This is a genomic window from Microbulbifer mixtoriginis (SeqCode) (assembly GCF_052467705.1).
This window is the reverse complement of sequence record NZ_CP174322.1, coordinates 4,050,858-4,281,543: the sequence shown is the minus strand read 5'-3', so window position 1 is coordinate 4,281,543 and position 230,686 is coordinate 4,050,858. Positions and strand designations below refer to the sequence as shown.

Sequence of the window (230,686 nt, the reverse complement as noted above, 5' to 3'; positions counted from 1 at the left end):
ATTGATCACGTCCACCGCATCGTCCGTTTGCGGATTTCCGTCCGGGTCCAGAGAGGCTTCAATGGCGGCGATGATGTCGCTTTCGCTGCCAAAGCCATCGCTATTCAGCACTTTGTAGGCGTAGAGCTTGGCAGCGGGCGCTACCGCCGCGGTCACGCCGGCCACCATGGTGCCGTGGAAGTGGTCGTCCATGGGATCACTATCATCGTTCACGAAATCGTAGCCACCGACCACGCGGCATCCGCTGCCCAAGCAGCCGCCCAGGTCTTCGTGGGTGTAATCGATACCGGAATCGATAATAGCGATGCTGGTCCCTTGTCCCTCGACGGTTCTGTCCTGCGCATCGCGCATTGCCCACACCTCGGGTGCGCGTACCTGCTGTGGACTGCCGGCCTGAAAAGCGCGCACCTGCCGGTCCCGGGTTACCGCGCGCACCTCCGGCATGGCGGCGATAGCGGGCAGCTGATCCACTCTGGCGGTTGCACTGATGGCGTTGACTGCACGAGTAAAGCGGTGGCTATGGCTCGCGATTAGTTTGCGCTGTTGAAGTTTGGTGACCATTTGCCGTTGGCGCAGGCCCAACTCCTGCTGCCGGGCGACGAAAGCGCGCATATCCCACTGTGGGCCAATAGTGTCCGATGCATGCAAGCCTGCCTGCTCCGCAGCAGAAGCCCCGTGCAGTTCGATAATAATGCTCACCTCTTCATCTGGACGATATCTGATCGCCTCCGGCCAGGCCTGCCTGTAGCGCTCGGGCTGAGACGCGTCTTCGCGGGACACGCTCAACTGCAGAGAACGAGACTCTGAAGCTTTTTCCCCCGGATTGGCTGCCGCGGGTTGCAGTAATGCAACCAAGACGGTCGCTGCCAGATACTGCGGAATCGGTTTTACACGCATAGTAAACCTCCTATTTAAGTAGTCGACCCTGACAAAAAACAAATACCCACCTCTACTACCGGGCAGCGTGGGCTTATGAGATAATTCTTGCCACTTCAGCTTTTCAGGCGTATACAGCCATGAAAAGCTTGATCGCACCAGCTGCGGGGCCTTTAAGGAAGTTTTTTGACAGTAGAAAATCAAATTTTAGGTGTTCGATTAACGGCTTAATTGCCGCTCGACGCCAACTCTTTTTCCGTTTCTTTTCTCACTGGTAGGGATTATCTTTTTTTTCATAGGCTTGGGTAAAACTATTTTCGCACCTTCGGCCACCTTCTTTCCCTGATTGCCTCGATCACATGTGGCCTGTTCAATCTTGGGCTCTCTAACTTCGTTGTCCATGCTAATCACTTCATCTAAAGTCTTGCTATCGCGATTTTTTTCTGGTGATTCACAGCAATTAGAATAATGCCGTTTTTCGCTATGGAGGCAATAGAAGCTTAGTTGCCATACTGATCCTTACTCCTGGCAACACAATACACTTGTGATTCGTTCAGGCTGTAGATTTTGTTTCTATCATTTTTCTGTTGTTTCAATACACACTCATACAGTGCAAAATAATCTTGACAAGTATCTAAAAGACCCTTAGGTGATTTTTTCTCACTTTCTGCAAAAGAATGTCAGCTATTGTACGAAGAAGTTTTACCGATTTTTCCCTTAAATCACTCTTGATATAGCGATAGAAGCGCAGATTAATTCGTATTTCTTTTCTCTCTTGGTATAGGTTTGGCGCTGCTGGATGCTGTTATGTATAGCGATTTTATTAAGCCGGTTAAAAATTTTTATCGCGAGCTTACCATCCGTTGGGTAGGTAATAAATAAATTTCTCTTGTACTGTAGTTTCGATATTTACAGCTTTAGCTTCAAGTAGGGTGGCATGAAATTGTATCGACATATCAAAAATTTTTTCAACATCGAGCTCACCAATGTGGGTGTGAAAATGTACCAGTTCTATGAGGTGGCAGTAGGCTTTATTCTGGAAAAATCTTAAACCACAGAAGGTTTGATGGTAAGGGCCGATTCTATTGGAGTACAACATTTTTTAACTCAAACTTTCCAATTTTTTGAGAAATGGTAGGCCGACGAGAAGATTAATGGGGATACTGTGGCGACCGCTCCTATCAGAATAGCAGCGCCCAAAAGTGCGTTTAAAATCTGTCCAGGGAATTTCTTTTGAGAGCAATAACAGTGAATCTGATAAATCAAATTGATAAAGGAGATCGGTGCCAAGAAAACTGGTTTGTTGGTACAGATCGGTGTCTGTGAGCATAATCATCCTTGAACATTTCTACCAGAAATTTGACTCAGAGTCGCGAAAAATTGTCGAAATGACTAAGCCGTACATCTACGTAGCTTTAGTGTCTATAAGCTTAACGGCTTTTTCAGGTCGGACTAGTTAACTTTGCTGTAATAGTTAGTCAGGAAAAAATACACATTGCATTGTGGGCGTTTTTTGAGTCTATAAAAAGGGTGGGAATCGGGGGGCGGCCGATGATATCCCTCAGGTATTTAGTGGTCTACTAAACCCGGACACCAATTTAGGTGGTAAAGTTGCCATCGAAAATAGAGGTGATCAATGAGTAGACAACGCCGGTCCTTTTCTTCTGATTTTAAATTAGAAGCTGCCCGCTTGGTGGTAGATCAGGGCTATTCAATTGCTGAAGCAGCCCGGTCGCTGGATATTGGTACAACGGCTATCCGCCGATGGGTGAAGCAACTAGAGGCAGAGCTGAGTGGAGGGACGCCTGCAAGTAAAGCGCTTACCACTGAGCAGCAGAAAATTCAGGCGCTTGAAGCCCGTGTCAATCGCCTGCAGAGCGTTTGGAATACCTCGACCATGCTACTACGAATACAGGATAAAGAAGAGCTCTGTTGATGTACCCAGAATGCAGCTCCATTCCAAAGTCATTGAAGTCTTTGAGCGCAGCCGTAGCTCTACAGGAAGTCGTACAGTCGTAGGTTTGCTTTATGAGCAAGGGACATCAATCGGATGCTTTAAAGTCTGAAGACTAATGTGTGAGGTCGGCTTAGCGTGTAAACAACCTGGTCCTCATAAGTATAAGAGAGCAATACTCGAGCGCTTAGATATACCGAATGAACTTGATTGCCAGTTTAATGTTGAGAAATCCAATCAAGTTTGGTGTGGCGACATTACCTATATCTGGGCTGGTTAAAGCTGGTGTTATTTGGAAACCGTTATAGATTTACACGCTCGCCGTATCGTTGGATGGGCCCTCTGAGGGAAACCAGATGCCGCACTAACGATAAAGGCACACGGAATCATATATAAAAGCCATGAAGGAGATTTAAGTCATTATTTTAGAAGCCTGTACTCAACACTGAAGTTTATTGATGAAAAAGGTGGAGATGATACGAAGCTTTATGTCAGGGTGGTTCGTTCGCAATTATCTTCGCATCAGTTGGCAGTCCTTTTTTATAATTGTCTCTATGGAAAGGGATGTGAGAAAATCAGGCTGCTAATTGAGCGCCATAAATTTTTCAAAAAAATCCTAATTTATTGCTAGATAAAGATATTCACGATGATATCTATTTCCTTCATGCGTTTGGTTTTTTGAGTTCAAATGAAAAATCACCACCAATAGAAAAAGACTATACAGAATCTTGAAGTATACTTTAAATTTTCAGGGGGGATTGTTTATCCAATAACATTGAGAGGATACCTCAGCATTTCTCAGTAATTTCGCGCGGCCAGGAAGGCACCTCAACTTTTCTGCATCCCTGTTTAGGCTGCCCACTCCCGATACCACCCTAATATTTCTTAATAATTTGGGCGTAGCAGTCCTCATGTTTACTGCTTGCTCTCCCGGCGCTCCAGGTCTTCCCGCTCACGGTCGATTAGGTTTGCCCACTCATCGGCAAGGTGAGCGCCGATAACTGCCAGCTCTTGGCTGGTGGTGTTGCTCTTGGATATCAGGCTAATACTATGGAAAAGAGTCCGTAGCTTGTTTATTGACTCTAGGCTGAGATTTGCGATATCGATTGAACGATCAAGGAGGTTATCTGCTTGAGGGGTAGATACGGCTGGGGCTTGGTTTGCCATGGCTTGGGCTCCTTGTATAAGTGAGCCGCTGCTTTTGAGGTTCCAATCTCAATTGGGCGGCGGGCTGTATGGGTTGGAACTACCGCTACAAGGGAACGGCGAGCACAAGGCCCCCCAAGCCGCCCACCATAATATGCGGGTGGTTGCTAATTTAGTGCCCCAAGTACCAAGTTTAGCGGTGACTCTTATTCACAATCATCTTTAAGATCTCACGAAAGGTGCTGAATTCCTGTAAAGCAGCTACGCATTGTGAGCTACAGTGGTCATAAAGTTATCTAGGACTTTTCGGGTCCCTTTAATCGGATGCCAAAATGACGCATCAAGACCTTATTGCCGGCTGCCAGAAGGAATGGGATCTGTTTGTTCATCACCCATTCGTTAACCAACTTGGCGATGGTAGCTTAGACAAGACATGCTTTCAGCATTACTTACAGCAGGACTACCTGTATCTGATTCAATATGCTCGCGCCTTCGCTCTTGCGGTATTCAAATGCGAGAATCCCGTACAAATGCGGGCCACCATATCGTCATTATCCAACTTGATAGAGCATGAATTCAGCTTACATATGGACTATTGCCTTGAGTGGGGTTTACAGGAGTCTGACGTTATGGATATCCCTGAAGGGTTTGCTACGGTTGCTTATACCCGCTATCTAATTGATGTGGGTTTACAGGGAGATCTGGCTGATCTTTATGGCGCGCTAGTACCCTGTGCGCTGGGCTATGCGCACATTGGCCAGTTTCTTTCTCAGCGAAGTAGTAATACGACAAAAAGTAATCCTTATACGAAGTGGATTGAACTCTACTCAGGCCCTGAGTGCCAGAAGGCGGCCAAATTAACTACAGATTTTTTTAATGAGTTGATTGCCGAAATACCTAATGAATCACATCGCGCCAAGCAACTTCAGAAACATTTCACTACGGCTACCAGGATGGAAATTGCTTTCTGGCAACAAGGGCTTGATCTATCAACTTGAGTCGAATAATAGCTTTTCAGCTCATAGGCAAGGACAAGTAAAAGTTGCGTGATAAAAAAGTTGGTTTAGCTGTAGAGAGTAAAAACGCCTTACTTGAGGGTTTGCCCCACCCAAAATGAGTTATAGGTTTTTTATGGTGTGGTACAGGTAATAAAAAGGCCGACCTTGCAATTGACCCTCTTCGATTTGATGGAGATGTCGGGAGTTGAATCGTTTGCTGTAGCTATCGTATTTGCTCGGTTTTTATTTGGTTTAATCACAAAATCCGAAAGAAAACCCCAACACTAAAGCAAAGTAATCCCCCATTTGGCGCGTGATTTATCTGGATCAACTGTGCCCTAGGCTCTCTCTATGTGTCATGCCTCAGCAGGCATTCTTGGGGCGCTTACTGATGTGAAAAAAACCTTTATCGATGTCAACAATTGTCAACAGGCGAGCGGCCTCCTTGATTGTGGATAAACCTTTCTCTCGTGTATAAGTGCATCATATGATCGATGGTTGAGGCTTTGTTCTTTTTGAGGTGAGTGGCTAAGTGGGTTCTTTAAGGTATTTTTTTAAGTTGGTTAATGGGTAGAAATGTGGGTATTCCTAACACAATATTGATCTGACCCCACTTATTTAGAAGGCTCCGACAGGCATTGAGCCTGCCGGATGAAAAACGTTCAGCGCCTAGCGAGCTGTCAAAAGGGAAATCGAGACTATCTATTGCTAGTCACTCTTTTAGAACCGACGTACATTGCAAATAACCGAAGGCCGATGGAAATTAAGACAAGCATACTTGGCGCTGTATGAGCGGGCATTGCCTTTAATTGGGTGATTTCTCTTTGAAGGGTTATCGTTTGATGTGGATTGGACTGGTGCTTTGGAACCTGAATGACGTTTTTCTTAAGTAATTTATCGAACGACTCGATTTCTCCCGCAAGCATATCCAGGAGTTCCAATTCGGTCTTGCCGTCCCATGGTAGCTGTTTCCTATATGCGTCAACTGCTTTACCAAGCTTGTTCCATTCTTCTGCGAGGAAGGCTTCAAGTGATGAGAGGGTCCTAAGCTTCGAGTTCATGGATTGATTGGCTCGGTAGGCGTTTTGTCCATGAGCGCCGCTCGCCATAATTCCACCAAAGTGCTGTACGTTATGTTTGGCAGTATTCAGGTTCCGGCTGATTAAGCTGAGTTGATCCAAGGTGTGGACCAGAGTCTGATCAAGTCTCGGATCTTTATCCTTAATCGCTGCCAGAGCGGTATTAACCAGTCGACTCACCTGTATCTTGGTTGCATGTTCGTTGATAGACATACCCTTTTATCCTCGTAAATCCATTGAAGAATGTGTTCCACCTCTCTGATTTGAGATGCATGTGCCACATTCAATTTTTTCCTTGATGAATACGCGAATTCTAAATCAAATCTGCCGAGTGTCGTGGTCGAATAGAGTACGAGCTATTGCACGGAAGCCATGGGCAGTCATGGTTTGATTGTCATCGCCCAGTGACCTGAGTGCAGTCCTCACACCGTTATCAGGCAGTGGACGGCTCTGGCATCGAGCTGATGGGAAAACATATTTGCCAAAGCCTGTTAGCAGCTCCAGTTCTTGCAGTAAGGCTAGAGCCTGTTCAGCAAGAGGAATAATGTGTGGCGGGTCCATTTTTATTTTTTCGCTGGGTAGTTCTATGTGCTTGGCATCCCAATTGATTTCCGCCTACTCAAGTTTTCGCAATTCTCCAGGGGGGCAGAATAGGAGAGGGGGATAGTTTTAGGGCTGCTCTTACTACTGGGGAGCCCTGGTATTCGTCTATGGCTGTTAGTGGGTGCCCAACTTCAGCAGGGTCTGTAATTGCTGTCAGATGCTTTTTCTTGGTGGCGGTGAGTGCGCCGGCCAAGTCTGTGGTGGGGGCACGGTCTGCCCTTCCGGTATTTGTAGAGCCAGTATGCACGTTGGTACAAGATGCAGCTGTCAGCTCTCCTTCCAGACATGCCAGTAACAATGCCCTCGTAATACAATCGGGCACCCAGAGTTAAAAATATTAGAAGCAGAGATCGGCTCCAGGCTTGTCTTTGCAAAGATGATGTTATCCGTTATTGATGGGGCGTATAACAAATTCCATTAATAGTTTATGGGGGCTAGCTTTTTAGTCTATAAATTGAGCTGAAATTTCTGTCTAGGCTAGTTGTGTGCCTCAGGTATCCTCAGGCTAGGAACCATATCTGGTGGCTGTTGCAGCCTTCACCGATTGGGCCTACTTAGCAATTATCAGGTTGATCAGTAATGTGTCAAATTGATGCTGAGTAGGGAGCCGTGGAGCTTCTCAAGCAGAATTGAATTCTTGAAAGCCACAGTGTAAACATCAAAAGTATCAATAAAATCTCAATCTATTCTAGTAATTTGGTTTATTGGTGGGCCATTACAAATATACTTTGTAGTTAATGGTTCCTACTGGCCAATATCTTCATGCCAGATTTCAGGATGTTGCTGAATGAATTGATTCATCAGACCAATACATTCAAGATTATTAAGAACAACCAAGCTTACACCTTCAGATTTGAGTAATGATTCATCACCTAGGAATGTTTTATTTTCACCGATAACAATATTCTTAATTCCGAATAGACGTATGGCCCCACTGCACATCGGGCAGGGTGATAAAGTCGTGTAAACGGTGCACTTTTGGTAATCGGTAGAACATAATTTTCCCATATTTTCCAGTGCGCTCATTTCAGCATGCTTGATAACACTGTTTTGCTGGACGTGCTGATTGTAACCTCTTCCGATAATTTCACCATTCAGTACTATTATACAACCGACAGGAATTCCTCCCGTTGCTAAACCTTTTCGTGCCTCATTAATGGCTTCTTGCATGTAAGCGTCATGGTTAGCTTCACTCATTACAGCTCTCTGTTTTAGGTATTAAGAATATTTTAATCAAAGAATGTAGAGCATATTATTAATACATCATTGCATTAGTGAGCTACTGACTAGAATCAGTGTAAACAAGGGCTAGGTTGAGCTATTTCGGCGATATTTGCGGGGGGCTGAAAGGGGCCTCAGTGAATTGGCGATATGTTTCATAACTTGATTCTTCATCGCTGTGAGTTGCTAGCATGTGTCTTCCTTGCTGCTAATGATCACGCCTTTTTGCAGATGATTTAAATAACTTCTTTTTAAACAGATGTTTGGATTTTAGGGGCTGATTTTAGAGGCTATAGAAAGATAGGCCGGTAAATTTACGTGTCATTAAAGTGACTGGAGTGATCGTCCTAGAATTGTGAGCTGGTCGGTAACCCAGTGGTTTTTAGTTGGTTTGTTTAGTTCTATTAAATGGGATTTTTGAATTGTTAGTAACCTAAATAAACGCTAATGGTGAGCTTTTTGAGACCGTTAATGTTCGCCATCAATAAGCTATGTCAAAAATTTTCGTCGGAGGAAGATTGAGTAGCGAGTCGACCAAGCAATAAAAAAGGCCAACCTTGCGGTTGGCCTTTTTCGATTTGGTGGAGATGGCGGGAGTCGAACCCGCGTCCGTCAGCACTCTGCCAGAGGCTCTACATGCTTAGCTCCGTCTATTGATTTAACCCATTACAGCCCGGCGGTCAGGACGTATAGGGCGATCCCGTAAAGTGTTTAACCGCTTGCCCACGAGTATGGCTTGCGGCGATCCAGTTCTGTATAACAGTCTACAGCGCGATACTGGAACCTTGCTGAAGACTGCTAAGGGACGAACCCTTAGTTAGTGCTTCACAAGCTGCTTACGCAGCGAGTTGGGCACCGTAGTTGTCGTCGTTGGCAACTAATAAAATACAGCTTTGGATTAACGTGATTCGCTGCCATCACGGCATGCACCCAAGGTTTCGTCACCGGCGTCGAATCCAAGTCATCCCCGATAAGAAACACTCTCGTGTGTCATCTAAGTATACCCCAAACTCGGCCATTGCAATAAATTTTTATGCGCCAAGGATTTTTGGGAACTTTGATCAGGGGCAGGGGGAAAGCGGGGTGCCCCGGCAGCAGTGGCCGCCGGGGTAGTTGGAAAAGGCGTTACAGTATCGATTGGGCGAAGGCTACCAGAATCAGCAGTGGGCACACGATGCGCACATACCAGGGCCAGATCTTCCAGAACAGGGTGTGCTCAATATCTTCGTGGCCTTTCTTCAGCTCGCTCAGCAGCTGGTCGCGGCGCCAGATCCAGCCGGCAAAGATACACAGCGCAATACCCAGCAGGGGCTGGCCGTATTCAGTGCTGATGCTGACTGCCAGTCCAAACAGGCTGTCGAAGTTGTAAATAATGATGCTGCTGATGGCAAAGATCACCAGGCCCACCCCTGGAGTGGCAATACGGCGGGGGATGCCCAGGTTCTCAATAGAGAAAGCCACCGGTACTTCCAGCATAGAGATGGAGGAGGTGAGGGAGGCGATCACCATCAGGGCAAAGAAGGCAATGGCGACGAACACGCCGGCTTCGCCCATGGTATCGAACAGCGCTGGCAACACCTGCAGGATCAGGTTGGGCCCGGCAATCAGGGCGCCGTCAGCAGCGAAGATCTGGGTGCCGGCTTCCTGGGCCACATACATCGCGGGCAGGATCAGCAGGCCGGCGGTGAAGGCGATCCCCACATCGATCAGAGTGACCAGGGCGCCGAGGCGCGGCAAGCTCTCTTGCTGGCTCAGGTAAGAGCCGTAGATCAGCATGGTACCCACCCCTAGAGACAGGGAGAAGAAGGCCTGGCCCATGGCAGAGATCAGTAGCTTCGGGGTGAAGTGACTGAAGTCTGGCATCAGGTACACCTCCAGGCCGGTAAAGGCACCGGGCTGGGTGAGTACATAGGCGATCAAAAGCAGCAGCAGGATAATCAGCGAGGGCATCAACAGGGTGGACCAGCGCTCAATGCCCTTCTCCACACCACTGGCAATAATCAACATGGTGAGACCACTGAAGATCGCGGTAAAGATCAGGTTGCGCTGGGTACTGTTTTCTGTGAGCCATTGGACGGCTTCCTGGGCGCCAAACAGGGCAGCGAAAGGCTCGGCCAGGTGGGCCACCATCCAGCCGGCCACAATAGCGTAAAAACTCAGAATCAAAGAGGCTACCAGGATGCCGCCAAAGCCGGTGAGGCCACCGAAGAAGCGGCTCACAGGGCCAATAGAAATAGCCCGCAGTGCCTGCACCATATTGCGCCGCGCGTAACGGCCAATGGTAAGTTCGGCCATCAGCGCCGGGTAGGCGAGGGCGAAGGCCAAAAACAGATAGGCCACTACAAAGGCGGCGCCGCCGTTGCTGGCGGCTTTGGTGGGGAAGCCCCAAATGTTGCCGAGACCAACGGCGGACCCGGCGGCGGCCATCAAAAAGCCAATATTCGAGCTGAACTGTCCTCGCGGTGCACTCATAGTAAATCCCGTAATTATTCTTCTAGTTGTCTCTGTGCACTACTTGTGCGTGGCGCGCATCAGGCGCTGCTTTTCACGGTTCCAATCCCGTTTTTTCTCGGTTTCGCGTTTGTCGTGCATAGCCTTACCCTTGGCCAGGCAGATTTCGCATTTGACCAAATGGCCTTTCCAATACAGCGCGGTGGCAACCACGGTGTGCCCCTTTTGCTCCACGGCGGCGATCAGCTTGGACAGCTCGCGCTTGGTGAGCAGCAGGCGGCGGGTGCGGTCGGGCTCGGTCACATAATGGGTGGAGGCGCTGGCAAGCGGCTGGATATTGGAACCCAGCAGCCAGGCTTCGCCATTTTTAAAAATGACATAGCTGTCGGTGAGCTGGGCCTTGCCCTCACGACAGCTTTTCACTTCCCAGCCCTGCATCTCAACGCCCGCCTCAAACTTCTCCTCTATGAAGTAGTCGTGACGGGCCTTCTTGTTGAGGGCGATGGTATTGGATGTTTGCGCTTTCTTTTTCTTGGCCATGAAAACTTCTAGTGACTAGATAAAACTGTGTCCAAAAAACTTCAGGGCCACGGTGTTGATAAAGATCAACAGCAGTATCAGAGGGATAAAGGTGCCCAGGGAGAAGTTTACGTATTTTTGTGAGAAAGAGCCGGCAAAGGCAGAGTCGCCTTCCTGCAGCTCTTTGTCAAAGTTGGCTTTCTTCCATTTGTAGATCACAAACAGACACACCAGCAGGCCATTTAAGGGCAGGATGGTGTCGTAGAAAATGATCTCCACTAAATCGAAGAAGGACTTGTTAACGCCGGCCAACTGTACAAATTCAGTGAACCAGTTGACCATGCCAAAGGAGACGGCGCAAGCGATGGCCAGTACAAACTGTACTCCGGCAACCCAGTAAATGGCTGTCTTACGCTCCATATCGCGCTCGTCGCGCAGGGTGGCGATAGGTACTTCAATAATGGAAACCAGGGAAGTGATCGCTGCTACCAGAACCAGGAAGAAGAAGATCGCAGCCACGGCACTTGCGCCGGCATAGCCGATGCTGTCCTGCAGGGCAAGGAAGATCTTCGGCAGGAACAGGAAGATCATTCCGGCAGAGGACTCGCTTAATTCGGAGGGATCAATCTGCGGGTTGAAGTGGAAAATGCTCGGCAGAATCAGCAGGCCCGCAGTAAAGGCCACCATGGTATCGGTAATGGCAACGGCGCGGGAGGAACCGGGGATAGAGTCCCGCTTCTTCATATAAGAACCGTAGGTGATCATGATGCCCATACCCAGAGACAGCGAGAAGAAGGCCTGGGCCATGGCTTTACTCACCACGTTGCCATCAATCTTGCTGAAGTCTGGCACCAGGTAATACTTCACACCGAGGATGGCGTTATCCAGGGTCAGGACAAAAATCACCAGGCCCAGCAGCATTACAAACAGCATCGGCATCAGGGTTTTTGCCGCACGCTCAATACCGTCTTTAACTCCCATAGCGAGGATGGCGTTAATAATCAGCATCAGTACCACTAGGTAAATAAATACCTTGGGGGTATTGATAAAGTGGATAAAGAAATCCTGGGTGGCGAGCAGGTTGAGATTACCGGTGACGGTTTCAATCAGGTACCCGAGTACCCACACAGTAACCACTAAATAAAATACCGCGATCATAAAAGGCGTGATCAAGGCTAGCCAGCCGGGGATACGCCACAGGTGTGAACCGTTGGAGAGTTGACGATAGGCACCTACCGGGTCTTTATCGGAGCGGCGCCCCAGAGCCAATTCCGCCATCATAACCGGCAGGCAGATTAGAAAAACAAAGAGGGCATAGACCAGTAGGAAAGCACCGCCTCCGCTCTTGGTGGCCGCTACCGGGAATGCCACCAGATTGCCAATACCAACTGCGGAACCAGCTGCGGCCAGGATAAAGCCCAGCCTTGACCCAAAATGCTCTCTCACTGCGGTCATAGTACTCTCGCTATTATTTTTTATCAGATACAGCTTTCGTTTTTGTTATTCCAGCGGGGCCGGGTATGTCCCGCCGGCAAAAAATGCGATTGTTGCAGGAATTCTCTTGCTTGAGTAGCGCCGACTGGCAAAATTAGCGGCCGAACGACAATCCCAGGCGATTTCGCCTGGCGGACTGGATTTGACAACAGGAATGACTGAAATAGAGCGCAGCGCGCTGGTGATGTACAGCGCGGAACAAATGTTTGATCTGGTCAATGATGTGGCCAGCTACCCACAATTTTTACCGGGGTGTCGCGGGGCTGAAATTCTGCATCGGGACGAAGAAACCCTGGAGGCACGGTTGGATTTATCGCGCGCGGGTATACGTCAAAGTTTTACCACACGCAATCAGCTGGTGCGCCCGACCAGCATGACCCTGACCCTGGTAGATGGTCCCTTCGAAAATTTTACTGGGCATTGGATGTTTACTCCCCTGGCTGAGAGCGCCTGTAAGGTGACTTTTTCACTGTCGTTCTCCATGAAGAGCCGTTTGATCGCCGCCGCCGCAGGTAAGCTTTTTAGTGATCTGGCCAATCAAATGGTGGCGGTAATGTGTGAGCGTGCCGAGGACATTTACGGGAAGCCGCAATGACAGAAGAAAAAATGATTTCGGTAGAGGTGGTTTACGCACTGCCCCATGAACAGCGGTTGATGCGGCTACTGGTAAAACCGGGCACTACGGCAAGGGAGGCTCTGATTCGTTCCGGTATTCCAAAAGAGTATCCGGAAGTGGACCCGGATAGTGCCAAGATGGGTATTTTTGGCCAGGTTCTGGGGAGTAAAGGATTGGCGCCGGCAGAGAGCTACGAGTTGCAGCCGGGCGATCGGGTGGAGGTTTACCGCCCGCTGATCGCCGACCCGAAAGAGGCGCGCAAACAACGCGCCGAGAAGGCCAAGCGTATGGCCGAGAAAAAGAAAGGTGCCGAAGACGCTTAGGCTCAGGGCCAGTCAGCCGGCTGCAAGTCACCGCTGGTGGATACCAGGGAGTCTTCGTCAAAATAAACGCTAAAGCGCTCCTGGCTGATATCACCCTTCTTGTTGCGAATGCGGTTGACGTAGTCCCAGCGGTTGGGATTGTAAGTGTCTTCCAGCAGCGGGGTGCCGAGAACAAACTGTACCTGGCGGCGGGTCATACCGGGCTTCAGCTGGTCGATCATCTCTTGGGTAATGATATTGCCCTGCTGTACCTCAATGCGGTGCACACCGGGAAACTTAACCAGCGTACAGGCGCCGAGAAGGGCGCAGAGGCTGGCGATGGCGATAAATTTCAGGCTAGGCGGCATTCATTGCTCCATTATGTTCTTTCACACGGCACCTCTCGTACAAATTTTAAACGGTTGTCCGGAATAGGACCCTATGCGTAGGGAAAGTTCCCTTCCTCTGCGATTTCCCTCTCTCATGGTGCCTGGGGTTCCGCTGACTCCGTTCGGCATGGGATAATACCCGAAGAGCCGGCTCGCTGACAGGCGGGAATCTGTGGTCTTATTCGGGTATAGACCTTTTCAGTGAGCTGATGCAAGTAAAGACAATTCATAAAATCCTGTCGGGAAATATTTATTCATGTCGAACGAAAACCAGGAATTGCGCAAGGCTGGCCTGAAGGTCACCCTGCCGCGGGTTAAGATTTTGCAATTGCTTGAAAGCACCAGCGAGCAGCACTTGAGTGCTGAAGATGTGTATAAGCTACTGCTGGAAGCGGGGGAAGATGTCGGTCTGGCTACCGTCTACCGGGTACTGACCCAGTTTGAGAGCGCGGGTCTGGTTGTTCGCCACAACTTCGATGGCGGCCACTCCGTATTCGAGCTGGATCGTGGCGATCATCACGACCACATGGTGTGTACCGATACCGGCAAGGTGATCGAGTTCCACAATGAGGAAATTGAGGAACTGCAGCGCCAGATCGCCGATGAGCACGGCTACGAGCTGACAGGCCACAGCTTAGTGCTGTACGTGAAGGAAAAAGAGAAGTAATCCAGTCGGGTGCGGCGTTCGCCGCACCCATCTTATGCCCGCTTACTGCTGTGGCTGGCAGGGCGGCGTGTACAGCTCTGGGAATTTACCGACTTTATCCGCGTAAAACTCCCTTAATTTATTCAATTCTGCCTCCAGGTTTTCCCCCAGCTGGGCGATAGGGCCAATGCCCACTTCTTTCTTGGAGAAATTGATAAAGCCCAATACCAGCGGCACCTTGGCACTGCGTGCAATATGGTAGAAACCGGACTTCCAGCGCTCACCTAGACCGCGGGTGCCCTCCGGTGGGATGGCAATAACCAGCTCTTTGCGCAGCTTAAACTGGCGCACGGTGGCATCTACCAAGTTGTTAGCCTTGCTGCGGTCTACGGCGATACCGCCAAACCAGCGCATGGGGCCGCCCAGGGGGAACTGGAACAGTTTGTCTTTGCCCATCCACTGCGGAGTCATCTTCAATTTGAGCGCGGCGAGAATAAAGTAGTAGCCGTCCCAGTTAGTGGTGTGGGGAGCCCCGATCAATACATATTTTTTCAGTTTTAATGATTGCTGATCGCCGTTAACGCGCCAGCCGTGAAACTTCAGCAGCAGCTTGGCAACTTGGCGCAGCAGCGGCGTGATAATCGGGGTATTAAAAATCGTTCTCTGCATAAACTCGGCCGATACTACTCAAACAAAGTTAAACAAGCGGCTCAGTATATGGTGACTTCTGCCGCCAGACCCAGTCATATTTGGTCTATTTGTCCTAAAACGGCATTTATCACCGGCAGGCCGGCTATTTTGCCGGATTGTTGGCGGTTATTTATTGATCTGCGAGATATGATTGCCCACCGCTCCATTAAAAGTAATGGGCTGTCCTGTTGGTCAGCTTTGAAACTCGGTTGAAGGGCTGTTCTGAGGTTGCCCTGGGGACAGCTTAAAGAGTCCTGGTCAACATCTCTTCCGCATGGGCCAATGACTGCGGGCTGGGTTGCCCTCCGAGCATGCGTGCGATCTCTTCGCGGCGCTCGCCGTTTTTCAATTCACGCAGGGCCACAAACGCCTGCTCACCATCACTGTGCTTCTCCACCAGATATTGGCGGTGGGCTCGCGCAGCCACCTGAGCCAGGTGGGTGACGCAGATCACTTGGCCGCTACAGCCATTGCGGGTCTCTCCCAGCTGGCGCAGCAGGCGGCCTACCACGTCTCCAGTGGCGCCACCAATGCCGACGTCCACTTCATCAAAGACCAGGGTGGGGGTGCGTGAAGTTTGTGCCGTGACCACTTGAACGGCGAGGCTTACCCGAGAAAGCTCACCGCCGGAGGCGATCTTGCCCAGTGGGCGCGGTGGCTGGCCGGGGTTGGTGGAAATTAAAATTTCCACTTCCTCCAGGCCGTGGCTGCAAGGCTTGTCGAGAGCTTGTAAGGCAAGTTCGACCTTGGCGTGCGGCATGGCCAAATCCACCAGTTGCCGATTGACCGATTCGGCGAGTGTGATCGCTGCTTCACGCCGTAGCTCGCTTAATTTTGCTGCGACTGCCCGAAACTCTTTTTCCAGTTTGCTGCAGGTTTCGGCGAGGCGTTCCAAGGTATCTTCCGTGCCGATATCTTCCAGTTCCTCTTGCAGTTGTCGCTGCAGAGCCGGTAGCTCACTGGGTTGTACACGGTGTCTGCGCGCCGCCTGGTAAATTGCACTGAGGCGCTCCTCAACGTCACTGAGCCGCTCAGGGTCCATCTCGAAGCGATCGATATGTCGCGACAAAGTACCGGACGCTTCGTCGATTTGAATTCGCGCACTATCGAGCATCTGCGCTACTTCGACCAGGGCCGGCGCCTGTTCGGGCATGGCGGAAAGCAGTTGCAGGGCGCGGTGCAGTTGTTCGGCGATATCGCCCTCACCGCCGGACAGCAGCGCGGCCAGCTGATAGCTGCCGTTAAGAATATCGCCGGCATTGGCCAGCTGACGCTGCTCGCTCTCCAGGGCCTCTATCTCACCTTCGCTCAAATCCAGTTGTTCCAGCTCGCGCAGTTGGTACTGCAGTAGGTTGCGGCGCGCCTCGGCCTCCTCAACGCTGTCGGCCAGATTGCGGTAGCGGCGGTATTGGTCCTGCCAGGTCTTGTAGCGGCTGCGGGTTTCGGCAGCCAGTTCCTGGGCTTGGGCGTACTCATCGAGCAGGCGGCGGTGGGTTTCCTTCTTCAGCAGGGACTGGTGCTCGTGCTGGCTGTGGATATCAATCAGTTGCTCACCCAGGGCGCGCTGCTGCAGCAGCGTCACCGGCTGGCCGTTGATATAGGCCCGTGAGCGGCCATCGGCGCCGATGGTGCGGCGCAGTATCACTTCCTGCCCGCTATCTAGCTCCTGGGATTTAAGCCAATCGCTGGCGTTGGGGTAGCCGGAGATATCGAAGGTAGCGCTGATATCGGCGCGGTTGGCTCCAGCACGTACCAGTTCGGCACTGCCGCGACCACCCAGTGCGAGTCCGAGTGCATCTAGGGTGATGGATTTGCCCGCGCCGGTCTCGCCGGTGAGGGTGCTGGTACCTGGGCCGAACTCCAACTCCAGTTGGTCCACCAGGGTGAATTGGCTGATAGACAGGTGCAGCAACATATAGAGATCGCTTCTGTGTCCTTTCTTATGGGCGGGTCTGAATACCCAATCAGTGGTTATTTATACAGTATTCCTTTCTGGTTAGCTATAGCGTCAAGCGCAGATTCTCCAGCTATTGCGCGCTAGCGCAAAAAACCACTTGAACTGTGCGGGGATGGCCCCATATAGCCCCCAGAGCCCGCAGGACGGGCCCAACTCATTACTGACAGAGTCGACGCGACGGAGAAAGCAGTGGCCAGAGAGCGCAGCGAAGAAGATCAGATTACAGAGGGGGTGCAGCCGGAAGCACTGGCTGATGAGCACCTGACAGCGACAGACGAGGCGGCTTCCGCGGAGATTGAAGATCCCACCGCGACCGAGCGCGAGCAGGCTGAGCAAGCATTGCATGAAGAAGCCGAGAGTGCCGATGCGCTGCACGATGAAATTATCAAGCTGCAAGAGCAGTTAGTGGTGCAGAAAGACCTCGCTCTGCGCGCCCAGGCTGAGGAGCAGAATGCCCGTCGCCGCGCCCAGCAGGATGTGGATCGCGCACGCAAATTTGCAGTGGAAAAACTGCTGCAGGATTTGTTGCCGGTTGTGGACAACCTGGAGCGCGCCCTCGCCACCATTGATAGCGCTGATGAAAGCAATAAAGCATTGGTGGAAGGTATCGAGCTTACTCACAAATCTTTCGTCGACACCCTGACGAAAAATTCTGTGGAAGTTGTCGATCCAGCTGGTGAGCCCTTCGACCCAGAGTTGCACCAGGCCATGACCCAGGTGCCGAATGGGGAGGTGGAGCCGAACACGGTTCTAGAGGTATTTCAAAAAGGCTATCGCCTCAATGGTCGCCTGGTTCGCCCGGCCATGGTTGTGGTTAGTAAGGCCCCGTAACGGCAAATGCGTGAAACGGCCTTGAATTTCGCTGGCCGGCACCAATATAGCTGACATCAAGAATTATTCGCGCGCTGCATACAGAACAGAGCTGGCAGCGCGTAACAAATGAGGATTTTACAGATGGGAAAAATTATCGGCATCGACCTGGGTACCACCAACAGCTGTGTGGCGGTACTGGATGGTGACAAAGCGCGTGTAATCGAGAACGCCGAAGGCGATCGTACTACACCTTCTATTGTTGCCTTCACTGACGACAACGAAATCCTGGTAGGTCAGTCTGCCAAGCGTCAGGCGGTGACCAATCCCCAGAATACTCTGTTTGCGGTTAAGCGTTTGATCGGCCGTAAATTCAAAGACGACGTTGTACAGAAAGATATCAAGATGGTGCCTTACACCATCACTGAAGCCGACAACGGCGACGCTTGGGTAGAAGTGAAAGGCGATAAAAAAGCTCCGCCGCAGATCTCTGCCGAAGTTCTGAAGAAAATGAAAAAGACTGCAGAAGACTTCCTCGGCGAGAAAGTTGACGCTGCAGTAATTACTGTACCGGCTTACTTTAACGACTCCCAGCGTCAGGCCACCAAAGACGCCGGCCGTATCGCGGGCCTGGACGTTAAACGTATTATCAACGAGCCGACTGCTGCTGCTCTGGCCTACGGCCTGGACAAGCAGGGCGGTGACCGCACTGTAGCGGTATACGACCTGGGTGGTGGTACCTTCGATATCTCCATTATCGAAATTGCCGACGTAGATGGTGAGAAGCAGTTCGAAGTACTGTCCACCAACGGTGACACTTTCCTCGGCGGTGAGGACTTCGACCTGCGCCTGATCGAATACCTCGCAGACGAGTTCAAGAAAGACCAGGGCATCGACCTGAAAGGCGATCCCCTGGCGATGCAGCGCCTGAAAGAAGCTGCAGAAAAAGCCAAGATTGAGCTGTCCTCCAGCCAGCAGACTGAAGTCAACCTGCCGTATATCACTGCAGATGCCACCGGTCCCAAGCACTTGGTGGTTAAGCTGACCCGCGCCAAGCTGGAAAGCCTGGTAGAAGATCTGGTTACTCGTTCCTTGGAGCCGGTAAAAATTGCTCTGCAAGATGCCGACCTGTCCGCTTCTGGCGTAGACGAAGTGATCCTGGTTGGTGGTCAGACCCGCATGCCGCTGGTACAGCAGAAAGTTACCGAGTTCTTCGGTAAAGAGCCGCGCAAAGACGTTAACCCAGACGAAGCCGTTGCCATGGGTGCCGCTATCCAGGGCGCTGTTCTGTCCGGAGACGTTAAAGATGTACTGCTGCTGGACGTAACCCCGCTGACCCTGGGTATCGAAACCATGGGTGGCGTTGCAACTCCGCTGATCGACAAAAACACCACTATCCCCACTAAGAAGTCCCAGGTGTTCTCCACTGCGGAAGATAACCAGACTGCGGTAACCATTCACGTGGTACAGGGTGAGCGCAAACAGGCTTCCCAGAACAAATCCCTGGGTCGTTTTGACCTGGCCGATATCCCGCCGTCCCCCCGCGGTGTACCGCAGATCGAAGTGACCTTCGATATCGATGCCAACGGTATCCTGCACGTACACGCGAAAGACAAGGCGACTGGTAAAGAGCAGTCCATCGTGATCAAAGCTTCCTCCGGTCTGTCCGAGGACGAGATCGATAAGATGGTTCAAGACGCAGAGGCGAATGCCGAAGCGGATAAGCAGTTCGAGGAGTTGGTGCAAACCCGCAATACCCTCGACGGTCTGATCTCTGCTACCAAGAAGACCTTGGAAGAAGCTGGCGACAAAGCCACCGCTGAAGAAAAGTCTGCAATCGAAGCGGCTATCAAAGAAGCGGAAGAAGCGGTGAAAGGCAACGACAAGGCTGCTATGGAAGCTGCCACCACCAAGCTGACCGAAGCTTCTGGCCCGGTTGCACAGAAGATGTACGCCGAGCAGGCCCAGGCCGCAGGCGCTGAAGGTGCCGCTGGTGCAGGCGCTCAACAGGGCGAGCAGCAGCAATCTTCCGCTGGCGACGATGCGGTAGATGCAGAGTTCGAAGAAGTAAAGGACGACAAGAAAGAAGGTAAGTAAGCGTTCGCTTGCATTTCCGGTGGCAGCTTTTAAAGTGGCCGCCGGAGAACTTCAGGGGCGCGGCGCCTTCTTTTTAGGCCCCGCGCCCTGTGTTGTTTCAGGTATCCATCAAAGTTTGTACAGAGTTCGCAGTTTGATGGTGCTCCGCAATGCGGGGCTTGGTTAGAAACCGAGAAGTAGAAAGAGTTTGGCCGTTCTTGATGCCGGACCAGAGAACATAGTTTTATGTCGAAACGCGATTATTACGAAGTCCTCGGCGTCGAGCGCGGCGCTTCGGATGCAGAGCTGAAGAAAGCCTACCGCCGGGTGGCGATGAAGTTTCACCCGGACCGCAATCCAGATGATGCGGAAGCGGAAAATAAATTCAAGGAAGCCAACGAGGCTTACGAGATACTGTCCGATTCGCAGAAGCGCGCGGCCTATGATCAATTTGGTCACGCCGGTGTAGAGGGGCAGATGGGTGGCGGTGGCGCCGGTGGTTTCGGCGGTTTCTCCGATATCTTCGGCGATGTATTTGGCGATATCTTCGGTGGGGGCGGTGGCGGCCGTCGGGGTGGCCCGGCGCGCGGTTCAGACCTGCGTTACGACTTGGAACTGGACCTGGAAGACGCAGTGCGCGGTACCACGGTCAAAATCCGTGTGCCAACGCTCGCTTCCTGTAATACTTGCCACGGTTCAGGCGCCAAGCCAGGTTCCTCTCCGCAGACCTGTAGCACCTGTGGTGGCGCCGGTCAGGTACGTATGCAACAGGGCTTCTTCTCTGTTCAGCAAACCTGCCCCAACTGTCGCGGTCGCGGTACCACTATCTCCGATCCCTGTGGCAGCTGCCACGGTCGCGGTCGGGTTGAAGAGACCAAGACTCTGTCCGTTAAGGTTCCGCCTGGCGTAGATACTGGCGATCGTATCCGCCTGTCCGGAGAGGGTGAAGCGGGCCCCGATGGCGGTCCCGCTGGTGATTTATATGTACAGGTGGTGGTGAAGGAGCACGAGCTGTTCCAGCGCGATGGCAAGAACTTGTATTGCGAAGTGCCCATCAGTTTTGCTGCCGCAGCACTGGGGGGTGAACTGGAAGTGCCGACCCTTGATGGTAAGGTGAAGCTAAAGATTCCCGCAGAGAGTCAAACTGGCAAGCTGTTCCGCCTGCGTGGTAAAGGTGTCACTCCGGTGCGCGGTGGCGCTACCGGCGATTTGCTGTGTCGGGTTGTAGTGGAAACACCGGTAAACCTTTCTGGTAAACAGAAAGAGTTACTGCAGGAATTTGCCAATACCCTGAGCGAAAAGAAAAATGCACCACGCCAGACCGGCTGGTTTGAAGGGGTGAAAAACTTCTTTGGGGATATGAAGCTTTAACGCTAAGCGAGCATCCCCAATCGCTATTCGACCATCGGTAATTTAGGGCTTATATAGTTGCTTAACGGATGAGCTCTTTTAAAAGTTAAAAGCAGGAAGAATAGCGAAAACTGGCCCGGTATCTCTGCCGGGTTAGTTACCTTGGGCAGAACGGGCCCTCAGACGGGCGGCCAGTGCCATCAATAATTCGTGTTGAATCTTACCTAACTCCCTCATCTGTTGTTTTTTTAGTATCCCTTCCAGTTCTTTGTTTGCCTGCGCGCTGATCGCGGCCAATTGCGCACCGATTTCCCCGCGCTGCTTAGGCGTCAAAATCAGTTTGGGGTTGTTCAAAACGCCATAGCGATCCAGTACGGCTTTTTTCTCAGCAAGGCTCTTTTGCAAGATCGGCAGTACTACTTTTTCCTGGCCAGGGGTGAGCTGCAGACGCAGCGTCACCCAATCTGTAATGTCGTCATATTTCTCCCAGAAGTCTGGGTTTGTAGTTTGCTGTTGTGCGGATACGGGCGCACTGCCAAAGGCCAGGGTTAAAGAAATAACCACCACCAATAAATGTGGCAGGTGGTTTGATCGAATCATTAGTCGCATGTTGGCGCTCCATTTACCCCTCTGGCTTAAGCCTAGCATCGTGATTTGTCATTGCTTTCACTCAATTTCAGTTAGTTGGTAATAAAAATATGTTTTGTTATTTCCTCTATGGCTGGAAGTTTTATGGTCAGTTTGGTCCCCAAAAATGATCACTTTTTAAGATTGAGTTTTTGTAGCTGCTTTCTGGTAGGGCGGGGTAAGATTCGCAGCAACATTGTGCGTAGACAGGAGTGTTGTTGTGGCAGTAAAAGTAGCGATCACCGGGTTTGGCGGGCGTATGGGAAGGGCCTTGGCGGAGGCACTGCTTCTAAGTGATGAGGCTGAGCTCAGCGCGGCAGTTGTACGGCCGGGCTCCAGCTTGGTGGGGGCCGATGCCGGTGAAGTTGCGGGCCTCGGGCGCAACGGCATCGCCATTGTTGATAGCCTGGATAAAGCCGACTTCGATGTACTGATCGACTTTACCGCGCCACAGGCAACTGTGGATAACTCTGCCTATTGTGCAGCCAACGGACGCCCCATTGTTATTGGCACTACTGGTTTTGACTCTGAACAGAAAAATCAGGTGCTGGCTAATGCGGGCAAGGTACCGTTGTGCCTGGCGAGTAACTTTTCCACCGGTGTAAATTTGTGCTTCAAATTATTGGAGACCGCTGCACGGGTAATGGGTGAAGATGCCGATATAGAAATTGTTGAAGCACATCACCGCCACAAAGTGGATGCGCCTTCTGGCACTGCGTTAAGCATGGGAGAAGTCGTCGCCGAGACCCTGGGGCGGGATCTGGAGAAAGTGGCGATTTATGGACGCGAGGGCCAGACAGGTGCCCGTGAGCGCGACACCATTGGTTTTGCCACTGTACGCGGCGGCGATGTGGTCGGTGAGCACTCTGTACTGTTTCTGGCCGAAGGGGAGCGCGTAGAAATCAGTCACCGCGCCAGCAGTCGCCTCTCTTTTGCCCGCGGTGCGGTACGCGCAGCGATATGGTTGATGGGAAATAAGCAATCGGTGCGTGCGCCGGGCCACTACGATATGCGCGATGTGCTGGGATTAAATTAATTGAATCACACAAAAAAAATCGGTAAAGGGGCGGCCTTTATTTAATAGTTCTAAGCCACTAGTTATACGGTTGATCGATAGGCGAGCCTTATTTTTATAGTGAAAGTCAATACTTCGGGTTTTCGACCCTTTAGGTAAACCAAAAATTTTTTGAGGATTTTTTGTTTGGAAAAAAAGCTGATTGTCGGCAGTGAAGAATGGTGTGCGTTTCCCGGTCTGGGTATCCCCGCAGTTAAGGCCCGGGTGGACTCCGGGGCTAAGACTTCTTGCCTGCACGCATATAATATTCAGACGTTTAAACGGGATGGTGAGCCCTGGGTAAGCTTTGAAGCGCATCCATTGCAGCACCAACGTCGGCCGACCGTGCGCTGTGAGGCTCGAATTCTCGACAAGCGCCTTGTACGCAGCTCCTCTGGTGAGTCGGAGCGGCGCCCGGTAATTCGTACCGCGCTTTCCATCGGCGGAAGTGTCTGGGATATCGAATTGACCCTGACCAACCGTGACAGTATGGGCTATCGCATGTTGTTGGGGCGCGAGGCCATGCTCGGCCGCATGATGGTGGACCCCTCGGAGAGCTTCTGTCTGGGTGAACTGCCAAAAAGTCAGCTGGATGAATTTTATCGGGACGAGCACCATATCGCCGGCACCGGCTTGCGTATCGGGCTGTTGGCCTCGAATCCGGATCTTTATAGCAACCGCCGCATTATGGAAGCCGGTGCCGAACGTGGCCACCGGATGACCTTCCTGGATGTTCGCCAGTGTTATATGAAACTCGATGCGGATGAGCCCGAAGTACATTATCGCGACGGCAGAATTCTCAACAATCTGGATGCCATTATCCCCCGTATTCGCCCCAGTCAGACTTTTTATGGCTGCGCCCTCACTCGCCACTTTGAGAGTCTGGATGTGTTTGCCCTGAATGGCTCTGCCGCGATCAGCCAGTCAAGGGATAAGCTATTTTCCCTGCAGTTGTTACAGCAGAGTGGTCTGAGTATTCCCACTTCAGGCTTTGCCAACTCGCCGGTAGATACCAACGAGTTGATTGACATGGTGGGTGGGGCACCATTGATTGTGAAGTTGCTGGAGGGAACTCAGGGGCGCGGAGTGGTGTTGGCGGAAACCCGCAAAGCCGGCGAGTCGGTGATTAATGCGTTCAAGTCACTTAAAGCCAATTTGCTAGTGCAGGAGTTTATCCGTGAGGCCCAGGGCAAGGACCTGCGCCTGTTTGTGATTGATGGCCGCGTGGTGGCCTCGATCCAGCGAGAGGCGGCACCGGGAGAGTTTCGCGCCAATATTCACCAGGGCGGCACCGCTTCGGTGGTTAAAGTCACAGCAGATGAAAAGCGCATAGCCATTAAAGCGGCTAAAGCGCTCGGGTTGAAAGTGGCTGGTGTGGATATTATTCGTTCGCGTAAAGGGCCGTTATTACTTGAGGTGAACTCCTCCCCCGGTCTCGAGGGTATTGAGAGTGCCACGCGCAAGGATGTGGCCGGTGCGATGATTATGTCGATCGAGAAGGCGCTCAAATGGCGTCCCGTAACAAAAACCCAGGATGGAAGTGCCGACTTGGATAACCGTGTACCCGAGTAATCGACGGTGAACGGGGCGCCGACGGTGCAAAGCTCGGTGGGCTAACCTTCAAAGGTGGCCGGGCTTTTCGCTGGCGCGCCGTTCGAGCCTCGGCAGTGGTTGATTGCCCAGGTATCCGCCGATAGACACTTTCTGCCGGAACCGCGCCTTCCGCCGGCAGAAGGTGTGAACTCCAGGGTATCAATGACCGTGAAGACACTCTTTGCCAGACTTTCTATCACTCGCCCATTCCTGACGATTTCCCTGATATTGGGCCTGTTGCTTGCTCCCTTGGTACAGGCCGCAGTACACCTTTCGGATACCCCCCTGGGGCGGCGTGTCATGGTGGATTACATCGTGCACTTCGCCTACAACCTGCAGTGGCCGGTCAACGCTTTTGATAATTACAGTGCCCCCTTTAAGGTGTGTTTGATGGGAGGGGATTCCCTCGGTGAGCAGCTGGCTCTGCGCTTCAAGAATCAGCGTATTGATGGGCGCCGGGTGGCGCTGGAGAAAATTGGCTTCAAAGATATGTTGCGCGCGCGCAAGTGCCAGATCGTGATTCTTGGCTCTATGGATCGCTCCAGTCTGCTCAAGACGCTAGTCACAGTGGAGTTCTTCCCTGTCTTAACCGTGAGCGATGCCGATCGCTTTGCCGCAACCGGCGGCATGATTGAATTTGCAGATAAAGGTGGCGAAGTGGCGCTGCGTATGAACAAGACCATGTTGGAGAAGGCCGAGCTGAAAATGGGCAATAGTCTCTTTCGTCTCGGGCAGAAGCTGGAGTAGAGAGGAATTTTTCGTCAGGTTTGGCGTATTTTTGCACTAGCGTCCAGAGGTGAATTCGCGTAGAATCTGCGCCCGATTTGGGCCGGTGCCGCGAAGCTGAATCGCGCAGCGTGAGCCTACTAAAAAGCTGGCGGCAAGCGTCGGCCACTTTGTGAGAATCACGCGTGAACAGATTTTTAAAGCGAGATGAAGCTGCGATGTTTCATCTCGCTTTTTTATGCGTGCACCAGTCAGGAGCCCGCGTGCTCCGAAGCCCGCAAACCCCGCCCGGAAGCAGTTCTGAAGATTGGAGTTCAATTTGACTAAAGCTGTCCCTACGTCGGAGGCTTTCATGCCCCACAACTTTATGCAGAGTACAACTCCCGCGCTGCTGGTGCTCGCAGATGGTAGTGTCTTTGAAGGACGCGCAATCGGTGCCCATGGCAGTTCTGTTGGCGAGGTCGTGTTCAACACATCCATGACCGGGTACCAGGAGATTCTCACCGATCCCTCCTACGCCCGCCAGATTGTGACTCTGACCTACCCGCACATCGGCAACACTGGCACCAACCAGGAAGACGAAGAGTGCGCTGATATCTGGGCCGCCGGCCTGGTAATCCGCGACCTGCCGCTGCTGGCCAGCAGCTTCCGCAACGAGCAGTCCCTGGAGGACTACCTGCGCGAGCGCAATATCGTTGGTATCGCCGATATCGACACTCGTCGCCTGACACGCCTGCTGCGCGACAAGGGTGCACAGAGCGGTTGCATCGTTGCCGGTGACAATATCGACCGCGAAGAAGCCCTAGCCAAGGCCAAGGAATTTGCCGGTCTGAAAGGGATGGACCTGGCCAAGGTAGTGAGCACCAAGGAAGCCTACCCCTTTAGCGAAGGTACCTGGGAACTGGGCGAAGGCCACAAGGCCGCGCCGGAACAGCCCTTCAAAGTAGTGGCTTACGACTTCGGTGTGAAGCGCAATATCCTGCGTATGCTGGTGGATCGCGGCTGTGACATCACCGTAGTACCGGCGGAGACCCCGGCTTCCGAAGTACTGGCGATGAATCCCAACGGTGTATTCCTGTCCAATGGCCCCGGCGACCCCGAGCCCTGTGAGTACGCGATCACCGCTATCCGCGAAATCCTGGACGCGGGCATCCCCACCTACGGCATCTGCCTGGGCCACCAGCTGTTGGGCCTGGCGGTGGGCGGTAAAACTGCCAAGATGAAGTTCGGCCACCACGGTGGTAACCACCCGGTACAAGACCTGAACAGCACCAAGGTGATGATCACCGCGCAGAACCACGGTTTCGAAGTGGACGCCGACAGCCTGCCGGACAATGTGGAAGTTACCCACAAGTCCCTGTTCGACGGTACCTTGCAGGGTATTCACCTGAAGGACAAGCCGGCCTTCAGCTTCCAGGGACACCCGGAAGCGAGCCCCGGCCCACACGATGTGGCGCCGTTGTTCGACCACTTTATCGATTTGATGAAAGAACGCGCCTAAGGGCGTAGCCGCCCAGGGTAGGGCAATTAACCGCCGCTTTTGCGGCGGTTTTAACAAGAAACGAATGAAATTTAGCGCAGCCGGCCTTTGCCGGTAGTAGAACGGAAGAAAGATGCCAAAACGCACAGATATCCAAAGCATTCTGATTATCGGCGCAGGCCCCATCGTGATCGGCCAGGCGTGCGAATTTGACTACTCCGGCGCCCAGGCCTGTAAGGCGCTGCGCGAAGAGGGTTACCGGGTGATCCTGGTGAACTCCAACCCGGCCACCATCATGACCGACCCGGCCATGGCCGATGCCACTTACATCGAGCCGGTGGAGTGGCGCACCGTTGCCAAGATTATCGAGCAGGAGCGCCCCGACGCCATCCTGCCCACCATGGGCGGGCAGACTGCACTGAACTGCGCCCTGGACCTGGACAAGCACGGTGTCCTGAAGGAATTCAATGTCGAGCTGATCGGTGCGGACAAAGACGCTATCGAGAAAGCGGAAGACCGCGACCTGTTCGACAAGGCGATGAAAGCTATCGGCCTGGAAACTCCGCGCGCCAAGATCGTCCACTCCATGGAAGAGGCGAAGAAAGTACCGGAAGAGTTCGGCTTCCCGGTCATTATCCGTCCGTCCTTCACCATGGGCGGTTCCGGTGGCGGTGTGGCCTACAACTGGCCGGAGTTTGAAGAGATCTGTAAGCGCGGTCTCGACCTCTCCCCCACCAATGAACTGCTGATCGACGAATCCCTGCTCGGCTGGAAAGAGTACGAGATGGAAGTGGTTCGCGATAAGAACGACAACTGCATCATCGTATGTTCCATCGAGAACTTCGACCCGATGGGTGTACACACCGGTGACTCTATCACCGTTGCCCCGGCGCAGACGCTGACCGACAAGGAATACCAGCTGATGCGCAACGCCTCTATCGCGGTACTGCGCGAGATCGGCGTTGAGACCGGCGGCTCCAACGTACAGTTCGGCGTTTGTCCGAAGACTGGCCGCGTGGTTGTGATCGAGATGAACCCCCGCGTATCCCGCTCCTCCGCACTGGCCTCCAAGGCCACCGGCTTCCCGATCGCCAAGGTCGCGGCCAAGCTGGCCGTGGGTTACACCCTGGATGAGCTGCAAAACGATATCACCGGTGGTGCGACCCCGGCGTCCTTCGAGCCATCCATCGACTACGTTGTCACCAAGATTCCGCGCTTCACCTTTGAGAAATTCGGTGAAGCCGATGCACGCCTGACCACCCAGATGAAGTCTGTGGGTGAAGTGATGGCGATCGGCCGCACCTTCCAGGAGTCCATGCAGAAAGCTCTGCGCGGCCTGGAAGTGGGCAGCTTCGGCCTGGAAAGCAAAATTGACCCGAGCAAAGACGGCGCTGAGACCCGTCTGCGCAGCGAACTTTCCGTTCCGGGTGCCGAGCGCATCTGGTACGTGGGCGACGCCTTCCGCATGGGCATGAGCGTCGGCGAAGTTTACGACCTGTCCGGTATCGATCCCTGGTTCCTGGTGCAGATCGAAGAACTGATCAAAATCGAAGAGCCGCTCAAGTCACTACCCACCTCGGCGCTGACCACTGAGCAAATGCGCTTCCTCAAGCGCAAGGGCTTCTCCGACCGCCGCCTGGCGGACCTGCTGGGGGTGAGCCAGAAGACTGTGCGGGAATTCCGTCACAAGCTGGGTGTATTCCCGTCTTACAAGCGCGTGGACACCTGTGCTGCTGAGTTCAGCACCTCCACTGCTTACATGTACTCCACCTACGATGAGGAGTGCGAAGCGCAGCCGTCCGACAAGAAGAAAATCATGGTACTCGGCGGTGGCCCCAACCGTATCGGCCAGGGCATCGAGTTCGACTACTGCTGTGTACACGCCGCCCTGGCGATGCGTGAAGACGGTTACGAGACCATCATGGTCAACTGTAACCCGGAGACTGTTTCCACCGACTACGACACTTCCGATCGCCTCTACTTCGAGCCGGTAACCCTGGAAGATGTGCTGGAAATTGTTGCCAAAGAGAAGCCGGAAGGCGTGATCGTACAGTTCGGTGGTCAGACTCCGCTGAACCTGGCGCGCTACCTGGCCAACGAAGGTGTGCCGATTATCGGTACCACACCAGAGCAGATCGACCGCGCCGAAGACCGCGAGCGCTTCCAGCAGATGATTATGCGTCTCGGCCTCAAGCAGCCGAAGAACGCCATCGTGCGCTCTGTCTCCGAAGCCATTCAGGCGGCGAAAGACGTGGGCTACCCGCTGGTTGTGCGCCCGTCTTACGTACTGGGCGGCCGCGCCATGGAGATCGTCTACAAAGAAGACGAGCTGCTCACTTATATGAAAGAAGCGGTACAGGTTTCTGACGAAGCGCCGGTACTGCTGGATCACTTCCTCAACGCTGCTATTGAGGTGGATATCGACGCGGTATCCGATGGCCAGGACGTAGTGATCGGCGCCATTATGCAGCACATTGAACAGTGTGGTGTTCACTCCGGTGACTCCGCCTGCTCCCTGCCGCCTTACAGCCTGCCGGCGGATGTGCAGGACCGTATGCGCGAAGAAGTGAAAGCCATGGCCCGCGAGCTTGGCGTAGTTGGCTTGATGAACACCCAGCTGGCCTACCAGGACGGCGAGATCTACGTGATCGAGGTGAACCCGCGCGCTTCCCGTACCGTACCTTTCGTCTCCAAGTGTATCGGCACTTCACTGGCGAAAGTGGCTGCGCGCTGTCAGGCGGGTATCAGCCTGCAGGAACAGGGCTTTACCGAAGAGATCGTACCGGACTACTACTCCGTTAAAGAGTCTGTATTCCCGTTCAACAAGTTCCCGAAAGTGGACCCGATTCTCGGCCCAGAGATGAAATCCACCGGCGAAGTGATGGGCGTAGGCGCTACCTTCGCAGAGGCCTTCGACAAGGGCCTGGTTGCCGCTGGCGACCGCCTGCCGGAGTCCGGACGCGCATTTATCTCTGTGCGTGACTTCGACAAGGCCGACGCAGTGGGCGTAGCTCGCGACCTGGTGGAGCTTGGCTTCGAAGTCATTGCCAGCCGCGGCACCGCCAAGGTCTTGCAAGAAAACGATATTCCCGTTACAACCGTCAACAAGATGAGTGAAGGTCGCCCGCATATCGTCGATATGATTAAGAACGACGAGATTGCACTGGTGGTGAATACCACCGAAGGGCGCCAGGCGATTCGCGACTCTGCGGATATCCGCCGCAGTGCCGAGAACCACCAGGTGTGTTACACCACCACCCTGGCCGCGGCCCAGGCGATGGCGATGGCCATGCGTCAGGAGCAGCCGCTACAGGTTCGCCGCCTGCAAGACCTTCACCAGCGCGTGGTAAAGCTGTCTTAATCATCTAAAAACAATCCGTCATTTCCGACCGGGCCTTGTGGCAACACAGGGCCCGGTTGCGTAGTAACAATAATGGAGGTCCCACAATGAACCGGGTACCAATGACCGTTGAAGGCGCGGAAGCGCTGCGTTCAGAACTGGATAATCTGAAAAAAGTCGAGCGCCCTGCGGTGGTAGAGGCCATTGCCGAAGCACGCGAACACGGTGATTTGAAGGAGAACGCCGAATACCATGCGGCGCGGGAAAAGCAGGGCTTTATTGAGGGTCGTATTCAAGAGATTGAAGCCAAGTTGTCTCACGCTCAAGTGATCGATGTGAAGTCGATTGAGCCCAGCGATAAGGTAATTTTTGGCACCACGGTAACGATTATTCACCTGGATGACGATGCTGAAGTGACTTATAAAATCGTGGGTGACGATGAAGCGGATGTGAAGAAACAAAAAATCTCAGTGAACTCGCCGATTGCCCGCGCACTGATTGGTAAAGAAGTGGGAGAAGTCGTTGTTGTGCATACGCCTTCCGGCACGGTGGAATATGAAATCGATACTGTAGAGCATCTATAAAAAGATCTCTTAGTAAGAAAAAGGGCGGCCAGAGGCCGCCTTTTTTCTTGGGGGCAGGAGCAGCTTTACTGGTGAACGAAACTGTTGTTACTGTCGCCATGTTGGTGAACTTTGGCGGTTTCATTGTAGCCAAATTGGGCTACTAAGCTGTTGTTATGTGAACCAATCTGAGTGACCTCTGCATAGTGGTTTTCGCCTATTTGGCCTATATAGACATCATTGCCATAGCCAACCTGCATAGTTTTTCCGAAGTGGTGGCTACCGGCTTGAGAAATATCTCCTTCGTTATACCAACCATCTTGGTACATATGAGCTTCATGGCCATAGCCGATTTGACGGGAATCAAGATCGTTGTGGCCACCTCCTGCCTGAATTAAGTGAGCCTTATGGCCTTCACCAACTTGAAGAGCATCAGCTCGATTCATTTCGCCAACCTGTGAGAGCATAGCTTCACTGCCGTAGCTGCCTACTTGAGTGACAGTAGCGTAGCCATAGTCGCCGTTTTGTAAAATAGTCGCCTGGTTATTAGCGCCAGACTGTTGATAAGTCCAGGCGGTATTCCCGTGGCCTTCCTGAGCATGGTAGGAGAAGCTATGGTGCTCATCAAACTGGAAAGTTAAGGAGCTATTGTCGATACCCAATTGCTCACTCATAGCGGTGTTGCCAGATCCCCCATTTTGAAAGGCATTGGCATAATTACTGTAGCCATCCTGATATTGAAGAACCGTGCTGTGGTGTTCATGGACCTGGATACTAACCGCCGTGTTGTGTGCCCCGTGTTGTTCTTGATCAGCCAGGTTATGATGGCTGCCGGGGCCGGCTTGATCAATATAACCGAGTTGATCCATACCGTTTTGATCCTGGTAAGCGGTATTGTTATCGGCTATGGCTGTACCGCTGATTACAAAAGCAATAGCGGCAGCGATTGGGGTTAAAGTCTTCATGAGTATCTCCATTACTACTTGAAAAGAGCATCGCGTTGGGGTTCAGCATTTACCGGCTGAGCGGGAGCACAGCATAAGTCACCCGAGTATTTTGTAGTAAAGCGCTAGGCTATGTTTAGCGGCGAAACTATAAATTACTCAGATATACACTCGCTGTAAGTGCCTGTGCAAAAAGGTAGAATCGAAGGGAAATCAAAGATAGGAAATAGCTGGTTCATTCTGATTGGCATCCCTGTTACTGCTTAGGAGTCCATAAGTTCGTTCCGTCTTTATTATTGTTGCTTCAGTGTCTAAGAAAAGCCATAGGATAGAAGTTTGATTTACCTGGGAGATAAGTTTTAGCCAGGAAAAATGGTGAAAAAATCACAGTGAAGTCAGCTTTAAAGGAGAATTTATACAGGGACTTGGGAATAAAATTTAGTTGGGAGGAGTAAATAATTAAAAATGCCAAAGATCGTTCCTGATCTTTGGCATTTGTAGGGGAGCGATGTTTACTGATGTACTATAGCTGTATTGCCGTAGCCGGTTTGAGTAATATTTGCGGACTCAGAGAATCCGCTCTGAATAACTGTAGCCGTATTCATGCCACCAGATTGATTGACCACAACTAAGTGGCCCCCACCCATGGCGCCACCTCCTGACTGCATAATCGTTGCCCGGTTCATGTAGCCATCTTGAGTCACAAACGCGCTGTTATACCAAGAGACTTGAACAATCGTGCTGTAGTTGCTTTCTCCCATTTGGACAATGTCGGCCTCGTTGTGCATATCAGCCTGGGTTATTTCGGCAGTGTGAGAAATACCTGATTGAGAGATACTGGCATAGTGTCCGGTGCCCTCTTGTCTAATTATGGCCTCGTGATAAGAACCATCTTGGAATATGTAAGCTTCAGCATTGAAGCTGGCATACTGCCCAACTAAAGCTCCATGGACATTACCAATTTGCTCAATAACGGAAATGTTGTCACTTCCCAAATGTTGATGAATTTCTGCTTCATTTCCTGCACCATTTTGGCGAATGGTTGCTTGGCTATTTTGAGTGGCAATTTGGTAGGTATTGGCACGGTTATCCATGCCAGTTTGGTAAATCAGGGCATTATTACCTGAGCCCCCCATTTGTAGGCTGTAAACGTCATTTAATTTTCCCTCTTGAACTTGGTGTATCAGGCTATCAATTACATTGGTCTGGATAGACTCTGCATTATTGAGGTTGCCGTTCTGAGAAATCTTTACGCTGTTGTCTATGGCACTATTATCGGATTGATCAATCAATACCTGATTGTTATTGCCACTTTGCTCTAATGACGTTGAATTCCCCGCTGCATATGTAAGTCCGCCATAAGACATCATTAATGCCAGCGAAAGAACTGGAAACTTCCTCACGTTCAACTCCTGTTTACTGCTGTGTCCATTTTGCTTCAGTGTATTTCTAGGCTAGCTATGTGTTCAGTATTTTGAAGGTAATAGCTTGCTGATTTAACTTTAGACTAGCTGGTATGAAATAAAGGCTGTTGGCGTTGGGTACTTTGGTTTGTGCTTATTAATTTAATGGAAGAGGGTGACAGGTTTAGTGTTTTCCTAAAAAAGCAGAGTGAAATGAGCTTGATGTCGCCTTTTAAGATGATCCACCTGAGGTTAAATTTTAGTTTTTTATCTTGTTCTATTTAGCAAGTATAAAGACATTGACGTCATCAATTTGAGAGAAGGACATGTTATTATCGTTGGTTCGTTGTACTGCAGAAATAAGGTTGGAACTACACAGTCTGTGTCGCATCAATTGTAGTACTGCTGTCGATTTGAGTTATAAGCGCCGTATCCATGTTACTACCGGACTGGGATATGGTTGACTTAATAATATTACTAGATTGATCAGTTGCAGCATAATTATCTATGATCTGCTGGATGGTAACGGAGCGGTTGCAATTTTCTATTTTATTAACAGTCATAATGTTTTTCCCCAATTAATGTGTTGTCACTTACATTGTTGTTTCCAGGTTGAACAACGTGAGTTTGATTTTTACAGCGTTTTTGAATGGAGTAAGAGGTATTGCTAGAACCTCCAACTTGATAGATTGATGCGCTTTTCGTGGCGCAGTATTGGGTGACATTAATAGTATTTAAATTACAGATAACCTGCACAGCGGTTAAGGTATTTCCGTCAAGAGCACCTCCTGTTTGAGCAATAGTTGCAAAACTTGAGTTGGTGTTCGTTTGATTTATCGTAGTTAACTGTGGCGCAAAGCCACTCTGAAAAATTTCAGCTGCGGAATTGTTGACAGATGTTTGGCTTATGGCTGTTTCATACATATTGTCTATTTGGCTAATCACGCCAAAAGAATTGAGAGCATTATCATGTAAGGACTAGGACTATGCCTTATTCATATTGCCTGTCTGCCGATGACTGATAACGCTATTTTTGCTGTGATTTGTTTGTTGAGAAAAGGATTCATTAAAATCACCATTCTGAACGATGATAATGATATTGAAGTTAACTATTGGGTCTTGAAATGGAAAGGCTAGGTTCTCGTTATCATTATGATTGAGAAAGACATTATTAGATGTCAGTACATCACTTGAAGCATAAGCTATTAATATTCCAGCTGTAATTGAGGCATATTTCTTTATGGATTACTCCTTAGAGACATCAAATCCAAGTTGTAGGAGGGGTGGCTTACAATATGGTTATAGAAATATAACGAAATTGTTGTCACTTATAATGAAGAATAAATTGTATTAGCTTTAGCATAAGATACATCTCTCGGCTTCAAGTAATAATTACAATTTCCTTATGATGCAAGCAGATTACCTTGCAGTCTCATAAAAAATTTATTCTGTGATATTATATCCCGAATCACTTGGCATACCTTCGCAAGCCGGTAATAAATACATCCTGAGACTGATCAATGTGGGATACCTCTCCAAGAACTCTGCAATTGATTTCTGAGAGTGTCCGACCTTTCTCAGGCTGTAAATCTGGTATCGTTCGTTCTCACTCAGTTTGTAGTAGCTCATCAGTGTCTTTCTCTTGGTCGGGAGAGATGTCGACTCTATAAGCTGAGCTCTCCCTTACCAATTGCACTTATTATTCGAAACCAAGTGTATTTTAATATTCTATTGATTTAAGAATGATTATTAGGCGGAAATACTTGGTTGTATCTGATGATGGGTAGAAAGAGTATTTTAGATTCTAATGAACTAATTTTAGTTGGGTAGAGGTGATTTATTGTAAAGCTGACCGGTTATAGCCAGCTTTTGAGGCTTATGGGAAAATATACATATTACCATCGCCAATTTGGTTGATCACTTGGAAGTTGCCGTTACTTGCTTGTGTCACCATGATAACGTTCGAATTACCATCCTGCGTTGCTAAGAAGGTGTTGGAGTCACCGCTTTGAGTTAAGTCATACTCATTGAGATTACCGCCAACTTGAGTTATGTCTGATATGTTCATGTCACCCCTCTGAAGTACATCTACAACGTTAAATTGACCAGATTGTTTGGCCAGGGCTAAGTTGTTATCACCAGACTGGATGTGTACAGCTAGGTTAGATTTCCAGGATTGCACGATTTCACTGGTGTTACTATCCCCTGTATGTGTGACATCAATGTAATTGTCCTTGCCGAACTGGTAGGAATAAGATGTGTTGCCTGAACCTCCGTTCTGGATAACTAATCCAGCTTGGGTATTACCAATCTGGGTTGCATAAGCAGAGTTAGAGTTGCTATTTCCTTGTTGTATTTCGATTTGATTATTTCCAATGAAATGCCCATTTTGGTTAAGAATAGCCCTGTGTCCAGATCCATTAAACTGACCCATTGTGGCTGAATTAGTGTTTTTAGTTTGGTTGACAAAAATACTACTTGAAGAAGTATTTCCCTGATTAGTAAATACGACCTGGCCGCGTAAACCGCTTTGAATAACTAATGCTTTTGAATCGTTAGTAAAGGACTGAGTAGTGGATGCGCTATTATTATCATTTACTTGGGTGATGAAGGCAGTAGAAGACGATGAATTATTCTGCAGCGAAACTATCGTGTTCCTGTCGCCAAATTGTAAATGACTAATTGTACTACCATTAGTGTTATTAATCTGCTCTGTTTTTGAGGAGTTTAAATCGCCAACCTGATTAATGAGAATGGTACTATTAGATACAGTGCCTTCTTGTACCGGTGTGACAGTATTTCCCATGCCATTTTGCAAAACAATTACGGTGTTGGCAGCTACACCGCTTGTGGTAATTGTCAGGAAAATGCCTAAGGGAATGGAGATGCACTTTTTCATGGGCTGCTCCTTAGAGATATCAAATTTAGTTTAAAAGTATTTTTACTAGAGAGATAGTCAAGGCAGTGTCGGAAGCTGGCGTGGAAATTGCTTTTCCTGGTGTTGAAGTAAATTGTGAAGTTTTCAAGTGATTCAATTGGGTGCATGGTATGTATTGAGTTTTAGGAAAAATAAAATGTGCCTTGAGATTAATGGTTTTATGCTATGTGAAGTTTTGTGGAAAATTTCTTGTTTTCCATGAGAGGTAAGTCTCATTGATCTAAGAAAAAAGTATGTCTTATATTTTTATAAATATTTTAGCGTCATACAGTGTCTATTTTTATCAGGGAAGTTTCAGATTGATGAATCTGGAGTTACTCTTGGTGTTTTTAATGGAGTGCCTTTCTATATTTGTTAGTTTTTGGTTGTTAAGGTGGTTTCCCCTTTAACTATATTACGATGAATTATTAAATAATATTTTTTAGTAAAGTTCTTTTAATGCTGTATGTGTCTAAGTGATTTTATTTGAGGTAATGCGAAATGAGTGGATAAATTAAATTTCTTGATGGGTTGAGGAAGTATGGAGGTTTTTTTAGATTTAACTTTTAAAAATGTAAAGTGTTTGGAGTGTAAAAAATATTTTATTGAATTAAAGAGCTGACCCTGTTGGGGCAGCTCAGATAGACGCTTGGCTGGTAATTCTATGGAAAAATGAAAGTGTTGCCATCGCCAATTTGACTAATAGCCATTACGCTACCATTATTGGCTTGCATAACAGATATTAAATTGAAATTCCCAGTCTGTGTTGCTCTAAATGCATTGGAGTCACCACTCTGAGTGATAAGATATGTGTTCATATTACCTCCAGACTGGGATATGGTAGAAATATTCATATCACCTGATTGAATAGTTACAGAAAAGTTATCGTTAGATAGTTGCTCAATAATCAGGAAGTTGTTATTTCCCGATTGGTTGACAAAAGCTATATTATTCTCCCAGGTCTGTAACATTTCACTAGTGTTGTTGTCACCTGACTGTGTTACGTTAAATTTATTCCCCTTTCCTCTCTGTTGTGAGAGAGACATATTATTTGATCCGCCTACTTGTGAGATGAATAGGCTATGCAAGTCACCATCCTGATCGGCAACAATAGTGTTGAAATCACCATTACTTTGCAGGGTGGTAAGATTATTCTCACCAATATCACTAGCTACTTGGTTGAAAAAAGCAGTGTTAGAAATACCATTGAACTGACTCACTGAAGCAAAATTAGAGCCATTATCCTGATTTACCGTAGCAGAGTTTGAGGTAACATTTCTCTGGTGAATAAGTGCAGTTTGAGATAAAGAGCCACTTTGATGAATAGTGGATCCTGAATCAATTGTTGAGATTTGAACAGAAGTGGCTTCGTGATTGTTGTCCACTTGATCAATAAGGGAGAATGAGTTCGATGTATTTTTTTGTTGTGATTCAGCTTTATTCATATCACCAGATTGAGTGTGGCTAATAGCACTAGAGTTGGTGTTATTAGTTTGCTCTGGATAGGATTCATTATAGTCCCCAACCTGATTGATAATGATGGTGCCGTCGATTACAGAGGCATCCTGAACTGGCGAAGCCAGGTTTCCAACACCATTCTGATTTAGAATGACGGTATTGGCTATGCTGTTACTCGCAGCAAGAACTATGGTTATTCCTGCAAAGACGGGGGTATAAATATTCATTAGTTACTCCTTTAAGATATCGTCCTTAGATTGAAAATTATTTTCCTAGGGATGATATCTAATCAGCAGTGAAAGCTTTTCGTGAAAGTTGCTTTCCTTAGCGTAAGGGAGGTCACTCAAGGTTTTCCATAGATTTATAAGAAACGATGCTCTTCTCTAAGTCACGGAGAATTACATATACCTTGTGAATATCCACATTCCATTAGTTTAATTTTGGAGGAGAAGTGCATATTAACCATGAGAGATTAGTCTCATTTAGCTAGGTAGAAAGTTTGTATCCTACTATTTTAATATTTAGGTATAGTGAATAATAGATTTTACATAACAATAGCAAAGTAATAATCTCCTATGTATCTATACCATCTATAAATTAAGTGCGATTGTGGTGAGAAATTTGACCCGGTAAGGTTATCCTTATTAAAAATTAGAAGGTGATATTGCTAAGTCAACATAACGACACTTCTATCAGTTTTTTTGCTACTGACTTTAGATTTGATTTACTAATCTGAGCTGTATCAAGGGTGTTATTATTTCCTGGCTGATTTACAATGGCAATATTGGTTTCTCATTATTGCCAGATTTCACTCGTGTCTCCATCACGCAGACCAAGCAGCGTTTCGTCCCATTTGATCAGTGTGGGAATTGTTACCATATCCACCTGCCTGTAAAAATAATGCACTTTTCAAACCGCCATATTGAATAATTTCTATTCCATTGAAGCTACCGAGGTACTGTATTACAGCAATACGATTACGTCTGTTTTAGTCACAGTAGTGATATAAGAAATATCACAAAGTTGTTTTGTGGGTGCAAATTTATAGCTTTTTCCTGATTAACTGTTTCAATGCCACTTAAAAAGATTGATGCACCAGGAAAATAAGAAGAGAGCTGGGGCTTGTGGTTTTTTTTTGTTCATTGGATTGATTAATGTAAATGAACCAGAGGTATTATCGTTGTTGCGACCATGCCTTATTCGTATTGCCAACTCGTGTGTGGATAATAAGGCCTTGACTAATGTTATTAATTTCCTCAGGAGTTGAAAGAGCCGGTGAATGAGAGTGACATTATTAGTTACAGTACCATCTTGGGAAAATCAATCAGAGTATTGACAGCCGAACCGCTTGTGACGATTGCCAGAAAAACACCTAAAAGCTTGTTCATAATTTCTTTAACCTAATCAATGTGCAGGCAATAATGGAATCTTTCGCCATCAACTACCATCATCCATTTATTACCATTGTCTCTTTTGTTTTTTCTGACTTCAGATTTCCTTCTTGGGCTGAAGCAAAACTGCTATCCGAGAGGCTTCTTTTCAGCTAAGTAGAGATATTTTATCGAACAATCCGAGATGCTTTCGCCAAGCTTCCAATCAAGTGCCTTACTTTTCCTGATGTAGGGGTAAACTATTTAGGTTTTCAAGAGTTGCAATTGGGTGTTTGGTATGTAATTGAGTTACTGGGTAAATCAAATTCACCTCGTGATTATTAGCCTGCTGCTGTGTGGAATTTTATGAAGAAAATTTTATGCTTTTCATGAGAGAGAATATCCCATTATCTAAGAAAAAATTATTCCTTCTGTTTTTATAAATATGTTGGCGTCAAATGGTATTTATTCTAGAGGTTAGCTGGTAGGTCCGGTATTTCTTTAGTAATGAATTTCTTTTCTGTGTTGACTAATTTTCAGCTGTCAAGGTGGCCTTTTCCTTGGTTGGTTTGTGATTAATTGCTGGCGAAATTTTATTATTATTGTAACTGTCTAAGTAATTACACTTGACATATTTAGAAAAAAGGTGAATTAAGCTTCTTGATAAGTTGGGGATGTATGGCAGGTTTTTCCAGGTTATATTTAAAATATATATAGAGCGTTTAGTTTACAAGAAATTCTTTAAGTTAAAAGAGCTGACCCTGTTGGGGTCAGCTCAAATAGAAGCTTAGCTGGTGAGTCTATGGGAAAATGAAAACGTTGTTATCGCCAATTTGACTAATAGCCATCATGCTACCATTGCCTGCCTGTACGACCGATATTAAGTTAGAATTGCCAACCTGTTCTCCATTAAATACGTTAGCATTTCCACTTTGCGTAATAAAGTACCGGTTCATGTTGCCACCAGATTGAGTAATGGTGGATTCGTTAAAGTCACCAGACTGATCCACACCAACCTCGTTAAATTGAGCGGTCTGCTCTGTCCATGCATAGTTGTTGTTGCCAGACTGGTTGTGTACAGCCAGGTTAGATTCCCAGTACTGCTCGATATGGCTATGGTTGTCGTCACCTGATTGCGCAACATTTAGGTCATTATATTTACCAAATTGGTAGCTGTAGGAGTAATTACCCGATCCTCCATTTTGGGAAACAAATCCAGTTTGGGCATTACCAATTTGTGTGGCCTCTACAGTATTGGAATTGCCATTTACCTGTACTACTTGCATTTCGTTGTTGCCAATGAAATGCCCTTCCTGATTAACAGTGGCAACGTTTCCTGATCCATTAAACTGAGATACTATAGCAAGGTTGGAATTTTTTGTTTGGTTTACTGTAGCGTGGTTTGAGAAAACCGCACCCTGTTGGATCCATGCCATCTGACCGCCCCATCCACTTTGTGAAATGGATGCAGATGAGCCGATAGCTGAGGTTTGAGTAGTGGTGGCGCCATTAAAATCAGAGGTCTGGGTTATGAACGCTGTTGAAAATGAGGCAGCATTCTGTATAGATGTGGCCCCATTTGAGTCACCGAATTGAGTGTGACTGATCCAGCTATTGTTGGTGAAGTTCTGCTGCTGAGGAACAGAGGTGTTAAAGTCACCAGTTTGGTTAACGATGATGGTGCTATTGAAAACAGTGCCATCCTGTACTGGAGCAACAGAGTTTCCGGCCCCATTTTGATTAACAATCAGGGTGTTGGCCATGGCGCCACTAGTGGCAAGAGCCATTAACACGCCAGCAGCAATTGGTGTGTACTTGTTCATTGGTTACTCCTTAGAGATATCAGATTTAGCTTGAAAATTTTTTGCTAGAGAGATTATCGAAACAGCATCGAAAGCTTGCGTGAAAATTACTTTTCCTGGTGTAGGGAAAAATCGTTGAGGGTCTTTTTCAGGAGTTTCAATTGGAAGCTGGGTCCGTATTGATTTCTAGAAAAAAGCATAGGTGCCTCGTAGAATTCAGCTTGATGCTGAGTAGAGTCTTGTGGGGAAAATACGAAACAGCCATAGGAGATAAGTTTCGATCACCTAGGAAGAAAGTATGTTTTTCATCCATGTAGATAATCGAGTGTCACCGAGTTTTTGCTTAAATAACAGTGAGCTATAGGATAGTGAATTTAGCGAAAAAAAATGGTGGTAGTCCTTCTTTTTGGACCATTGACTTTAATAGGGTCACAAGAAATTTTCTTTCCTATAAGATATTTTGAGCATAAAAAAGGCGGCCAAATAATGACCGCCGCAAGATGTTCTCTCTCTAAGAAGCTACAGTAAGAACTACTGGAAAATGAAACCGACGTTAAATGCCCCAGCTTGATTTGCTATAGCTGTTTCATTAGCCCCGAGTTGGGTAGTAGTATGCACATTCAGAAGTCCAGCCTGTGAGGTTTGTGCATTGTGCCCAAAACCGGCTTGGGCAATAGTGGAAATATTTATGATTCCTGCTTGTGCGGTAAGTGCATCGTTAAATGAGCCTGCTTGTGCATGGGTCGAGATATTGCCAAAACCAGCTTGGAGAGTGGTTGAGTCATTGGCCAGGCCGGCTTGTAGGACCGTTGCAAGGTTCAGTGTACCCAGCTGTGATGAATTAGAACTATTCAACAGCCCTGATTGAGCATGGGTTGCAATGTTGAGTGTGCCAGCCTGATTAGCCACAGCAGTATTGCCAACAGCTAATACCTGAGCCATATTTGCAATATTTGCAGTGCCAGCCTGATTCACAAGTGCGCTATTTCCAGCACTAAGTATTTGAGTGACTGTTGCAAAATTTAGGGTGCCTAATTGATTAATTGCGCCAACATCTCCCAAAGAGGCTGTTTGGAACACCGAGCCAAAGTTTCCATCCCCAGCTTGATTGACAAGTGCTGCTGATGCAAATGCTGGCGCGGCCTGGGTGGTAATAGCCAAGTTGGCATTACCTGCCTGAACAACCGAAGCCGTATTCAGGGCTCCACCAATTTGAAAAGAATTTGCGCTGTTGGCATTGCCTGATTGAAAGTGATTGATAAGGTTGGTGTCACTACCACCAGTTTGCAATGCATCGGAGAAGTTAAAATTACCGATTTGAGTTTGAAGAACCGTGTTGTCATCGTTTCCAGGTCCTACCTGAGTAGATATAGCCAGGTTGCCCAGGCCAGCTTGATTTTGCACGGTGGTATTATTTGCCGCAAATACGCTGCCACTTGTGGTGATGAGAATAGCGGCTGCGATTGGTGCTAACGCCTTCATGCGATACTCCTTTACTCTTGACGTTTTGATCCAGCACACACAGTGCTGGAATTACTGACATCATCCAGATGTCATGGATTCACAATGCAGGATTCCTAAATTCCTGGAATAAGCTACATCGTTGAATTCTGGCTGAATAAAATAAACAGCGATTAATACTTCAAATTGCTAATTTACTTGGTTGGCTTGACTACTCTTATGCCTACGGGGAGGTAAGGTGTCTCCCAGATACTACATTGGGGACCACTCTTGAGAGAGGGCCAGTTTGGCTTTGAGAGATTGATCTCTAAACAACCTAATGTCTGCATGACAAAATGTCCAAGAGGTGTAAAACAACATTTGATCAGATATGTAATGAGTTTTGTCTGTAAAGCGGAGATACGCTATAGGACATAAGTCACTAATAGATAGGAATATAGTTCTTTTGTTGTGGCTTGATTTTTAATGTGTGATTTGGCTTTTAAAAGAATCAGGTTTCATAGGCGGATATTCCGCTCAAATGGCCACGACTTATGTTTTTACGCAGATAGATCGTTATGGATCACAAAATTGAAGAATTTAATAAGAACAGTGGGTTGTTATTTTTCAGCTCTAATTTTGTCGTTAAGATGTTTTCATGGGAATCTGTCAGGCTGCTAATTCTGACACATATGTGAGATGTTATATTTAAGGAGGCCTAAAGGCGCGTAATTTCAGTCAAATTGGCGGATAGAGGTAGTGGTCGCAGTGCCTATTACCGTTACAGAAGTGTGTAAGCCATGACCACTTTGATAGATATTAACTTTGTGTAACATACCAATTTCTTCCACATAAGCACTGTTCTGTGTGCCAAATTGGGATATGCCTGCGGAGTTAGCTGTACCATATTGCTCTATATTAATCAGATTTTCATAGCCCACCTGGATTAATCCGCTTAGGTTTTGTTCACCTATTTGACGTGAAAGTACAATGTTATTTTCGCCTGCTTGTGTTACAGAAAGACTGTTTCTATTACCATCTTGATGAGCAGAAGTATAATTGGTTCGGCCCGACTGCCGCACGTTAATATTGTTCACGCCACCTTCTTGGTTGATTACTGTGAGATTGGAGACTGATAGAAGATTAGCTGCGCTCAATTCGCTGCTTAAGGCGAGTTCACTACTGGCATCCAAATCAGAGGCTGTACAATTTTTTGCATATCCCCCGGTATATAACCCGATGAATAGTGGGAGTAATATGAGGTGATTTTTCTGACTGCCAAACATAAATTCCTCTACTTCATTGTGCTGCCTGATCTCAGTTCACCATCACATAATGACGGTACTGTCGTTTAAATAGTATTGCAGTATGGGATTGTTAATTTCATCGGGATTCGCTAAGGCCCAGGAATTATGCACAATCCCCTCACTGATCAAGTGAATCACCGCAGATTCCATAGCTGAAAGCATAGCAAGTTGTGCTGGCTCGTTATATGTTACCCCGGCTTCCAACTCCAGTAAGCGTCGGAATTTAACATAACGAAATACATCGGCACTGATTGCTTTGGAGTAAACAGTTTTTGATGTCAATACAGAGTGCAATATTCTGCCTGAGCGTATATCGATTGCTCTTAGATTGACCGTCACCTGGTCGACGCGGTATTGCTCATTGGCACCGATGCCAAAGTATCTTGCTCCGGCACCGCCGGTTTGAATATTTTGATCGTAGGCGACAATTCCGCCTTCAAGCAATACGTTAGCTGCAATTAGAGTTGGTAGAGGAATATTATTATTGGCTGGAGCATCAGGTTTACTGAGCCCGGCACGTATAATTTTTCGCTCGGTTAAAAGGTTTTGTAAGCCTTCACGCTCCAATGCGATAAACCAGCCGGATTCATTGAGTACATCGGTCAACATAGCGGCTCCACCCTGAGTAACCGCAGTGGAGAAGCTACTGTTTGGTGCTGGCTTGTATTGTCCGGTTTGATCGCGGAAACTATATACAGCAGCCAATATCTTCCCTTTAGGTTCAGGAAGATTTACCAAATCCCGATAGGTATTCATTCGTGGGGTCAGCATAGCATCAGTCCGCCCAGGGCCAAATAAGGCATCACCAAGGCTTTTAAATGCTGAGCATCCGCTTAGTGTGAGAGTAAACGCCAGTGCGGGCAAGGCTAAGGCTTTTGTTATTGCATTGCGCATTGCCAGTTTTCCTTCAGTGTTGATTCTTATCTAATTTGTGGGATTGAGACCACTGACAACGATCTCACTTTTGTCCCCAGTACTTCTGTCTGTGATTAGTACCGTAAGAACGCCATCGTTATCGACGATCTGTACGATAAAATCGTCGGTAATTAACTCACCACTATTGCCATCGCCGACATCCGTTAGCAGTTGATTGAGTAGTCTTGTTTCCAATGAGTCAGTAAAGCGATCCAGGGCACTTGGTTGTTCGTAGAGACTGTCATGCTTGTCGGGGTCTTCGTGGCTATCCTGAGATTGCGCGTTTTGCAGCAAGTAGGTTCCATTAAGAGGATTGCCGCCAAAATTCGGGTTTACTGGCTCATAAATTAATTCAGTCGCGTTCACAGAGCCACACGAGAATAGGGCGGCTACCAGGCTAGCTGGATAAACAAGGTAATTTTTGTTCATTAGAATTCCTCCTTTCCCAAATCAAAATTATCTATTAGGGCACTGCTCACGCGATCCTTTAAGACCGCTTGATGAATATATTGGGCTGCTTCGTCTGCAAGGCGATGAATATTGTTGGTACTTGGGCTGATAAATCGTCGAAATACAATTTTGTCGTTGTAGGTAACCCATATTAAGTTTCCCCAACGAGCTGAGGGTCGCTCGTAAACTGTTAAATTGTAAGTGGCATCTGGATAATTCAGATTTCTATATTCACTAAGATATCTGGCAAAGTCGTGGCCTGTTCGAGTAATTGTTCTGTCGATATTAAACCCGCTGATTTCATCCTCAAGTCTTCCTGAGTCAGTGTCTGCAGGAGGAACTTGGGTGTCATCCTGAGCAAAGACTACAGTTGAGAGAAGAATGATAATCAGCGGGGTTAATCTCATATTCTCTCTTCCTGGAGATTGAGTTTTGCCCAGTTGCTAGCTTGTAAGCGATTCTTCACGCCGATTTTCCGGAAAATGTTATACATGTGATTTTTAACGGTGTGTTCGCTCAGGTGTAGTTTCGTAGCGATGACGCTATTGGGTTCTCCCGTTGTTAGTTGCCCTAGGATTTCCTGTTCTCTACGAGTGAGAGGAAGGGGGGATTGCGAATTATCAGCGTGACTGCTTTCACAGCTGTGAATGGCTGTACTGAGTCTTTGAATAAGTCTTTCCTGGCTGATGTTATTGTCACACAACAAATAAAAACCACTTTGCCGTAGTTTTTCTGAGATGTGGGTTGGTAAGTCGGCAGGAAAGTTAATAAGAATTGCTTTTGAGTGTCTGATTTTCTTTAAATCAGAAAGAAAATCCTTAGAGTAGCTGTTGGTACCAATCTGCCAGCAATCAATAATTATCGCCTCGTAGTGTTGTAAACAGTGTCTTTGTTTTCCTATACAGGCTTTTTCCCATGGCATGGGAATAGACTGAGAAAACAGTGAAAATAAAAGATCGCCCTGAAGGCCGGAATTGCTAAAAAAAAGAACCGGCATATACCTCGTACCTCTCCTTGAAACAAATGGAATCCTCTCAGTTTGAAGAGCGGAATCCGTTGTCGACTCCTGTCGTTTAAGTTTCCTGGTTGATCTTTGAAGACCACAAAAAAATATTGCTGTTAACGCTAAGTACCTCTTTGTTTAGGGAAAATAACTCATTTCGTGAGAATTTAGTTTGGAGTGTAGTCGTGGGTGTGAGGTATTCTGGAAAATATGATGCCTGTTTTTATTTCACGGTAAGGGAGCAGTGAATGATGTCGTCAGTAAATTTTATTGGTTGAATTTTATGTGATTGATTAAGTTTTACTTTTTGCTTGTGAGTTTGTCTCTATTTTGAATGGGAAAGTTGGCTGGGGGTTGCTGGTTAGGAATAGTCGGTTGGGTGCGAGCGTTGATTTCTAAGATTCTTTCTTTCTAAAGCTTGCTTGTGAATATATGGCAAATTTAACTCTGAAGTTAAAATATACCTATGGGGGTAGTTACTTAGTGATTGTTTTTTAAGTGACTTGTGGAATATGTCACTGATGTAGTCTTTAGATGAGGTTGGGGGTTTTTGGCAGGCGGGAAAGTGCTGGTATGAACTCTGGTTTATGGTATTCCCAGGGTGAATGTTGTGAGTAGTAATGCTGGGATGACTGTGGTCCAATTTTTACCATTAGGAAGCAATAAATAGATAGTGAATCATGCCTGCTAGCAAGTGACGCAATATAGCAACACAAAGTGTGACATTTTAGGCGATTGTCAAAGCTTCAGCTGTTAGGATGTGATATCGCTCGGTTCCACAGGGAAAAGTAACGTCATGAGTCACCTATTTGAGACACTACCATTCTGGCTATGGGTGAGTTTGGCGGTTATTACATTTTTCTTAGCTAGAGGGCCTATTCATAGAAGTATTTATTCCCTGGCAAGGCTATTTCATCGCTCATTATTGTTTTCTGCAAACGCTGTTGAGCTTGCCGGGCAGGGCCTCCGTGAACGCAATCGAGAGGTACTGCTGGCTAGAGGTCGTGAGGTAACAGAGTGGCAAATTGAGAGGGAGTTTGAGCGAATAGAAAGTAGTTTAAAGCGGGATATGGCACAATATCCTACGTTGCATCGTCATTTGTGTGAGCAGATGACAACCATAGATGATGATTATGTGCGTAGCGCAGAGGTTCCTCCAGAGCCATCAAGCTGGGCCCGGGCAATCCGCTCTGTGGCGGAAATTCCTACTCCAGACGATACAGTTGTGGCAGATGTGTTGGAGACTATTAATCACTCTATGCGCAAGGCTGAAAATAAAGCTCTGGAGTCTTATCGGGAGTCTATAAGGGAGCGTCATCAGCTACTAAAGCGCATGATGCCTGGTTGGCGTTCCATATTGAAAACTCTGGGAAGAATGAATAAGAGTGTGGAATCTGTAATTTACCGTAGCAAAGTATTGGATGAGCATATGACACGCTACGAGGAGGTATTACAGGAGAGTGATCGTAGTTTACGTCTTCTATCAACCTCTTTTTTTAGTCGTTTTTTTATCTCTTCACTGGTATTGCTGTTGATAATGGCAGGGGTTTGGTTGAATCACCAATTAATTGCCAGGCCAGTGGCGGAAATCATTGGAAGTAACAGTTTTCTGGGGGGGTATGGGACAGCGGATATTGCAGCTTTGATTTTAATCTTCGTACAAATTGTCACTGGTATTGTGGTTATGGAGTGTTTGCTGATTACGCGATTATTTCCTTCGGTCTCCGCATTAACTGATTCAGTACGGAAGCGTTTGCTGTGGATTGGGGTACTTCTACTCTTGTGTTTGGCCTCTATTGAGGCGGGGCTATCACTCTCAAGGGAGTTGCTATTGCAACAGGATCAGTTGCTTACGGGGTTATCTGAAACGAGCGGTTCTGCTGTTACTGAGATAAACGCTTACTGGACTCTCGGGCTCGTACAAATGATGTTGGGTTTTACGCTCCCTTTGGTCCTGGCCTTTATCGCAATACCCTTGGAGCAATTTTTATCTTCTGCCCGCACGGTGTTTGGTAGTGTCTTAGTATTTTTCCTGAATGTGTTATCAGTGGGTTTACGTCTTCTGGCGCTTATTGCAATAAATTGTGGCACACTCCTTAATCGTATCTATGACCTAATAATATTTCTGCCTCTTTGGTTACAGCATACTTATAGGCAGTTTCGTAAAGCTTCAGAATTAGATGTTGCGTCGGATAAGTCGAAATCACCAGTAAGCCAATCCAAGTCAGAAATAAATATTGAGAAAGAAGTGTCTACAGGAGGAGCCGCTAGTGTCTGACTGCTATTTAAGTAATGATTGCAGCCCAGATAAATCAATTTAGCGTCTTTTTATTGATCTTAGGTTTTTGAAATAGATGTCAATGTTACTTATTTTTTTCTTTCTTTTGCTTGTGTTGTTCTTATATGCCCGCTCGGGCATTGCGCCAAAATCAGCATTAAAGCTACCTTCATGCAAAGGGCCTATGGTTATCGCACATGGCAATGATTGTGGCAATGGGCTTTTCCCGGGGAATACTCAGGAATTTCTGCAAAATATGGTGATGCAGGGGGTGGATGCTATTGAAATAGATGTTTGGCTTAGTGCTGACGGGCATTTGGTTTTACGCCATGATCCTGATCTGGAAGATTCAACCAATGGTAGTGGGTTTATAGAGGACTTTACGCTGGCTCAACTGCGTAACTTAAATGCAGCTCACCACTGGAGTCGTGATCAAGAATCTTACCCCTATCGACATAAACCTTTGAAAATAATTACCCTAGAAGAGGCTTTACAGATAGTGGGTAAGACGCCACTAATATTGGATATAAAAAGTAAACAGTTACGGGCCGCACGACAGTTGAACGCTTTGCTCGAGCGCACTGGCAAGCACAGTCAGGTTATCGTCTCCTCATTTAATCACAAGGTTCTTCTGGAATTTCGACGATTGAGCCCGGAGACGGCGACCGGTTCTACAAGCTGGGAGGCGACCCTTCTATTTTTTGCTCAGTTACTGCGTGCGGAAAGCCTGCTAGCCCCCCGTTATCAAACTATGCAATTGCCCATGCAATTTTGGGGGCTCAATGTGGTTTCCAGGGGCACTATGCGTGCGGCGCGTAAGCTTAACCTGCACGTCTCTGTGTGGACTGTAAATGGGCGGGCCGATCTACAGCGCTATATCGATATGGGAGTGAATGGTATTGTTACTGACCGCCCGGATATATTGATGAGTATGTTGCCCAGTCGGGAGCCGAAGGTAGAACCAAAGCTACTTGAACGGGCTTCCTAAATTGAGCAACATCGCAAAAACAATATGACAATAACAACAGAGAAATGTTTATGAAGCAGATTGCAGGTATTGGGGTGCTGTTAGCGTCTCTAATCAGCACCCCGGTATTGGCGGAAGACCGCTTTGCCAAAGTAGAAATTAGTAGTGAGCCGGTGGCAGGAAATGTTTATATGCTCCAGGGGGCTGGCGGCAATATTGCAGTACTGGTCGGAGAGGACGGCACCTTTATGGTGGATGACCAATATGCGCCACTCACTGCAAAAATACAGAAAGCGGTGGCGGGTTTGGCAGATCAGCCGCTGCGCTTTGTGATCAATACTCATTGGCATGGCGATCATACTGGCGGCAATGAAAATCTGGGTAAAAGCGGTGCCCTGATCGTTGCCCATGAGAATGTGCGTAAACGTGTGAGTACCGAACAGTTTATTGAGGCTTTTAAGCGTAAGGTTGAGCCCTCACCGCCGGCAGCACTGCCGGTAATCACCTTTACCGATGCCACTACTTTTCACTGGAATGGTGATGAGGTGAAGGTGCAGCATGTTGGCCCAGCCCATACCGATGGTGACTCTATTGTGCATTTCGCCAAAGCCGATGTGATTCATATGGGTGACATCTATTTTAATGGCACTTATCCATTTATCGATCTTTCATCCGGTGGTTCGGTGGATGGCATGATTGAAGCGATGGACACCGCATTGGCGCTTTCTGGCGAAAACACGAAAATCATTCCAGGACATGGCCCTCTGAGTAGTCCTGCGGAGTTAAAAGTGCAACGGGATATATTGCAGACCCTGAGGGATCGTATCCAGAAGCTGGTCGATAATGGCCAAAGCCGTGACCAAGTCATTGCTGCCAAACCGACCAAAGATTTTGACGAACAGTATGGACAGGGTTTTATGACACCAGATATATGGACTGGTATTGTGTATGACTCCCTGGCTGCAAAATCCAAGAAGTCTTGATCCTATATTGATGGTGACTATTAAAAGTTGCTGAAATAAAAAGGCCCGGATATTTCTATCTGGGCCTTTTTGTTTAGGGGCTTTCTTGAGCCCGGCTATTAAAGCATCTGTAGTTATCAGGATGCTTGGGGTTCAGCACCATTTAACTCTTTTGGAGTCTCTACTGTTATCTCTGTTTTCTCCTCTCGCACTCGGAACCAAGCTGCATAGAGAGCTGGCAGGAAGATCAGGGTCAAGCCAGTAGCAACGATCAGTCCTCCCATAATGGCGACAGCCATGGGGCCGAAGAAGTCACTGCGCGACAGTGGAATCATCGCCAATACCGCAGTCAGAGCGGTTAAAACGATCGGCCGGAAACGCCGCACAGTGGACTCAATAATTGCCTCCCAGGTACTCAAGCCCTGGCTGATATCCTGCTGTATTTGATCCACCAGAATGACGGAGTTGCGCATAATCATACCGGCCAGGGCGATGGTGCCGAGCATGGCGACAAAACCGAAGGGTTTGTCGAACAGCAGTAGGAACAAGGTAACCCCGATCAGTCCCAAAGGCGCGGTGAGGAAGACCATGGTGGACAGGGACATGCTGCGCAGCTGCAGCATCAGTAGGGTGAATACCACCAAGACAAATAGCGGCATACCGGCATTCACTGATTTTTGTCCACGCTCGGATTCCTCCACACTGCCACCAACTTCCAGAAGGTAGCCCGGTGGCAGTTGCTCTCGAATGTTCTGCAGGCGCGGCCAGACTTCATTCACCACGGTTGCGGGCAGTTCTTCACCATAAATATCGGCACGTACTGTGACGGTGGGCAGGCGATCACGGTGCCAGATAATCCCTTCCTCGAAGCCGTACTCCAGGGTGGCAATTTGGTTCAAGGGGACACTGCGGCTGCTGTCGGTTTGCACCGCCAGGTTACCCAGTTGGCTGAGGGCGTAGCGTTCCTGCTCGTCGCCGCGCACACGCACGTCGATCAGCTCATTGTCTTCGCGGTATTGGCTAACGGTAATACCGGTGAGTGAGCTTTGCAGGGCGCGGGAGAGCGAGGTACTGTTCACGCCCATAGCGCGGGCGCGGTCCTGATCGATATTCAGGTTGACGGTTTTACTGGGTTCCTCCCAATCCAGGTGGACGTTGGTGACCTTGGCATTTTCCCGCACGCGCTCGGCAACCTGGCGGGCCAGGCTGCGCACTTCACCAATATGCTCACCAGATACGCGGAACTGCACTGGATAGCCTACCGGTGGGCCATTTTCCAGGCGGGATACCCGGCTGCGCAGAGTGGGGAATTCCTCCTCCATGGTTTCGATCAGCCAGCTGCGTACCTGCTCGCGCTCCTCTACGTTACGTGTCATCACTACAAACTGGGCAAAGCTGGCTGCGGGTAACTGCTGGTCCAATGGCAGATAGAAACGCGGCGAACCGGTGCCCACATACACCACATAGTTTTCCACCAGGTCGTTTTTATCCAGTAGGGTTTCCAGTCGCTTGGCCTGGTACTCGGTGGACTTCAGCGAAGCGCCTTCGGCCAGCTTGAGATCTACTAACAGTTCCAAGCGCCCGGAAGAAGGGAAGAACTGCTGGGGCACCAGGCGGAAAAGTGCCAGGGAACCAATAAAGATCGCCAGGGTTGCCACTATGACAGTTTTGCGGTGGCGCAGGCACCAGGTAATCAGGCGGCGGAAGCGCTGGTAAAAGGGCTTCTGGTAGGGGTCTTGAACCTCGCCACTGTGATTGTGGCGAGCCAGATTGGGTAAAAGGTAATGGCCCAGGTAGGGCACGAATATGACTGCGGCAATCCAGGAGACAACCAGGGAAAGTGTGACCACCTGGAAGATTGAGCGGGTGTATTCCCCGGTGCCGGATTCCGCCGTGGCGATGGGTAGGAAACCGGCGGCGGTGATTAAGGTACCGGTGAGCATGGGGAAGGCAGTACTGGTCCAGGCGAAGCCGGCGGCTTTCAGGCGACTGAGCCCCTGTTCCATTTTAATAGCCATCATTTCCACGGCGATAATGGCGTCGTCCACCATCAGGCCAAGGGCGAGTACCAGGGCGCCCAGAGAAATCTTGTGCAGGCCGATATTGAAGTAATTCATCAGTGCGAAAGTCATGGCCAGCACCAATGGTATCGATAGCGCCACGATTAAGCCGGGGCGGCTGCCGAGAGAGAAAAAACTCACCAGCAGGACAATGCCCAGTGCCTCCGCCAATACTTGCAGGAACTCCCCCACACCGCGTTTCACCGCCGCAGGTTGGTCGGACACCTTGCGTAACTGCATGCCGATCGGCAGATCTTCCTGCAATTCGGCAAAGGTGGCGTCCAACTGTTTGCCCAGCTTGAGGATATCACCGCCTTCTTTCATGGAAACGGCCAGGCCGATGGCGTCCTCGCCCATAAAGCGCATGCGAGGTTGTGCAGGATCGCTGAAACCGCGGTGTACTTCGGCAATATCACCCAGCCTCTGGGTACGCCCGCCGGCAGTGATGGGAAAGCGGCGTATTTCATCGACCGAGTGAAATTGACCGCTAACGCGAATTCGTACGCGGTCGCTCACCGTATCTACAAAGCCCGCATCGGCGACCTGATTTTGCGACTGCAGTGCGCTTTGCACTGCACTGAGGGGAATGCCCAGAGAGGCGAGCTTTGTGTTGGAAATTTCCACCCAGATTTTTTCATCTTGCAGCCCCAGTAATTCCACCTTGCCCACATTCTTGACCCGCTGCAGTGCCAACTGCAGGCGCTCGGCATAGTCTTTCATCAGGGCGTAATCGAAACCGCTGCCGGTTAGCGCATAAATATTGCCGAAAGTAGTGCCGAATTCGTCATTAAAAAACGGGCCCTGGATATCCGGTGGTAGGGTGTGGCGGATATCCCTGACCTTTTTGCGTACCTGATACCAGAGATCGGGAATGTAGCGCGAGTGCATATCGTCGCGGGCGACAAACAACACCTGGGATTGGCCGGGACGGGAGAAAGAGGAGATGCGCTGGTAGTCACCAGTCTCCAGCAGTTTTTTCTCCACCCGCTCGGTAATTTGACGGGACACCTCCTCGGCACTGGCGCCGGGCCAAAGGGTATTGATCACCATTACCTTGAAAGTGAAGGGGGGGTCTTCGCTTTGCCCAAGTTGTGTGTAGGAGGCAGCGCCCAGCAATCCCAGTACGATCATGGCGTAGAGTACCAGCGGGCGGTTTTTCAGCGCCCATTCGGAAAGGTTAAAGCCCATGGTTATTTCTCTGTATGGAAGCACGGATTGATCGAACTAACAGTGCTTCGGCAATTTCATCGGAGCGCGTTTTAGCGTTCAGTCCAGTTGTTATTTTGGGATGGTGCTTAGTTAGTCCTGCTGGGCAAGCGCGCGGTCCGGATCGATCGGGCGATTCATACGGTCCACGGGACGAATCTGTTGTCCCTCCAATAACAGGTGAGTACCAGCGGCAACGATCCAATCATCGGCGCGCAGGCCAGAGAAAATCGGTACAAATTCTTGGCCGAAGGCACCTACGGTGACTTCGGTTTTATGCAGGGTTTGTTGTTCGCGGTTCAGTACCCAGACAAAGGCTTTGCCGTTATCGGCGCTCACTGCCGACATGGGTACTTGTAAAACATCGGTGGCCACTGCTTTGGGAACGAATACTCGGGCGCTCTGACCTATTTCAATGCCGGTGGTCTTATTGGTAAAGGCCACGCGTGCTTCAAAGGTGCGGGATACCGGATCTGCGGCGGGGGAGAGTTCTCTCACCTGGGCGGGGAAGGATTTACCGGGCTGCGACCAGAGCTCTACGGTCAAGGGTTGGCCGACACGGAAATGGCTAATTGCCTGCTCCGGTAAATCGATGCGCACTTCGCGTTCGCCGTCGGCGGCAAGTTCGAAAATCCCCTGACCAGCGGCGACAACCTGGCCAGCCTCGGCCATGCGGCGGGCAATAACACCGCTCTCTGGAGCTTTCAGCTCCGCATAGGCGGCCTGATTACGCGCTACGTCTAATTGCGCCTTGGCCTGTTGCAGGCGCGCATCGCTGGCTTCGAAACGGGTCTCCACCGCATCGAACTGTGACTGGCTGACCAGCTGGCGCTCCAATAGTTTGCGATGGCGCCCCAGCTCGCTGCTGGCCAGGCGCTGGTCTGCCACGGCGGAGGTGAGGCGTGCGCGTGCGGAATCCAGTTGCAGGAGCAGGTCTTCGGTATCCAGTTCGGCCAGCGGTTGGCCCTGCTCAACACGGTCGCCTACATTAACCAGGCGACGCTGTAATTTGCCACTGATGCGAAAGGCCAAAGCGGGTTCGAAGCGGGCTCGCACCTCGCCGGGATAAAAATCCTGCTGGGCACTGGCCACTTGTGGCTGGACCATCACCGCTGGGCGGGGTTTTTCTAATTGTTCGGTGGACTCTGATGGCGCGCAGGCGGACAACAGCAGGCTGAACGACAGGGCAGCGAAGAGTAGCGATCGGTACATAGGGGCTCCCTTCCTCGGCGGCGAGGCGACAAGGTAAGTCCGGAAGTGGACGAGTCATGGCCGGGCGGCCGGTAATGTTATACTAGCGAGTATAGTAAATTTATTAAACTGGCGAGTCCAGTATATGGAGTGCTATGTCTGAACAGACTCAGACGGCCGCCCAGCGCGGGCGTCCCAAGGATCTGGCCAAACGCCAGGCCATTCTCGATGCAGCCAAAGAGCTGTTTCTGACCAAAGGCTTTGCCGCTACCAGTGTGGATGCGGTGGCCTCTGCTGCGGGCGTATCGAAACTGACGGTGTACAGCCATTTCTCCGATAAAGAGACGCTGTTCAGTGCTGCGATTACCTCCCGCTGCGAGATGATGATGCCCCTGCCCATTTTCGATCTGAAAGAGGGGGATTCGGTGGCAGAGGTACTGGAGCGCATTGGTCAGGCTTTTCTAAGCATGGTGGATAGCGAGGATAGTATCCGCCTGTTACGGCTTTTATGTGCTCTGGCGGCGCAGGAATCAAAACTTGCTCAGTTGTTTTTCGATGCGGGCCCCCAGCGCATCCTTCGAGATATTGAGCAGTTGCTGCGCCGCGCAACCGAGATGGGTAAGCTGCAGGTGGCAGACCCGGCCGAGGCCGCCGAGGACTTTATGGGCATACTGCTGGGTTGCCGGCACATGCGGGTATTGATCGGTTGTTGTGAGGTACAGGCCGAGGATGAACGGCGCGAGCGGGTGCGCAAGGCAGTGGCGCTTTTTATGCGGGGTTACCGCTGACAGGCTACTGGTTGGGGTTTTCCGGCATCGCTGGGCAACGGTTGATATCGCCGTTTATTTCCAGCCAGCCCGGCTTGTTTTGGTAGTAGACGTAACGCTCTGGTCGGATAAATACCGGGTCGTCGAAGGCGCCCCCAGCTAGGCCGCGAAACTCTGGGAGAAATTCCAGTGTCCAGCTGAGGGCGCTGCCGCATTGCCCACAAAATTGGCACTCTATCCAACGGCCTGCATCGGACATTAACCGGTGACTTTTCAGCTTGCCTCGAATGAACTCTACATTGTTTTTTTCGAAATACACCGATACGCCTATTAAGCTACCGGTGCGTTTCCGACACCAGCTACAGGAACAGAGGCTCACTCGGCGCGGCTGGCCAGTGGCGCGAAATCGTACGAGGCCGCAGGCACAGCCACCTTCGTGAAATTCCTCCATCCCTAAACTCTCACCGATCAGGTTTTAATGCGGTAACCGGTGCGGAAAATCCACCAGACTGTTACCAGGCATAGGAAAAGGAAGAGTAATGTCATTCCCACGCTGAGGCCCAGGTTTACATCGGCCACACCGTAGAATGCCCAGCGGAAACCACTGATCAGATAAACCACCGGATTAAACAAAGTCACTTTTTGCCAGAACTCCGGCAGCATACTGATGGAATAAAAAGCCCCACCGAGAAAGGTTAAGGGGGTAATAATCATTAGCGGAATAATTTGCAGTTTTTGGAAATCATCGGCCCAGATGCCAATAATAAAGCCGAACAAGCTAAAACTAACGGCGGTTAGCACCAGAAATGTGACCATCCAGAATGGATGAAGGATTTCATAGTCCACAAAAAATCGCGCGGTGAGAAGGATTAGTAGCCCGAGCAGAATTGACTTGCTGGCCGCAGCGCCGACATAGCCGGCGACAATTTCAAAGGGGGATACCGGTGCCGATAGCACTTCATAAATAGTGCCTGAAAATTTCGGGAAAAAGATGCCGAAGGCGGCGTTGGCAATACTTTCTCCCAAAAGCGCCAACATCAATAAGCCTGGGATAATAAAGGCCCCGTAGCTCACACCTTCGATGTCTCCCATACGCGAGCCGATAGCGGCACCAAAAACAATAAAGTACAGGGATGTGGAGAGTACCGGAGAAGCGACACTTTGTATCAATGTGCGCCAAGTCCGTGACATTTCAAATTTGTAAATTGCCGCAATACCATACCAATTCATTATTGTGCCTCCCCACTGAGTTGCTCCTCGCCTTGGTGCTGTGCAGAGTGCACCAGATTGACAAATATTTCTTCGAGAGAACTCTCCCTGGTATATAAATCGCGAAATTCAATATTTGCAGAGGTGAGGCGGCGAAGAAATTCCGTAATACCGGTATTTTCACTCTTGATATCGAAGCGATAGATGAGTTCACTACCATCTCCATTGAGGCGCAGTGGCAGGTCGGAGAGGCTGTCAGGAATAGTTTCCAGAGGCGTGGGTAATTGCAGACTGAGCTCTTTTTCCCCCATTTTTTGCATCAAAGTTTTTTTATCTTCAACCAATACTAATTCACCGCGATTAATAACACCGACCCGGTCGGCCATCTCCTCCGCCTCTTCAATATAGTGCGTGGTGAGAATAACGGTTACGCCTGAGTCGCGCAGGCCGCGCACCATCCCCCACATATCCTGGCGCAGTTCCACATCGACCCCGGCGGTGGGTTCGTCCAGGAAGAGCACGCTGGGCTCATGGGATAAGGCTTTTGCAATCATCAGGCGTCGTTTCATACCGCCGGACAAGGTGACAATTTTGTTGTCTCTTTTTTCCCATAGGGAAAGCTGTCGAAGGATTTTCTCCAGGTAAGCGGGGTTGGGCGGCTTGCCAAACAAGCCGCGGCTAAATTGAATTGCGCCAAGCACGCTCTCAAAGGAATCTGTGGCAATTTCCTGGGGGACCAAGCCAATTTCGCGCCGTGCGTGGCGGTAATCTCGCTGGATATCGTAACCATTGACTGTAACGTTGCCCTGACCAGGATTGACGATGCCACAGATTATACTGATCAGAGTCGTTTTGCCGGCACCATTGGGGCCGAGCAGTGCGAAGATCTCACCCCGTTGAATATCCAAGTCAATACTTTTAAGGGCGTTAAACCCACCACTATATGTCTTGTCGAGACCTCTAACAGAAATTATCGGTTTCACTTTCTCTCCTAAGCGTGGCCTTACAGGCGGCTCGGCCAAAATATTTTTAGTGTGTATAGATCCTACTGCAAAAACATTTTTGCGGAGGGCTTCGGTTTTAACCAATGCAGGAGCAGTGCCAGGGAGGCTAAAAATAGCAGCGTAGTGCTGGCTGCAGAAAAGCCACTGGCGAGGCCAAAACGTTCTATCCAGGGCTGGCTGATAAATGGTGAGATAAATTGTCCGATAAAAACACTGGCGGCGAGAGCTCCAGATATTCGCCCACGAATGTTGGGAGTGGCAGATTCCAGCCCGGTGGCGAAGATATGGGGGATCAATGTCCCCATACCGCAGCCGTAAATCGCGGAGGCCATTATTATTGCATTAAATGAATCTGCCTCGGCGATCAGCCCCATACCACAGGCCATAACAGTAAAACCTAACACAAAAACGCCACTTTTTCCCAAGTAGTTACGTGCCAGAGGGTAGAAAACCAGTGAAGCCAGGGCCCCCATTAAATTGCTGGCAGCAATGGCAATGCCCGCGAGGCTGGGGGTGTCTGCTCCAATCTCTTTTAGCAGGAATGGGAGCTGTGTGGGAATCAGGAAAAAGATAAGACTGTTTAGTAAGGCTGCACCCAGCAACAAGGCGAATGCTGGCCAATCGGGATTTCCATTCGTGATATTGTCGGGGAGTGGTTCAATGCGATTGCGTGTAGGTTCTGGCAGAAAACGCAACACGGCAGGGATTAGTAGTAGTGCCACTGCGTAAATGGCAAAGGGCGCGCGCCAATGTAAATCTGCCAAGAGTCCACCGGCCAAAAGGAAGACAACTCCGCCGAGGCTGATAAAGGCGCCCTGCTGACTCATATAGGTTTGCCTTTGAATGGGGCTGAAATAGTCACCTACCAGGGCGGTGACTGAAGTCATTGTGCCCGCCACTGCAACTCCCAGAAGGATGCGACTGGCCAAAAGTCCCACCAAGCTTTCCTGTAACAGTGCAGAGATGCCGGCCAGGGCGTAAACAGTTACCGCCAGTAATAGCAATTTCCTGCGACCATAACGGTCGGATATAAACCCGGCGATAGGTGCAAATAGAGCGATCATTAATGCCGGTAGGCTCAAAATCAGGCGACTGAGCAGGGCAATATCTTCATGCTGGGCAAAATGCGCCTCCAGCGCCGGTAAGGATGGCGCTATGGTGGCACCAGACATAATTGTGAGCGCCGCCAGGCACAGCAATGTGAATCGCATCGGCACCGGTATAGCTGATTCCGCCATTTCGCGGGTTGGTGCTGCGCTGTTAAGTATCACCGGCGCCCTCCGCTATCGGTTTCTCTATTCTCTACGCTCATGGAGGTGATTGGTTGGCATAGCCCCTCTTGCACCGCCAGGCTGATACTTTGACTTTGTGCTGCCACTAAAAGGGAAGTGGCAGTTGTAGCCGGTACTTCTATGACTGGGTAGGTTTGTTTGCTGTTACGGTTCATCATGATTCTCCCTGGGCTTGCAATGGAATGCTGCGCAGTGTAAAACCTCAAGTAATATTGAGGTCAATAGTTGTCGGAGACATCTGATGTCTGATACCAGTGAAAAGAAAGAGTCGGTTTGTGGAAACAAGAAATGCCGTCGTGAGATGACCGTAGGTGAGGTTGCAGAGCGTAGTGATGTGGCGGTGAGTGCGCTGCATTTTTATGAAAGTAAAGGGCTGATCAGCAGCTGGCGCACCAGCGGCAATCAGCGGCGTTACTCGCGGGACGTATTGCGACGTGTGGCCATTATCAAGGTGGCACAGAGCACTGGTATTCCCCTCGCCGAAATTCGTGAGGCCCTGTCTAATCTTCCTGATGGGCGTACACCCACCGCGAAGGATTGGGCCAAGCTTTCCGCCGGCTGGCGTGAGGAATTGGACCAACGCATTCGCCAGCTTACCCAGCTGCGCGACCGTTTGGAAGGCTGTATCGGCTGCGGCTGTCTTTCCATGGTGAGCTGCCCGCTCCGCAATCCAGGGGACCAAGCTGCAGAGCAGGGGGCTGGGGCGCGCTATCTGGATATTGGCAAGTAACGGGGTATTTTTGCGGGGTGAACTATTCGGCCCCTGAGATATTTGATTGAAACTACTGGAAAATTTTCCGATAAAAATCCAGAGTGCCCAGCCATGCGTCCTGCGCGGCTTCCTGGTTATAGGCCAGAGGCAGACCAAATTTCTGCCCGCGCTCAGTTGCAACAGGATTGGTGAAGCCGTGCAATACGCCGGGGTAGCTCACCAGGGTAAATTTGGCCTCGGCCTCCTGCATCTCCGCCACAAAAGCGCCGACCTGTTGCGGTGGGATCATGCTATCGGCACCACCGGTGTAAACCAATAATTCCGCTTGGACTCCCCCTTTTTTAGTATGAACCTCGCTGGCCAGGGCTCCGTGGTAGCTGACCACGCCGCGAAGTTCCACACCGAGGCGTGCCATGGTCAAGGCTACGCCACCACCAAAGCAATAGCCCTGAGCAGCGACTTGAGTTTCCTCGACAACTTTATGCTGTTGAAGCAGGGTGAGGGCGGTGCGGAAACATGCCTCGAGGGATACAGGATTCTCAAGTGCCTCATCGCGATACTGCTGGGCTTCAGCGGGATCATCGGTTTGCTTGCCACTACCAAACATATCCACCGCAAATGCACAGTAACCCTGCCCGGCGAGCCTTTCCGCCTGCTCGCGTACAAAGGCATTGTGACCCCACCATTCGTGAACCAGCATAACGCCGGGACGTTTTTTTTGAGTTGTGTCGTCCCAGGCGAGATAGCCGCTATAGGACTTGCCATCTACCGCATATTCGATCACTTCGGTTTTCATCGTTGTATGTCTCTCTGGCGAATGATGGATACTGTTATTTCAATAATTTGGGGGGCCCTTTGAGTTCCACTAAATTTTGCTCGGGATCATAAATATAAATTGATGGGCCCATGCCTTCGGCACCGTAGCGCTGTTGTGGCGCGGAGGGTTCAATATTCTTCCCCTTCAAATAAGCAATGATTTTATCGGCTTCGAAAGGGTCTATACGCAAACAGAAATGATGTAAATTACGCCCCTCTATGCCTGGGGCTGCACCACCCTCGCGACCGATGCCTTGATCAACTGGAACCAGATCGATCAATGAGTGCCCTGCGCGCAACTGATAGAGACCCAACTCCTTATTCTCTCGCTCCATGGTGCAGTCGAGGACTCCTTCATAAAAATCGCGCATTGCAGCCAGGGATTTAACCCTCAGCACTACATGGTCAATATGTTGAATTTTGAACACTGGAATTCCTTATAATTGTGGCGGGCGCTAATCTGGCGAATAAAAAATAATACAAATAACCGCCACCGCTGCTAAAAGCCAATAATGGCTGTGGTTGAAACCTTTGATCCAAATATCTGCGCCAGTGTATTAACGGCTCTAAGTGTAGGGGGTGTGAGGCTTTATGGGCCAGGTGGGGCGTGTATTGCGACTAGTGCTATGCCTTTGCGCGGAGTGCTGGTTGAGAAAACCGCAATCCGCGCATTTGGATATGAATTGATGAACAATATTGGTCTTAAGCGCTATAAACCTTATCAAATTTCTCACGCAGACTTTTTGCCGATCTGACAATTTCTGTTTCCAGCACCGCCGCAACTGCCTGGTTCTGTGTATTATGCTGCAGTCTCGTGCGCAACAGCTGGGAAATCTCTGGCTTGCAGGAACCACAGCGGGTCCCGCAACCCAGGGCGTCACCCAGCGCATCAATGGAATCGACCCCCTGGTTGATTGCTTTTTCAATCTGCGGACGTGAAACCTGCATACAGGTGCATACTATGCGCTCACCTGGTGGAATTGCCTGGAGAAACAGGGCAGGGTTTTCAGGTAATTCCAGTTGTAGGTAGCGTTCCAGGCTGCGTCGATCAGGAAGTGTCTGCCAATCATTACTGGAAAAAATAAGCAGCTCTATTTGTTCGCTATAAGCGAGCCAACGCTGGCTACTTAAGGTCTCTATTTGCTGCCAGCGTATATCTGGATTTTTTTGTAGTAATTGGGCACCCAGTTGGCGACCATCCAAAGGGGCGCTGAGCGCCAACTCAAAGCGATATCCATTTTGACAGGGCACTCGATACCAGTGCAGTAGATTTTCTTCCATATGGGTCTGTAGCCAGCGCCAAAGGTTTTGTGCCAGTGGTTCCGGGCAAATAAGGGTGATAAAGCTCTTACAGGCGAGGGCTTGCAGCTGAACCGGTACCTGTTTGAATTCGGGCTGACCGGAAATTGGGTCTACCTCTGCCCCGGCAAGAGCGCTGACCTTAGACTCTTGGGCCAAGGTCTGGCTCCAATGAATAGGAGCGAATAGCTCACCGGGTTTTTGGCCACTGTTTAATACCGCACGTCCGCACATTCTACCCTGGGCACTGTGTAACTCTACCAACACGCCCTCGTCTATACCGTATTTACGCGCGTCTCTGGGGTTTATCTGAATTTCGGCAATCTCACTGTGATCCAGCAATTTCCGCGCGCGGCCAGTACGGGTCATGGTGTGCCATTGGTCACGTATGCGGCCGCTGTTTAGCCATAGGGGATAACTAGGGCTTATTTGTTGCTGGGGCGTACGCGGCTTGACAGCAATAAAATTGGCTCGACCAGTTTCAGTGAAAAATTTTCCGCTGCCAAATAATCGTGCACTACCCTGGGGATTTTCCCGATTTACCGGCCACTGTACTGGTTCAAGCGCATCGTATTCATTTTGCTCAATATTACTAAAGAGTGAGATATCAAAGGCGCGACTGCCGTTATTTTCGAAACCTGACAATTGTGCATGTTCTCGAAAGATATCTGCGGGATGGGTAAAGTTAAACTGCTTGCGGAACCCTAGGCGGCTGGCCAAATCACAGATAGCCTGCCAGTCGTGACGCGCCTCTCCAGTGGGATCGATAAAAGTGCGCTGCCGGGAAATACGCCGCTCTGCATTGGTAACTGTGCCATTTTTTTCTCCCCAGCCGGTGGCCGGCAGTAGTACATCGGCACAGCGGGCGGTATCGGTATCGGCGATGCAATCGGAAACAATCACCAGTGGACATTTACGTAGTGCCTCAGTCACCCTCTCTGCTTCAGGCATACTCACCGCGGGATTAGTGGCCATAATCCAGATTGCTTTGATCTGGCCGGTCTCCACTGCATGGAACATATCCACCGCTTTTAGTCCGGGGGCCATTGCCATATTGGGAGCATCCCAGAAGCGTCGCACCCGATCGATATCACTCTCTTTAAACTCCATATGGGCGGCGAGCATATTGGCCAGGCCGCCTACTTCACGCCCCCCCATCGCGTTGGGTTGGCCGGTAATAGAGAAAGGACCAGCTCCAATCTTGCCAATGCGACCTGTTGCCAGGTGGCAGTTAATGATTGCATTGTTTTTGTCTGTGCCGCTACTGGATTGATTAACCCCCTGTGAGTAAAAGCTAAGTGTTTTTTCTGTTTCGGCAAACAAACGGAAGAAAGCTAATAACTTTTCTGCAGGTACACCACAACTCAGTGCAGTTTGCTGAAGGGACCAGTGCTGGGCCGCTTCCAGTGCCAGCTCAAAGCCTTGGGTATGATGCTGAATATAGTGGTGATTGAGGCGGTTGTGCTGGGCGAGGAAATTAAGCAGACCATTAAACAGTGCTGCGTCGCTGCCGGGATTTATCGCCAAGTGCAGATCGGCCATCTCGCTGGTAGCGCTAGCCCGCGGATCAACGACTACAATTTTGGCCTTGCCTGCCTGCATACGCTGGAACAGTATCGGGTGGGTCCAAGCGGCGTTAGAGCCTATTAAAACAATAAGATCTGCCTCTTCCAGATCCTCATAACAACAGGGCACGGCATCTGCACCCAGAGCGCGCTTGTATCCAGCTACGGCTGAGGACATGCAAAGGCGTGAATTGGTATCAATATTGGCGCTGCCAATAAACCCCTTCATTAATTTATTAGCAACATAATAGTCTTCAGTAAGGAGTTGCCCGGAAAGGTAAAAAGCTACTGAATTCGGGCCATGCTCGTGAATATTGCGGGCGAATTCATTGGCCACATAAGACATAGCGGTATCCCAGTCACAGGCTTCGCCATGCAAATGTGGGCGTAAGAGTCTCCCATGCTCACCGAGTGTCTCCCCAAGGGATGAGCCCTTAACACACAAACGGCCAAAATTAGAGGGGTGCTGTTTATCACCTGTGGCGGAAATTACAGAAGTACTTTGCCGCTTTTCCTTGTTAATAGTTACTCCACAGCCCACCCCACAATAGGGGCAGGTAGTACAGGAACGCTGGGTGCTTAGGTATTCCTTTACTGCCATTATTATTCTTGCTTATTTATCACAACCGATATAAACGGTATTTCCATTAAATGCTAAAGGGTAAGTGGCAAGCTGGATATTACCGTCCTCCATACAAACGCCATCTTCAAGGCGAAAGTGATGTTTATATAGTGGTGAGGCAATAGTTAATTCACCATCCAGTTCTGCGATTATTCCCCGTGAAATAATGCCAGCTTGTGCGATCGGGTCCCAGTTGTCAACGGCGTAAAGTTGTCGCTCTTGCCCCGGTAAAAAAAATAGGGCGATACCTTTCCTCTCAGGTTTTGCTAGATAGTCCGTTTTTTCTGAGGAGGTATCGCCCCAAAGGGCACACACCCCGGAGTTGCTGACTAAATCTGATCTTTGGCAGATCGGCAGCCAATGGGGGTGGGTTATGGCATTGGATGTATGTGAGCTTTGTCTGGCGCTGGCTTGGTGCATAACAATTTCCTTGCGGGATTAAGAGAAAAATCAGCAATTGAAATTAAATTTTCATAAATTAAATGTATAGGATTGTCTCTATGCAGATTCAGCAGTTTCTATTATTTCTTCAATAGTTGCGGGACGGGGCTGGCCGCGTTCCTTGACGAAAATAATATTGTCATCACTCTCATTGCTGTTAACAAACTGACGAAATCGTTTAAGTTTTTCCGGATCGTTGATTGCGGACTTCCATTCACACTGATAACTATCGACAACGCGTTCCATCTGGATTTCCAGTTCGGTACAGATTCCCAATTTGTCATCGATAATGACTTCACGTAGATAGTCGAGTCCGCCATCAAGGCTTTCCAGCCATACCGAGGTGCGCTGCAATTTATCGGCAGTACGCACATAGAACATCAGGAAACGATCGATATAGCGAATCAGGGTTTCATCATCCAGGTCGGTAGCGAATAGATCGGCGTGGCGCGGGCGCATGCCGCCATTGCCGGCAACAAATAAGTTCCAGCCTTTTTCTGTGGCGATAACGCCCACATCCTTGCTCTGCGCCTCGGCGCACTCGCGTGTACAGCCCGATACAGCCATCTTTATTTTGTGTGGGGAGCGAAGCCCCTTGTAACGGTTTTCTACACGCAGGGCCATGGAAACACTGTCCTGCACACCAAAGCGGCACCAAGTACTACCTACACAGGACTTTACCGTGCGCAGAGATTTGCCATAGGCATGGCCGGTTTCAAATCCCGCACCAATGAGTTCCCGCCAAATTTCCGGTAGTTGTTCCAGGCGTGCGCCAAACAAATCGATACGCTGGCCACCGGTAATTTTGGTGTAGAGGTTATAGCGTTTGGCAACATCGCCAATCACGATGAGTTTCTCTGGTGTGATTTCTCCACCGGGAATACGCGGTACTACAGAGTAGCTACCATTTTTCTGCATATTCGCCATAAACGTATCATTGGTATCCTGCAGGCCAACGTGGGCTTGCTCCAGGATATGTTCATTCCATAGGGAGGCGAAAATAGAGGCGACGGTGGGTTTACATACTTCGCAGCCCTTGCCGCTACCATGCTTTTGAAGGAGATCATCGAAGGTTTTAATTTCCTCCACCTGAATAATGTGGAACAACTCTTGGCGACTATAGGGGAAGTGTGTACAGAGATGATTGTTGACCTCCATTCCCAGAGCGGCTAATTCACTATCGACGATATCCTTCAGCAATGCGGCACAACCACCACAACCCGTGGAGGCCTTGGTGGCATCCTTCACTTCAGCCAAGGTATGACAGCCGCCATGTACAACATCCAGAATTTGCCCTTTACTCACGTTATAACAGGAGCACACGGTAGCATTAGTGGGGAGAGCGGAAGCACCAAGGAGTGATTCCGCTCCGTCAGTTGAGGGAAGAATCAGTTGTTCCGGGTGCTCTGGCAGGTCGATATCATTGAGATGATATTGCAGAAGAGTATCGTAATCCCCAGTATCACCAACCAGTACAGCGCCGAGCAGTTTCTGGCCTGTAGCATCGGTTATCATACGCTTGTACACGCCGCTCTGTTCATCGACAAAAGTAATTGCTGCAGCGCCTTCGCTGCGGCCGTGAGCATCGCCAATAGAGCCAACCTGCACACCGAGAAGTTTTAATTTAGTGCTCATATCGGCACCATTAAAAAACGTCTCCATACCGGTGAGCTGTGCGACGGTGGTGCGAGCCATACTGTAGCCTGGAGCCACCAGGCCAAAAATTTGCCCCTCATAGAGAGCGCACTCACCGATGGCAAAAATGTTGGGGTCTGATGTACGACAGCGGTTGTCGATGACAATACCTCCTCGCTCACCGACTTGCAGCCCTGAGGATTTTGCCAGCTCATCTTGAGGTCGAATTCCTGCAGAGAACACGATCATATCGGTAATCAGTTCGTCCCCCCCTTTAAATTGCATACGCAAGCGGCCGTCAGCCTCTGTAATGAGTTCGGTAGCTCGGCTGGTATGTACAGTAACGCCAAGGGCCTCGATTTTTTTTCGCAGTAAATTGGAGCCGCCCTCATCAAGCTGAGTGGACATCAGTCCTGGAGCAAATTCCACCACATGGGCGTCAAGCCCCAGGGTTTTCAAGGCGTTTGCCGCTTCCAAACCGAGCAGGCCACCACCGACAACGACGCCACTTTGCGCGTTAGACGCAGCTGCGCGAATCGCATTCAAATCTTCGATGGTGCGGTAGACAAAGCAACGCTCGTGTTGATGCCCTGGGATAGGGGGCACAAAAGGATAGGAGCCAGTAGCGAGGACCAATTGATCATATCTATGTAAGCTTCCAGTCTGGGTGGTAACAGTTTGCTTTTCGCGGTCGATGGAAGCTACCGGATTGTTGAGCTCTAGCTCAAAACCCCATTGTCGATATTGCTCAATATCACCCATAGCCAAATCTTCCGCACTGCACCCAGCGAAGTATTCGGATAGATGTACTCGATCATAAGCAGGTCTGTTTTCCGCACAAAAGACTGTGACGGTAAAACCGATGCTTTCATTTTTTTCTGCCAGCTGCTCAAGAAAGTGGTGCCCGACCATGCCGTTACCAATCACAACCAGCTTTTGCTTTTTTGTCTTTTCAGTCATTGATATTCCTGCCATCTAGAAGCGATTCTCTTGGCAGGAGGGGCGTATGATTTGACAAGGGCGCCTCCTCTTCTGCCGAAGAGTACAGGCGCCGTTGCCTCGAATTGGGGGATAATTTTGTTGGTTAATAAATACATTCAATCTTCATGCCAGTATTTATCCCAGGGATGGCGCCTATCCGTTCCTATTGTCCACAATTTTTGCGATATGTTGGTGCAGAAAACCTTTTTTCTGCTCTGAATTGGTGCTTAGTTAAATTTTGTGGATTATTAAGCGGGAAATGTCATCTTAAGTTACTGAGAGGCAAATAAGGGATTAACCAAGAGGGGCTTTAGAAAACATACAGGAGGTGGGAAAGCAGTAGGATCAGCGCTATGAGCTGCCAGAATAAAATTGGATTTTTTTCCAGTAGAGGATGGTTCTGGGCAGGTTTGAAGGTTGGATTGGGATGCTGCAGGTCCTGGATAAATTCGGATAGGCTATCGTATCTTTGTTTAGGATTGGGGGCACAGGCTTTTTGCAAGGCACTATCTATCCAGTGGGGGATATCCTTGCGGTGCACATATGCATTTGTATAACGCAATTGTTGATAACTTTTGAGGTGATAGTGCAGATTGCCGAGGCGCTCAGGGTAGGGATATTTTCCTGTGAGTAATTCATAGACAATTATTCCGAGAGAAAAAATATCCGAACGATGGCTGGCGCTATCGCCAAAAAAGAATTCAGGAGCCGCATAATTCTTACTGCCTGGAGTATCAATTTCTGTGAAATGTAATTGCTCCCTAAGGCCTGGTCCATCGACCCCTCCAAGGTCAATGATCACTAGACGACCATTGTTGCGGATCATAATATTCTCCGGCTTCAGATCGCCGTGTACAATCTCTAATCGCTGCAGGCTGCGCAGGGCACTTACCAGCTGAGAAAGTAATTCCCTTACCTGGGATACTTCTGGCTGAGGGTTAAGTTGCATCCACTGTCGCAGCGTCTGCCCCTCAATATACTCGAGAACATGATACATGCAAGCGCGTTCGGCTCTTGGGGCGTATAGCTTGATAATCCCTGGATGATTTATTCGCCTGCCGGTCCATTCTTCGGCGATAAAACGCTCGATATAGTTTGGATCATCACAGTAATTTACCGATGGAGTTTTCAGCGCGCGAAGCTCTCCGGTCATATGATCTTGGGCCAGGTATAGGTGGCTACGTTTACTGGCATAAAGCTCCTGCAAAATAAGAAAACCATCGAGTTTTTGTCCTGGGTTCAGATCGGGAGCGAAGGGAAGCGTTCGGCTGTGCATTGCCAATTCGTCGCATTGAGGAAAGTCCAGATTATTAACCCTGGCGACGACTGCACTCAGGTTATCTTTGGAACCTGATTTTAGGGCCGCATCAATGAGTTGTTGTGGTGTAGTTTTGTCAAACTCAGAAAGTCTTTTCTGGATAGAAGTCTCTGGCAAAAAATCGTGAATGCCATCGCTACTCAGTAAATAAATATCACCGGTTTGCAGTGCTTCACAGCGGTAGTCCACTTCAATATGGACATCCATCCCCAGGGCTCTACTGAGAAAAGTGCGCCCAGGAGACAGCTGGTGGCTGTGATCACGCGTGAGGCACTCAAGCTTGCCAGCACGCAGGCGGTAGATACGTGTATCGCCGATATGCACCAAGTGGGCGCTGGTACCTTTAAAAATCAGGGCTGAGAAAGTGGTCAGCCAACCCCGCTGGATTTCCACACTGCCTCCACTTTGTCGGTATAGCCAGCTGTTGAGGGAGTGGAGTACTCGTGCAACAGCATGGCGAGTAGACCAGGTTTCCGGGGTGCTGTAATAGTCTGAGAAAAAACCGTTGATGGCTGCACGAGCAGCTTCGCCGCCGGCCTCGGCGCTGGCGACACCATCCGCTACTGCGGCGAGTGCGCCATAGCGCTTTAACTCTAGCCTCTCGGGTAGCCGTACGGCACAAGCATCATCATTGTGTTGGCGATGACCGGAACAGGTAGCACTGAAAATTTGCAGAGCATGCAACTCTTTACTCTGCAAATTTTTAGAAGCTCCATGGGCGTTTTGTATCCCTACCGGAGTTTTTGTGTGCTGTTCTTTATCAGGCGACATCGATCATCGACACGCTGCCATCTGGGTGTACCTCAGCCATTTGACCCTCGGGTTCCTCCAATAATAACAGTGCTGTAAAGCCGAGAAGTGCGGTGATGCCGATAACCATAAAAAATGTTTGGTAGGAAACCAGGCTTAACACGGTGAGATAAAAAACTGCTCCGACATTGCCGTAGGCCCCAGTCATACCTGCGATCTGCCCGGTAAGACGGCGCTTGATTAGAGGGACTACAGCAAATACAGCCCCTTCACCGGCTTGCACAAAGAAAGAGCAGGCCATGGCAGCGGCTACCGCCAAGTAGAGTGGCCATTCGGCATCAATCAGGCTCATGGTGAAGTAACCCAGTGCCAGGCCTGCAGTTAGTATCAGCAAGGTGGGTTTGCGTCCCCAGCGATCACTGATTAAGCCGCCTGCTGGACGAGACATCAAGTTCATGAAGGCATAAGCTGAGGCAAGTAATCCCGCTTTTACAGGGTCTAGGGTAAAAGTCTCAGAGAAAAACAGTGGCAACATGGATACTACTGCGAGTTCTGAACCAAATGTAGCAAAGTAAAGAAGGTTGAGTACGGCTACCTGCTTAAATTTATAACGATGTACGGGAGCCGGTGGATTAGTGAAAATCTCCCGGTTGATGCTATATGTCTTGCGTGCATCCAGTAGGTAAAGTAAGCCGAGCCCACAATAAATCAAGGTGGCAGCGAGACTGGAAATCAAGTTTACACCGCTTGAAAGTTTCCAGGTCAACAACGCCAGTGCGGCATACATTGGTACCTTCATAATCAGTAACAATACAAAGTCTCCTGAACTAGTGACCTCCATAGCCCCTATTTTTTTTGGTTTGAAATAAGTGGAGCCCTTGGGGGTATCGGTAACGGAGAAGTAGTAAATCACACTATATACCAGTGCAATAACTCCGGTGATTCCAATCGCATAGCGCCAGCCATTGTCGCCACCAAAAAATAGAGCGATGGTCGGTAAGCTCATAGCGGCAGCGGCAGAGCCAAAATTACCCCAACCGCCGTAAATTCCCTCAGCAGTGCCCAGTTGACGGGCGGGGAACCACTCGGAAACCATGCGGATACCAACGACAAAACCAGCACCAATAAAACCGAGCAGAAAGCGACCTATTGCCGCCTGCATAAAGTTATCCGCTAGGGCAAAAATAAAGCAGGGTACACTGCCGATAGCAAGCAACAGGGAGTAGGTAAGCCTGGGGCCGTATTTATCGGTGAGCATCCCGATTACTACTCGTGCTGGAATGGTTAGGGCTACATTTAAGATCAGTAGCGTTTTTACCTGATCAGGAGTCAATGACAGGCTTTTCGATATTGCCATCAATAATGGGGCATGGTTAAACCAGGCAAAAAACGTAATGAAGAAGGCCACCCAGGTTAGGTGAAGAATCTTTATCCTTCCTCGAAATGAAAAAAGATTGAGGGATTCACTAGACATGCGCATTTCCTTTATTTGCATACTTCACAGGCATAAAAAAAGCCCACCACCGCGCCCCTTTGGTCGCAGTCAATGGACTCCATTGCCCGATATTTTTGTTGAAAGAGCGATTGACTGTGCGAATGCGCTTAGCGGCAAGCCATTGCACCATCGATATATTCTCATTCAATTAATGTGCCATTATTTCTTGGAATTGAGGAAATCCACAGTTTGATGGTATAGCTCTGGCCTGAAGTTTTGACTGTTTATCGTTGCTATCTCACTAAACCCCCTGCACATCTCTATTAACTGCTGGGCTTTTGTCTCACAGGGACGACCGTTGTCATTATCGATATGGGCAAACAGGTGCCAGCCTGGGTTGGCTATGATATTGGTGTTGCGGCGGTAGAGAATCTGATCATTCAGGGAGCGCTGCAACAGTGACTCTGGTAAATTCAGATAGTGTTTCTGTGATAATAATCCGGCTGCTTCGCAGCGATTTTCTCTTGCTATTAACCAGGAGCAGGCTTTCAGTAATGCTGCACGCAAAGCTAGATGGCTGACTGGGTTGGCCTTATGCCAGCTTTGGGTCACAGCTAATACTTTTTCCGGCATTGCCGGCAATAGTGTATTGCAGGCCGTAACAACCACTCCAGTACCCTTTTGGGCTGCAAGGCTATTCCATGGTTCGCCAACACAGTAACCATCAATAATGCCGCTGAGAAGGCTTTCCAGCATTTGTTCGGGGGGTAATATAATAAGCTGTATATCCCGATCCGGATTCACACCTGCGGCCTGTAACCAATGGCGCAACTGTAGTGTGTGACTGGAGAAAGGGTAAACCGTGGCCAGTCTTATCGGTGAGATGCCAGTGTTTTTCTGCAGGTACTGTTTTAGTGCTACACCAATATCAGTTTTCGTTTCTTCTGTTGTGTAGTGCTGCAGGCGTTGATAGAGATCCTCTGATAGGGTAATGGCGTTGCCATTACAACTGAGAATCAAACCACTGATAAGTCGCTCTTTACAGTCAGGTAGAGTTTCTGGGAGCGTTAATGGCATAGGGGCCAGCATGGCTGCTGCATCGGCCCTACGCCCGATCAATTTATCGCGCAGAGTTGCCCAGGAAGTCTCCCGCTTTAACTCCACCTCAAGGCCAAATTGACTAAAGTAACCTTTCTCCTTGGCAATGATTAGGGGGGCGCTGTCGGTGAGTCTGAGGTACAGCAGCTTGATAGATTTCTTTTCCGGGTACAGTAAGGAAGACATTAGGGATTCAATGCTCGCTCTGAAAATATTGAATAAGCTGTTCGGCTACCGCGTGCATGGTGGCATTACTACTCATAGCAAGATTACGCAAAATCTTATGCGCATCCTCCTCGTTGAGTTTTTTCTTGGCCATTAGTAATCCTTTGGCTCTTTCAATGGTTTTTCTATCACTGAGTTGCTGTTGGGTTTTCTCAAGTGATTGTCGCAACAGCTGAAAGCTCTTGAATTGAGCCATGGCAATTTCTATTGCCGGGGCAACTCTTTCGGTAGTGATCCCCTCGGCCATATATGCGCTGACCCCAGACTCAACTGCGCGACTGATAAAGTCCGCACTGTTGTGGCTGGAGAACATAGCTACTGGTGTCGGTGCCTCACGATTAACGATGGCAAGGCTCTCTAGGATGTCTCTATCAGGGGATTCAATGTCGATCAACACCACATCGGGGCGATATTTCTCTACTTGGAATAGAAGCCCTTCGGCACTGCTGATTTGCGCAACAATAGTGTATCCGGCAGATTTTAAACACTCACAGACAAGGTGAGCGCGTTCTTGATTATCATCAACCAACATGATGGCAGGGCTAATATTCGTCACGACTTGAAGTGGCACTCGTTTGTGGCTAGATAGACGGCTTACCAAAGTACAATCAAAACTTGTGCCAAAATCGTGAGAGAGGGGCAAATAAAATAAATTCTTCTAATTCCATGAAGTACAGTATGAGATATCCGCTGTTTCTTATTACGCCATTTTGGAATTATTGATCTTTTAGTACAAGAGGAGTTTTTGAGAGGAAATCTGGCCAGGTCACTTTGAAATGAAGATGCTAAAGAAGTTTTTTGAAAACACTTCCAGGTGGGTATATGAAAAGAATTTACATCATTATCAATTTCTGATGGGTGAAAGATCCTATTGCCAGGTTTTTTTTGTGATGATTAGCCTAATGAGAAAGAACTTTTAGGGAATTAACAAACCCAATTGTTTGGCCAGTGTGAAACCAAAGAGTATTTGTATTATTTAAGTTGGCCCGATTCCTTTGTTGCTTCTCACGGGTGATAGAAAGTTCCTTTTCACAGTTTATTCTTTTTTTGTCGCTGTGACCTTATGATGTGCTTGAATTAATGTTGCAGCTGTAACTTATTAATAGCCTTATAAATTTCACCAATTGTGGCTATTAGATAGCTTCTCTTTCAATCCCAGTTTGCTGAGTTTACACTCGGCCTGACTATAAAATGGGCAAACTAGTCCTTTTTGAGGTGGATGTAGTTGTAAATTCATAATATTAAATATGAGGGGCACGGCGGTGATAATAGCCATACCTAGAGAGACCGTAGAGGGGGAGGCGCGTGTTGCGGCAACTCCGGAGAGCGTAAAGCGATTAATTGACTTGGGTTTTTCTGTTGTTGTACAAGCCGGGGCTGGTGAAAAGGCTAGCTTTGCCGATGAATTATATCGACAAGCTGGTGCTGAGATCCGTGGGGATATAGTGGCTTGCCTAAAGGGGGCGGAAGTTGTTCTTAAAGTGCAACCGCCAACGGATGAAGAGTTGGCTTTAATCCCTAAGGGGGCAACATTGATTGCCTTCTTAAAGCCAGCACAAAATGCCGAGCTCCTACAAAAGCTTGCCGATAATGATATTAACGCACTTGCCGTAGAGTCCATCCCCAGGATTTCCCGGGCCCAGAAAATGGATGCGCTCAGCTCCATGGCTAATATTGCCGGCTATCGTGCCGTCATCGAAGCCGCACATAATTTTGGTCGTTTTTTTACCGGGCAAATCACCGCGGCGGGAAAAATCCCTCCAGCCAAAGTTCTCGTTATTGGTGCAGGTGTTGCCGGACTCTCGGCAATTGGTACAGCTAAAGGTATGGGAGCCATCGTTCGGGCATTTGATACCCGAGCCGAGGTGCGCGAACAAGTAGAATCCATGGGGGCCGAGTTTCTCACAGTAGAGGTGGAAGAGGAGGGCTCGGGTTCTGGCGGATATGCCAAGGAGATGTCGAAGGAATTTATTGAAGCGGAAATGGCGTTGTTTCGCGAACAGGCCAAGGATGTGGATATTGTTATTACGACGGCATTGATACCCGGTAAACCAGCACCAAAACTATGGCTTGCCGATATGGTTAACAGCATGGCGCCTGGCTCTGTGGTGGTGGATCTGGCGGCAGAAATGGGGGGTAACTGTGATTACACCGTCCCTCACCAGAAAACAGTACATAGTGATGTGACAATCATTGGCTACACCAATTTACCCAGCCGTGCAGCGGCACAGTCTTCCCGATTGTACTCCACCAATCTCGCCCATTTACTCAGTGAACTCACTCCGAAAAAGGATGGTGAAATAGATCTTAATTTTGAGGATGAGGTTATTCGTGGAGCGACTGTGGTTAAGTCAGGGGAGATCACCTGGCCGCCTCCCGCTCCCAAGATCTCTGCGCAGCCCCAGAAGCCAACAAAAGCCGCAGAGGAAACCAAGGTTTCCCTCGAAGAAAAAGTTGAAAAGCGCAAATCTCCCCTATCTATTTTTGTTTTCTGGGCAATCGCTGGAATATTACTTCTTTGGCTTGGCCGGGTAGCTCCATCAGACTTCGTTTCACACTTTACCGTTTTTGTGCTGGCCATTTTTGTCGGTTGGCAGGTAATTTGGAATGTCACCCATGCCCTGCATACCCCATTGATGAGTGTTACTAATGCGATTTCTGGGATTGTTGTAGTGGGGGCATTGTTGCAATTGGGAGCTACTGGTTCTGGGCTTGTAACCTTGCTGGCCTTTGTTGGTGTACTTGTAGCTAGTATCAATATATTCGGTGGTTTTTTTGTTACCTACCGGATGTTGAAGATGTTTCGTCGTTAAGAAGGGAGATAAGTGATGAACGGTATGATTGCAATGGCTTATCTTTTTTCCGCGGTAATGTTTATTTTAAGTCTGGGCGGTTTGTCCAGTCATGAAACTGCGCGCCGGGGGAATATCTACGGAATGGTTGGTATGGCGGTTGCCATAATAGCCACTATTTCCGGTATTGCCTCCGGCGCTTACTGGTTGGTGATTATTGCCATGGTGGTGGGGGCTGTAATAGGCCTGTCACTCGCAAAACGCGTGGCTATGACACAGATGCCGCAGATGGTAGCCCTTCTGCACAGCTTCGTTGGCCTTGCGGCAGTTTTAATTGGTTGGGGAGGCTTTCTCGATCCTCGAGTCAATCTCCATGGTTCTGCACATGTTGTGCACAGCACAGAAATTTATCTTGGGGTGTTTATTGGGGCTATCACCTTAACGGGGTCACTTGTTGCTTTTTGTAAGCTACAGGGCATAGTTTCCGGTAAGCCCTTGATGTTGCCGGCTCGGCACTGGCTTAACCTAATTGCTATCCTGGCCTGTATCGTATTAGGTGTGCTCTTTGTGCCTGCAGAAGTGAGTGGGCCTACGGTTATCAATCTACTAGTGATGACCGCTATTGCTTTATTGTTAGGTATCCACTTAGTGGCTGCTATCGGTGGGGCTGATATGCCGGTGGTTATCTCCATGCTGAACAGTTACTCAGGATGGGCCGCAGCGGCTACTGGATTTATGCTAGGCAATGATCTGCTTATCGTAGTTGGTGCACTCGTTGGTTCTTCCGGTGCGATCCTCAGCTATATTATGTGCCGCGGTATGAATCGCTCTTTTATCAGTGTGATTCTCGGTGGTTTTGGCTCTGACGGTGGGGAAGTCTCCGATGAGGAAGTCGAGGGTGAGGTGATTGCCATTGACCAGCAGGAACTTGTCGATGACCTCAAGAGCGCCGATAGCATCATTATCGTGCCTGGGTTCGGAATGGCTGTTGCCCATGCGCAGCAAGCCGTCAGCGACTTGACCGATCGCCTGCGCGGTATGGGTAAAACAGTGCGTTTTGGTATCCATCCTGTTGCAGGGCGACTGCCGGGCCATATGAATGTCTTACTGGCCGAAGCCAATGTGCCTTACGACATAGTGTTAGAGATGGATGAAATTAATCCCGACTTCCCCAGCACCGACTTGGTACTGGTGATCGGAGCCAACGACACTGTAAACCCCGATGCCGTAGAAAAACCCGGCTCTCCAATTGCTGGAATGCCTGTAGTGGAAGTTTGGAAAGCGCGCAAAGTGGTGGTGCTTAAACGTTCTATGGCCTCTGGTTATGCGGGTGTGGCAAATCCCCTGTTCTATAAAGAGAATACTCGTATGTTGTTTGGCGATGCCAAAGACAGTCTGCAGGGTGTAATTGGGAGGGTTTGCGACTAATAAAATAGCGCCTGATGTTTAATCATTAGGTGGCTATTACCCAATGGGGCTGAGACACTGATACCAGATTGGTATTGGATGTTTCAGCTCCATTTGTTTTTTCAGAGTGAAATTATTCTTAAATTACTTTGACTATCGCTGGCTTTGATTAATAGTGATAACCTCCCCTACTTTAATAGTATTAGACAAAAATATTAAAGGAGCTGGGGGATGGGGACCCGTTTTCGTAAACTTGCCTTGCAAGGAATGATGGCGTTTGGAACGCTTGCTCTGATTGCTTGTGGTAGTGGCGGCGGCAGCGGAGATGATACGCCTGAAAGAACGAGTGCTACGGGTACTGCTGGTAATGCAGAGCTTCCTACCCCGGCTGGAGCATCTTGGGTAGAGAATAACTTTTTGCCATCCTCGACTTTTGTAGCTAGATGCGTCTCACCAAGAACTGGTACCGACCCAGCAACTGGCTACGAATATATCGATCAGCTGGGAACACGCGTCGACGAAAACAACTGGCTTCGTTCCATGAGTAATGAAGTCTACCTTTGGTACGATGAAATTACAGATAAGGATCCGGCAAGCTTTGATGACTCTTTGGCTTACTTTGATCAGCTGAAAACGTTTAAGAAGACGCCCTCCGGCCGAGATAAGGATCGTTTTCACTACACGATTCCGACCAGCGAATGGTTATCGCAAACCGAGTCCGGAGTCTATGTTGGCTATGGACTTCAGTGGGCACTTCTATCGAGTGAGCCACCACGAAAGGCAGTAGTCGCCTACCTAGATGAAGAAGGCAATGAAAGTTTGCCAGGTATTATTACTCGGGGTGCTGAGGTGATCAGTGTGGATGGAGTCGACTTGGCCAATGATGAAGATATAGATACGCTAAATAATGGCCTGTGGCCTGAGAGTGAAGGTGAATCCCACACTTTTGAATTTAGGCAAGTGGGCTCCTCCACGATTGAAAAGGTTACTCTAGTTGCCTCAGCAGTGAAGTCTGATCCAGTTCAGTTTGTAAAGACCGAGGTGACGGGCTCCGGTCGCAGAGTGGGCTATATACTTTTCAATGATCATATTGCAACAGCTGAGGCGGAATTAATTAATGCAGTTACCCAGTTAGATACTGCTTCTGTTGAAGATTTAGTGTTGGATTTACGCTATAACGGCGGTGGGTATTTAGATATTGCCGCAGAGCTAGCCTATATGATTGCTGGTACAGTAACAATTGGCCAGCCCTTTGAGCGGACCAAGTTTAATAATAAGCATCCAGAGACAAACCCAATCACAGGGAAACCAATTGACTCGACCCCGTTTCATACCTCTGCGCTTGGGCTTATAGATGAGGGTTTGAAAGGAGCCCCTTTGCCTACATTGAACCTTCCACGTGTATTTGTTTTGACCAGTGAGAATACTTGCTCGGCCAGTGAAGCTATTATTAATGGCTTGCGCGGAGTAGATATAGAGGTTATTCAGATTGGTGAAACTACTTGTGGCAAGCCCTATGGTTTTTATCCGTTGGATAATTGTGGTACTACTTATTTCACAATTCAGTTTTCTGCTGTGAATGCTAAAGGCTTTGGCGATTATTCAGATGGGTTTGCCCCTAATGGTACCGATAATACAGCTGCTGATTTGCCGGGTTGTCATATCGGCGATGACTTTTATCATCTTTTAGGTGATGCCAATGAGGCTCGTTTTGCGGCAGCCCTAAACTATATTGAAACAGGGGAGTGTGGTGATATAGCCGTTAGTGCATTTTCTGAGTCTGGTATCAATTCACGCATTCCAGTATCAAATGTTCAAGTGCCAAAAGAAGCTTCTCGTAGCAATCGGATAATGGTGAGATAAAATGAAAATTGCAGCCCTGATAGGTTACTGCTGTCTTGCCGTTATATGCTTGGGATGCGCCTCTCAGTCAAATATTCAGAATGTCCAACCGGCGCTTTTGAAAAAGGTTAGCCCAGAAGTTACTGCGGAGATACAAGTGCTGGTTTCAGAAGCCTTGGGTGGGGTTAAAGTTACTCTGGGCTCTGAAGTGTTTGTAGAAAAAAGTATTCTGGTCGTTGAACGTAATCGGCAGCATATGGCATTAATTGGTCGAGATATGGCGAAGCCCATCAAATTCCAGTTACTTACGGATGGGCGGAAGTGTTGGCTTGCTCGACTTTCTAGCGATGAGATGTGGGAACTGTCTGTACCCTGTGAGCTTGCTGTTGATGAAGATACTTGATGGAGATTATCAAGAAACGGCAAAGGCCGCTTCTTGATAAAACATCAGCGCAGCAAGTTAGACTTGCGTACATCCGGCTTCTTCGCAGCTCGATAGATTAAAGCGATTTTACCAATCTCCTGGATCAGTTCAGCAGAGGATTTCTGGCAGAGCTCCCCTACAATCTGATGTCGGACTTCACGGTCAGCGATCATCAGCTTTACCTTGATCAGCTCGTGATCTTCCAGTGCACGTTCCAGTTCTTCCATCACGCCCTCGCTGAGCCCATTGCCCGCTACAGTCACGACAGGTTTGAGATTGTGACCGAGAGAGCGCAGTGCTTTTTTGCGGTCGGCGGTTAAAGGCATACAATACTCCATTACCACTTTGTGGATATCGATATGGGAGTGACCAAAAGCCTCGATCTTCGTCAGCAGTTGTTTGGCTGACCCGATCGCGGCTTATGACCGCTCTTACTAATAAGCTGTAGTGATTGTAGGCATTGTACCCGATGGGCCGATCTAAGAGCAGCCACCGCTGGCTGCGTGAACATTTTAATGACCATTACGTCAAACAGTCCCAGAAAGAGGGCTATCGCTCCCGTGCCAGCTACAAGCTGCAGGAGTTACAGGATAAGGACCGTCTGTTCAAGCCAGGCATGACGGTTGTCGACCTGGGCGCTGCACCGGGAGGGTGGTCTCAGGTGGCGATGGAGCTAGTGGGGCACAAAGGCCGGGTTTTGGCGTCTGATATATTGCCGATGGACCCCCTGGCCGGTGTGGACTTTGTGCAAGGTGACTTTACTGAGGAGTCAGTGCTCAACGAGCTGCTGCAACATCTTGGCGATGAGATGGCAGACCTTGTGATTTCCGATATGGCCCCCAATATGAGTGGGATACGCGATGTTGATCAGCCCGCCTCCATGTATTTGGTAGAGTTGGCAGTAGATATGGCCCGGCAGGTATTAAAGCCCGGCGGTGCTTTTGTTGCCAAAGTCTTCCAGGGAGAGGGGTTTGATGAGCTGATCCGCGACTTGCGCGCGAGCTACAACAGTGTTGTGACTCGTAAGCCTGGCGCCTCCAGGCCTCGCTCTCGCGAAGTCTATTTGGTGGCCAGGGGCTTTAAGGGCAATTAGGCGCGAAGGCGTATTTCTAGTCTGCCTGCTCGATATGGTATAAGCATTATTCCTATTGGGCGGCAGGGCTGTTGTCTCCTACACCTATACTGATTTGATGGGTATAGATAGGATCGGCACAGCAAAATGAACGGATTTTGAGTGCGAAAGCGAGAGGGCTATCCCTTTGAATGATATGGCAAAGAACCTTGTACTGTGGTTGATCATCGCGGCGGTGCTGCTGATGGTATTTCAGAATTTTAAGCCGCAGACACGGGATGAGGCTCTCAGTTATTCCGACTTTGTTCAGGATGTGCAGTCGGGACAGGTGAAAAGCGTCGTTGTGGATGGTCTGGTGATTACTGGCGAAAAAGCCGACGGCAGTCGTTTCAAGACTATCCAGCCACAGATTATTGACGATGAACTCACCAATGAGTTGGTGCGCAGTAATACCCAGTTCGTTGGCCGTGAACCTGAATCTCCCAGTATCTGGCAGCAACTCTTGGTAGCGAGCTTCCCGATCCTCATTATTATTGCCGTCTTTATGTTCTTCATGCGCCAGATGCAGGGCGGTGCTGGTGGCCGTTCCGGACCTATGGCTTTTGGTAAAAGTAAAGCGCGCCTATTAGGCGAGGACCAGATCAAGACCACCTTCGCCGATGTTGCGGGTGTGGATGAAGCAAAGGAAGAAGTACAGGAGCTGGTAGAGTTTCTACGAGACCCCACTAAATTCCAGCGCCTGGGCGGTAATATCCCCCGTGGTGTACTGATGTGTGGTCCTCCCGGAACCGGTAAGACCCTGCTGGCTAAGGCCATTGCCGGTGAGGCAAAAGTGCCCTTCTTCTCTATTTCCGGTTCCGACTTCGTAGAAATGTTTGTCGGCGTGGGTGCTTCCCGCGTCCGTGACATGTTCGATCAGGCCAAGAAGCAAGCTCCCTGCATTATCTTTATTGATGAAATCGACGCCGTAGGCCGCCACCGTGGCGCCGGTGTTGGCGGTGGTCATGACGAGCGTGAACAAACACTCAACCAGCTACTGGTAGAGATGGATGGCTTTGAAGGCAATGAAGGGGTGATCGTGATCGCCGCCACTAACCGCCCGGACGTACTAGACCATGCTCTGTTGCGCCCCGGTCGATTCGACCGTCAGGTATTTGTCGGCCTACCGGATATCCGCGGCCGCGAGCAGATTTTGACTGTGCATATGCGCAAGGTACCACTGGATGACAAGGTCAATGCTCAGACTATTGCGCGGGGTACACCCGGTTTCTCCGGTGCCGATTTGGCCAACCTGGTCAATGAAGCCGCATTGTTTGCTGCCCGTGCCAACAAACGTACGGTGACCATGGAAGAGTTTGAACGTGCCCGTGACAAAATCATGATGGGTGCCGAGCGCAAGTCCATGGTGATGAATGAGAAAGAGAAAGTGAATACTGCTTATCATGAAGCGGGTCATGCGATTATTGGTCGCCTGGTCCCAGAACATGATCCGGTACACAAGGTCACCATTATCCCTCGCGGCCGTGCACTGGGTGTTACCCAGTTCTTGCCTGAGGAGGATAAGTACAGCCTTTCCAAACGTGCGATTGAATCCCAGTTGTGTTCACTGTTTGGTGGTCGTATTGCCGAAGAGATGACCCTGGGTATAGATGGTGTGACAACCGGCGCGTCCAACGATATTGAGCGCGCTACCGACTTGGCACGTAGTATGGTGACCAAATGGGGACTCTCTGAGAAACTTGGTCCCTTGCACTATGGAGAAGATGAAAGTGGCCAGCCCGGGCAGGGTAACCCGGTTTCCGGCAAGACCTCTAATGATATTGATGAAGAAGTTCGCCGTATCATTGATAGCTGCTATGAACGTGCCAGCCAGTTGCTAGAGGAAAATCGGGATATCCTTGAAGCGATGAAAGATGCCCTGATGGAATATGAAACCCTGGACGCAGAACAAGTGGACGACCTGATGGCTCGTCGCAAAGTACGTCGACCTAAAGACTGGGAAGACAACAATTTTGGCTCCGGTGGCAACAGCTCAACCGATGAAGTGGATAAAACGGATACATCTGAGGCCTCTACTGAGGCAGACAAGAGTAACCCGGTTGGTGGCCCGTTAAACGAGCACTGATTCTCAGCGAAACATTCAAATGGCATAAACGGAATGTAGGTCGGGATGGCGTCAGTCCACCCCGGTTCGACATTCCGTTTTTTTATCTCTGTATATGAAAATCACCTGTGGAAAACACACACTAGACCTCTCCTCACCGGTAGTGATGGGGGTTCTCAATACCACCCCAGACTCTTTTTCCGATGGCGGCAGTTACTATCAGGCTGGCATGCTAGACCTGTCTCTTGTCTTGCGCCGGGCCGAGCAAATGCTAGACGAGGGGGCCGCAATTATTGATGTGGGTGGTGAGTCCACTCGACCTGGAGCCTCTCCTATTTCTGAGCAGGAGGAGCTCGATAGGGTGCTCCCCGTGGTAGATGCTATTTGTACGAGGCTGGATATTGTCGTCTCGGTAGATACCAGTACACCAACAGTGATGCGTGAAGCCGCTAAAGTGGGAGCTGGGCTTATCAATGATGTTCGTGCGCTTGAGCGAGAGGGGGCACTTGAGGCTGCCGCGCAAACAGATTTACCGGTATGTCTTATGCATATGCAAGGGCAGCCGGATACCATGCAAACTTCCCCCAATTATAGAGATGTAGTAACGGAAGTCGCCCATTACCTGGCGGGCCGTATTGAGGCCTGTGGTGCGGTGGGAATTAACCGAGAGCGCCTCTTGCTGGACCCAGGCTTTGGCTTTGGCAAGACCGACGCCCATAACCTGGCTTTATTGGGTGCCTTGTCGCAACTGGGCCCAGTGGAAGTCCCTATACTGGCTGGCTTGTCGCGTAAGTCGATGATTGGGCGCCTGTTGCAGCGAGAGGTGGAAGATCGGCTTCCAGGTAGCCTTGCACTTGCTATGCTAGCAGCCCAGCGAGGGGCAAAGATTTTACGGGTGCACGATGTTGCAGAGACAGTTGATGTTCTGCGATTACAGCAAGCTGTCGAGGGGTTTAAAGCCTAATTCCTACAAACATTAGCCTCCTAAAATTGTAGAGGCATTTTTAAAATTTTTACAAATTAAATGCGGCGTAGTTAGCTGCAGTAGAGAACAGAAATGGAAAGAAAGTACTTTGGCACTGACGGAATTCGTGGACATGTGGGAAAGGGGCCAATAACCCCGGACTTTATGCTGAGGTTAGGGTACGCCACTGGTAAGGTACTGGGTAAGATGTCTGCGGGTAAGAGGTCCAGTCGCCCCTATATTTTGATTGGCAAGGATACGCGAGTGTCCGGCTATATGTTTGAAGCTGCCCTGGAGGCGGGTTTAATCTACTCAGGAGTTGATGTGGGCCTATTGGGCCCCATGCCTACCCCTGCTATTGCCTACCTCACTCGCACTTTCCACGCTCGGGCGGGAATCGTAATCAGCGCCTCGCATAACCCTTTTCACGATAACGGCATCAAGTTCTTCTGTGCCGAAGGCTACAAATTGCCCGACGAAGTAGAGCGCGAGATCGAAGCTGCGCTCGAGCTTCCCATGGAAGCGGCGGAAAATCTAGGCAAGGCATATCGAGTAGATGATGCGGCCTCGCGTTATATCGAATTCAGCAAAGCATCCACACCTTGGAACTTTTCCTTGGGTGGTCTCAAAATCGTTCTTGATTGCGCAAACGGGGCCACTTATCACATAGCACCAAAGGTCTTTCGAGAACTGGGGGCAGAAGTGACTGCCTTAAGTGCTAGCCCGGATGGGCTAAATATCAATCTGGAATGTGGCTCCACCAAACCCAAGCAGCTACAGAGCGCAGTAGTGGAGCAAGGTGCTGATCTCGGGATCGCTTTCGATGGTGATGGCGACAGGGTTTTGTTTGTTGATCGCAATGGTGATCTTGTCGACGGGGATCAGCTGCTCTTTATTATCGGCCTTTACCAGCAGGAGCATCTTGGGGGCTGTAAGGGCATTGTCGGTACCCTGATGAGTAATTACGGCTTTGAGTTGGCCTTGCGGGAGCGCAATATCCCGTTTGAGCGCGCTAAAGTTGGCGACCGCTATGTGCTCGAAAAAATGAAGGCCAATGGCTGGATGCTGGGTGGTGAATCTTCTGGCCATATCATCTGCGCCGATGCTTCAACAACCGGAGACGGCATTGTTGCTGCTCTTCAGGTGCTTCGAGCCCTTTCTGAATTTGGCCTACCTCTGCACCAGCTCAAGGCGCGCATGCAGATGCTTCCCCAGCACATGATTAATGTGCGACTTGGACATCGCGATGGTATACTCGACCATCCGGAAGTTATGGCAGCGGTCAGTGATGCGGAGCTTCAGCTCGCTGACAATGGTCGTGTTCTGCTGCGTCCCTCTGGTACTGAGCCCCTTATCCGGGTAATGGTGGAAGGCCGTGATAGCACACAGGTAGAGCAACTGGCACAGCAGATCTCCGCTGTAGTACAAAGGGTTGGGGGCGGCTGAGCCCTTCATTAGGGGGGCTCCTGAGGCGTTCTATAGGGCGCCATCAGTGAGATAGGCAAACTCGTATATTTTTGGTTGTATGTTGGCGGCAATGTCGCTAAGATTTGCGCCCCTTAAAGGAGCACACATGCGAATACCGCTGGTAGCAGCTAACTGGAAAATGAACGGCAATAAAGCCTTTGCCGAACGTTTTTTTTCTGACTTCGACTTGCAGGCTATTGCCGCTCACGTGGTTGTTTGCCCGCCATTTCCTTATATTCCCCTGGTGTCCCAGGTAGCAGAAGATAGGGAGCGCTTTAGTGTTGGTGCGCAAAACCTCAGTCAGGAATCCAGTGGCGCGTATACCGGTGAAATATCCGCTGAAATGCTACTCGACTGGAATGCTCGCTATGTCATTGTTGGGCACTCCGAGCGTCGCAGTCTCTATGGGGAGACAAGCGAGCTGGTAGCCAAGAAGTTTGTGGCTGCCCAGCAGGCTGGTTTGATCCCGATCCTTTGTGTCGGGGAAACCCTGCAAGAGCGTGAGCAGGAGCGTACTCTCGAGGTGATCGCAAACCAGCTTAAAGCTGTTAGCGACATCATCGAAAGTGATACCTGGAAGCATTCAGTTGTGGCTTATGAACCTGTTTGGGCAATAGGCACAGGTAAAACTGCAACGCCTGAAGAAGCGCAGGACGTTCACCAATTTATTCGGGGTGAGCTCGGTAATGTAGGTGAGCATGTACAGATTTTATATGGCGGTAGTGTAAAATCCGCTAATGCCAGCGCCCTGTTTGCGCAGGCTGATATTGACGGCGCCCTTGTGGGTGGCGCTTCGCTTGATGCGAAAGAGTTCGCCGCAATTTGTCGCGCTGCTGAATAATATTCAGCGAGCGGATTAGGGAATACTAAAAACGGGTTAGCACAACCCCGGTAGAGAGTTTCCAGAAAATGGAAGAAATTGTTTTAGGTATACACGTTCTGGTTGCATTGGGTATTATCGGCCTGATTTTATTGCAGCAAGGTAAGGGTGCCGAGGCCGGTGCCTCCTTTGGTGCAGGTGCATCTCAGACAGTTTTTGGTAGTCAGGGTGGCGGAAATTTCTTTTCCCGCTTGACAGCAATTCTTGCTACTGTATTCTTCGTCACCAGTTTGGGGCTGGCCTTTCTGGCTCGCCAAAACGCAGATGCCGATGTCGATGCAAATCTGCCGCAAATACCTGCTGCAGTTGAGCAAGTTGGACCGGCCAACGAGTTGCCAGAAATCGAAAGCGATATCCCGCAACTTGAATCAGATCTGGAAGCCGGTGATGTTCCTCAGGCTCCGACTGAAAGCAGCGATTCGCAAGAGCCAGCTGTAAATCAGGAAACTGATTCAGAGGAACAGCAGTAAAGATTTTTGCCCAGGTGGTGGAATTGGTAGACACGCTATCTTGAGGGGGTAGTGAGCTATGCTCGTGCGGGTTCAAGTCCCGCCCTGGGCACCACATCAAGATCCGAAGAAGTTCGGAATCATCCAGAGAGCCCCGTAAATCGGGGCTTTTTGCTATCTGGAGGTTACACAGCCCTCCGCTCTCGTTTGTTGTCATCTGGTGCTACATTTGGTGCTACCTAGTTCAATTTAGAAACTGGTAGCACCACCATGGCTCTGGCAGATACTCAAATCAAGCAGGCCAAACCAAGCGACAAGGATCAGTGGCTTACGGATGGACAGGGACTGCGCCTGTTGATCAAACCTACTGGCTCCAAGTATTGGCGGCTTAAATGTCGATTCCAAGGAAAGCAAAAGACGTTGGCCTTGGGCGTTTGCCCCTCTGTATGTCTCAAACAGGCGAGGCAAAAAGTAGCTGGAGCAAAACAGCTGTTAGCAGAGGATCGTGACCCTTCAGCACAGAAACGAGTTGAGAAGTACCAAGCCAGAGTCAGTATTGACCGGAGTTTTGCTGCTGTTGCTGAAGAGTGGTGGAACCACCAGAAAGGAACCTGGACAGAGGGCCATGCCAACCGTGTATGGACTAGGCTACGAGATAATACCTTCCCTCGAATTGGCCAAAGGCCTATAGCTGATCTTCAGCCCCAAGATGTAATAGCCATTGTCCGCGATATTGAGGATTTGAAGGAAATACTTGGGCACCGGGAGAAAACTTAAAAGATTTCCTTGCTCTTCTCAGGAGTTAGATTTCCTCCTCTCTTCAAAGTGAGGGTTTAATTGCTAATGAGGAGAAAGCAAGCACTTTAGCCCCAAATTCATTTTGCGAGCTTGTTAATCTAGTCAAAAAGGATAATGCAGCGAATGAAATAGACTCGCTTCTTAGGGTGCTTCAAATACTTGCTATTGGGGCGTGTTTTGAAGCGGCCTTTGAGGATCGTGACTACGAGGAAGCGATACTCTAAGCAATGGAGCTCAGGGCGACCCTTACTCATAGAGCTCCTGCTCACTCAATCGGTCTATCAGCGCGGACGATTCATCTCGTCGGACATCAAGAGGGCGGTAGCTTTTTTTAGTATCTCTTTCTCCCTTTCCAGGCGATTGATACGGGCTTCAAGCTCCTGAATTTTCTGCTGCTCAGTGGTAAGCGCTTTACTTGCAGGCGTCTCTCCACTCTGCCTCTAGTTGCTTCACCCAATGGCGGATAGTCGTTGTGCCAACATCCAGCGATCGGGCTGCTTCAGCAATTGAATAGCCCTGCTCTACTACCAAGCGGGCAGCGTCTAATTTAAATTCAGGAGAAAAGGATCGACGCTGTTTATTCATTTAACACCTCTATTTTCGAAGACAACTTTATCATCTAAATTGGTGCCCGGATTTGGTAGACCACTACAGCCATCAAAGGCTATGTCTCCTAATGGTACATTAGAATTACCTTTTTCGTTCATAGAAAAGTCCTCCCTTCCAGGGATACCCTTTCAAAGCTTTTAATTTTCTTTCTTTAGGTTGTTGGTAGTGATCGTTACTTAAAGACCCTTATAAGCCCTTTAAAGTGCCCCATATAACCTTAAAAAAACCAGCACACCGGCAAAATATTACCTTAGGACAACAAAACTTCAAGCCCAGTAGCCATGCGATTTTCAGAGTATGTGGAGTGGGGCTGGAAGGATTGGAACTGGCGCATAAGAGAACGTTACTGGGCTCAGAATTTTTGAATAGACAAAAGGAGTACATGAACCGAAGTATTTTATAAAGTATGAAGTTTTTGTACCGCTTGCTAAATTCCGAAAAATTCTTGCTAAACACAAGATACCCCAAAGCATGAGCCGGAAATGGGATTGTTGGAATAATGCCTATGTTGAGAGCTTTTTCCGCTCTCTGAAGATAGAAGCCATCTGCCATGATTCACTACTGAATAGAGAAAATGCCCGTCAAGCAGTGTTTGAATAAATTGAAGGCTACTACAATAAAAACGGTGAAAACACCTTGGGTTATATCAGCCTGGTACAGTACGAGTCACAAAAAAATACACTGGAGTGTGTCCGCTTATAGTGTACTAGATCAAGCTTTGTTCTAAGGAGTATCTATGAAGACAATATTACTACTAATATCCATCGTTATATCTCTCCCCTTGTTTGCGATAGAGTATAACTGGAGTAAGTGGGAAGAGCAGTGTGGAAGGGAGCGTACTCAACTTGAGCTTAATCAATGTGCATATCAGCAATTCCTATCTAGTAATAATCAGTTAAATGTAGTCTATGAAAAAACTATAAATTCTCTAACCCTACAGAAACAAAAAAAGCTACGTACTGAACAGCGTTTATGGCTTAATAAACGTGATTCTAGTTGTCTTACACAAACAAATGAAGAAGCAGCTGGAGGATCAATCTGGCCAATGCTTTATCAATTATGTAGAGCAGGCGAAACTGATCGTCGAATAAAGCAATTGCGCAAATTGATTTCACACTAGCTTTACGAATAGTTCGTGGACCCTTGCACAAAAGGAATTGTGAGGCTTCACATAAATTGGACTGGCCACTACAGCCAATCCAAAGCGAGTTGTCAGATATATCCCGCGGAGCAGCAGTAAGAAAGCACTTTATCATGCATCATTGAGTAGCTAGGCTTACTTAAATTTCTCAAGGGCCGCCTCGGTAGTGGTCAATTATTTCCGGACAGTAGGTTAACTTCTCTTCTGCTTTCACGGGCGGTATTTCGTCATTGTGTTGGTGGGGACGCTCCCAATTGTAGTAAGTCATCAGGTAATGTCTGATGTCTCGCCTTACTCCTGTGATGGATGTGTAATCAAGAGACGGTATCCATACATTTGGTTGGGTTTATCTATATTAAACTGGCGGTCAAATTTATTTGGTATACTTAAGTGCTCTACGATTGCTCTCTTATACTTATGATGATCAGGTTACTTATACACCAAACCCGCTTCACTCATGAGTCTTCGAACTTTAAAGCGCCCTATTGGTACTCCCTGCGCATAAAGTAAACCTATGATTGTACGGCTTCCTGCAGAGCTACGGCAGCGCTCGAAGAGTTCAATGACCTTGAAGCGAAGGTGCATTCTGGGTACATCAGCGGAGCTCTTCTTTTTCCTATATTCGTGGTAGCATGATCGAGGTGTTTCAAAAGCTTTACAGACCAGTTCCACGGACTCCTGCTCACTCAATCGGTCTATAAACGCGTATGATTTATCTCGTCGGACATCAAGAGAGCGGTAGTCTTTTTTAGTATTCCTTTCTCCCTTTCCAGACGATTGATACGGGCTTCAAGCTCCTTAATTTTATTGCTCAATGGTAAGCGCTTTACTTGTAGGTATCTCTCCACCACGCTCTGTCTCTAGTTGCTCGTGGGATAGCCGTTGTGTCAACATCCAGTGACCGGGCTGATTTAGGGGTTGAATAGCCTTGATCTACTGCTAGGTGGGCAGTATCTAGTTTAAATTCTGGGCAAAAGGATCGATGTTGTCTACTTATTAAACACCTCTATCTGCGGTGGCAACTTTACTTCCTAAATTGGTGTTCGGGTTTAGTAGAGCACTACAAACTAAGCAAGACAGGGAGTAGTTGATACAAAATATAGGCTTAAGTGATCAGTAATAGCTGGCCATCATTGATATACCCGACTAGCATTACCTTGCCCTACTTGATGCAATGAGGCCCGGCTACTAGAGTTGCTTTGCACTATTTTTTGTCGGTTCCCATTTCCAATCTGGACACTTTCAATAACGCTAAAATTACTTTTCTGAATAATTGAAAGGCTATTTCTATCGCCAAGCTGCTTGGCAATTATGTTTAGGTCACTTCCCATTTGATGAAAGGTTGACTGATTTTCATTGCCAATCTGGCGAGTAAGGATGGTGAGGTTCTCTCCAGCTTGATCAATGCCTGTAACATTTTTATTGCCTTGTTGTTCATTAGAAGTGTTAATGTTTTGACCGCTCTGGTTAATGGTGAGTTGGTTAGCTAAGCCAAACTGATTGGAGTTAATGCTGCTTAACTCAGTACCTTGCTGATTGACAATTACTTGATTGTTGGAATTGGTTAGTTGTATGTCTTTGCTTTTTTCAATGGATTTCTGGCTTGGGTTATCAGATGTGTGGTCTCCACTCTGGCGTAAGACAATAGTGTTGTTGCTACCATTTTGTGTAATTGAAGTCTGGTTGTTATCCCCTTTCTGAAATATACTGGAAGTGTTGTCAAAACTGCTAGCCTGGCTGATTAAGACCGCATTAGAGTTCCCAATCTGTCGAATTTGTAAGCTATTCCTAGCAGATAAGCTTTGTAAGATTCCTGCATGATTTTTGGCTCCCTGCTGAAATATATCGACATTGCTTTTATTTGTTGTAACTAAATTAATAAATGTAGAATTTTTTTGGTTCAGTTGAGTAATGGAGATAGTATTGAAAAAGCTAGATTTGCTTTCCTCTACAGCGGTATGCTGAATATTGCCTTCTTGATGTACTTTTATAGTACTGGATATGCTCCCTTCTTGTTTGGCAATGAAATAATTTGAACCTCCTATCTGAGTATTGATGACTCTATTTTTGTCTCCAGAAATTTGGTTTGTGTTTGAATAGTTTTGGTTGCCCTGTTGATTAATGAATATGTTGCTGTTGATGCTGTTAGTCTGGGTGACAGATAAAATATTTTTACTGCCAAGTTGGCGATTAATAATGGATGAGGTTATGGTTCCTGGCTGAGAAATATTTGCCTGATTTAAGTCGCCTATTTGAATGGGTTGTATGCTGCTTCCAAGTGTTTCTTCATTTTGCTGGGTATTCACAATATTCTTATTGCCATTTTGAATGCTCGCCCTGAAATTATTGTTATTTTTTTCTGGTTGATCGCTGCTGGAGTTGAAATCTGTTTGTAAGTGATCCTGAGAGTTATGATTCCCTGCGGCAAAGGCTGCAATGCTAATAAATGTAATTATCCCTGTGAATAAGTTGCAATATGGCTTCATGTGTGACTCCTTTACTGCATGAGTCTGAAATAAATGGCAGGTCTATATTGAGATCTAATTATTTTTTGGATTCTTTAAGTGGAAAATAAGGTTGAAATGATCTCCTTCGTGAATTTAGAGGGAGCCCCGCTTGTAGGAGAGTGTTCCATCTAGCGTTGCGATTGGTCTGCCTTCTAAGTAAATCTTCTCATAAAAGTATCTATAGGTGTCAGATTATCCGCCATGGGAAATAAGTGTTGAAATTATGAGAAAAAAGTATGGGTTTGGCGTATGTTGCTTTTTTTGTGATTCTGCATATGCCTAGAGTGAAGGTCTGAAAAAAATTTGGCAATTTATTCTACGGATTGTTTTATAGTTTTAGGCGCTTTATTGATTATTTGAGTTAACTGTATAGGAATATTCTCTTAGATTTGTTGAGTGTCTATTTCTATATGTGCACTGGCGGATTTATTATATTGAGGCGCTATTGAGAGGCCATGTTTTTGATTGTGTCGCCCCAGCTTTTTTCGGTTAAATGATAAAGCCAGCGGTTTTAATATGCATTGGAGTCTGGATATGGATATTGTTGTACTGAGGAAAATAAGAGTTCGGCCTGTATCTCAAATGACAGTAATGCTGTTGGTATATAAATATAGATAAACGTAAGGCCACCTAACCCCAACTCTTGTAACCATTTATTGCTGATGCCACCGCAGTCTATGCTGCTTTGGGGCTTATTAAAGGTGTGTAGTTAGCGAGAGGTTTAAGCCGCCAGAGTATTACCAGATTTTAACGTTAAGATTATGAGGAGGGATTCTTCTTGTCTCATTTATCACGTCGAGATTTCTGTCTTGGTACCTTGGCGGCATCTCTATTGGCTAATTCTAATATGAGGGCGCAAATCAATGGCACCAGGGATTCCTCTGCAAGGCCTGTGCTGCCAATTCCTCCGGAGTTGAGGGCGGACTCAGCCGGAGAAATCAATCTAGTAGCCAAGCCAGCGGAGAAAGTATTTCTCAAGGGAGTAACAACGCCGACCTATGGCTTTAATGGCCCCTTTTTAGGCCCGGCTTTGCGCTTGCGCAAGGGTGAAACGGTAACGGCCAACGTAAATAATCAGTTGACCCAGAATGTAACTGCACACTGGCATGGCCTGATTGTACCGGGTCATGCCGATGGTGGTCCTTATATGCCCATCAAGCCGGGCCATACATGGACTGCAAAATTACCGATTATCCAGCCGGCGGCGACACTTTGGTTTCATCCGCATCTCTATCCCACCACTGCCGAGTTGGTACTTAAGGGGCTGGCAGGGCTGATTATCATTGATGATGAAAATAGTGATGCCTTGCCTCTGCCGAAGCGTTGGGGGGTGGATGATATCCCTGTGATTATCCAAGATAGGCGCTTTAACAAAGACGGCAGCTTCTTTCATCGCTTTAATGAGATTACGGTTGCAGCGGGCTATTGCGGGGATATCTTGCTTACCAATGGTGTGGTCAATCCGGTGGTTAATCCCCCAAGAGGATGGGTGCGCTTCAGGATTCTGGACGGATCAAACGCTCGTAACTACCGACTCTCCACTAGTGATCAGCGGCCCATCTTTGTGATTGCCACGGACGGTGGATTTTTACCAGAACCCGTAGAGGTTAAAGAATTACCCATAGCTGCCGGGGAGCGTTACGAGGTAATGGTGGACGCTCGCAATGGCCAGCCCTTTGATTTTATAACTCTACCAGTGCCCCAACAGGTGATGCGGTTGCCCCCATTCGATGGGCCTGTAGTGTTTCTTAGTGTGGTGCCCACTAGTGAGGAGGGGCGGGGTTCTTTACCTGAGCGGCTGGTATCAATGCCTGAAATACCGGCTAAGCTGCCGCCGATCAGCCAGAAGTCGGTAATGCAGATGAATCGCTCGCAGATCGCAGACAAACTTATTGATGCGACAGGACTGGAAAAAATGGTAGCCTCGGGAAAAACGGACCCTGCTGTGGTAGCCAGGGTGCTCAAACTCATCACTGAGGCGCCGGCGTTGCCTTTGAAAGCACAATTGACCGCTAATGCGGTTAATGGTGTTTCATTTTCATTCACTGAACCTGGGTTCAAGGCCCCCATTAATACAGACTTGCACTGGCGAATTTCTGAGGGCAAAGACACTATGCTACACCCGGTCCATATTCACGGTTGCCAGTTTCGGCTGGTTAAATTTAACGATGCTACGCCGCCGGCCTATATGCGTGGCTGGAAGGATACGGTGCCTATATCCAATGCCGGTAGTGCAGAAATCTATGTACGTTTTCCTCTGGAGGCGATGCCGGATATGCCCTACATGGTGCATTGCCATGTTCTGGAACATGAGGACTCTGGCATGATGACAGAGTTTAGTGTGGCCTAGTAAAGAGGGCCGCGCGGGATTATTGCTCTCCTTAAAACTCAACCACAAACCTACTGAGCCTTCTTTGAACAAATGGTAGATGATTGGCCGCGGCTAATAAGGCAGAAAATTCGAGCCTGGTGAGAAATGATTGTGAAGTGACAATTTTTCTTCCTCGCTCTGTGACATCTATAACCTTCTTATCTTCCCGATGGCGTAGCGCCGAATAACCATCTAGCTGGCCTTCTGCAATACATTTAGCTAGCTCGGCTGCATCGGCGATACCCAAATTCATACCTCGTCCGCCAACTGGGGAGTGACAATGTGCAGCATCACCGGCTAGATGTATTCTGCCCTTGGAGTAGCTCTGTGCCTGACGGATAGATATCTTGAAGACCCCTTCCCGCCTCACCTTGTGAATTCTTAGCGGCAGCGGAAAAACTTCCAAAACCTTCTCGCAGTTACCAACAAAGCGATAGCGATTTTTACCGATGGGGACTGACACTGCCACTATTCCCGGCTTGGTCTGCGTGAGGGTGAACATTTGTGGATGAGGCCAATCATCCAGTTCCACATCGGCGATTGACCAGTCTTCATTTAAATCAAATCCGGGATAGGGGATATTTGCACCTTGTCGAACTGCGCTGCGAACACCATCTGCGCCGATAATCAGATCGAAGCTACTCTCCTCTCCACTGGATAATTGAGCTATAACGGATTGCGCTTCCTCATGAAGCTCATTGAGTGCGAGTTTATACTCGACTTCCACACCCATGGAGGCCAGAGACTCCGCTAAGATTGTTTCGGTGCGGTCTTGGGGTAACCCCAATATGGTAGGAAAATAAGAGGTACTTGAATGCAGCGGCAAGGTCAAAGTAAGGTGGTTATCTTGATAGATACAAGCATTTTGAATGGGCACCCCCTCTTCAATCAGCCTTTTAGATACACCTGAGTGTGATAGTAGCTCTAAACTTTTAGAGGTAATACCAACGGCCCTACTCAGAGTAGAGGCACTATCACGTTTATCTATAATCCTGGCAAATATATTCCGGCGTGCTAATTCCACGGCAAGAGTAAGACCAGTTGGTCCCGCACCGACAATCAGTACCTTCATAATAGCAAGCTGTTGTTTTCCTTATCACAACGATAGTACAGCTCTCAAGGGAAGTATCTGGTTGGTAAAGTACAAAATGGGTGGCTGTGAATCGATACCTTCATGACTTTTTTAAATGTACCGGTCATTAATCGTTTTATTTGTAGATTGCTTTTCTTGTTTTCAGAACTGGCGGCATCCTCAATAAGATCTTGGGCTGCCAGTATTGATTTCTTTGGAAGGTGCATTTATAGGTATCACATTATGTAGTGATTCATTTAGCTCTCTATCAAATCTTTAACCGTTTACAAGCTTCTCAACAGGTTAGTGGGGTGGCATCTTTAAGAGAACAACAGATTATTGGCTGTGACTTAGCTTGTTCTGAGTCGTTTCGGTAGAGTCATCACTAGGCTCTTGCTGTAATTTCATTGCTCTTTTCACAAGGTTTTGGAAGTTTGAACACTCCAGCTGATTGTCCTCTGGGCAATTTGCCACATGCCTCAAACCATCGCGCATAGCTTCCAGGCGGCGGATATTCTTATCCACTGCATCGGCCTTTTCGAGCAATTGCTCCCGATCAATATTGGGTTTTCCGTTGTATGTAAACATACTAGCGATCTCATCGAGAGAGAAGCCCGCATAGCGTGCCAGAGCTATTAGAGAGAGCTGCTCCAGCACACTGATATGGAAGACTCTGGCAATACCTCGTCTACTGATAGATTGGATCAGACCCTTCTCCTCATAATATCTAAGGGTAGAGGAGGGAAGCCCACTGCGTTTCGCGACTTCGCGAATATCTATATCCTGTTGACCACTCATCTGTATTGACCTCAAGCAGACTTGAAGTTGTATCCTAGTTTTCACTGATCCCGCTGGCAACCCTTCATTACTTAGTGGGTAGAGCCTGGAAGAGAAATAGAAGTTGTGATACATCCGATGCCTTATTGGCTCGTGTCTTTATCTTTATATCGATTAGATTCCAAATAAGTTTCTTAATGCTGCTTTATTTTAACGATTGCTAATCTCAGAGTCATCAGAGGTTGCTCTAATTACGGGGGGTCATTGATGCTAAGCTTGGCATTATGACTTAATGCCTTGAGTGCGATAAGCACCAATATCTTGCTCTTTGATCTATTAGTTTTTTTCTATTTTTTCATATGGTGGGGAAACAGTTGCTAGGTAATCCTGGTTGTCCTTTAAGGGTAATTCGGATGAGGCTCAAACTGGGCTGCAGGTTGAAGGGATAAGTTCGATAGCCGATTCAATTGTAAAGTTGGAGTTGAGGCTGAATGGGAATTGAGAGTTTTATAAGAGATTTTCTATTGAGACTCTAGCTCGCTCATAGGGAAAGGAAGGGCTGTTAAGCTGGATTGTTGGAAGTACGGGAGGAATTGCTCTGGAGAATAATATTGGCCCATTTATTTTTTTACATTTGCCGACAGCCTGAAATATATAAATATGGAAGAAATATGCAAAAAATTATCTGTGGGATGATATTGATGTGCTTTTTGTGTATTGATTTGTCTGTTTTATTAAAAATTAAATTTCTATTTAAGATGGGCTGGGTTGGCTCTAGGCTGAGGTGTTTCTCATATGCTTTGGAATAGCTTTCCTATTTGCTTCCGCTTCCTAGTACTTTATGCGTGTTTTGAGGTGGCTGTTTTGTAAAGAATTGTTTTTTATGTTGGGAACCATTCTGAGAAGGTTCTATCGAATTTGCAGTGTATGTATGGGGTTTTGGCTATAAAGCGCAGAAAAATTTTAAGTATTTGTTGAAGGTATCACATGGCTCAGTTTATCTGTGCCGAAATAAGAGTCTAATTGGATGGGAATATTATTCCTCTCAATGCCTGGGGCTAAAGTCAGATGGTTTATAAATTCTGACCACATAATTAGAAATTGAAAACCCACTATAGAGTTTAACGATAAAATCTTAGCCCGCACTTCTTGTAATAACACTAGCGTGCTGCACTACCTCCTTGCATACATCCATTTTTGAATAGAACCCTAAAAATGAATAGTGGAGACTCCATGAGCCACCTTTTTATTCGTACAGCGATTGCTTCGGCATTGATCATTGGTGCCCAGGCTGTGGCAGCCGATCAGCCCGCAGAAGACTATGTGGAAGGCCAGCATTACCGGGGAGGTAGCCAAGTTTGCTATGGCGGCGATCTTTTTAAAGCGCAGTGGTGGGCTACTGCAGAACAGCGTCCAGCTGAGGCCCTGACTGCGCAGAACACCTGGGATTCCCCCTGGATCGTGCAAGAAACAGGGGTCTGCGACGCCTCTGATGATAGTAGTGACAGTGATCATTCCGATAATCACAATGACAACGACAATTCTGATTCCGGAAATTCTGCTGGTTCAGATAATTCCGGTAGTGATAGCTCCAGTGACGTAGCCGCTTACCAATCCGGGCAAAGCTATCGCAAGGGTAGTGAAGTTTGCTATGCCGGCGATATTTTTGTTGCGCAATGGTGGGCAAATGGCAGTGACTTACCCTCTGATGCACTGACAGCGGAAAATAGCTGGGATTCACCTTGGGTTCGCAAAGAGGCTGATGGATGTAGCGTTAACGATGAAAACAATGGAAGCGAAAACGGCGGAGACTCTGGCGGTAATAACGGCGGTAATAGTGGAGGAGATACTGGTAACAGCGGTGATACCGGCAATACTCCGATCTCTCTCAACCTGTCTACTTCACAAACGCAAGTGACTGGTGGTGGTACGGTGCAGCTCAGCGCTAGTGCTTCCGGCGGTGATAGCGTGCTCAGTTATAGTTGGGCACAGCTCTCACCGAGCGCTCCTAAAGCGGATATCGCCTCAGCGACAAGCGCCTCGACTTCTGTGACTCTGCCGGCCACAACCTATGATGTGAACTTTGTTTTTAGTCTGATTGTCAGCGATGGTGAAACCAGTGAGGAGGCGCAGGTTACAGTGCAAAACCTCGCCATTGACGCTGGTAACGGTGATGACGCCAATGATAATGGCAACTCAGGTGGTGCAGTGAATGCGGTGATCTCCGCTTCTGCCAATAGTGTGGGCTGTACCGGCAGCATTACTCTGGGTGGTTCTGACTCTACCGGTGGTAGCGGTATGCGCTATATCTGGAGCCAGACAGGTGGCCCTTCCATCAAGCTCTCAAACTACGTGGGTAGCTCCACTCAGGCGGTATTGTCTGAGGTTTACAGCAATGTGACCTACACCTTCCAGCTGACGGCTACCGATTCTTCTGCGGCCAGTGACGTTGCAGAGGTAAGCATCAATCAAACGGGTTGTGCCTCCGCAAGTGGTCATGTCATGGGCTTGAGTGAACTGAAGGCGGAGGAGAGTGCCCGTACCACTGATTCGCTTCTGCAAGAAGTGAAAAATACTGTTGAGACCCGAGATAACGCGATTGTGGAAGCGGTTCAACCCGGTCGCAGTGCCAACCCGACAAATGTTCAGCGTGTTGAGAGTATTATTTCTGAGGATACCTGGGACTATTTGTTCCCCCTGCGGGCCGATGCATACACTTACACCAATTTCCTGCGCGCAGTGGCCAAGTTTCCGGCTTTTTGCGGTGACTACACCGATGGTCGCAATTCCGATGCTATTTGCCGTAAAGCGCTGGCAGTAATGTTTGCCCATTTTGGCCAGGAAACCGGTGCCCATGCGGCGGCCTGGGATGAGCCGGAATGGCGTCAGGGTCTCTACTGGATTCGAGAGATTGGTTGGACTGAGGAAACCTCCGGTGGTTATGGCGCCTGCGAATCCAGCAGCAGCTGGGCGGCGGATGTGTGGCCCTGTGCCATCAATACCGATGGCGGTTACAAGAGTTATTTTGGCCGCGGTGCCAAGCAGTTGAGCTGGAACTATAACTACGGGCCTTTCTCCCAGGCTATGTACGGTGATATTTATACACTGCTGGAAAATCCGGAGCTGGTTGCGGATACCTGGTTGAACTTGGCGAGCGCTATTTTCTTCTTCGTGTATCCACAGCCGCCCAAGCCGAGCATGTTGCATGTGGTTGATGGGACCTGGGAGCCCAATAGTGTTGACCGGGCCAATAACCTGAGTTCCGGTTTTGGTGTCACTACCAATATTGTGAACGGCGCTATCGAGTGTAGTAAGGGTTCAGAGGACGCTCGCTCTCAGAATCGCATGGATTACTACAAAAGTTTCACCGACTATTTGGGTGTGAACATTCCTGCGAATGAAGAGTTGGGATGTGCCAATATGGGTCAGTTTGAGACCGGTGGTGCTGCCTCCCTGAGTATCTATTGGGATAAGGATTGGGGCTGGTCTGCCGACAATCCCAATAATGAGAGTTTTGCCTGTCAGTTGGTGAACTATCAAACCGCCTACTCCGCACTGAATCAAGGCGATTACGCTAAATGTGTAGAGGGTAATTTTGATATGACTATCGATTACCAAAACTAACTAATAGTGGCAATAGTGGCGACTTAAAATCTGGGGCCGTAAATATGCGGCTCTTTACTGATCAGTGGGCCCGGTAGCAAGTATTGCTACCGGGCTTTGTACAGATAATTTTTATACAATCTGAAGCCAAAGCAAGTTTTTCGGCAATAAAAAATTGGGTTAAGAGTTTTCGTCCAAGACCTGCTGTACCAGTGCAGAATCTACATAGGCAGTGCCTTCAGTAATTAAGCCATTCTCAAATTTAACAATCCAACAGTAGGTATTGTTGTATCTTCTACCATTTAATGCGATGCAGGTGCTCTCCATTTCAACCACTGCATAGTCCCCGTCGATTAGTATTCGCTTGACCTCCATCATTACCTTACCTCCTTGGAGTACCTTGCCAATTCCATGGAAGGCACGCTCGACCAATTCTTTCTTGGAGGAATATTCACCAGCCATAGCATGGGTGCCCTTTACAACCCAGTGCACATTGTTCGCAACGCGCTCTAAAAATGGTTGGGGGTCGGTACGGAGAGCGTTGAATACCTCTTCGACAGTTTTCCGTTCGAGCATATCGGTAGCTCTCCACTAGATTAATAGTGTTTTCGATAAAGTGCTGGCAGATATGAATATAGCGCACGGGGATCGTATATGGTGTAACAGTAAATGGTGAGTACAAAAAGACAGCTAGGGTGGTTGCTATAGAATAACAGCCCTATTACTTTTGCCTGGCTCGACTGTAAGTGTAGTCTGGCCTAAACCTTTAACTATGACGGTAAATCGCTTTAAGTAAGCGGGGTTATATCGTAAGTGTGAGCCATTGTAGTTACAGTGTGTACACTGGATGTTATTCACAGCTGGCACTGAGATCTATGTATTATTTTTTTGTTTGTTCGTAAAAGTCCGACTTCAAGCGCAGGCGACTACTTTCCGCCTCTGCCTGGCGCTGAAGTCGGTTTACTGCATTGGATCGGCTTTAGTGGCGGATCAGTTCCAGAACAGCTTAATAGAACCCTTCCCAAACCACTGTTAATGGCACTACTGCTTGTCTTTACCTAGGTGCCGGCCGATGGCGGAGTTTGAATCAGGATGGGTTTCACTATTCTCATCCTGATAAATTAAATTCATGGCGCATAGGATTAAAATCCGAATTCTACTGCCTCGTTCTCACTGTGCCGTGAGATACCCTAATTCATTTCTGAGAGTAACTTTACGGACTCACCTTGTTACATGGGTAAGTGTTGGTGATAAAACGGGAAGGCGGTATGAGAGAGAAGTGTAGAAATCCTGGGAAGAAAGTAGGAGGCTATTGGGTGGCTACAGTTTATAAGGGGAGTTTCTCAGTAATATAGGACTTTGTTATCAGTAATTAGATCCCAGCTCTTAAAATGTCAAATTGAATCCTCTCCTTTAAAGTTTGAGATCAACTTTTTACTTCTAAAATTGTGAATAGATTGAGCCGATAAATTCAGCTATTGGCAGCCTGGAGTACCTATGGCAGCGGCAAAAGAGGCACTTTCAAAAAAACAGATCATTGCTCTAATCGCATTAACCTTTGCGATTTTTCTAATCGCCAATGACTTTACAGCTTTCTCTGTGGCAATACCGGCTATGCAGAGACATTTCCAGGCAGATATTTCTACGATGCAGTGGGTAATTAACGGTTATGCACTGGTATTCGGTGTGTTGATTGTCACCGGAGGTCGCCTGGCTGATATGTTTGGGCGTCGCCGTCTGTTTTTTATTGGCAGCAGTATTTTTATTCTGTTTTCTCTATTGGGTGGCTTTGCGGTGAATGTCTGGATGCTATTGGGCAGCCGGGCGCTGATGGGGGTGGGTGGGGCCTTGATGTGGCCGGCAATTCTTGGAATGACCTATCAGATTATGCCAGAGGATCGAGCTGGACAGGCTGGTGGTTTGATTATGACAGTTTGCGGGTTTGCCAATTCGGTTGGGCCGCTACTCGGAGGCTTGCTTACTGATTTCCTTAGTTGGCGTTGGATATTTCTTATTAATTTCCCTATTGCGCTTATCGCTATGTTGATTAGCTGGCGAGTAATTGATGATGACAGTCCAGAAAAATCTGGTGAGCAGGTGGATTATGCAGGAATTATTTTCCTGTCGATTTCTTTATTAACACTCTTGCTGGCTCTGGATTTTGTTGTGGATATGGGCTTGAGTAGCTCCTTGGTTTTGGGGTTGCTTATCGTTTCTGTTATTACATTTTGTTCTTTTTCCTGGGTGGAGGCTCATGCGAGGGTAAGCCCACTCATCCCTGCGGATGTGGCAACAAATGGGCGATTTTTTACTGTGGGCATTACCACGCTGTTACTCTCCGTGATTTTTGTCTCGATGTTGCTTTATGTACCACAATTTTTAATAAAAGAATTAAAACTCTCCGCTGTCTGGTCTGGTGCCGGCTTGCTGCCGGTTATGATTACTTATGGAATTATTTCCTATGTTGCTGGCAGGCTATATGCCATGCTTGGGGCCAAAGTGATTTTGTCAGCGGCAGCTATCTTTCTTGGTGGAGGGATGTTTTTGTTATCGAACCTCTTGGAGCACACCCGTTATTTTCATTTAGTACCTGGCTTAATTTCTCTAGGAATTGGGCTGGGTCTATTTTTTCCCACCATTACCACTGCTGCTGTTACTGCAGTGGGCCCTGATCGAGCTAGCCTTGCTGCAGCCCTGATTTTTATGTTTCAGATTATTGGTGGAGCGATAGGGCTGGCAATGAATACCACCATAGTATCCTTGGCCCCGAGTTTAGCCACAGGTATTGATCGTGCGTTTGTGGTTAATGCTTACTTGGCTTTATTGGCGCTGCTGGTATGTGTTCTGTTTGTACGTGGAAAGCCTGCAGATAACAAAATGTAAAATATAAATCCTAGTTGTTTAATTGTTGATATTTCGGTGTTTATAAATTTTATCGATAGCCAATGATAATTCTTTGCATAAAGTTGTTGGCTTACTAACTTAAAGTTGAACTTTAAGTTAGCGGTTTTTTGCTGAGGTTGCTTTTTTGTCAATCATTATTTGATTTTTTTATGGGGAAATGCCCGCTTTTTGCATAGGGTTATAAATTTTAAAAACTATGCCCCTTGCCTATTAACTAATAGGATTGATTGGGGGAAAATAAGCGGAGTGCTCAATTCTTAGAATGGACTCTCAGATGTTAATTCACATCGTGATGAATCATCAGGCTGGCATTACATTGGGCATTGAGTAGAAACGGGACTTATTGGTGCTAACCCCTTTCTTGGCTCCTGCGTTTAAATTGCTGATTTCGAAGCAGTGATAATGACGCTGTGCAGTGCGTGTTAACTGTGGATGGAGCCTTGTGAAGGCAAATACCTGCCCCGGGAGAATTAACCTCCCTTTGTTTAAGGAGAAAAGATTGTGATACCCATTGTCGACCGCGCGAGCGCGGAATCCATCGCCCCTTTCTGGCGCATGCCTTTTCGACCTTTCTTTTGGGGTGGTGCCCTGTGGAGCATGATCGCATTACTGATCTGGCAGGCCTCTCTGTCCGGTTGGCAGCTGCCCGCCCTACGTGTGGGGGTTGCCTGGCATTCCCATGAAATGTTGTTTGGCTTTGCCGCGGCAGTAGTGGTGGGCTTTTTGGGTACCGCCATGCAAACCTGGACCGGAATTCCCTCACCAAAGGGGACTCAGCTAATAAGCCTGGTGGGTTTATGGTTGCTGGCACGCCTGGGATATCTCTTTGCGGCAGTGCCTCTGTGGATGCCGGTCGTGGCCGAGGTGTCTTTCTTCCTGCTGGCTGCATTCTTGTTAGGGGCGCGTGTACTGCGCACCAAGCAATGGCGCAACTTATTTGTACTGCCGGCTATGTTGGCCTTTGCTGGACTGGCGGCCAGCCACTGGTTGTTACCCGCTGCGCAGAGCCGGGTGGCGTTGATGGCTCTGCTCTTGGTGACGGCGATTATTTTGGTGATTGGTGGCAGGGTTATTCCTTTCTTTACTGCGCGACGCTTCCATTTGAGCCCGCGTGAGAAGTTACCCATTGTGGAATGGGGCACGCATATTGCGGTCGTACTCCTACTGCTTAGTGTGGCCTTGGATCTGCCCAAGATAGTTTGGGCATTGCTGGCCATTACCCTGGGTGTTTTGCAGCTGGTAAGAGTGTTGCGCTGGCATCCCACCAAGATCTGGGCGGAGCCCATGGTTTGGTCCCTACACCTCAGTTATTGGTTGGTGATTTTGGGTTGTTTTCTCGCCGCTTTGGCCTGGAGTGGAATCGCACCCGCTTGGCAGAGCCCAGCGCTACATGCTTTTGCGGTGGGTGGCATTGGTGGTTTGATTCTGGCTATGACCAGTCGTGTGAGTTTGGGGCATACCGGCCGTATTTTACAGGCGCCGCGTCTTATGCCGTTGGCGTTTGCCGCACTGGCGTTATCCGCCCTGGCCCGTATTTTCTGGGCGCCGGCTCCCAGTGGCTTTCTCGCTGCTATTGTTGCCTGGGTGCTGGGTTACTCACTTTTCCTGATTTACTACACCCCAGTTCTATTTCAACCCAGAGTAGATGGTCACCCAGGCTAAAACTTACAAAAGGTTGTGAGGTGCTGCTTTGCTTATTTGCAAGCGGCACCGTTGTTCCTTTCAGGGGGTGTCGGCTTTATCAACCTGGGGGAAACCATCGAGTTCTGGTACTTTGCCAAGGTCCTTGTCCCATTCGGCTTTACTGGCCATAAAGATATGTGCATTGGGTCTGATGGTTATGGGGCTGTTAAGGCTGCCAGCGGGCACTGCCAGTAATCCTGCTTCTTTGTCGGCAAAGGGCAGGGCGGACCCGCACTGACCGCAGAAGCTTTTTACGTGCCGGGTTGAAGGGAGTTTAAAGACCTTGATGAGTTCTTCCCCGTGGTTCCAGTGGAGCTTGGCCGAGGTGGAAAAGAGGCTGGCGGCATGGGCGGAACCAGTGTCTTTACGGCAGTGGTCGCAGTGGCAAAGGAAGAAGCTTTCAAAAGCCCCCTCCACTGTGAACTGGACTTCATTACAGAGGCATGAGCCTTTGTGATTCATTTTTTTCTCCATTTATTTTTTTGTGCGTAAAATCTGACGATCGTGCAGTGATTAAAAACTACTTGTCCTTTTCGACTACATCAATCACGCCGCTAAGGTATGGCACTGCGTTACCGGAGATGATCACTCGCTCTCCATCAAGCTGGCAGTGTAGCAGGCCTCCGCGTTTTGAGGCTTGGAAGGCTATCAAGTTTGATTTTCCCAGTTTTTCTCCCCAGTAGGGTGCCAGTCCGGTGTGAATGGAGCCGGTTACTGGGTCTTCAGCACCGCCATTGGTGGGCCAAAAATACCTGGAGATAAAATCGTATTGCCTAGATTGTGCGGTGACTACCACATCATAGGGAGCGAGTTTTGCCAGCCTGGCGGGGTCCTGCTGCAGTTGCAGAATATCCTCTTCGTCAGCGTAAATGGCAAAGTAGGCTTGATTGTTGCGCAGAACTTCTCTCGGTGTGATCGATAGCCCTTCGAGCAGATCACAGGGAATGTTAGCTAATGGCTGTGGGGTGCGGGAGGGAAAATTCATAGCAATCAGGCCGTCCCACTCTGTGAGTGATATGCATCTCACCGACTGTCTCAGCAAATAAATCCAAAACCTTTAAATGTGGGTGCTTTCGAAAGACTACAAAAGCAGAGGCCAGGGTGGCGTGGCCACAAAAGTCGATTTCGGTTAACGGAGAAAGCCAGCGGATATGATATTCGCTGTCGCTACGCTTGAGTAGGAATGCTGTTTCCGAGAGATTGTTTTGTGCGGCGATGGATTGCATCAAGGATTTGCTGAGCCACTCTTCAGTAATGATCACCGCTGCAGAGTTACCTCCAAATTGGGCGCTGGCGAAAGCGTCGACGATATCGATTTCTACCTGCATATACGATCCTTTGTATGTGCCTATTCTCTTGTTGCGCCTGCCTTGAGATTTTCTGATTTGTATCAGTTGCCCCGCTGTTACTCCAGCATACAGTGAGCTTCGATCGGTCGATAACAAAAGTTATTTATCACAAGCAGAAATTGAAGTGGGATGTTCTAGGGGGGAGGATGCTGCACACAGATGTCGCGATTGTAGGGGCGGGCCCTGCGGGTCTGGCTTTGGCGCTTATGCTGGCTGCTCGGGATTGCAGGGTAACGTTGCTGGAGCGCCAGGATGATGAAATGCTGGCGTGTCCAGCGAACGATGGGCGGGAAATTGCGCTCACTCACAAATCCGTAAGATTGTTGCAGTCTCTAGGAGCCTGGCAGCGGCTGAAGCCCGAGGAGCAGAGCTCGCTGCAGTCTGCGCAGGTGGTGGATGGCGATTCCCCCTCTAGCCTGGACTTTGATACTCGGGGGCGAGGTCCACTGGGCTTTATTGTGCCCAATGCTGCAATTCGGCGGGTGCTTTATGAGGCAGTGCGTGAGGATAGCAATATACAGCTGCTGCCTAATAGCAAGGTGATTGGCACACGTTGCGAGACGAGTCGGCGACTGGTACAGCTTGAAGGGGGGCAGGTTGTTACTGCGGCCTTGTTGGTGGCGGCGGACAGCCGCTTTTCTGAGGTGCGTCGTATGGCTGGGATTGGCGCGGACATGCGTGACTTCGGCAGGGTTGCGGTGCTAGGTCCGGTGCGCACAGAGCGGGAGCATGGTGGCGTTGCCCGGGAGTGTTTTCGCTACGGTTCAACCCTTGCTCTACTGCCAATGTCCGATGCGCAAACCTGTTCGGCGGTAGTGACGGTATCCGCCAATTGTGCCGAGGAAATGATGGCCTACAGCGATAGGGAATTTGCGGCCCATGTACAGAGAGAGAGCGCTGGGGCTCTTGGGGCTGTTGAGGCGTTCAGTAGGCGCCATTGTTACCCGCTGGTGGCAGTTTATGCCCATCGATTTCTTGCTGAGCGCTTTGCCCTGGTGGGAGATGCTGCGGTGGGGATGCACCCCGTTACGGCGCACGGTTTTAACCTGGGCTTGGCCGGCGCGAATACTCTGGCTAGCCAATTGCATAATGTAACGCGGCTGCATCAGCCGGCGGGGCTCTCCCTAGCATTGTCTCGCTATCAGGCTCAGCACCGTTTGGATTCGCACCCTATTTATACCGGTACTAACCGGGTTGTGGACCTTTTCACCGATGATCGACTGCCAGCGAAATTATTACGCAGAGCGATATTGCGTATCAGTGAACATTTTCCACCGGTACGGCGTGCCATAGTGCACCAGCTCACCCGCTAAACAGCAAGGCTTGATGTGATGAATACACACAGGGCCGTGGCATTGGAAGTAAGAATCGGCATATGCAGTGGGCTGTATTTGCGGGATTTTCTTCCTTTTCTATACTGATCAGCGAGGTATATTCGAGGCTGTTCCCGACTGAAGGGGAAAACAAATGCCAATTGTGGCTTGACTCATGGGGACGCTAACCATAGAATGCGCAGCCTCTTGAGTGGTTGGGCTGGTCCCGCCGCAGGGAAACAAAGGTCAACCAGGCTTTGTTTCTCGGAGTTGTTGCGGGGTGGAGCAGCCTGGTAGCTCGTCGGGCTCATAACCCGAAGGTCGTAGGTTCAAATCCTGCCCCCGCTACCAATTTTGCTTTTAGCAAAAACTTTGATGTGCATGTGTTGTTGCGGGGTGGAGCAGCCTGGTAGCTCGTCGGGCTCATAACCCGAAGGTCGTAGGTTCAAATCCTGCCCCCGCTACCAATTTTGCTTTTCTATAAAAGCTTTGATGCGCATGTGTTGTTGCGGGGTGGAGCAGCCTGGTAGCTCGTCGGGCTCATAACCCGAAGGTCGTAGGTTCAAATCCTGCCCCCGCTACCAAATTTTGCATTCATGCATACTGGCTGCGTGAATGTGCGGTCAAAGCCCCGTCAGGGGCTTTTTCGTATCTGCAAGAAAAGTTGCAGATAATTTTCGAAGTGGGCCGCAGGCCCATTTTTTGTATGTGGTGACGTAAATGGCGAGCAAACGCGAATTGCTGGAAGAACTTCTGGCGCCGGTGGTGGCATCGCTGGGGTGTGAACTGTGGGGGATCGATTATCAGACCCATGGTCGCAACGCGCTGCTGCGCATCTATATCGATTCTGAAAATGGCATAGGTGTGGAGGACTGCGAGAAAGTCAGTCGCCAGGCCAGTGCCGTACTGGATGTGGAAGACCCCATTAGCGGTAGATATACCCTGGAGGTCTCCTCCCCAGGACTAGACCGTCCCCTGTATAAGCTGGAGCAGTACGAGCGTTTTGCTGGTGCCCAAATCGAGGTGCGCCTGCGTATGCCGCTCGACGGTCAGCGCAAGTGGCGCGGCCTGCTGGCCGGTGTGGAAGGGGATGAAGTCGTTCTGCGCGTGGACAGTGAAAATGAATACCTGCTGCCGATCGACAGCATCGAGAAAGCAAATATTATTCCCCAATTTACCAAGTAACCTGTAGGAGCCTGAGCTCAGGCGATTTTGAGGCACAGTTGCATGAACAAAGAGATCTTGCTGGTAGCCGAGGCGGTATCCAACGAGAAGGGCGTTGACCAGGAGATTATTTTCCAGGCCATCGAAGCGGCATTGGCAACGGCCACGAAGAAGCGCTACGACGAAGATTCAACCATTGAGGTTATCATTGATCGTCGTTCGGGCGATTACGAGACTTTCCGCAGCTGGGAAGTAGTCGGTGATGAAGTTCTGGCGGAGCTGGGTACCCAGTTCACCCTGGAAGAAGCCCATGAAAAAGATGCTGACCTGAAAGCAGGTGACGTTTTCCGCGAGCAGGTGGAAAATGTAGAATTTGGCCGCATCGCTGCACAGACCGCAAAGCAGGTTATCGTGCAAAAAGTACGTGAAGCCGAGCGCGCCAAGGTTGTAGACGAGTACCGCGATCGCGTCGGAGAGATGGTCAGCGGCACTGTGAAGAAGGTGACCCGCGACTTTATCGCTGTAGACCTGGGGAATAACGCCGAAGCGCGCCTGCCCCGCGATCAGCTGGTTGGCCGCGAAATTTTCCGCCTCGGTGATCGTGTGCGCGCAATTCTGTTGGAAATCCAGCCGGAAGCCCGCGGCCCTCAGTTAATGCTGAGCCGCTCCTGCCCGGAGATGATTATCGAATTGTTCCGCATTGAAGTGCCGGAAATCTCCGAGCAGGTAATCGAAATTAAAGGCGCGGCCCGCGATCCCGGCCTGCGTGCAAAAATCGCAGTAAACACCAATGACGGCCGTATCGATCCTGTCGGTGCTTGTGTGGGCATGCGCGGTGCGCGTGTTCAGGCAGTTTCCAATGAGCTGTCTGGTGAGCGTGTGGATATCGTGCTGTGGGACGAAAATCCGGCCCAGTTTGTAATCAACGCCATGGCGCCGGCGGAAATTGAATCCATCGTTGTCGACGAAGACACCGGCTCTATGGATGTGGCGGTAGCTGAGGAAAATCTCGCTATGGCTATCGGCCGCAGTGGCCAGAATGTTCGCTTGGCTTCAGAGCTGACTCAGTGGCAAATCAATGTCATGAGTTCCGACGAGTGGCAGAATAAGCAGGAGGCTGAATCCAGCTCCATCATGCAGGTGTTTATCGATCGCCTGGATATTGATGAAGATGTCGCCGCTGTACTAGTGGAAGAGGGCTTTACCTCCCTAGAGGAAGTGGCTTACGTGCCCATCGAAGAAATGCTCGGAATCGAGGGCTTCGATGAGGATATCGCCGAAGAGTTACGCGCCCGAGCCAAGGATTCCCTGCTCACCCAGGCCCTGGCCTCTGAAGAAAAGCTGGATGCGTCTGAGCCCCAGGAAGATCTGTTGAATATGGATGGTATGGAGCGCCACCTGGCCTTCCAGCTGGCCAGTCGCGGTATTTCCACGATGGAAGACCTGGCGGAACAAGCAGTGGATGACCTGCTCGATATCGAGGGTCTCGATCAGGAGCGCGCCGCAGCGCTGATTATGAAGGCGCGTGAGCCCTGGTTTGCCGACGATGATGGCGAGCAGGCTTAAACACACCGCAATAAGTATTACGTATAAGTAACCCCCTCCGACCAAGTGACTTTTAGGAGAGAGAATGGCCGAAGTAACAGTTAGCGAACTCGCCAAATCGGTTGGTGCCACCGAAGACCGTCTGCTCAAGCAGATGAAAGAAGCGGGTTTGCCTCACACCTCTGCGAATGCAGTGGTGTCAGATGAGGAAAAGCAGGTCCTGCTCAGTTTCCTGAAAAGCAGTCACGGGGAGCAGGGCGCTAGCCCACGCAAGATCACCTTGAAGCGCAAGACCACAACCACGCTGAAAACCGGCTCTGGCACCGGCCGTAAAACTGTAAACGTGGAAGTGCGCAAGAAGCGCACTTATGTGAAGCGTCCACAGGCTGAGCTTGAAACAGGAGCTGGTACCGAGAGCGCTGCCGAGGTGGAAGAGGCTCTTCAGGGTGCGGATGCTACTGCTATCACAGAAGCGGAAGCCAAAGCAGCCGCTGAAGCTAAAGCAGCAGCGGAAGCCAAGGCTGCTGCTGAAGCTGAGGCCGCTCGTCGCGCTGCTGAGGAAGAGGAAGCACGTTTGAAGGCTGAGGCAGAGGCGAAAGCCGCTGCCGAGGCAGAAGAGAAGGCTCGCGCGGAAGCCGCCGCAGCAGAAGCCGCTAAAGAAGCACAGAAAGCCGATAAAAAGGCAGAGGGTAAACCCGTAGATAATGTAGCGAAAAAGGCGCAACCCGCCGCACCCATCCGCTCAACGTATGTAGATGACATTGAGGCGATGCGTATCGCCGCGATGGAGCGTCGCAAGCAGCAGGCTGAGCAAGAGAAGCGCGAGCTAGAAGAGAAGAAGGCGAAAGTAGAAGCCGACCGACGCGCAGCTCAGGAGAAAAAAGAGAAAGCTGCCCAGGCAGCCAAGACTAAGCCCGCTAAGCCCGCTAAGCCTGCAGAGAAAGCTGAAGAGGTTAAACCCTCTCTGCGTCGCAAGCTGGAAACAGCTCCAAGCGAAGATCGCACTGAGGACGAGCCACGCAAACGCCGCGGTCGCCGCTCCAAGTCCGGCCCGAAGAAGTCCAGCAAAACCTCTCTGTACGAGCAGGCACTGGAAGTATTTGAGGAAGATGAAGCCAGCAAGCGCAGCACGCGCTCCCTGTCTCGTCCGAATCTGAAAATTAAACCGACTCATGGGTTTAAACGGCCCACGGAGAAGCAGGTGTACGAAGTACAGTTGGGCGATACCATCACCGTCGCAGAACTGGCCAAGCAGATGAATGTGAAGGCTGGGGAGCTGATCAAGCGCCTGATGAAAATGGGCGAGATGGCTACCATCAACCAGAGCCTGGACCGTGAGACTGCACAGTTGATCATCGAGGAAATGGGCCACAAAGTCGTAATGCGCTCCGAGACCGAGCTGGAAGACAGCTTGGTGGCGCATGCCCAGGCTCAAGAGGGCACCGAGGTTACCCGCGCACCAGTAGTAACCGTAATGGGGCACGTCGACCACGGTAAAACCTCTTTGCTCGACTATATCCGCAAGACCAAGGTGGCTTCTGGTGAGGCTGGTGGTATTACCCAGCATATCGGTGCCTACCGAGTGAAAACCAGCCAGGGCGAGATCGCCTTCCTGGATACTCCGGGACACGCCGCCTTTACTGCCATGCGCGCCCGCGGTGCTCAGGCCACCGACGTGGTAATCCTGGTAGTGGCCGCCGATGATGGCGTTATGCCGCAGACCGAGGAAGCCGTGAATCACGCCCGCGCCGCCGGTGTACCGCTGGTTGTTGCCGTGAACAAGTGCGACAAAGAAGCCGCGGATCCCGATCGCGTGAAAAATGAGTTGGCTGCAAAAGACGTAATCCCAGAAGACTGGGGTGGCGATACCCAGTTCATCAACGTATCCGCGCATACTGGCCAGGGTATTGATGACCTCCTGGAAGCGGTGTCCCTACAAGCGGAAATGTTGGAGCTGAAGGCCAAGGTAAATGTACCGGCCACCGGCGTTGTGATTGAGTCCCGCCTGGAAAAAGGCCGCGGTGTTGTTGCTACCCTGCTGGTGCAGAATGGCGAATTGAAGCGCGGCGACATTATCTTGGCTGGTCAGAGCTATGGTCGCGTACGTGCCATGACCAACGAGCACGGCAAGCAGGTGAAGGAAGCTGGTCCGTCCACCCCAGTAGAACTGCTGGGTCTGGATTCCACCCCGAATGCCGGTGACGAGTTCATGGTGGTTGCCGATGAGCGCAAGGCCCGTGAGGTGGCTGAACAGCGCGCTGACAGCGAGCGACGCGATCGTATGCAGCGTCAGCAGGCGGCCAAACTGGAAAACATGTTTGCGGATATGGAAGCTGGCGAGCGCAAGGTGCTGCCGGTAGTCATCAAGGCCGACGTGCGTGGTTCCCTGGAAGCTATTCTGGGTGCACTGGCGGATATCGGTAACGAAGAGGTTTCCGTAAATGTAGTCTCCAGTGGTGTGGGTGGTATCGCCGAGAACGATATCAACCTGGCACTGACCTCTGGTGCTATCGTACTGGGCTTTAACACCCGTGCCGATGTTGCAGCGCGTAAAACTGCAGAGACCGAAGGTGTAGAGATTCGCTACTACAGCGTGATCTACAACCTGCTCGACGAAGTGAAGCAGGCACTGTCTGGTATGCTGGAGCCGGAAGTTCGCGAAGAGATCGTGGGTATTGCCCAGGTTCGCGATGTATTCCGCTCACCGAAGTTTGGTGCCATTGCCGGTTGTATGGTTACCGAGGGTACCGTTTACCGCAACAAGCCGATCCGCGTACTGCGCGACAACGTTGTAATCTACCAGGGTGAGCTGGAATCCCTGCGCCGTTTCAAAGACGATGTGCAGGACGTGCGCAACGGTATGGAGTGTGGTATCGGGGTGAAGGACTACAACGACGTTAAGTCCGGTGACCAGATCGAAGTTTACGATATCGTCAAGGTTGCCCGCGAACTGTAAAGCGTTCCGGCACCTGGTGAAGGAAAACCCGCGCGGCTCTGGCCGTGCGGGTTTTCCTGTCTTTAAACCGCCATTCTCAATAGGTAAACAATGGCAAGAGAATTCCAACGCGCCGACCGCGTCGCCGATGCTATGCGTCGCGAACTGGCCCAGCTGATTCAGCAGGAAGTGCGCGACCCGCGTCTGGGCATGGTCAATATCAACGATGTTGAAGTCAGCCGTGATCTGACCACCGCAAAAGTGTTTGTCACCTTTGTGGGTGAGGACGACCGCAGTAAGATCAATACTTCGATGGAAGTGCTTAACAAGGCCGCAGGTTTTCTGCGCAGCCAGTTGGCGCGCGCCATCCAGATACGCACCATCCCGCGTCTGTATTTCCGCTACGACGAGACCTCGGTGCGCGGCCAGGAGCTCTCCGCTCTGATCGACAAGGCGGTGCGCGCCGATCGCAAGCACCAAGACGACAGCGACTCTAACGAAGATTGATCCATGGGCCGCAGACCAAAATGGGGCCGGCCGGTTCACGGCGTGCTGTTATTAAACAAGCCCGCCGGTATTACCGCCAATGACGCCCTGCAGAAAGCCAAACGACTCTTTTTTGCCAATCGCGCCGGTCATACCGGGGCCTTAGATCCACTGGCAACCGGTGTGCTGCCGATCTGTCTTGGCGAAGCCACCAAGTTTTCCCAGTACCTGCTCGATGCTGACAAGCGTTACCGCAGCACCTTTGTCTTCGGTATGACCACTGCCAGTGGCGATGCCGATGGCGATGTACTGGAAACCAAAGATGCTTCCGGTTTGACCGAAAAAGCAGTGCTCAAGGCCATGGAAGCCTTTCGCGGCAGCATCAAACAGGTGCCCTCCATGTATTCCGCCCTTAAGCACAAGGGGCAGCCTCTATATAAGCTGGCGCGCCAGGGCTTGGAAGTGGAACGCGAAGCGCGTGAAGTGGAAATTTTTGAGTTTGAACTGCTGAGCTTTACGCCGGGTGCACAGCCTCGTGCGGAAGTTGAGGTGCACTGCTCCAAGGGAACCTATATTCGCAGTATTGCCGAGGACCTGGGCCAAGCTCTGGGTGTAGGCGCCTATGTGGAAGTACTGCACCGCAGTGCCGCCGGTCCCTTCGATGAAGCCGACGCAGTGACCCTGGATGAGCTTGCAGAAGAGCGCGGTGAAGATAAGGCAGAAGTGCTCGATCACCACTTGTTGCCGATGGATTCTCCAGCGTCCTCACTGCCCAAACTCGTCCTGCCGGACGACTCTGGTTACTATGTGCGTCAGGGACAACCGGTAATGGATTTGCAGGTCTACCGTATCGGTACAGAAGGTGATATGGTGCGCCTCTTCCTGGAAAACGGTGATTTTCTGGGCGTAGGAGAAATTACCGACGAAGGGTGCGTGGCACCACGACGTCTGGTAAGTGGCACCTGAGTGGAAGCTGCTTTTTGGTGAAAGCCAACATTTGGTAACCCGCAAGGTGCCCTCGCGGCGCAGCCGCATTCACGATTAGCTGGTCTGTAAATATGCACGGGCCAGCCGAATCTTTTAAAGCATATTACGACGAGGTAATTCGTTATGGCACTGTCTGCAGTTGAAAAAGCAGCCATCCTGAAAGAGCACGGCCAATCTGAAGGCGATACCGGTTCTCCGGAAGTCCAGGTAGCCCTGCTGACCGCTAACATCAACAAACTGCAGGGTCACTTCTCTGCGCACAAGCAGGATCACCACTCTCGTCGTGGTCTGATCCGCATGGTAAACCAGCGTCGTAAGCTGCTGGACTACCTGAAGCGCAAGGATCTGAATCGTTACGCACAGCTGATCGCCAAGCTCGGCCTGCGTCGCTAAGACCCTGGAATGCCCGCCTCTGGCGGGCATTCTTTTTTAATGCTTGCTGAAAAGTGGCCTTACTGTCATTTTTCAGAAGTCGCACTGCACAGGCCAGCGGAAAACAACCCGAGCTGGATGTGTAGTGTTTGCACCGGCCACCCCAGGTCGGTGGTGGCACATCCCCGTGCCGCCTCGGGTGAGGCTTTCGGAACTCTCTCCCGGGCAACTATGTAGGGGTTACTGGAATGGGCCAGTAACCGTAAGGAAATAGGAAAAAACTAGTGAATCCAGTAAGCAAAACTTTCCAATACGGACAACACCAAGTCACCATCGAGACCGGCCGCATCGCGCGCCAGGCAACCGGTGCTGCCCTGGTTAGCATGGGTGAGACCGTCGTCCTGTGTACTGTTGTCGGCGCTAAAGAAGCCAAGCCAGATCAGGGCTTCTTCCCGTTGTCCGTGCATTATCAAGAAAAAGCCTACGCGGCTGGCAAAATTCCCGGTGGTTTCTTCAAGCGTGAAGGCCGTCCGTCTGAAAAAGAAACCCTGACTTCCCGTCTGATCGATCGCCCGATCCGCCCGCTGTTCCCGAATGGCTTTATGAACGAAGTTCAGGTGATGTGTACCGTTCTCTCCGCTGAGAAGGACATGGATCCGGATATCGCTGCCATGATCGGCACTTCTGCAGCGCTATCTGTTTCCGGTATTCCTTTCGCAGGCCCAATCGGTGCTGCGCGCGTGGGGTACACCCAGCAAGACGGTTACCTGTTAAACCCGGGTTATGAAGCTCTGAAGACCTCCGAGCTGGACATGGTGGTTGCCGGTACCAAAGACGCTGTGTTGATGGTGGAATCTGAAGCGCAAGAGCTGCCGGAAGACATCATGCTCGGTGCTGTGCTGTATGCACACCAAGAGATGCAGGCCATCATCAAGGTTTGTGAAGAACTGAAAGCGGAAGCGGGCAAGCCCCAATGGGACTGGCAGGCACCTGCAGAAAATACCGAGCTGAAAACTTCCCTGGAAGGTCAGTTTGGCGAGAAGGTTGCCGAAGCCTACCGCATCACCAACAAGCAAGAGCGCAGCACCCGCCTTGCGGAACTGCGCAGCGAAGCCGCTGAAGCCCTGGCTACTGAAGAAATTAGCGCCGATTTGGTAAAAAGCTACTTCGGCAAGCTGGAGAAGAAACTGGTGCGCGGCGCTGTAGTGCGCGGCGAGCCCCGTATCGACGGTCGCGACAGCAAAACTGTACGCTCGATCGCAGTGGAAGTTGGTGCTCTGCCCAAGTCCCACGGCTCTGCGTTGTTCACCCGTGGTGAGACCCAGGCTCTGGTAGTGGCTACCCTCGGTTCCACTGGCGATGCACAGATCATTGACGCCCTGGAAGGTGAGCGCAAAGACTACTTTATGCTGCACTACAACTTCCCTCCCTACTCTGTAGGTGAAGCGGGTCGTGTCGGTGCTACCGGTCGTCGCGAAATCGGTCACGGCCGCCTCGCTCGTCGCGGTATCGCTGCGGTTCTGCCGAGCCCGGACAGCTTCCCCTACACCGTACGTGTGGTTTCCGAGATCACTGAATCCAACGGTTCCAGCTCCATGGCTTCCGTATGTGGTTCCAGCCTGGCGCTGATGGATGCGGGTGTTCCGCTGAAGGCACCGGTAGCCGGTATCGCTATGGGCCTGGTGAAGGAAGACGAAGGCTATGCGGTTTTGACCGATATCCTAGGTGACGAAGACCACCTCGGCGATATGGACTTCAAAGTAGCGGGTACCGCCTCTGGTGTGACCGCGCTGCAGATGGACATCAAGATCGAAGGTATTACCGAAGAGATCATGGAAACCGCTCTGGAGCAGGCCCTGCACGCACGTCTGCACATCCTGGCGGAAATGAACAAGGTGATCGACTCTTCCCGCACCACCGTGAATGAGAACGCACCGCGCTACGCGACCCTGAAAATCCATCCAGACAAGATCCGCGACGTGATCGGTAAGGGTGGTGCGACTATCCGCTCCATCACTGAAGAGACCGGCGCTTCCATTGATATCGAAGATGACGGCACTATCAAAGTCTTCGGTGAAGATGGTGAGAGCCTGGAAGCGGCGGTAACCCGCATCGAGGAGATCACTGCGGAAGCTGAGATTGGCGCTATCTACGAAGGTACCGTGGTACGCATCGTAGACTTCGGTGCATTCGTTAACTTCCTGCCGGGCAAAGACGGTCTGGTGCATATCTCCCAGATCGCTGAAGAGCGTGTAAATGCCGTAACTGATTACCTGAGTGAAGGTGAGAAGATTAAGGTTAAGGTGCTCGACGTTGACCAGCGCGGACGTATCAAGCTGTCCATCAAGGAAGCAAAGGCTGACCAAGCCGCTTCCGAAGAGGCGAAACAGGGTTCCGAAGAGGCATAAACCTCTCGAGCTGATGAAGCCTGAAAAAACCCGGCCCAGTGCCGGGTTTTTTTGTAGCTGTTCAAAGTGGCTTCACACGGAATAAAGGCACTTGCCCCAGGGATTTTTCGGTTAGAATTTGTCGAAAAAGGGGAAAATTTTGCACAACTACTGGCTTCTCGATGCACTCCTTGGTCTCGCTAGCCTGCTGGTTGCCAACCAGTATTGGTATCTCACCCGCGCGCGCTTTCAATCGGCAGCTCTGATAATCGTGGCCGCCCTGATGATTATGGCCCTGGCCGCCCTGGTGGGCGCTTATCGCTATGGCATTGATCCTGGAGTGACAGAGCTGCATCGGGCACTTGCGCAGATCTCAGGTTTTGCCTCCTTCCTGTTGATCGGCATAGGTCTTGCCTGGGCACGTCTGGAAATATCTTGGGGCCGAGATACTCGCGCACCGGCTTATCTGGTAATGGTTTTGATATTGGCTGGGGCAATTGGTCTCGCGCAAAGTACCAGCATGTCAGCCCTTACAGTGATCGACCTATTTTCTACTGTGGGGCTGGTACTGTGGTTATTGGTAGCATTATTGGAGCTGATAGCGCCGCGCCGGCTCAAGCGCAACCAAGCCCTGGTAATTGGCGCTGGTGCACTGTTAGTAGTGTTCAATGGGCTCTTTATTGGCACCGGAGCTTCACGACTGTTGGGCCTTGCCCGTACTAATTGGTTCCACCTACTTCTTGCCCTCTCAATTTTATCTCTATTGTGGGCACGTCCATTATTTAATCTGGATCAATCTAATAATGAGTGAAGTTATCTTGCCGCTGCAGGGCGGTTGCCACTGTGATGCTGTGCGCTTTCGTGCGATACATCGTCGCCAAAATGGAGAGCCGCTGGTGGCGCACGCCTGTAATTGCTCTATGTGCGAAAAGGTGGGTTACTTACATCTGATCGTACCTGCGGCAAACTTCCAGCTGGAGCGGGGAGAGGAAGCCCTCACTTGTTACACTTTTAATACGGGTGTGGCAAAACACTATTTTTGCCGTCATTGCGGTGTAAAACCCTTTTACATACCGCGCTCCAATCCCGATGGTTACAGCCTCAATGCGCGTTGTCTCGATATTGTGCCGCAGGAATTAGAAGTCGAGCCATTTGATGGGCAAAACTGGGAACAGAATGCTGCGGGATTAGCGCACTTGAGTCAGGCCGAGTAATCCGTATGCGTTATGCCTGGATGTTCTTGTAACTTAATTTTGTTTGTTGGGTGAGGTTTAAGAGCGCTCCTATGGGGTGCAATTTTTTAAATGAAAGTTCAGTAAATGGAAATCTATGTCCATGGAATCTGAGCACGTTCGTGCAACCTTGCTCGATCGAAATGGATCGGGCCGAGAAGTGGCTTGGCCGGAGGTGGAGTCTTGGCATCCCCGCCAGGGGGTGTTGTGGCTCCATTTTGATAGTGCTTGCGAAGAGGTTTTAGCTTGGGTAAGCGATAGTAGTGAATTGCCTACTGTGGTTAAAGAAGCATTACTGGCCAAAGAGGTGCGACCGCGTACCCTGGCTGTAGGTGATGGATTATTTCTAGCTTTGTGTGGAGTCGATCCAAAGCATAAAGCACGGAGAGAGAGCCGGGTCTCTATTCGAATATGGGTGGAAGAGAATCGTGTCATCAGTATTGGTAAGAGACGCCTGTTGGCTGAGGAGGATTTGATCTCCCGGTTGAGCAGTGGTTGTGGGCCACGGGGGACAGCGGCATTGGTAGTGTCCCTGGCAGATTTACTAGTGCTGCGTATGGGAGACCGGGTTGATGACTTGGAGGAAAAGGTCGATGAACTTGAGGATCAATTACTCGAATGGTCGGTGAAAGATCTGGGGGCGAATCTGGTTCAGTTTCGTAAGAGGACAATAGCATTGCGCCGATACCTCTGCCTACAGAGGGAGGTTTTAACTCGTATGCAGCAGGAGTCGGCTCCCTGGTTTGATGAAGGGAGCCATATCCTACTAGCGGATATTAATGAGCGCCTGCAGCGGCATATCGATGATATAGATACAATTCGTGAACGGGCGGCAATTGCTCAGGAGGAACTACTAAGCCGTAGCTCCGAACAGCTGAATAGTCGTATGTATGTATTGTCGATGGTTGCAGCAATTTTCCTGCCTCTGAGCTTTTTAACTGGATTGTTTGGAATTAATGTTGGTGGGATTCCTTGGGCTCAAGCTCGAGAGGGATTCTTGGTATTTTGTATTTTGTTAGTAGCTGCACTTGCCGGACAAATCGCCTTTTTTTATTGGAAAAAATGGCTCTAAGGCTCCCTCCACATTGCAGTGGAAGGAGCCCTTTTAGGGATTAGTTTTTAACCCAGGAAAAATCTACAAAAACTGGGTCGTGGTCGCTTAACCCAGAATAGGTTGCAGAACCGATAAAATAATCAGTGACTTCCAGTGTGTAGTTGGGATTATTGTTGATGATTACTACATGGTCTGTGTCATTTTGTAGCTCATCGGAGCAGGCTTCCAGGCTGGTGTCATTGCCAGAGAGCATATATTGGCAGGCGTGCTTACCGCCGGTTTTTTCGAAAAAGGCCTTCCAGGTTTGGTAGTTAACGCCGCGCCAGCCATCATCATTTTCATCGAATGCCATATTGAAGTCCCCTGCCAAAATAACAGTGGCATTATTTGAGTGGGAGACAATCATATCGGCGATTTGATCAAGTTGCTTTGCCTTGGCGTTTAGGTCGGCATCTTGATGGCCCGCATCCATGTGGGTGTTATAAATATGCACATGATAGTTCTCCGTCACTTCAACGTTGGCCACGGTGAAACCTTTCTCGGTATCACAATCGTTGCCTGAGCATTTATCAAAAGTTTCCTCTTCATAAGTGGCAAAGGAATAATCGTTATCGTCGCGATTGTCCCGGTCAAAGGGGAATCTGGAAAAAGTCAGCAAGCCGTTACCAAAAGAGGTGCCGCCACCTTTCCAGTGTTTTGAACGATAGGGAACCGTATCGTTGCTCAGTTTGTCATCGTCATCCAGGTAGTTGGCTTTGGTTTTACTCCACACTTCCTGCATTAACCAGAGATCCTTGGGGTCATCGTTAAAAGTGCGGATAATTTGTTTGAAATCTGACTTACTGTTGCCACCAATACATTGTAAAAATCCATCCATGTTATACACCATCATGTCAAAGCTGCCTGAGTTGGCATCTTCGAAGCTGGTGTCACCATACTCGTAGCCATCCAGATCTTTTGAGCCCGTGTCATCCACATCATCAATAAATTCGAACCAGTTGCATGAGGTGATCGCATCCCATACATCCTCAAAATCTGCCGCGCTAGCGGGATAGCTGATCAGTAGAGCAAGGGATATACAGATTTTTTTTATCATTTTTTATTCTCCATGGTTCTTATCGCCGGTGGATTGAAATTAAAAAGGCGTGGCCTTTTTGTCTCGGTCTTTGATTTTTCGAGGGTGGGATAATGGATAGCGTAGATTACAAATTGGAGTAAGGAAGGTTTTTTTTATTTTATTTTTTACTTTAATTGACGTTAATTTGTACGCTTTGCCAGGAAAATACTCAGCGTCAGAAAAGTTAGACACTAACAGGCCGGTCAGTTGAGATTATCCTGACAATAAAGCGGCGCCAGCTACACGATTGCTCACAGGTTTTTCTGCGTCAGTATTTTCTGGTTGGCAATTAAGGAAATAACCTAGTCGCAGAGCACTTTCTTTAACTTTATTAGAATATGGCCCTGCGTGGTATTGGGTGTGGTTTCTATATGGCGCGCCTAAAAGAAGGGAAGTCAGTTGTGAGTTTGCTTAAGCAAAAATAGTCACCATTTGCCGGGATAAAGCGACGAGTCTTCCCGCGTTATCCCAAAGGCGCGCCTGGATCACCGCATAGCCATCTTCAGCCTGCTCCACTTCTGCCAAATATTGCCACCAATCCGATGCGCTGCGTTGTGGTAGCGGTTCCATCAGCTCCAGCGTCCAGGTGAGCGAGCTGGCCGGTGCTGGAACTTTTAGCATCGGTAGAGTAGCTGGTGGCCAGGCGTCGATGAGTGTGAGTAGATGGCTAATGCCTATAGTAGATTCGCTGCCGTCTTTGAAACGCACCCAACCACCCAGTTGCCGCTCCGTGGTGCCGCTGAAGGGGAGTTGGCCACGAGCGATGCGATAGTCATATTTCTGAGTGAATTCTGGCACCACACCCTCGATATAAGGTAGGGCGATACATTTATCCGGGCTGGCAAACTCAGGAGCAGCAGGGGTGTCGACTTTAACGGAGGATTCCCTGCCGCTGCCAAAACTGGCAAGTCCAGCGAGCACAGTTGCGTTATTTTGCTGTAATTGGCCCTGCACCTGGGTGACGGAGCGGCCTGCGCGCAGTAGCTGCGCTTCGACTTTTACCGCATCCGCGCTAACCGGGCTGACGAAGGAGAAGGTGAGTGAGCGTAAACTGCTTTCTGCAATCACCTCCGCTGCCATTTTCTCATAGAGCATGGCTGCAACCAGGCCGCCAAAAGTAGCGCGGCCCTGGCTCCAGCCTGTCGGTACCACATTGGCGCCATGTTTATCGCGCCAATCAAGGAGAAGTTCATCAAAAGTCATAGTGTTACCGCTGGGAGAGCGGGCTTTGTGCAGTCCGCGGGAGGAGGTGTCTGGGCCACAGCACTGTCGTTAAGTGGCCCCGTAGAAACTTAATTGAAAGTGTGGCTGTCTTCTGGGAATACGCCGAGTTTAACGTCCCCTGCATACTTGCGCAGGGCACCGGGGATATCGCCGGCCTCCACTAAAAAGTTCTTGGAAAATTTCGGCGGCTGTTCGGTAAGGCCGAGGATATCGTTGATAACCAGGACTTGGGCATCGGTATCGCGCCCAGCGCCGATGCCGATTGTGGGCATGGAAACTGATTCTGTGATGCGTTTGGCCAGGGCGCTGGGCACGCATTCGAGCACGAGCAGATCGGCGCCAGCCTGATCTAGGAGGATCGCATCTTCCAACATTTGTTCTGCGTGTTTTTCGTCGCGCCCCTGAACCCTATAGCCGCCCAGCTTGTGAACGGACTGAGGAGTGAGCCCCAGGTGAGCACAAACCGGGATACCGCGGTCTGTCAGTATTTTGACTGTGTCGGCAAGCCAGGCGCCGCCCTCAATCTTCACCATATGGGCGCCAGCCTGCATGATACGAGTGGCGTTTGTGAGCGCTTGCTCCGGTGTGGCATATGTCATAAATGGCATATCACCCATGATCAGGGATTTTTTATTGCCCCTTGCCACTGCTTCCACGTGGTAGATCATCTGTTCCATGGTGACCGGCACTGTGCTGTCGTAGCCCAGTACGGTCATACCGAGGGAGTCGCCTACCAGCACAGTTTCCACGCCGGTTTTCTGCGCCATGGCCGCCATGGGCGCGTCGTAGAGGGCGACGGTAATAAATTTCTCGCCGTTCGCTTTCATTTTGCGCAGGGTTTGCACGGTAACGAGCTTTTCTAATTCTGAAGGTGCATACATAGCGGTTAACTTCCCGGGTTGTAGTAATGACGGCCCTTGGTGACGGTGAGCATATACTCCACCAGTTGTTGGTAATCCTCGGGGCTATCGACGATATCGATTTCCTCACTGTTGACAATCAACAGCGGTGAGCTGTCGTAAAAGTGGAAAAATTGCGTGTAGGCGTCGTTGAGTGTGGCCAGATATTCGGTGCTGATAACCCGTTCAGCTGGGACGCCTCGATTGCGGATACGAGCCTGTAGGACTTCCAGTGGGGCCTGTAAATAAATAACCAAGTCGGGCTTGGGGGCCTCTAGTGTGAGGTGCTGAAATACCTGTTGGTAGAGCGCGAGTTCATCCGCGTCCAGCGTGACTTGGGCAAACAGTTGGTCTTTCTCGATAAGAAAGTCTGCCACCCGCACGGGTTCAAACAAATCATCCTGGCGCAGGGCCTGAATCTGTTGAGAGCGTTGCAGCAAAAAATGTAACTGGGTGGGTAGTGCGGCGTTTTTGGGGTCGCGATAGAAGCGCTCGAGAAAGGGGTTTTCCTCGGGTAGCTCCAACAGAGTGTCGTAATTGAAGGTACAGGCCAGTTTTTTGGCGAGGGTAGTTTTGCCCACTCCGATATTACCCTCAACGGCAATAAATTTCGGTGGTGTTCTCTCCGGCTGGCCAAACTCACACGAACTGGTTTCGCTGTTGTCGATAACCACGTGCTCGACTCCTCTGGTTGGGGCGTCTTCCCTGATGGGTTACAGGCGCCAAAATACTATCAAGCGGGGCGGCCAGTCGAGTACTTTTAGCGCTGTATTTGAGGCTGTCTAGAATTTCTCCAGGCGGTTTTGTGGGCAATCCTGCAGCAACTGTTGCAATCGCTCCCCCGATGGCAGTTGCAGTTGTGGATCGAGCTCAGCGAGTGGCTGCAAAACAAAATTACGCTCAGCCATACGCGGGTGCGGTACCTGCAGACGCGTCTCGTCTAATTGCTGTTCGCCAAACAATAAAACATCCAAATCGAGGGTTCGCGCTCCCCAGCGCACCGAGCGCTCTCGCCCGTGAGCCTGCTCAATCGTTTGCAGCTGGTCGAGTAACTCAATGGGCGTTAGTGCGCACTCCAGCTCAACCACGGCGTTGACATAATCTGGCTGCTCGCCAGGGCCTATGGGCGCACTGTGATAAAAGCTGGAACAGCGCAGCAGGCGGCAGTCGGGGATTTCCTCCATGGCCGCCAGGGCACTGCGCAGCTGCTTCTGTGGCTCAGATAGATTACTTCCGAGCCCGATAAAAACCTTTTCCATTATTCGGCAGCCTTTGGCTTGCGTCGGCGTCCGCCACGGGAATTGCGGCCACGTCGATTGTTGCCGCCGCTGCGCTGGAGTTTGCGTACCATTTGCTGGCGTTGTTCATCATCGGCTTGCTGAAAGTCGGTCCACCAGTTGCCCAGACCGGGTTCAATTTCTCCACACTCTTCGCGCAATAGCAGGAAGTCGTAAGCGGCGCGGAAGCGGGGGTGCTCCAGCTGGCGCTGGGCGCGACTGCCGCCGCGTTGTGGCAGACGATGCTGGAGATCCCATATCTCGCGCATGGGGATAGAGAAGCGCTTGGGAATAGCGGTGTGGGCCAGTTGGTTACTGGTAATTTTTTGAGCCGCCTGGGCCAGTGCCGGCGCCGGTGGAATCCCTTTCTCGATGAGCTTTTTCTGCTCCTCGTCCACAGCCGGCCACAACAGGGCAGCGTATAGGAAGGCGGGGGTCACGCGCATATCAGCCTGGATGCGCTGGTCGGTATTACGAAGGGCGCGCTTTGTCAGCTCCAGTGCTGCGGGGTTTTTTTCAATTTGGGCTGCATTATCTGGGAACAGGTGCTGCCACAGATGATAGCGGCGCAATAGTTCGAAAGTGCGCTCGCCCTGGCCGCTCATCAGCAGTTTGAGGATCTCGTCAAACAAGCGCGCGGGGGCGATATTGCGCAGTAGAGGAGCCAGCTCTTTTAGCGGGGCCTCGGTAGCGGGTTCGATGGCAAAATCCAGTTTGGCTGCGAAGCGCACCGCACGCAGCATCCGCACAGGGTCTTCTTTATAGCGGGTAGCGGGAGCCCCGATCATGCGGATCAGGCGATTATTAATGTCCTCAACACCCCCGGTGTAGTCGTGAACAGCGAAGCCATCGGTGGTGTAATAGAGAGCATTGACTGTAAAGTCGCGGCGCATGGCATCGCTTTCCAGGTCGCCGTAGACGTTGTCACGCAGCAACATACCGTGTTCGGATTGTTTTGCTTCGTGCGTCTCGCCATCGCTGTGGTGGCCCCGAAAAGTCGTGACCTCAATAACCTCGCGGCCAATACGCGCGTGCAGGATTCGAAAGCGCCGACCGACAATGCGTGCGCCGCGAAACAGTACTTTAGCCTGTTCTGGTGTAGCGTCAGTGGCAACATCGAAGTCTTTGGGGTGGCCGCCGAGCATTAGATCCCGCACGCCGCCCCCGACAATGTACGCTTGGTAACCTGCTTCCTGTAGGCGTTTCATGACCGTTAGGGCTGCGCGGCTGATATCCCGGCGGGAGATATTGTGGTCGTTGCGGGCGATAACCCTGGGGCCTTTCTTGGCCGGCTTGCGCCAGCGTTTGATACTACTAATCAAATTATTGAGCATACGGCTGTCTGTCTTGACTGCTGCCATCTGTTGGTGACCGAAAATGCCCTGTTGGTGCTGAGGCCACATCTCCGGTGGCGACAGGCATTACACCTGCACTTTCCTCCCCAACGGAGTTGGGGCATGTTGTTGCACTACTGGGGCCTCTGTACCTGGGCGGGCCCAGGGGGCGAAGTCCAAAACAGGGGGCGGCAATGGCATCTGCTGTCAGTGTGGAGGACTCGCTGGCGCGATTCTAACACACGCAAAGCAATGCGCCCGCAATCTGCGGGTGCCGGAAAGTTGGGGAAAAGTTTGGGAATTATTATTACAGGTATGAAGGCAGCGGCTTCCTTGCGCTCTTAATTTGCTATCAAGCAAACACCCTCTCCCAGGTATAAATCAGTCAGTTTGCAACGCGCTTGTTGTTATTTTTATTCTTCTTTCGAAATTATTGTTATTGTTTATTGTTGTTCTTGCGGTTTTGGCCACTCATTGCTTTTGTTATCGGCCGCCCCATTATTTTTATTGTGTTTCGCCCACTTATTTTGAGTAGTTATAGGGCTTTTAACGGTCATTTATTTTTATTGTTGGCCGTTTTTAATTTTTGTACTAAGTGTAAAGCATTTAGTGTGCCAACTTTTAAAAATCCTTATAAATCAACAAGTTACAATCTTTACGAAAATTGATGGAACTTTTCTGGGTGGCATTGCGTTACGTAAGGTGCGGCAACTGTTACTTGAGGTAGGTCTTGGGTAACACTTCCCTCTGTTACCAGTGATGTAACAAAGTGGGACAGCGGTCATGGACGCGGCTAAAGCCTGTTGAAGAGAAGTTTAAGGGGCTACTTGTTGAGGAAGAGTGGCGTAGGTGAGGGAGGGGGCTGAGCCCCCAAGAAAGTTGATCAGGCTTCGGCAACCGCGCTGCGGCGGGTTTTCTTGCGGGGAATGCCCAGTTTTTGGCGACGCTCCCACAGGCACTTGCGGCTGACCCCCAGCTTTTTCGCCAGCTCGGTCTCGCTCATGGTGTCCTGGTGCTCGATTACGAAGCGAGCAAAGTAGTCCTCCAGCGAGAGATCCTCGCGGGGATCGGTATGCAGGCTGCGCGGGCGAGGCTCGCCGATGGCCTCCTCCACGGGGACCAGGTCCAAGTCTATATCTAGGGTTTTGTGGTCGATTTCCCGGCTGTCACGGTCGGTGAGGATGACCGCGCGTTGTATGGCGTTCTCCAGCTCGCGAACGTTACCAGGCCAAGTGTACGTGGTGACTGCCTGAACTGCCTCGGGAGAGAGGCGCAGCAGTGGGCGCTCAATTTTGGTGCAGAACTTTTCGAGAAGGTGCTCTGCCAGTGCAAGGACATCGCGGCCGCGCTCGCGCAGCGGTGCCAGAGTCATCTGCACCACGTTGATGCGGTAGTAGAGGTCTTCGCGGAACTTGCGTTCAGCGGCAAGTTGACGCAGGTTACGGTGGGTGGCGGTAACCAGGCGCACATCCACTTTGTGCGACTCGATAGAGCCAATTGGGCGCACCTCACCCTCTTGTATCACTCGCAATAGCCGTGCTTGAGCCTCTAGCGGGAGTTCACCGATTTCATCGAGAAACAGGGTGCCGCCATCAGCGGCGGCAACCAATCCCTCGCGGGCACTCTGGGCGCCGGTAAAAGCGCCCTTTTCGTAACCAAACAGCTCCGATTCGATCAATGTCTCGGGAATGGCGGCACAGTTGACCGAGATCAACGGCTTGCCAGCGCGGCGGCTCTCTTCATGGATAGCTTTGGCCACCAGCTCTTTACCGGTGCCGGTTTCTCCATGCACCAGTACGGTGGCGTCTGTGGGTGCCACTTTGTGAATGCGCCTATAGAGTTCGCGCATAGCCATGCTGTCGCCGATCATTCCGGCGATAGTGCCTGGGTTACTTTTATCCAAAGGCGCTTGGGCGCGACTTTGTTCGGCCTTGCCGATGACGCGGCGCACGGTGGCGAGCATCTCGTCGTGGTCGAATGGCTTGGCGATATAGTCCGCGGCGCCCATGCGCATGGAGTCCACAGCGGAGCGCAGGCTGGCGTAACTGGTCATGATCAATACCGGTACTTCACCGGCATGTTTGAGCAAGTCGGTGCCCGGTGCACCGGGTAGGCGCAGGTCTGAGATAACCAGGTCCACTTCATTGACCCTGTGCTTACTAAGGGCCTCCCTAACTGAGCCCGCCTCACTGACCTTATATCGGTGCCGCTCTAACAGTTTGCGCAGCGCCGTTCGAATAATGGCTTCATCTTCGACGATCAGGATGTGGCTCATATGTTACGCCTGGTTACAAAATGCTCAATAAACGCCTAGTTTTACCCGGCCGCCGTTTCGATGCAACTCAAAAACGGATAACCGGGTTATTTTTGCCCAGTTCCTGGCCGGTTTGCCGGCTGGAGTCTTAGCCTGCCAAGGGCAGCTGTACAGTAAATCTGGCGCCGCGGCCGGTCTCCGGATTGGCCGGGCTCTCCAGCTCTAGCTGCCCTCCGTGCTCTTCAACAATGCTGTACACCATGGCCAAGCCCAGGCCTGTACCTTCTCCGGGTTCCTTGGTCGTGAAGAAGGGTTCCAGAATACGCTCGCGGTGTTGGGCAGAGATACCGGGGCCGTCGTCGGTGACTGACACACAGGCACAACCCTTGGCTTCTCGACCTTCAATGCGGATGAGACCGCCATCCGGGCTGGCGTCGCGGGCATTGCTGAGCAGGTTGATAAATACCTGGATCAGACGCTGGTTATCCCCGGGGGCGATCAGATCTGCTGGGACTGCATTTTCGAAGCGCACCTCGGTTTTATCCCGTTGCAGGGATAGCAGGTGCACCGCTTCCTGCACACAGGCGTAGAGGTCTACCGGAGCCCGCTCGCTCTCTTGGCTGCCACTGTGAGAAAAATTCACCAGTGAGTGTACGATGCGGCTGATGCGCTGGGTCTGGCTGAGGATTTGGTCGGCAGTTTCCAGCACTTCCGGATTGTCGCAATCGAACTGGAGGTTCTGTGCCAGGCAGGCGATACCGGTCACTGGGTTGCCCACCTCGTGGGCGACACCGGCGGCGAGGCGTCCCACCGAGGCCAGGCGTTCGCTGTGAATCAGCTCCTGCTCCAGTGTCTGGGTCTCGGTGATGTCCTCGAGCAGTAGCATCTGCCCATCGCCACGCTGGTTGCGGGCCCGCCCGCTGCGGCTGCGTTTCTGCCGGGTTTTGTGCAGGTTGAGCCAGTGGCTGTTGCCGCCGAGACTGACTTGCTGCTTGAAGCGGCTGGCATCGCTGGATTCGGCAAACTCCGCTAGCAGACTGCGCCAGGGCTCTGCCAGATATTCCAGCTTGGAGCCAATTACCTCAACGGCGGCAATCCCGGTGAGATCCTGCATGGCGTAATTCCACAACAGTATCTCGCCGTCGCGCCCCAGAGAGCAGGCGGCCATGGGCAGCTCCTCCAGCATTTGCCGGTGGTAAAGCCGCAAATTGTTCAGCTCTGCCGCCAGCCCGGTCAGCTGGTGCTTGTAACGCCCCAGGCGTGTCTCGATCAGGTGGATATCCTTGTTGGCCGGCTGATCGCTGTTCTGAAAGGGAAAGTGGCGATCGATAATCTGGCCGGCCAGTACCCGTCCGAGCAGTCCGGACAGGTTGGATTCAATACGATTGCGCAGCTGGCGCAGGGCATAGGGGCGACGCTCGTTATCGGGCAGGTTGAGTTGATTGAGAGCGCGCTTCACCTCGGTGTTGGCGGTGGCCGCCCCCAGGCTCTCTGCCAGGCGCAGGCGAAAGTCCGCTGCGGACTGCACATCGAGCCCCAGGCGTAGCGCTTGGGCGATGGTGTCGTCACTGCATAGGTCAGCGGCGTATTGCTCCAGGCTGCTTGTCGAGGTGAACAGCGAGAGGCTGACAAATAGAAGTATGTTGACACCGAGAGACAGGGTAGTGACCTGGGTCCAGATGGACATGCCCAGGGGTATCTGCAGAGAAGTACCCGGTAGGGTGATACCGGTTAGTTCGAACACCGATGGCAGCAACAGGCCGCAACCCCAGATCAACATCCCCGCCAGAAGTCCGCCAATCAGGCCACGTCGATTGCCTCGCGGCCAGTGAATAACGGCGAAGATACCCGGTAGAAACTGCAGGGAACCGATAAAGGCCAGCAGGGCTAAATCCGACAGGGAAAGGCGATTGTCCAGCAGCAGATAAAAGGCAAAACCCGCGATAAACAATGCAGCGATTAAAGCGCGGCGCAGCCACACCAACTGGCGGTACATATTGTCTTCGGAGTCCCAGCGGGTGCCCGGTAGCAGCCAGTGATTCATGACCATGGTAGATAATGCCAGGGTGATCATAATCAGTGCGCCGGTAGCGGCGGAGAGCCCGCCGATAAAGGCCAGTGTTGTGAGCAACGCTGAGCCACTGGCACGCGGCACCGCCAGCGAGAAGTACTGTACCGGTTCAGTCACATCCAGGGCGAAGCCCGCCCACATAATCGGAAAGATCGGCAGCGCCATTAGCAACAGGAAAAGCGGAAAACCCCAGCTGGCGGTGCGCAGGGCCTGGCCGGTGGGGCGCTCGGCGATGCTGAGGTAAAAGATATGTGGCATGGCCACGGCGGTAGCGATAAAGACTAACAGCAGTGTATGCGAGGAGCCCTGTTCAATGGGGGTGTAGAGCAGCTGCTGCATATCATTGTTTTCCAGCAGCCACTGGTCGAGCCCTGAGAAACCGCCGAACACACCGTAAACGGCATAACCACCGACCGCGGTCAGTGCCACCAGTTTAACCAGGGATTCCAGTGCCATGGCACTGGCGAGGCCCTCACCGCGCTCACGGGTGGCGCCGTACATACTGGTGAAGACTGCCAACAGCACACAGTAGAAAAAGGCGATTAGGTTTTTACTGGAAACACCACTGTCGGGCAGGCCGAGGGCGGCGACGCTGTCTCGTGACAACAGTGCCAAGGTTTCCGATACCGCCTGGATCTGTAGGGCGACCAGTGGTAGCAGCGCCAATAGCATAAACAGGGTGGCCAGGGTGCCCACCTGGCGGCTGTGGTAGCGGAAAACCAGTAGATCTGCGGGGGAGTAGAGCTGGTAGCGTTGGGCCAGGCGCGCCAGGGGCTCCAATGCCACAGGAGCAAATAAGAACATGGCACCGGTGCCCAGGTAGTAGGCAAGCACCCCGTAGCCGTATTGCCAGGCGAGGTCGACAATGCCATAGAACGTCCAGGCAGATAGAGAGACCCCCAGCGAGAGTACGTACACCAGTGGATGGCGCACCCAGCGTGCGGGCAGCCAGCCCTTGGAAGTGGCGAAAGCGACAAAGAACAAGGTAGCGATGTAGGCAACCCCGATCAGGGCAATATGGGCGATCTCAAAGCTCATTCGAGTTGCGCCTCCACTGGATAAAAATCGCCAGCAGGATCAAAACGAACCAGAGGATAAAGGGCCGGTACCAGGCGCCAACGGGGTTGATCATCCAGGTAAATATGGTGGGGGAGAACACATAGCCCACCAGCACGAGCAGGATTAGCAGGGTGCGGTTGCTCATAGGTTGTTATGTAAATCCGCGTGGAGGGTGAAAAGTTAAATGGCGAGCCTGTCGGCTGGCGCAAAAATGTTAATTGCCTCCAACGATCAGTGCAATTGTCGGTCGCGTTTATCGATCTGATGACGCTGCCAGCGTGCAGCAGCCCACTTGAGAATATGTTCTGGCGCCTCGCCCTCCAGCCCATCCGCGACATGAAAGCCGAGAAAATCCAGTGCGGTGCAGAGATTGCTGGCGGCTCGGTTGTCGTCGATAGCCGGTGCGTGGTTTTGTTTGCTGAGTTTTTGCGCCCCCCCCGGTCCCATGACCAGCGGCAGGTGGCCGAAGATCGGTGCTCTGTTATCGAGTAGGTGAAACAGACGAATTTGTGCAGCGGTGGTGTCGAGCAGGTCCGTTCCGCGCACGATATGAGTAATGCCCTGGGCAATATCATCGACCACTACCGCCAGCTGATAGGCGTAGAGGCCATCGCGGCGCTTGAGAATGGTGTCTTCACGCACTGGCTGGGATTGGGGCCCGCGCCAGATATCTTCGAAGTGCTCCTCACCTCCGGCACAGGACAGGCGCAGGGCGCAGGCACCTGTGCCCCCATCTTTTATCCGGCAGGTTTGATTGTCGTGCCCACCATTTTGACGGATCTGGCTGCGTGAGCAATAACATGGATATAGGAGTCCGCGTTGGCGTAACTGTGACAGAACTGCCTCGTACTGGGCGTGGCGCTTACTTTGCCACACCACAGGGCCGTGCCAGTGCAGCCCATGGGATTCCAGGGATTTCAGTATTCGAGTGGCTGCGCCGGGCTCCTCGCGCGGGGGGTCGAGATCTTCCATACGCACGAGCCAGTGCCCACCATGCGCAAGGGCGTCCAGATAGCTGCCGAGTGCGCACACTAGCGAGCCGAAATGGAGAGGACCGCTCGGCGAAGGCGCGAAGCGACCAAAATAGGGCGTTTTACTATTCAAAGTGATAGAGGCGGTCCCGTCGACCGCCCTGTCGAGCTGGGCGATCAAGGGTGATCGCCGCAATACGATGGGGAAAAATCAGCCGGAAAGCTGTTTTTCTTTGATTTCCGCCAGGGTTTTGCAGTCCACACACAGGGTTGCGGTGGGGCGTGCTTCAAGACGGCGGATACCAATATCGACCCCACAAGCTTCACAGAAACCGTAATCATCCTGGTCGATCAGTTCCAGGGTGGCGTCGATTTTCTTAATCAGCTTGCGCTCGCGATCGCGGGTGCGAAGTTCAAGGCTGAACTCCTCTTCCTGGCTCGCACGATCAGCGGGATCGGGAAAGTTTGCAGCCTCGTCTTTCATGTGGGAAACGGTGCGGTCCACTTCCGCCATCAGTTCGGCCTTCCAGGCCAACAGCAAGTTGCGGAAATGCTCCTGCTGCTTCTCATTCATGTACTCTTCGCCCTTAGTCTCCTTGTAGGGCTCAAAGCCGTGCAGAGAATCGGTGCTCGCAGCAGTTTTGGGCATAGTCGTTGCCTCTCTTTCTTTACGGGCCCCCGATAATGGGGGCGATACCACCAAATTCAATCTAGCCTAGACCGGAATCTTTTTGGGTGATGCTTTTTTCACCTATCAAATCAGTTGCGGTGGCAGGCTAATCCTTGCCCCGATTGCCGGTACCCCGGCGACCGAGAGCGAGGAAGCTATCAAATCTGCGCGATTCGCGCCACAAATAGTTGTCTGCTATTTTGTGGCGCTGAAATGTACAAGAGTGCCAGCCAGTGAAGTTTTCCCCTGAGTTACAAAAGGCCACCCTGTTGCGCCGCTACAAACGTTTCCTTGCTGATGTGGAGACGGCTGATGGCGAGAAATTTACCATCCACTGCCCAAATACCGGTTCTATGAAAAATTGCTGGATCGAAGGCGGCGCCTGTTGGTATTCGGACTCGGGCAATCCCAAGCGCAAGTACCGCCACACGCTGGAAATTTGTACAACACCGGATGGATCTCTGGCCGGCGTTAATACTGGGCGCGCGAATGCCCTGGTGGAAGAGGCAATAAATTCCGGTGTGGTTAGTGAGTTGCAAGGGTATGAATCCCTGCGTCGGGAAGTGCGTTATGGCGAAGAAAACAGCCGCATCGATTTTCTGTTGTCTGGCGATGCTGGCGAATGCTATGTGGAGGTTAAGAATGTCACCCTGGCGGATGGTGCGCGGGGTTATTTTCCCGATGCGGTGAGTGCTCGCGGTGCTAAGCACCTGCGTGAGTTACAGAAATTGGCTGAGAGTGGTGTGCGTGCAGTGCTTTTTTACTGTGTACAGCACAGTGGCATAGATAGCGTAGAGGCAGCGCGAGAAATCGACCCGGCTTATGCTAAAGCTCTCGACAGTGCTGTCTCAGCCGGTGTGCAGGTGCTCGCTTACCGGGCGCGGATGAGCGCCGATGAAATCGTTTTAGGCGAAGCTCTGCCGTTTCGCTGAGGGAATTTAGAGTAACTGGCCGGGTGGGGGCCACCCAGCCAGTAAAATCTTATTCAGGCAGCAGGGCGTAGAGGCCGTCTTGGGCGTATTCCACGGGGATGGGAGTCAGTGAATCGCCGGTGCAGGGCCCGGCAATACATTCGCCGGTTTCAATGGTGAACAGCGCCCCATGGGAGGCGCATTGGATCAGTGCGCCATCGGGATCGAGGAACTGGTCTTCCTGCCAGTCGAGATTGATACCGCGATGGGGGCAGGTGTTTTTATAGGCGAAAACCTCGCCCCCTTTCATTACCGCAAACACATTGTCGGTGCCGGCGGCGGTGTCACCGAGGGAGAAGCCCTTGGATTGCCCTTCCGCTAATTCCTCGTAACGGCACAGGAAGTATTTCTGCATAACTGGTCGGCCTTAGGCGCAATTATTTATTCGTTATTGCGGCGCCTTCTCTTCAGATAGGTTGATTTGGAGAAGCTGCGCCAGATTCTGCCCCGATTTATTGGGGCGCCGCGAGTGTAATCGAGGTGTAGCGGATTGTCCCGTTGCGCATTATCCCCAAAGTGATCTGGTCGCCGGCGCGGTACTTCTCCAGTGCGTTGAGCAGGTCGTCGTAGCTGCGGACGGGTTGCTGCTCGACTTCCACGATAACGTCTCCGAGCTGCCAGCCCCCTTGGCGTGTGCGATAAATGCCTTGCAACCCGGCTTTTTCCGCCGGCATACCAGGAGCTGTGCGCAGCACCGCCACACCTTCAAAACCGTAGCGGCTGCTCCACTGATCCGGTGCGGATTCAATGCCGAGAATCGGTCGCACCAGGCGGCCGTAGTTAATCAGTTGCGGCACTATTTTCTTTACAGTATCCACAGGAATAGCAAAACCGATGCCCACACTGGTACCGCTGGGGCTATAGATAGCGGTATTTACCCCGATCAGACGGCCGAGGGAATCGAGCAGAGGACCGCCAGAGTTGCCGGGATTAATGGCGGCATCAGTTTGAATCACATTGCGAATGGTGCGGTTGTTGGCGGCCTCGATTTCACGCCCCAACGCGCTGACCACCCCGGTGGTTAGGGTGGTATCGAGGCCAAAGGGGTTGCCGATGGCGAGTACTTTTCGGCCCACAGAGAGTTCACTGGAAGTACCGGCAACCAGTGGTTTAAGTAATTTTTTCGGAGCCTCGATTTTCAACACCGCCAGATCTTTTTCTGGAGCGGAACCCACTACAGTGGCGGGCCACTCACTGCGGTCCTGCAGGGTGATTGTGACTTTACGCGCGCCCTCGATGACATGGAAATTGGTCACAACGTGACCCTGTTCATCCCAGATAAATCCACTGCCGGCGCCTTTGGGTACTGCATGCAGGCGCAGGGTTCTGCGATCGCGAACCAGGGTTTCATTGGTGACATACACCACAGAGGGGCTGGCAAAATTAAACACCTGCATGGTGTTGCGTTCATCATCTGTGGCGAACTCCTGTACCTCTGCGTACAGGGGAGCACTGAGAATGAATAAAAGGATCGACAGAATAATGGGCAGAGTTTTAAGCGGTGTCATGGTCGCTGTCTTCGCTTTAGCACTTTAATGAAAAGTTTACTTTGCTCGTTGTGAGGGAGTGAAGATGGGGGCGCGGCAAAGAATTAAAACCTGCCCCTAAAACGTGCCAACAGCAATCAGGGTATTACTTACGGAAGTTTTGTAGGGCCAGGATACGATCATCCAAGGGCGGATGGGTGGCTAATAGTGCGCCCATATTGCCGAAAATACCGAAGGCTTTCATATTGCCTGGCAGCGGTTCCTCGTGACCCCGTTCAGATTCCACTTTGAGCCGTTGCAGTGCGGCGATCATTGAATTGGGACTGGCGAGGGTGGCACCGGCGTGGTCTGCGCGATACTCCCGGCGGCGGCTGAACCAAGCGATGATAAACATGGCGAGGAAGCCAAAAATTATATCCATCACGATAGAGGTAACGTAATAGCCGATGCCAAGGCCTTGCTCATTGCGCAGTATCACCCGGTCGACAAAGAAACCGACCAGCCGTGCGAAGAACATCACAAAGGTATTCACCACTCCCTGAATCAACGCCAGAGTTACCATATCGCCGTTGGCCACGTGACCGATCTCATGGCCGATCACCGCACGGGCCTCTTCGCGGCTGAAGCGCTGCAGTAATCCGGCGCTTACAGAGACCAGGGCATTGTTGCGATTCCAGCCGGTGGCAAAGGCGTTGGCCTGGGGCATGGGAAAAATACCCACATCCGGCATACCGATATTGGCCTTGCGCGAAAGCTCCCGCACAGTCTCCACCAGCCATTGCTCATCGGCGCTGCGCGGCTCGGTGATAATCTGGGTGCGGGTACTCATGCGGGCGATGGTCTTGGAGAGAAACAGGGATATAAACGAACCACCAAACCCAAAAAGAGCGCAGAGGAGTAACAGTGCCCCCAGATTCAGGTCGACCCCGTTGGCCTGAAGGATGCCCCCGATGCCAAAAATATTGAAGATGATGCCAACCAGAACTAATACCGCAAGGTTGGTCAGCAGGAATAGCCCAATGCGCAACATCGGCTCTCTCCGTCTCTTTGCCCTTAGACAAGTTTAGATAGGTTGTGGTGGTTTGTGTGACAAAAGCTCGAGTTATTGCGTAGCCGTAGCATGGGGTAAGGCATTAAGGGCCTGTGCGAACGTCTCGGTACATCTTGCGCAGGCACTCAGATGCGCAAGGGCCCCAGCGTAGCTTTTCCCTTTCTAAAATTGTTGGTGACAGGCTTTAGTTTGAATTCTGTGTAGCCAGCAGGCGGTCGGCTTCAGTCACCAATTGCTGTTTAAGATCTGGGTCCAGATCGTTCCAGTGCACATCAAGTAGAGCACCTTGCAGTGCATAAAGCATGACGCGCGAGGCGTTGATCCCGCGGTTGCGAATACTGATAAAGGCCTCAACCGGGCCAATACGATGGAGGTCTTCGTAGGTGCGAATACCAATGGAGTGAAGGATGTTAACGGAGGCGAGCCCCAAATTTTTCAGCTTAAGTAGTTCTGATTGACTTGGGTGCATTCAGTTTTCCCTGCAAGGTTTTCCGTCCAGTAGTCACGATCAATCCCCAATCGCGGGGCTGAACTTAACATAAATTAGCAAGCTGCCAACAAAGATAACCGCCGCATGGCCTAAGACAGCGCCTATTACTTTGCCTAGCATTTCCAGTGGCCACTTATTCCATGCTGCTCTTTGGTAGAGTAATAGCTGGGGGTTTACTCACTTTAGCCCGCCTTTTGAAAATCGCCTGTCTATAGGAGCCAAATGTTATCCACACCGCTTAAGAGTATGCTCTTCGGGCTAACCGATATGCACGTTATCCTCGATCCACCCTCAGGACAGCTGCTGCACCCTGAGGCACTGGTGGCATTTCAGCGCCTGCGGCGCGATGCGCGAGATGCCGGTTTTGACCCCAAGGTGGTCTCAGGTTTTCGCAGCTTTGAGCGCCAGCGCACCATCTGGAATAACAAGGCACAAGGACTGCGTCCAGTGCTGAACACCGATGGCGTAGAGCTTGAAGTCTCTGAGCTGCCACCGCAGGAGTTAGTGCTGGCCATACTGCGTTGGTCGGCACTGCCCGGTGCCTCGCGCCACCATTGGGGTACTGATTTCGACATTATCGATGCCGCCGCTGTAGCCGAGGACTACCAGGTACAGCTCACCCCACAGGAAGTGGCCGATGATGGGGTTTTTGGCGTTTTTCACCAATGGCTGGATCAGCGTATAGCCGCGGGGCAAAGTTACGGCCTGTTTCGTCCCTATGCCGAAGATCTCGGTGGCGTTGCACCGGAGCGCTGGCATTTGAGTTATGCACCGCGAGCCCTGGAGCTACAGCACCTGTTGACACCCGAACGCCTGGAGGCGCAGTTGCGCTCCTGCGACTTGGCGCTGTGTGACACGGTTTGCGAGCAGCTGGAGCACATCTATACGCGCTTTGTATGGATTCCGGATCACTGTTATCCAACAGATATGCCGCTCTGAGCAAAATCTAGGTAAATCGGTACGCTTTATTTTCACCGCCGGATGGCGCTTGAAAGGCCCTGGTATTCCTGCGAAGCTGCGCGGGCCCAATGGCGCAAAGTAGTGTGAGACAAATCAAATACAGTAGGAAAGCGCCGGGAAAATGAGTACGACAGGTGAGGAACTGAATATCGACAGCCAAACTGAGCCCAGAGACGTATGGAGTGCTATGCGCGCAGAGGCTGCAGCAGCCGCCAGGGATGAACCGATTCTGGCGAGTTATTTTCACAATACGGTGCTGCGCCACAAGTCGGCGGAGCACGCAATCGCCGACCAGTTAGCCTCAGTCCTGGATCACAATGCACTCACCTCCACCGCTTTGCAGGAGGTGATCGCTTCGGCATTACAAGCAGATATAGGGATATCCCGCAGTATGCTGGCGGATATCTGTGCTTGGTACGATCGCGATCCAGCCTGTGATCAGTACCTCACCCCCTTTCTCTACTTCAAGGGCTTTCATGCACTGCAGTCGCACCGAATTGCCCACTGGCTGTGGAAGCAGGGCCGCACGACGCTCGCGCTGTACTTCCAGAGCCGTGTGTCGGAACAGTTTTCTGTGGATATCCATCCCGCAGCTCAATTTGGCAGTGGCATTATGATTGACCACGCTACGGGCCTGGTCGTGGGAGAGACCTCGGTGGTGGGCGACAATGTCTCTATTTTGCATTCGGTGACTCTGGGCGGCAGCGGTCGCGGTTCCGGGGATCGCCACCCGAAGATTGGTCACGGGGTTATGATCGGTGCCGGCGCCAAGATATTGGGGCCTGTGCGGGTGGGTGAGGATGTGAAGATTGCTGCGGGTAGCCTGGTTCTACAGGACGTCCCCGACCACACCACAGTGGCCGGTGTCCCCGCGCGTCAAGTCGGTGGCCGGATAGAAAAGGCCCCCGCGTTTACCATGGATCAAACCCTGGATTCCGAAGAATAAACTCACTTCAGCAAGCATTATCCAACCAGCATTACACATAGGGATTGAGTGATGACCCAAGCCACCTATAGCCTGATTTTCCGCGGCGACCTGATTGCCGGGTTTACTGCCGGTGATGTGAAGGCCAATTTGGCGCGCTTGTTTAAGAGCAGCCCGCAGGCAGTGGAAAAACTGTTTAGTGGTCGACCGCTGGTGCTGCGCAAGGGGTTGAGCCGCGCCCAGGCGGAGCAATTTCAAGCGACCTTGGCCAAGGTTGGGGCTCAGGTCAATCTGAAAAGCGAGGGTGGCCCTGAAAACATCCCTCCGGTGCCCGAGCCGAGTCAAACACCTCAGCCAGAGGGTCCTCGCGTTCCAAACTGGACGCTCGCGCCAATGGAGGGCAATCTGATTAAGGACCACGAACGCGAGTCGATAGCGGAGGTGCAGGTGCCCACCGAACATATCAGCCTGCGCGCGGCGGAGGGGTTGTTACTGGATGAGAGTGAGCGGGCCGAAACAGTTGCTGCACCAGTCAATATTCCCCAATGGGATCTCAATTAGATTTTCTGCGATTCGCGTTGATTGCAGCGCCCAGGCAAAAAAAAACCGGCTAGATGCCGGTTTTTTTTTGCCTGTCAGCCCGGCCAATACAAAATCGTGCCGGGCTTAAGAGAAGCTGTGATTAGCCTTCTTCTTTCAGGTAGCGCTCGCGAGAGGAAAGCACTTCTTTGCGCGCTTCTTCAGCGTCGGCCCAGCCTTCCACTTTCACCCACTTGCCAGCTTCCAGAGCCTTGTAGTTCTCGAAGTAGTGTTCGATCTGCTTGAGCAGCAGCTCGGGCAGGTCGCCAATTTCCTGAACGTGATCGTACAGCTTGGTCAGCTTGGTGTGAGGTACCGCCAGCAGCTTGGCGTCAACACCGGATTCGTCGGTCATTTTCAGAACGCCGATCACGCGAGAGCGGATCACGGAGCCAACCATTACCGGGTAGGGTGCGACTACCAGTACGTCCAGGGGGTCGCCGTCTTCGGACAGAGTCTGGGGTACATAACCGTAGTTGGCTGGGTAGAACATGGGAGTGGCAACGAAACGATCCACAAATACGGCGTCTGAGTCCTTGTCCACCTCATATTTGATGGGGTCGGAGTTGGCAGGGATCTCGATGATTACGTTGATATCGCTGGGCAGGTCTTTACCTGCGGGGATCTTGTCGAAGCTCATTGCTGGTCCTGAACTGGGTAAAACGAAAAATTTGGAGCGCGGATTATATATGCAGTTCGGCACGGCTGAAAGTCACGCCCTTAAAGGAAATATGGGGCGTCAAGGCTCGGCTGGCGGGTCTATCCTGTAGGACATTGATAACAACAATGGGCAGGGATGGCCATGATCAAAGCGCGGGAGGTAAAAACCGTTCAGGAGGCTCGTGCTATCGTTGAGGGGCGCGGTCTCAGTCATGTGAAAGTGGGCCTGTTTGATTTGGATGGGGTCATGCGCGGCAAATATATGAGCCGTGAAAAATTCTTCTCTGCCCTGGAGCAGGGGTTTTCCTTCTGTGATGTGGTGCTGGGCTGGGATGTCAAAGACCAGCTCTATGACAATACCCGTTATACCGGCTGGCACACGGGCTACCCAGACGCGCCGGTGCGCATCCTGCCGCACAGCTGTCGCGATATTCCCTTTGAAGACAATATGCTGTTATTTCTGGCGGAGTTTGATGAACGGGCTCAGGTCGTGTGTCCGCGTGCGGCTCTGCAGCGGGTGGTAGACCGTTGTCGGGCTATTGGATTTGAGCCCTTCGCGGCTTTGGAATACGAGTTCTTTTTATTTGATGAAACACCCGAGTCGGTACGGGAAAAGGGCTTTCGCAATCTGAAGCCTTTCACGCCGGACTGGTTTGGCTACTCAATGCTGCGCAACTCGGTTCATGCCGAACTCTACCGGGAAATCCTCGAAATGGGTGAGTGTATGGACTTTCCTTTGGAGGGGCTTCATACAGAAACCGGACCGGGGGTTCTCGAAGCGGCAATCGCCGTGGATAGGGTCGAGGCTGCTGGGGATAAAGCCGCACTGTTTAAAACCTTTATGAAAGTGCTGGCCCAGCGTATGGGCCTGATGGCGACTTTTATGTCGCGCTGGTCTAGCGATCTTCCCGGGCAGAGTGGCCATATTCATTTATCGCTGCGCGATTTGAATAACGGCAATGCCGCGTTTTTCGATGGCTCTCAGCCCCAGGGAATCAGTGAGACCATGCGTTACTTTATCGCCGGCCAACAGCGCCTGATGCCAGAATTCCTGGCCCTGTTCGCGCCAACTATCAACAGCTACCGCCGCCTGGTTCCGGGTTTTTGGGCGCCTACCGGTGCGAACTGGGGCGTGGAAAATCGCACCACGGCCTTGCGTGCCATCCCCGGCGGGGAAAAATCACAGCGGGTGGAATACCGCCTGGGCGCTGCAGATGCCAACCCCTATCTGGCGCTGGCCGCCGCCCTGGGCTCCGGCCTTTACGGAATCATGCAGCAGTGGCAGCCCAGTACGCCCATCGAGGGCAATGCCTATGCCTTGACACAAGAGGCACAGCAGGCGTTGCCTACCACTTTATGGGATGCCACCCAGCGTCTAAAAAATTCCGAGACGGCTCATGAATTATTCGGCAGTGAATTTATTGAACATTTCGCCGCCAGCCGGGAATGGGAGGAGCGCGAGTATCGTCGCCATGTTACTGACTGGGAGCTGGATAGGTATTTTGAAATTATTTAAATGGCCCTTTTAAAAGCCCGCTTTTGTGATTTTTTGGATGGTAAGGAAATCAAAATAAGCCGTGGATAAGGAATATTTAATATGCACCACCTGCGCTGTATTTCCCCTGTCGATAACAGTGTATATCTGGAGCGGGCCCTGGCCGGCGAGGCTGAAATTCGTGTAGCCCTGGATAGGGCGTCGGCTTCACAAAAAGCCTGGCGATTGACCCCTCTGGTGGAGCGTATTGCCATTGTCCATCGTGCAGTCGAGTTTTTTACCGAGCGCAGGCATCGTCTGGCTGAGGAACTCTGTTGGATGATGGGCAGACCCATTCGTTTTGCACCGGGGGAAATAGATGGCTTTGCGGAGCGCGCTACGGCCATGGCAAATCTGGCAGAGGAGGCCCTTGTAGATATCCATTTGCCAATTAAACCGGGATTTTCCCGCTTTATACGCCGTGAACCACTGGGGGTTTCCCTGGTGATCGCCCCCTGGAACTACCCCTATTTAACCGCGGTAAATGCACTGGTGCCATCTTTGCTGGCTGGCAATGCGGTCATATTAAAACACTCGGCACAAACGCCCTTGTGCGCCGAGCGTATGGTGGAGGCTTTCAGGGAAGTGGGTCTGCCCTACGGAGTATTTCAATATTTGCACCTCAATCATTCCAATACGCAACGTTTAGCCTGTGCCGAAGAAATCCAGCATATTGCTTTTACCGGCTCTGTGGATGCCGGGGCCAATATAGAGCGTATCGTTGCCGGCCGATTTATCCAGTTGGGACTGGAGCTGGGTGGTAAGGACCCCGCTTATGTGCGTGAAGATGCGGACCTTGAACTGGCGGTAGAGGCTGTAGTAGATGGTGCTTTTTTTAATTCCGGCCAGTCTTGCTGTGGTATTGAACGTGCCTATGTACAGGAAAATCTATTCGAAGAATTTGTCGAACGCGCCGTGGCACTAGTGGGTGATTACCAGCTGGGGCGCCCCGATGATCCTCAAACAACCCTGGGTCCGTTAGTCAATGCGGAGGCTGCCGACAAAGTGCGCACTCAAATTGACGAAGCAGTGGCCCAGGGCGCCCAGCCCCACCTGCACAGCAGTAAATTTTCCATGGACAGGCGCGGTACTCAGTATATGGCACCACAATTACTTACTGGTGTGCGACAAAAAATGCGGGTAATGCGCGATGAATCTTTTGGCCCGGTTTTGGGGGTGCAAAAAGTCCATGACGATGGTGAAGCTCTAGAATTAATGAATAACAGCCCTTTCGGTTTGACGGCAGCTATTTTTTCACAGGATGAAGAAACTGCCCTGGCAATTGGCGATCACTTGCGAGTGGGCACAGTGTTTCTCAATCGCTGCGACTATTTAGACCCGGAATTGGCCTGGAGCGGCGTTAAACAGTCTGGCAGAGGATGTACTTTGTCCAGAGTCGGGTTTGAGCAGCTAACCAGGCCCAAATCATTTCATTTTAAAGTTGGGGGCTAGTAAACCAGTAAAGAGGGAAAATTTGTGAGGTGGATTAATTGTTGTATTTATGGATTGTTTTTAATTTACCCTCTGGCGTCAAGTGCGGAACCTTACCTTTATGAAAATATTACTTTAGAGATTCCTGATGGCTGGTCGAAATACAAAGATCCTTACAATAATAATGTAGGGGCTAGTTTTAGACAGGAGCGCACGGGTAACCTGATGTTCTTAATTCTTAGGAAAGGGTTGTTGGTTAATGGAGGAGACCCCAGTGCGTTCTTAAAAATGCACCCATTGGAGCATCCAGTTTCTTCGGTACAGATTGGCAAATATTCAGGTTACTTTGTCACTTTTACATCGGAAGGGAAGTGTTCGGCAAATTGGTTTTTGGGGGATGGGAGCGATCTACTGATTGCGTCCTATCAAGGTGACTGTCATTCAGTGGATTTTACTCCAGTGATTAAGTTAGTTGAATCTATCGAGCCCTTAGAAGATGTAGTCGATTAATGATGATTCTGCTGGTTTTATAGGTCCAATTACTAAAATGACAATCGCGCTTTTTTCAGCTGTAGTTTGGCCTATGGATAATAACCCCGAGCTTTTACAGGTGGGATATCCAGATAGCGGTGAGGTCATAAACAGAAGTTTGTTTTTAACCTTATCCTATCGGTTAAACGCATAGAGACTGTGGATAACTAGAAATTTTAAATGGTTAGGCGGTAAAGGCAGAGAGGATAATGTGGATAAATACCGGGTAAACTGGAATTTTCCTACCAATATTTGGGTTGGTCCCGGCCGGATATCAGATCTTGCCAAAGCCTGCTCTGATCTCAATATGCAGCACCCCTTACTGGTAACGGATCCCGGTATTGCAGGCATACCACTGCTTCAACGCGCATTGGTGCCTTGTAAGGAATACGGCCTGAAGGTGGAGATTTTCTCCTCAATCAAGGGGAATCCCAATGGTGAGAATATTGACAGTGGTGTCGAGCTGTTACGAGATAAAAATTGCGACGGCGTAATCGCCTTCGGTGGTGGTTCAGCTATAGATGCCGGTAAGGCGATTGCCCTAATGGCCGGGCAGCGTCGTCCCATTTGGGATTTTGAAGATATTGGCGATAACTATAAGCGGGTTGACCCTGACGGCATGCTCCCGGTAATTGCCGTGCCTACAACTGCGGGCACTGGCTCGGAAGTTGGGCGGGTGGCGGTCATAACCGATGAGCAGGCGAAGGTAAAACGCCTGATATTTCATCCCAAACTATTGCCGGATATCGTCATACTGGATGCCGAGCTGACTCTGGATCTTCCCCCCCAGATTACTGCGGCCACTGGTATGGATGCACTCTCGCATAACCTGGAAGCTTATTATTCCCCTATTTACCACCCCATGGCAGAGGGCATCGCACTACAGGGGATGCGTCTGATTAAGAGCTATCTGCCCCGTGCTTACATGATTGGCACTGAGTTGAAAGCCCGTCAACAGATGTTGGTAGCCTCCTGTATGGGAGCCACCGCATTTCAGCGTGGCTTGGGAGCTATTCATGCCCTGGCACATCCGCTCGGTGCCCTATATGACAAGCACCACGGTTTACTCAACGCCATATTGATGCCCTATGTGCTTGTAGCCAACCGGCCTGCTATAGAGGTTCCCATGGGGCAGTTGGCCCTCTCACTGCAATTGACCGGCAAAGATAGGTTCGAGAGCGGTTTCGATGCCGTGCTGAATTGGATTCTCGGTCTGCGTCAGCAATTAAATATTCCCCACACCCTGGTTGAAATCGGTATCAAAGCCGAAGACGCCGATAGAATCGCTCATATGGCTGCGGCAGATCCCTCGGCAGCCAGTAATCCTATGTCGTTTAGTGCAGTGAAATATCGCGATATTTTCCTGCGTGCTTGCCAGGGTAGTGTCACACTGTAAGAGTTTCCCTCTATGAGTCGACAGAAGAGTAACCATCAATAGAACATTCCATAGGAATTCGTTATGCGCGGTATTTTTACTCTGTTTATTCTTCTGGCTGCCACCCTCGGATATGCCCAGGATTCTCCTGATATACGAACCGCTATTTTTGCTGGAGGCTGTTTCTGGTGTATGGAACCGCCGTATGACAAAGTGAATGGCGTGCTGGAAACCACCTCAGGTTACAGCGGTGGTCATGTAAAGAACCCCTCCTATGATCAGGTCTCTGCTGGTGGCACCGGCCATGCCGAGGTGGTGCAAGTTAAATATGATGCAAACAAAGTGAGTTATTCCGAGTTACTCAATATTTTTTGGCACAACGTGGACCCCTTTGATGCCGGTGGCCAGTTTTGTGATCGGGGCGACCAGTACCGTGCTGAGATCTTTTACGGTAATGAAGAAGAGAAGAAGCTGGCCGAAGAGAGTAAGAAGAAAGTAGAGGCCGAGCTGGGTAAGAAAGTTGTCACCCAGATAAAGCCTGCCGCTACTTTCTATCCGGCAGAGGCTTACCACCAGGATTATTATCAGCGCAATCCCCTACGCTATAAATACTACCGCTTTCGCTGCGGGCGGGATCAGCGGCTTGAGGAAGTTTGGGGAAAAGGTAAGAGCAAGAGCTGAAGAGTTTGGGGTGTTTTTTGATCTCTTAAATAGAGGTGCCCTTAAGCGAATAAGTCTGCTGACTAGGATAATTCAGATGTGGTAAACGGCATGGAGAACACCGAATCTGGCAGGTTGCAAGAAGGGGAGGTAATGAGCACTGCAGCAGGATTCCCCGTTCTTTATCGCTATATTGCTGCAGATAAATCCAAACCTCTAATGGTATTTGTGCCGGGTAACTCTCACTTGGCACGTATCTTTTATGGCTGCCCCGAGGCCAGGGAAGAAGACTTTATCAGTTATTGGGTACATCGTTCAGGCCACCCCTTCCTTGCTATATCCTTCCCCATCGCCAATAAGGCCTTTGAGGGATATTGCCCCAATTTCACCATCGCAGACTGGGGTAAGCAGGTTTCGGAAGTAATTGACAAGATTGTCTCTGAGAATAGCTTGCAGCAAGAGGTGATCGTCTGTGGCTGGAGTATGGGATGCAAGATTGCCGGAGCTCTTGGGAAGGAGGCGATTGGTAAGAGCTTCTCAATAGTGTTGTTTGTTGCCATGTCGGGAGATCCCGCTGTTCCAGGCTTCTTGCCAAAAGCAAATGCTGAAAATATCGCTATGACACCAGAAGGGCTGGCAAACCGGGAGAGCTTATACCCCTGGTTTTTTCAGGCACTGGAAGATCAAAGTACCTATAACGGCCATACTATTCTCCCAAAAGATATTTATCGGCAGAGGATCCTGGGGGCCACCCCTGTGGGATTGATTGGCACGGGCCTGATGTATAAGAATGGCCAGTTTGTGGAAGACTTAGAATGGAGCCTTAGGTCCGCGAACACTTTCAATTACGACGATTATCCTTTTCCTGTAATTATTCATGGTAATTCGATATCTGATGCGGAAAACGTATTACTGAATACTTCTAACTGGGCGTTTATTAGAAATAGAGTGCTTATTAAAAGGGTGCTTGGAGATAATGCATTGAAGGACCTCTCTTCTAGTCATTGGGAGTGTCTTCAAGAACAAGTTGAATTTTCTGGTAGCCACTTTTCAATATCCCTTCCCGGGGGACACTTCTTTTTTTTGGGGGAGCTCGGTGCCAAGTCAGTGGTGAAAAGCATATTTAAATTATTGCTACGGACTAATAATATTCCACAATTATGTGGCCATAATTTATAGGGCTTGTAATACATATTATAAGGCGATGTAGTAGTGGGATTTTGCGGATAGGTATTGCAGGATATATTATCAGGAGATAATCTTAGACTGTAGCTATTTAATATAAATACAGTCTAAGGGTGGGTGAAATCAATGAGTTGAAGCAGTATAATTTATATCAAATATAATTTATCTTGTCCTTTAGTAGATTTTTTAAATGCTCCACAAATTGCTCTCGTTGAGTCTGTGTTGTATTCACGCAACCAATAATTAATCCAGACTTGGCTGGTTGATTTGCGTAAGATAGGGAAAGCGCTGAACTCCCATATCCATTCTGGTTGAGTTTTTGTGCAAGTTTGATGTCATTTAAGCCTGGTGTACTAATAACAACATACATAGATGCACTGCTTCTAATTAGCTTAACATTTGGTTCGAGTTTACTTGTGATTAATTCGCAAAAATGCTTCCATTTATCCCGATAATGTTTTTGCATTTTTCGCACATGTCTCACAAAGTGTCCTTCGGCAATAAAGTCAGCTATTACTGCTTGATAAAGTAGTGTTGAAGGTCCGGAGAGTGTGGCTTTTGTATATGTGAAAGAAGATACTACGGGCTTAGGTACTACAAGATAGCCTAAGCGTAAATTTGGTTTTAATACACGATTAAAACTACCGATAAATATTACTGGGCTGTTTTCACGCATTCCTTGTAAAGCCGCTATCGGCTTTTCTCCAAATGAAAACACACTATTAGATTCATCTTCTAATACCCAGCAATTAGATTTTTCTGCCCAGTCTAAGAGCTTGTCTCTTTCATAAGTTGGAATAACGCCACCCATTGGGTGTTGATGAGTTGGACTTGTATAGATTAATTTTGCTTCTATATTAGCTTGTAAAACTTTGCTTACATCCAATCGATTTGCATCTAGATCAATAAAATTTATTTTTGCATTTTTGGCTTCAAAAGCGATTCTTGCACCTCTGTAGCATGGGTTTTCAATAATTACAGGGTCAGCATGATTTAATATGGTTTGAGCGCAAATATTTAAGGCTTCCTGCCTCCCGTTTGTGATAATGATTTGATCTGGGTTGCAGCGAACACCCCGAGATAAAAGTAAATATTCTGCAAGTCTCTCTCTTAAAGGGAGATATCCAATTGGATCACCATATCCGCTAATGGAAATCCTATCTTGATGTTGTCGATATATTTTATTCCAAATAGAAAAAGGAAAAGCTCTTAAATCGGGCATGCCTGGAGAAAAAGGGAGGGTTGGTGGCCAGCGTGCCATAAGAGAAGATTGAGATTTTAACATCTCACAATAGTTTGATAACTCTGGAAGATCATTGTTGTTATTGCCACTCTCACTGACTAAATTTGACTTGTTTGAATCTATTACACAATGTGGTAGGTGATAAGAAACAAAAATCCCTTTTCCTGCTTCACTAAAAAGAAATCCTTCATTTTTTAGTTGTTCTATTACTTGCGTGACAGTATTTCGGCTGATTTGTAAACATTCAGACATTCTTCTGGATGAAGGGAGTTTAACTCCAGGTGATAGACGCCCATTAATTATTCGTGCCATTAAGGCATTATAGAGTTGCTTCTGAAGAGGTTTGTCTCGATTTAGGATTAAGTCAGAAAAATCTGGGGCACTCACCGTAGGTACCATTAAATAAAATTAAATTTATAGGAGAATGATAACTTTCAAGTTTAATTTCATCTGTTTGATCTAGGTTGTGTGAGGCTTTACATGCTGCATTATTGTACAATTTTTTTAAATTAGGATGGTATGTGTAAATTTAAGAGATCTATTATTGGTTCAATAATGTTTGATGGTTAAATCTTATTGCACTTCCTTTCAGATATGATTGGAGATATGGAGTGTTATCATTCAGTATGGATTTCAGAGTTTATTTTTTTTCATAAATTAGTTTGCCAAGTTTACCACCTTAGAAAACCTTCCAGCGGGTGGTACCATGATTTTTTCTAAACTGGACCTTACTTTTTTTGTTTGTAATTGATTTAATTGCCTTATTTGTTGTTGAATTTGATTTCGGTATTATTATGGCAAGGTGTTTTAATGTAAGTGGAGCGGTTTAACTTTTAGTTGTTTATTTAGGAGTGCAAGATATTTCCCTATGTTAAAGTTAGGTGACTTATTGGGGCGGGCTTATAGTGTGAGAAAAACTTATATAGTCGAGATGCGCCCATTTGCGAATAGTGCAATATATAATTTTATACAGTGACTTGTTTTGGGGTGGGCAAAGTTTTATAAAGTGCAATCACTTATAATTCTGTGCGATAAGTTAATGCGGTTGTAAATATCTAGAAGTTTATAATTGCGGTATTATGCTCTTTAAATAATGCTTAAATATTTTAGCTTGATAAGGTTTGAAGTTTTCTTTATTGGGTGAGCAACAGTTTTGTATTGGGTGGGGGTGTGAATTTCACTGCTGTTAAGGTGGATGAAACCCATTGTTAAGAGGCATCAGTAATAATATCCTAGCTGGTGATTTTTAATAGTTTTATTATGTTTATTTTTATAGTAAGTGCCAGCTCAAGATTAATAGTTTTAGAATAGCTACTCTTGATTTTTTAAAAGCTTCGATAGGTATTCAACGAACTGTTGACGTTGAAGGTGAGTGGTATTGGCACATCCTAATATTAGGCCGGATATTTTCGATTTGTTGGCGTCAGTTAGAGATAATGGGGTACTCCCGAAGCCTCTCTGGTTAAGCCTCTCATGCAAATAGATATCATCGTGCCCTGGAGTTTTTATAATTACAAGCATAGCCGCACTACTTTCAATAAGCTTTACATCTGGCTCTAAATGAAAATGAATTAGCTGACAGAAGTGTTTCCACTTTTCTTGATAGTTTATTTGCATTCTGCGAATGTGCCGCACATAGTGCCCATCATTAATAAAGTCGGCTAATACTGCTTGCTGGGGCTGGTTACATGGTCCTGAAAGTATGGACTTAGTATCTACAAAAGAGGATACAACAGACTTTGGTACTATAAGATAGCCCAAACGTAAGCTTGGCAAAAGTGTTCGGCTAAAACTGCCAATAAATATAACTGGAGTGTTTTTCTTCATGCCTTGTAGGGCGGCTATCGGCTTTTCTTCAAATGAAAATATACCGTTGGCTTCATCTTCTAATATCCAACACTTCGATTTTTCAGCCCAATTGAGTAGCTTACTTCTTTCTTGAAGTGGGATAACCCCACCCATAGGGTGTTGATAAGTCGCTGTTGTATAAATGAGTTTTGCTTGTTTATCTTCTCTGACTAATTGATCTATATCCAGTCGGTTTTCTTTTAATTCAATCAACTTTACGGCTGCATTCTTTGTGTGAAAAGCAAATCTTGCTCCTCTATAGCCCGGATTTTCCATTAAAACAGTATCGCCACTATTAAGTATTGTTTGGGCACATATATTTAAAGCTTCTTGTCTTCCGTTAGTGATGATGATCTGTTCCGCTGTACAACGAACACCCCGTGAGGCCAGTAAATGTTGTGCTAGCCTCTCTCTTAGTGCTAAGTATCCTTGTGGATCTCCATACCCGCTAATTGGTATCCTATCCTGGTGTTGTCGATATATTTTATTCCAGATAGCAAAGGGGAATAACTTTAAATCTGGCACACCTGGTGAGAAAGGAAGAAGGATGGGCCAGCGCGACTTAAGTTTAGGTCGAGATTTTATTGTCTCACTATAATCTGAGAGTGGTGGTAAGGAGAGCTCTGGATTATTCTCGCTCAGAGTAGAATTTTCGGCTGTTTCAATGGTGCTGAAATCTAAGTTGCTGGAGACGTAAATAGCTTTACATGCCTCGCTAACAAGAAATCCTTCTTTTTTTAATTGCTCAATCACTTGGATAACGGTGTTTCTACTGATATTCAGGCTTTCAGACATTCTGCGCGAAGAGGGCAGCTTTGTACCCTTGGTAAGTCGCCCATTCACTATCCAATCCATCAATATTTGATAGAGCTGCTTTTGAAGGGGGCGATTTCGATCAAGAGATAGGTCAAAAAGGTCTGGAGCACTCACTACCTGCACCAAGAAGAATTCAAACTTAAATTCTATTATTTTTTTGTATTATATCTAGAGTGTGTCGCCAAATGATTATTTGCTTAAGTTTCTTTAAAAAATACAAAGCAAAAAATTGATAGGTTTCACAATTTTAAACTGTGAAGTATCAATGCGACAATTGGTTTCATTTGAAACCATATTGTTGAGTTAATTTATTGCACTTCAAGGTTTACTTTCAAAATTAAAAACCCTTGTTTCTGGCACCATGATTTTTTCCAAACTGGACCTTACTTTTATTGAGTTTATTTGGCTAAATTTAAATGGGAATTTGCTCTAATTTAAATGTAAAAAATCTCTTAAGAGGCCTAAGTAAATGAAAATTATGAAAAGGGTGGGCTTATGTGCAGGTGTTGCCCTAGCTGTTGCTTACCAGTCTGCCAGCGCAGCGGAACTAACAGGCGCTTGTTATGACTATGCTTCAAGAGAACCCACCTCAGCTGTGAGGCTTGATGGTCAAGCGATAGGAATGGTTGTTGCCCACAATGTAATAAACACAACGCTTGGCGCTTCTAACTTTCCAATATTAAAAAGCTTGTATCCAGTTGTTTATGGTTCAATAACTGGGGGGTTTGTCACAGAAACCACAGACGGGGCAGATCCAGAACTTGTTGGTTGCTTGCAGCAATTCAATAATAGGATCTCTGATCTGGAATCGGCCTTTGTTGAAGCTGATCTTAACGAGCTAAATCGAATTTTATCACGGGCAAAATCAGAAATTATTGACTTAGGTAACTTGTATTACCACGACGAGATTGCAGATGATTATCAAGAGCTGGCAGTAAAGCTGGGAACAACTATAAAAAATACTCTAAATGAAGTGAACGTAGAAAATCCAGTAATATCGAAAGCTAAGTACGACTCTTTGATTAACAATGTTGCGCCAGCTTTTGTTTCCATTATTCAAATGGAATTGTTGCACAGAAGAGAGTTTAATCGTTTCTGTTTTAGCCAGGAAGTTTATCCAACCTGGAATGGTATAGATAGCGATGAACTCGTTGATCTTGAATTATTAAAAACAATTAAGTATGACACTTCAGAATTTATTGATTCTTATTTAACTACCCCAGAGGGTTCCGTAGCGAACTGTAATGCAGACTTTAATACTTTTTTAACTTTTGATCGGGTAATCGGTGACGAGTTTGACTCATACAAAGCGGTACTGGAAATGCTTGGTATTTTCATTACTGAAAGTACAAAAATACCGGGTATGATTTCTGCAGCTGTAGATGTATATAGTTCAGAATTGGGCGCCTACAGAGAGCTAATGCTAACCGAGTGTGATAGTCGTTATAAATATTCAGATAATTATTATAGCCACTCTTATACAGCTCCAGGGTCAAGTTCCTGTGAGGCTGCCCGAACAAGCTATTTGGAAAAGGATATTACCCCGACGGGAGTATATTCTGAAGACTCTAAATATCCTGCTGAAGCAGAAAGAAACCATATTCTTCATAATTTGGCAGCGGTTGTAGACTCTTGGGACTGGTATAGTCACGCGAGTCCAGAGGCCGTGGCCCAGCTAGATGAAGACACCATGCGACATGGTAAACTTGTTGCAGTGCCAACCTATAGTGGTGTGAGACTGAAATACCGAGATACTGATTTATGTGTCGGTTCAGATAAAAAAGCACAGTATACTTGCGATGTCAGTAAAAATATTTTTATGTTCCGACCATTTGAAGATGGATTTAAAATAACTCGGATATCTGATAACAGGAATTTTAAAGACAAAGGCGAAGACTCTGATGGCTTTGTTATTCGGTCTGGTGAAGGGCTGGACTCTAAATGGATAGCCGAAAGAGTAGGCCCTTTTGGTTTAGATCCTTATCCTAATTTTGTTAATGCAAGCACAGGAAGATGTTTAGCTCTTGATGATAATGCCAGCCTCACTGCAGTTAATTGTGATGAAATAGATAATGATATCTGGGAAATTGATGGAGTCGATATCCCTGATACGCATTCCTTTGTCAGTATGCGACATACCGGAGAAGGAAAGTGTATTAGCAACACCGGTACACCGGTAAGCTGTGATATTGAATCTGTTTTCTTTTATATTCTTCCGCAAAATGGTGGTTATGCTGTGTATGGTAGTGGAGGGTATATGGCAGATACGGAAGATGCTGGAATAGCATTTATCCTTGCTACAGGAGATTCTGTTACTTGGAATTTTTCAGACTTTAATAGTGATGGCGTTTTTAGACTGCAAAATCGAGATACCAAACAGTGCCTTGACTACCAGAGTGGAAGCCTAGTTGCAGTTGAGTGCAGCCTTGATCCGGCGGTAAGTGAATTGTTTGCATTTGATATTGTAGATTTACCCAATTCCTCAAATGCCGAGAGAATCTATCTAAAGGATAATACATCGACTGTTGGTCGTTGTATGGGTAAAAGATATACCGCAAACACAGGCACGGGTCAGACTGCCTATTTCAATGGGTCGTGTGATCTGACAGACATGGCACTCGTAAAATATAATGGTGGTTACATGATCTATGATATCACTAATGACAAGTATATCGAAGACAGTAACGATACCGACATTCGTAAATATGAACAGTTAGTGCCAAGCAGTGTGCCGAGTGATTCTACGACCTGGGATTTTCTTGGACCATATAACTATTCAGGGGTTAACCATTTCAGTATTAAGAATAGAGCTACTGGTGAATGCCTGAAAACAGTAGAGCTGAGTACTCTTAAAGGTGTCGGCGCTCTTTCAAAAGGAGACTGTAGTGATACTACTGCGTCAAGAATTTGGAGCCTCCATGGTATTGGAGAGTAAGAACTAAAAAGCTCTATAAAAACGCCCGCTTTAGCGGGCGTTTTTATAGATGGAATTCCAGGCAATCCCATCTGGTCTTGGTTTCGAATAATAAGTGCAATTGGTAAGGGTGGGCCCAGTTGATAGAATCGTCACTTCTCCCAACCAAGAGATCGGCGCTGATGAGCTGCTATCAACTGAGTGAGAATCAGCGATACCAGGTTTACAGCCTAAGAAAAGCTGGACACTCCCAGAAAGTAATAGCAAAGCTCTTGATGAGGTACCCTCTGACGATCAGTTGAGAGCTATGAGGCAATACTGGATTGCGAGGATATCGCCTAGGGCAAGCACACAAGTTTGAGGAGCTAAGAAGCCTGCAAGCGTATAGGGCACGGAAAGTGATTGGTGTTGTGTGGCAACAAATAGACAGCCTAACTCGGAAAGAGTTAAATCTTCAGCAGACAGCCATCTATTTAAAGAGATATAGCGGTGTATCGTTACATCAGGAGAGGATCTACCAGTTGATTTATTTAGACCATAAAAATGGTGGATACTTATTTTATGGCAAGTAATGTAGAACTGCGTGCCTGCTTACATTAACGAGAGCACTCGGGTACTTCGGTATAGTAGCCTCATTCCCAGACCTCTTTCCAGTTGGGTTACCGTTTGGCTTTGCCGGTCTAGTACGTGACAGGCTATTAGCCACTGCCGTAAAACTGCACATTTTAACAACAGCTAGAAATACTTGCATATCTTCTAGTTAGGGTTTCATTGTTTAATTCTTCTAAACACTAATTTAACTTTATGGCTGTTTATCAAAAGGCGGTGTCTGGGGCACTATGCTTGCAGAAAGTTAATACTTAATTATCGTGAAGAGGAATCTGATTTGAATAAGGCATTAATTGAGAAAACTGTAATAGCCAGCGAGCGTTGGAAGTCATTTTTCAACCAAGGAAATGCAGAAGGCTGCGCTTCTATGTACGAAAAGGATGCGCAAATGATGGCCAAGCCATTTGGGCTATTCCAGGGGCGGGAGCAGATACAGGCTTTCTGGGAAAATCTTGTGGCTCAGGGGTTCTCAGATGTGACTTACCTGGATACAAAAATCGAGGCAATAGATGACACTTCAACCGTACTTTCCAGCAACTGGAGAATGAATAACGCGCAAGGAGTAATTACACGAGAGCTCTGGGTTCTCCAGGAGGACGGCACAATGCGCCTGCGAGAGGACCATTTTGAAGCCTTGGACAAAAATGCGAAGTGAAAGGATATAACATGAACGAATATTGGAATAGTTTTACTCGGGAAAAAACTGACGAACAGTACAATCCGACTCTGTGGAATCATCGTTTGCCGCCAGAAAAATTGTTACCAGCTCATGTAGAATTCACAGAGAATCACAGCTCCAATTACCGACAGGCGATCAAAGGTGGACTGCAAACAGTTAGTTTTGGGGAGGGGGAATTATCAGGCTCAATGGATATTTTTAGGCCTGAGAATGTTGCTGAAGATGCACCCATAGTCATTTATATCCATGGAGGTTGGTGGCAATGGTTCTCAAAAGAGCAGTTTTCTTTCCTGGCTGAGCCTTTTAATAGAAAAGGGATTGCTGTTTATATGCCTGGTTATCGTATGGCCCAGGATTGGAATAATGGCGTGCCTATGGAGTCCATAGTAAAACAGACACAGTATGCAATGGCTAAGGTACTTAAGGAGGCAGAGCTGAGAGGTGCGCCTGCAGTTTACCTGATGGGGCACTCGGCAGGTGGTCAGTTAGTAGGGATGTTACATCAGACAGATTGGAGCCAGTTTGATATTTCAAAATCTACGCAGGATAAGTTCAAAGGCGCATTTTCTCTGGCTGGGCTTTTCGATATCCGTCCACTGGTGAATAGCTTTGTCAATGACACGATTAATATGTCAATGGAGTCGGCGGAGAAGGTAAGCCCACAGTTAATGCCGCTAAGTGAAGGTAGAAAGCTCTGTCCACTACATTTAATAGTACCTGAATTTGATACTCCTGAGTTTTTTCGTCAGACAAAGGAGTATCAAGAAAAGCTATTAAAATCCGGAAATCCCTGTCATTTTATTATTGCAAATAATCGTGATCATCTTGATTTACTTGAAAGATTACTTGTCGAAGATGATGAGGTGCTAAGTTATCTCTTGAATCATATTTTGGTTTAGTTTTAAAGTTAGGGCATGGCAAGTAATGTCCATGTCTTCCTTTCTAAACTGTATTTAAAATTTTGAAATAAATTATAGAGAAATCCTAGGTGGGGTGTCTTTTAAATAAATAGCTTAATTTTTCTCACTTGGTTTCAAGTAATAAAGATAAGCCTCTATTGACAACCAAGTTGTATGGCTCAGAGTTTGTCTTTTTTTAATATAGAAATTCTGTGCTCAGCTTTAACAAGCTTTTAATTCTTTAGTAACCTGTTTTTGATGTTTAATTTTTATCCAAGCCTTTTGTTTAGGTTTTTCTGATTCCTGTGCTAAATTTTTGTGTGAATAAATTATGTGGATAAAAGAGTAGAGAGCCGCGAATGGACGCTTATCAGTTTGACCAAGATTAAGTCGGATTGATGATTAGTGTTTTGTGCTGTCTTTTCTATAAATATCTATAAGTATCAATATATAAAATAAAGGAATCAGTGTGAGTGCTGCCAAGTGCAATGCTATTATATCGTTTTCTTTGCTGGATGGGCTCACTGAAAATACAATTATTTCCAGGATGAAAAACAAGATAAACAATAGATGTTTATCCAGCTTAGATATGGATTCAAACACCTTGGAACCAAGCAGCCAGTAACGCCAGGATTTGCATTTCAAAGCATCAAAAAGATAATAAAGGCCACAGGTTAAGCTCACTAAAGTTGTGAGTAGTAGCTCAAACACCCAGGCCGGGGGCTTGCCAGGGGCTGGGGGCCAAACATTGGTTACTCCAAATTCGGTAAAGGAGAGAATGGCGAATAGTCCGGTAGTTAATAGAACAATAGGGAACCGAAAAACTAATATGACCATACAGATTGCGGCAGAGACTTCGAAAACCCTTTGAATGGGCATAAAAATATTGGCATGCTCTGCAACCCAGGCTAATGCGTTGCGAAACCATAGCGGGGTGTTTCCGTATTCTACATAGGAGTTCACCAGCCCTCTATAGCCCTCTACGGTAAACCAGTTCAGTAAGCTGTCTTCATAAACCTGGAAAATCAACATAACACCTATGGTGATGGTGAACAGGTTAATCCAACGCCCTACCAGTAGGTTGGATTGTTCTGTCTGTAAGACCATGCGATATCGGTCTAAAAATTTTGAAAGTATCGCTAGGGCGGCAATGGTGATACTGGATAAAAGGCTGGCTAGAAGTATGTGATTGCCGCCGTTGCGCGACATCAAAAATATCGCAAACAACACGCTAGATGCCACAATCACCCAGAGGCACCAGGACAAAAAGCTTATATCGGGTGCCAGAATACTACCCAATAGACGCTGGTGATAGGGCGTAGGATGAGATGAGGCTTGATCGGATGGTTTCTGAATGTTTGGGGTGAAGCTACAGCTGCTTACCGCTAAGACTAATGCATATAAAGCCGGTGATAAAAACTCAAAGAACCAGCTATTTTCGCCCATATAAGTAAAGCCCCATAATACTATGAAGCTCACAAACATGAGTAGGGCGCCTAGGGTCATTAATACCCGCAATATTAAGAGTACCCCGGCAAGTAGAATGACAAAATGCAGTGAGTAAGTCAGGCTGGTGATGTGCGGGGTGAAAAATATGGCTAAAGATTGAATAGCTGCGGGGACTTCTTCCGTTCGAATAAGCTGCTCTAATACGGCTGCAAAGGCCAGCGGAGCCATCTCGCCATTCAGGTAGCGCATAATGACCAGTTGGATACAGGCGGCGCCTAAAAAAAGGCTTATCATGGCTAGCCATGCAGTTTGCGAGGTTGCCGCTTTTGTTTGGCTAGTATCTAAAGTTTGACTGGAATTGTGCATAAACCCAGCCTAGTTGAATTCGACCCCCATAGATCAATCCTTGTGCCAAAAAAAGTTCGCTATTTCAGCGTGTTTCCATCCAAGTTGTTGTCTTTATCGGCAATAGGAAAGCGTGGATAACTTCAGGCTAGGGCTGGCCAGGCATATGCGGGGTGAGTGTATATAAGAAATACACTAACAATATTTTCTACTGACCATGGCATAGAAATGCTGTTGCCAATAATAATGATATTGAAAGTTTGCTAGCTGAATGAGTGTGTTAAAAAACTCTGCAGAAGATCTATACAGTCCTCTCGTTGTTGTTTACTGGTATTGGCAAACCCTAATACCAGGCCATGGTTCAATGATTTATCGGGGTAGAAAAAAGAAAGTGGCGTGCTACCGAAGCGGTGCTGGGCTAATTGCTTTGACAGTTCTAGGTCATTCCTGCCGGGCGTGGCGAGTACCAAGTGCATTCCGGCACTACTTGCGATGAGTTGCGCCTGGGGTTCAAGTTTATCTCTTGCCAAATTGCAAAAATGCAGCCATTTTTCCCGATAGTTGATGCGCATTTTGCGCAGGTGTCGTACGAAGTGTCCCTCGTCAATAAAGTCGGCCACAACTGCCTGGGCAAGTAGGGGGGAGTGGCCGGAGAGTATTTCCTTTGCTCGAGCAAATGCCTGTACAAAGGGTTTGGGAACGATCATGTAACCTAAACGCAGGCCGGGCTGCAGGCTTTTACTGAAGCTGCCCATATAGATAACCGGGGTATGCTCTGCCATTCCCTGGAGAGCGGCGACAGGTTTGTGCTTGAAGGAAAATTCGCTGTCGTAGTCATCCTCTAAAATCCAGCATTGCGTCTTGCTGGCCCAGTCCAACAGCTTTAGCCGTTCACTGGCAGGCATGACTCCGCCCATGGGGTACTGATGGGTTGGCGTGGTGTAGAGGACTCTGCCATGCAGTTTGCTTTTGATCAGTGCATCCACGTCTAAATAGCCGCTTTGCAATTCTGCCAATGCCAACTTGGCGCCGCAGGCTTGAAACACCCATCGGGCGCGGCGGTAGCCAGGGTTTTCCATGATGGCGGTATCTCCGGGGCTTAGTAGCACTTGTGCGCACAGGCTCAAGGCTTCCTGGGCGCCATTGGTTATGATGATCTGGCTTTCATCACAGAGCACTCCGCGGCAGCTGCGCAGGTATTCTTCCAGTGCCTGGCGTAAGGGTGGATGGCCCTGGCTGTGCCCATAGCCAAGCAGTGGAAACCTATCTTTGTGGCGCCTGTAGAGTCTGGACCAAATAGCTAAAGGAAAGGCATTGAGATCCGGTATACCCGGTGAAAAAGGTAGAGATACGCCGCTGTCGGTTTTAAATGCCGTTGCAGTCTGCAGCTTTTGGCCAAGGGCTGAGAGCCCTGGTAAGGGAGCGGTACCATCGGAGCCTTGGGAATGCCATGCCTGGTGCTGTGGTTTCTGTACGTAAGCGGGTAGGGCGCTAGATACAAAAACGCCCTGTCCGACACGGCTGGTAACAAAGCCCTCTGCTTTGAGCTGCTCTAACACCAGTGTGACCGTATTGCGGCTGATATTCAGGGTGGAGGATAGTCTACGAGAGGAGGGGAGCTTGCTCCCTGCTGCGAGACGGCCGCTACAAATCCACTCCACCAGGTTGCGGTATAGCTGGCTTTGTAACGGTTGCCTGGGGTCCAGGGTTAAGTCGGCAAAATCGGGGCTGCTCAAACTGGCACCATTAACTGATTAAAACTGGATCTAATCAGAGTACCAGCAACTCCCTATATTGGCGATATCTGTTGTTGATAAATCGTTGTGGGAGTTTTTAAGAATGGTAGTTTCAGATTCCGCAAAGAGTGAACTGCCGGTAACTGAGAAAAGCCGGGTGCGCCGTGCTGCCAAGAGGGCCAGTTATCGTCGCGAGGATATTTATCGTTTGGTCGATGAACTGAAGCTGGGACATATTGGTTTTACCCAGGATGGTGAAGTGATTGTTATTCCCATGACGGTATGGCGCCATGGGGACTTTTTGTATTTTCATGTGCTCAATAAAAGCCGCTTGCAGAAATTACTGGATTCGGGGCAGCAGGTGTGTATTTCCTTTGCCCACTATGACGAATGGGTCCTGGCTAAATCCGCCTTTCATCATAGTGCCAACTATCGCTCGGCAGTTTTGTTTTGCCGTGGTACGCGGGTACAGGACCCAGAGGAGTTTGATGCGGTTTTCAAATCTATTATCGAAGATATCGAGCCCGGCCGCTGGAACCAGGTGCGCGCTCCAAATCCTCAGGAGCGCAAGGGTACGGCCCTGATGCGCCTGACCATAGAGGAAGGTTCTTTTAAAAGTCGCACAGGGGCGCCATCAGACAATAAAGAAGATCTCGATTTACCGGTTTGGATTGGCACTAAGCCCGCCTGCCCGTTTAGATAGCATCAGCCTCTTCAGGAGTTTTGTTGGTGAAGTTGATAATGGCAAGCATATCTTCGTTGTCCTTATCCATACCCACTTCAGTAAAACCAAAACTGGAATAAAAGTCTTTAGCCACTGGGTTTTTGGGGTTGTAGCAGATTTCTATTTGCTCGATATTGGGTGTTTGCCGGATTTCTTGTAGGGCTAGCTGAAGCGCTGCCCTACCTATCCCCTTCCCCTGCTGCTTCTGGTCAACCATAAATCTCCAAATGGAAATTTTTTCACGGCTCTCTTTCACCCACATAAGAAAACCAACGGGCTTTTCTCCCATATAAATCGCACGGGTTTCATATCCAGAATTGAACTGTGCCTCCACCAGTGACCACATATTGCAGGCAACGTATTCTTGCTGCGCTTCGGCGACATCCAGATCGCAGACCGCCTCATAGTTATTCTGGGTTATAGGTTGTAAAGAGGTACGCATTGTTGAGTTCTACAATTCCATTGCTTTAAAGTTTAGGTGTGCTTTAAAACGCAGTTTATTTTTTAAGAACCTCTAACGCCACCTGTAAAATTTCTTGCTCGCTGGTTTCAATATTCGGCCTCACCCCCTGACCCTCCCAGTTAACCAGTTCCTTAGATAAAGTCGAAACCGGGCGGCTAGAGGGAATTCCAATTTCAAAGCTAAATGGCAGGGTCTGAGGCGCATCCATCATATGGGCTCCGCCGGCGCTGGCACTACCGATAATAGTGGCTCTACCCAGTTGTTGCAGCGAGAAGGCGATGCTTTCTGATGCGGAGAAGGAGCGCCCATTGATCAGTACTACCATGGGTCTCTGGGTGCCATAGGCTGGCCAGGGAAGTTCTTTGATGCGTTCAGGGGAATGTTGCTTCTCTCTGGTTTCAATGACATATGGCAGGGGGTTAGTGGGGTCCACAAAGGATTCGAGGATGGCAGTGGCTGTATCACTATCACCACCGCCATTATTGCGCAGGTCTAATATCAGACCGTCACTGTGTTGCAACAGGGTAAATGCCGCTGCCAGGCTTTGCCGTGCATTTTCAAAAGTGTGGAATGAAGAGAGTTTGAAGTAGGCAATATTACCGGGCAATAACTCTAGTTTCTTTACACCATAGTTGTTCTTGGGTGCCTCGGCCCGCCACTGTGCTATCCAGTTGTTGGAATCTTCGTTAGGGCTTACCGGCTCCAAATAGAAATGTTTGTCTCCGGACAGTGTTCGGATTTTCTCGGTAATTAGCTTGGCAAAACTTTGGGAGTCCCGACAAAGGCGCAAAGCTTCAGGGCTGCTGGCCATCTCAGACAACGCCAGGGAAACACTCTGGGCTTTGTCTGCGAGTACATAAGTTTCTGCAATAGCGCTGGCGGCGGATTGGATAACTACGGTGGGATTAAACTGGCAATCCTCATCGTTGTCACTTGCGTAAGTCGCTGAAGAGATGGTGTGGCATAGGGCCAGGCTGAAGGCGGCAATCAGTTTCATGGCTTTTTATTCTCCTTGGCAATGCACTGCTGAATGCGATCGAGATAGGGGTGTTCCTGCAGAGCGGCAATCGCCTCTTCGACGAGTGCTGTTAGAGGTGCAGACAGTTGCCGATTTAATGAACGTTCCGCTTCAACGGTGGCTTGCCAGTGGACTTCAAGCTTTGGTAGTAAGCGCTGGCCTTTACGGCTGAGGCGGACCTTGCGCTGGCGTGCATCCTCCCCGGTGAGGATTTCTAACAATCCCTGCTGGACCATATCTCTGACCGTCTGGCTGACCGCCGGCTGGGAGATTGCGGCACTGGCCGCTATTTCATTGATGGTGACCGGGCTCTTGTGGATAAGGGCTCGCATCACCGGTGTATAACGCGGCTTGTAGTTTTTAATACCGCAGGTGCGGTAACTATCTGCGACATCGCCGTCCAGTAATTCGATTAAGTGCCTGAGGCGAGTACCCAGCTGGCTGTATTTCATAGTGTTGAATTTATATAAGTGCTTATATAAATGATTGTAGAGTATCTCCCTACGTTGTGGCATTTCCTCAACCTCCTGTGAACCCGTTAACCCTTCGCTTGATCGCGGACACACAGTTTTAAGTTGCCGGCAAATGCCAAGCCTTTCCAATCAACATACATTGAAACCGAAATTTAACATTTGTTTCATCGAAATTTAGGAATTCCCCGCCACTCTTTGCGCCGCTTAATCCGTATCAGGCAACTGGGAATAACGACGATGAAACAATTTGGCTTGGCTGCTCTGGCAGCCCTGGGTCTTCCACTGATGGCTGCAGAGGTCCAAGCCAGCGACCTCATTATCTCGGAGTACATTGAGGGCAGTGGTAACAATAAAGCGCTGGAAATTTTTAATGGCGGTGAAACTGCGATTGATCTGAGTGATTACGCCATCCAGCTTTTTTTCAATGGTTCCGATAGCGCCTCCGCGAACATTTCTTTGAGTGGCACTTTGCAGGGCGGTGCGGTATTTGTTCTGGCCCACGGCAGTGCCGATACAGTGTTGCTGGATCAGGCCGACCAGATTTACACCAGTGGCCTGTTTAATGGTGACGATGTAGTAGCACTTGTAGGTCCCAATGGTTTTGTTGATGTGATCGGCCAAATTGGTACTGACCCTGGCAGCCAGTGGGGCAATAGCAGCCTCGGCACACAAAACCAAACACTGGTACGCAATCTGGATGTGCAGACAGGCCGCTCCGATGGCAACAGCACCTTCGATCCCGCTCTGGAGTGGTCCAGTGAGGGATTGAATAATTTTGATCACCTGGGCTGGCACGGCGCCGATGGTGGCAATGGCAATGGCAATGGCAATGGCAATGGTGACGGTGACGGTAATGGCGGTATCGAGCTGGGGGCCTGTGGCGATGCGGCAACCTTAATCAGCCAGATACAGGGCAGCGGTAGCGCGAGTGCGCTTGAAGGCGAGCGCCACGAAATCGAGGCGGTGGTTGTCGGCAATTTCCAAGATCCCAATACCGGCTTGGCCGGTTTCTTCCTACAGGAAGAGGACAGCGATCAGGATGGCGTGGATGCGACTTCAGAAGGACTGTTTGTACACGACAATGGCTTCGGTGTGAGTGTGCAAGTTGGCGACCTGGTGCGCGTAGGGGGTATCGTCGATGAATTTTTTGATTTCACTGAGTTGAATCAGGTTGATGGTGTCAGCGTTTGCGGAAGCGGTTATCAGGTAACGGCGGCTAATGTACAGATGCCGTTTGGCTCTGTGGCAGAGCAGGAGCAGCTCGAAGGGATGCTGGTTGAATTCCCGCAGAGCCTCACCGTTAACGGACATTACAACCTGGGCCGCTATGGCGAAGTGATCCTATCCAATGGCCGCCTGTACATCCCCACCCACAACAATATGCCGGGCGCTGCAGCGGCGGCTCAAGTGGAAGCCAACGCACTCAACCAGATTATTCTGGACGATGGTTCCACAGTGCAAAATCCCGAGACAATGCCATATCCGGCCTCGGGTCTCAGCGCTTCTAACACCTTGCGCAGTGGCGATACTCTGGAGGGGCTTACCGGAGTGATGGGGTACGGCTTTGGTGCCTACCGTGTTCACCCTGTGGAAGTCCCCCAATTTACCCCGGTCAATCTACGCGATGAAGCGCCCATCTTACCGGGTGATGGCAGCCTGCGCGTTGCCAGCTTTAACGTGCTGAATTACTTCAACGGTGACGGTAACGGAGGTGGCTTTCCCACTTCGCGCGGTGCCGATACTTTGGAAGAGTTTGAGCGCCAAAGAGAGAAAATTATTTCTGCAATCCTACGCATGGAAGCCGATATTGTCGGCTTGATGGAACTGGAAAACGACGGCTACGGTGTCGATAGTGCCATCCAGGATCTGGTCAATGGGCTCAATGCTGCAGCATCAGGGCACAGCTACCAGTTTGTGCAGCCGGACCTCACGCAGCTGGGCAGTGATGAAATCGCCGTGGGCATGATTTACCGCAGCGACCGCGTTATGCCGATTGGCAGCGCCGTTACTCTGCAGGATTATCCTTTTGATGACGGTAACCGCCAGCCGCTGTTACAGGCATTTGCCGAACTCTCCTCCGGTGAGCGTCTCGCCGTGGTGGTGAACCACTTTAAATCCAAGGGAAGTTGTCCAAATGATGGCAGCCTGAACAGCGATCAGGGGGATGGTCAGGGCTGCTGGAATGCTCTGCGTACTCAGGCTGCCGATGCCCTGGTGAGTTGGGTTGAGAATGACCCCACCGGAACTGGAATTGACCGTGTTTTAGTGCTGGGCGACCTCAACAGCTACGCCATGGAAAATCCAATTACGGCTCTTGAAGGGGCGGGTTATACCGACCTTCTGGAATGGTACGGAGCGGGACAGGCTTATTCCTATGTCTATGACGGCCAGTCTGGCTACCTGGATCATGCGCTGGCCAGCCCTTCACTGGCTCCGTTGGTTACTGCCGCTATGGACTGGCATATCAATGCCGATGAACCGCGAGTGCTGGATTACAACCTTGAACACAAGAGCCTAGAGCAGCAGGAAAACCTCTACTCTACAGGCCCCTTCCGTGCATCCGATCACGATCCCTTAATTGTTGAGCTGGATCTGAGTGCAGATAACCTAGCGCCCACGGCAGAATTCAGCTGGGAGTCTGAAGGGTTGTTGATTAATTTTATCGATAACAGCAGTGATGCAGATGGTGAGCTGTTGAGCTGGTCCTGGGATTTTGGCGACGGCTTAACCAGTAGCGAGCAAAATCCCAGCCACACTTTCGATGTGCCGGGTAATTACTTGGTACGTTTGCAAGTAAAAGACGATCGCGGTGCGGTATCCACACAGGAGCAGATTGTTGAAGTGACGGATGATGCGATTTCACTGCAGGCCAACTTTAAAATGCATCGCTTTTTCCGTTGGGTATGGGTAGAAGATCGCAGCCAATACAGCGGTGATAATAAACTGCAATTCCACTGGGATTTTGGGGATGGAGTACAGCGCAACGGTCGTTGGGCGTTACATCGCTACGCACAAACGGGTAATTACGAAATTACTCTCACAGTGAGTGATGGTGAGGACGCTGAAGATAGCGCCTCCCAAGTAGTAAAAATTTCCTGGCCACGATGATATATGTCAATTTTTGATTAATAATAAATATTCTGGTTGCCCTGGCGCTGGGGTTTTGAATTCCCTGTCGTCGCTTCACCAGGATTTTTTGAGTTGATAGCTTTTCCCTAGAAGCGAATGGCCGCACCCTGGTGGTGCGGTCTTTTTTATTTCGCTCTCCTTAAAAAATTAATTACCCCCATTTGTTTTTAAGCTGATGACCCCCTTTGGGAGAAAGAAGGACCATACTAGGTTCTGTCTTGTTGGGTTATAGGGGCGCCCCTTTATGTCGTGTGCATTCAAAAGTCTCGTAGGTTTAAGCCTGGAGTGGACTGGCACCCATTATTCCGAGGTGGGAGATTTCCCTGATCTCTCCACCTATGTTGTCAGTTATGAGTCAGAATCCAACTGCTATATCACTGCCGGTGGCAAGCTGGTATGTGAAGCCAGTTACTCGTATGCGCCTATGGGAGTACGTATGGCAGCACTGGTTTATCGGCCGAATATCTACCAGGGGCGGCGTGGAGTTGTTCTTTACGCCATGTTGGATTTTGACCTGATGATGGATCGTGCCGTTATTATGCATAACGATCAACCCCTCGCGCTGGCCAATGGCAGTTTTCGGGTGGTTGATACACCGGAAAAACCCGTCATTGGTTAGGGGAGAATTAAATTAAAATATCGGGAGAGCTTGGTATGGATAATCATGAAAAAATTAATTATGTAGAGTTCCCATCTAAGAGCCTGGCAAAAACCAAGGCTTTTTTCACTGAGGCCTTTGGCTGGGAATTTACAGATTATGGACCCGAGTACTCCGCTTTCTCCGGCGCAGGCTTGGACGGTGGCTTTTTCCAGGCGGATATGCACAGCTCAACAGTGAATGGTGCCGCGTTGGTAGTACTCTATAGTTCTGACCTGGAAGATACGTTACAAAAAGTCGAGCGGTGCGGTGCTAAGGTGGTCAAACCTATTTTTTCTTTCCCCGGAGGAAGGCGCTTTCATTTTGCCGAGCCCAGCGGCAATGAATTTGCGGTTTGGTCAGATATCGGAGAGAAACAGTAACTTTAGGTTGTACCAATAAAAAAGCCCCCGTGGGGGCTTATTGATTTTGTGCTAAGAAATTTTCGCTGAGCCCTCAAGCTGATAATTCAGTTTGTTTCTCATCGGCTAATTAAGCGCTAATAGATATATACTGCTCCGCTAGAGTATGCTGAATTATCTTGCTGATTGCCGCCGATGCCCGTGGCGCCACTATCTTCTTGAAAGGCCCCTACCGCTAAGGTCTGGCCATCTGCGCTGAGGCTGATATTACCAAAACCAAAATAGTCTCCCTTTTCGGTATTACTGGCTTTTAGGTAGGCCTTCTGTTGCCAGTTGTCCTCACTTCGGGCGAAGATATACACGGCACCAGACCAATCTGCACTATTATCGCCTTCATCGCCATTAATGCCAATGGCACTGCTACCCTCCCGAATGGCTCCTACCGCTAGGGACTGGCCATCGGCGCTAAGACTGAGAGATCCACCAAATCGGTCATAAGAATTTGTATTACTTGCCTTAATATAAGCTTGTTGCTGCCAAGTATCGTTGTTGCGAATAAAAATATAAGCTGCGCCAGCACTCGTTGCCTGGTTGTTATTTGCATCGCCATTAATACCGGAAGCATTGCTACTCTCAGCTGTAGCTCCTATGGCCAGGACCTTGCCGTCTGCGCTTAAACTGAGTGAAGAACCAAAATAATCACCTTCATCAGTGTTACTAGCTTTTATGTAAGCCTGTTGTTGCCAGTCGGTGTCACTGCGGGCAAAGATATACACCGCACCAGAATTATATGTACGATTGCTACTTTGATCGTTGTTAATACCGGTAGCACTGCTATTTTCATTTGGTGCGCCCACTCCGAGTATCTGGCCATCGGCACTGAGGCCGACAGTATAACCAAAAAGGTCATTTTCATCGCTATTGCTAGCCTTTATGTAGGCCTGCTGTTGCCAGGTGCCTTTATCTCGGGTGAAGATATAGACTGCTCCGCTATCCTCTCTTGAAGCCCCAACAGCTAAAGTTTGGCCATCGCTACTAAAGCTGAGTGAATCACCGAAGTTTTCAGAGGCATCTGTATCACTGGCCTTAAGGTAGGCTTGTTGCTGCCAGTCATCTTCATTGCGGGTGAAGATATAAACACCACTATCAGTACCTACTGCAAGAGTCTGGCCATCGGCATTCAGACTGAGTTCTGAACCAAAATACTCCCACTTTCTATTGTTGTTGGCTTTAAGGTAGGCCTGCTGTTGCCAGCCGCTTTCACTGCGAGTAAATATATACACCGCACCGGATTCATCTGCATCATTATTGCTTCCATCTCCATTAACACCTGTGGTGTTGCTATCCTCTCGAGGTGCCCCTATTGCTAGGGTCTGGCCATCAGCACTAAGGCTGATTGCTTTGCCGAAATCATCGTGAGCATCTGTATTACTCGCTTTGAAATAGCCAATGCTTCCGGTCAGTAAAAAATCGTCAACAGAAAGTATCGTTGAATCACTACATCTTTCTTGAGATCCCTCACCGTTGCAGGCCTGTAGAATATATTGCGCATTAGTTCGGGAATAGAGTGCTGTTTCTAGTTTTAGTGTTAGGGATTCATTACCTTGGGGAATATATTCAGCAACCCGTCTAAAACCGGAAACCCCATCGGGGTTTTCCAGTAAATGATAGTGGCTGGCATTTTCAGCATCAATCCACGCGAAGCGGAACTTCTTTATTGCCTCAAAACTTAAAGCAATTAGCTTTACTTGCTCTGGTGCAATAGAGGTGTCACCTCCATTTGAGGGATCTTCTGTTGCCGGTGGAGTACCGTCTCCTGTTGAAGGGGTACTTGCTACCGGTGAATTTTTTTCAGCAGTATCGCCGGTGCTACTGCTACCAGATCCGCCACCGCTACAACCGGATAGGAGTAAGGCAATTAGGGAGATCTTTATAATTTTTCTGTTCATAACTTTTGACTGGTTATCTTTGGCGCCTGATTATGCAGTTTGTATCTGTGGGAATTCAAATATTACTTTCTATAATTTTATTTTTTCATAAAATTTTTTTAATTGGCGGGCTTCTATAGATTATGTTTTCGAATGTTGTGAATTTTGCACTCTGGTGCTACTTGCTGTTTGGAAGTTTTTTTAAGAATTCTGTACCAAATGGGAGGGTATGTTTTTGTTGTTTTCAGGATTTTTGATTTTATTTTTGTTTGGTGGGTGAGCTGGAGAGGCGATTTCTGCGGTTGTGGCTGATTTTTTTGGGCGGGTTGTGTTTACATACTAGGGGCTGGTAGAGATATGAATAAATATAAAGTTACCACAAAGAAAAGAGCATCTTGTTAGATATTTTCAGCGGTAATTTTAGAGGGTTTAGGATGATGGTTTTTTCTGGCTTTAGTGGCAGGTTGGTGGTGTCAATAAGATATTTTGGATTTTAAAATGAGAATAAAGGGGGGTTGGTGGCATTTAAGCTCCAGGCAGTCAGAGTTGAAGATAGTAAGAGCTAAATCAGGAACAGACGTTTCATTTAGCTAAATTGTATAGTAATGATTTTTTATTTTGATTGGGTGTTGAGTAGCAATAACAAGCGCTTAAACAATATTCAATAAAAAAGCCCCCGGTTTTATTCGGGGGCTTTTTAAAATCTGGATGAAAGAGTTTTAAGATTACACCTTAAATTCAGTATCCAGCTTCTTTTCCACCAGCTGCTTTTTTAATTTCGCATACTGGGGTACGCCGTTTTTGTAGGGGGGGTAGTCCTCGCCCTGAATTAACGGTAACAGGTACTCGCGTCCCGCTTCGGTAATACCGAAGCCGTCTTCACTAATATATTCTTTCGGCATAAATTTTTCGACGTTGGCCACTTCAGACAGTGGCGCTTCCGCGATAGACCAGCTGTACTCTTCACCTTCTGCACGAATAATTGCCGGCATAATCGCATTCTTGCCGGTTGCCGCCATTTCCACGGCGGCGCGACCGACGGCGTAGGCCTGCTCCACATCGGTGGCGGAGGCGATATGGCGGGCGGCGCGTTGCAGGTAGTCGGCCAGTGCCCAGTGGTATTTCAGGCCCAGCTCGCTTTTGATCATATTGGCGAGGGTTGGTGCCACACCGCCAAGCTGCTTGTGACCGAAGGCGTCGGTAGTGCCGGCATCGGCGAGGAAGGTGCCGTCTTCGTACTGGGCGCCCTCGGAGGCGACGATTACGCAGTAGCCTTTCTCGTCCACGGTCTTTTGCACCTTGGCCAAGAACTTCTCTTTATCGAAGGCCACTTCCGGGAACAGGATGATGTGCGGTGCATCGCCTTCCTCTTCCTTGGCCAGGGCGCCGGCGGCGGCAATCCAGCCCGCGTGACGACCCATTACTTCGAGGATAAAGACCTTGGTGGAGGTGGCGCACATAGAGGCGACGTCCATGGCCGCTTCCTTGGTGGAAACTGCAACGTATTTTGCTACGGAGCCGAAGCCGGGGCAGTTGTCGGTTAGCGGCAGATCGTTGTCGACCGTTTTGGGAATATGGATGGCCTGGATTGGATAACCCATGGTCTCAGACAGTTGCGAGACTTTCAGGCAGGTGTCAGCGGAGTCGCCGCCGCCGTTATAGAAGAAGTAGCCGATGTCGTGGGCCTTGAATACTTCGATCAGGCGCTCGTACTCTGCGCGGTTCTCTTCCAGGCTCTTCAGCTTGTAGCGACAGGAGCCAAAGGCGCCGGAGGGAGTGTGACGCAGTGCGGCGATGTCTTCCACACTTTCCTGGCTCACGTCGATCAGTTCCTCTCGCAATGCGCCGAGGATGCCGTTCAGCCCCGCATAGACTTTACCAATTTTGTCCTGGTTTTCACGGGCAGCTTCTATTACGCCGCAGGCGGAGGCATTGATTACGGCAGTCACACCACCGGACTGCGCGTAAAAGGCGTTCTTCTTCGACATGGTTATCCTGTTTTCATAGAGATCTTGGGAAGTGACCCGATCCGGTTGTCCGCCGGACGCTCTTCGGCGGCGCCAGTGGGGAACTCCGGGAGCTCGTATCGGGTGTCGGCCGTAGCTGGAAAATTCCTACCACCCTAACGGGGGTGAGGCCGATCTGTGCGGGGGCGGAGTCTAATGGAATAGCGAGTAAATTGCATGGCAAACGGGGCATTTGGCAATTACTGGCCTGTTTTGCCGTGGTAAGCTTGCGCCGCAACCCCCAGGAGTACAGATTTTCGCCATGCATATCCATATTCTCGGTATTTGCGGCACCTTTATGGGCAGCCTAGCCCAATTAGCGGTGGCCGAAGGACACCGGGTCACCGGTAGCGATGCCAATGTTTACCCCCCCATGAGCACTCAACTACAGCAGGCGGGTATTCAGATCACCGAGGGCTATGACCCGGCTCAGTTGGAGCCGGCCCCAGACCTGGTCATTATCGGCAATGCCATGTCCCGCGGTAATCCCGCCGTAGAAGCGGTACTTGAACAGGGGCTGGCCTATACATCCGGTGCCCAGTGGCTCTGTGACCATTTCCTCGGCGGGCGCTGGGTACTGGCAGTAGCGGGCACTCACGGCAAGACCACGACTGCCAGCATGTTGGCTTGGATTCTGGAAGCGGCGGATATGCAGCCCGGCTTCCTGATTGGCGGTGTACCCGGTAACTTCGGTGTTTCGGCGCGCCTGGGGGAGTCCCCTTTCTTTGTGGTGGAGGCAGATGAATACGATACCGCCTTCTTCGATAAGCGCTCTAAGTTTGTGCATTACCGCCCACGCACAGTGATTATCAACAATCTGGAGTTCGATCACGCCGATATCTTCGACGATTTGGCGGCGATCCAGCGGCAGTTTCATCATCTAGTTCGCACGGTGCCCGGCAACGGCCTGATTGTCAGCGCCGCAGAAGATAATGTGGAGCAGGTATTGCAGCAGGGTTGCTGGAGTGAAGTTCAGCGCTTTGCCAGTGAGGATCAGCCGGGAATCAGTGCCGGCGACTGGCGAGCGGTGGATATCGCCGCGGATGGCAGCAGTTTTACCGTGCTATTCGAGAGTGCCGAAGTGGCGCGCGTGGAGTGGGATCTCACCGGTATGCACAATGTGCGCAACGGTCTCGCCGCTATGGCTGCAGCTCGTCATGTTGGCGTGGTACCAGAGCTAAGCGCCTCTGCCCTTGGGCGTTTTCAAGGCGTAAAGCGCCGTATGGAATGCCTGGGCGAAGTGGCTGGTATCCGCGTTTACGATGATTTTGCCCACCACCCAACTGCGATCGAATCCACGCTTACGGGCCTCAGGGCCAAAGTGGGCAAGGACAAGATCATCGCCTTGATTGAACCCCGTTCCAACACCATGCGTATGGGCGTGCATCAGGGCCAGTTGGCCAGTGCCTGTAGCGGTGCGGATATGGTGTTGTGGTATCAGCCCCAAGGGATGAATTGGTCTCTGAATGAAGTTACTCACCACTCTCCGGTGCCGGCCAAGATTTTTGACACTATCGAGAATGGTGTGGAATCGGCACTGCAGCTCGCCGGCGAGGGCAGTCATATCGTGGTGATGAGTAACGGCGGCTTCGGTGGTATCCATCAGCGTTTGATTGGAGCCCTGGAGCAAAAATATAACTATTCGACCTGAAAAGAGTCAGCATTTTAGTGATCGGGGAAGTGATCTTGCAGCAAGCCACATTTAATAAAACCGTTACCCTGGCCATGACTGGGGCTTCCGGGGCCCAATACGGCCTGCGTTTGTTGCAGTGCCTGCTCGCTTCTGGCGTGCGCGTCTGGCTGTTGATGTCTGAGGCGGCCCAGGTAGTGATCAATACAGAGACCGACCTGCAACTGCCGGAGGGCGACGATGACACACTGCAGGCTTTTCTCGCCGATCGCTTCGGCGCGCAGGAGGGCCAGTTGAAATTGTTTGGCAAGCGCGACTGGTTTTCGCCGGTGGCATCCGGCACTGGAGCGTCGGCTAGCATGGTGATCTGCCCGGCTAGCGGCGGTACTTTGTCGGCCGTTGCCTGTGGAGCCTCCAACAATCTGATTGAGCGCGCTGCAGATGTGGCATTGAAGGAGCGCCGCCAATTGATTTTGGTTCCGCGCGAGGCGCCTTACTCGGAGATTCACCTGGAAAATATGCTCAAACTCACCCGCATGGGCGCGATGATTCTGCCGGCTAGCCCCGGTTTTTATCAGAAGCCGCGCACGGTCGAAGACATAATCGATTTTGTGGTGGCGAGACTGCTCGATCAGTTGGGCGTGGAACAAAAGTTGTTGCCGGCTTGGGGTGAGTAGGTCACAGGGAGATAAAAAATAGTGAAAGCGAGCATAACCATCCACTACTGTGTGCAGTGCAATTGGATGTTGCGGGCTACCTGGATGGCCCAGGAGTTGCTTCACACTTTTGCGGATGATCTACAACAGGTTGCATTACAACCCGGAACTGGAGGAGTATTCGAAATCCGCATTGGTGAAAATTTGATCTGGGAGCGCAAGCGCGATGGCGGTTTTCCCGGAGCAAAGGAACTCAAGCGGCGCGTGCGGGACCTATTGTTTCCCGAGCGTGATCTGGGACATATCGATACTCCCTGAAAATATTTCCAATAGCGCCGTGTAAACGCAAATTTTGTATTTGCACCAGCACTGCCGGGGCGATCAAAATATGCGCCGTACTGCGGCCCACTGATTTATTGGATAGAAGCAAAAACCTATGCTGTCAGCTTTCAAGAACTCGTATGAATACCTGGTAACCAAGCGGCCACTGGCTGTGTTGGTAGTTATCGGCCTGCTCACCCTGCTGGCAGCGATGGGCTTGCCCCGCTTCAAGATCGATGCCTCGGCGGACTCCCTCACCCTGGAGGCCGATGAGTCCCTGGATTATTTTCGTGAGATCGCTGAGCGCTACGCTAGCGGGGACTTTCTGGTGGTCACCTATCGCTATGAGGATGGCGACCTGTTTAGCGATAAATCTCTACAAGCTCTGGCCAAGTTACGCGATGAGCTGGCCGGAGTAGATGGCGTTTCCAGTGTACAGACCATCCTCGATGTCCCTTTGCTGTACAGCCCCAAGCTGTCTTTAACCGATATCACCGATGAGATTCGCACCCTGTCCCAGGCAGATACTGATCGAGACCTGGCCCGACAGGAGTTTCTCTCCAGCCCTATTTACCGCGAATTGATTCTGAGCCCGGATGGCCAGACCACCGCACTGCTCGCCAATCTGACGCTGGATAGCCACGGTATAGAATTGGTACGCGAGCGCGATGCCCTGCGCCGTAAGCGCAATAGTGAGGGCCTGAGCCCGGAAGAGGCTGCGCGCTTGGAAGAGGTGAGTGCCGTCTATTTGCAGCACCGCACGGCTCAGGAGTTGGAAGCGCGGGCGCGAGTTGATGAGGTGCGGGGGATTCTCGCCGGTTACAAAGGCGAGGCAGAGTTGTTCCTCGGCGGTGTGACCATGATCACTTCGGACATGATCACATTTATCAAAAGTGATCTGGTAGTGTTTGGTGTGGGCATCCTCGTCTTCATTATTCTGACTCTGTTGCTGATCTTCCGTCAGCCCCGTTGGGTGCTGTTACCGCTGCTCACCTGTGTCACCACCGCAGTGATGATCCTGGGTCTGCTCAGCTGGCTCGACTGGCGCATGACTGTGATTTCCGCAAACTTTGTCGCGCTGCTGCTGATTATTACCCTGGCGATCACTATCCACCTGGCGGTGCGTTACCGCGAATATATTGCGCAAAACCCCGACTGGAGCCGTGAAACACTGGTGCTGCAGACAGTGCGGTTTATGGCCAAGCCCTGTCTGTACACGGCCCTGACCACTATCGTTGCGTTTGTATCGCTGGTGGTGAGTGGTATTCGCCCGGTTATCGACTTTGGTTGGATGATGACGATGGGGGTAACTCTAGCCCTGATGTTGTCCTTCCTGATTATCCCCAGTTTTCTGATGATCCTGCCCAAGCGCCAGGGCAAAGTGAGTGAGGATAATTCCCATGCATTTACCCTGCGTTTCTCTAGCTTTGCCGAGCGCCATAAGTTTGTGGTGTTGGGGGTGTCCCTGGCCGCTGCGGTGATCAGTGTGGCGGGAATGCTGCAGCTTAAAGTGGAAAACCGCTTTATCGATTACTTCGATGATTCCACCGAAATTTACCAGGGTATGCTGGTGATTGACCGCCGCCTGGGCGGCACTGTGACCCTGGATATTATCCTCGACAAGCCTGTGGAAGAGGAGCCTGCCTTCGAAGGTGAAGAGGATCCTTTTGCCATGGAAGCGGAGGAAGATCCGTTTGCGGTAGAAGAAGATCCTTTTTCCTCAGATGACCCTTTCGGCGGAGAAGAGGAGTCTCAGGAGCAGAGTTATTGGTTTACCGTAGCTGGTCTCAATACCTTGGAACAGTTGCACGATTACCTGGAAGAACAGCCAGAGATCGGCAAGGTGCAGTCCCTCGCCACTCTGTACAAAGTGGCTCGTGACCTGAAAGGTGGTCAGCTCAATGACTTTGAGTTGGCGGTGGCCAATACCAGCCTGCCGCCGGAAATCCGCGGCGTATTGGTAGACCCTTACCTCTCGGTTGAGAACAATCAGGCCCGCATTACCCTGCGGGTGATGGAGACTGATCCGAATCTGCGCCGTGGCGAATTGATCGAGCGCATTTACGATTACGCGCATAATGAAATGGGTATAGCGCCGGAAAACATCCACCAGACAGGACTGCTGGTGCTCTACAACAATATGCTGCAGAGCTTGTTTAAGTCCCAAATCCTGACTCTGGGGGCGGTATTTGTGGGCATCCTGTTAATGTTCCTGGTGTTGTTCCGTTCTCTGTCGATTGCCATTATCGCGCTGGTACCGAATATGCTGGCGGCCTGTGTGGTACTCGGTGGTATGGGGCTCGCCGGTATTCCATTGGATATGATGACCATCACCATTGCGGCGATTACCGTGGGTATTGGGGTGGATCATGCGATTCACTATCTGTACCGCTTCCGCGCCGAGTTTGCCAAAGACGGCAATTACCTGGCCACCATGCATCGCAGCCATGCAACTATCGGTCGCGCCATGTTCTACACGGCAATCACCATTATTGCCGGCTTCTCGATCCTGGCGCTGTCCAAGTTTGTGCCTTCTATTTACTTTGGCCTCTTGACCGCCTCGGCCATGTCCGCGGCACTGCTGGGCTCACTGACTTTGTTGCCACTGTTACTGGTGATATTCAAGCCTCTGGGTGCCGGTTCTGTAGATAGAAGTGAGGTGGAAATTCCAGAGGGTGCAGCCAAGGCCTGAGGGAATATTTTTTAGAGCTAGCAATAAAAAGCCGGGCAATTGCCCGGCTTTTTATTAGCAGATTAATTCGCGGAGAATTAATCCTGGCGGCTGGTGATTTCCAGAAGGTGGTAACCAAACTGAGTTTTTACTGGGCCGTGTACCTTGTTCAGTTCCTCAGAGAAAACGACCTTGTCGAACTCCGGCACCATCATACCCTTGCTGAACTCACCCAGGTCACCGCCGGAACGGCCGGAAGGGCATTGGGAGAACTGCTCCGCGATTTTGCCGAAATCGGCGCCATTTTCGATCTGATCTTTCAGTTCCAGGCACTTGTCTTCGGTCTGTACCAGGATATGGCGGGCTGTTGCTTTAGGCATGAATAGTCTCCATTCGTTAATAAACCGCAGCAGCTTAATGGCTGTGGGTCGTGCTTGCCACCGACAATTACCGGGATTCCGTGGAATATTGCACTCAAACAATTGGATTGGCGCTTAAAGGCCTCGCCAGTAATCTCGGTGATCCTATTGGCAGTGTTATCTTTAGTACTTCAACCCACCCAACGAGAGAGCATTTTGCAACAGATCCCCCTTTTTCCCCTGAGCGTGCCCCTCTACCCAGGTGTTGCGCTACCTCTACGTATCTTTGAACAGCGTTATCTGCATTTGGTTAGCGAATCTCTGAAAAATGAGAGCGGCTTTGGTGTTGTTTTGATTCGCTCTGGCGGCGAGGTGGGCAACGCCTCGGTTTGGCCCCTTGGGGTCTATGTGCATATTGTCGATTGGAGTCAGGGGGAGGAGGGCTTGCTGCATGTGCAGGTAGTAGGGCGGCGGCGCTTCCGCATCAGTCACACCGAGCGGGCTGAAGACGGCCTGTTACTGGGGGATGTTGAGTGGTTGCCAGATAATGCCCCCCGGCCGATACCTGCAGATTGCGATGGCCTAATGGCAGTGCTGGAAGAGTTAAAGGAGCGTGCCAAGGATCTTTCACTCAAGTTCGATAATGTCGACTCCGCCGATGCCCTGTCCTGGCAACTGGCCCAGTTGTTACCCCTTGAGGATAAAGCGAGAGTGGATTTGCTGGCCCTGGAAGACCCCTTGGCTCGTCTCGCCAATATTGCTGAGAACCTGGATCGTTGGAGTAGGGAGTAACCCAACAGTAGGAATCCATTTATGCCGTTTAAACCCCCGGCTGCTGGGGTATACTGCGCGGCCGACCGGATTTCGCACGGAGAGCCAAGTGACCACGACAGCCAGCACTGATCAGCAATCTACCCGCGACAAACTCGAACAGATGGGGCGAGCCGCTCGAGAAGCTTCTCGCACAATGGCGCGCGCAGATACTGAGGTCAAGAACCGTGCCCTTGCAGCAATTGCTGCCGAGTTGGAAGCCAATCGGATCGAACTGGCCAAGGCCAATGCGGCTGATATGCAGGCCGGACGCGAGCGCGGTCTGGATGCGGCACTGCTCGACCGATTAGAACTCAATGATGAGCGCATCGACGGTATGATCGAGGGGCTGATACAGGTGGCCGATCTACCGGACCCGGTGGGGGAAATTGAGGATTTGTGCTATCGCCCCAGCGGAATTCAGGTGGGCAAGATGCGTGTGCCCCTGGGAGTAGTGGGCATTATTTACGAGTCTCGCCCCAATGTGACTATCGATGCGGCCAGTCTCTGCCTGAAATCCGGTAATGCGACTATTTTACGTGGCGGTAGTGAGGCGTTGCAGTCCAACCGGGCTATCGCCGCCTGCATCAGTGCAGGGCTGCGCGAGGCCGGCTTGCCGCAAACGGCAGTACAGGTAGTGGATACTAGCGACCGCGCTGCAGTGGGCGCCCTGATCACCATGCCCGATTATGTGGATGTCATAGTGCCACGTGGTGGCACCGGCTTGATCGAAAGAGTCAGTCGCGAGGCCAGTGTGCCGGTGATCAAACACCTGCACGGCGTTTGTCACGTCTATATCGATGACCTGGCTGACGAGCAGAAGGCCTTTGAGATCGCCTTGAATGCCAAGACCCACCGCTATGGCGTTTGTAACGCTATGGAAACGCTGTTGGTGGCCGAGGCAATTGCTGGGAAAATTCTGCCGCGGCTGGCCGAGGCTTATACGCAGAAGGGCGTAGAATTGCGCGGGTGTGAACGCAGCAGAGAGATATTGCCACAGATTAACGTAGCCAGTGATAGCGACTGGAGTGAGGAATACCTTGCGCCCATTCTCGCTATCCGCGTCGTGGCGGATATGGATGGCGCAATGGATCATATTGCCCGCTATGGCTCAGGCCACACCGAGGCTATTGTGACTCAGGATTACAGTCGCAGTCGTCGCTTCCTTGCCGAGGTGGATGCCAGCTCGGTGATTATTAATGCCTCCACGCGCTTTGCCGACGGGTTTGAATACGGCCTGGGGGCGGAAATCGGTATCAGTACTGATAAAATCCACGCCCGTGGACCGGTGGGGCTCGAAGGGCTCACCTCGCAAAAGTGGATTGTGCTCGGTGACGGGCATATCCGCCGATAGTTTTTCGGGCCCGGCAGCCAGTAAAGAGGTAATTTTGGCAACTAAGCGGCAGACCATCGCCTTATTCGGCGGCACTTTCGACCCGGTGCACTTCGGCCATTTGCGCATGGCGCTAGAGCTGCGCCAGGCTCTGGGTTTCGATGAAATGCGTCTGCTACCCAGCCATCAGCCTCGCCACCGTCAGAGTCCGGGAGTTTCTTCACGCCAGCGCAGTGAAATGTTGGCACTGGCATTGGCTGGTTGTGATGAATTGCAGCTGGATGAGCGGGAACTGCAGCGCGGTGGTGACACTTATACGGTAGATACCCTCGAAGCGCTGCGTGAGGAATTGGGGCCACAAGTGTCCATCAGTTTCTGTATGGGTACTGACTCCTTGTTGACCTTGCATCGCTGGCATCGTTGGCAACGCCTGTTGGAGCTGGCTCACCTGGTCGTTGTGACCAGACCCGGCTGGCACTTGCCGGAAGCGAGCGCAGCCACTGGCAATGCCGAGCTAGCGAAATTTCTGCAGCAGCATCGCGGCACCCTGGCCGATTTACATGAATATGCCTCAGGTCGCCTGGTCTTGCGCGAGCAAACCCTGCTGCCAATTTCCGCTACACAGATTCGCCAGTTGCTGGCCAGCGGTCAGTCTCCGCGTTTCTTACTGCCAGCAACGGTGTTGCAATATATTGAAGACCATCAACTCTACACAGAATCGGTTGCCACTGGTGACCCGTAATGAATCAAGGTGTTATGACAAATATTAAAGATATCGCGCTAAATGCTCTGGAAGATCTGAAAGGCAAAGACATTGTCGCTCTGGATGTTTCCGAATTTTCTGATGTGATGGATAACCTGGTGATCTGCACCGGTACCTCCAGCCGCCAGGTAAAATCGCTGGCAGAAAATGTGGTGGACGAACTCAAGAAAGAGGGTGTGCGCCCGATTGGTGTTGAGGGCAAAGAGCAGGGCGAGTGGGTACTGGTGGATTATGGGGATCTGGTAGTGCATGTAATGCTCGCGGATGTGCGCAATTTCTACGACTTGGAAAAACTCTGGTCTATGACTCCAAATACCCGCGACGAGGCGGATGGTAGCGATCCCCATCAGGGTTGATTAAGTGAAGGTTCGCATCCTCGCCGCCGGAGGCAAAATGCCGGCATGGGTCCAGGAGGGTTATGCCGAATACGCCAAGCGTCTGCCCCGTGAAATTGCTCTGGAAATGGTGGAGATTCCCCTGGGGCAGCGGGGCCAGAAAAGCTCTGCGGCACTGATTGATAAAGCGCGCAAGAAAGAGGGCGAGGCCATGCTCGCTGCTCTCGGCCCGCGCGATCATGTGGTGGCGCTGGATGTTAAGGGCAAGCCTTGGAGTACAGAGCAATTATCCGACCAGCTGCGCGATTGGCAGCTGCTAGGGGAAAATGTCAGCCTGTTGATTGGCGGCCCAGACGGGCTTTCGCAGGACTGCCTGAGCAGGGCGCGTCAGCGCTGGTCTCTGTCACCTTTGACCCTGCCGCACCCTCTGGTTCGTGTGGTTTTGGCCGAGCAAATTTATCGCGCCTGGACCCTGCTTGCCGGCCACCCTTATCACAAATAAGACATTTGCGACCAAGTGCGGAGAGATTTGCCAACTGGAATTCTCTCTCCGTGCGTTCGCTGTGGTAATGTAGTCCGAATTAGTTTTTTCCCGCGCCAGTCATAATCGTTTAAAAAACGCCAATGCCCCACGATCATCACCTCAAGGACCCCCACACGGAGCAGCGACTGTTTCGCAACCGCATGTTGGTGGCCATTGTTGGTGTCATCGCGTTGCTAGGGGTTTTGATTGCGCGTTTTTATAATTTGCAGGTGGTTGATTACGATGACTACCGCACCCAATCCGATGATAACCGTATTCAGGTACGCCCCGTCGCTCCAACTCGCGGGCTGATTTACGATCGCAACGGTATATTACTCGCGGATAACCGCGCCAGTTATAACCTTTCTATTGTGCGTGAACGGGTGAAAGACCTGGACGCAACCCTCGAACTGGTCGGCCATCTGGTCCGTCTGGGTGACGGCGATGTGGCCAAATTTCGCAAACGCTTGCGTCGCCGCCGTCCATTTGAACCGGTGCCTCTGAGGTTTCGTCTGAGTGAGGAGGAAATCGCACGGATCAGCGTGAACCAGTTTCGCATGCCCGGAGTTTCTGTGGAGGCCGAGTTGGTGCGCTACTACGCCCTGGGAGACCTGTTTGCCCACAGTGTTGGTTACGTGGGGCGTATCAGTGATCGCGACCTGAGTAATTTCACTAAAGAGGACGTGCGCCTCTATCGCGGCACCCGCAGTATCGGCAAGGTGGGACTGGAGCGCTCCTATGAGAAAACCCTGCTCGGCGAAGTAGGTTATGAAAATGTGGAGATCAATGCACGCGGGCGAGTATTGAGGGTGTTGGAGCGCCAGGACCCCAAGCCCGGTGCTGACCTTACCCTGCATCTTGATGCGCACCTGCAACAGGTGGCCTCCGATGCCCTGGGCGATCGCCGCGGTGCAGTTGTCGCCATCGATGTGAACACCGGTGGGGTGCTGGCCTTCGTCAGCAAGCCCTCCTTCGACCCCAACCTGTTTGTAACCGGAATCAGCTTTGCTGATTATCGCGCCCTGAGTGATTCCCTCGATGTGCCGCTGTTTAACCGTGCGGTACAGGGCCAATACCCGCCTGGTTCGACCCTGAAGCCGCTGATGGGGTTAGGCGGGCTCGAGGCTGGACTGATCACCCGTGAAACCAAAATTAAGGATCCGGGATTCTATAAGCTGCCAAATGATCCACGTCTATACCGCGACCATGTGCGCTGGGGCCATGGAGAAAAGGTGGATCTGATTCAGGCTATGGCGCAGAGCTGCGACGTCTATTTCTGGGATATGGCTCACCGCTGGGATATTGATGGCATGCACGATATGGCCGCTCACTTCGGCCTGGGTTCCAAGACCGGTATCGATCTGCCGATGGAACGCTCCGGCCTCTTCCCCTCGCGGGATTGGAAGCGCGGTGCGCGGGGTATGCCCTGGTTCCCTGGCGATAGTCTGAACGCCGTGCTGGGGCAGGGGTTTGTCCTGGCGACGCCACTGCAGCTGGCGGTGATGACCGCTACCATTGCCAATCGCGGTACCCACTATCGCCCGCAAATGGTGAAAACCATCAACGGGGTCGAACAGCCGGCGGAAATTCTGCATAACCTGGAGGCGCACCCTGATAATTGGGACCTGGTGTTCGAGGGCATGGAGGCGGTGGTCAATCGCAGCTATGGCACGGGCAAACGCGCGGGTAAAGACCTGAACTTTCGTGTCGCTGGAAAATCCGGCACCGCCCAGGTGGTGGGTATAGCCCAGGGTGCCCGTTACGACTCAGAGGCTCTTCAGGAGCGCCACCGCGATCACGCCCTGTTTGTCGCCTTTGCTCCTGTGGATAAACCGCGTATTGCTGTAGCGGTCTTGGTCGAGAATGGTGAAGCCGGTGGCGGCGTGGCGGCGCCTGTGGCGCGGGAATTATTTGCCGAGTGGGTGCCACGACCAGACACCCAAGAGAATACGGCACAGAAAACCAGATTGAGCAAAGGGGTGGATAATGGCTAGCCGCGATTTTTCTCACCGGCTGTCCGATGCTCACGGCAGTCTCCGAAAGCCGGTGAGTCTGGCGAGGCGCCTACACATTGATGTGCCACTGCTGGTGCTTTTATTGGTGCTTGCCTCTGTGGGGCTGGGGGTGCTCTACAGTGCTTCTGGCGGCGATATGAACTACGTGCGGCGCCAGTCTATATTTATGTGCCTGGCGTTCACCGGCATGTTTATTGTCGCGCAGATTCCGTTGGATTTTTATCGGCGCTGGTCTCCCTGGGCCTATCTGGGCGGCTGCGCTCTGCTGGTGGGGGTGTTGCTCTTTGGCACCGGTGCCAAGGGCGCCCAACGTTGGCTGGAGATTGCCGGCTTCCGCTTTCAGCCTTCGGAGGTGATGAAGTTGGGAGTGCCGATGATGGTGGCGGCTTTCCTGCACCAGCGCGCCCAGCCCCCGTCCCTTGTGACTGTCATTGGGGCTCTGGCCATCGTGGCGGTTCCAGCCGCTTTAATTGTGCGCCAGCCAGATTTAGGGACCTCTATCCTGATCGCCGCTTCCGGCCTGTTCGCGCTGTATTTGGCCGGGTTGAGCTGGAAGATGATCGGAGCGGCGGCTATGGGCTTGGTGGTTTCCGCTTGGCCAATCTGGCAGTGGGGGCTCAGGGACTACCAGCGCCAGCGTATCCTGACACTTCTGAATCCTCACGATGATCGCTTTGGTGCTGGCTGGAACATTTTCAACTCTAAAGCCGCTATAGGTTCCGGGGGAGTGTATGGCAAAGGCTATTTGCAGGGCACCCAATCGCAGCTGGACTTTCTGCCGGAGAGCCATACCGACTTTATTATCGCGGTGTTGGCTGAGGAATGGGGGATGCGCGGTGTCCTATTACTGCTTTTACTCTATGTGCTGGTGATCGCCCGCGGCATCTATATTAGCTTTATGGCGCAACATCTATTTGGGCGCCTGCTGGCGGGGAGTATTACCCTCACTTTTTTTGTCTATGTGTTTGTAAACATTGGTATGGTTACGGGATTGTTGCCAGTGGTGGGGGTACCCTTGCCAATAATCAGTTACGGTGGAACCTCACTGATTACCTTAATGGCGGGATTCGGTATTCTCATGGCCGTAGGGACCGAGCGGCGCAGGGTACATTTTTGATGAACCAGCGGCGCAAATCAAAAACTGGATGTAGAGACGCGAGATGAAGACAGGAGCGGTGGTTTTGAAGTGGACCTCGGGACTATTGGTTGGTATGGGGCTAGCGCTTGCAGCTTGTGCGCAGGAGCCCGGCCACGGCGATAATGCCGACGCGCAAAAGTTTGTGGAATATATGGTGCAAGAACATCAATTTGACCGCAACGAAATGCAGGAACTGATGCGCAATGCCAAGCGCAAGGACTCTATCCTCAAGGCGATCAAGCGCCCCGCAGAAAAAGCCAAGCCCTGGTATCAATATAAAAAGCTATTTTTAACTCCGCAAAGCATTGCCGGCGGTGTGGATTTTTGGGATAAGAATGCTGAGGCCCTGGCGGAAGCTGAGAAAAAGTATGGTGTCCCAGCTGAGGTTATTGTCGCGATCATCGGGGTTGAAACCCGCTACGGTGGCAATATGGGAGGCTACCGGGTACTGGATGCACTCTCCACCCTGGCCTTCAATTACCCGCGCCGCTCTGAGTTCTTTACCAAGGAGTTGGAAAACTACCTGCTTTTAACCCGTGATCAAGGTATGGACCCTCTCGCGCTGAAGGGCTCCTATGCCGGTGCCATGGGTTACGGCCAGTTTATGCCTTCAAGCTACCGCGCCTATGCGGTGGATTTCAGTGAAGATGGCAAGGTGGACATCTGGACCAATACAACCGATGCGATCGGCAGTGTGGCTAACTATCTGGCCAGGCACGGCTGGAAGCCCGGTGAGCCAACGACTGTATTAGCCAACCCGCGCCCCAATGCAGATATGACCATCGTCAACGATACCCTACAGCCCGAGTGGACAGTGGGTGAGCTGGCGGAAAAAGGTTTTAATGCTACCAGCCAAGTGGCACCTGAAATGCCCGCGATTGTTTTCTCTCTGCAGACTGAGCAGGGCAAGCAGTACTGGTTAGGCCTGAATAACTTCTCCACTATTACGACTTACAACCGCAGCCGCCTCTACGCCATGGCAGTGAATGAACTTGCCCAGGAGATTGTTAAAGCGCGCGGCGGAAAGAGCTGAGTTGGAGATAAATAATTCCTGAGAATAATTGCCAAAGCCGGGAACTAATGGTGATGGTGGTAATCAATAATTTTCTGTTTTACTGAGCAGTTATAGATAACAGCGGCTTGGAGACGGCAGCCTTAGGTTGCCGCGCGCCGGGGGGATTATGTTTCAGCGCAATATACGGCGAGTGTTCCTACTCGCCGCTTTGTTTTTGGTCGCTTGTGGCGGCCCGCAAATTAAGCCGAATAAGCAGGGCGAGCAGGACTTCGATAGCCTTAAGGATAGCGGCCCAGCCAAACCGGTAAATATGCTCGCTACGCCGGAGCCCACACCCGTGCGGGAACCAATCGGACCGGCGGGCAATAAAAGCCCTTATAAAGTCAAAGGTGTAACCTATCACGTACGCCCTGCGGTTAAGGGCTACAAAGAGCAGGGTAAGGCCTCCTGGTATGGCACCAAATTTCATGGGCGACGCACTGCCAATGGCGAAATTTATAATATGTATGCCATGTCCGCCGCGCACAAAACCCTACCGCTACCCAGTTATGCCAAGGTAACTAACCTGGATAATGGGCTCAGTATTATTGTGCGTATTAACGACCGCGGCCCCTTTGTTCACGGCAGAATTATCGACCTGAGTTATACAGCAGCGCAAAAGTTGGACTATGTGAATCAGGGTGTTGCCCGTGTTGAGGTAGAAGCGCTGGACCCAAATACCCTGCCACCGGTTACGGAAACCCTATTGGCTGGCGATGTAACTGGCGGCCTGCCCCAGGATGCCAGTATCCGCCTGCCGGAAAATACCTTCTTGCAAGTGGGAGCCTATAGCAGCCCAGCCCAGGCCGAGAAAATTCGGGCTCGCTTGGCTGCAGCAATTGACTATCCTGTTTCTGTCAGTCCGGTTGAGCGCAGTGGCAAGCAATTTTATCGGGTGCGCATAGGCCCAATCTCCCAACAGCGGGCCCTGGCCAATGCACGGGAAACTGTGCAGAAGAACCAGCTGGGAGAGCCCCAGGTTGTGTATGAATAAAACCCATCGGTAAAAGTGCGGTCCGAACGGTGAATATTCCAGTTTGTGGAGAAAGGTCACGGTTACCGGAGAGCCGTAAATTCCTGACGATATTCTTTTCTCGAACTCGCTGAAAAACCCGTCATCAGCTGTGCCGGCAGCACAGGAGGGATAGCAAGTCGTCAGTGATCACCAATGGAATTGACGGTCATAGGAACGACCGTTCACAAAATACTGCGCAATGGCGCGAATTTTCTTGTATTTTGTCTTTATTACTGGCTCACGGCATAAGGTGATAAGCCTTCGCTGTGAATTAATCGCTTAAAATAAGTAATAGGTTAACAGCCAGCCAACGAACACGAGGATTAACGAGACTCTCACCTATGATCACACGGATTATCGCCTGCTCTTTTCTGTTGCTTTGTGCGGGCCTAGCCCAGGCGCAATCACTTATTCCAGCGCCGCCCCAGCTGGCGGCTACCTCCTACTTGCTTGTGGATGCCAATACCGGTCAGGTATTGGTGGAACACGAGGCTGATAAGGAGGTTCCTCCTGCCAGCCTTACAAAAATGATGACGGCCTACATTGTCTCGGAAGAGATGATCAAAGGCAGCATTAAAGAAGATGATAAGGTACGTATCTCTGAGAAAGCCTGGCGCAAGGGCGGCTCTAAGATGTTCGTTAAGGTTGGCGACCAGGTACCGATTATGGACCTGATGCGCGGCGTTATTATCCAGTCTGGTAATGACGCCAGTATTGCCCTGGCTGAGCATGTTTCAGGCAGTGAGGAGGTATTTGCTGAAGTGATGAATCAGCAAGCCGAACTGCTGGGGATGGAGAACACCAATTTTGTCAATGCTACCGGCTGGCCGGCTGAGGGGCATGTGACCACCGCCCGGGATTTGGGGGTTCTCGCACGAGCTCTGATTGCCAACCACCCGGAACACTACGACATCTACTCCGAGAAGTATTTCAGTTATTCCGGTATCAACCAGCCCAACCGAAATCGCCTATTGTGGCGCGATTCCGCAGTAGACGGCATTAAAACAGGCCATACCGAAGAGGCTGGCTACTGTTTGGTGGCTTCTGCCATGAAGCGCGGTATGCGCCTGATAGCCATCGTGGTAGGCACCGATAGCGATGAAAAACGCGCTTCAGAGACCCAGAAGCTACTGGCTTATGGTTTCCGCTACTACCAGACCCATAAAGTATATGGGCAGGGCGAAGTACTGCAGACCGAGCGTGTCTGGGGTGGTAAAGAACCCAGTGTTGGCATAGCAGTTGAGAAGGATATTTTTGTAACTATCCCACGCGGTGGCGAAGAGGGTATTAAGGCCGACCTGATTGTGGATGGAGAGCTGGAAGCTCCCGTCGAGAAGGGTCAGTCTGTTGGTAAAGTTGTTGTGACTCTCGATGGTGAAACTGTCGCGGATGTTAAAGCGGTCGCCGCAGAAGAGGTAGACCGAGCCGGTTTCTTCAAGCGCATGTGGGATTCTATTAAGCGCTTTGTTATGGGCTTCTTCAGTTAAATTTGCTCAGTTTTGACCAGCCAGGGGTGGCAATTTTGCCTCCCTGGCCGGCTCGCCCGGTTCCCTGACTAGTTCCTCTGTCATTCCCTGTCCACTGCCCTGCGCTCACTGTATAATCGCCGCCCGGCTGCACCTAAGCTTTTCTTAATGTCCAAAGGCCGATCCCGGAGAGTGGTATGAGTCAAGATCCCAATCAGAAACCCCCGAAGATTGAATTCCCTTGCGAAGACTATATGGTCAAAGTGGTACGCGATGCCAATGAGGACGCGCATCAGTTCGTTCTGGAAGTTATGCGTCGCCATGCCCCCGGTTTGGATGAGGAGCGCGTTACTCTGCGGGATAGTAGCAGTGGGAAGTTTACCTCGATGACCTTTTTTATCCTCGCTACAGGTGAGGACCAGCTCAAGGCCCTCTTTGAGGAGTTGAAAGTACATCCTGCGGTTCATATGGTGCTTTGATGACCATTGTCCGCAACCTAGCCCGGCGGGACTACGAGATCGTCTGGCGTGCCATGTCCCGATATACCGATCTTCGTGATGAAAGTAGCGCAGATGAAATTTGGTGTGTGGAGCATCAACCGGTATTTACCCAGGGGCAGGCCGGCAGGGCAGAGCATCTGTTGAATACCGGTGATATCCCAGTGGTGCAGGTGGACCGTGGTGGCCAGGTGACCTATCACGGCCCCGGCCAGCTTGTGGTTTATCCATTGCTAGATCTACGTCGCGCCCAAATCGGCGTGCGCGATCTGGTGACGGCCTTGGAGAAAGCTACGGTAGCAATGCTGGCAACATTGGGTATAGCGGCTGCGCCTCGTGCTGATGCACCAGGGGTCTATCTCACGGAAGGGCCTCGCAGTGGCAATAAAATTGCTTCCATAGGCCTGCGTGTGCGCCGCGGCTGCAGCTTCCACGGTATTGCCATCAATATCGATATGGATCTGGCCCCTTTCCTCCGAATTAACCCCTGTGGATATGCCGGCATGCAAATGGTGCAGATGGCCGAGTTATTGCCACAGGTACCCTCCTGGGAACAGGTGGCGGAAATTTTTGTGCGCGAATTACTGCGTACCTTGGGGCTGCCCTCGGCCAAGTGGCAGCCACTAGAAGAACATGTATTGGCGCAACTGAGCGCGGAACAGCAGGAATTGAGTAATGGCTGATAAACCCGATCTGGTGCCGGTAAAGCGCACCCGCCGCCTTCAACAGGGGGAGAAACTGCGTGATGGTGACAAAGTAGAGCGTATCCCAGTCAAGGTTATTGCCAGTGATACTGTGCTGCGCAAACCCGACTGGATCCGGGTGAAAGTGCCAGCCTCAAAAGAAGTGGATCGAATTAAGAGTATCTTGCGCTCGCAAAAACTCTCCACCGTATGTGAAGAAGCCAGCTGTCCGAACCTGGGTGAATGTTTTAGTGGCGGTACTGCCACTTTCATGATCATGGGGGAAATCTGTACCCGCCGCTGCCCCTTCTGCGATGTTGGCCACGGTAAGCCCAACCCTCTGGACCCGGAAGAGCCCAAGAATCTGGCGGAGGCCATTGCCGCCATGAGTCTGCGTTACGTGGTTATTACCTCGGTGGATAGGGATGACCTGCGCGATGGGGGGGCTCAGCATTTTGCCGAGTGTATCCGCGAAGCTCGCGAGCTCTCCCCGAACCTGCAAGTGGAAATCCTCACCCCCGACTTCCGCGGGCGCATGGATATTGCACTGGATATCCTTGAAAAGCAGGCACCGGATGTATTCAACCATAACCTGGAAACCGTACCGCGCCTTTATCGTGAGTCCCGCCCAGGTGCCAATTACAAGTGGTCCCTAAAGCTGCTGCAAGAGTACAAAAAGCGTCGCCCGGATGTACTAACCAAGTCAGGTTTGATGGTGGGCCTGGGTGAGGAAAAGGAAGAAATTTTCCAGGTAATGGACGATATGCGCGAGCATGATATCGATATGCTCACAATCGGTCAGTACCTGCAGCCGAGTAAAGAGCACCTGCCCGTGCAGCGCTATGTACATCCGGATGAGTTTGAGGAATATCGTCGTTATGCAGAACAAATCGGCTTTAAGCATGCCGCTTGTGGTCCGCTGGTGCGTTCTTCATACCATGCAGATAAGCAGGCTCATGGTGAGACAGTAAGCTAAAAATAAGTAAATAAAAGAGGGGAGAGTTGGATGAGCTTTCCTCTTTTTTAAGATACTTTAATTGTAACTTTTATCTTCCTCATCCTTTATCCTCTCAACTCTATTGCGCATAAAGTTCTTCGCAGCAGTGAGTTATTTAAAATAACTTTTAATTTAGTAAATATTTTTCACTGGTTGAGTGTTTCTAGCGAAGCTTTAGTCAGAGTCAGCGATGGTCTGCTAATTCGATTATAATTCCAGTTTTTATCTTTTAAAAAACGATACTGTTTAGCTCTTGTCATTTATGTGAACACACATTTGCTTTGACGGTTTAGGCTGGAAAGTAATTAGATTTTTTAAAGTGTGAAAGTATAAGAATATAAGTATTCACAATTATGACTACCGTGATTATAGTTGGTACTAGCTAGTCATCTCTTGCGCCGTAAGCTTTTCTAAGTTTTTTCATTAACTCAAGCTTTTGCCTTTCCACAAAAAGTGCACCAGATACTATCTTATTGCAACCTCATTGCAACGGACTGGGTAGTCTACACTCTTGCTGAAGTGGTACATCCTTTCCTAGTGCTTAGTAATTGCACTAAGCGAGCATATTCAGTAACTTTAAGTTAAATAATAACGATAAGCTGACGTTGACCTATATATTTGTGACTGCACCTCTTAGAAAGCTGCTAGTCAGAGTGCACTAAAATGGTGATTTAGGTGCGCGGTCAATTGAATTGGCGATCTGGAATTTAAGTCGCTGCTAGTACCCAAATGCAGGGTCTAACAGTGCTATCCAATATCAAACCATAATAAACACAATAATGAGAGAGAAAGCGATGACTCCAGAAGAGCGATACGAAAAAGTGAAGGGCCTGCAGCCATTGGAGCTTCTCTACAAGAGAGAGGCGGAAGAACCGGAAACGGTATTTCTTCGTCAGATGCAGCGCCGCGAGTGGCAGGACTACACCTGGCGTGAGGTAATGGATCGGGCCAGACGTATCGCGGGCTACCTGCGCAGCCGATTCGAACCAGGCGATCGAATTGCAATTCACGGTAAAAACTGTGCTGACTGGATCATTGTTGATGTAGGTATCCTGCTTGCTGGTATGGTTAGCGTGCCTCTGTATCCTGGGCAATCCGCATCCTCTATGTCTTATGTTTTGCAGCACTCCGAGTCGAAATTGCTTTTTTGTGGAGCTACAGATAACAATGCCGCTCTTCAGGAAGTGGCGGACACTCTACCTTCGGTAGCGATTCAGCGCTGTGAAATACACTGCGATGAAGAGTTGGGAGCTGTTATCGCCTCTAATGAACGCTATGAGGAAAGTCCCGTTTTTAATGAGGATGACCTCTTCACCATTATGTACACCTCTGGCACTACCGGTAATCCCAAAGGCGTGATGCATACATGGTCGTCGGTAGTCTTTGTAGTACCCAATATGATTCGTGGTTATGGCTTTAATGAGAGCGACCGCGTGCTTTCCTATCTGCCTTTGGCCCATGCCGCAGAGCGAATCTTGGTGGAATTCCACTGTCTCTATTCAGGTACGCCGGTACATTTTCCGGAGTCCCTGGATACTTTCCTCGAAGACTTACAGCGCACCAAGCCAACTATGTTCTTCTCGGTTCCCAGATTGTGGACCAAGTTTAAGGAGGGAATTGACGAGAAGATTCCGCCTGCGTTGCAAAATGTACTGCTCAGAATTCCGGGCCTGAATAGTTGGTTAAAAAATAAGGTACGTGCCGGGCTTGGACTGGATCAGGCACGAATGCTGGTAAGCGGTGCCTCACCAATTTCCATCGAGCTATTGCGCTGGTATGAGCGTATGGGGATGCAGATAGCTGATGGCTATGGGATGACGGAAAACTTTATCTATGGCTGTTTTGTGATGCCGGGTGAGGACCCAGTGCCTGGTACGGTGGGTAAACCTTACCACGGTTGCGAGGTGAAAATTTCTGATGAGGGTGAAATCCTTTTCAAAAGCGGCTCTCTGATGAAAGGGTATTACTTAGAGCCAGAGAAAACTGCAGAAGCCATTCGGGATGGTTATTACCATACCGGGGATTCTGGTTTTATCGATGAGAGGGGCTTACTGCATATTACAGGCAGGATCTCTGAAACTTTTAAAACGAGTAAAGGAAAATTTATTCAGCCTAGCTTACTGGAGGGACACTTCGGTAATGAGACCCTTTTGGCACAACTTTGTGTGTTGGGGCATGGTATGGATCAACCTGTGATGTTGGCGACCATATCGGAATCTGCGGAAAAGCTTCCTCGTACTGAGGTCAATGAACAGTTGCGACGTATACTGGAGTCAGTTAATGAGCGTTTACCGTACCATGAACGTATCCGGGCAATTTTTATCTGTAAGGAGGAGTGGACTCCGTTAAATGAATTTCTGACTCCCACTCTAAAAATTAAACGCAAAGTGCTGGAATCCCATTATCAACCACTCTTTAAGCAGCATGCGACTACTCAAGGGGTAGTTTGGGAGCCCCGGGATATCAAAGAGAAGTCTCAACGGGATTTACAAGCTGTAGATTAAGATCGTGTAATGCCTTAAAAGAAAAAGCCCGATAGCGGATAGCTTTCGGGCTTTATTATTGGGGAGGAACTTGCCAGCTGATCCAGGCTCAGTGGGTATAGCTTAGGCAATTTGTTGAGTTGCCATTGCGCCCAACCTCTATACGGTCCGCTGAACATTCGAAGTCATCGTTAAATTTACAGTCTTCCATTTTACAAGCGCCAACACCCGCGGTGCGGGAACTGCGGGTGTGCCTGGAATTAGTGAAGAAAGTGTCGCAATCTGGGTCCGCGCCTTCACCTATAGTTATCGCCCTGGCGTGGCAGGCATCATTAGCATTATAGGCACACTGAGTTGCGGCACATTTGCTCACTTCAGGCATATCTGTCGCGATTATCATGGCTTTCTTCTCCTAGATTAATAAGTTGGAGACTAGCTTAGCGCCGTGGCATGTCAATAAAGAAACCATGATTTTTGTAAGGCATTAAAGCTTTATCATATTTGTCTTGAATTGATAGTGTAATTACTCAATGGAAATGATTTAAATAGATGATTATGATTCAAAATTAGTTGTTTATATTCATTTTCGAAATTTCACGATTCTTGACCGTGTCGGCTATATCTTCAGATGCAATGTTTCTACAAATAAATACTATTTAATATTTTGGCCTGGATGCCAGCCCTAGATGTTGACTAATCGAAAAGCTCAAGAGTAAAAATTTATTTTTTAATTGTATTTTTATTGGATTTGTAGGAGCGATATCTGGTAAAGATTGGACTTGTCTCTGGTGATAAGCTACCAATCAACGCAGTTCATAACTTGGTTTGGAGTTCTGATATAAAGAGAAGGGACTTCTGGGTTCAAATGAAGAATAGCAATCTTGAAGTTTTACTGCTGTAGTCAATCAGTGTCATTACGTGTGATTACTGTCAGCATAAAATCTCTTGATTGGTATTGTTCTCATGCCTACTATCCGCCCCCTGTTCATGGTCTTTAGATTGAGGGGATAAATGAAAAAAATAGCTGTGCTGGTATTATCTGTCATATTTCTAGCCTCCTGTGGAGAAAACTCAACACCAGAGGATTTGGCAGAGGATCTTGTAGATGCGCTAACCTCCCAGGATCAGGAAGGCTACAACGATTTATTTATGACAGCGGAAGATCATGAAGGTTTGATTGAGTTGGCTCTAAATGCTGATATTCGTGAATCCAGTAAAAAAGGTTTTATGAAGCGAACCAATGAGTTGGTAGAGAAGATGCAGGGTGCAGATTATATACGTACCCAGAAAAGTAGAATTCAAACCGCTTACAAGAAAATCCTATTGAAAAGTAAAAATCATTCCTTTGATTGGGATGAGGCTGATCTGGAGTCTATTGACTACTCTATCGAAACTAAGTTTGGCGTTGAGCGGGCAAAACTTGTTATTACGATGGAGTACATGGATATGAAATATAAAATCAATGCCCCCAGAATAATAAAAAGCCAAGATGGTTGGAAGTTGGACCTGATGCCAAGCTGGAGAGGCTAAGCTTAGGCCGCTGAGTCGGTGGTTGAAACTGTCGGCTCAGAAGAGGCACTCTATCCAGTCACTTTTTACGAGTTGGTCATTATTGGTTGCAGTATTTTGGGATACCAAATGACTTCTGTCATTCTGTTAAGCTTCCCATGCCATTAGGAGAAGCTCTTCTGTTTCCCCTGGTAAAACAATATTTTTCTCTACTTGAAGCCCAATTTTATTCAGCAGCTTTATTGAGGATGTGTTTTCGGGTAGCGTGATCGCGACAATTCGCTCTAGGTTTAATTGGTGTTGAGCATATTCCAGCACGGCTTGTGCTGCCTCTAACGCGTAGCCTCTGCCTCTATATTTTGCTAAGAAAGCGAAGCCAATATCTACATCATCGAGACAGTCCCGCTTGATTAAGCCGCATATACCGATGCCGATACCATTGCCAAGTTCAACTTTATAGAGACCAAAGTTGTACTTGCGGTACATGGCTATTGGCCCTTTTTTAATGTAATCACTAGCCTGCTCAAGAGTGCGCACTCCGCGATCGCCAATATATCTCACGAAGTCCTCATCATTGAGTAGGTTGAGCATCAGTTTCGAGTCACTTTCACAGAGCTCACTGATCACTAAATTAGGTGTTGTGATTTGAAACATACCGGCTTTTTTCACAATGAGGGGTGGCTTTGTATTGTGCCGGTAAGCTGTTTATATAGCGAGAAGGAGGCTCGGGAGGAACTTAATTGTTAGGAGAGGGAAGAGAGTCGCGCCCCCTGAGGGGCGCGAGTGTTAGCCCTATAGCTGGATTAGAAGCGGTAGGTAACATTGACCGATGCTTGCTCAGCCGCTGGGCGTGAGGTCACATTGGCACTTAAAGCGAGGGAGTCAGCCGCTTGCCAGCGAATACCAGCAATCAGGCCCATACCATCGTCGAAGAGGCCTTGGTCCACGCTGGAATAGCTGGGCATAGCGTTCATGTTACCAGCCATAGACTTAACACCTACCTCAAGGGTATCTGTGTCAGTACCGTTGGTATCTTCATACCAAACCTGCGCGTAGGCATTGATGGTGTTCCAGCTCTTATTGGCAAAAGCACCGAAGCGCAAGGTGTTGTAGTCTCGCTCTTGGTCACCGTAATTCATGCCCAGGGGATCGTACTCATTACCCATGGAGTCGGTGTAAGTAAAGCCCTCGATGGCCTTTTCGGTATAGCCGTCAACTTCCATGGTCGCTCGGGTTACGCCGATGAAGGGCCCTAGCTGGAAGCTTGATTCGCTAAACAGGTTGGCACCAACCGTCAGGCTCAGGGTGGTATTTTCACCGGAGGTATCGCCTTCCAGCTCGGAAGCAAAATTATTGCCGAGGGTCAGGGCGCGGTTTGCCTGGTCGAAGTCTACATCGGTCAGGGTCATGCTACCTTCAACGAAGAATACATCGTGATGGAAGCGGCCAAACAAGCTGTAGTTGGTAGAGGTGGACTCGATATCGGAGCGGGCGTTATCCACATCGATATCAGAGCGGCTCACCGCGAAGCCCAGTTCCAGGTTGTCGCGAAGGGCGTAGGTCATACCGATCAGGTTGGCATTACTATCGCCGCTCATATCGGCGGCAAAGCCGTTGTCGTAATCGATATCACCGAAAATGCCACCAGCAAATACTGCGGTTTGGGCCTGGCTATAGCGTACACCAGCCAGGTTTTCATCCAGGCTGTTAATGTGTGTGCGAGCAGCCTGAGCGCCGATGTCAGGCAGCTGACCGGCGACCTGAGCGGCATTCACAATAGCGGTGTAGTAGTCGGCAAGAACCTGCTGACCAACTTGGGTGGGATGAACGGTATCGTTGAAGATCAGCTTGGAAGCATCGGGGTTAGTGCCATTTGCACCGTATACTTCATGCTCGATACACTCACCGCCGCTGCCGTCATAGCAATATTGGCCCTGTTCGAATTCAGTAGACAGGCCCAGTTGACCGGCATTATTCAGGGCCACCTTGAGCAGGCCGGCTTGGTCGACCATCAGTACGCCGTCGATATCTTTGGCTTGAGCCAGCAGATTGGCATTAAAGTCTTCGGAAGCCTTGCTAGCTTGTTCCAGGGTGGATGCAAGTTGAGCGCTCGCCTGCTCCTGAGTTAATTGCCCTGCTTCTACAGCTTTTTTGAGGTCAGAAGAAACTTTTGCGAAAACTACTGGGGTCTTACTGATATCCGGCACATTGGATACCAGAATATAGTTAGCCCCAGCGTTGGATAAAGCGCCGGCAGCGCTCGCGAGCATCACGGATGCCAGACCTGCATTTGCAGTGGCTTCCTCAATGCTCATTTCACCTTTAGCGACACTTGTAAAGCCGCTCAGCAAGTCATTGCCGCCGCCATTTACCCAGTAAAGGGCATTGGCATCAACGGTACCAAGTGTGGTTTCCAAGTAACCGCGTCCAGTGGGATGAGGGTTACCGGTAGTGCCTGAATCCGCAATAATAGCGGCGGGTGCGGCATCAATCATTGCTTGTAGGCCATCTGCCATAGCCTTGTACGTTGCCGCATTTACAGCATCACCAGCGGCCTCATATTGCTCTGCGGCTGCAAGGAGCTCTGCAACCTTAGTAGGTCCTTGCAGCAATAATCCCAATTGGTCTAAGTCCGCATACAGTCCAGTCGCAGTTTCGCGTGTGGGGTCTGGCAGTAGAGCGCTAGCGAAACTATGCATGTTGGGGTTGTAGGTCAGCCCATTAGCTTCCAAGTAAGCCAGGTAATTTTCGGTACCAACAATATTAAGAAGAACATCAGCTGCCTTATGACCCCCTACGGCCCAGCCAGTGCCAACATTAGGCAAAGCATTGGCTACTTGTGCTTTAGCCGAGGCCAGCAGTTCTTCTTGGCTTAAATTCTCATTGACCTCAGGGAGGCACAGCGATAGGCCTGCGCAAGAGGGAGTAACAGGACCCAGCCCCAAATTCTGGGACATGACATTGATAGCGATATCATTTGCATCGCCACCATTAGTGAATACATCGTAGTTGCCTACGTCGGTGAGGCTGTCACCAAAAGCAATAACCTGGCTGAAGGCCGATTCTTCTGCAATTGCAGAAACGCTGGTAAGGGATGCAAGTGCAATAGCCGCCGCAAGGCTGCGCTTGGCGTTAGGCATGGTTTTCTCCTAGTCGCGGTAATGGCACACCCGCGGAGACATCGGGAGGAATCCAGAGGAAACAACTGGGCGTGCATCTTTATTGTTTTTTGTTCCTGTACCTCAAGGAAGCTTGGCAATACTAGCGGATTTGACCCAGACAATAAAATAAGTCACGGGTTAAGTGGCTGGCTGCTTGGTCATCCCAAAATTGGGGGGCCTTGAGGCACGCACAAAGTGGCGCAATAGTACTGAATGATTCTTTTTAGGTAAATGCGCTATGGCTTTTTAATCGTTCGATTCATGGTGCGTCTGATTAATGGGAAGGGCAAGTGTTTTTCTAAGAATGAGGGGTACCAGAGTACCGAAAGGAGAGTGTCCTAAAGAGTGATGAATTTCAGTAAAATATAAGTTCTCACCCTGATGGTCATCGAGTTGGTTTTGGATTTGAAATTATGTTAAGTGCCCGTCTAAAGATTAACCTGGCTGATGTGCAGTTCAGCGCTGTCCGTGCCCAGGGGGCGGGTGGTCAGAATGTAAATAAAGTCTCTAGTGCAATTCACCTAAGGTTTGATATTAGAAACTCTTCTCTGCCTGAGGTGGTTAAGTCCCGGCTACTACAATTACGTGATCAGAGAGTTTCAGCTGATGGTATTGTGGTTATTAAGGCGCAGCGCTTTCGGACCCAGGAGAAAAATCGGGCAGATGCTTTGGAACGTTTACAGCAATTGGTCGAGCAGGTATCCAGGGTGGATAAGCCGCGTATAGCGACGAAACCCAGTCGAGGCTCAAAGGAGCGGCGCCTGAAAAATAAAAATCGCCGCTCTCAAGTAAAGGCGATGCGGGGAAAAATTAGGGACTAAGTAAGCAATTTCTTTAGTCTTCTTTTTATAATGACTGTTTTTATAGAAGCTAAATAGACAGGGCCCAGAGAATTTAGTGTTAGCTGGATACAGTTAGAGTTTTGTTTCAGTCGTTTATTTTAGAACAAAAATAAAATAAAACTATACTGCCAGTAAATTATATTGGATTCTGCATTAGAAACTTATTTAAAGACGGAAGATAATAACTCCTTACAGATAAGACTATTTGAAGAGTGGCGTTAATAACTAATTTGTCCATGCTCCAGGTCGTTTAATGAACAGTTTCTCTTCTCCTCCGCCTGGGTTTACCCTGTTACTTATTGTGGGTAGGGAGATATAGCCAATAAATCCTGATATTCCAATTGTCTTTGTGTCAGCTCGAATAGTAGGTCGTCAATCTCTAGTCCCAGCTCTGTATGGCGCACCTTAAGGCGTGCGATGTCGGCCAGCATGGTGACCCGCTCTTCGCGTGTCGCTTCATCTTCAACCAGTTGGGCACCTATTTCAGTCATGTCATCTAGGAGGTGCTCACGTTCCAGCTCTCGATCGTGAATAGCCGCTTCAATTTCTTCAACTGCAGTTTTGGCAATGAAAAGATTCCGGCCGGTTTCATAGCCTTTCAGAAAGAGCCCTTCAAGGCCCGCGGGACAAACGCCGGCGTAGTTTTCCCCTGAACGCCCTTCAGAAAAGCCGCGTAGCTCTGTACAAAAAAGTTCTAACCCCTCATCCCGCCCGTTGCGGTAGGAACTGGTATTGAGCTGAACGCCATACTTTGCACAGGACTCCCGTCGTTTGCCCATGTAACTCAATCCTCTTCCTTCGGCGCCGTCTTCATAACCCAGTGCCTGCCAGTCGGCTACTTGGCATTCATCTTTGCTCATGGTGGCGCAACCGGTGTTTAAGAGCGTGATGGCGACCAAAGAAAGGGTTCCAAATCTAAGCTTCACTGCTGTTTCCTATGATCGGGATAAAAGGGCAACTTACCTGAGCCAACCTGACTGTAAGCTGAAGGGAATGGGTTAAAGGCTCAATAAACCTTGTGCGATGCCAAAGTGTCTCTGCACTCTCTACATAAGATGAAAATGAAGAGGGGTAAGAGTTTAGGCATAGAGTTAAGAAGGCAGTGTAATTCATTGCCCGATAGGCCCTGTCTAATCCAACAGAGTTCATTATGTTGGGTGATTTCGATCGTTTTCTAATAGCCCTTTATTGGATTTAATTCGCCTGGTGTTTGTCGTTCTCTATTCACAATAGTGAAACTTTTTATATTCAGAATTTTTTAAGTTCTCTTCAGTCTTAAAAATTATTATTTGTTTTTTGGTGAGTGGTGCTAAATTGTTCAAGTACCATTTTTCTGTTGGTGCTTGTTTCTTTGATTTTTATTGAGTTTTTCTATCTGTTAACCCCGGCGTTTATCAAAGTTTAAATAATAAAAATAAATCCATATGTCGTACAGTATTTCTTCTTGAGTCAGGTTGCGTATTTAAGAACGTTTTTTATGGGTTTTTTTAATGTCGTCAGCATCGGTACATGCTGTTTGTGCAAGGATTTTGCATGAGTCTTCAGTGCCTCCCTGCGTTTTTTGGGAAATTGCCGACTTACGCTGGGGGAATCAATCAATGTGGAGAAGATAATGAAAAAAATGATTTGTACATCGCTACTAGGGTTACTGGTGGTACCCGGTGTAACTTTAGCTGAGGACTTGTGGATAACAATCGGCAGTGACGGTTATCAATCCCTGAAAAAAAGCAGTGCGTTAATGGCTAAGGAGCCCCTGAATGCACTAGGAGAGCGCAATGGTATAACCATATTGAAGGTGAATGAGGATAATTTATCCGAAATTTCTACGATAATGCATAATAGCCACAATCGTTGTGGTGGCTTTATGGTGCATGATTCCCTGCAGGAGGCGCAAACTGCGCAGCTCTCTCCACTGGCTAACACTGTGTCGAGTATTGCCAGCTATACCATTGATAATGAAAATGTGGTGAATGCCCTACAGGCGGAAATCTCTGAGGCAAATATTCGCTCGACAATCACCAGCCTTTCCAATTTTACCAATCGCTATTACACCACTACTACAGGCGTAGCTGGTGCTGAATGGATTCGGGATAAATGGCAAGCATTGACTAGCTCTCGCAGCGATGCATCTGTGCAGCTCTATAGCCATAGTTGGGCTCAGCCTTCGGTCATTCTCACTATTCAGGGGCAAACAAACCCTGATGAAATCGTGGTATTGGGGGCGCATTTGGATTCCACCGTTGGCTGGGGTACCGGGGAAGGCACCAGGGCACCGGGTGCCGATGATGATGCCTCGGGTATCGCCACTCTGACCGATGTGGTGAATGCCATAGTGGCAACAGGTTACAAGCCTGCAAAAACTCTGGCTTTTATGGGGTATGCGGCAGAGGAGGTTGGCTTGCGTGGTTCCGATGATATTGCTACGGATTACAAGAACCAAAATAAAAATGTGGTTGGTGTTCTACAACTGGATATGACCAATTATTATGGTTCAAACAGTGATATCTATATTATTGGTGATTACACCAACAGCTCACAGAATGCCTTCCTGAAAGATCTTGCTCAGACCTATCTGGGGAACCTTAGTGTCGGCACAACTACCTGTGGCTATGCTTGTTCGGATCATGCCTCCTGGCACAACCAGGGCTTCGCGGCCTCTTTCCCTTTCGAGGCCACATTTAATGGCTCTAATCCTTATATCCACACTGTCAATGACACTTTAGCCAACAGTGGTGGCGATGCAAATCACGCTGTGAAGTTCGGCAAACTGGCTGCCGCTTATGTGGCAGAGCTGGCCAAGGGATCCATTGGTGATGATCCAGGTCCTGATCCCGACCCGGATCCCGATCCAGGTCAGGAGAAAACGGAAAGTTTCTCTGGCAGTGTGACTCGTGGTGGAGAGGAGCATTACGGGCCATTTAGCGTGACACCGGCAACCAATTTTGTTGCGGATATGACCGGCACCAATGACGCTGATCTATACGTGCGGTTTGGAGCAGCCCCGACCTGGCGCTACTACGATTGCCGGCCCTACGAGAATGGTTCAGCTGAAAATTGTTCGCTACAAGTGCCGAGCGGTGATAGTCAAGCTTTCATCATGGTTCGCGGATACAGCCGTCAAACTTCCAACTTTGAGCTGGATGTCACCTATACCCCGCAATAAAAAAAGAGGGCCCAGGGAATTTTCTTCCCTGGGCCTATTATCTCCATCCTCGATTTTAAAATATCAGCAAAAAAATGACATGATTGGCAGTTAAGGCTGGCAGTCGGCTCTGACAGTCATTGCTATAAATTAATTTAAACGCCATGGATTTTGGTTTCCAGAGTAACTGTTGTCTAATCGAACGAGGGAAAATGCCAAAAAGTGAAAGTCTTTTAGCACTGACGCCAAAATTTGCAGCTATCTTGGCGAACTGACATATTCCCACAGAAATAAGTCGCGCACAGTTATTGAAATTGTGCGCATGAAAATTACTGTGCATCACTTATCAGGGGTAACCTGTGGTGTGCTGTCCGAATTAATAATGAGAAGAGAGGACGGGCAATATGCAAACCCATTTGCTAAAACCTTTATCGTTGGCAATCGCCATCGCGCTGACTGCTCCAAGTGCTTTTGCGCAGGATCGGAATGAAAAATCTTCGACAGTCGATGATCGTACTATGGAAGAGGTGATTACTACCGGTACCCGTAAGGAAGGTGTTTCCCCAACAGAAACTCTTTCACCGGTTGACGTAGTTGGCGGAGAGGAGTTGGCAGATCAAGCAGGCTTTGACCTCACCGAGTCTCTGGCAAAAATTGCTCCCTCGTTTAATACCCAGCGCTTTCCCATCGCCGATGGTACGGCATTTATTCGTCCAGTAACCCTGCGCAATTTGTCCCCGGACCAAACATTGGTACTGGTCAATGGCACTCGTCGGCATCGTTCTGCTTTGGTGAATTTACAGCTCGCTCCTCTGGGTACGGTCAATCAGGGAGCTCAGGCGGTGGACTTTTCCACGTTGCCTTCACTGGCTATCGAAAGAGTCGAGGTGCTGCGTGATGGTGCTTCGGCCCAGTATGGCTCCGATGCTATTGCCGGCGTGGTTAATATTATCTTAAAGGATGCTGCTGAAGGTTTTGCTCTTTCTGCTCAGACTGGTGAATATTTTGAGGGGGATGGAACTCGTAATTCTTTTGCCGCTAATGCTGGTTTCAACCTTTTTGATCAGGGGTTTGCTAATGCCACTGTAGAATATTCCAAAGCTGATAAAACTTGGCGGGGGGTTGCTCGCCCAGATGCGGAATTTGTGGGTTCTGTAGTTGGTGAAAACCTAGTTCCCCTTGATGGGCTCGGCCAACGTTGGGGTGACCCGGATGTGGAGGCACTGAAATTTTTCGTCAACAGCGGCCTTGAAATTAATGACAATTTCGAATTGTACGGAAATTTTGGTTACTCGAATAATGAAACAATTTCAGACTTCTTTTATCGTGGTCCAGTATTAGATCCTGAACATGAGTTTACCGCTCGTGGCACTTTACAAGTTGATATGCCCAATGACCCTGCAGATCCGGGTAGTATTGACTATTTGCCAGATCCAGCCCCTCAGTCACTGATTGATTATATTGTTGCTCAAGGCTTAAATCCGTCCGATTACCTGGTAGCGGATGACTCCAGCCCCAGTGGCTATGTATTGCGCAACCCGATTTATACTCAATTCCCGGGTGGTTACAATCCACAATTTGGTGCAGAAATTCAGGATATCTCCGCTGTAATAGGTGCTCGTGGAGAATTTCAAAATGGTTTGACCTGGGATCTGCGTGCTCGTGTTGCAGAGAATGAGGTGGAATATGTATTGAAAAACTCTATTAATCCCAGCCTCGGGGTTTTGTCACCCACTAGTTTCAAACCGGGCACCCTCACCCAGGAAGAGTCCAGTCTAAATGCAGATTTTGTGAAACCTATTGATGTTGCCGTCTTTGCCTCCCCACTGAATGTTGCTTTTGGCGCTGAATGGCGTGAGGAAACCTATTCAATTGGAGCTGGTGATACTGCATCTACTGAGGTTGGCCCAACGGCGGTGTATTTTGGTGTTGGCTCAGATGGTTTTCAGGGGTTCTCCAAAGACTCAGACGGTAGTTTCAGTATTGAGAGTATTGCCGCTTATATCGACCTCGAAGCGGATGTTACTGATGCATTAACCCTTGGCGTGGCGTTGCGCTTAGAAGAATATGATGAGTTTGGTTCCACCTCCGACTGGAAGCTTTCAGCTCGTTACGATGTCAATGAGAACCTTGCTCTACGCGGGACAGTGAATACGGGCTTCCGTGCACCAACACCTGGGCAAGTGAATACCCTTAATGTCACTACAACTGCAGATTCCAGTGGTAACCTGATTCCGAGTGGTACCTATCCGGTGGACCATCCGGTAGCAATGGCCTTGGGGGCAAAAGAGTTGACGCCAGAGGAGTCGACCAGCTTTACCTTAGGGGCAGTGTTTACGCCGTTTAGCAATACCAGCGTCACTCTTGATTACTACAACATTGACATCGAAGACCGCCTTGCATTGCGCAACAATAAAATCGGCGCAGAAGAAATCGAGCTGCTACAGAATGCAGGGGTAGAGGATGCTGCCTTATTGAAAGACAGCAATGCCAACTATTTTGTCAATGCATACGATTCAGAAGTTTCAGGTATCGACTTGGCCATTACCAGTGATTTTGAAGTGGCAGGTAATTTACTGGTTGTGGATTTACGTCACAACCACAATAAGCAAGAAGTGAGTAAAGTAGAAACTAATACGATTAATGCCTCCAGAGTCTTCGACCTGGAAAATCAGGTGCCCAGTGATCGCACAACTCTGACTTTTGATTTTGATACAGGTGATTTGTTTAGCGGCTACTTAAGATTCAATCGCTACAGTGATTGGGAGTCTACTGGTGGTTTGTTTGGTCCTGGTGATGCTACGGATACCTACAGTTATGGTAGTGAAATTTTGGTGGACTTGGAGGCGACCTTTACTCTCTATGAAAATTATAAATTATCCATAGGTGGTGAAAATATTTTTGATGTGCAGCCCGATGATGAACAAGACGGTACTCTGCAATATTTAGGCGTTCGCAATGCTCTGACATCACCGTTTGGTTTTAACGGCGGCTTTTGGTATCTCCGTGCGAGTGCAGAGTTTTAGTGGATTGGGTTTTTGATTGGGGACTGGTATCAAGCCTTCATTAATTGATAGCCGTTGCCAATCAAAATTTACTCTGAAGTACTTATTGTAAGCAATAAAAAACCCGGTATTTGCCGGGTTTTTTTGTTCATGGACCAATCTCTATGAAGACTCAGATCTATTTTCCGCTCGTAATAACCTGCATATTGAAGTCCAGTACTATCTTTGGTTGATCAGTAAAAACACCGTCCACACCTTGTGAGGCTAGGAGTATCAGGTCATCAGGGCTGTTAACCGTGAAGACGTAGTTTTTTAAGCCTCTCTGTTTTGCATCGGCAATCAAATCAGCACTGATAAAATCCAAGCTGGTATGCAGGGAATAAGCCTTCAAAGGCACTGTGCTCGCGGCTAAGTCGAGGGGAATACCACTGAATAAAACTCCGCGGCGCACATTGGGTATCAGTTGTAAGCACTCGTGGAGTTGTCGGTGATCAAAAGAGGAAACAATATATTGATCAAAGCTTACGCCCTTGTCGCTGACAAATGTTTGTATTTCTTTGGCTACTAGGGCAGCTGAATTTGGACCCTTGATCTCTATATTGAGCTGGGCGTTACTACCGATTAACTCCAGTACTTCACGCAGGGTTGGAATCTTATTACCGCAGGGTAGGAGGCGTTGGCGCAGGGCATCTGGATGTAGATCAGTTATCAGCTCATTGCCGGAAAGTAGTCTACCCAGGCGCCTATCGTGTGTTACCAAGAGTTGCTCACCAATATTCCAGACATCGATTTCAATACCATCAACGTCTAACGCCAATGCTTGGCTGATGGCCTGTAAAGTGTTTTCACTGGCCTGGCGTTGGTACCCCCGGTGGGCAAAACAGAAAAGTGTGCTTGGGCTCATTGTTGCTTAACTCCCCCCGATAATTTTTAAAAGCTTATTATTAAATGATGAGGCAAGGGTGATTTAAGTCTATCGGTTGTTAACCCATGCAGACAGGCAAATACCTTTATAGGTTTGGAAAATTTAAAAGGGGGCAGAGTGCCCCCTTAAAAGTCTTGATGGTGGAGACTTTGGATTTTTTATTCTCCAGACAAGGCGCGATAGCGTCCGCGGTGGAATATTAGGGGTTCGCCGCCGAAAGCACTGAACTCCAAAACTTCTCCCAGCAGGATGGTGTGATCCCCACCTTCAATACACTGGACACGGCGACAGTGGAAATAGGCGGCGCACTCTTCCAGTCGAGGTATTCCATCTGGGCCCTCGCTCCACTGAATCTGCCCAAACTTATCGGCCCCGCGACCGGCAAACAGGTTGGAAACGTGTTGCTGATCTGCGCGCAGTACGTGTACTGCAAAGTGTTCGCGGCTGGTGAAGGCCTCGTAGCCCAGTGATTGTTTGTCGATACTCCATAGAACCAGTGCGGGGTCCAGAGATACTGAATTAAAGCTGTTGGCGGTCATCCCCGCAGGCTGTCCCTCAGAGTCCTGCGTGGTAATAACGGTGACCCCAGTAGCGAACTGGCCCAGAGTATCGCGCAGCAGGCGGCTTTGTTGAGGGGAGGGAGTGATAATGGAGCTTCTTTCTGTCGACATACGATGGTTGCTTGTACAAAAACTGTGCTAGCCAGCCATTTTACGGCAAAAGCGTACTGATTGCGCGTCTTGCCTCGCAAGCTAGTAAAAGAAGCTCGAATATCGTTATTCGAATGACTTATTGTCCATAAGCGGCATGCACTCACTCATCAGTCGCTCCCTTTCTGTAATTGCGGTGCCAGTCAGTGCAAAACCGAGCAGTTCTCCCCTACTGTTGCGAAACTCGGCACAGACGCCTTTTGTGTCTTGAGATACTTGCCAGCGGCCCTTGGCGCCTGGATGGGGAGGGCAGAGGGTTGTGGGGCGCAGGGTTGTTTTAACCGCAACCGGGATAACGCCGTAGTGTACGGGACTGGGATTGCCGCTAAGGGTTTGAGCCAGGGCACGGGCACAAGTCATTAGGGGAGCGACGTAAAACAGCTGGTGCCCCTCTACCTCCGCACAGTCGCCAATGGCAAATATATGCGGATTGCTACTCTGTAATTTCCGGTCTACGGCAATTCCCCGCTGAATTTTCAGTCCCGCAGTTTTAGCCAGGGCAGTATTGGCTTCTAGACCCAGTGCCGCCAGGGCGATATCTGCCACTAGCGTCTCACCGTCATCCAGTAGGGCTTCAATACCTTTAGGATTTTGATTCAGGGAGCGAATGGATTTCCCCAGATAAAAACGAACGCCACTGTTATTGAGCACCTCCTGGAGATCGCGACCGGCAGCTTCTGGCAAGAGAGAGGCGAGCGGCCACTCCTGAGGATCTACCACAGCCACTTCATATCCGGCTTGCACCAAATCATTGGCAAACTCACAACCAATCAGACCTGCACCAATCAGGAGGACCCGCTGGCAGCCAACGAGCGCGGTGCGAAAGCGGTGGTAGTCTGTCAGGTTGTTAATTCTAAATAGCCTTGCGTGGGCATTGCCCGCGATAGCCGGCAGTTTGCGGCAGTGGGCACCAGTCGCCAATATCAACCTGTCGTAAGGAATATCTGTTACGTGGTTATCATTATCCTGCTGCAACTGTAATGTTTTGCTGTGGGGGGAAATTGAAGCCACACGGGTATGTACGAGAATCTGTGCGTCCAATTTACGCGCCATTTCTTCAGCGCTGGTTTGGCATAACTGCTGGGCTGTTTTTCCATGGGAAAGGGAGGCTGATAGAAGGGGTTTAGAGTAAAAGGCCCCATCATCACTGGAAATCAGAACCAGGGGGGTTACAGTATCGAGCTTGCGAAACTCCAAGGCTAGGTGATAGCCGGCCAGGCCTGTGCCGACAATCACTAGTGGGGCTTGATTCTCGCTGGAAGCTTCACCGCCACTTAGCTCAGTGTCATTTTCTATAGGTTTTGATGCCGGAGTCACCAGCACCATGTCGAAGTCTTCCTTACCCACTCCGCATTGCGGGCAGCTCCAGTCCTCGGGGATGTCCTCCCAGCGGGTGCCGGGAGCAATGCCTTCCTCTGGACACCCCCTGGCTTCGTCGTAGACCCATCCGCACACCATGCATTCCCAGAGGCGAAAAGTAGCTGTGCCCTGATGAGTTGGTAACTGGGAGTCAAGCGCGGTATCAAGTGGAGAAGGGGGGCTTTTCTTTTTATCCAGCTCACACATTGCAAAATCTTGCTTGTGCGCTCCGCACTGGGGACAGTACCAGTCTTCGGGGATATCTTCCCAACGGGTACCAGGGGCTATCCCATCCTCAGGCCAGCCCTTGGCTTCATCGTAGATCCAGCCGCAGATTTGACATTCCCATTGGCGATAGTCTGGCATGGTGCCCCCGTGCTAGCTAGACAGTAGCCGGCTGTAGGGCAACCGGCTTAGGGCAAATATAAGGGAGAATGTCGGAGGGTGCTGCTAATCGTGTTTGCCTTGGGAAATATTTGTCAGTGCATTTTGATAGACGTCTGCAATCTCTCCTGGGTGGCGAATGGAAATCCCCAAATCGTGTACGAGCCCATCTTTTAGCCCGTAGACCCAACCGTTAATAGAGAGTGACTGCCCTGAGCGCCATGCATCGCGCACTATTGTCGTTTGGCAAATATGGATTACTTGCTCCAAGACATTGAGTTCGCACAGTAGGTCTGTACGCTGCTGTTCCTGGAATAAGTCAACCAGAGTATGGTGCTTGTCGCGAACATCTTGGATATGGCGCAGCCAGTTATCAATTAGACCAAGCTGTTCGTTGTGTAGTGCCGCCTGTACGCCACCACAGCCGTAATGCCCACACACGATAATATGCTTGACCTTCAAAATCTCTACCGCGTACTGCAAAACGGATAAGCAGTTGAGGTCAGAATGCACCACCACATTGGCGACATTGCGGTGTACGAACAGCTCACCGGGCAAAAGCCCGACAATTTCATTCGCGGGCACACGGCTGTCTGCGCAGCCAATCCAAAGGTATTCCGGTGATTGCTGCTTTGAAAGCTTTAAGAAAAAGTCCGGGTTGTCCTTGTGGGTGGCCTCGGACCAGTTCTGATTATTTTTTAATAGATGATCTAGCGGGTGCAATGGGTTTGTATCCTGATATGACTAATTGGACATAATGTTGGGAGGATAGCGGCTTTATTCCTGCGGGCCAAGAGGGTATGGGCTAACCTGAAAGATGACTATGTTTTAGCATTGGGTCTCAATTTAAGGAGAAATGATGGCGAGAAGGAATCACTCCGGTCCCGGTAGGCGACAGCGCACATCCTTGCGCTCTGGATTTGCTGATCGGCACCGTTTGCGTATGCGCCAGCTACAGGCGCGGCGGACTCGGCTGCGTGGATACACCTCTTATTCTGATGAAGAGGAAGGAGCTATTGAACCAATGAATGGTGGAGAGGACCCCTTTAGTCGAGAACTGGAAAGAGAGCCCTTGGCTTGAGTTTTGCTGTTTCCGATAAATTAACCAGGAAATGAAAAGAGCGCTTAAAAGCGGTGTGGATTTTATTTGACAGTAATAATCGTCAAATTAACAAAAATTTGTTTACATACTCGCTTTTCAATACTTTTGCATTTCCCAGGTGGAAAAAGTCGGAGGAATAATAATGGCCTTGGTTACCCCGGAGACTTCCAGCGCATTGCGTGTAGTTTTGGCAAATTATACGGACAGCCATCAGGCTGAGGATATTATCCATTTAATGGATGAATACTCCCGCCATCCTTTTGGTGGAGGGGGGCCATTGCCAGAGCCTTGTCGCAATGAGCTGGTATCTAAATTGGCAAATTTTCCCGGTGCTTTCAGCGTGCTCGCCTATAGCGATAATGAGGCCTTGGGTTTGGTTAATTGTTTCACCGGCTTTTCCACATTTTCCTGTATGCCGCTGATAAATATTCACGATGTTATCGTCAGTGAGCGCGCCCGGGGGGAGGGCGTTTGCGCTGCCATGATGGACTTTGTGGCGTTAGAGGCAAAAAAGAGAGGGGGCTGTAAGCTGACTATGGAAGTACTGGAAAAAAACTTTGCCGCGAAGAATGCCTATCGCAAGTCGGGGTTCAAGCCTTATACGCTGGATGAAGAGTTTGGGCAGGCCGAATTCTGGCAGCGGTATCTCTGAATCTTTAGGGGTGGCACAGGCCACCCTTTTTCAAATTAAGCAATAACTTTGTTACCTGGCAGTGTACTGGGTCTGTCCCACTTTCTTTTTCTTGCTGATTATGCTGCTGAGTAGTGCAAAAAGCGCGATAAGTGAGACGCTGACCAGTAATCCCATTAAAGGTTGCTGCGGATCCCTTTCATAAAGCCAGCCACCGATGGCAAAACCGATAGTGTAACCGCCGGTGTGCATCAGTGATAGAAATCCAAATAGCCGGCCTCCGCGTCGATTCGCTTGGCTCAAAAGTGCGCTGTAGCCCGGTACCAAAAAGGCAATCCCCACCACAAAGATCAGCAGGCCGGCAGCTGCGAGCAGGCTACCTAGGGTACTGGAGAGCAAGATGGTGCCTGTGCATAGGGAGCTTACGCCCAACATAAAACTCATCTGCGGCGCCTTGAGTTTGCGCACCAGACCAATCTGAACCAGGAACCCACAAATCGCCACTGCAGCCAACAATACGGCAGTAGCTGATGAGGCGCCCATGGCGCTGAGACCGTAGAGATCTTTAAGAGCAGGTCCCATGACAACCTGCAGCTGACCAACACTAACGGTACCGAGCAGAGCGGTGGCAAAAAGGGCTAGAGCACCAGGAGGGAGGGAGGAATTTTCAGAGGATTCTGTTTCTGCAATATGGCTCTTTCCCTTCGGCAGACCGGCGGTTAAAACGAGGGTGATGAATGGTAGCAATATCAGCCACGCCAGAGGCCAAAGAGCGCCAGCGAGGAGAGCCGGCAAGGCAAGTAGTGGCCCGAGTCCTCGTCCCAGATTAGCCGCCGCACTCAAGCCTGAAAGAATTGATAAACGCTTTTCCGGCTCCCCCAGGTCAATAGCCCAAGCCTGGCAACAGGGGTAGATGGCCGCAGCGTTCAACCCATAAATGACACGACTGATTGCCAGAGCTATTAGGGCATTACTTTCCTCCAGGTACCCCTGGGACATGGCCACCAACAGGGCCACAAAGAGGCACTGGGCCAGCAGTGCTCCAGTCAGCCCTGCGAGTAGTACTGGCTTGCGGCCAACCCTGTCTCCCATTTCACCCCAGAGTGGTCCGGCAATCATCAGGCAAAAAGTACCTAGGGCCACTAACCCCCCGATGCTGGCCAGACTCAGCCCACAGCGCTCAACGATGAGTGGAATTTGAGTCAGTAGAACAACCTGGGCAGCTCCCTGGCTGGCCACCACCATATTGATTTTACGCAGGTGATGTTTGGGGTGATTCAGGGATCTCCGCATCCGGGACTCCACAACAAATTCATAAAAAATCACAGAAAAACGCGACCCTTTCCTGTGCAAGAGTTCACAGCCAGATAATTTCTCTGGCAATGGGCTTGAAGTGCGAGAAATTTACCTGCATCATAAGGCTAATGCAAACCATTCTCACTTAGATTTAGCCGATAAAGAATCACCACCATGAATAATCCTCAATCCGATGCAGCCAGCACTGGCGGCGTCGACGGCGATGCTTTTGCTCAAAATCCAGTTATGACCGCCGGGGATACGGAGGTCAATATGGCTGCGGAAAGAATGTCAGCCAACTGCTTCTTCAATGCGCTACTGCGAGAGACAGATAGCGGTATTTGGCACGAACGAGCTGGCGAGCAACTTCCACAAGGGATCAGTGTACCGGCGGTGCATATTCCTCTACCGGCCAGTGGTGCCGAACTCTGGCTGAGTGTCTCCTATCGCAGTGAGTGTGGCAGGCACCAGTTTACCCTGCCGATGATATTGCGTAACGCAGAGGGTGCCAGCAAAACTATTGGGTTTGCCGATGCGGCGCAGCAGGTTGCACAGGAGCCTGCTTTTTTCCCTGGCGCCACAGCAGAATCCAGAGCGCAATTTACTCGCAGGGTCTCGGCCAGCGTGAAAAATATGGCTCAGGCACTGGATGCTCGTCACGCAGATACAGAGAAACTATTTACTCAGCCCCTCACTTTTGTCGAGTCGGAACAGGCACTTTTATGCGGACACTCTATCCATCCGACTCCTAAAAGCCGCGATCCATTTACCGATAAGGATGCCGAATGTTACGCCCCGGAATTTGGCAATAGTTTTGCCCTGATGTGGCTGGGGGTGGACCCACAATATTTGCTTGGAGCCAGTGGAGCGGAAATTAGCGAGGCGCAGTTTGCCGATCTGGTGCGTGCAACGGATGGTGCTCCGGTGGCACCGAAAGGATTTATTGCTATCCCGGCACATCCCTGGCAGTGGCGTCAGCTAGGGCAAGACCCACGTGTGGCCGAATTACTTGAGAGTGGAAAAATTCTTGAGTTGGGTGAGGGCAGGGAACCGTGGCGGGCAACCTCTTCACTGCGCGCAATTTACAGCGCTCATAGCCCTTATATGCTCAAGTTTTCTCTCAGCCTGAGGCTGACTAATTCGGTGCGTACTCTGCAACCAAAAGAAATGGTGCGTGGTCTCGAAGTCTTAAAAGTAAGAGATACGCCTCTGGGGCAGGAGTTTGCCAGCCGCTACCCGCGCTTCCAGGTGTTGGCAGAACCGGCTTACCTGATGCTTGCCGATAGTAGAGGTGAGCAGATTATAGAAAGCCTGGTTATGTTTCGGGAAAATCCTTTCTTGGAAACAGCCGCAAAAAATACCTGCTTGCTGGCAACATTGACTCAGGATCATCCTAATGGTGCTCCCTGCCGGGCTGCGCAATTGGTACAGCGCCTCGCTGGAGAGGAAAATATTTCCATTGAGGCTGCTAGCAAACGCTGGTTTAAGGCTTTTCTCGATGCAGTTATTGAGCCCTTGCTAATTGCCCAAGCCGATTTTGGAATTTTATTTGGCGCCCATCAACAAAATCTGATTTTGAGCTTCGAGGGTGCTCTGCCTGTGGCTGGTTTTTTCAGAGATTGTCAAGGCAGTGGTTATAGTCGCCTGGGTGAGGAATTACTCAAACTCTACCTGCCTAATCTGGCTCAGGACAGTGAGAATGTCATTGACGAAGAAATGGCCAACCGCCTTTTTGTTTATTACCTGATTGTTAATAGCTGTTTTGGTTTGATCTGTGCGCTTTCCGCTGCAGGTTTAATTTCCGAGCAGGAGTTGTTGCGCCAGCTGCGCGAGCGCCTGCAATTGTTGTACGAAGGCCAGCGACGTGACTTTAGCTGTTTGGCGTATTTGCTCAATGCCGATGAAATTTGGGCTAAGGGCAATTTTCAATGTGCGGTGATTGGTATGAATGAAACCACCACCGAAGACCCGCTTTCCATCTATCACACTATGGCGAACCCCCTGCGAACGGTAGTAGACGCTGAAGTTGCCGAAGCTTGATCACCGTGACGATAAAAATTGAAAGGAAAGAATTATGACCAGCTCAACAGCTGCGCTTGAAATATCTTTAGGGGAACACGGTCAGCTTCCCGATGGGCGCTCTTGGCAAGTTGCTGTGGGAGGATATCGTTGCCAGTTAAATGGCGATAATTATTTTCAAATTGAATATGTTCCCGGACAGGAAATAGCAATTTTCATCCTGTCGTCTGGTGAAAATTCGTTAGAAGCGTTAGATCTCTGGTTCGACTGGCTTTTTGCGCTGAATCCAGCATTGCAAAATATGGATGTTGTCGATGCGGATACCGTGGTAAGCCGAGTTTCCCGCAGCAATTTTTATCAACGTACAGAGCTCTGGTATCGAGGTAACAATGCCGGTAAGTTTCCTTTGCAATGGGTAGAAAATACGCAGGGAGTTCGCCACCCTCTCCGTGCGGAACCACCTAAAGGGGAAGTTTATCACCGTCATTTCCACACACTGGGAATAGATTTCAGTTTACGTCACCTGGATCCAGAGAAAGATTTGGAGCGCTTTACCAACTGGATGAACCAGGAGCGTGTCGCAAAATTTTGGGAAGAAGAAGGTGATAAAGAAAAGCAGAGACAGTTTATTGACTCTGTTATTCAAGATCCCCATAAGCATCCATTGATCGCCTGTATTGATGGTGAGCCCTTTGCCTATTTTGAAATTTATTGGGCGCTTGAAGATCGTATCGCACCTTACTATGACTGCCAGCCATTTGATCGCGGTGCACATATGTTGGTTGGCGACCAACGCTTTCTGGGAGGCCGTTTTGCTCAGGCTTGGTTTAATGGTGTTACCCATTTTATGTTTCTGGATGATGCTCGCACAGAAACTTTGGTTGGAGAGCCGCGCGCAGATAATCGCGCATTGCTTAAATACATCAACGGCACTTTTGGCTGGAAAAAAGTTAAAGAATTTGATTTTCCCCACAAAAGAGCTGCTTTGATTATGTGCAAGCGAGACGAATTCTTTCAGAGTATGGGGGGAATATGAGCGGCGATAAATATTGGAAGCAGGCGAATAGAAACCTGCTGGTGAAATCGCTGGCTGAGCTTTGTTATGAACAGGCTCTGACGGCAAAGTTAGAAACGGGTGCCCGTTACTTTGTGGAACTTGCTTCTGGTGTTATCTATCGTTTCCAAGCTCAGTTAACTGTGTGGGATTGGTTATTAATTGATGCGCAAAGTATTGAGCGGGAAGGTGATGGGCAAGTAATACCTGCGGATGACGCAGCACAGTTTTTTATTGATGCTGCTCTGGATCTTGAAGCCTCCCCCAGTACTTTGGGCAATTTATTACACGAACTGGCCAATACCCTGGTTGCGGATGTTACTTTGCTGCAAAAGCGTGAATCGCTCACAGCGCATACCCTAGCCACACTAACTGATGAAAAATTGCAGTGCCTACTGGATGGTCATCCTAAGGCTATGGTGAATAAAGGCCGTATCGGTTGGGGCGCACAAGAGTTTAACGCCTTTGGTACAGAGGCCGCTCAGGGGGTCAGGCTGTTATGGCTTGTTGTTCGCCGGGATCTCGCTGTGAGTGGCAATAGCGACCTGTGGGATTGGCCTCAGCTATTGGCAGAAAGCCTGAGTGAATCACAGTTACAGCAGCTGGACGATAAATGTCGTGAGAAAGGGGTTAACTGGCAAGAGTTTTTGCCCTTGCCGGTGCATCCATGGCAATGGCAGCATCATATTAGTCAGCATTATGCACAACAGATTTTTAGTGGTGACTTGGTTTTACTCGGTGAGTTTGGCGATGAATATTTGCCGCAGGTTTCACTACGTACCTTGTCCAACTTGAAGCGCCCGCAGGCTCTCCATGTGAAGTTGCCATTAACGGTATTGAATACTTCCTGCTACCGTGGAATTCCAGGCAAGTTTATGCGCTGCGGACCGGCGTTATCTGAATGGATGCAGTTACTCTGTGAGCGTGATGAGCAATTACAATCGCGGGGCACCGGTGTTCTTCAAGAAGTAGCTGGCCTGCATGTACCGCACTTACATCAAGAGTCGATAAAGGGCGCGCCCTATCGTTACCGTGAATTACTGGGAGCTACCTGGAGGCAGAGCCCGGCAAGCTTGTGTGCTGAGGGCGAGCGCCATCTTTTAATGGCCGCGTTATTACAGAAAGATAGCAGCGGCAAGTCTGTAATCTCTGCTCTGATTGAAGCCTCCGGCCTTTCAGTAGAAGCTTGGCTTGAGCAGCTATTCGACGCTACGGTGGTGCCTCTTTATCACCTGCTTAGCCGTTATGGCATAGGTTTGGTAGCTCACTCGCAAAACCTAACGCTGGTATTGCGCGACAACAAAGTTGTTCGTGTTCTTCTGAAGGATTTCCAGGGAGATCTGCGTCTCGCTCAGGGTGATTTTCCCGATCGTGCGGACCTGCCGGAATCGGCGGCACAAGTTCTCGATCAATTGCCTGCTAATTTTATTATTCACGACCTGTTTACCGGTCACTTTGTCACAGTACTGCGCTATCTGTCCGCCCAATTAATGACAGAGATTGGTCTAGAGGAAAGGAAATTCTACGGAGTTTTAGCCAAGGTCCTACGCCGATATCAAGATTCCGCACAGCGAGATAATGGCGATATGGCGGAGCGTTTCCAGCAGTTTAATTTGTTTCGTCCCCATATCGAGCGCGTTTGTATTAATCGCGTACGCCTGCGTCAAGGTTACGATGACAGCGCTGAACGTCCGGTCCCCATTGTCGGTGGAGACCTGACTAATCCCCTTTGGCTCGCAGAGCAAGAGTCACAACAACACCAACCAGCAACCGCTTCCGCTTTAGAGGCATAATCATGAGCAATTTCCTAGATCTCGCCGGTATCGGAGCCGGTCCTTTTAATTTGGCTGTGGCCGCTCTAATGCGGGACACATCTTTGAGCCATCGCTTTTTTGATGCTAAAGCGGAATTCTCTTGGCATCCTGGTTTAATGTTGCCGGGGGCTATGATGCAGACTTCTTACCTGAAAGACCTGGTAACGCCGGTTGATCCAACCAATCCCTGTAGCTTTATGGCGTACCTGGTAGAAAATAAACGTTTCTATGACTTTCTACACGCAGAACAGCGTACCGTAACCCGTCGCGAGTTTGCCGATTACCTGGCGTGGGCTGCCCGTCGCTTGGATTCTATCCAAATGAGCAGCCGTGTACAGAGCGTGGTGGATAATGGGGATTTTTTTGAGTTGGACGTGCACGGCCCCAATGGTCGCGAACAGGTACTCACCAAAAACCTGTGTGTTGCAGCGGGTAAAAAACCAAATATTCCAGAGTGCAGCCGCCCATTCCTGTCTGATAATTGCTTCCACGCGTTGGAAATTGCCCTGCGTAATCCGGATGTAAGTGGTAAGCGCGTCGCCGTGGTCGGTGGCGGCCAGACTGGTGCGGAAGTGGTTATTAATCTTTTGAGTAAACACTGGGGCCGCCCACAGCAGGTAACCTGGGTATCCCGCCGCAGCAATTATTTGCCATTGGATGAGACCCCCTTCACCAATGATTGGTTTACCCCAGAGTATGTCGATGTGTTCCGTCAGTTGAGCCCTCAGCGTCGTGAGGAAGTGGTTGCAGAGCAGAAGCTGGCTTCTGATGGTATATCTCCTGATACCCTCAAGGAACTTTACCAGTTGTTCTACCGTCTTGTGCACCTGGAAAAGGATGCTGAACGAGTAGCATTATTGCCCAATCGCGAACTGGTGGAGATGTCTCACCGCGGTGACTATCAACTGCAGCTGGAAAATCACTTGCTAGGTGAGGCAGATGGTACCGAGTGGGTTAATGCGGATATCGTTATTCTATGCACTGGCCTGTGTGAGGCTCTACCTCCTTGTCTGGCGCCTTTACAAGAGCGCATTGCACGCGATGCAGAGGGTCGCTTGCTGTTGGATGATGCTTTTGCGGCAAGACTCAGCGGCGATGAGAGTGGTCGACGTTTGTATTTCCTTGGTACTGGTCGCACCAGTCACGGCATTGCGGAGCCACAGCTGAGCTTATCGGCCTGGCGTGCGGCACAAGTAGTGAATGATTTACACGGTAATGCGCTCTATGACAATCAGCAAACCGGCAATTTTATGAAATGGATTACCCCGCAAGCTCAGCAGGCAGCTGTTGCTTAAATAGAGGGAGAAATCATGATCGACCTCCAGGTGTCCACCAATAAGGTCGATCATGGATATACAAGTTTTTGCAATCCTATCTATAGCCGAAATGGCTGCCAGCCTTACTTGGTTACGTCAACAAAAATACCCATGTGGTCAGTGACAGCTGCAGCCATATTGACACCGTCAATATTGACTGCAGTACTCTGTGATAAGTAGTCCACATTTACGATATTGATAGTCGCAGTATTGTAAACCGCTACATCATATTTTTTACTGGCAGTACTATTGGTGCCAGAAAAACTGCGTTGATGGGAATCTGAGGGTGTTACCTCGCTTGCAGGGTGTGCGTCGTGAAAGATCATGTTTGTTGCCCGGCTTATTACTGAAGGGGTAAAACTGTTGCTGCCTTGGTTGGTATCTCCCATCACGAGGTCAATTGCACCGTGGCCCTGCTGCAACAGGTATTTATTAATATTCTGATAAAACAATGTTGCTTGCCCTTCACTCTTGGCAATGCTATTGGGGACATGCACAAATACAGCATTGATATTGCCTGTTTTCACCGCGATCCAGCCCATACCTGACCCCAGGACTTGGTGTTGGGTAGTTTTTGCGGCATGGACACTAAAACTGTTGCAGGCCTTGCCTGTGGAGCTTGATCCCACCAGCGCTCCGGCATGTTGCTGCATGGAGCTCCATTCGCTATTAGCCCCATCCATTTCGCCATATACCAATAGATCACAAGTTTTTCTTAGCGAGCGATAGAGATGTTGGTGAGTCTGTCGCGCCTTGCCCTCAACCATAGTGAGAAACTCGCTGTTGCCGTGTTGGCCCTTGGCCATATAACCCACAGGTGCCTGGGAGACCAGCTGGGCGGGGCCGTAAAGCGGGGTGTGGGGGTCCAGGCCTTTGGCGGTTGGCATTACCAAAAGCCAGGGACTCTGATTAGCGGCTTGGTGGTTATGGGTAACACGAGTGAAATACTGGCTGTTGGAAGCGCCAACATCATGATTGTTACTAGCGTTTGAATTTATGGATTGATAGGCAAAGGTTGGCATGTCGGTTACTCATTTTTATTGAATCTTCCAATGAATCACGAGGTTTAATACCTTTTGTTAATAATAAAATCCAGATCTTTTTTGCGATTGTGGTCTTTTAACGTAGGTGCTTGTTACTGCATTTTGGCGTCAATTTTATTTTCCTGACTGTAGTTTTGTATGGCGGTTAAAAGTTTTTATTTGCTCGAATTAATTTTCAGTTGATGTCAGGTGAATTGGTTTTAAATTTCAGTGCTGGAGCAATGAATAAGTTGCCTTATAAATAAATGAATTGCGGATTGGATCAATCAGGATTTCACTTTTATTAAGCATTGTGTCTGATCGATAGGTATTATCAAAGATTAATGAGTCGGATTTGTCAGTCGCTGTTTCTTTATTTTTCTTAATAGCTAGTCTATACCAGCATGGAATAGTGCTAGTAAATACTTGCGTTACTTGTTTTGATAGCGATGAGATATATCCATTTTTCTCCTCTTATTTCCGCTCCGAAATCCCCGTACAAGCGCATAAATATATAGTTAATTTTCGCGCCAAAGCCCGGGTGCTCAACCCACCTTGTGCAATACTTTTTGGGTACTGAACCATCGGTCTGGTGCATGCAGTGAGCAGGGAGGAAATCTGTAATGCGTTTGAACTCAACCCTTGCACAAGGGCGTTATCATTACAGCTGTGACGGGCGTGAGATGCCTGTTCAAGATAGCTGGCAGTTGGGCTTTGATGCCCTTGGACGCCGCTCTCTGGTCAGCCAGAGACTGGTGGGTGATCGAGGCTTCGGCATAGAGGTCTTTGCGCTGCTAAATAATGGCTTGGTGAGTGAATGCCAAGTGAATTGGCGCGATGAGGTTGATGAGGTCAGCGCGCATTATCATTTGTGTTTCCCTGAAGGTCAGCCTCCCCGATTAGGAGATGAAATAGAGGCTAACTGGAGTGGTCCTAACGGCCCTCAAGAGTTGCGTTTGGGGGGAGAAAACCGTCTGCTATTCCCTCTAATGCGCGTTTTTATGGGGCCGCTATTGAAAACACTGGTAAAACACCAAGCGGGTTTGGAAGTGGTTTCTCCAGATATTGTCGACCCCTCCCAGCGAGGAAAACTATTGGCTCCCAGAGTAAGCCATCGCACGGCGCGAATTATGGCGGGTGATCAGGCTAGTCAGCGCTCTCAAGATCTGGGCCCAGATATCAGCGGTTATATTTATCAGGGGGATGAGGCTGAGCGGGATGCGCACTGTTATGTGGATAACCGCAGCCTGCTAGTCGGTTATGATTGGCCTTCTAGTACCGGGCGTTTGTGGCAGGTTCGCCTCAGAGACCTGGAGTGGTCTCCTAGTCTTACCAGTCTCCTTTTTTAATTTTTATTTCGATATTGTGTTCACCGGACTTATACCCTTTGAACACAATTGGGTCTATCAGTCTAGTGAATAATGATGATTATTTGACGCATCATTCACTCTGCCAGAGGCTTATAGCCTTTCCAGCCTGGTAAGAATTCCCTCAAAATATCTTTTCTCCCACATTTTGAACTTTTTGTGTCTGATGCACATCGTAGTCAACCGCCGGTAACAGGACTTTGAGAGAGTGCCGGAGGAATTTATACCGCGGGATTTTTTCAGTACCGCAGTGTAAGATTTCGTCACTTATGTGCTAATGGGGGAGCCATTTTGCCTTTATCCAAAACCAATTCGCGCTGGGGTATGCCGCTGGCGGTCATCTTATTTGTGACTTCACAGTTACCGCTTAATGTTGCTTTGGCAAGTATTGATGGTGAGACCGAAATAGAGCTTAAGGAGTTAGACACAACCCCGGAGCAACAACAAGAGCAGTGCTTGCACGAGCAGCTGCTGATTTCCTCCGCCGATACCACACTGAGGGATATTCGCCTGCTCTGTGCCGATCGGGTGAGAGCCCAGCTAGGTCTGGAGGAGGATTTCTTCGAAGTCGACCCTGTGGTGGAGGAGTACTCTGAGGAATTGCCTACGGATGAGGTCTTACTTGGTGGCCGGGCCCAGGCCATTCGCGATGCCGCCAGCAACCCCTTTACACTTGCCTCCCACAAGACCAACTACATATTGCCATTTACCTATAACCCAACTCCTGAGAAGGGTGGGCTCTCGGATTACGAAGGCGAAGGGAAAGACCTTGATAATATCGAGGTGCAATTCCAGTTATCAGTACAAGTACCGGTATGGCGGGGTTTTCTTGGCAGCGCTTCATTTATGAGCGTGGCTTACACCAACCGGAGTTTTTGGCAAGCCTATAACTCTGATAACTCGGCACCATTTCGTGAGACCAACCACGAGCCAGAGCTGATTCTCACCTGGCTCAATAACTGGAGCCTGTTTGGCTGGCAGAATGTTGCTAACCAGATCGCTTTCAACCACCAGTCCAATGGACGCAGCGAACCCTTCTCCCGCAGTTGGAATCGGGTATACGCCAACTTTATTTTTGAGCGGGATAATTTTTCGATTGGTATAAAGCCCTGGTATCGCCTCAAGGAGGATCGTGAGGATGATGACAATCCGGATATAGAGCATTATTTAGGCCACTTTGAGTTGGGTGGCCGCTACCGCGATGGCGATCACACCATAGCCGTTATGGTGCGCAATAACCTGCGCTCGGAAAATCACGGTGCGTTTGAACTGACCTGGGGTTTTCCCCTGGGTGACCGGGTGGATGGCTACATTCGCTACTTTAATGGTTACGGAGAAAGCCTGATCGACTACGATGAGTCAGTGCAGACTCTTGGCTTCGGCTTCACCCTGGCACAGGGGTTCTAACTCCTATTGGGCAAAGATTCAGGGATGGAATCGATGGGATTTGAAGATAGCTATCGGCTCAGTGCGCATGCGGTGATTACCAATGATTCTGGTGAGGTCCTGCAGCTGCTGGCGACCTATGCCAACCGCAGTTGGGGGTTACCCGGTGGTGCACTCGATCCCGGAGAGACCATTCACGAGGCCCTGCGGCGGGAGTGTCATGAAGAGTTAGGGCGTGAAGTGCGTATCGAATACTTGAGCGGCGTCTATTACCATAAGATCTACAACTCTCATGCATTCATATTCCGCGCCCACTTTACCGACAGAAGACATATCACCCTCTCTAGTGAGCACTCAGAGGTAGCTTATTTTCCCCTTGAGCGCCTCTCCGAAGTGCAACGGCAGAGGGTCAGGGACTGCCTCGAATTCGACGGCGTTGTTCGCAGCGCAAAGTTCTAACTTTACCCCCTTCTTTGGCAATAGATCTGGTCGGTCAGCACGCTTTTGGCGATTTTCGCCAAAAGCACTGACATCGCGGAATTCCCCGGTCCGCTCCATTAGTATTTGCGTCCTGGTTTTTTACCCAAGAACTCCAGATTCTCCGCTTTTGCCGGGGGACTAAATAAAAGTTAATAAAATCAAATAGTTGAATAATTAAGGCAGCGGCCCTCAGCAAGTTGCGGGCTATGCTGGTGGATAAGAATATGGGTTTGGAAATGAAGATGCCTGAACTGGGCAACCTGAAGCACAGCGTACAGAAGCTGGAATGCCATGTCGCGCTAGTGAGCGCAGACAGCAAATTAGCGGGAGACTGGGTTAGCGCCCTCAATAACACCGCGACTCTGCATGAAAACCCCTTTGGCCTGGTGTTTGAGGCGGTGTTACCGGCAGATGTGGAACAACTGGCACTGGAGGAGTCTCGTCTTCAGGCGATTATCGTAGATGGTGGCACCGATACACAGGGGTTGGAAGCTGCCGATCTGCTCGCTGACCAGATACATGCACTTCGTTCTCAACTCAATATTTTTTTGGTGGCACAAAGTGATGTCGCCGGTGGTACTCCTCTTGCCGGTAAGAGTGGGGTCAAGTCACTGACCAACCTGCGCCGCCGCTTTGACGAGTTGTTTGATCGCCGAGAGGGCAATTTCAACCATATGTTCCGCCTGGTACAGGCGTTTATTGCCCGCCGCGCCTCCACGCCCTTTGCCGATACCCTGAAGGAATATGTATTCTCCGCACGTGACGCTTGGCATACTCCTGGTCACTCCGGTGGCGACAGCCTGCGCAACAGCCCCTGGGTAGGGGACTTTTACCGCTTTATGGGCGAGCATGTATTCAATACGGATTTGTCTGTTTCCGTACAGATACTCGACAGCCTGCTGGAACCGCACTCGGTAATTCAGGAAGCACAGGATCTTGCCGCCCAGGCGTTTGGTTCGCGCCATACCTTTTTCCTGACCAATGGCACTTCTACTGCTAACAAGGTCGTGATTCAGCAGATACTCGGTGGCGGCGGCAAGATTATCGTCGACCAGGCCTGCCACAAATCGGTTCACCATGCGATAGTGATGAATCGCTGTGAGCCGGTTTATCTGAAGTCGGTACTGCACCCTGAATTCGGCATTTATGGCCCGGTGAAGCGCTCGGATATCGAGGCGGCGCTTGATGAACATAGCGATGCGCGCTTATTGGTTATCACTTCCTGTACCTACGATGGTCTGCGCTACGATTTGAAACCTATTATCGATTACGCCCATGAGCGCGGTGTCAAGGTGCTGGTCGATGAGGCCTGGTTTGCCCACGGTTTCTTCCACCCAGAATTGCGCCCGACCGCGCTCGAGTGTGGCGCGGACTATGTGACCCAGAGTACCCATAAGATGTTGTCGGCTTTCTCTCAGGCCAGCATGATTCATGTGCAGGACCCGGACTTCGACGAATTCCGTTTCCGCGAAAACCTGAACATGCATGCGTCTACCAGCCCGCAATACGCCATGATCGCCAGTCTCGATGTGGCGCGTAAGCAAATGGCGATGGAGGGTTATGGACGTCTCAAGCAGTGTCTGCAGATGGTGGAAACCCTTCGCCGTGCAGTCAATGAAACCGGAGTATTCCGAGCCCTGACCCGCGACGACCTGATTGCTGAGCCTCTAGCGGGTGACAATATCGGCCTAGACCCCACCAAGGTAACCATCGATATTTCCCGCAGCGGTTACTCGGGCAACGAGATGCAGATCAAGCTGTTTGATCAATACGGTATTCAAGTGGAAAAGACCACCTACAATACCATCACAGTACTGGTAACCCTGGGCAGTACTGAGAGTAAATTGTTGCGCTTGATTCATGCGCTGAAGCAGCTGGCGGGGAATACTCACAAGCGTATTCATGTCGGTACTCCGCGCCGCCTGCCTGAGTTTACCCGCTTCACCTGTCTGCCGGCGGATGCCTACTTTGCCGATACGGAAGAGTTGCCGTTGATGGACAATGGGGTGGACGCTACACAGAATCTTATCGGTCGCACCAGCGCCGATGAGATAGTGCCTTATCCGCCGGGCATCCCTGTTCTGGTACCTGGCCAGGAGATTTCTGAGCAGATAGTGCAGTACTTGCAGCAGTTGTTGCAGGGGCAGAATACTACGGAGATTCACGGCCTGATTTTCCGCTCAGATGAACCTATGCTGCGTGTAGTCAAGGAAGTCGCTGAGAAATCAGAAAACAAAGACAAAAAGTCCGGCGGCAAAAAGGCAAAATAAAGCCACACGAGCTATCCGGCATGGAGGCCGGTATGTTTGATCAACCAAGGATGGTATTACTGGCTGGTGCCTCGGGCGGTTTGGCTCGCGCGATCGGCGCCGAAATCGTTCGGCGCTATCCCGATATTACTTTGGTGACTTTGAGCCGTGGTACAGTAGATCGGGTACCTGGACACGCCGGCGAGCGTCGTCACCTGACAGTCTCTCTCGCGGACGAGCACTCTATCAGAGCTGTCGAGACCTTCCTTTCTGAATTTTCCTCTCCGCCTGACTGGGTAATTAACTGTTGTGGATTGTTGAACGATGAATTTCATGGCCCGGAAAAATCTCTAGCGCAATGTGAGGATGATTGGTTGATACAGTCTATGCGTATCAATCTCCTCACTCATATGCACCTGGCCCAGGCGCTGGATAGAAAATTACAACGCAAGCGGCCGCTGCTATGGGTATCCCTGTCTGCCAAGGTGGGTAGTATCGGCGATAATGAGTTGGGGGGCTGGTATAGCTATCGTATCAGCAAGGCGTCACTCAATATGTTGGTAAAAAACCTGTCTATTGAATGGGGGCGCCGATTGGAAAACAGTTGTGTGGTGGCCATTCATCCGGGCACTACGGATACAGCACTTTCCAAACCCTTCCAGGGTAATCTGGCGCCGGGAAAATTATACAGCCCGGCACTGAGTGCCGGGCGTATTGTGGATGTACTACAACAGCTGGCGCCTGCCGATAGTGGTAATCTGTTTTTTTGGGATGGTAACCGTTTGCCCTGGTAGTGAATCAGGGGGTCATCAAGCCTGGCCAGGTTTCATTATCTGTTGTTCTCGGATACCCACTGTATGCTTGATCAGATGTGATGGAGTAGCGTATATAGCGCTGGTTTTTGAGGAAAAAATATGCGCGAAATGTGTTCCATTGGTGGGCTGCGGTAATCTCCTTAGCATAAGGACCGAGTCCTGGCCAATTGCTGTCATTGATAGGTTGGGGGTAGCCGCTGTCAAGTTGGTCTTCTTCCAGGTCATAGCGTAAATAATTCCCGTCTTTGAGAAAGAAATAAACTTTGCTATTAGGCCATTTCAGGACAGCGCGAATTGTTGTCGCGTAGGTAGCCAAACCAGGCCAAGTATTGTTGTCCACCAATTTGGGATAGCCGGAATCGACCCGATCTTCATTGAGGTCATAGCGCAGGTAACGCCCGTCATTTAAGAAGAAATAGCCTTTGTCACTGTTGGCTTTAAATGCAGCAACAATCAGGTGGGCATAGTCGCCCAAGCCAGGCCATGTACTGTTATTGGTCGTGCGCGGATAACCGCTAGAGGCTTTGTCCAGGGTTTTATTGTAGCGTACATATTGATCGTCACCGCGAAAATAGTAAGCACGTGCACTGCTCCAGTCCAGGCCAGCAGTAATTTCCAGGGCCGATTTACGCAAAGCAACTGGGGTATCGTTATGTACGAATACATAGTCCAGGACTCCCTGTGCTTCTGTATAGTCGGTCCAGCTTTGTGAGCTAGCGTCGACGACATCAATGAACTGGTCATTCTGGTGAATCTCCACGGGTCCGCTATCTGTGGAATACCATTTAATTGTCTTATTGTCAGCAGCCATCATTTTACGTATTCCAGGGCTGCCAATCAGTGGGTTACCATCCAGCTTCCAATTCGTTTGCAGCTCAATATCCATAAAACGCAACACCGTTGGTGCAATGGAGGTTTGGGCAGCATGGCCATAAATTCCATTGAAATCTCCATTGTGGATATCTCCAATAAACTCGCTGTGCTCAGCATTTAATGGCAAATTACTGCCAATAAAAATTGTTTTCTCGCTGGCAGTTTGTGCCCCATGCCCGCAGCCGCGAGAATCACGGCCGTGGTCTGTAGTTACAAGCACTAACCATTCTTCACCTTTTGCAATACGTGTATCTACGGCATCTAACAGAGCGCCCAGCTGAGTGTCGCTTGTGCGAATGCTTTCGTTATAGTGATTGCCAAAACAGGAGCTGTGACCGACACCATCGGGGTCATCCAGGTGCAGGAAAAGGAAATCCACATGACCTGAGGATATTTCCTGCACGCCGCGTGTGGTGACATCCGCATCGGAAAGGCCACTTAAAACCAGGTTAGCCTGTGCCAGGTCGGTAGTAAAAAAGTTGGTATTTATAGGGCTCCAATGGGATATGCTGCCCACCCAAAGGCTATTATCAGCCTCCTTTATCCGTTTGAATAAACTGGGGAATTCTGCATTTGCCAGGCCTGAGTCATTGGACGTGACTTGGTGCTTGTCAACCCAAACTCCTGTAAGGATAGTGGACCAGCCGGGGCCACTTTTAGTGTCCTGTTGACTTTGAGAGCCACTGATACCACCGGTATAAGCCTTGTGTAGAATTAATCGATCATAATTGGGGGTGTCTATATCCTTGAGCTTTTCGTACTGCAGCCCATCAACGCCAATTAGAAGTACCTTTTTATTATTCTGGGCAAAAACGAATTGGTTACTGGAAACAAACGAAATTAACAACAGGCAGGAGATAAGTGTCTTCATATCGAATATCCCGTATTTTCAATGATTTTCTGGTCTAGACCAGTAATGATAGAATAGACGATAGCTATTAAATCCCAATGAAGGGATTTTTACAGCGATACTGCAAAGAAAAGACAGCTATTTAAAAGCTAACAACTAACCAATCTCCCTCATTAAAATTAAAGAGCAAGGAATTTTTTAGGTGCGGTAAAAAATAAGTACTATCTAGTGGCTACTTCCATTTCTATGGCGTGGGGTAGCCAGTATTCAATATTGTAATCAATCAGATATTCAGCAGAATCATAGCGAAGTCTTAAGATTCTCAGGCCTGGAGCACCAGCGTGTATACCCAATGGCTCTGCATATTGCAACTCCAGGTTAGCAACCTGAATATTACAGCGCTCGTGAGTGATATTTACCCTATAATTATCTTGCAATATTTCGGTAATAGATCCGGATAAATCGAAGTCAGATAATTCAGGAAAACTCTCTGATGAGAGATAACTCTCTTCTACCATGACAGGCCTTTGGTCCAGGTAGCGGACTCTTCGGATTTCAAAGTACCTGGTACTTTTAGTGGCGTTAAAGGCGGAATAAATATCGTGTCTTACGGTCAGCTTACGGACCCCAAGTACTTTGGTGGTTGCTCTAAAACCCTGTTGTCGGGCCATGGAGTTGAAATTTACCTTTTGTGTCGGATTCATCACAAACCGATTTGGTGCAACAAACCAGCCTCTGCGATTTTGTCGGTACACCAGCCCCTCACCTTCAAGACGGTTTAAACCATCTCGTAAAGTAATACGTGTGACTTGCAGCTGCTCCGCCAGCTCGCGCTCAGCGGGCAGCTTGTGATTGGCGGCCAGGCGACCATTACCGATCAACAGTTGGATATGTGATTTAATTTCTACGTAACTGGAGGACACAGTATTTCTCTTGGGTTTGACTGAAACTCGGTCTTAAGCCTGGGCTACCAAACTGGTATTCCTGAAGTTTGATAGCCTATCAGGGGCGTTGTCCAAGAGCGAGTCGGCGATTGATATCGACTAGTACGGGTTCAAGCTTATTGATATCGTCTATCAAATAATGAGCGCCGCAATTCTCAAGTTTTTGATAAGCGCCAATACTGTGATTTCTTTTTTCTTCCTCCGAGAGTGCTTGCCAACATCCCAGGGATAATCCCGAAGCATTTCCTGAAAGTACCACTGCAACTGTCCACATGCCGGCATTTCGCCCTTCATAAATGCCTGCGGCGGTATCATCAATCTTGACACATTGGCTGACAGACGGGATTTCCATTTCAATAACGTTCTTTAATGCAGCTGCGGGTCCTGGTCTTGCGCCCACAGCTTCATCTGCTGCAATAATACAGTCGGGCTCTAGGCCTTGTTGTTGAGCTTTTGCCAGCATGCCCTCAATCATTATGCGACTGTAACCTGTGGTGCTACCAATACGTATATTACGCTCACGCAAGCGGACAAATAGTTTGTCGGCTCCGGGTATTATTTGGCTGTGCCTATCGATTTCCTGAATCTGTATCGGGGCCAGACGGCGATATAGTCCGTCTATATCAGATTCCTGGGATGGGCGCCCATGAACCACTTGCCAGGCAGTTTGAATGGAATTTTGTTGTAGCATCTGGCGAATATGTTCTTTCTTCTCAGTACCCATTGGAATACGGGTTTGCTCTTCACTGACCGTAACTCCAGCCTCAGCAAAAATTTGCATAAACGCTTGTAAAGGGGCGCGGGAACCAAAATCTACTAAGGTTCCGGCCCAGTCGAGGATAGCAGCTTTAAGTTGCAGTGGTTCCATGGATTATCTCCTTTTTGGTAATTGATAAGGGAGTTGAGCGGTAAAATATCTATCGACTAAGTACCTTTGAGCAGATCTTTAGCCAGTGATCCAAAGGAGCTACGCCTAAACCAGGCACTTTTCCTGAATCATCCCACTCGCGCAGACGCAGAGCATCCTCGGCGAAGGGGGTATTAAGAAAATTATCTTTTTCTTTATCTGTCATTCTTTTGCCTTGTTTTTTTAGGGATTTGTGGCTTGCTGCGGATAGCCGTGTGTCATAAATGTTATCTGTACTCATTAAAAACCTTTTAGCTTGAACATGTAGGGCGATAGGCTTCGTGACTGTATTGGGAAAACCCCACCTTTCGAGTAAATCTGCACCTATTAGGTCATGTGCACTGTAGCCTTCAGTATCCGTCCCGGGTATTTTTTCCTTTATAGCGTGGAGATGGCCGATATCATGAAGAAACGCGGCAACAGTCATTTCATCGGAGATACCAGAGTGTTCCGCCAAGGTGGCACACTGGGTAGCATGCTGTAGCTGCGTGCATTTTTCTCCAAGTGTTAAATACCCGTACTGCAAAAATAACTGTTTAATTTTATCGACAACATTAGCTCTCATCGAGTAAGCCCTCATCTAGAGGGATCTTGTCCAAAATACCCTTCACCACCCGTTCCATTAATGCTGGTCCGGTTGTCATACCTTTTCCTCCAATACCGGTTATTAAATGAATATTTTCTGTTGCGGATTTTAGGAATACGCCTTGGCTACTTTCCTGGCTGTAATAGCCATTCCAAATCCTGGCAACATTTAAATGGGGTAGATTAAGAATACGCTTGGCTTCGGCTACCATCAGTGAGTTGATTTCCTGACATATTTCATAGTCCAAAGTGCCTGAGTCCTGGGCAGTGAAGTACTCATGAGAATCGCCAATGATGATGCTGCCATCGGCAGATTGTCGAAACAGAAGGTGGATACCAAATTTTCCATAGCTTGGATCAATATGGGGCTTCGGTAGATTTTTATAATTAGGGCAACTTTTAAATGCTTCATAGCGGCGTATTGTCAGACCTGTAAGCAGGTTCCCTGGTATTTTGACTCCCTTGATTTGTTGGGTGCGTAACATCTGCAATTTACTAAGCTGTAGTTGTTCTGTTTGTAATAAGTGCGGAAATAAATGACTAAGTTGGTGGCCACAACAAATCATTACCTGTTCTGAAATAAAAGACTCACCTGTTGAGCAGCGAAGCTGGACCCCATTTTTGACTTCCTCTACGGCTATTACCGGAGATGCCTTCTTAAAATGTAAATTTTTCGTGTCTTCAAGTAGTTTCCAAAAATACTTCATTAGCAGGGAGCTTTCGGCACTCATTTCCTGTGGATAGTAGAGGCCACCATGGCAGTAACTCTGCTTTAGTAAATTAATTTGTTTGTGACACTGCGTCGAGGTAAGAAGCTTGGAAACGTAGTTAGTCTCACGATTAATCTCATGCATTTCCTCTAGTAGATTGGCCTCTTCTAAAGAAGAAGCCACGTAGAGAGAGCCATGCTGCCAGAGTGAGTCCGGCATTATTGTCGCCAACTCGCCATAAAGTTCCAGCGATCGTCGCCCCAGATTTCGCCATAGTTTTAGATTCATACCAGATGGTACTATTTGGCCAAAATTGCGTACCGTGGCTCCGTGAGGCTTAGTGCTGGCTTCAATTAACAGTATTTTTTTTCCGGATTTGAGTGCATGGTAAGCAGCAAAACTGCCTAGTATCCCGGCACCGACAATGGCAATATCAAATTTCATAACTGCTCTATAACCTTTTTTATACTGGAGAAGTAATAAGCCTCGACCGTGAAGAAGAATTACGGTGCAAGCGGCGAAAGAAAAGAAGTGATAGCAGCATTAACAAAATACATGCAAAACCAGTAGCATAGGAAAGTTGCTGAGTAAACTGTAACCAGTTTAGGTTTGGTTGCGCGAAAGTCTTATAGAGCATGACACTAATGCTGCCGATATAACCCGCACTATCTGCCAGATAAATCACAAATCCTGCGTTTCCTAGGCTCTTGGTGCAGGCGACCAGACGTTCAAATAACAAACAGTTAAATGGAACATAGCCTATATAGAGCCCGATATTGATCCCAATCATCCAGGCAGCCCCGGACACAATATCTAACTCAAATGCGAGAGTTGAAGTTATGCAGATTACTCCCCCACCCGCGACTAATAGCTGGTTTAGCTGCAGTGCGCGATAGTTGTTACGTACAAAAATAAGTAGCGCCAGGGATGCTAAAACTATCAGTGCCACGGGTAGAGTGCTGGTAAGGAAGATCTGGGGTGCTTGACCATGACCCAAAGCTTGCCAAAGCTCTGCAGCGAAATTATCAGAGAAGTCACGAAATGCCGTTAGGAAAACATAAGCAATGATTAAAGCCAACAATCCCAGATTCGTTTCGTTGACGAAAGTCCAACGCATTTTATTCGTCATTGGTACTCTTTGTTTTCGTGCACGGATGTCTGCTTGGTTGGGTTGGGGAATTCTAGTGAGTGTAAATGTCGATAGAATCAGTGCAGGTAGAAATAATAAGCCCACGGTTGCAGGCAACCAGATTTCCGGCACTTTCCATTCCAGCAATAGATATGCAGCTACTGCTTTTACGGCTCCTGAAGAGACGATTAAGCTAACACATAAAATGGCGCCTAGTGCTTCTGTAAGACGACGCCCCTCTAAATAGCTGAATACTAGTCCCCACACCATTCCAAGCGGGAGACCATTAAAAAAAAGCATGACAACATTATAAGGAGCGGGGATCAATGCGAATGCTATCAAGGCAAGATGACTGAAAAGAATTAGAATTACCAGCATTCTTCCCCGCTGCAATGGCCGTAACTCTGAGACAACCTTAATCCCGATAATTTTTGAAAACGCATAACCCAGTACTTGGGAAATTATAAGTGCGGTTTTAAAGTCTAGAGTGAATTCCCAGCCGGAAATGTTGGCGTAGGATGCTGCTGTAAAGGGCTTGCGGAAAGCATACATACAAAAATAAGTGAAGAATGCAGCAACTCCGGAAAAGAGTAGCAAGAAAAGCTCACTGTTGAAATCTTCACTGGAATCAGATTCCTGTTTTTTACCGGTTTTTTCCATTTTATCGATAGCTGCCATTTGGTCTAGACCAAATTTTAGGTGCTTATGATTGCGTTTTTGTGACAGTCTTTTTTTAAATTCAATAACCATTCCAGATGGTAAAAATTTTTCATTTATATATTCGCAGGGAATATTCACACACCTGTTATACAAACGTCATAGCGGCAATTTAGGATCCTGGTCTAGTCCAGATTTATGTTGATGATCGAGCAAGTTAATTTGTGTCGATAAAAATTTGCCAATCATTTTTTGATTGATACAGGGGAAGTAAAATGAATTATGTCAAATTATTGCCTGCAACGATTGCTCTGCTGGTGGGACAAGTAAATTACGCTCATGCACAAGAAAGTAGTAAGCAGAGTGTCCAGGATGATAGCGAAATAGAAGAGATTGTTGTGCTTGGACGAATGTTTGAGACAGAGTTACGTTCCCTGGAGTTACAGAGGGAATCTAACCGGATTGTTAATGTGGTATCGGCAGATAGTATAGGTAAGTTACCGGATCGTAACGCCGCAGAGGCAGTTCAAAGAGTCGCAGGCGTATCTATCGAGCGTGACCAGGGGGAAGGGCGGTTTGTCGCTGTGCGTGGCCTCCCGTCCCAATGGAGTTCTTCTAGCCTTAATGGTCATCGTTTGCCATCTGCAGAAGAGGAAACTACCAGCAGGGCTACGGCGTTTGATTTCTTTCCATCGGAGCTGATTGAACGTATTGAGGTCTCTAAGGCTGTTACCGCGGATCAGGAAGGTGACTCTATTGGCGGCAATGTTAATTTTGTGACTCGTACAGCCCCAGAAGAACGCACTTTGGATATATCCCTATCTGGTGGCTATGCGGATAAAGCTGACGGTGATATTAAATCCATGAGCATTCTTTATGGGGATAGAAGTGAAGGTGGTAAATGGGGATTTTTGGCCAATGTAACTGGTTGGAGCAGGGATTGGGCAACAGATAACTATGAGCCTCGCCGTAAAGGGGAGGGAATATATCGATTGGAACTGCGGGATTATACCGGAACCAGAGATACCCTGGGGTTAAACCTTGCTACTGAATACCGATTGGAAGAAGGAGGTAAGATTTTTGCTCGTGGTTTGTTTGGGACATTAGAAGATGAGGAGACACATTACAAGCACAGGTTGCGGTTCGATAAAGATAGAATGGAACTTCAGCATATCCACAATACTTTGATAACACGCATGCAAGGTGTTGAAGTTGGTGGAGAGCACTTTTTTGGTGATGATAAGCAGCTGAATTGGAATTTAGCCAGCTATGATAATGAATTCCGCTATGGGAATACACCCAATAAAGATGATCGCTCTTATTTTGTAATGCGTTTTGATCAAACGGAAGTAGGTTATGTTGGTCTGGATGATGATGGGCTGGCTTACAACCAAATCGATGGTGGTACTGACCCAGCAGAAAATATACCCACTCACCTCCCGGATGGTTTTGTAATGGACCCAACCCAGTCCAGCCTATCTTGGGTTGAACTATATAAAGTGTATGTCAACGAAAAGGATAAAGTGGTAGCCACTTTTGACTTTACCTCCCAGTTTTCCAGTGAGCTGGAATTAAAATTCGGAATGAAATATCGGGACAAGGAACGGGTGTCTGAATTCTCCGATGCATTTTACAGTTGGGATGAGGAAAACTATGGGCCTGCCCCAGCTCTCTCTGACTTTACCTTGTCTGATCAGCCTGGCAGAAATGATTTCCTATCAGAGTTGGATATCAACTATGACTCCCAATTCTCTCAGGTTGCTGCAATGTCTCAATTGGAGAATTTTTGGAACCAAAACCGGGATAAATTCATTTTGATTCCCGAAGAATCAGCTCTAGTTGAAAATGGAGGGGCTCTTGGGCGAAATTTTGAGCTAACAGAGAGGCACCTATCGGCTTATGGTATGGGTAATTATGAGCTTTCAGATAGAGCCACTCTTGTAATGGGATTACGACTCACTCAGACACAAACGAAGGTGGAAAGCCAGGTATTTGTTAACGATGAAGCTAATAACGGCTATTTGGTGCCGTTTAATGGTGATAAAGAGTATTTATCCATTCTACCATCGGCACATCTAAAATATGCGCTCACAGAGGATAGCAATATCAGGCTCGCGCTGACCAGAACCTTTGCCAGGCCGGACTTTGGTGACCTGAATCCGGGAGGGTACTATGCCGAGCACGATAATGAGTTTATAGGAGGTAATCCAGATCTTGATCCTACTTACTCTTGGAATCTGGATTTTATGTATGAATACTATTTTAATGACTCCGGGATTTTATCTGCTGGTCTATTTTATAAAGATATTACAGATCCAATTTTTAAGGATGTGAAAGAAGGTGAATATAATGGGGTGTCAGGAGTCGATATTTATAGTCCGGAAAATGGTGAAGATGCGTGGTTGGGGGGATTGGAATTTAATATCGTGCGAAAATTGGATTTCCTCCCTGGATTTCTTTCAAATATTGGGGTATCGACAAATTTAACCATGATGGATTCAGAAATGCGTGTTCCGGGCCGTGATGGTGCGGTGCCGATTTCCCGTCAGGCTGATTTATTACATAATCTCTCTATCTATTATGATGACGGTGCTTTCTCCATTCGCTTAGCTCAAAACCATAAGGGAGAGTATATTGAAGAGCATGGTGGCAATAAAAATGAAGACCAGTACTACGGTGCTTACACAAGCCTGGATATGAGTGCAAATTATACGATTGGGGACAATTTAGTTATTTTTGCTGAGGCCTTAAACCTTACGAATGAACCTTTAACTTATTATATTGGTAATAAAGATAGGCCAAAGCAAGTTGAGTATTATGGGGTTCGTGGTCAACTGGGTTTTCGCTATAGTTTTTTTTAGCTAATCTTTTATCTTGCACAGGAGAAACATCTCGGTTGTCGTCGAGTTGCTTCTCCCAAAAGCAGTTAAACACCAATTGTAAGCGGGTCGCCGCGTCTGAGTAATGTTTCAATGTCAACACCCTTTGGTAGACTGCCAGTGCTATGAGCTCCTCTAGTTTCCAGTCTTGATCGAATAAATGCATCACTAATCGATTCGTTGCCTGACTGTAAAAGTAGATGAACCTGCATTGCAATCGCCATTTGATCAATAATACTGCGTGCTCTGTATTCAAATTGATCCAAATCAGCAAGCTCTTTTTTTAGTGAATCTATAGCTTTATCGAAGCGGATATCCATACCAATGCTTGTTGCCATCTCATCCAGCCAGTGATTTACGACATTGGGTGTTTTTGTGATGGCACGCAGCACATCAAGAGCCTGGATATTACCGGAACCCTCCCATATGGCATTAATTGGAGCATCGCGGTAGAGTCGTGCAGTGATAAAACTTTCAATAACACCATTTCCACCGAGGCATTCCATCGCCTCATAGGCATGATGCGGGCTGCGCTTACAAATCCAGTACTTACCCACAGCTGCTCCCAGTCTTAGGAGCATTTGTTCGTGTTCTTGATCTTCATGATCCATAGCTCGGGCCATGCGCATGGTCAAGGCCACTGACCCTTCAACTTCTAATTGCAGGTCTGCCAGGACATTTTGCATTAGGGCTTGATTAATTAGCTTTTTTCCAAAGGCTTCTCTATGGGATGCATGGTATATCGCTTGCAATACGGCTTGGCGTTGGCCCCCAGAGGAACCGACCATACAATCAAAACGCGTTATCGCGACCATCTTGATAATTGCATTGACTCCCCGACCTTCTTCACCCAAGAGCCATCCTAAGGCACCTCGCATCTCCACTTCGGAAGAGGCATTGGATACATTGCCAGATTTCACTTTGAGCCTTTGGATTTCTAATGGGTTTTTACTTCCATCCGGACGCCATCGGGGAACCAAAAAACAAGAAAGCCCGCCCGGTGCCTGAGCCAGAATTAGAAAACCGTCACACATAGGAGCAGACATAAACCATTTATGCCCAAGTAGCTCATAAGTTCCGTCATCCATGGGGATTGCACAGGTTGTGTTGGCACGTACATCTGACCCCCCTTGTTTCTCTGTCATACCCATACCGATAGTCAGAGAGTGTTTTTCATAGTAGGGGCGATTACTGCCATCGTAGCCCCGGCTAAGAATTTTAGGGATCCACTCCTTGGCGATTGATGGGTTTAATTTTATCGAAGGAAGAGAGGCAAAAGTCATCGTGATTGGGCACCCATGACCCGCCTCAAGTTGACAATGCAGATAGTTCTTTGCCGCTCGAGCAACATTGGCACCGCTACAAGGATGACTCCAGGGGGAGCTGTGTAGTCCTTCTGATAAGGCAAGCTGCATAAGTTGATGGTAAGAAGGATGATAGCGAACTAAGTCTATACGGTTTCCGATTCGGTCATGACTTTCAAATATGGGTTTAAACTCATTGGCAGCATAACCCCGTTCAATCATTTCTGGTCTTCCACAAACCTCGCCATAGCGTTGTAGATCATTTTCGGCCCAATGTCCGCCATTAAGGTGTACCGAATCGAGTAGAGCCTGATCGCCGGCATACAGGTTGTGCCCTGAGAGAGGGGAAGTCTGATTCTTTACCGTATGAGTGGTTGCATGGGCAGAGGGGTGAAGGTGATCGCTCATGATCAGGGCCTCAATGGT

Annotated in this window: 191 protein-coding genes, 4 tRNA genes, 1 other RNA gene and 5 pseudogenes (2 of these 201 only partly in view); 103 read left to right on the top strand and 98 right to left on the bottom strand. The window is 49.5% G+C overall.

The features are described 5' to 3' along the window. From ACJJIB_RS18745 to ACJJIB_RS20955, 3 genes are all read right to left on the bottom strand, one after another. Positions 1 to 897, bottom strand: partial view of a S8 family peptidase gene (locus ACJJIB_RS18745; protein WP_444887151.1) — the start only. It extends 2,787 nt beyond the left edge of the window; 897 of the gene's 3,684 nt are visible here — the first part of the coding sequence; the start codon lies at positions 895 to 897; the stop codon falls past the left edge of the window. A 198-nt stretch (positions 898 to 1,095) separates the two neighbouring features. After that, entirely contained in the window at positions 1,096 to 1,278 is a 183-nt protein-coding gene (locus ACJJIB_RS18740; RefSeq protein WP_444887150.1) for a hypothetical protein, read from the bottom strand. Between the two features lie 700 nt (positions 1,279 to 1,978). Then, positions 1,979 to 2,206, bottom strand: a complete 228-nt coding sequence (locus ACJJIB_RS20955) for a transposase (protein ID WP_507021848.1) — start codon at positions 2,204 to 2,206, stop codon at positions 1,979 to 1,981. A gap of 306 nt (positions 2,207 to 2,512) precedes the next feature. Here ACJJIB_RS20955 and ACJJIB_RS18735 point away from each other — a divergent pair. Together ACJJIB_RS18735 and ACJJIB_RS18730 are read left to right on the top strand one after the other, a co-directional pair. Beyond that, positions 2,513 to 2,843, top strand: a pseudogene (locus ACJJIB_RS18735) (transposase); the annotation flags it as partial. 357 nt (positions 2,844 to 3,200) lie between these two features. Then, the gene (locus ACJJIB_RS18730; RefSeq protein WP_444888946.1) at positions 3,201 to 3,461 is read left to right on the top strand and encodes a putative phage abortive infection protein; all 261 of its coding nucleotides are present in this window, start codon (positions 3,201 to 3,203) and stop codon (positions 3,459 to 3,461) included. 284 nt (positions 3,462 to 3,745) lie between these two features. On the opposite strand, the gene ACJJIB_RS18725 is transcribed toward ACJJIB_RS18730, so the two are convergent. Then, complete coding sequence (locus tag ACJJIB_RS18725) at positions 3,746 to 3,997, bottom strand: hypothetical protein (protein ID WP_444887149.1); 252 nt, start codon at positions 3,995 to 3,997, stop codon at positions 3,746 to 3,748. Positions 3,998 to 4,308: 311 nt separating this feature from the next. Here ACJJIB_RS18725 and tenA point away from each other — a divergent pair, with 311 nt between their 5' ends. Then, complete coding sequence (tenA, locus tag ACJJIB_RS18720) at positions 4,309 to 4,974, top strand: thiaminase II (RefSeq protein WP_444882699.1); 666 nt, start codon at positions 4,309 to 4,311, stop codon at positions 4,972 to 4,974. Positions 4,975 to 5,672: 698 nt separating this feature from the next. On the opposite strand, the gene ACJJIB_RS18715 is transcribed toward tenA, so the two are convergent. The 7 genes from ACJJIB_RS18715 to ACJJIB_RS18685 form a co-directional block, all read right to left on the bottom strand. Then, positions 5,673 to 6,266: a hypothetical protein gene (locus ACJJIB_RS18715; RefSeq protein WP_444882698.1), complete on the bottom strand. Its 594-nt coding sequence runs from the start codon at positions 6,264 to 6,266 to the stop codon at positions 5,673 to 5,675. 105 nt (positions 6,267 to 6,371) lie between these two features. Continuing rightward, positions 6,372 to 6,614, bottom strand: a complete 243-nt coding sequence (locus tag ACJJIB_RS18710) for a hypothetical protein (RefSeq protein ID WP_444887148.1) — start codon at positions 6,612 to 6,614, stop codon at positions 6,372 to 6,374. Positions 6,615 to 7,400: 786 nt separating this feature from the next. Further along, positions 7,401 to 7,853 carry a nucleoside deaminase gene (locus ACJJIB_RS18705; RefSeq protein ID WP_444887147.1) on the bottom strand — a complete coding sequence of 151 codons (453 nt, stop codon included), beginning with the start codon at positions 7,851 to 7,853 and terminating at the stop codon, positions 7,401 to 7,403. Between the two features lie 603 nt (positions 7,854 to 8,456). Continuing rightward, positions 8,457 to 8,846: a transfer-messenger RNA gene (gene ssrA, locus ACJJIB_RS18700) on the bottom strand. Between the two features lie 156 nt (positions 8,847 to 9,002). Next, positions 9,003 to 10,349: a sodium-dependent transporter gene (locus ACJJIB_RS18695; RefSeq protein WP_444887146.1), complete on the bottom strand. Its 1,347-nt coding sequence runs from the start codon at positions 10,347 to 10,349 to the stop codon at positions 9,003 to 9,005. A 39-nt stretch (positions 10,350 to 10,388) separates the two neighbouring features. Next, positions 10,389 to 10,868: an SsrA-binding protein SmpB gene (smpB, locus tag ACJJIB_RS18690; RefSeq protein ID WP_152454820.1), complete on the bottom strand. Its 480-nt coding sequence runs from the start codon at positions 10,866 to 10,868 to the stop codon at positions 10,389 to 10,391. A 15-nt stretch (positions 10,869 to 10,883) separates the two neighbouring features. After that, positions 10,884 to 12,302 carry a sodium-dependent transporter gene (locus ACJJIB_RS18685; RefSeq protein WP_252083247.1) on the bottom strand — a complete coding sequence of 473 codons (1,419 nt, stop codon included), beginning with the start codon at positions 12,300 to 12,302 and terminating at the stop codon, positions 10,884 to 10,886. 193 nt (positions 12,303 to 12,495) lie between these two features. Between ACJJIB_RS18685 and ACJJIB_RS18680 the strand changes: the two genes are divergently transcribed. Both ACJJIB_RS18680 and ACJJIB_RS18675 read left to right on the top strand, forming a co-directional pair. Next, complete coding sequence (locus ACJJIB_RS18680) at positions 12,496 to 12,936, top strand: type II toxin-antitoxin system RatA family toxin (RefSeq protein ID WP_252083246.1); 441 nt, start codon at positions 12,496 to 12,498, stop codon at positions 12,934 to 12,936. Then, positions 12,933 to 13,280, top strand: a complete 348-nt coding sequence (locus ACJJIB_RS18675) for an RnfH family protein (RefSeq protein ID WP_252083245.1) — start codon at positions 12,933 to 12,935, stop codon at positions 13,278 to 13,280. The genes ACJJIB_RS18680 and ACJJIB_RS18675 overlap by 4 nt, the downstream gene beginning before the upstream one ends. A gap of 2 nt (positions 13,281 to 13,282) precedes the next feature. Here the strand turns inward: ACJJIB_RS18675 and ACJJIB_RS18670 are convergent, their stop codons facing one another. Then, complete coding sequence (locus ACJJIB_RS18670) at positions 13,283 to 13,627, bottom strand: outer membrane protein assembly factor BamE (protein WP_444887145.1); 345 nt, start codon at positions 13,625 to 13,627, stop codon at positions 13,283 to 13,285. Between the two features lie 277 nt (positions 13,628 to 13,904). Between ACJJIB_RS18670 and fur the strand changes: the two genes are divergently transcribed. After that, positions 13,905 to 14,315: a ferric iron uptake transcriptional regulator gene (gene fur / locus ACJJIB_RS18665; RefSeq protein WP_252083243.1), complete on the top strand. Its 411-nt coding sequence runs from the start codon at positions 13,905 to 13,907 to the stop codon at positions 14,313 to 14,315. A 42-nt stretch (positions 14,316 to 14,357) separates the two neighbouring features. Here fur and ACJJIB_RS18660 read toward each other — a convergent pair whose 3' ends face one another. Next, the gene (locus ACJJIB_RS18660; RefSeq protein WP_252083242.1) at positions 14,358 to 14,963 is read right to left on the bottom strand and encodes a 1-acyl-sn-glycerol-3-phosphate acyltransferase; all 606 of its coding nucleotides are present in this window, start codon (positions 14,961 to 14,963) and stop codon (positions 14,358 to 14,360) included. Positions 14,964 to 15,228: 265 nt separating this feature from the next. Further along, positions 15,229 to 16,899, bottom strand: coding sequence for a DNA repair protein RecN (gene recN / locus ACJJIB_RS18655; protein WP_444887144.1), 1,671 nt, complete (start codon positions 16,897 to 16,899; stop codon positions 15,229 to 15,231). Between the two features lie 231 nt (positions 16,900 to 17,130). On the opposite strand from recN, the gene grpE reads away from it, so the two are divergent. The 3 genes from grpE to dnaJ all read left to right on the top strand — a co-directional run bounded on the left by grpE (position 17,131) and on the right by dnaJ (position 21,198). Then, positions 17,131 to 17,772: a nucleotide exchange factor GrpE gene (gene grpE, locus ACJJIB_RS18650; protein ID WP_252083240.1), complete on the top strand. Its 642-nt coding sequence runs from the start codon at positions 17,131 to 17,133 to the stop codon at positions 17,770 to 17,772. A 123-nt stretch (positions 17,773 to 17,895) separates the two neighbouring features. Next, complete coding sequence (gene dnaK, locus ACJJIB_RS18645; RefSeq protein WP_252083239.1) at positions 17,896 to 19,848, top strand: molecular chaperone DnaK; 1,953 nt, start codon at positions 17,896 to 17,898, stop codon at positions 19,846 to 19,848. 225 nt (positions 19,849 to 20,073) lie between these two features. Then, complete coding sequence (dnaJ, locus tag ACJJIB_RS18640; protein WP_252083238.1) at positions 20,074 to 21,198, top strand: molecular chaperone DnaJ; 1,125 nt, start codon at positions 20,074 to 20,076, stop codon at positions 21,196 to 21,198. A gap of 132 nt (positions 21,199 to 21,330) precedes the next feature. Here the strand turns inward: dnaJ and ACJJIB_RS18635 are convergent, their stop codons facing one another. Continuing rightward, entirely contained in the window at positions 21,331 to 21,786 is a 456-nt protein-coding gene (locus ACJJIB_RS18635; RefSeq protein WP_444887143.1) for a hypothetical protein, read from the bottom strand. 238 nt (positions 21,787 to 22,024) lie between these two features. Between ACJJIB_RS18635 and dapB the strand changes: the two genes are divergently transcribed. The 7 genes and pseudogenes from dapB (at position 22,025) to greA (ending at position 30,581) form a co-directional block, all read left to right on the top strand. Further along, on the top strand, positions 22,025 to 22,840 hold the full coding sequence (gene dapB / locus ACJJIB_RS18630; protein ID WP_444887142.1) for a 4-hydroxy-tetrahydrodipicolinate reductase: 816 nt from the start codon (positions 22,025 to 22,027) through the stop codon (positions 22,838 to 22,840). Between the two features lie 150 nt (positions 22,841 to 22,990). Next, positions 22,991 to 23,359: pseudogene (locus tag ACJJIB_RS18625) on the top strand (ATP-dependent zinc protease family protein); the annotation flags it as partial. Positions 23,360 to 23,491: 132 nt separating this feature from the next. Beyond that, the gene (gene rimK / locus ACJJIB_RS18620) at positions 23,492 to 24,430 is read left to right on the top strand and encodes a 30S ribosomal protein S6--L-glutamate ligase (protein ID WP_444888945.1); all 939 of its coding nucleotides are present in this window, start codon (positions 23,492 to 23,494) and stop codon (positions 24,428 to 24,430) included. A gap of 54 nt (positions 24,431 to 24,484) precedes the next feature. Continuing rightward, positions 24,485 to 25,198, top strand: coding sequence for a YfiR family protein (locus ACJJIB_RS18615; RefSeq protein ID WP_444887141.1), 714 nt, complete (start codon positions 24,485 to 24,487; stop codon positions 25,196 to 25,198). 331 nt (positions 25,199 to 25,529) lie between these two features. Beyond that, entirely contained in the window at positions 25,530 to 26,678 is a 1,149-nt protein-coding gene (gene carA / locus ACJJIB_RS18610; protein ID WP_282931318.1) for a glutamine-hydrolyzing carbamoyl-phosphate synthase small subunit, read from the top strand. 112 nt (positions 26,679 to 26,790) lie between these two features. Further along, complete coding sequence (gene carB / locus ACJJIB_RS18605; protein ID WP_252083233.1) at positions 26,791 to 30,018, top strand: carbamoyl-phosphate synthase large subunit; 3,228 nt, start codon at positions 26,791 to 26,793, stop codon at positions 30,016 to 30,018. An 86-nt stretch (positions 30,019 to 30,104) separates the two neighbouring features. Then, complete coding sequence (gene greA / locus ACJJIB_RS18600; protein ID WP_252083232.1) at positions 30,105 to 30,581, top strand: transcription elongation factor GreA; 477 nt, start codon at positions 30,105 to 30,107, stop codon at positions 30,579 to 30,581. A 65-nt stretch (positions 30,582 to 30,646) separates the two neighbouring features. Here the strand turns inward: greA and ACJJIB_RS18595 are convergent, their stop codons facing one another. The 13 genes and pseudogenes from ACJJIB_RS18595 to ACJJIB_RS18535 form a co-directional block, all read right to left on the bottom strand. Continuing rightward, on the bottom strand, positions 30,647 to 31,525 hold the full coding sequence (locus ACJJIB_RS18595) for a hypothetical protein (protein ID WP_444887140.1): 879 nt from the start codon (positions 31,523 to 31,525) through the stop codon (positions 30,647 to 30,649). A 491-nt stretch (positions 31,526 to 32,016) separates the two neighbouring features. Next, positions 32,017 to 32,907 carry a hypothetical protein gene (locus ACJJIB_RS18590; RefSeq protein ID WP_444887139.1) on the bottom strand — a complete coding sequence of 297 codons (891 nt, stop codon included), beginning with the start codon at positions 32,905 to 32,907 and terminating at the stop codon, positions 32,017 to 32,019. Between the two features lie 552 nt (positions 32,908 to 33,459). Then, the gene (locus ACJJIB_RS18585; protein ID WP_444887138.1) at positions 33,460 to 33,831 is read right to left on the bottom strand and encodes a hypothetical protein; all 372 of its coding nucleotides are present in this window, start codon (positions 33,829 to 33,831) and stop codon (positions 33,460 to 33,462) included. 588 nt (positions 33,832 to 34,419) lie between these two features. Beyond that, positions 34,420 to 34,536: pseudogene (locus tag ACJJIB_RS18580) on the bottom strand (helix-turn-helix domain-containing protein); the annotation flags it as partial. Between the two features lie 247 nt (positions 34,537 to 34,783). Then, positions 34,784 to 35,806, bottom strand: a complete 1,023-nt coding sequence (locus ACJJIB_RS18575; RefSeq protein ID WP_444887137.1) for a hypothetical protein — start codon at positions 35,804 to 35,806, stop codon at positions 34,784 to 34,786. A gap of 680 nt (positions 35,807 to 36,486) precedes the next feature. Then, positions 36,487 to 37,509, bottom strand: a complete 1,023-nt coding sequence (locus ACJJIB_RS18570; RefSeq protein WP_444887136.1) for a hypothetical protein — start codon at positions 37,507 to 37,509, stop codon at positions 36,487 to 36,489. Positions 37,510 to 39,452: 1,943 nt separating this feature from the next. Then, entirely contained in the window at positions 39,453 to 40,475 is a 1,023-nt protein-coding gene (locus ACJJIB_RS18565; RefSeq protein WP_444887135.1) for a hypothetical protein, read from the bottom strand. Between the two features lie 510 nt (positions 40,476 to 40,985). Next, entirely contained in the window at positions 40,986 to 41,936 is a 951-nt protein-coding gene (locus ACJJIB_RS18560; protein ID WP_444887134.1) for a hypothetical protein, read from the bottom strand. A gap of 692 nt (positions 41,937 to 42,628) precedes the next feature. Then, positions 42,629 to 43,180, bottom strand: coding sequence for a hypothetical protein (locus tag ACJJIB_RS18555; protein ID WP_444887133.1), 552 nt, complete (start codon positions 43,178 to 43,180; stop codon positions 42,629 to 42,631). Between the two features lie 42 nt (positions 43,181 to 43,222). Further along, positions 43,223 to 44,095 carry a CsgG/HfaB family protein gene (locus tag ACJJIB_RS18550; protein ID WP_252083224.1) on the bottom strand — a complete coding sequence of 291 codons (873 nt, stop codon included), beginning with the start codon at positions 44,093 to 44,095 and terminating at the stop codon, positions 43,223 to 43,225. A 30-nt stretch (positions 44,096 to 44,125) separates the two neighbouring features. Beyond that, positions 44,126 to 44,545: a curli assembly protein CsgF gene (locus tag ACJJIB_RS18545; protein ID WP_444887132.1), complete on the bottom strand. Its 420-nt coding sequence runs from the start codon at positions 44,543 to 44,545 to the stop codon at positions 44,126 to 44,128. Next, the gene (locus ACJJIB_RS18540) at positions 44,545 to 44,973 is read right to left on the bottom strand and encodes a CsgE family curli-type amyloid fiber assembly protein (protein ID WP_444887131.1); all 429 of its coding nucleotides are present in this window, start codon (positions 44,971 to 44,973) and stop codon (positions 44,545 to 44,547) included. The genes ACJJIB_RS18545 and ACJJIB_RS18540 overlap by 1 nt, the downstream gene beginning before the upstream one ends. Continuing rightward, positions 44,970 to 45,563: a helix-turn-helix transcriptional regulator gene (locus tag ACJJIB_RS18535; protein ID WP_444887130.1), complete on the bottom strand. Its 594-nt coding sequence runs from the start codon at positions 45,561 to 45,563 to the stop codon at positions 44,970 to 44,972. The genes ACJJIB_RS18540 and ACJJIB_RS18535 overlap by 4 nt, the downstream gene beginning before the upstream one ends. A gap of 802 nt (positions 45,564 to 46,365) precedes the next feature. Here ACJJIB_RS18535 and ACJJIB_RS18530 point away from each other — a divergent pair. The 3 genes from ACJJIB_RS18530 to ACJJIB_RS18520 all read left to right on the top strand — a co-directional run bounded on the left by ACJJIB_RS18530 (position 46,366) and on the right by ACJJIB_RS18520 (position 49,797). Next, a complete protein-coding gene (locus ACJJIB_RS18530) occupies positions 46,366 to 47,847 on the top strand; it encodes a hypothetical protein (RefSeq protein ID WP_444887129.1) in 1,482 nt (493 codons plus the stop codon). A gap of 184 nt (positions 47,848 to 48,031) precedes the next feature. After that, positions 48,032 to 48,835 (top strand): glycerophosphodiester phosphodiesterase family protein, encoded by an 804-nt coding sequence (locus ACJJIB_RS18525; RefSeq protein WP_444887128.1) that lies wholly within the window; start codon positions 48,032 to 48,034, stop codon positions 48,833 to 48,835. A 50-nt stretch (positions 48,836 to 48,885) separates the two neighbouring features. Then, on the top strand, positions 48,886 to 49,797 hold the full coding sequence (locus ACJJIB_RS18520; RefSeq protein WP_444887127.1) for an MBL fold metallo-hydrolase: 912 nt from the start codon (positions 48,886 to 48,888) through the stop codon (positions 49,795 to 49,797). A gap of 116 nt (positions 49,798 to 49,913) precedes the next feature. Here the strand turns inward: ACJJIB_RS18520 and ACJJIB_RS18515 are convergent, their stop codons facing one another. Both ACJJIB_RS18515 and ACJJIB_RS18510 read right to left on the bottom strand, forming a co-directional pair. Further along, a complete protein-coding gene (locus tag ACJJIB_RS18515; RefSeq protein ID WP_444887126.1) occupies positions 49,914 to 53,024 on the bottom strand; it encodes an efflux RND transporter permease subunit in 3,111 nt (1,036 codons plus the stop codon). Between the two features lie 111 nt (positions 53,025 to 53,135). Continuing rightward, the gene (locus ACJJIB_RS18510) at positions 53,136 to 54,254 is read right to left on the bottom strand and encodes an efflux RND transporter periplasmic adaptor subunit (protein ID WP_444887125.1); all 1,119 of its coding nucleotides are present in this window, start codon (positions 54,252 to 54,254) and stop codon (positions 53,136 to 53,138) included. 134 nt (positions 54,255 to 54,388) lie between these two features. Between ACJJIB_RS18510 and ACJJIB_RS18505 the strand changes: the two genes are divergently transcribed. After that, on the top strand, positions 54,389 to 55,021 hold the full coding sequence (locus ACJJIB_RS18505; protein ID WP_252083215.1) for a TetR/AcrR family transcriptional regulator: 633 nt from the start codon (positions 54,389 to 54,391) through the stop codon (positions 55,019 to 55,021). A 4-nt stretch (positions 55,022 to 55,025) separates the two neighbouring features. Here the strand turns inward: ACJJIB_RS18505 and ACJJIB_RS18500 are convergent, their stop codons facing one another. The 5 genes from ACJJIB_RS18500 to ACJJIB_RS18480 form a co-directional block, all read right to left on the bottom strand. Next, positions 55,026 to 55,451 carry a GFA family protein gene (locus ACJJIB_RS18500; RefSeq protein ID WP_444887124.1) on the bottom strand — a complete coding sequence of 142 codons (426 nt, stop codon included), beginning with the start codon at positions 55,449 to 55,451 and terminating at the stop codon, positions 55,026 to 55,028. Positions 55,452 to 55,468: 17 nt separating this feature from the next. Then, complete coding sequence (locus ACJJIB_RS18495; RefSeq protein WP_252083213.1) at positions 55,469 to 56,230, bottom strand: ABC transporter permease; 762 nt, start codon at positions 56,228 to 56,230, stop codon at positions 55,469 to 55,471. Continuing rightward, on the bottom strand, positions 56,230 to 57,192 hold the full coding sequence (locus ACJJIB_RS18490; RefSeq protein WP_444887123.1) for an ABC transporter ATP-binding protein: 963 nt from the start codon (positions 57,190 to 57,192) through the stop codon (positions 56,230 to 56,232). Before ACJJIB_RS18490 ends, ACJJIB_RS18495 begins: the two co-directional genes overlap by 1 nt. A 62-nt stretch (positions 57,193 to 57,254) precedes the next feature. Next, positions 57,255 to 58,484: an MFS transporter gene (locus ACJJIB_RS18485; protein ID WP_444887122.1), complete on the bottom strand. Its 1,230-nt coding sequence runs from the start codon at positions 58,482 to 58,484 to the stop codon at positions 57,255 to 57,257. Further along, positions 58,481 to 58,663 carry a hypothetical protein gene (locus ACJJIB_RS18480; RefSeq protein ID WP_444887121.1) on the bottom strand — a complete coding sequence of 61 codons (183 nt, stop codon included), beginning with the start codon at positions 58,661 to 58,663 and terminating at the stop codon, positions 58,481 to 58,483. The genes ACJJIB_RS18485 and ACJJIB_RS18480 overlap by 4 nt, the downstream gene beginning before the upstream one ends. Before the next feature lie 83 nt (positions 58,664 to 58,746). Here ACJJIB_RS18480 and soxR point away from each other — a divergent pair, with 83 nt between their 5' ends. After that, positions 58,747 to 59,235 carry a redox-sensitive transcriptional activator SoxR gene (soxR, locus tag ACJJIB_RS18475; RefSeq protein ID WP_444887120.1) on the top strand — a complete coding sequence of 163 codons (489 nt, stop codon included), beginning with the start codon at positions 58,747 to 58,749 and terminating at the stop codon, positions 59,233 to 59,235. 52 nt (positions 59,236 to 59,287) lie between these two features. On the opposite strand, the gene ACJJIB_RS18470 is transcribed toward soxR, so the two are convergent. From ACJJIB_RS18470 to ACJJIB_RS18430, 9 genes are all read right to left on the bottom strand, one after another. Further along, on the bottom strand, positions 59,288 to 60,013 hold the full coding sequence (locus ACJJIB_RS18470; RefSeq protein ID WP_444887119.1) for a dienelactone hydrolase family protein: 726 nt from the start codon (positions 60,011 to 60,013) through the stop codon (positions 59,288 to 59,290). Between the two features lie 34 nt (positions 60,014 to 60,047). After that, the gene (locus ACJJIB_RS18465; RefSeq protein ID WP_444887118.1) at positions 60,048 to 60,461 is read right to left on the bottom strand and encodes a VOC family protein; all 414 of its coding nucleotides are present in this window, start codon (positions 60,459 to 60,461) and stop codon (positions 60,048 to 60,050) included. 274 nt (positions 60,462 to 60,735) lie between these two features. Further along, positions 60,736 to 63,498, bottom strand: a complete 2,763-nt coding sequence (locus ACJJIB_RS18460; protein WP_444887117.1) for a nitrate reductase — start codon at positions 63,496 to 63,498, stop codon at positions 60,736 to 60,738. Positions 63,499 to 63,510: 12 nt separating this feature from the next. Further along, complete coding sequence (gene nirD / locus ACJJIB_RS18455) at positions 63,511 to 63,939, bottom strand: nitrite reductase small subunit NirD (protein WP_252083207.1); 429 nt, start codon at positions 63,937 to 63,939, stop codon at positions 63,511 to 63,513. Positions 63,940 to 64,017: 78 nt separating this feature from the next. Next, complete coding sequence (gene nirB / locus ACJJIB_RS18450; RefSeq protein ID WP_444887116.1) at positions 64,018 to 66,555, bottom strand: nitrite reductase large subunit NirB; 2,538 nt, start codon at positions 66,553 to 66,555, stop codon at positions 64,018 to 64,020. 331 nt (positions 66,556 to 66,886) lie between these two features. Next, positions 66,887 to 68,665: a bifunctional protein-serine/threonine kinase/phosphatase gene (locus ACJJIB_RS18445; RefSeq protein WP_444887115.1), complete on the bottom strand. Its 1,779-nt coding sequence runs from the start codon at positions 68,663 to 68,665 to the stop codon at positions 66,887 to 66,889. After that, positions 68,655 to 70,118, bottom strand: a complete 1,464-nt coding sequence (locus tag ACJJIB_RS18440; RefSeq protein WP_252083204.1) for a NarK family nitrate/nitrite MFS transporter — start codon at positions 70,116 to 70,118, stop codon at positions 68,655 to 68,657. Before ACJJIB_RS18440 ends, ACJJIB_RS18445 begins: the two co-directional genes overlap by 11 nt. A 180-nt stretch (positions 70,119 to 70,298) precedes the next feature. After that, complete coding sequence (locus tag ACJJIB_RS18435) at positions 70,299 to 71,363, bottom strand: CmpA/NrtA family ABC transporter substrate-binding protein (RefSeq protein WP_444887114.1); 1,065 nt, start codon at positions 71,361 to 71,363, stop codon at positions 70,299 to 70,301. A gap of 7 nt (positions 71,364 to 71,370) precedes the next feature. Then, entirely contained in the window at positions 71,371 to 71,958 is a 588-nt protein-coding gene (locus ACJJIB_RS18430; RefSeq protein WP_444887113.1) for an ANTAR domain-containing response regulator, read from the bottom strand. Between the two features lie 706 nt (positions 71,959 to 72,664). Between ACJJIB_RS18430 and ACJJIB_RS18425 the strand changes: the two genes are divergently transcribed. The 4 genes from ACJJIB_RS18425 to ACJJIB_RS18410 all read left to right on the top strand — a co-directional run bounded on the left by ACJJIB_RS18425 (position 72,665) and on the right by ACJJIB_RS18410 (position 77,846). Beyond that, positions 72,665 to 74,215, top strand: coding sequence for a Re/Si-specific NAD(P)(+) transhydrogenase subunit alpha (locus ACJJIB_RS18425; RefSeq protein WP_444887112.1), 1,551 nt, complete (start codon positions 72,665 to 72,667; stop codon positions 74,213 to 74,215). Positions 74,216 to 74,230: 15 nt separating this feature from the next. Then, positions 74,231 to 75,622, top strand: coding sequence for a Re/Si-specific NAD(P)(+) transhydrogenase subunit beta (gene pntB / locus ACJJIB_RS18420; RefSeq protein WP_444887111.1), 1,392 nt, complete (start codon positions 74,231 to 74,233; stop codon positions 75,620 to 75,622). 210 nt (positions 75,623 to 75,832) lie between these two features. Then, positions 75,833 to 77,464, top strand: coding sequence for a S41 family peptidase (locus tag ACJJIB_RS18415; protein ID WP_444887110.1), 1,632 nt, complete (start codon positions 75,833 to 75,835; stop codon positions 77,462 to 77,464). Position 77,465: 1 nt separating this feature from the next. Beyond that, positions 77,466 to 77,846: a hypothetical protein gene (locus ACJJIB_RS18410; protein ID WP_444887109.1), complete on the top strand. Its 381-nt coding sequence runs from the start codon at positions 77,466 to 77,468 to the stop codon at positions 77,844 to 77,846. A gap of 44 nt (positions 77,847 to 77,890) precedes the next feature. On the opposite strand, the gene yhbY is transcribed toward ACJJIB_RS18410, so the two are convergent. After that, entirely contained in the window at positions 77,891 to 78,193 is a 303-nt protein-coding gene (yhbY, locus tag ACJJIB_RS18405; RefSeq protein WP_252083197.1) for a ribosome assembly RNA-binding protein YhbY, read from the bottom strand. 143 nt (positions 78,194 to 78,336) lie between these two features. Here yhbY and rlmE point away from each other — a divergent pair, with 143 nt between their 5' ends. The 8 genes from rlmE to ACJJIB_RS18365 all read left to right on the top strand — a co-directional run bounded on the left by rlmE (position 78,337) and on the right by ACJJIB_RS18365 (position 85,580). Further along, the gene (gene rlmE / locus ACJJIB_RS18400; protein WP_252083196.1) at positions 78,337 to 78,960 is read left to right on the top strand and encodes a 23S rRNA (uridine(2552)-2'-O)-methyltransferase RlmE; all 624 of its coding nucleotides are present in this window, start codon (positions 78,337 to 78,339) and stop codon (positions 78,958 to 78,960) included. A 175-nt stretch (positions 78,961 to 79,135) separates the two neighbouring features. After that, positions 79,136 to 81,064 (top strand): ATP-dependent zinc metalloprotease FtsH, encoded by a 1,929-nt coding sequence (gene ftsH, locus ACJJIB_RS18395; RefSeq protein WP_444887108.1) that lies wholly within the window; start codon positions 79,136 to 79,138, stop codon positions 81,062 to 81,064. Positions 81,065 to 81,158: 94 nt separating this feature from the next. After that, on the top strand, positions 81,159 to 82,007 hold the full coding sequence (gene folP / locus ACJJIB_RS18390) for a dihydropteroate synthase (RefSeq protein ID WP_444887107.1): 849 nt from the start codon (positions 81,159 to 81,161) through the stop codon (positions 82,005 to 82,007). Positions 82,008 to 82,100: 93 nt separating this feature from the next. Beyond that, the gene (gene glmM, locus ACJJIB_RS18385; protein WP_444882648.1) at positions 82,101 to 83,453 is read left to right on the top strand and encodes a phosphoglucosamine mutase; all 1,353 of its coding nucleotides are present in this window, start codon (positions 82,101 to 82,103) and stop codon (positions 83,451 to 83,453) included. A 127-nt stretch (positions 83,454 to 83,580) separates the two neighbouring features. Continuing rightward, on the top strand, positions 83,581 to 84,315 hold the full coding sequence (gene tpiA / locus ACJJIB_RS18380; protein WP_444887106.1) for a triose-phosphate isomerase: 735 nt from the start codon (positions 83,581 to 83,583) through the stop codon (positions 84,313 to 84,315). 68 nt (positions 84,316 to 84,383) lie between these two features. Continuing rightward, positions 84,384 to 84,824, top strand: coding sequence for a preprotein translocase subunit SecG (gene secG, locus ACJJIB_RS18375; protein WP_252083192.1), 441 nt, complete (start codon positions 84,384 to 84,386; stop codon positions 84,822 to 84,824). An 8-nt stretch (positions 84,825 to 84,832) separates the two neighbouring features. After that, positions 84,833 to 84,918 (top strand) — tRNA-Leu (locus ACJJIB_RS18370). A 155-nt stretch (positions 84,919 to 85,073) separates the two neighbouring features. After that, positions 85,074 to 85,580, top strand: a complete 507-nt coding sequence (locus tag ACJJIB_RS18365) for a tyrosine-type recombinase/integrase (RefSeq protein WP_444887105.1) — start codon at positions 85,074 to 85,076, stop codon at positions 85,578 to 85,580. A 282-nt stretch (positions 85,581 to 85,862) separates the two neighbouring features. Here ACJJIB_RS18365 and ACJJIB_RS18360 read toward each other — a convergent pair. Both ACJJIB_RS18360 and ACJJIB_RS18355 read right to left on the bottom strand, forming a co-directional pair. Beyond that, a pseudogene (locus ACJJIB_RS18360) lies at positions 85,863 to 86,186 on the bottom strand (transposase); the annotation flags it as partial. After that, the gene (locus ACJJIB_RS18355; RefSeq protein ID WP_444887104.1) at positions 86,183 to 86,308 is read right to left on the bottom strand and encodes a hypothetical protein; all 126 of its coding nucleotides are present in this window, start codon (positions 86,306 to 86,308) and stop codon (positions 86,183 to 86,185) included. The gene ACJJIB_RS18355 and the pseudogene ACJJIB_RS18360, both read right to left, overlap by 4 nt. A gap of 638 nt (positions 86,309 to 86,946) precedes the next feature. Here ACJJIB_RS18355 and ACJJIB_RS18350 point away from each other — a divergent pair. Next, positions 86,947 to 87,330, top strand: coding sequence for a lysozyme inhibitor LprI family protein (locus tag ACJJIB_RS18350; RefSeq protein ID WP_444887103.1), 384 nt, complete (start codon positions 86,947 to 86,949; stop codon positions 87,328 to 87,330). A gap of 169 nt (positions 87,331 to 87,499) precedes the next feature. On the opposite strand, the pseudogene ACJJIB_RS18345 reads toward ACJJIB_RS18350, so the two are convergent. Both ACJJIB_RS18345 and ACJJIB_RS18340 read right to left on the bottom strand, forming a co-directional pair. Further along, a pseudogene (locus tag ACJJIB_RS18345) lies at positions 87,500 to 88,348 on the bottom strand (transposase). Between the two features lie 133 nt (positions 88,349 to 88,481). Beyond that, positions 88,482 to 89,837 (bottom strand): hypothetical protein, encoded by a 1,356-nt coding sequence (locus tag ACJJIB_RS18340; RefSeq protein WP_444887102.1) that lies wholly within the window; start codon positions 89,835 to 89,837, stop codon positions 88,482 to 88,484. Between the two features lie 799 nt (positions 89,838 to 90,636). Here ACJJIB_RS18340 and cueO point away from each other — a divergent pair. Next, on the top strand, positions 90,637 to 92,208 hold the full coding sequence (gene cueO, locus ACJJIB_RS18335) for a multicopper oxidase CueO (RefSeq protein WP_444887101.1): 1,572 nt from the start codon (positions 90,637 to 90,639) through the stop codon (positions 92,206 to 92,208). Between the two features lie 31 nt (positions 92,209 to 92,239). Here the strand turns inward: cueO and ACJJIB_RS18330 are convergent, their stop codons facing one another. Then, on the bottom strand, positions 92,240 to 93,301 hold the full coding sequence (locus ACJJIB_RS18330; RefSeq protein WP_444887100.1) for an FAD-dependent oxidoreductase: 1,062 nt from the start codon (positions 93,299 to 93,301) through the stop codon (positions 92,240 to 92,242). A gap of 336 nt (positions 93,302 to 93,637) precedes the next feature. Then, a complete protein-coding gene (locus ACJJIB_RS18325; protein WP_444883891.1) occupies positions 93,638 to 94,099 on the bottom strand; it encodes a helix-turn-helix domain-containing protein in 462 nt (153 codons plus the stop codon). Positions 94,100 to 95,311: 1,212 nt separating this feature from the next. Between ACJJIB_RS18325 and ACJJIB_RS18320 the strand changes: the two genes are divergently transcribed. Next, positions 95,312 to 97,702: a chitinase gene (locus ACJJIB_RS18320; RefSeq protein ID WP_444887099.1), complete on the top strand. Its 2,391-nt coding sequence runs from the start codon at positions 95,312 to 95,314 to the stop codon at positions 97,700 to 97,702. 159 nt (positions 97,703 to 97,861) lie between these two features. Here the strand turns inward: ACJJIB_RS18320 and ACJJIB_RS18315 are convergent, their stop codons facing one another. Then, the gene (locus tag ACJJIB_RS18315; RefSeq protein WP_444887098.1) at positions 97,862 to 98,257 is read right to left on the bottom strand and encodes a nuclear transport factor 2 family protein; all 396 of its coding nucleotides are present in this window, start codon (positions 98,255 to 98,257) and stop codon (positions 97,862 to 97,864) included. Positions 98,258 to 99,178: 921 nt separating this feature from the next. Between ACJJIB_RS18315 and ACJJIB_RS18310 the strand changes: the two genes are divergently transcribed. After that, the gene (locus ACJJIB_RS18310; RefSeq protein WP_444887097.1) at positions 99,179 to 100,564 is read left to right on the top strand and encodes an MFS transporter; all 1,386 of its coding nucleotides are present in this window, start codon (positions 99,179 to 99,181) and stop codon (positions 100,562 to 100,564) included. A gap of 522 nt (positions 100,565 to 101,086) precedes the next feature. After that, a complete protein-coding gene (locus ACJJIB_RS18305; protein WP_444887096.1) occupies positions 101,087 to 102,247 on the top strand; it encodes an NnrS family protein in 1,161 nt (386 codons plus the stop codon). A 60-nt stretch (positions 102,248 to 102,307) separates the two neighbouring features. Here the strand turns inward: ACJJIB_RS18305 and ACJJIB_RS18300 are convergent, their stop codons facing one another. The 3 genes from ACJJIB_RS18300 to ACJJIB_RS18290 are packed head-to-tail and all read right to left on the bottom strand — an operon-like array spanning position 102,308 to position 103,596. Continuing rightward, entirely contained in the window at positions 102,308 to 102,730 is a 423-nt protein-coding gene (locus ACJJIB_RS18300; RefSeq protein ID WP_444887095.1) for a GFA family protein, read from the bottom strand. 58 nt (positions 102,731 to 102,788) lie between these two features. After that, positions 102,789 to 103,253 (bottom strand): PhzF family protein, encoded by a 465-nt coding sequence (locus tag ACJJIB_RS18295; RefSeq protein ID WP_444887094.1) that lies wholly within the window; start codon positions 103,251 to 103,253, stop codon positions 102,789 to 102,791. Continuing rightward, the gene (locus ACJJIB_RS18290; protein ID WP_444887093.1) at positions 103,216 to 103,596 is read right to left on the bottom strand and encodes a PhzF family protein; all 381 of its coding nucleotides are present in this window, start codon (positions 103,594 to 103,596) and stop codon (positions 103,216 to 103,218) included. The genes ACJJIB_RS18295 and ACJJIB_RS18290 overlap by 38 nt, the downstream gene beginning before the upstream one ends. A 167-nt stretch (positions 103,597 to 103,763) precedes the next feature. Here ACJJIB_RS18290 and ubiM point away from each other — a divergent pair, with 167 nt between their 5' ends. From ubiM to ACJJIB_RS18220, 14 genes are all read left to right on the top strand, one after another. After that, positions 103,764 to 104,930 (top strand): 5-demethoxyubiquinol-8 5-hydroxylase UbiM, encoded by a 1,167-nt coding sequence (gene ubiM / locus ACJJIB_RS18285; protein WP_444887092.1) that lies wholly within the window; start codon positions 103,764 to 103,766, stop codon positions 104,928 to 104,930. A 274-nt stretch (positions 104,931 to 105,204) separates the two neighbouring features. Continuing rightward, positions 105,205 to 105,281, top strand: a tRNA-Met gene (locus ACJJIB_RS18280). A 39-nt stretch (positions 105,282 to 105,320) separates the two neighbouring features. After that, a tRNA-Met gene (locus tag ACJJIB_RS18275) sits at positions 105,321 to 105,397 on the top strand. 40 nt (positions 105,398 to 105,437) lie between these two features. After that, positions 105,438 to 105,514 (top strand) — tRNA-Met (locus tag ACJJIB_RS18270). A gap of 136 nt (positions 105,515 to 105,650) precedes the next feature. After that, positions 105,651 to 106,115, top strand: coding sequence for a ribosome maturation factor RimP (gene rimP / locus ACJJIB_RS18265; protein ID WP_252083179.1), 465 nt, complete (start codon positions 105,651 to 105,653; stop codon positions 106,113 to 106,115). Positions 106,116 to 106,157: 42 nt separating this feature from the next. After that, the gene (gene nusA / locus ACJJIB_RS18260; protein WP_444887091.1) at positions 106,158 to 107,660 is read left to right on the top strand and encodes a transcription termination factor NusA; all 1,503 of its coding nucleotides are present in this window, start codon (positions 106,158 to 106,160) and stop codon (positions 107,658 to 107,660) included. 64 nt (positions 107,661 to 107,724) lie between these two features. Further along, positions 107,725 to 110,595, top strand: coding sequence for a translation initiation factor IF-2 (gene infB, locus ACJJIB_RS18255; protein WP_444887090.1), 2,871 nt, complete (start codon positions 107,725 to 107,727; stop codon positions 110,593 to 110,595). A gap of 90 nt (positions 110,596 to 110,685) precedes the next feature. Next, positions 110,686 to 111,081: a 30S ribosome-binding factor RbfA gene (rbfA, locus tag ACJJIB_RS18250; protein ID WP_252083176.1), complete on the top strand. Its 396-nt coding sequence runs from the start codon at positions 110,686 to 110,688 to the stop codon at positions 111,079 to 111,081. A gap of 3 nt (positions 111,082 to 111,084) precedes the next feature. Then, entirely contained in the window at positions 111,085 to 112,026 is a 942-nt protein-coding gene (truB, locus tag ACJJIB_RS18245; RefSeq protein WP_444887089.1) for a tRNA pseudouridine(55) synthase TruB, read from the top strand. Positions 112,027 to 112,170: 144 nt separating this feature from the next. Next, positions 112,171 to 112,440 carry a 30S ribosomal protein S15 gene (rpsO, locus tag ACJJIB_RS18240; RefSeq protein ID WP_252083174.1) on the top strand — a complete coding sequence of 90 codons (270 nt, stop codon included), beginning with the start codon at positions 112,171 to 112,173 and terminating at the stop codon, positions 112,438 to 112,440. Between the two features lie 263 nt (positions 112,441 to 112,703). Then, on the top strand, positions 112,704 to 114,827 hold the full coding sequence (pnp, locus tag ACJJIB_RS18235; protein ID WP_444883901.1) for a polyribonucleotide nucleotidyltransferase: 2,124 nt from the start codon (positions 112,704 to 112,706) through the stop codon (positions 114,825 to 114,827). A gap of 139 nt (positions 114,828 to 114,966) precedes the next feature. Next, positions 114,967 to 115,617: a hypothetical protein gene (locus ACJJIB_RS18230; RefSeq protein WP_252083172.1), complete on the top strand. Its 651-nt coding sequence runs from the start codon at positions 114,967 to 114,969 to the stop codon at positions 115,615 to 115,617. Beyond that, positions 115,610 to 116,020 carry a GFA family protein gene (locus ACJJIB_RS18225; RefSeq protein WP_252083171.1) on the top strand — a complete coding sequence of 137 codons (411 nt, stop codon included), beginning with the start codon at positions 115,610 to 115,612 and terminating at the stop codon, positions 116,018 to 116,020. Before ACJJIB_RS18230 ends, ACJJIB_RS18225 begins: the two co-directional genes overlap by 8 nt. A gap of 115 nt (positions 116,021 to 116,135) precedes the next feature. After that, a complete protein-coding gene (locus ACJJIB_RS18220) occupies positions 116,136 to 117,110 on the top strand; it encodes a zinc transporter ZntB (RefSeq protein ID WP_444887088.1) in 975 nt (324 codons plus the stop codon). Positions 117,111 to 117,150: 40 nt separating this feature from the next. On the opposite strand, the gene ACJJIB_RS18215 is transcribed toward ACJJIB_RS18220, so the two are convergent. From ACJJIB_RS18215 to dksA, 11 genes are all read right to left on the bottom strand, one after another. Next, positions 117,151 to 118,188: an endonuclease/exonuclease/phosphatase family protein gene (locus ACJJIB_RS18215; RefSeq protein ID WP_444887087.1), complete on the bottom strand. Its 1,038-nt coding sequence runs from the start codon at positions 118,186 to 118,188 to the stop codon at positions 117,151 to 117,153. Positions 118,189 to 118,620: 432 nt separating this feature from the next. Next, on the bottom strand, positions 118,621 to 119,412 hold the full coding sequence (locus tag ACJJIB_RS18210; protein ID WP_444887086.1) for an acyl-CoA thioesterase: 792 nt from the start codon (positions 119,410 to 119,412) through the stop codon (positions 118,621 to 118,623). 89 nt (positions 119,413 to 119,501) lie between these two features. After that, a complete protein-coding gene (panB, locus tag ACJJIB_RS18205) occupies positions 119,502 to 120,314 on the bottom strand; it encodes a 3-methyl-2-oxobutanoate hydroxymethyltransferase (protein WP_444887085.1) in 813 nt (270 codons plus the stop codon). Between the two features lie 5 nt (positions 120,315 to 120,319). Then, positions 120,320 to 121,006, bottom strand: a complete 687-nt coding sequence (locus ACJJIB_RS18200) for a deoxynucleoside kinase (protein WP_252083166.1) — start codon at positions 121,004 to 121,006, stop codon at positions 120,320 to 120,322. Positions 121,007 to 121,114: 108 nt separating this feature from the next. After that, the gene (folK, locus tag ACJJIB_RS18195; RefSeq protein WP_444887084.1) at positions 121,115 to 121,591 is read right to left on the bottom strand and encodes a 2-amino-4-hydroxy-6-hydroxymethyldihydropteridine diphosphokinase; all 477 of its coding nucleotides are present in this window, start codon (positions 121,589 to 121,591) and stop codon (positions 121,115 to 121,117) included. Continuing rightward, positions 121,591 to 122,970, bottom strand: a complete 1,380-nt coding sequence (pcnB, locus tag ACJJIB_RS18190) for a polynucleotide adenylyltransferase PcnB (RefSeq protein WP_252083164.1) — start codon at positions 122,968 to 122,970, stop codon at positions 121,591 to 121,593. The genes folK and pcnB overlap by 1 nt, the downstream gene beginning before the upstream one ends. Before the next feature lie 856 nt (positions 122,971 to 123,826). Then, complete coding sequence (locus ACJJIB_RS18185) at positions 123,827 to 125,218, bottom strand: sigma-54-dependent transcriptional regulator (protein ID WP_252083163.1); 1,392 nt, start codon at positions 125,216 to 125,218, stop codon at positions 123,827 to 123,829. Positions 125,219 to 125,345: 127 nt separating this feature from the next. Continuing rightward, positions 125,346 to 128,306 carry an ATP-binding protein gene (locus tag ACJJIB_RS18180; protein WP_444887083.1) on the bottom strand — a complete coding sequence of 987 codons (2,961 nt, stop codon included), beginning with the start codon at positions 128,304 to 128,306 and terminating at the stop codon, positions 125,346 to 125,348. Next, on the bottom strand, positions 128,296 to 128,472 hold the full coding sequence (locus ACJJIB_RS18175) for a hypothetical protein (RefSeq protein ID WP_252083161.1): 177 nt from the start codon (positions 128,470 to 128,472) through the stop codon (positions 128,296 to 128,298). The genes ACJJIB_RS18180 and ACJJIB_RS18175 overlap by 11 nt, the downstream gene beginning before the upstream one ends. Positions 128,473 to 128,558: 86 nt before the next feature. Further along, positions 128,559 to 129,479, bottom strand: a complete 921-nt coding sequence (gluQRS, locus tag ACJJIB_RS18170) for a tRNA glutamyl-Q(34) synthetase GluQRS (protein WP_444887082.1) — start codon at positions 129,477 to 129,479, stop codon at positions 128,559 to 128,561. A 30-nt stretch (positions 129,480 to 129,509) separates the two neighbouring features. Beyond that, a complete protein-coding gene (dksA, locus tag ACJJIB_RS18165) occupies positions 129,510 to 129,947 on the bottom strand; it encodes an RNA polymerase-binding protein DksA (RefSeq protein ID WP_152454721.1) in 438 nt (145 codons plus the stop codon). 254 nt (positions 129,948 to 130,201) lie between these two features. Between dksA and sfsA the strand changes: the two genes are divergently transcribed. Beyond that, complete coding sequence (gene sfsA / locus ACJJIB_RS18160; protein WP_444887081.1) at positions 130,202 to 130,900, top strand: DNA/RNA nuclease SfsA; 699 nt, start codon at positions 130,202 to 130,204, stop codon at positions 130,898 to 130,900. Positions 130,901 to 130,949: 49 nt separating this feature from the next. Here sfsA and ACJJIB_RS18155 read toward each other — a convergent pair whose 3' ends face one another. The 4 genes from ACJJIB_RS18155 to ACJJIB_RS18140 form a co-directional block, all read right to left on the bottom strand. Then, entirely contained in the window at positions 130,950 to 131,294 is a 345-nt protein-coding gene (locus tag ACJJIB_RS18155) for a Rieske (2Fe-2S) protein (RefSeq protein ID WP_252083158.1), read from the bottom strand. A 97-nt stretch (positions 131,295 to 131,391) separates the two neighbouring features. Further along, the gene (locus tag ACJJIB_RS18150) at positions 131,392 to 132,447 is read right to left on the bottom strand and encodes a S1C family serine protease (RefSeq protein WP_444887080.1); all 1,056 of its coding nucleotides are present in this window, start codon (positions 132,445 to 132,447) and stop codon (positions 131,392 to 131,394) included. 124 nt (positions 132,448 to 132,571) lie between these two features. After that, complete coding sequence (gene htpX / locus ACJJIB_RS18145) at positions 132,572 to 133,456, bottom strand: protease HtpX (protein WP_252083156.1); 885 nt, start codon at positions 133,454 to 133,456, stop codon at positions 132,572 to 132,574. A gap of 205 nt (positions 133,457 to 133,661) precedes the next feature. Further along, positions 133,662 to 133,946, bottom strand: coding sequence for a TfoX/Sxy family protein (locus ACJJIB_RS18140; RefSeq protein ID WP_252083155.1), 285 nt, complete (start codon positions 133,944 to 133,946; stop codon positions 133,662 to 133,664). A 243-nt stretch (positions 133,947 to 134,189) separates the two neighbouring features. Between ACJJIB_RS18140 and ACJJIB_RS18135 the strand changes: the two genes are divergently transcribed. The 3 genes from ACJJIB_RS18135 (at position 134,190) to ACJJIB_RS18125 (ending at position 136,413) form a co-directional block, all read left to right on the top strand. Further along, positions 134,190 to 134,906 (top strand): M15 family metallopeptidase, encoded by a 717-nt coding sequence (locus ACJJIB_RS18135; RefSeq protein WP_444887079.1) that lies wholly within the window; start codon positions 134,190 to 134,192, stop codon positions 134,904 to 134,906. Between the two features lie 142 nt (positions 134,907 to 135,048). Continuing rightward, entirely contained in the window at positions 135,049 to 135,873 is an 825-nt protein-coding gene (gene cysE / locus ACJJIB_RS18130) for a serine O-acetyltransferase (RefSeq protein ID WP_444887078.1), read from the top strand. A 51-nt stretch (positions 135,874 to 135,924) separates the two neighbouring features. Next, the gene (locus ACJJIB_RS18125; protein WP_444887077.1) at positions 135,925 to 136,413 is read left to right on the top strand and encodes a hypothetical protein; all 489 of its coding nucleotides are present in this window, start codon (positions 135,925 to 135,927) and stop codon (positions 136,411 to 136,413) included. 121 nt (positions 136,414 to 136,534) lie between these two features. On the opposite strand, the gene ppa is transcribed toward ACJJIB_RS18125, so the two are convergent. Further along, positions 136,535 to 137,071 (bottom strand): inorganic diphosphatase, encoded by a 537-nt coding sequence (ppa, locus tag ACJJIB_RS18120; protein ID WP_020412430.1) that lies wholly within the window; start codon positions 137,069 to 137,071, stop codon positions 136,535 to 136,537. Positions 137,072 to 137,233: 162 nt separating this feature from the next. Between ppa and ACJJIB_RS18115 the strand changes: the two genes are divergently transcribed. The 6 genes from ACJJIB_RS18115 to ACJJIB_RS18090 all read left to right on the top strand — a co-directional run bounded on the left by ACJJIB_RS18115 (position 137,234) and on the right by ACJJIB_RS18090 (position 143,801). Continuing rightward, positions 137,234 to 138,607 carry a glutamine synthetase family protein gene (locus ACJJIB_RS18115; RefSeq protein ID WP_444887076.1) on the top strand — a complete coding sequence of 458 codons (1,374 nt, stop codon included), beginning with the start codon at positions 137,234 to 137,236 and terminating at the stop codon, positions 138,605 to 138,607. 81 nt (positions 138,608 to 138,688) lie between these two features. Then, complete coding sequence (locus ACJJIB_RS18110) at positions 138,689 to 140,077, top strand: aldehyde dehydrogenase family protein (RefSeq protein WP_444887075.1); 1,389 nt, start codon at positions 138,689 to 138,691, stop codon at positions 140,075 to 140,077. 24 nt (positions 140,078 to 140,101) lie between these two features. Further along, a complete protein-coding gene (locus tag ACJJIB_RS18105) occupies positions 140,102 to 140,566 on the top strand; it encodes a hypothetical protein (RefSeq protein ID WP_444887074.1) in 465 nt (154 codons plus the stop codon). A 232-nt stretch (positions 140,567 to 140,798) separates the two neighbouring features. Continuing rightward, positions 140,799 to 141,983: an iron-containing alcohol dehydrogenase gene (locus tag ACJJIB_RS18100; RefSeq protein ID WP_444887073.1), complete on the top strand. Its 1,185-nt coding sequence runs from the start codon at positions 140,799 to 140,801 to the stop codon at positions 141,981 to 141,983. A gap of 63 nt (positions 141,984 to 142,046) precedes the next feature. Further along, complete coding sequence (gene msrA, locus ACJJIB_RS18095; protein ID WP_444887072.1) at positions 142,047 to 142,643, top strand: peptide-methionine (S)-S-oxide reductase MsrA; 597 nt, start codon at positions 142,047 to 142,049, stop codon at positions 142,641 to 142,643. Positions 142,644 to 142,775: 132 nt separating this feature from the next. Continuing rightward, positions 142,776 to 143,801, top strand: coding sequence for a hypothetical protein (locus ACJJIB_RS18090; RefSeq protein ID WP_444887071.1), 1,026 nt, complete (start codon positions 142,776 to 142,778; stop codon positions 143,799 to 143,801). Between the two features lie 157 nt (positions 143,802 to 143,958). Here the strand turns inward: ACJJIB_RS18090 and pdxR (ACJJIB_RS18085) are convergent, their stop codons facing one another. Then, entirely contained in the window at positions 143,959 to 145,437 is a 1,479-nt protein-coding gene (gene pdxR, locus ACJJIB_RS18085; protein WP_444887070.1) for a MocR-like pyridoxine biosynthesis transcription factor PdxR, read from the bottom strand. A gap of 924 nt (positions 145,438 to 146,361) precedes the next feature. After that, the gene (gene pdxR / locus ACJJIB_RS18080; RefSeq protein WP_444887069.1) at positions 146,362 to 147,828 is read right to left on the bottom strand and encodes a MocR-like pyridoxine biosynthesis transcription factor PdxR; all 1,467 of its coding nucleotides are present in this window, start codon (positions 147,826 to 147,828) and stop codon (positions 146,362 to 146,364) included. Positions 147,829 to 148,183: 355 nt separating this feature from the next. Between pdxR (ACJJIB_RS18080) and ACJJIB_RS18075 the strand changes: the two genes are divergently transcribed. From ACJJIB_RS18075 to ACJJIB_RS18065, 3 genes are all read left to right on the top strand, one after another. Continuing rightward, positions 148,184 to 150,649 carry a hypothetical protein gene (locus tag ACJJIB_RS18075; RefSeq protein ID WP_444887068.1) on the top strand — a complete coding sequence of 822 codons (2,466 nt, stop codon included), beginning with the start codon at positions 148,184 to 148,186 and terminating at the stop codon, positions 150,647 to 150,649. A gap of 865 nt (positions 150,650 to 151,514) precedes the next feature. Then, positions 151,515 to 151,892 (top strand): YybH family protein, encoded by a 378-nt coding sequence (locus ACJJIB_RS18070; protein WP_252083142.1) that lies wholly within the window; start codon positions 151,515 to 151,517, stop codon positions 151,890 to 151,892. 11 nt (positions 151,893 to 151,903) lie between these two features. Continuing rightward, positions 151,904 to 152,815 carry an alpha/beta hydrolase gene (locus tag ACJJIB_RS18065; RefSeq protein WP_444887067.1) on the top strand — a complete coding sequence of 304 codons (912 nt, stop codon included), beginning with the start codon at positions 151,904 to 151,906 and terminating at the stop codon, positions 152,813 to 152,815. A gap of 402 nt (positions 152,816 to 153,217) precedes the next feature. On the opposite strand, the gene ACJJIB_RS18060 is transcribed toward ACJJIB_RS18065, so the two are convergent. Together ACJJIB_RS18060 and pdxR (ACJJIB_RS18055) are read right to left on the bottom strand one after the other, a co-directional pair. Further along, positions 153,218 to 154,630 (bottom strand): hypothetical protein, encoded by a 1,413-nt coding sequence (locus ACJJIB_RS18060; RefSeq protein ID WP_444887066.1) that lies wholly within the window; start codon positions 154,628 to 154,630, stop codon positions 153,218 to 153,220. Positions 154,631 to 154,872: 242 nt separating this feature from the next. Continuing rightward, positions 154,873 to 156,345 (bottom strand): MocR-like pyridoxine biosynthesis transcription factor PdxR, encoded by a 1,473-nt coding sequence (gene pdxR, locus ACJJIB_RS18055; protein ID WP_444887065.1) that lies wholly within the window; start codon positions 156,343 to 156,345, stop codon positions 154,873 to 154,875. A 103-nt stretch (positions 156,346 to 156,448) separates the two neighbouring features. On the opposite strand from pdxR (ACJJIB_RS18055), the gene ACJJIB_RS18050 reads away from it, so the two are divergent. Continuing rightward, positions 156,449 to 157,048 carry a pyridoxamine 5'-phosphate oxidase family protein gene (locus ACJJIB_RS18050; RefSeq protein WP_444887064.1) on the top strand — a complete coding sequence of 200 codons (600 nt, stop codon included), beginning with the start codon at positions 156,449 to 156,451 and terminating at the stop codon, positions 157,046 to 157,048. On the opposite strand, the gene ACJJIB_RS18045 is transcribed toward ACJJIB_RS18050, so the two are convergent. Genes ACJJIB_RS18045 through ACJJIB_RS18035 form a run of 3 tightly spaced genes read right to left on the bottom strand, consistent with a single transcriptional unit; the run spans position 157,041 to position 159,065 of the window. Beyond that, entirely contained in the window at positions 157,041 to 157,511 is a 471-nt protein-coding gene (locus ACJJIB_RS18045; RefSeq protein ID WP_444887063.1) for a GNAT family N-acetyltransferase, read from the bottom strand. The genes ACJJIB_RS18050 and ACJJIB_RS18045 overlap by 8 nt on opposite strands. A gap of 55 nt (positions 157,512 to 157,566) precedes the next feature. After that, the gene (locus ACJJIB_RS18040; protein WP_444887062.1) at positions 157,567 to 158,529 is read right to left on the bottom strand and encodes a S41 family peptidase; all 963 of its coding nucleotides are present in this window, start codon (positions 158,527 to 158,529) and stop codon (positions 157,567 to 157,569) included. Continuing rightward, entirely contained in the window at positions 158,526 to 159,065 is a 540-nt protein-coding gene (locus ACJJIB_RS18035) for a MarR family winged helix-turn-helix transcriptional regulator (RefSeq protein WP_444887061.1), read from the bottom strand. The genes ACJJIB_RS18040 and ACJJIB_RS18035 overlap by 4 nt, the downstream gene beginning before the upstream one ends. A 195-nt stretch (positions 159,066 to 159,260) precedes the next feature. Between ACJJIB_RS18035 and ACJJIB_RS18030 the strand changes: the two genes are divergently transcribed. The 3 genes from ACJJIB_RS18030 (at position 159,261) to ACJJIB_RS18020 (ending at position 163,172) form a co-directional block, all read left to right on the top strand. Next, positions 159,261 to 162,131, top strand: a complete 2,871-nt coding sequence (locus ACJJIB_RS18030; RefSeq protein ID WP_444887060.1) for an ExeM/NucH family extracellular endonuclease — start codon at positions 159,261 to 159,263, stop codon at positions 162,129 to 162,131. Between the two features lie 265 nt (positions 162,132 to 162,396). Then, positions 162,397 to 162,771 carry a hypothetical protein gene (locus ACJJIB_RS18025; protein WP_444887059.1) on the top strand — a complete coding sequence of 125 codons (375 nt, stop codon included), beginning with the start codon at positions 162,397 to 162,399 and terminating at the stop codon, positions 162,769 to 162,771. A gap of 35 nt (positions 162,772 to 162,806) precedes the next feature. Next, the gene (locus ACJJIB_RS18020) at positions 162,807 to 163,172 is read left to right on the top strand and encodes a VOC family protein (protein ID WP_444887058.1); all 366 of its coding nucleotides are present in this window, start codon (positions 162,807 to 162,809) and stop codon (positions 163,170 to 163,172) included. Between the two features lie 116 nt (positions 163,173 to 163,288). Here ACJJIB_RS18020 and ACJJIB_RS18015 read toward each other — a convergent pair whose 3' ends face one another. After that, positions 163,289 to 165,100, bottom strand: coding sequence for a hypothetical protein (locus ACJJIB_RS18015; protein ID WP_444887057.1), 1,812 nt, complete (start codon positions 165,098 to 165,100; stop codon positions 163,289 to 163,291). A gap of 704 nt (positions 165,101 to 165,804) precedes the next feature. Beyond that, positions 165,805 to 167,067, bottom strand: coding sequence for a 6-phosphofructokinase (locus ACJJIB_RS18010; RefSeq protein ID WP_444887056.1), 1,263 nt, complete (start codon positions 167,065 to 167,067; stop codon positions 165,805 to 165,807). A 280-nt stretch (positions 167,068 to 167,347) separates the two neighbouring features. On the opposite strand from ACJJIB_RS18010, the gene mpl reads away from it, so the two are divergent. The 4 genes from mpl to ACJJIB_RS17990 all read left to right on the top strand — a co-directional run bounded on the left by mpl (position 167,348) and on the right by ACJJIB_RS17990 (position 172,384). After that, entirely contained in the window at positions 167,348 to 168,736 is a 1,389-nt protein-coding gene (mpl, locus tag ACJJIB_RS18005; RefSeq protein ID WP_444887055.1) for a UDP-N-acetylmuramate:L-alanyl-gamma-D-glutamyl-meso-diaminopimelate ligase, read from the top strand. A 74-nt stretch (positions 168,737 to 168,810) separates the two neighbouring features. Continuing rightward, complete coding sequence (locus tag ACJJIB_RS18000; RefSeq protein ID WP_444888944.1) at positions 168,811 to 169,392, top strand: flavin prenyltransferase UbiX; 582 nt, start codon at positions 168,811 to 168,813, stop codon at positions 169,390 to 169,392. 21 nt (positions 169,393 to 169,413) lie between these two features. Further along, on the top strand, positions 169,414 to 169,689 hold the full coding sequence (locus ACJJIB_RS17995; protein WP_286036977.1) for an Rdx family protein: 276 nt from the start codon (positions 169,414 to 169,416) through the stop codon (positions 169,687 to 169,689). 118 nt (positions 169,690 to 169,807) lie between these two features. After that, positions 169,808 to 172,384: an efflux RND transporter permease subunit gene (locus ACJJIB_RS17990; RefSeq protein WP_444887054.1), complete on the top strand. Its 2,577-nt coding sequence runs from the start codon at positions 169,808 to 169,810 to the stop codon at positions 172,382 to 172,384. Between the two features lie 77 nt (positions 172,385 to 172,461). Here ACJJIB_RS17990 and ACJJIB_RS17985 read toward each other — a convergent pair whose 3' ends face one another. Next, positions 172,462 to 172,743, bottom strand: coding sequence for a peptidylprolyl isomerase (locus ACJJIB_RS17985; protein ID WP_252083127.1), 282 nt, complete (start codon positions 172,741 to 172,743; stop codon positions 172,462 to 172,464). 195 nt (positions 172,744 to 172,938) lie between these two features. Here ACJJIB_RS17985 and ACJJIB_RS17980 point away from each other — a divergent pair, with 195 nt between their 5' ends. The 14 genes from ACJJIB_RS17980 (at position 172,939) to ACJJIB_RS17915 (ending at position 187,855) form a co-directional block, all read left to right on the top strand. Further along, positions 172,939 to 173,514, top strand: coding sequence for an LON peptidase substrate-binding domain-containing protein (locus ACJJIB_RS17980; protein ID WP_444887053.1), 576 nt, complete (start codon positions 172,939 to 172,941; stop codon positions 173,512 to 173,514). A 142-nt stretch (positions 173,515 to 173,656) separates the two neighbouring features. Continuing rightward, a complete protein-coding gene (locus ACJJIB_RS17975; RefSeq protein ID WP_444888943.1) occupies positions 173,657 to 174,886 on the top strand; it encodes a glutamate-5-semialdehyde dehydrogenase in 1,230 nt (409 codons plus the stop codon). After that, on the top strand, positions 174,864 to 175,607 hold the full coding sequence (gene nadD, locus ACJJIB_RS17970; RefSeq protein WP_353505441.1) for a nicotinate-nucleotide adenylyltransferase: 744 nt from the start codon (positions 174,864 to 174,866) through the stop codon (positions 175,605 to 175,607). Before ACJJIB_RS17975 ends, nadD begins: the two co-directional genes overlap by 23 nt. Beyond that, on the top strand, positions 175,607 to 175,984 hold the full coding sequence (rsfS, locus tag ACJJIB_RS17965) for a ribosome silencing factor (RefSeq protein WP_252083125.1): 378 nt from the start codon (positions 175,607 to 175,609) through the stop codon (positions 175,982 to 175,984). Before nadD ends, rsfS begins: the two co-directional genes overlap by 1 nt. 4 nt (positions 175,985 to 175,988) lie before the next feature. Then, positions 175,989 to 176,465, top strand: coding sequence for a 23S rRNA (pseudouridine(1915)-N(3))-methyltransferase RlmH (rlmH, locus tag ACJJIB_RS17960; protein ID WP_252083124.1), 477 nt, complete (start codon positions 175,989 to 175,991; stop codon positions 176,463 to 176,465). 122 nt (positions 176,466 to 176,587) lie between these two features. Then, positions 176,588 to 178,480 carry a penicillin-binding protein 2 gene (mrdA, locus tag ACJJIB_RS17955; protein WP_252083123.1) on the top strand — a complete coding sequence of 631 codons (1,893 nt, stop codon included), beginning with the start codon at positions 176,588 to 176,590 and terminating at the stop codon, positions 178,478 to 178,480. Next, positions 178,473 to 179,618 (top strand): rod shape-determining protein RodA, encoded by a 1,146-nt coding sequence (gene rodA, locus ACJJIB_RS17950; RefSeq protein ID WP_252083122.1) that lies wholly within the window; start codon positions 178,473 to 178,475, stop codon positions 179,616 to 179,618. The genes mrdA and rodA overlap by 8 nt, the downstream gene beginning before the upstream one ends. Positions 179,619 to 179,661: 43 nt before the next feature. Next, positions 179,662 to 180,672 carry a lytic murein transglycosylase B gene (gene mltB, locus ACJJIB_RS17945; protein ID WP_252083121.1) on the top strand — a complete coding sequence of 337 codons (1,011 nt, stop codon included), beginning with the start codon at positions 179,662 to 179,664 and terminating at the stop codon, positions 180,670 to 180,672. 148 nt (positions 180,673 to 180,820) lie between these two features. Further along, positions 180,821 to 181,687, top strand: coding sequence for a septal ring lytic transglycosylase RlpA family protein (locus tag ACJJIB_RS17940; RefSeq protein ID WP_444887052.1), 867 nt, complete (start codon positions 180,821 to 180,823; stop codon positions 181,685 to 181,687). Between the two features lie 362 nt (positions 181,688 to 182,049). After that, complete coding sequence (locus ACJJIB_RS17935) at positions 182,050 to 183,195, top strand: D-alanyl-D-alanine carboxypeptidase family protein (protein ID WP_444887051.1); 1,146 nt, start codon at positions 182,050 to 182,052, stop codon at positions 183,193 to 183,195. 176 nt (positions 183,196 to 183,371) lie between these two features. After that, positions 183,372 to 183,653, top strand: a complete 282-nt coding sequence (locus ACJJIB_RS17930; RefSeq protein WP_252083119.1) for an HP0495 family protein — start codon at positions 183,372 to 183,374, stop codon at positions 183,651 to 183,653. Continuing rightward, entirely contained in the window at positions 183,653 to 184,354 is a 702-nt protein-coding gene (gene lipB / locus ACJJIB_RS17925) for a lipoyl(octanoyl) transferase LipB (protein WP_444887050.1), read from the top strand. Before ACJJIB_RS17930 ends, lipB begins: the two co-directional genes overlap by 1 nt. Continuing rightward, a complete protein-coding gene (lipA, locus tag ACJJIB_RS17920) occupies positions 184,347 to 185,330 on the top strand; it encodes a lipoyl synthase (RefSeq protein ID WP_444883942.1) in 984 nt (327 codons plus the stop codon). The genes lipB and lipA overlap by 8 nt, the downstream gene beginning before the upstream one ends. Before the next feature lie 815 nt (positions 185,331 to 186,145). Next, positions 186,146 to 187,855 carry an AMP-binding protein gene (locus ACJJIB_RS17915; RefSeq protein WP_444887049.1) on the top strand — a complete coding sequence of 570 codons (1,710 nt, stop codon included), beginning with the start codon at positions 186,146 to 186,148 and terminating at the stop codon, positions 187,853 to 187,855. Positions 187,856 to 187,943: 88 nt separating this feature from the next. On the opposite strand, the gene ACJJIB_RS17910 is transcribed toward ACJJIB_RS17915, so the two are convergent. After that, positions 187,944 to 188,234 (bottom strand): DUF1540 domain-containing protein, encoded by a 291-nt coding sequence (locus ACJJIB_RS17910; protein ID WP_252083115.1) that lies wholly within the window; start codon positions 188,232 to 188,234, stop codon positions 187,944 to 187,946. Positions 188,235 to 188,845: 611 nt separating this feature from the next. Between ACJJIB_RS17910 and ACJJIB_RS17905 the strand changes: the two genes are divergently transcribed. Next, positions 188,846 to 189,364: a hypothetical protein gene (locus tag ACJJIB_RS17905; protein WP_252083114.1), complete on the top strand. Its 519-nt coding sequence runs from the start codon at positions 188,846 to 188,848 to the stop codon at positions 189,362 to 189,364. A gap of 126 nt (positions 189,365 to 189,490) precedes the next feature. Here the strand turns inward: ACJJIB_RS17905 and ACJJIB_RS17900 are convergent, their stop codons facing one another. Continuing rightward, entirely contained in the window at positions 189,491 to 190,012 is a 522-nt protein-coding gene (locus tag ACJJIB_RS17900) for a GNAT family N-acetyltransferase (protein WP_444887048.1), read from the bottom strand. Between the two features lie 134 nt (positions 190,013 to 190,146). Next, entirely contained in the window at positions 190,147 to 192,483 is a 2,337-nt protein-coding gene (locus tag ACJJIB_RS17895; protein WP_444887047.1) for an autotransporter outer membrane beta-barrel domain-containing protein, read from the bottom strand. Between the two features lie 434 nt (positions 192,484 to 192,917). Here ACJJIB_RS17895 and arfB point away from each other — a divergent pair, with 434 nt between their 5' ends. After that, complete coding sequence (arfB, locus tag ACJJIB_RS17890; protein WP_444887046.1) at positions 192,918 to 193,325, top strand: alternative ribosome rescue aminoacyl-tRNA hydrolase ArfB; 408 nt, start codon at positions 192,918 to 192,920, stop codon at positions 193,323 to 193,325. 317 nt (positions 193,326 to 193,642) lie between these two features. Here arfB and ACJJIB_RS17885 read toward each other — a convergent pair whose 3' ends face one another. Beyond that, positions 193,643 to 194,272, bottom strand: coding sequence for a DUF2799 domain-containing protein (locus ACJJIB_RS17885; RefSeq protein WP_444887045.1), 630 nt, complete (start codon positions 194,270 to 194,272; stop codon positions 193,643 to 193,645). 686 nt (positions 194,273 to 194,958) lie between these two features. Between ACJJIB_RS17885 and ACJJIB_RS17880 the strand changes: the two genes are divergently transcribed. Both ACJJIB_RS17880 and ACJJIB_RS17875 read left to right on the top strand, forming a co-directional pair. Next, entirely contained in the window at positions 194,959 to 196,509 is a 1,551-nt protein-coding gene (locus ACJJIB_RS17880) for a M20/M25/M40 family metallo-hydrolase (RefSeq protein ID WP_444887044.1), read from the top strand. A gap of 383 nt (positions 196,510 to 196,892) precedes the next feature. After that, positions 196,893 to 199,514 (top strand): TonB-dependent receptor plug domain-containing protein, encoded by a 2,622-nt coding sequence (locus ACJJIB_RS17875; RefSeq protein ID WP_444887043.1) that lies wholly within the window; start codon positions 196,893 to 196,895, stop codon positions 199,512 to 199,514. 157 nt (positions 199,515 to 199,671) lie between these two features. Here the strand turns inward: ACJJIB_RS17875 and ACJJIB_RS17870 are convergent, their stop codons facing one another. From ACJJIB_RS17870 to can, 4 genes are all read right to left on the bottom strand, one after another. Next, positions 199,672 to 200,397, bottom strand: a complete 726-nt coding sequence (locus tag ACJJIB_RS17870; protein WP_444887042.1) for a glycerophosphodiester phosphodiesterase — start codon at positions 200,395 to 200,397, stop codon at positions 199,672 to 199,674. 179 nt (positions 200,398 to 200,576) lie between these two features. Further along, positions 200,577 to 201,089, bottom strand: a complete 513-nt coding sequence (locus ACJJIB_RS17865; protein ID WP_252083106.1) for a flavin reductase family protein — start codon at positions 201,087 to 201,089, stop codon at positions 200,577 to 200,579. A 105-nt stretch (positions 201,090 to 201,194) separates the two neighbouring features. Next, entirely contained in the window at positions 201,195 to 202,853 is a 1,659-nt protein-coding gene (locus tag ACJJIB_RS17860; RefSeq protein WP_444887041.1) for an FAD-dependent oxidoreductase, read from the bottom strand. 84 nt (positions 202,854 to 202,937) lie between these two features. After that, positions 202,938 to 203,594: a carbonate dehydratase gene (gene can / locus ACJJIB_RS17855; RefSeq protein WP_252083105.1), complete on the bottom strand. Its 657-nt coding sequence runs from the start codon at positions 203,592 to 203,594 to the stop codon at positions 202,938 to 202,940. A gap of 136 nt (positions 203,595 to 203,730) precedes the next feature. Between can and ACJJIB_RS17850 the strand changes: the two genes are divergently transcribed. After that, on the top strand, positions 203,731 to 203,952 hold the full coding sequence (locus ACJJIB_RS17850) for a hypothetical protein (protein WP_444887040.1): 222 nt from the start codon (positions 203,731 to 203,733) through the stop codon (positions 203,950 to 203,952). Between the two features lie 163 nt (positions 203,953 to 204,115). Beyond that, positions 204,116 to 204,625, top strand: a complete 510-nt coding sequence (locus ACJJIB_RS17845) for a GNAT family N-acetyltransferase (protein ID WP_444887039.1) — start codon at positions 204,116 to 204,118, stop codon at positions 204,623 to 204,625. A gap of 51 nt (positions 204,626 to 204,676) precedes the next feature. On the opposite strand, the gene ACJJIB_RS17840 is transcribed toward ACJJIB_RS17845, so the two are convergent. Continuing rightward, on the bottom strand, positions 204,677 to 205,897 hold the full coding sequence (locus ACJJIB_RS17840; RefSeq protein ID WP_444887038.1) for an MFS transporter: 1,221 nt from the start codon (positions 205,895 to 205,897) through the stop codon (positions 204,677 to 204,679). Positions 205,898 to 206,074: 177 nt separating this feature from the next. On the opposite strand from ACJJIB_RS17840, the gene ACJJIB_RS17835 reads away from it, so the two are divergent. From ACJJIB_RS17835 to ACJJIB_RS17820, 4 genes are read left to right on the top strand one after another with little or no spacing between them, the layout of a single operon-like run. Beyond that, positions 206,075 to 207,940, top strand: coding sequence for an IucA/IucC family protein (locus ACJJIB_RS17835; protein ID WP_444887037.1), 1,866 nt, complete (start codon positions 206,075 to 206,077; stop codon positions 207,938 to 207,940). A gap of 34 nt (positions 207,941 to 207,974) precedes the next feature. Next, positions 207,975 to 208,955, top strand: coding sequence for a GNAT family N-acetyltransferase (locus tag ACJJIB_RS17830; RefSeq protein ID WP_444887036.1), 981 nt, complete (start codon positions 207,975 to 207,977; stop codon positions 208,953 to 208,955). Continuing rightward, entirely contained in the window at positions 208,952 to 210,766 is a 1,815-nt protein-coding gene (locus ACJJIB_RS17825) for an IucA/IucC family protein (RefSeq protein WP_444887035.1), read from the top strand. Before ACJJIB_RS17830 ends, ACJJIB_RS17825 begins: the two co-directional genes overlap by 4 nt. A 2-nt stretch (positions 210,767 to 210,768) precedes the next feature. Then, entirely contained in the window at positions 210,769 to 212,082 is a 1,314-nt protein-coding gene (locus ACJJIB_RS17820; protein ID WP_444887034.1) for a lysine N(6)-hydroxylase/L-ornithine N(5)-oxygenase family protein, read from the top strand. Positions 212,083 to 212,186: 104 nt separating this feature from the next. Here the strand turns inward: ACJJIB_RS17820 and ACJJIB_RS17815 are convergent, their stop codons facing one another. Continuing rightward, positions 212,187 to 212,990: a hypothetical protein gene (locus ACJJIB_RS17815; RefSeq protein WP_444887033.1), complete on the bottom strand. Its 804-nt coding sequence runs from the start codon at positions 212,988 to 212,990 to the stop codon at positions 212,187 to 212,189. 758 nt (positions 212,991 to 213,748) lie between these two features. Here ACJJIB_RS17815 and ACJJIB_RS17810 point away from each other — a divergent pair. The 5 genes from ACJJIB_RS17810 to ACJJIB_RS17790 all read left to right on the top strand — a co-directional run bounded on the left by ACJJIB_RS17810 (position 213,749) and on the right by ACJJIB_RS17790 (position 219,401). Beyond that, entirely contained in the window at positions 213,749 to 214,474 is a 726-nt protein-coding gene (locus ACJJIB_RS17810) for a hypothetical protein (RefSeq protein WP_252083096.1), read from the top strand. A gap of 309 nt (positions 214,475 to 214,783) precedes the next feature. Continuing rightward, a complete protein-coding gene (locus ACJJIB_RS17805; protein ID WP_252083095.1) occupies positions 214,784 to 215,899 on the top strand; it encodes a phospholipase A in 1,116 nt (371 codons plus the stop codon). A 33-nt stretch (positions 215,900 to 215,932) separates the two neighbouring features. Next, a complete protein-coding gene (locus ACJJIB_RS17800) occupies positions 215,933 to 216,337 on the top strand; it encodes an NUDIX hydrolase (protein ID WP_252083094.1) in 405 nt (134 codons plus the stop codon). Positions 216,338 to 216,564: 227 nt separating this feature from the next. Further along, positions 216,565 to 218,628 carry an aminotransferase class I/II-fold pyridoxal phosphate-dependent enzyme gene (locus tag ACJJIB_RS17795; protein ID WP_444887032.1) on the top strand — a complete coding sequence of 688 codons (2,064 nt, stop codon included), beginning with the start codon at positions 216,565 to 216,567 and terminating at the stop codon, positions 218,626 to 218,628. A gap of 32 nt (positions 218,629 to 218,660) precedes the next feature. Beyond that, positions 218,661 to 219,401: an SDR family NAD(P)-dependent oxidoreductase gene (locus ACJJIB_RS17790; RefSeq protein WP_444887031.1), complete on the top strand. Its 741-nt coding sequence runs from the start codon at positions 218,661 to 218,663 to the stop codon at positions 219,399 to 219,401. A gap of 4 nt (positions 219,402 to 219,405) precedes the next feature. Here the strand turns inward: ACJJIB_RS17790 and ACJJIB_RS17785 are convergent, their stop codons facing one another. The 6 genes from ACJJIB_RS17785 to ACJJIB_RS17760 all read right to left on the bottom strand — a co-directional run bounded on the left by ACJJIB_RS17785 (position 219,406) and on the right by ACJJIB_RS17760 (position 226,218). Beyond that, on the bottom strand, positions 219,406 to 221,166 hold the full coding sequence (locus ACJJIB_RS17785) for a hemopexin repeat-containing protein (protein ID WP_444887030.1): 1,761 nt from the start codon (positions 221,164 to 221,166) through the stop codon (positions 219,406 to 219,408). A gap of 200 nt (positions 221,167 to 221,366) precedes the next feature. After that, the gene (locus ACJJIB_RS17780; protein WP_444887029.1) at positions 221,367 to 222,068 is read right to left on the bottom strand and encodes a UTRA domain-containing protein; all 702 of its coding nucleotides are present in this window, start codon (positions 222,066 to 222,068) and stop codon (positions 221,367 to 221,369) included. A 79-nt stretch (positions 222,069 to 222,147) separates the two neighbouring features. After that, the gene (gene phnX, locus ACJJIB_RS17775) at positions 222,148 to 222,957 is read right to left on the bottom strand and encodes a phosphonoacetaldehyde hydrolase (protein WP_444887028.1); all 810 of its coding nucleotides are present in this window, start codon (positions 222,955 to 222,957) and stop codon (positions 222,148 to 222,150) included. A gap of 49 nt (positions 222,958 to 223,006) precedes the next feature. After that, positions 223,007 to 223,561, bottom strand: coding sequence for an HD domain-containing protein (locus tag ACJJIB_RS17770; RefSeq protein ID WP_444887027.1), 555 nt, complete (start codon positions 223,559 to 223,561; stop codon positions 223,007 to 223,009). Beyond that, the gene (locus ACJJIB_RS17765; RefSeq protein WP_444887026.1) at positions 223,551 to 224,735 is read right to left on the bottom strand and encodes a TIGR03364 family FAD-dependent oxidoreductase; all 1,185 of its coding nucleotides are present in this window, start codon (positions 224,733 to 224,735) and stop codon (positions 223,551 to 223,553) included. The genes ACJJIB_RS17770 and ACJJIB_RS17765 overlap by 11 nt, the downstream gene beginning before the upstream one ends. 19 nt (positions 224,736 to 224,754) lie before the next feature. Continuing rightward, positions 224,755 to 226,218 carry a DUF5690 family protein gene (locus ACJJIB_RS17760; RefSeq protein ID WP_444887025.1) on the bottom strand — a complete coding sequence of 488 codons (1,464 nt, stop codon included), beginning with the start codon at positions 226,216 to 226,218 and terminating at the stop codon, positions 224,755 to 224,757. 134 nt (positions 226,219 to 226,352) lie between these two features. Between ACJJIB_RS17760 and ACJJIB_RS17755 the strand changes: the two genes are divergently transcribed. After that, complete coding sequence (locus ACJJIB_RS17755; RefSeq protein WP_444887024.1) at positions 226,353 to 228,938, top strand: TonB-dependent receptor; 2,586 nt, start codon at positions 226,353 to 226,355, stop codon at positions 228,936 to 228,938. Positions 228,939 to 229,003: 65 nt separating this feature from the next. On the opposite strand, the gene ACJJIB_RS17750 is transcribed toward ACJJIB_RS17755, so the two are convergent. Next, positions 229,004 to 230,686, bottom strand: partial view of an acyl-CoA dehydrogenase family protein gene (locus ACJJIB_RS17750; RefSeq protein WP_444887023.1) — the 3' portion only. The gene runs 6 nt beyond the window's last position; only the last 1,683 of its 1,689 coding nucleotides appear in the window; its start codon lies beyond the right edge, outside the window; it ends in the stop codon at positions 229,004 to 229,006.

Coding starts and splice junctions, on each gene's coding strand:
- htpX (WP_252083156.1), bottom strand. CDS start 133,456: ATGTTGCGCATTGGGCTATTCCTGCTGACCAACCTTGCGGTATTAGTT.
- ACJJIB_RS18320 (WP_444887099.1), top strand. CDS start 95,312: ATGAGCCACCTTTTTATTCGTACAGCGATTGCTTCGGCATTGATCATT.
- ACJJIB_RS18140 (WP_252083155.1), bottom strand. CDS start 133,946: ATGCACCCAAGTCAATCAGAACTACTTAAGCTGAAAAATTTGGGGCTC.
- ACJJIB_RS18535 (WP_444887130.1), bottom strand. CDS start 45,563: ATGCCGGTTCTTTTTTTTAGCAATTCCGGCCTTCAGGGCGATCTTTTA.
- ACJJIB_RS18670 (WP_444887145.1), bottom strand. CDS start 13,627: ATGCCGCCTAGCCTGAAATTTATCGCCATCGCCAGCCTCTGCGCCCTT.
- carB (WP_252083233.1), top strand. CDS start 26,791: ATGCCAAAACGCACAGATATCCAAAGCATTCTGATTATCGGCGCAGGC.
- ACJJIB_RS17830 (WP_444887036.1), top strand. CDS start 207,975: ATGACCAGCTCAACAGCTGCGCTTGAAATATCTTTAGGGGAACACGGT.
- ACJJIB_RS18550 (WP_252083224.1), bottom strand. CDS start 44,095: ATGCGCAATGCAATAACAAAAGCCTTAGCCTTGCCCGCACTGGCGTTT.
- ACJJIB_RS18540 (WP_444887131.1), bottom strand. CDS start 44,973: ATGAGATTAACCCCGCTGATTATCATTCTTCTCTCAACTGTAGTCTTT.
- glmM (WP_444882648.1), top strand. CDS start 82,101: ATGGAAAGAAAGTACTTTGGCACTGACGGAATTCGTGGACATGTGGGA.
- ACJJIB_RS18115 (WP_444887076.1), top strand. CDS start 137,234: ATGATCAAAGCGCGGGAGGTAAAAACCGTTCAGGAGGCTCGTGCTATC.
- mltB (WP_252083121.1), top strand. CDS start 179,662: ATGAAGACAGGAGCGGTGGTTTTGAAGTGGACCTCGGGACTATTGGTT.
- ACJJIB_RS18110 (WP_444887075.1), top strand. CDS start 138,689: ATGCACCACCTGCGCTGTATTTCCCCTGTCGATAACAGTGTATATCTG.
- ACJJIB_RS18000 (WP_444888944.1), top strand. CDS start 168,811: ATGACTGGGGCTTCCGGGGCCCAATACGGCCTGCGTTTGTTGCAGTGC.
- rlmE (WP_252083196.1), top strand. CDS start 78,337: ATGGGCCGATCTAAGAGCAGCCACCGCTGGCTGCGTGAACATTTTAAT.
- ACJJIB_RS18575 (WP_444887137.1), bottom strand. CDS start 35,806: ATGAAAAAGTGCATCTCCATTCCCTTAGGCATTTTCCTGACAATTACC.
- ACJJIB_RS18570 (WP_444887136.1), bottom strand. CDS start 37,509: ATGAATATTTATACCCCCGTCTTTGCAGGAATAACCATAGTTCTTGCT.
- ACJJIB_RS17800 (WP_252083094.1), top strand. CDS start 215,933: ATGGGATTTGAAGATAGCTATCGGCTCAGTGCGCATGCGGTGATTACC.
- smpB (WP_152454820.1), bottom strand. CDS start 10,868: ATGGCCAAGAAAAAGAAAGCGCAAACATCCAATACCATCGCCCTCAAC.
- ACJJIB_RS18175 (WP_252083161.1), bottom strand. CDS start 128,472: ATGAGCAACCGCACCCTGCTAATCCTGCTCGTGCTGGTGGGCTATGTG.
- ACJJIB_RS18435 (WP_444887114.1), bottom strand. CDS start 71,363: ATGTCTTCCTTACTGTACCCGGAAAAGAAATCTATCAAGCTGCTGTAC.
- ACJJIB_RS18515 (WP_444887126.1), bottom strand. CDS start 53,024: ATGGGCTTTAACCTTTCCGAATGGGCGCTGAAAAACCGCCCGCTGGTA.
- greA (WP_252083232.1), top strand. CDS start 30,105: ATGAACCGGGTACCAATGACCGTTGAAGGCGCGGAAGCGCTGCGTTCA.
- dksA (WP_152454721.1), bottom strand. CDS start 129,947: ATGCCCAAAACTGCTGCGAGCACCGATTCTCTGCACGGCTTTGAGCCC.
- nirD (WP_252083207.1), bottom strand. CDS start 63,939: ATGCACCAAGCCAGCGCCAGACAAAGCTCACATACATCCAATGCCATA.
- ACJJIB_RS17845 (WP_444887039.1), top strand. CDS start 204,116: ATGGCCTTGGTTACCCCGGAGACTTCCAGCGCATTGCGTGTAGTTTTG.
- ACJJIB_RS18705 (WP_444887147.1), bottom strand. CDS start 7,853: ATGAGTGAAGCTAACCATGACGCTTACATGCAAGAAGCCATTAATGAG.
- ACJJIB_RS18525 (WP_444887128.1), top strand. CDS start 48,032: ATGGTTATCGCACATGGCAATGATTGTGGCAATGGGCTTTTCCCGGGG.
- ACJJIB_RS18725 (WP_444887149.1), bottom strand. CDS start 3,997: ATGGCAAACCAAGCCCCAGCCGTATCTACCCCTCAAGCAGATAACCTC.
- rodA (WP_252083122.1), top strand. CDS start 178,473: ATGGCTAGCCGCGATTTTTCTCACCGGCTGTCCGATGCTCACGGCAGT.
- pntB (WP_444887111.1), top strand. CDS start 74,231: ATGAACGGTATGATTGCAATGGCTTATCTTTTTTCCGCGGTAATGTTT.
- ACJJIB_RS17935 (WP_444887051.1), top strand. CDS start 182,050: ATGATCACACGGATTATCGCCTGCTCTTTTCTGTTGCTTTGTGCGGGC.
- ACJJIB_RS17835 (WP_444887037.1), top strand. CDS start 206,075: ATGAATAATCCTCAATCCGATGCAGCCAGCACTGGCGGCGTCGACGGC.
- ACJJIB_RS18295 (WP_444887094.1), bottom strand. CDS start 103,253: ATGAATTTTCCCTCCCGCACCCCACAGCCATTAGCTAACATTCCCTGT.
- ACJJIB_RS18290 (WP_444887093.1), bottom strand. CDS start 103,596: ATGCAGGTAGAAATCGATATCGTCGACGCTTTCGCCAGCGCCCAATTT.
- ACJJIB_RS18030 (WP_444887060.1), top strand. CDS start 159,261: ATGAAACAATTTGGCTTGGCTGCTCTGGCAGCCCTGGGTCTTCCACTG.
- infB (WP_444887090.1), top strand. CDS start 107,725: ATGGCCGAAGTAACAGTTAGCGAACTCGCCAAATCGGTTGGTGCCACC.
- rsfS (WP_252083125.1), top strand. CDS start 175,607: ATGAATCAAGGTGTTATGACAAATATTAAAGATATCGCGCTAAATGCT.
- ACJJIB_RS18565 (WP_444887135.1), bottom strand. CDS start 40,475: ATGAACAAGTACACACCAATTGCTGCTGGCGTGTTAATGGCTCTTGCC.
- fur (WP_252083243.1), top strand. CDS start 13,905: ATGTCGAACGAAAACCAGGAATTGCGCAAGGCTGGCCTGAAGGTCACC.
- ACJJIB_RS18680 (WP_252083246.1), top strand. CDS start 12,496: ATGACTGAAATAGAGCGCAGCGCGCTGGTGATGTACAGCGCGGAACAA.
- ACJJIB_RS18635 (WP_444887143.1), bottom strand. CDS start 21,786: ATGCGACTAATGATTCGATCAAACCACCTGCCACATTTATTGGTGGTG.
- mrdA (WP_252083123.1), top strand. CDS start 176,588: ATGCCCCACGATCATCACCTCAAGGACCCCCACACGGAGCAGCGACTG.
- ACJJIB_RS18325 (WP_444883891.1), bottom strand. CDS start 94,099: ATGAGTGGTCAACAGGATATAGATATTCGCGAAGTCGCGAAACGCAGT.
- ACJJIB_RS17915 (WP_444887049.1), top strand. CDS start 186,146: ATGACTCCAGAAGAGCGATACGAAAAAGTGAAGGGCCTGCAGCCATTG.
- ACJJIB_RS18135 (WP_444887079.1), top strand. CDS start 134,190: ATGTTATCCACACCGCTTAAGAGTATGCTCTTCGGGCTAACCGATATG.
- ACJJIB_RS17795 (WP_444887032.1), top strand. CDS start 216,565: ATGCTGGTGGATAAGAATATGGGTTTGGAAATGAAGATGCCTGAACTG.
- ACJJIB_RS17875 (WP_444887043.1), top strand. CDS start 196,893: ATGCAAACCCATTTGCTAAAACCTTTATCGTTGGCAATCGCCATCGCG.
- ACJJIB_RS18520 (WP_444887127.1), top strand. CDS start 48,886: ATGAAGCAGATTGCAGGTATTGGGGTGCTGTTAGCGTCTCTAATCAGC.
- ACJJIB_RS18675 (WP_252083245.1), top strand. CDS start 12,933: ATGACAGAAGAAAAAATGATTTCGGTAGAGGTGGTTTACGCACTGCCC.
- ACJJIB_RS17870 (WP_444887042.1), bottom strand. CDS start 200,397: ATGAGCCCAAGCACACTTTTCTGTTTTGCCCACCGGGGGTACCAACGC.
- ACJJIB_RS17815 (WP_444887033.1), bottom strand. CDS start 212,990: ATGCCAACCGCCAAAGGCCTGGACCCCCACACCCCGCTTTACGGCCCC.
- tpiA (WP_444887106.1), top strand. CDS start 83,581: ATGCGAATACCGCTGGTAGCAGCTAACTGGAAAATGAACGGCAATAAA.
- mpl (WP_444887055.1), top strand. CDS start 167,348: ATGCATATCCATATTCTCGGTATTTGCGGCACCTTTATGGGCAGCCTA.
- folK (WP_444887084.1), bottom strand. CDS start 121,591: ATGGAAAAGGTTTTTATCGGGCTCGGAAGTAATCTATCTGAGCCACAG.
- ACJJIB_RS17785 (WP_444887030.1), bottom strand. CDS start 221,166: ATGAAGACACTTATCTCCTGCCTGTTGTTAATTTCGTTTGTTTCCAGT.
- ACJJIB_RS18510 (WP_444887125.1), bottom strand. CDS start 54,254: ATGTACCGATCGCTACTCTTCGCTGCCCTGTCGTTCAGCCTGCTGTTG.
- ACJJIB_RS17765 (WP_444887026.1), bottom strand. CDS start 224,735: ATGAAATTTGATATTGCCATTGTCGGTGCCGGGATACTAGGCAGTTTT.
- ACJJIB_RS18445 (WP_444887115.1), bottom strand. CDS start 68,665: ATGTCGCCTGATAAAGAACAGCACACAAAAACTCCGGTAGGGATACAA.
- ACJJIB_RS18035 (WP_444887061.1), bottom strand. CDS start 159,065: ATGCCACAACGTAGGGAGATACTCTACAATCATTTATATAAGCACTTA.
- ACJJIB_RS17910 (WP_252083115.1), bottom strand. CDS start 188,234: ATGATAATCGCGACAGATATGCCTGAAGTGAGCAAATGTGCCGCAACT.
- ACJJIB_RS17975 (WP_444888943.1), top strand. CDS start 173,657: ATGGGGCGAGCCGCTCGAGAAGCTTCTCGCACAATGGCGCGCGCAGAT.
- ACJJIB_RS18020 (WP_444887058.1), top strand. CDS start 162,807: ATGGATAATCATGAAAAAATTAATTATGTAGAGTTCCCATCTAAGAGC.
- msrA (WP_444887072.1), top strand. CDS start 142,047: ATGCGCGGTATTTTTACTCTGTTTATTCTTCTGGCTGCCACCCTCGGA.
- cysE (WP_444887078.1), top strand. CDS start 135,049: ATGAGTACGACAGGTGAGGAACTGAATATCGACAGCCAAACTGAGCCC.
- ACJJIB_RS18060 (WP_444887066.1), bottom strand. CDS start 154,630: ATGCACAATTCCAGTCAAACTTTAGATACTAGCCAAACAAAAGCGGCA.
- arfB (WP_444887046.1), top strand. CDS start 192,918: ATGTTAAGTGCCCGTCTAAAGATTAACCTGGCTGATGTGCAGTTCAGC.
- ACJJIB_RS17790 (WP_444887031.1), top strand. CDS start 218,661: ATGTTTGATCAACCAAGGATGGTATTACTGGCTGGTGCCTCGGGCGGT.
- ACJJIB_RS18155 (WP_252083158.1), bottom strand. CDS start 131,294: ATGCAGAAATACTTCCTGTGCCGTTACGAGGAATTAGCGGAAGGGCAA.
- ACJJIB_RS18330 (WP_444887100.1), bottom strand. CDS start 93,301: ATGAAGGTACTGATTGTCGGTGCGGGACCAACTGGTCTTACTCTTGCC.
- ubiM (WP_444887092.1), top strand. CDS start 103,764: ATGCTGCACACAGATGTCGCGATTGTAGGGGCGGGCCCTGCGGGTCTG.
- ACJJIB_RS17940 (WP_444887052.1), top strand. CDS start 180,821: ATGTTTCAGCGCAATATACGGCGAGTGTTCCTACTCGCCGCTTTGTTT.
- ftsH (WP_444887108.1), top strand. CDS start 79,136: ATGGCAAAGAACCTTGTACTGTGGTTGATCATCGCGGCGGTGCTGCTG.
- ACJJIB_RS18710 (WP_444887148.1), bottom strand. CDS start 6,614: ATGGACCCGCCACACATTATTCCTCTTGCTGAACAGGCTCTAGCCTTA.
- carA (WP_282931318.1), top strand. CDS start 25,530: ATGCCCCACAACTTTATGCAGAGTACAACTCCCGCGCTGCTGGTGCTC.
- ACJJIB_RS18595 (WP_444887140.1), bottom strand. CDS start 31,525: ATGAAGACTTTAACCCCAATCGCTGCCGCTATTGCTTTTGTAATCAGC.
- ACJJIB_RS17820 (WP_444887034.1), top strand. CDS start 210,769: ATGAGCAATTTCCTAGATCTCGCCGGTATCGGAGCCGGTCCTTTTAAT.
- ACJJIB_RS18355 (WP_444887104.1), bottom strand. CDS start 86,308: ATGAACGAAAAAGGTAATTCTAATGTACCATTAGGAGACATAGCCTTT.
- ACJJIB_RS18505 (WP_252083215.1), top strand. CDS start 54,389: ATGTCTGAACAGACTCAGACGGCCGCCCAGCGCGGGCGTCCCAAGGAT.
- ACJJIB_RS17860 (WP_444887041.1), bottom strand. CDS start 202,853: ATGCCAGACTATCGCCAATGGGAATGTCAAATCTGCGGCTGGATCTAC.
- ACJJIB_RS18460 (WP_444887117.1), bottom strand. CDS start 63,498: ATGGCAGTAAAGGAATACCTAAGCACCCAGCGTTCCTGTACTACCTGC.
- dnaJ (WP_252083238.1), top strand. CDS start 20,074: ATGTCGAAACGCGATTATTACGAAGTCCTCGGCGTCGAGCGCGGCGCT.
- nirB (WP_444887116.1), bottom strand. CDS start 66,555: ATGACTGAAAAGACAAAAAAGCAAAAGCTGGTTGTGATTGGTAACGGC.
- ACJJIB_RS18015 (WP_444887057.1), bottom strand. CDS start 165,100: ATGAACAGAAAAATTATAAAGATCTCCCTAATTGCCTTACTCCTATCC.
- ACJJIB_RS17840 (WP_444887038.1), bottom strand. CDS start 205,897: ATGCGGAGATCCCTGAATCACCCCAAACATCACCTGCGTAAAATCAAT.
- pcnB (WP_252083164.1), bottom strand. CDS start 122,970: ATGGCAGCAGTCAAGACAGACAGCCGTATGCTCAATAATTTGATTAGT.
- ACJJIB_RS18685 (WP_252083247.1), bottom strand. CDS start 12,302: ATGACCGCAGTGAGAGAGCATTTTGGGTCAAGGCTGGGCTTTATCCTG.
- ACJJIB_RS18695 (WP_444887146.1), bottom strand. CDS start 10,349: ATGAGTGCACCGCGAGGACAGTTCAGCTCGAATATTGGCTTTTTGATG.
- ACJJIB_RS18040 (WP_444887062.1), bottom strand. CDS start 158,529: ATGAAACTGATTGCCGCCTTCAGCCTGGCCCTATGCCACACCATCTCT.
- ACJJIB_RS17755 (WP_444887024.1), top strand. CDS start 226,353: ATGAATTATGTCAAATTATTGCCTGCAACGATTGCTCTGCTGGTGGGA.
- ACJJIB_RS18560 (WP_444887134.1), bottom strand. CDS start 41,936: ATGAAGGCGTTAGCACCAATCGCAGCCGCTATTCTCATCACCACAAGT.
- phnX (WP_444887028.1), bottom strand. CDS start 222,957: ATGGAACCACTGCAACTTAAAGCTGCTATCCTCGACTGGGCCGGAACC.
- ppa (WP_020412430.1), bottom strand. CDS start 137,071: ATGAGCTTCGACAAGATCCCCGCAGGTAAAGACCTGCCCAGCGATATC.
- nusA (WP_444887091.1), top strand. CDS start 106,158: ATGAACAAAGAGATCTTGCTGGTAGCCGAGGCGGTATCCAACGAGAAG.
- ACJJIB_RS17825 (WP_444887035.1), top strand. CDS start 208,952: ATGAGCGGCGATAAATATTGGAAGCAGGCGAATAGAAACCTGCTGGTG.
- dnaK (WP_252083239.1), top strand. CDS start 17,896: ATGGGAAAAATTATCGGCATCGACCTGGGTACCACCAACAGCTGTGTG.
- ACJJIB_RS18365 (WP_444887105.1), top strand. CDS start 85,074: ATGGCTCTGGCAGATACTCAAATCAAGCAGGCCAAACCAAGCGACAAG.
- ACJJIB_RS17905 (WP_252083114.1), top strand. CDS start 188,846: ATGAAAAAAATAGCTGTGCTGGTATTATCTGTCATATTTCTAGCCTCC.
- panB (WP_444887085.1), bottom strand. CDS start 120,314: ATGTATGCACCTTCAGAATTAGAAAAGCTCGTTACCGTGCAAACCCTG.
- ACJJIB_RS18350 (WP_444887103.1), top strand. CDS start 86,947: ATGAAGACAATATTACTACTAATATCCATCGTTATATCTCTCCCCTTG.
- soxR (WP_444887120.1), top strand. CDS start 58,747: ATGTCTGATACCAGTGAAAAGAAAGAGTCGGTTTGTGGAAACAAGAAA.
- ACJJIB_RS18585 (WP_444887138.1), bottom strand. CDS start 33,831: ATGTATGAAACAGCCATAAGCCAAACATCTGTCAACAATTCCGCAGCT.
- rimP (WP_252083179.1), top strand. CDS start 105,651: ATGGCGAGCAAACGCGAATTGCTGGAAGAACTTCTGGCGCCGGTGGTG.
- ACJJIB_RS18310 (WP_444887097.1), top strand. CDS start 99,179: ATGGCAGCGGCAAAAGAGGCACTTTCAAAAAAACAGATCATTGCTCTA.
- ACJJIB_RS18555 (WP_444887133.1), bottom strand. CDS start 43,180: ATGTTTGGCAGTCAGAAAAATCACCTCATATTACTCCCACTATTCATC.
- ACJJIB_RS18480 (WP_444887121.1), bottom strand. CDS start 58,663: ATGATGAACCGTAACAGCAAACAAACCTACCCAGTCATAGAAGTACCG.
- tenA (WP_444882699.1), top strand. CDS start 4,309: ATGACGCATCAAGACCTTATTGCCGGCTGCCAGAAGGAATGGGATCTG.
- ACJJIB_RS18660 (WP_252083242.1), bottom strand. CDS start 14,963: ATGCAGAGAACGATTTTTAATACCCCGATTATCACGCCGCTGCTGCGC.
- ACJJIB_RS18500 (WP_444887124.1), bottom strand. CDS start 55,451: ATGGAGGAATTTCACGAAGGTGGCTGTGCCTGCGGCCTCGTACGATTT.
- ACJJIB_RS17880 (WP_444887044.1), top strand. CDS start 194,959: ATGAAAAAAATGATTTGTACATCGCTACTAGGGTTACTGGTGGTACCC.
- ACJJIB_RS17990 (WP_444887054.1), top strand. CDS start 169,808: ATGCTGTCAGCTTTCAAGAACTCGTATGAATACCTGGTAACCAAGCGG.
- ACJJIB_RS18530 (WP_444887129.1), top strand. CDS start 46,366: ATGAGTCACCTATTTGAGACACTACCATTCTGGCTATGGGTGAGTTTG.
- ACJJIB_RS18300 (WP_444887095.1), bottom strand. CDS start 102,730: ATGAATCACAAAGGCTCATGCCTCTGTAATGAAGTCCAGTTCACAGTG.
- ACJJIB_RS18470 (WP_444887119.1), bottom strand. CDS start 60,013: ATGAAAACCGAAGTGATCGAATATGCGGTAGATGGCAAGTCCTATAGC.
- ACJJIB_RS18715 (WP_444882698.1), bottom strand. CDS start 6,266: ATGTCTATCAACGAACATGCAACCAAGATACAGGTGAGTCGACTGGTT.
- truB (WP_444887089.1), top strand. CDS start 111,085: ATGGGCCGCAGACCAAAATGGGGCCGGCCGGTTCACGGCGTGCTGTTA.
- ACJJIB_RS18125 (WP_444887077.1), top strand. CDS start 135,925: ATGACCCAAGCCACCTATAGCCTGATTTTCCGCGGCGACCTGATTGCC.
- ACJJIB_RS18075 (WP_444887068.1), top strand. CDS start 148,184: ATGAAAATTATGAAAAGGGTGGGCTTATGTGCAGGTGTTGCCCTAGCT.
- ACJJIB_RS18025 (WP_444887059.1), top strand. CDS start 162,397: ATGTCGTGTGCATTCAAAAGTCTCGTAGGTTTAAGCCTGGAGTGGACT.
- ACJJIB_RS18545 (WP_444887132.1), bottom strand. CDS start 44,545: ATGAACAAAAATTACCTTGTTTATCCAGCTAGCCTGGTAGCCGCCCTA.
- ACJJIB_RS18495 (WP_252083213.1), bottom strand. CDS start 56,230: ATGAATTGGTATGGTATTGCGGCAATTTACAAATTTGAAATGTCACGG.
- rbfA (WP_252083176.1), top strand. CDS start 110,686: ATGGCAAGAGAATTCCAACGCGCCGACCGCGTCGCCGATGCTATGCGT.
- ACJJIB_RS18220 (WP_444887088.1), top strand. CDS start 116,136: ATGTCCATGGAATCTGAGCACGTTCGTGCAACCTTGCTCGATCGAAAT.
- ACJJIB_RS17930 (WP_252083119.1), top strand. CDS start 183,372: ATGAGTCAAGATCCCAATCAGAAACCCCCGAAGATTGAATTCCCTTGC.
- ACJJIB_RS17985 (WP_252083127.1), bottom strand. CDS start 172,743: ATGCCTAAAGCAACAGCCCGCCATATCCTGGTACAGACCGAAGACAAG.
- ACJJIB_RS18210 (WP_444887086.1), bottom strand. CDS start 119,412: ATGACTTTTGATGAACTTCTCCTTGATTGGCGCGATAAACATGGCGCC.
- ACJJIB_RS18180 (WP_444887083.1), bottom strand. CDS start 128,306: ATGAGCTTTGAGATCGCCCATATTGCCCTGATCGGGGTTGCCTACATC.
- ACJJIB_RS18065 (WP_444887067.1), top strand. CDS start 151,904: ATGAACGAATATTGGAATAGTTTTACTCGGGAAAAAACTGACGAACAG.
- ACJJIB_RS18150 (WP_444887080.1), bottom strand. CDS start 132,447: ATGACACCGCTTAAAACTCTGCCCATTATTCTGTCGATCCTTTTATTC.
- ACJJIB_RS17770 (WP_444887027.1), bottom strand. CDS start 223,561: ATGAGAGCTAATGTTGTCGATAAAATTAAACAGTTATTTTTGCAGTAC.
- ACJJIB_RS17850 (WP_444887040.1), top strand. CDS start 203,731: ATGGCGAGAAGGAATCACTCCGGTCCCGGTAGGCGACAGCGCACATCC.
- rpsO (WP_252083174.1), top strand. CDS start 112,171: ATGGCACTGTCTGCAGTTGAAAAAGCAGCCATCCTGAAAGAGCACGGC.
- ACJJIB_RS18185 (WP_252083163.1), bottom strand. CDS start 125,218: ATGAGCCACATCCTGATCGTCGAAGATGAAGCCATTATTCGAACGGCG.
- folP (WP_444887107.1), top strand. CDS start 81,159: ATGAAAATCACCTGTGGAAAACACACACTAGACCTCTCCTCACCGGTA.
- recN (WP_444887144.1), bottom strand. CDS start 16,899: ATGTTGCTGCACCTGTCTATCAGCCAATTCACCCTGGTGGACCAACTG.
- ACJJIB_RS18440 (WP_252083204.1), bottom strand. CDS start 70,118: ATGTCTAGTGAATCCCTCAATCTTTTTTCATTTCGAGGAAGGATAAAG.
- ACJJIB_RS17895 (WP_444887047.1), bottom strand. CDS start 192,483: ATGCCTAACGCCAAGCGCAGCCTTGCGGCGGCTATTGCACTTGCATCC.
- ACJJIB_RS18010 (WP_444887056.1), bottom strand. CDS start 167,067: ATGTCGAAGAAGAACGCCTTTTACGCGCAGTCCGGTGGTGTGACTGCC.
- ACJJIB_RS18315 (WP_444887098.1), bottom strand. CDS start 98,257: ATGCTCGAACGGAAAACTGTCGAAGAGGTATTCAACGCTCTCCGTACC.
- ACJJIB_RS18215 (WP_444887087.1), bottom strand. CDS start 118,188: ATGATAAAAAAAATCTGTATATCCCTTGCTCTACTGATCAGCTATCCC.
- lipB (WP_444887050.1), top strand. CDS start 183,653: ATGACCATTGTCCGCAACCTAGCCCGGCGGGACTACGAGATCGTCTGG.
- lipA (WP_444883942.1), top strand. CDS start 184,347: ATGGCTGATAAACCCGATCTGGTGCCGGTAAAGCGCACCCGCCGCCTT.
- ACJJIB_RS20955 (WP_507021848.1), bottom strand. CDS start 2,206: ATGCTCACAGACACCGATCTGTACCAACAAACCAGTTTTCTTGGCACC.
- ACJJIB_RS18050 (WP_444887064.1), top strand. CDS start 156,449: ATGGTAGTTTCAGATTCCGCAAAGAGTGAACTGCCGGTAACTGAGAAA.
- ACJJIB_RS18340 (WP_444887102.1), bottom strand. CDS start 89,837: ATGAAGCCATATTGCAACTTATTCACAGGGATAATTACATTTATTAGC.
- ACJJIB_RS18415 (WP_444887110.1), top strand. CDS start 75,833: ATGGGGACCCGTTTTCGTAAACTTGCCTTGCAAGGAATGATGGCGTTT.
- ACJJIB_RS18225 (WP_252083171.1), top strand. CDS start 115,610: ATGAGTGAAGTTATCTTGCCGCTGCAGGGCGGTTGCCACTGTGATGCT.
- ACJJIB_RS18045 (WP_444887063.1), bottom strand. CDS start 157,511: ATGCGTACCTCTTTACAACCTATAACCCAGAATAACTATGAGGCGGTC.
- ACJJIB_RS18410 (WP_444887109.1), top strand. CDS start 77,466: ATGAAAATTGCAGCCCTGATAGGTTACTGCTGTCTTGCCGTTATATGC.
- ACJJIB_RS17810 (WP_252083096.1), top strand. CDS start 213,749: ATGCGTTTGAACTCAACCCTTGCACAAGGGCGTTATCATTACAGCTGT.
- secG (WP_252083192.1), top strand. CDS start 84,384: ATGGAAGAAATTGTTTTAGGTATACACGTTCTGGTTGCATTGGGTATT.
- ACJJIB_RS18740 (WP_444887150.1), bottom strand. CDS start 1,278: ATGGACAACGAAGTTAGAGAGCCCAAGATTGAACAGGCCACATGTGAT.
- yhbY (WP_252083197.1), bottom strand. CDS start 78,193: ATGCCTTTAACCGCCGACCGCAAAAAAGCACTGCGCTCTCTCGGTCAC.
- ACJJIB_RS18090 (WP_444887071.1), top strand. CDS start 142,776: ATGAGCACTGCAGCAGGATTCCCCGTTCTTTATCGCTATATTGCTGCA.
- ACJJIB_RS17865 (WP_252083106.1), bottom strand. CDS start 201,089: ATGTCGACAGAAAGAAGCTCCATTATCACTCCCTCCCCTCAACAAAGC.